Raw genomic sequence first — 208,668 nt, forward strand, 5'->3', positions numbered from 1 at the left:
GTGCGAAGACGGGGTGCGGCGGCACGCTGCGCGCGGCCCGTCCCGGTCCGGCCCGGCCCGACCCCACCCGCGAGACACCACGTTCTCGCACGCGAACCACGCCGCGGCGTGGTTCCGGTGCGAAGACGTGGTGCGGCACGGCGCGCGCCACGGCGGGCGGCTAGCGCAGGGCCTTGAGCAGGTCCTCGGGGGTCGCAGCCATGGTGTGCGGCCCGGCGATGTCGAAGAAGACCTGCTCGAGCACGTCGAGGTGCACGTCGAGGAAGGCCCGCAGCGCGGCGGCGTCGTAGAGCATCACCTCGCGGTGCGGGTCGTCCGGCACCATCGCCGCGTAGGCGTCGGCCGACGAGAAGAGCAACAGGATCCGCTTGTCGGTGTTCTCGCGGCCGAAGACGCGCACCTGCTCGGCCGCCCCGAAGACGGGACCGTCGTCGGCGGACTCGTCCGCGCCTCCCTCGGCTCCAGCGGCCGTCGAGCCTCCGTCAGCGCCCGACGCACCCGCGGCACCAGCACCGCCCGCCGCACCGGCACCGCCCGCGGCACCCGCACCCGCAGGCGCCACCAGCTTCGGCACCACGACCACGTCGTGACGGAGGGCGAACGCGACGGCCGCGACGTCCTGCGACGCCAGCGCCAGCTCGAGGGCCTCGGAACGGGGAGAAGGATCGTTCATGCGCTCAGTTCAGGATCATGGGGGCGGTGTCGGCCGAGACGATGTCTCCGACGCTGACGGTCAGACGGTAGGTCGCGCCTCCCGCAGGAACCGGGGTGCGCGTGCCCTCGCAGGTGTCGGGGGTGGAGCGGGTGCGGTCCCAGGCGATCGCCGGCGTGGTCAGGGTCTGGCCGGCCTGGATGGTGACGACCTGGTCGGTCGGGTTCACCTGGCAGTCCTTCGACGACCACCACTGCTCCTGGCCGCTCGTGACCACGAGGGCCTGCTGGCTCGACCCGAGGTTGAGCGAGCAGTCGACCGAGCCGGTGTTCGTGATCGACATCGAGATCTGCGGCAGCTGCGTCGACGCGTACGTCGCCGCGTCGGTGATCGGCACGAGGTCGACGACGCCCGCGGCGCAGGTGGCGTCGTCGCCCGCGGCGGGCGCGTCGGTGGCCGGAGAGGTCGCGTCGGCGGCGGGAGCCGCGCCCGTGGCGGGCGCCGAGGCCTCGGTCGTCTCCTCGGCGGCGGCCGGGGGCGTGCTCGTCGCGGCGGCGCCGGGCTCGGCGGCGCCGGAGCCGGGTCGCACGACGATCAGCACGATGACGATGATGACGACGACGAGACCGAGGGCGACCATCGCACGCCGACGCCAGTACACCGAGGGCGGCTGCGGCCCGGTCGGATCCATGAACGTCGACATGAGCAGAGGTTAAGCGCTGGTCACCGCCGTGACCGGGAGGGCAGCGGCGTGTGCGCTGAGAATGGGCCGAGCGTGCGCCGAGCCGCCGGCCCTCGAGCCGGACGAGCCGGACGAGCCGGACGAACCCCGCGAGCCACCCGCGCCGAGCCGCCGACCTACGGCCGCGGCGGCAGCGCCTTCAGCATGCGCGAGTTGCCGAGCGTGTTCGGCTTCACGCGCGCGAGGTCGAGGAACTCCGCGACGCCCTCGTCGGTCGACCGCACGAGCTCCGCGTACACCTCCGGCGGCACGAGCCCCTCGTCGCCGACGTTGAGGTAGTCGTGCTTCTCGAAGAAGTCGACCTCGAACGTCAGGCAGAACAGGCGACCGATCTCGAGACGACGGGCCGCCTCCTCCAGGCCGTCGAGGAGGCGGTGGCCGACTCCCTTGCGGATCCACGCGGGGTCGAGGGCGAGGGTCCGGATCTCGGCCAGGTCGTCCCACATGACGTGCAGCGCTCCACAGCCGACAGGCACCCCGTCGGGGCCGACCGCGATCTGGAACTCCTGCACGTCGCCGTAGAGCGTCACGAGGTCCTTGCCGAGCAGGATGCGTCGCTGCACGAACGGCTCGCAGAGCCTCTGGATGTGCGGCACGTCGCTGACGACGGCGTCACGCACGGTGATGCCGTGCTGGTCGGCGGAGGTCATCGGGCCAGCCTACCCACGCGCCCCGCGCCTCCGGCGGGAGGGGAGAGCCGAGGAGGCGCGGGTCGGCGGGCCGGCGTCGGTCACGGCAGGTCAGCGCCCACCCGCCCGCGGGGACGGTGACCCGCCGCACCCCACCGCGCGAGCACCGGACCACCGGAGCACGCGGACGCACGAACGCCCGAGGGCGGCCCGGCCGGAGCCGGACCGCCCTCGGGCGTCACTGCGGGTGAGACCCGCACGGGGTGCTGCCTAGTCGTCGCTCTTCTCGAGCACGAGCACCTCGTCGCGGCCCTGCTGGCGGGTCGTGGTGAACACGAACTCGCCGTCGACGTAGTCGACCACGACGTGGTCGCCGGCCGTCAGGTCGCCCGTGAGGATGCGCTCAGAGAGGCGGTCCTCCACCTCGTGCTGGATCGCACGACGCAGCGGGCGAGCACCCAGGGCCGGGTCGAAGCCGACCTGGATGAGGCGCTCCTTGGCGGGCACCGTCAGCATGGCCGTCATGTCGCGGTCGAGCAGACGCTCGCTGAGGCGCTTGACGAACAGGTCGACGATCTGGAGCAGCTCGGGGCCCGACAGCTGCGGGAAGACGATGGTGTCGTCCACGCGGTTGAGGAACTCGGGCTTGAAGTGCTTCTTGAGCTCCTCGTTGACCTTGGCGCGCATGCGGTCGTAGCCGGTCGCGGTGTCGCCCTCGATCTGGAAGCCGACGGGGCCGCCGGCGATGCCCTTCGAGCCGAGGTTGGTCGTCATGATGATGACCGTGTTCTTGAAGTCGACGACACGACCCTGGCCGTCGGTCAGACGACCCTCCTCGAGCACCTGCAGCAGGCTGTTGAAGATGTCGGGGTGGGCCTTCTCGATCTCGTCGAACAGCACCACGGAGAACGGCTTGCGACGCACCTTCTCGGTGAGCTGGCCGCCCTCCTCGAAGCCGACGAACCCGGGAGGGGCACCGAAGAGGCGCGAGACGGTGTGCTTCTCGCCGAACTCCGACATGTCGAGGCTGATCAGCGCGCCCTCGTCGTCGAAGAGGAACTCGGCGAGCGCCTTGGCCAGCTCGGTCTTGCCGACGCCCGTGGGCCCCGCGAAGATGAACGAGCCGGAGGGGCGGTTCGGGTCCTTCAGGCCGGCACGCGTGCGGCGGATGGTCTTGGAGAGCGCCGCGATGGCCTCCTCCTGACCGATGACGCGCTGGTGCAGCGCCTGCTCCATGAAGACGAGACGCGAGGTCTCCTCCTCGGTGAGCTTGAAGACGGGGATGCCCGTCGCCTGGGCCAGCACCTCGGCGATGATGCCCTCGTCGACGGTGCCGCCGGCTCCGGCCTCGCCCGAGCGCCACTGCTTCTCGAGGCGGAGGCGCTCACCGAGCAGCTTCTTCTCCTCGTCGCGGAGCGAGGCGGCCTTCTCGAAGTCCTGGTCCTCGATGGCGGCTTCCTTCTGGGCGCGCACACCGGCGATGCGGTCGTCGAACTCGCGCAGCTCCGGCGGGGCCGACAGGATCGAGAGGCGCAGGCGGGCGCCGGCCTCGTCGATCAGGTCGATGGCCTTGTCGGGCAGGAAGCGGTCGCTCACGTAGCGGTCGGCGAGGTTCGCCGCCGAGACGATCGCGCCGTCGGTGATGGACACCTTGTGGAAGGCCTCGTACTTGTCGCGGAGGCCCTTGAGGATGTTGATCGTGTGGGGCAGCGACGGCTCGTTGACCTGCACCGACTGGAAGCGGCGCTCGAGGGCGGCGTCCTTCTCGAAGTGCTTGCGGTACTCGTCGAGCGTCGTGGCGCCGATGGTCTGCAGCTCGCCGCGGGCCAGCAGCGGCTTGAGGATCGACGCGGCGTCGATCGCGCCCTCGGCGGCGCCCGCACCCACGAGGGTGTGGATCTCGTCGATGAAGACGATGATGTCGCCGCGCGTGCGGATCTCCTTCGTGACCTTCTTCAGGCGCTCCTCGAAGTCACCGCGGTAGCGGCTGCCGGCGATGAGCGAGCCCAGGTCGAGCGAGTAGAGCTGCTTGTCCTTCAGGGTCTCGGGCACCTCGCCCTTGACGATGGCCTGCGCGAGGCCCTCGACGACGGCGGTCTTGCCGACGCCGGGCTCGCCGATCAGCACGGGGTTGTTCTTCGAGCGGCGGGAGAGGATCTGCATGACCCGCTCCATCTCCTTCTCGCGACCGATGACCGGGTCGAGCTTGTTGTCGCGCGCGGCCTGGGTCAGGTTGCGGCCGAACTGGTCGAGGACCTGGCTGCCGCCCTGCGTGCCCTGCTGCTGCTCGCCTCCCACGGCCACCGCCTCCTTGCCCTGGTAGCCGGACAGGAGCTGGATGACCTGCTGGCGGACCCGGTTGAGGTCGGCGCCGAGCTTCACGAGGACCTGGGCGGCGACGCCCTCGCCCTCGCGGATCAGGCCGAGCAGGATGTGCTCGGTGCCGATGTAGTTGTGGCCGAGCTGGAGGGCCTCGCGGAGGCTGAGCTCGAGGACCTTCTTCGCGCGCGGCGTGAAGGGGATGTGACCGGTGGGCTGCTGCTGGCCCTGGCCGATGATGTCCTGGACCTGCTCGCGCACGGCGTCGAGCGAGATGCCCAGCGACTCGAGGGCCTTGGCGGCGACGCCCTCGCCCTCGTGGATGAGCCCGAGCAGGATGTGCTCGGTACCGATGTAGTTGTGGTTGAGCATCTTCGCCTCTTCCTGGGCGAGGACGACGACGCGACGGGCACGGTCGGTGAATCTCTCGAACATCTTCTCTTGCTCCCTCGGTGGCGGGGTGGGAGTGGCGCCACCGCTCATGCAGTCGGTGCCAACTGGGGGCAGCACCGGTGTCTGTTGTCGAGAGTAACCACGGGCCCCGGGGTTCGCAGCCCCTGTTCGCTGGGGGCGTGACGGAGGTGCAGCGACCTGTCGGAGGGCGCCGGTACGGTCGCTCCATGGGCACCTTCACCGTCGGTCTCGTGCCGCACCCCACCAAGTCCGTGGCCGAGTCGGTCGCGATCCTCTGCGCCTGGAAGCAGGACGGCCTGCCCGGCAAGGGCGACGTGCTGCTGATCGCGCTGCAGAGCGACGAGCACCGGGTCGCGGGCGCGGTCGAGCTGGTCGACGAGCGGTCGTTCCGCGACCGGGTCGACGTCGTGGTCGCCCTCGGCGGCGACGGCACGATGCTCGGCGCGATGCGCCTCGTGGCCGACCGCCCCGTGCCGGTGCTCGGCGTGAACTACGGCAACCTGGGCTTCCTCGTCGAGGTCGAGCCCGCCGACCTGCCCGACGCGCTCGAGCGCCTCGCCGCGAAGCGCTTCTCGCTCGAGCCGCACCACGCCGTCGAGGTGGTGCACTCGACCTCGACCGACGAGCACACCTTCCTCGCGTTCAACGACGTCTCGATCGCCCGCCGCCCGGGCGAGGGCGTCGTCACCGCCGACCTCGTCGTCGACGGCACGCCCTACGGCCACTACAAGGCCGACGCGATCATCGTCGCCACGAGCGCCGGCTCGACCGCGTACAACTACGCCGCGGGCGGGCCGGTCATGTCGCCCGCCGTCGCGGCGACGCTCATCACCCCGGTCGCCCCGATGTCGGGCATCGACCGCTCGGTGGTGCTCGGGCCGGGCGAGGCCCTGCGCTTCCAGGTCGGCGCGGGCACCCGCTCGGCGGCGCTCGAGGTCGACGGCCGCGTGGTCGCCGACGTGAGCGAGGACTGCGTCGTGTCGATGCGGCTGCAGCGCGAGGCCGGGCAGGTGATCCGCTTCGACGCCGGGCGGCACGCGACGAAGGGGCGGCTGAAGCTCAGCCTGCTCGACCTGCCTCTGCGCGAGGACCAGCTGCTCGAGCTCGTGCCGAGCGACGTCCGCGCCAAGTTCAAGGCCCGGACGGCGCACCGCCGCGGCGGGCTCGTCTCCGCGGCGCAGCTCGAGGCCGAGGCGGCGGAAGTCGTGGCGAGCGCCGACGCCGAGGACGAGGCGGGCGACGCCGCCTCCTGACCTGACCTGACCCCGGAGGCCCCGGGGAGGCGCGGGGCGGCACACGACGGAGGGCCGCCTCCCCGGGGCGGGAAGGCGGCCCTCTCGTGGTGGTGCAGGTGCAGCGGACGCTGCCGCCGGGCTACTGCAGGTACAGCTGCAGGTCCTGGCTGACGGCCTTGGCGAACATGCGCAGGCGGGCGCGGCTCTCGACGCGCGAGACGGCCTGGCGCGAGCTGTGCACGCGCTTGCTGATCTCGTCGAGGGTCATCGGCTGGTCGTCGTCGAGGCCGAAGCGCATGCGGATCACGCGGGCCTCGTCCTCCGGCAGCGTCGCCACGAGGGCGTGCATGTCGCGGTTCAGCAGCGAGTTCTCGGTGGCGGCCGTCGGCGACGGGGTCTCCTCGTCCTCGATGAAGTCGCCCAGCTCGCTGTCTTCCGCATCGCCGACGACGGTGTGGATCGAGACGGGCTCGTGCGAGCGCGACTTGAGCTCGACCAGGTCGGCGACCTCCATCGCGACCTCGGCGGCGACCTCCTCGACGGTGGGCGCACGGCCCAGGTCGACGGTCAGGTCGCGCTCGGCGCGCGAGATGCGGTTGATGCGCTCCACCGTGTGCACGGGGATGCGGATGGCACGCGCCTTGTCGGCGAGGCCGCGGGCGATGGCCTGACGGATCCACCAGGTGGCGTAGGTCGAGAACTTGTAGCCCTGCGTGTAGTCGAACTTCTCGACCGCGCGCACCAGGCCGAGGTTGCCCTCCTGGATGACGTCCATGAAGGGGAGGCCGCGCTGCGTGTAGCGCTTGGCGATGCTGACGACGAGGCGGAGGTTCGCGGTGATCATGCGGTCCTTCGCACGCTCGCCGTCGTGCTGCAGCCAGCGGAGGTCGCGCATCGTCTCGGCGTGCGCCTTCGTGCGGACCTTCTTGACGGCGTCGGCGGCCTGGAGCTCCTTGAGCTTCTCGCCGGCGAAGAGGCCGACCTCGATGCGGCGGGCGATCTCCGTCTCCTCCGCGGCGTCGAGGAGGGGCATGCGGCCGATGTGGCGGAGGTAGTCGCCCACCTGGTCGGTGGAGGCACCTCGCACCTGCGAGAGGACCTCGACCTCGGTGTCGTCGGTGGTGTCCGTGGTGGTGTTGCGCGTGGTGACGGTAGTCATCGTTTCTCTCCCTGCTCGAATTCAGACCGTGGTGTCGTGTCGAATAGTTCGTGAAGCTCTTCGGCGTACTTCGAGTCTGGTGCCAGCACGAAATGACACTGGTGTCATTCAGGCAGTTCACAAGGTTGTTCGGAGGGCACGTACAGGGTTTCGAGTGCTTCGGGGGACGAACGGGGTGCGGCTTTGACTCGGGGCACATCGCGGGTGTAGGCCCGGTCGGGGCCGCACGGGGTACGGCTTCCTGGGTGCGACCCCCGCGCATCCCCATGAACACGCGGATCGCGGGGTGTCAAGCGAACACTGCGCGACTGTCCACCGAACGCGCCGGGGTACGCGGCGACCGGCTGACCCTGCCCCGGGGAGGGGGACACCGAGGCCCGTGGGAGGCGCCCCTCAGCCCCCCGAGACCACCCGGGTGAGCAGGGGGTCGAGAGCGCGGTCGCGGGCGTGCCGCCGCCCGCCGCGGGCGGGGTCGCCGCGGGAGGGGTAGTGGGCTGACGACGACGAACGAGGTGACCCGTCCGGGCCCCTCCACGAGGGAGAGGACCCAGGACGAGTCACCTCGTCGAAGCTCGGAGCGGCGCCTCAGCGGCCGGAGCGCTCCTCGGCCTCGGCGCGGGCGCGCTCCTCCGCCTCGATCTGCGAGTAGACGGTCCGCTCGGTGCGGTCGGCTCGGAGCAGCGACCGGACGGCGAACCAGAAGATCAGCCCGACGACGATGGTCGGGGTCACGGCGAAGAGCGCAGCTCCCCAGAAAGTCTCAGGCACTCCACAAGGGTAAGCGATGGTGCCCGGGAGTCCACCGGGTACCGCGGCCGGCCCTCACGAGCCGACCCGCGCCTCCCTCACTTGACGAGCGGGAAGAGGATCGTCTCGCGGATGCCGAGGCCGGTGATCGCCATCAGCAGGCGGTCGATGCCCATGCCCATGCCGCCGCTCGGCGGCATGCCGTGCTCGAGCGCGCGGAGGAAGTCCTCGTCGAGGCGCATCGCCTCCGCGTCGCCGCGGGCCGACAGCGCGGCCTGCTCGACGAAGCGCTCGCGCTGGATCACCGGGTCGACGAGCTCCGAGTACGCCGTCGCCAGCTCGAAGCCGCGCACGTAGAGGTCCCACTTCTCGACCACGCCGGCCTTCGACCGGTGCTGGCGCACGAGCGGGCTCGTGTCGACCGGGAAGTCGACGACGAAGGTGGGGCGGTCGAGCGACGGCTTGACGAAGTGCTCCCAGAGCTCCTCGACCAGCTTGCCGTGCGTCTCGTGCGGCACGACGAGCTCGACCGAGTCGGCGAGCTCCCGCAGCTCGGCGACCGTCGTCTCGGGCGTGATCTCGCGGCCGGCGGCCTCGCTGAGCGACTCGTACATCGGCACGCGGGCCCACTCGCCGCCGAGGTCGTACTCCGAGCCGTCGGCGAGGGTGACGAGGTGCGAGCCGGCCACGGCGTGCGCGGCGTTCTGCACGAGCTCCTGCGTGAGGCGGGCCATCTGCTCGTAGTCGCCGTACGCCTGGTAGGCCTCGACCATCGCGAACTCGGGCGAGTGGGTGGAGTCGGCGCCCTCGTTGCGGAAGTTGCGGTTGATCTCGAAGACGCGGTCGATGCCGCCGACCACCGCGCGCTTGAGGAACAGCTCGGGCGCGATGCGGAGGAAGAGCTCGGTGTCGAAGGCGTTGCTGTGCGTCTGGAACGGACGCGCCGCGGCGCCGCCGTGCATCGTCTGGAGCATCGGGGTCTCGACCTCGAGGTACTCGTACGAGTCGAAGGTGCGACGCAGCGACGAGACGGCCGCGGCACGGGCCCGCACGGTCACGCGAGCCTGGTCGCGCACGATCAGGTCGAGGTAGCGCTGACGCACGCGCGTCTCTTCGCTGAGCTCGGAGTGCAGGTTCGGCAGCGGCAGGATCGCCTTCGCGGCGATGCTCCACTCGGCGACCATGATCGACAGCTCGCCCCGCCGCGACGAGATGACCTCGCCCTTCACGAAGACGTGGTCGCCGAGGTCGACGAGCTCCTTCCAGTCGGCGAGCGCCTGCTCGCCGACGGCCGCGAGCGAGACCATCGCCTGGATGCGCGTGCCGTCGCCGGCCTGCAGCGCGGCGAAGCAGAGCTTGCCGGTGTTGCGCGCGTGCACGACGCGGCCGGCCAGGCCGACGACGTCGCCCGTCTCGGCGCCGGGCTCGAGGTCGGCGTGGCGGGCACGGACGGCGGCGATCGTGTCGGTCACCGGCACGCCCACGGGGTAGGCCTCGCGGCCCGACTCGAGCAGGCGGGCGCGCTTCTCGAGGCGCACCTGCTTCTGCTCCGACGCCTCACGGGCCGCCTCGGCCTCGGCGGCCGCCTCGTCGGTGGGGGTGCTGGTGTCGGGGGCGTCGGTCATGTGCGAGGGGCTCCTGCAGGGGACGAGGGGTGGAGGCGGTGCGGGCGGTGCGGGTCGAGCCCGGACCTCACGCCCCGTGCCGCGGTGACGGCCCGTCGTCGGCCGACGGGCGCCCGAACGGCGCAGTGTCGATGGTACCGGGGCCCACCGACCCCTCGGCGACGGCGAGGGCGCGGTCCATGGCCGAGCGGACGAGCGGCGCGATCACGCGACCGGGGTCGGGCACGCCGAGCTCGGCGAGCATGCCGACCGACTGGGTGACGATCGCCGCCGAGAACTCGGACGCGGTGGCGACGGCCTCGGCGTAGCGCGGCCGGTCGGCCTCCGCGACGAGCACCGGCTCGGCGCCCATCTCGACGACGAGCGCCTGGCCGATCGGCTGCACCGGCACCGGCGCGGTGACCGCGCAGTACGCCTCGCGCAGCCGCACCAGGTCGATGGTCGTGCCGGTGAAGGTGAGGGCGGGGTGGATGGCGAGCGGGATCGCCCCGGCCTGCAGCGCGGGGCGGAGCACCTCGAGCCCGTGCACGGGTGACGTGTGCACGACGAGCTGGCCGGCCTGCCAGGCGCCGGTCGCGGCCAGGCCCGTGACGAGGTCGGCGAGCTGGTCGTCGGGCACCGCGAGCAGCACGAGCTCGGAGCGCTCGACGATCTGCTGCACGGTCAGCACCGGAGCACCGGGCAGGATCGCCTCGGCGCGGTCGCGGCTGCGCTCGGAGACGGCCGAGATGCCGACGATCGCGTGGCCGGCCGCGGCGAGCGCGGCGCCGAGCACGGGCCCGACGCGGCCGGCGCCGACGACTCCGATGCCGAGGCGTCCGCTCTGCTGGGGGCTCATCGGGGGTCGTCCTCTCGGTGGCGGGCGGGGGCGGAGGTGGGTGCGGAGGCCGGCGTCGGGGCTGGTGCGGGGGCCGGTGCCGGGGCGGGTGCGCGTGGCGGTGCCGGGGCGGGTGCGCGTGGCGGTGCCGGGGCGGATGCGGGCGGGGCGTCCGGGGGCGTGACGGGCGTCGGCGACCCGACCCGCGACTCCTCGGGGGGAATCCGAGAGGGATCCGACGCAGCGAGCCCGTTCTCCGCGGCTGCCTGGTCGCTCGCCACCGGATCACTCTCAAATTTGAGAGCAGGGGCAGGGGCAGGAGCAGGAGCAGGAGCAGGAGGGGCGGGAGCGGGAACGGCGGGAGCGGGAACGGCGGGAGCGGGAACGGCGGGAGCGGGAGCGGCGGGAGCGGGAGGGACGGCTGGGCCCGGGGAGGCGGCGGGCACGACGCCGGCAGCGGTGGCAGGAGCCGAGGCGGCGGCAGGCCCCGGGGAGGCGGGGGGCTCGGCGGCCGAGGCGACGGCGAGCCAGCGGTGGGTGCGGTCGGCCCGGGCGGCCTCGACGCCGTCGCGGGCGGCTCCGGTGAAGAAGGCCAGGGCGTCGGCCTCGTCGAGGGCGCCGATCTGGGCGGTGATCGGCCCGGCGACCGTGTGCAGGTGCACGGCGGCGAGGCGGAGCCGCCGCAGCAGCGGTCCCTGGTGCAGGCTCACGCTCTGCACCCGGGGCAGGGGCACGATGATCAGCTCACGCCAGATCGCGCCCTTCCGCAGCAGCAGCGCGCCGGGCGCCGCCCGGAAGCCGTTGCGCCGCCACGAGAACCAGCGCAGCACCGCGGCCCGACGCGGCGACGTCGTGAAGCCGCCGTCGGAGCCGCGCGACGTGAGGCCGTCCTCGACGAGCCGCAGCGTGTGCGAGGCGTGCTCGTCGGCCGCGGCGCGCAGGTCGTCGGGGGGCGAGGCCGCCGCAGCGGGCCCTGCCGGGCCGTCGGCGACCACCGTCGGCGCCCCGTCCGCGTCGGCCTCCGCCGCCGCCGCGAGCCCGACCAGCTCGGGCAGCACGAGCTCGAGCACCCGGCGCACGTCGCCCTCGTCGCCCACCGGCAGCAGCACGCTCGCGCCCTGCTGCCCCGTCGACGACGACGCCGCCGCGCTCGAGCGCGAGGCGCGGTTGATGCTGATCTCCCACCAGCCGAACGGCCGCCAGAGCAGCGGCTGGCTCACGCGCACCGAGTGGATGCGCCCGGGCGGCAGCGTCTCGTTCGTGGTGGAGAAGAGGCCGTAGCCGATGCGGATGCCGTCACGGGTGCCGGCGATGCTGTACCGCAGCGACTTCGACACCCGGTTGACGTAGTAGCCGCCTGAGCCGAGCACGGCCGGCAGCAGCGCGAAGAGCAGGAACCACTCCCCCGTCAGCCGCACCGTGACGACGACGGCGATCGCGGCGGCGACGATGAACAGCGTGTAGCCGCTGAGCACGACCGAGCCGACCAGCCTGCGGAGGTCGACCCGCACGACCGACTCGGGAGGCGCCTCCTCGGTGCCGTCCGCGAGGAACTCCGCGGCGCGCTGCTCGACGAGGCCGACGAAGCCCGGCCGCCCGGCCGGCCCCTTCGCCAGCGAGACCCCCTCGGCGCGCTGGGCCCCGGAGGCGCGGCGCAGGATCTCGCGTCGGAGGTCGTCGGCCGAGGCGGAGCGCAGGTACGCGAGGCTGACGTTGGCGTCGTCGCCCGCCTGGCTGACCTCGAGCTTGGCGGCGCCGAACAGCCGCGCGAGGACGGGCCGCTGCACGGCGATGCCCTGCACCCGGTCGAGGCGGGCCCGACGCTCGGTGCGGAAGACGATGCCGCTGCGCACCTCCACCGTCTCCTCGGTGACGCGGAACGTGTTCATCCGCCAGGCCAGCCAGAAGAAGGTCGAGAGCACGGCCACGACGACGACGAGCCCGAGCAGCACCCAGCCGAGCAGGCCGTGGTCGACGACGTAGCCGAACGGGTCGCCGTCGTCGCCCCCGCGGCGCCCGCTGACGATGCCGGCGACGAGCTGCACGACCCAGTCGCGCGCGTTGTAGACGATGATGCCGAGGGCGACGATCAGCGCGGTGCCGCCGCGGAGCAGGGGCGTCGCCGGGTGCAGCCGGTGCCACTCGCCGTCGGTGAGGGCCGCGACCTCGGCGGGGGCCGGCGGACCGGCGGGGCCAGCGGGTCCAGCGGGTCCAGCGGGTCCAGCAGGATCAGCGGGATCGGCCGGCCCCGGAGCCGGCGGCCCGACGTCGGTCACAGCCCCGCCCGCCTCGACTCGGCGAGCTCGACCAGGCGGTCGCGCAGCGCCTCCGCCTCGGCCTCGGGCACCCCGGGGATGGTCACGGCCGACGACGCGGCCGCCGTCACGAACTTGAGGTCGCTGAGCCCGAGGGCGCGCACGACCGGCCCGCGGTTGATGTCGATGAGCTGCATGCGGCCGTAGGGCACGGCGACGACGCGGGTGAACAGGATGCCCTTGCGCAGCAGCAGGTCGTCGTCGCGCAGCTGGTAGCCGATGGCCCGCACGCGCCGCGGCACGAACGCGCAGACGAGCAGGGTCACGACGACCAGCCCGGCCGTCAGGAGGCGCCACCACAGCGAGTCGAGGAACCACAGCGGCAGGGTGGCCGCCGCCACGACGAGACCCGTGACGAGCCAGCCGATCACCTCGGGCCAGACGTACCGCGGCGAGACGCCCGTCCAGGTCGCGTCGGCGACGTCGAGTCGGCTCATGGCGGTCCTCCGGGGCGGTGCGGTCGGCGGGCGTGCTCTCAGGCGGCCTGGGCCCCCGGCCCGCCGTCGTCGTCGTCACCGGGCGGCACGGTGCACATGTGCTCGGCGACGATCCCCCCGACGAGGAGGCCGAGGCCCCCCACGACGGCCACGACCGCGGGCACGACGGAGCCTACTGCCACCCCCACGCCGCGCGTCGTCATGAACAGCAGCACCCCGCCGGCGCCGCCGCCGAAGAGCGCCCCGGCCAGGCTGCTGGCCTTCGCGAGCAGCAGCACCCGGGTCGCGTAGTACGGGTCGACGCGCTCGGTGCGCGAGCCCCGGGCCACGCGGCGGACCGGCATCGCCATCGTCACGACGATGCCGCCGATGGCGAGCAGCACGAGACCGAGCACCACGGGCGGCACGATCGACGGCCGACCGGTCGCGACGAGCGCCGCGTCGAGCACGAAGCCGACCACGAGGGCGACGAGGGCGAGGCCGATCAGGGTGGCGGGGCGGGTGTGTCTCACGCGTCGGCTCCGGGGGTGTGGTCGGGGGCGGTGGCGGCGGGCTCGGAGCGGACGGCGCCGGGAGCGCGCTCGGCGGGCGGCCACAGCGCGCCGGCTCCCGCGACCGGCCGGGTGCGGTCGGGCAGCGCGGCGAGCAGGTCGGCGACGCGCCCTGCCCGGCCGAGCCGCGCCTCCGGCTCGACCTGCAGCCAGGGCTCGAGCACGAAGGCCCGCCCGGCGGCGCGCGGGTGGGGCAGCGTGAGGCGCGGGTCGTCGCTCTCGTCGTCGCCGAGCACGACCACGTCGAGGTCGAGGGTGCGGTCCCCCCAGCGCTCGGTGCGCACCCGGCCCCGGTCGGACTCGATCGACTGCAGGGCCGCCAGCAGGTCGAGACCCCCGAGGGTGGTGTCGACGAGGGCGACGGCGTTGAGGTAGTCGGGCTTGCTCTCGTCGGGCCCGTCGAGCGTGACGGCCACCGACGAGACGGGAGCGGACGCTGCGACGACGTGCACCCCGTCGACGGCGTCGAGGGCCGCGACGGCGTCGCGGAGCAGCCCGTCGCGGTCGCCGAGGTTGGAGCCGAGCGCGATCACCGCGCGACGGGCGAGGGGCCCGGGAGGCGCGGTGGGGGAGCCGGGGACCGGGACGGAGCCGGGGCGCGCGGGCCCCGCCGTGCTCACGCGCGCTCCCGGACGACGGTGATCGACACGTCGCCGAACGGCACCGTGATCGGCGCGTGGGGCTTGTGCACCGTGACCTCGGCCCGCACCGCGGCGGGGAACGACAGCACGACGTGCGCGAGCCGCTCGGCGAGGGTCTCGACGAGGTCGACCGGGTCGCGCTCGACGGCGGCGACGAGCTGCTCGGCGAGCACGCCGTAGTGGACGGTCTGCGCGAGGTCGTCGCCGTCGGCGGCCGGCGCGGCGTCGAGGTGCACGACGACGTCGACCACGAACTCCTGGCCGTCGCGGCGCTCGTGCTCGAAGACGCCGTGGTGTCCGGTGGCCCGCACGCCGCTCAGGCGCAGCACGTCCAGGCCGCGCGGCACGAGACGGCGGGCCGGGGCGGCCGGAGCTGCGCCGTCAGCAGCAGCGCCGGCGGCAGCAGCGCCGGCGGCGTCCGCGACGCCGCCCACCGGCACCTCGGCGGTCACGCGTGCCTCGCCGGTCGCGCGGGCACGGCGGCGCCCTGCCAGGCGTGCAGCACGTCGAGGGCGACGCGGGTGCCGGCCGCGTCGTGCACACGCACCGCCCACACGCCTTCCTGGGCCGCGAGCACGCTCACCACGGCGGTGGGGAGGTCGCGGTGCTCGGGCGGAGCGCCGTCGGGCAGCAGCTCGCCGAGGAACCTCTTGCGCGACGCCCCCACCAGCAGTGGCTGGCCGAGGCGGGCCAGCTCGGGCAGGGCCGCGAGCACGCGCCAGTTCTGGGCGGCGTCCTTCGAGAAGCCGACGCCGGGGTCGAGCACGAGGCGGTCGAGGCGCACGCCCCGGCCCGCGAGGGCGTCGACGCGGGCGGCGAGCTCGTCGCGGACGCGGCGGGCGACGTCGCCGCCGTAGTCGGGCGCGCCGCGGCCGTGCTCGAGGTGACCGCGCCAGTGCATGGCGACGAAGAGCCGCTCGGTCTCGGCGGCCACGTCGGCCATCGCGTCGTCGGCGAGGCCGCCCGAGACGTCGTTGATGACGTCGGCGCCGGCCTCGACGGCGGCGCGCGCCGTGGAGGCGTTCATCGTGTCGACGCTGACCCGCACGCCCTCGGACGCCAGCTCGCGGACGACGGGCAGCACGCGGCGCTGCTCCTCGAGCGGGTCGACCCGGGACGCCCCGGGGCGCGTGGACTCGCCGCCCACGTCGACGAGGTCGGCACCCGCGGCGACGAGCTCGCGAGCGTGGTCGAGGGCGGCGCCGAGGCCGACCCAGCGGCCGCCGTCGCTGAAGGAGTCGGGGGTCACGTTGAGGATGCCCATCACGAGGGCGCGGCCGCCGTCGGCGGGCAGCAGGTCGAGCGGGACGGCCGGGCGGGACCGGACGACGACGGGCGCCGCGTCGGCTCCCCGACGCCGTGCGCGCTCACCACGGGGCCGGCCGGGCTCGACCGAGGAGCGCGGAGGCCCGTCGACCAGCCCGGGGGCGGCGTGCGAGCCGATCCGGGTGCGCTCGGCGCCGACGGGCAGCGGGCCGTCGAAGCGGCCCCCCGCGACGAGGCGACGGCCGGAGGCGCGGGTCGGCTCGGCCTCGCCGCCCGCCTGCACCGGGGTCGAGACCGCGCGTCGCGACACGGCGTCGCGCGCCGGCGTCGGCTGCGCGGGCTGCGCCGGGGTCGGCTGCGCGGGAGTCGGCGTCGGCTGCGCGGGAGTCCGGGCCGGCGGCACGCGGATCACCGCGGCGGGCACCTCCGCCGCTGCCCGCGTCGCCGGCGTGTGCGTCACGGGAGGGAGCTGGGCGGGCGGCCGGACGGCGGCCGTCTCGTCGAGGGCGAGCGCGAGGCGTCGCTCCGTGCCGGAGGCCGGGGCCGACGTCGGCGGAGCGTCCACCTCGACCGGGTCGGGGTACCGCTCGCGCCCACGGGGCCGCCTCCACGCCGGAGCGTCGGGCGCGGCGGCCGGGTCGCGGCGGGAGCCGCCGGTCGGCGAGTCGGTCACGAGGTGCTCCTTGCCATCAGGCCTACGGTTCGACTGACCAGGCTACCGACCGGGGCGGGAGCTCCACACCGCCCCGGTCGGGTGGCCCGCTCAGGCCGTGGCGATGCCGGGAGCAGTGCGCGGCGGGCGCTTGCGGGTCGTGAGGCCCTCGGGCTCCGGCTCGGAGCCGACCCCGCCGTCGACGGCGTCGGCGTCGACGGGCGCCTTCGTCGGCATCGGGATCGCGGGGCGGTCCGACACGGGGCGCTTGTCGCTGGAGAGCCACTGCGGGCGCTCGGGCAGCTTCTTGACGTCCTTGAAGATCTCCGCCAGCTCGTCGTGGTCGAGGGTCTCCTTCTCGAGGAGCTCGGCGGCGAGGTGGTCGAGGATGTCGCGGTTGTCGTTGATGACGGCCCAGGCCTCGTCGTGCGCTTGCTCGAGCAGCACGCGCACCTCGGCGTCGACGGTCTCGGCGATCGTCTCCGAGTAGTCGCGCTGGCCCATGTCGCGGCCCATGAACTGCTCGCCCGAGCCCTGGCCGAGCTTGACCGAGCCGACCTTGTTGCTCATGCCGAACTCGGTGACCATCTTGCGGGCGGTGCCCGTGGCCTTCTCGATGTCGTTCGAGGCGCCGGTGGTCGGGTCGTGGAAGACGAGCTCCTCCGCGACGCGGCCGCCCATGGCGTAGGTGAGCTGGTCGAGCAGCTCGTTGCGGGTCACGCTGTACTTGTCCTCCAGGGGAAGCACCATCGTGTAGCCCAGGGCACGGCCGCGCGGCAGGATCGTGATCTTCGTGACCGGGTCGGTGTGGCGCATCGCCGCGGCGGCGAGGGCGTGGCCGCCCTCGTGGTACGCGGTGATGAGCTTCTCGTGGTCGTTCATGATGCGGCTGCGGCGCTGCGGGCCGGCCATGACGCGGTCGACGGCCTCGTCGAGGGCGCGGTTGTCGATCAGCTGCGCGTTCGAGCGAGCCGTCAGCAGCGCGGCCTCGTTGAGCACGTTGGCCAGGTCGGCACCGGTGAAGCCCGGCGTCTTGCGGGCCAGCACCTCCAGGTTGACCGAGGCGGCGAGGGGCTTGCCCTTGCCGTGCACCTCGAGGATCTGCTTGCGGCCGTCCAGGCCCGGGGCGTCGACGCCGATCTGGCGGTCGAAGCGGCCGGGGCGCAGGAGGGCGGGGTCGAGCACGTCGGGACGGTTGGTCGCCGCGATCAGGATGACGTTGGTCTTGACGTCGAAGCCGTCCATCTCGACGAGCAGCTGGTTCAGCGTCTGCTCGCGCTCGTCGTTGCCGCCGCCGACGCCGGCGCCGCGGTGGCGGCCGACGGCGTCGATCTCGTCGACGAAGATGATGGCGGGGGAGTTCTGCTTGGCCTGCTCGAAGAGGTCTCGGACGCGGCTGGCGCCGACGCCGACGAACATCTCGACGAAGTCCGAGCCGGAGATCGAGAAGAACGGCACGCCGGCCTCGCCGGCGACGGCGCGGGCCAGAAGGGTCTTGCCGGTGCCGGGAGGGCCGTAGAGCAGCACGCCCTTGGGGATGCGCGCACCGACGGCCTGGAACTTCGCGGGCTCCTTGAGGAACTCCTTGATCTCCTCGAGCTCCTCGATGGCCTCGTCGGCGCCGGCCACGTCGGTGAACATGACCTGCGGCGTCTCCTTCGACGCGAGCTTGGCCTTGGACTTGCCGAACTGCATGACCTTGCTGCCGCCGCCCTGCATCGACGAGAGCAGGAACCAGAAGATGGCGCCGATGATCACGAAGGGCAGGAGGACGCTCAGCAGCGAGAGGAACCAGTTGCCCTGCGTGACGTTGTCGTCGAAGCTCTCGAGCTTCGCGTCGTCGACCGCCTGGACGACCTCGTCGCCGCGCGGGGTCGCGTAGTAGAACTGCTGCTGCTCGTCGCCGTCCTTCAGGACGAGGTCGACGCGCTGCTCGTTGCTGAAGATGGTCGCCGAGGAGACCTTGTCGTCGTTCAGAGCCTCGAGGCCCTTCTGGGTCGACACGCGCGTCGAGCCGGAGGCGCTGATGACGCTCCAGCCGATCCCGATGCCGAGCACCGCGATCACGACGTAGATGATCGGTCCGCGGAAGAGTTTCTTGAGGTCCATGTCAGTACGGGCGGAGCCCGACACCTTTCTGCAGGGAGAACGTGAGGGAGAGGTTACCTCGCGTCCCCTCGGGGGCTGGTGGGTGTTCGCTCTGAGCGGTCGGGGAGCCCCTCACTGGGGCCACGGCCCCCGTCGGGCCCTCGGCCCGCCCGGGCCCCGGTCAGCTGTAGACGTGGGGCGCCAGCACCCCGACGCCGCGCAGGTTGCGGTACTTCTCGTCGAAGTCGAGGCCGTACCCCACGACGAAGTCGTTGGGGATCTCGTAGCCGACGTACTTCACGTCGACCTGCACCTTGGCCGCGGCAGGCTTGCGGAGCAGGGCGAAGATCTCGACGGAGGCGGCGCCGCGGCTCTTGAGGTTCTCGAGCAGCCACGAGAGGGTCAGGCCCGAGTCGATGATGTCCTCGACGATGATGACGTCGCGACCGTGCAGGTCGGTGTCCAGGTCTTTCAGGATGCGCACGACGCCCGACGACTTCGTCCCCGAGCCGTACGACGACACGGCCATCCAGTCCATCGGCGCGTTGAGCTTCAGCTCGCGCGCGAAGTCGGCCATCACCATGACGGCGCCCTTGAGCACGCCCACGAGCAGCGGGTCACGGCCGGCGTAGTCGACCTCGACCTGGCGGGCGACCTCCGCGATCTTCGCGTGGATCTGCTCCTCGGTGTAGAGGACGCTGGTGAGGTCGCCGTCGATGTCGCTGAGTTCCATGGGCGCGCGTTCTCCTGGGGGGTCGGGGATGACGGGGTGGGGGCGACGACGTCGGAGGTGACGACGTCGGGGGCGAGGGGCGGCGGCGCTGGTCGAGCGGCCGGGCCTCAGGCGGTGCCGGCGGCGCTGAAGTGCAGCACGCCCCCGGTGCGCTCCACTGTAACGCCCGGCAACGAGACGGCTCCCTGGCCGTGCCAGTCGGTCACGAGGCGGGCGACCTCGAGGGTCTGCGAGCGGCTGAGGACGACGCCGAACTCGCCCTCGACGGCCAGCCGGATCAAGCGCTGTCGGAGCGCGGCCGGGTCGGCCGCGAGCGCGCGGACGTCGAGCGAGATGCCGGCCTCGGCGTGGTCGGCGACCTCCTCGGCCTGCTCCTCGGCGAAGTGGTCGAGCGCCTCGGAGTCCTCACGCAGCTGCGCCGCGGTGCGGACGAGGGCCTCCGCGACGCCGGGGCCGAGCTCGCGCTCGAGCACCGGCAGCACGACCTGCCGGACGCGCACGCGGGCGAACGAGGCGTCGTCGTTGTGCGGGTCGAGCCAGGGGTCCAGCCCGAGGTCGGCGCAGGAGGCGCGGGTCGTCTCCCGCCGGACGGCCAGCAGCGGCCGTCGCCACGGCCCCCGCACCGCGTCCATCCCGTGCAGGCTGGTGGGCCCGCTCCCCCGCGCGAGCCCGAGCAGCACGGTCTCGGCCTGGTCGTCGAGGGTGTGGCCGAGGAGCACCGCGACCGCACCGGTCTCGGCCGTGACCTCGCGCAGGGCCCGGTAGCGCGCCTCCCGGGCTGCCCCCTCCGGGCCGCCCTCGACGCCGACGGCGACGCGGCGGACGACCACCGGGGCGAGCCCGAGCGCCGTCGCCTGGGAAGCGGCCGCGGCCGCCACCTCGGCCGACCCGGACTGCAGCCCGTGGTCGACCACGACGGCGCCGGCCCGCAGCCCCGCCCGGGGCGCCTCGAACGCGGTCGCCGCGGCGAGCGCCAGCGAGTCGGGCCCGCCGCTCAGGGCGACGAGCACGAGGGAGTCGGCGGCCAGGTCGCCGAGGGAGCCGCGGACGGCCCGGCGGACGTCGGCCATGGCGGGGGTCAGACGCGGTCTGTCGGGCATCTTGTAACGTTACCGGCAGCCGCCGACCGGTCTGGTCGGCACCCCCACGACTGAACCAGGAGCACCCATGGCCGCGTACGACGCCGTGATCGAGATCCCCAAGGGAAGCCGCAACAAGTACGAGGTCGACCACGAGACCGGTCGCGTCTACCTCGACCGCGTGCTCTTCACCGGCTTCGTCTACCCGACCGACTACGGGTTCTTCGAGAACACCCTCGGCCTCGACGGCGACCCCGTCGACGTGCTCGTGCTGCTCGACTACCCGCTCTTCCCGGGCGTGGGCGTGAAGGTCCGCCCCGTGGGCGTCTTCAACATGACCGACGACGGCGGCAGCGACGCCAAGGTCATCGCCGTGCCGGCGAAGGACCCGCGCTGGGAGCACATCCAGGACGTCACCGACGTGCCGGAGTTCCTCCGCAAGGAGATCGAGCACTTCTTCGAGCACTACAAGGACCTCGAGCCCGGCAAGTGGGTCAAGACCGAGGGCTGGGGCGACGCCGCCGAGGCCGAGGCCATCGTCGAGGCCGGCATCGTGAAGCTGGCGGCCGAGGGCCACTGACCCGCACCCGCCGACGACGGAGGGCCCGACACCTGCTGGTGTCGGGCCCTCCGTCGTCGTGCCGCTAGAGGCGGATGCCGCGCTGCGCCATGAAGTCGACCGGGTTGGCGGGCGTGCCGCCGACGCGCGTCTCGAAGTGCAGGTGGCATCCGGTCGAGTTGCCGGTCGAGCCGACGTGGCCGATCTGCTGCCCGACCTCGACGTGCTGGCCCACGCTCACCGTGATGCCGCCGTTCGGCTGGTGCCCGTAGCCGGTGGTGACGCCGCCGCCGTTGTCGAGCAGGACGAAGTTGCCGTAGCCGCCGTACCAGCCGGCGTAGCTCACCGTGCCGCTCGTCGCCGCGAAGATCGGCGTGCCGCAGGCCGCGGCGAGGTCGGTGCCCGCGTGCAGGATGTAGGCGTGCGTGACCGGGTTCACCCGCATGCCGAAGCCGCTCGAGATGTTCCCGCCCGACGGGCGCGTCCAGCCGGCGCTCGAGACGACGCCGGTGGGGGTGCCGTTCGTGGGGCTGCCCAGGCGGGCCGCCTCGGCGGCGGCGGCGGCCTCCGCGGCCTTGCGCTCGGCCTCGCCCTTCTCGAACTCCTCCTTGGTCGTGGTGAGGTCCGACTGGAGGATCGCGAGCTGCGTGTCGAGCCGGCTCTTGTTCTCCTCCTGGGCGGCGACGGCGTCCGCCGCGGCCTGGGCGGCCTCGTTGGCCGCCGCCAGCGCGTCCTCCGCCTCGACGGCCAGGGCCTTGAGCGCCGTGGCGGCGACGTCGGCCTGGTCGCTGAGCGACTGGGCGGTGTTGCGGTCCTGCGTGGCCTGCGAGTAGATGCCGTCGGCCTGCTCGGTCAGCTTCGACATGGCGCCGATCTTGTACAGCAGCTCGTTGGCGTCGCCCGGGTCGGCGATCAGGCTGCTGCTGATGTCGTTGCCGCCCGACGAGCGGCCGAGCTGGGCGGCGAGCTGGCCCGCGCGCTCCTCGCTGGCGGCGGCGACGGCGTCCGCGGCGTCGGCCTGGTCCTGCAGCTGGCCGAGCTTGAACTCGGCCTGGTCGTAGGCGGTCTGCGCCTCCTCGTAGGCCGCGCCCTTCGCGACGGCGTCGGCGTTCGCGGCCTCGAGGTCGGTCGAGAGCTGGGCGAGGAGGCCCGTGATGGTGGCGATCTCGGCGGCCTTCGCGTCCGTGTTCGCCTGGGCAGCGGCGACCTGCTCCCACGTGGGGTAGTCGGCGGCCCGGGCGGGAGTGGGGGCGGCGAGCACGCTGCCGGTGACGGCCAGCGAGAGGGCGGCGGCGACGAGGGCGAGGCGGACGGGGCGGCGGTCGCTGCTCGTGAGGAGGCCGCGGGCGGCACGCGGCCGTCGGGGGGAGGTCGAGATCATGAGGCATCACCGGTTCGTCGTGGTCGAGGCGCCGTGCGGCTCCGCCCGGCCGGGCGCAGGGCCGTCGCGACCAAGCATCAAGGACAGGTCGAACCTAGCTCCCGCTCCCCCCTCCGAGCGAGACCCCCGTCGGTGTGGCGACGGGGCGTCGCGGTCGTGAGGGACCCTCCTGGACCGGGGAGGCGCCTCCCGGGTTTGCATCGTGGCCGCGGGTTGCGTATGCTCCTTCCTCGGTTGCTCTGTGATCTTCCGAGGTCACTCGGCCCCATCGTTTAGTGGCCTAGGACACCGCCCTTTCACGGCGGCAGCACGGGTTCGAATCCCGTTGGGGTCACGGTTCCAGCAATGGTCTCGAGTCCGGTAGCATCGTTCACGGAAACACCACGCACCACCAGTTTGGCCCTGTAGCGCAGTTGGTTAGCGCGCCGCCCTGTCACGGCGGAGGTCGCCGGTTCAAGTCCGGTCAGGGTCGCAGCGACGGGTCACCCCGTCCGAGAGGCACCGCCTCTCACCAGGAGCTACGGCTCCCTCGGCTGGGTAGCTCAGTTGGTAGAGCGTTCGACTGAAAATCGAAAGGTCCGCGGATCGACGCCGCGTCCAGCCACCACGAAGCCCCCGGCCCCGCCGGGGGCTTTCTCGTTGCCCGGCGCGCGCTGCCGACGTGCCCGGGCTCGCTCCCGGCCCGCCCGGGCCCGCCCGCAGCTCCCCCCGGGGTCGCTCGCGACGCGTCGGAGGGGCACCCGCTAGCATCGGACGACCGTCCCCGCGCCCGAAGAACCGAGAGGTCCACGGATCGATGCCGTGCCCAGCTGCCGAGAGCCACGCCGAGGGCCCCGCCGCCGCGGGGCCCGGCTCCCCTGACCTCCGGGCCGCCGTCGCGTGAGCATCGGGCACGACCCCGCGGTCGCACACCCCCGCAGCCGCTGGCTCGACCCCGTGGTCGCCGGCCTGGTGGCGCTGCTGGTGGGCTTCGCGGCGTCGTGGGTGCCGTCGTACTGGAGCGACGAGGCGACCACCCTCCAGGCCGCCCGCCTGCCCCTCGGCTCGCTGCTCGAGTTCACTCACCAGCGGGACGCCGTGCACACCGCCTACTACGTGGTGATGCACGCCTGGACGACCCTGTTCGGCGAGAGCACCCTCTCGACCCGCCTGCCGAGCGCCCTCGCCGCGGGGGCCGGCGCCGCGGGCCTCCTGGTGCTCGTGCGGATGCTGACGACGCGCACGACGGCCGTCCTCGCCGCCGGCATCTACGCGGTGCTGCCCCGGCTGACCCTCGAGGCGGCGGAGGCCCGGCCCTACGCCCTCACCGCCGCCCTCGCCGTCTGGGCGACCGTCCTCGTCCTGGTCGCCTCGCGGCGGCAGAGCCGGTGGTGGTGGGTCGCCTACGGCGCCGGCCTCGCGGCGTGCATCGCCGTGTTCGTGCCGATGGCGACGATCGTGCTCGTGCACGGCGTCTTCCTGCTGCTCGCCCCGGCGCAGCGACGTCGTCGGGGAGCGCGCCACCGCCTCCTCGGCTGGTCCATCTCGACCGGCGCCGCGCTGCTCGTCACCGCCCCGGTGATCGGCACGGTCATCCGCGAGCGCACTCGGCTGCTGGGCAACGGCGACCCCGCGACGGGCTCCGACGTCACCTGGTACTCGGTGCTCGTCGAGCCCTGGTTCGCGACCTCCGTGGCCTACGCCGTGCTGGGCGCCGCCCTGCTCATCCTGCTCGGCACGCGCCTCCGCGACCGCTCGCGCACCCCCGGCAGCGTCGTGCTGCTCGGCGCGCTCTGGGTCGTGCTGCCGACCGGCGTGATGCTGCTGGTCGGCCTCGCCATCGCGCCGCTCTTCCAGGCCCGGCTGGTGGCCTGGTCGGCGCCGGGCATGTGCCTGCTGCTGGCGGTCGCCATCACGGGGTTCCGGAGGCGGTGGGTCAGCATCGCCCTGATCGCCCTGCTGGTCGCGGCCTCGGTGCCGACGTACGTGCTGCAGCGGCTGCCCGACGGCAAGGGCGGCGGCGCCGACCTCGCGCAGGTCGCGAGCTACGTCGAGCAGCAGGCCCGCCCGGGCGATGCCGTCCTGCTCGACGCGACCGGGGTCGTCTCGACCCGGCCCCGCCAGGCTCTGTACGCCTACCCGCAGCGCTTCGCGGGGCTCGACGACGTGGCCTTCGTCAGCTCGGGCATCGCCGCCGGCCGGTTCACCGACGAGACGCTCCAGCTCGACGACGCCGACGACCGCGCCGAGCTCTCGGAGCGCCTCGCCGCTACCGACCGGGTCTGGATCGTCCGGCGCCAGGTCGACGTGCTGACCGACGACGACCGCGAGCTGCTCGAGGGCCTCGGCTTCGCGAACGCCCAGGAGCACCGCACGGGGCGGAGCGTCGTCTACCTCTTCGTCAAGCCCGAGGGGCGCGCGGGCGGCTGAGGCCCGGCCGGGCCTGGCCGAGCAGCCGGGCGGCCAGGCGGCCGGTCCAGCCGGGCGGCCAGGCCGGCCGGCGACCCGACCTCAGGCGCGGAGGTCGCGCAGCACGGCCCCGAGCGTCGACACGAGCTCGTCGACCTCGGACTCCGTGATCACCAGCGGCGGGGCGAGGCGGATGGTCGAGCCGTGCGTGTCCTTCGCGAGGACGCCGCGGCGCATGAGCTCCTCGCAGACCTCCCGCCCGGTGCCGACCGCGGGGTCGATGTCGACGCCCATCCACAGGCCGGCGCCGCGCACGGTGACGACGCCCTCGCCGACGAGCGCGTCGAGGCCCTCGCGCAGGCGGGCGCCGAGCCGCGCCGCGCGCTCCTGCCACTCTCCGGTGGCGAGCATCCGCACGACGGCGAGGCCCACGGCCGCCGCGAGCGGGTTGCCGCCGAACGTCGAGCCGTGCTCGCCGGGCCGCAGCACGCCGAGCACGTCGCGGTCGCCGACGACGGCGCTGACCGGCACGACGCCGCCGCCGAGGGCCTTGCCGAGCAGGTAGAGGTCGGGCACGACGTCGACGAGGTCGCAGCTCACGGTCGCGCCGGTCCGGCCGAGGCCCGACTGGATCTCGTCGGCGATGAACAGCACCCGGCGCTCCCGCGTGATGCGGCGCACCTCGGGCAGGTAGTCGGCCGGCGGCACGACGACGCCCGCCTCGCCCTGGATCGGCTCGAGCAGCACGGCCACCGTGTCGTCGTCGATCGCGGCCTCGAGCGCGGCGGAGTCGCCGTAGGGCACCGTGACGAAACCGGGGGTGTAGGGGCCGAAGTCGGCCCGCGCCTCCTCGTCGTCCGAGAAGCTGATGATCGTCGTGGTGCGGCCGTGGAAGTTGCCCGACGCCACGATGATCTTCGCGGCCCCGGGCCGCACGCCCTTGACGCGGTAGCCCCAGGCGCGCGCGACCTTGACGCCCGACTCGACGGCCTCGGCGCCGGTGTTCATCGGCAGCACCATCTGCTTGCCGAGCAGGGCGGCGAGCTCGGCGGCGAACGGGCCGAGCTGGTCGTTGTGGAACGCCCGGCTGGTCAGCGTCACCCGGTCGAGCTGGTCACGGGCGGCCGCGACGAGGGTCGGGTGGCCGTGGCCGAAGTTCACGGCCGAGTAGGCGGCGAGGCAGTCGAGGTAGCGGCGGCCGTCGACGTCGGTGACCCAGGCGCCCTCGGCGGTCGCGACGACCACGGGCAGCGGGTGGTAGTTGTGGGCCAGCGCGGCGTCCTCGACGGCGATGGCCGCCTCGGTGGGGCCGGAGGCGCGGGTCGTGTCGATCGTCATCGTCGCAGCTCCAGGGTGCAGCACTTCACGCCGCCGCCGCCGAGCAGCAGCTCGGAGAGGTCGACGCCGACCGGCTCGTAGCCCCGCTCGCGCAGCTGTCGCGCGAACCCCGTGGCCTTCTCGGCGATCACCACGTGGAGACCGTCGCTGTAGCTGTTCAGGCCGAGGATGGTCGCGTCGTCGTCGCTGACCAGGACGGCGTCGGGGAACCGCTCGCGCAGCACGGCCAGGGAGGGCTCGTCGAAGGCGCTCTCGAGGTAGGCGATGTTCTGGGCGCCGCCCTCGACCGGCTCCGGGTCGAGCACGGCCACCGCGGTGTCGAGGTGGTAGAACCGCGGGTCGACCAGGGTCAGGCCGACGACCTCGCGACCGGTGACCCGGGCGAGCTCGGCGTGCGAGTCAGAGGCGCTGCGGAAGCCCGTGCCGGCGAGGATCACGTCGCCCACGAGGAGGAAGTCGCCCTCGCCCTCGTTGACCTCGACGGGCTCGGCGACGCGGAGGCCCGCCTGCCGGAACCACTCCATGTAGGCGGGGCCCTCGGGCTGGCGCTCGGGGTAGGTGAACTTGGCGCCGTAGGCGACGCCGTCGAGCACGAAGCCCCCGTTGGCCGCGTAGACCATGTCGGGCAGACCGGGCAGCGGGTCGATCAGCTCGACCTGGATGCCGAGCCGGAGGTAGGTCTCGTACAGTGACTCCCACTGCCGCACGGCGAGCGACGTGGAGGTCGGCTTCGACGGGTCCATCCACGGGTTGATGCGGTAGCTGACCGTGAAGTGGTCGGGCCGGCACATCAGCACCGTGCGGCGGGAGGCCCGTCGCGTCGGCGCCGGCGAGGCGGCTGCGGAGGGCTGGGCGGTGGGGGCTGCGATGCTCACGCCAGCCAGTGTCACACGCAGCCTGCGCATCATGGACGCTCAGGACGCACTTAAGTTGCGCAGGCGAGGCCCACCGCGCAACTTTCTAGCGTAGGATGCCCGATGTGGACAACCTCGACTACGGCATCATCGACCTGCTGCGCCAGAACGCCCGGGCGGGCTACGGCGACATCGGCTCGTCGGTGGGCCTCAGCGCCTCCGCCGTGAAGCGACGCGTCGACCGTCTGGTGGCCGACGGCGTCATCAAGGGGTTCACGGTGCAGGTCGACCCCGCCGTCGACGGACTCGGCACGGAGGCGTTCGTCGAGCTCTTCTGCCGGGGCACCGTGTCGCCGGCCGAGCTGCAGCGCATCCTCAGCACGGTGCCGGAGGTGGTCGACGCCGGCACGGTCACGGGCAGCGCCGACGCGATCGTGCACATGCGCAGCCGCGACATCCCGTCGCTCGAGGAGGCGCTCGAGCGCGTCCGGAACGCCCCGAACGTCGACCACACCCGCAGCGCCATCGTGCTCTCGAAGCTGATCAGCCGCCAGCCCGCGTAGCGCGCCGAGCGCCGAGCGCGCTCCGCGCACGGAACGCGCGCCGCCCCGCGGTGCGGCCCCGCGCCCTACAGGCGCAGGTCGCGGAACGCCGGGTCGACGTGGCCGGCCCGGTGGGTGACCACCGCCACCGCCTGCTCGCGCACGAAGGGCAGCAGCTCGACCCGCCCCTCCTCCGTGACGTCGCCCGCGTGCACGACGACGTCGAGGCTGCCGCCGACGGCCACGGCGAGCGCCCGCGGGTCGCCGCCCACCAACCGGACGACCAGGTCGCGGTACCGAGCCACGGCCTTCGGGTCGGCGGCGGGCAGGTGCCCGTCTCCCCGGGCGTCCCGCGCGACGGCTCCCGCGGCCCCGGCGGCGGCCTCGTCGTCGGAGGCGCCCTCCGCCGCGTCGGGCTCGGCCGCCCGGGCCAGCAGCTCGAGGTCGTCGAGGGGGTCGGGCCGCCCGCCGCCGCGCTGCAGCAGGCCGGCGGCCGCCCGGGCACGGAACGCCTCGTCGCCCTCGACCACGATCTCGCCCACGCGGAGCGGCGCCCCGGGCGCCCGCACGAGCTGGACGAGCGCCGCCGGCAGGGGCACGGGCGAGCTCACGTCGACCGGGGCGCCGGCCCGCGCCGCCGCCACGAGGAGGCGCACCAGGTCGGCGAGGTCGCCGTCGGACGAGAGGCGGACGACGACCGGTCGCGCCCGGTGCCGCAGCAGGACCCTCTCGACGCCGGCTCCGACGGCCTCCCGGGGGGCGAAGACCGCCTGCCAGGCCTGCTCGTCGGAGACCGCGCCGGACCGGACGCGGTCGAACTGCTCGAACGACAGCCCGGAGCGGGCGGCCTCGATGACCGCCACCACCGCCTCCGACAGGCCGGTGAGGCGGAGCGACGCCTGCGGCTCGCGCGGCACGCTCCACCACCGCCCCTGGGCCACCACGGCGTCGGCACCGGTCGGCGAGACCATGCCCACCGACGAGCGGCCCCAGCCCGCCGCCGGCTGACGTCGGGCGGCGACGTCGGCGGTGCTGCCGTTCACGACGAGGGCACCGGCGTCGGTGCGGCGCACCCAGCGGGCCACCTCGTCGACGTCGCGCGAGGCGACGGCGGCCACGTGGCCGCCGCCGAGGGCGGCCTGGTGGGCGAGGGCCTCATCGAGCGTGGCGACCCGCACGACGCGCAGCAGCGGGCCGCGGACGGCCTCGTCGACCACGCCCGGCTCGCCGACGCCCTCGACGACCCCGAGCGACCAGAGCGCGCCCTCGTCGTCGAGCTGACGGGGCTCGACCAGCCAGCGGTCGCCCTCGCGCAGCGTCGTGAGCGCGGCCCGGAGGGCCGGCCCGGCGGGCTCGACGAGCGGGCCGAGGCGGGTGGAGAGGTCGTCGGCCCGCCCGACCTCGAGGCTCGAGACGGCGTCGACGAGCTGCCGGCGCAGGCGGGGGTCGTCACCGGCCGAGCCGACGAGCAGCACGTGGCTGGTCGCGACGCGCGAGCGGCCCGCACCGGCGACCGCGCCGCGCACGATCGCGTCGACGGCGAGGTCGACGTCGGCGCTCGGCGTCACGACGACGACCCCGGGGGCGTCGAGCCGGGCCGTGAGCGGCAGGTCGGGCCGCCACGACCGGAACAGGCGGGCCGTCTCGACCGAGCCCGAGAACACGACGCGGTCGACGGCGGGGTGCACGACGAGGTCGCGGCCGAGGTCGTCCTCGTCGAGCTCGGCGAGCGCCAGCAGCTCGGGCGGGACGCCGGCCGCCCAGAGCACCTCGCAGAGCACGGCGGAGGTGCGCCGCGTGCGGGGGTCGGGCTTCAGCACGACGCCGCTGCCGGCGGCGAGGGCCGCGGTCGCGCCCTCGGCGGGCGCCGCGAGGGCGGCGGCGGCGTCCGAGACCACGACCGTCAGCCGGGGAGGCGCCCAGCGCGCTCCCGTGACGCCCTCGAGGCCGCGCGCCAGGGCCGCGTGCCGCCGCGCCGCGTCGACCACCTCGCTGACCTGGTGGTCGGCCTCCCCGACCGTGGTGCCCGTCTCGCCGACCAGCACCTCGACCAGGGTCGTGCGGGCCGCGGCGAGCGCCGCGGCCGCCCTGTCGAGGAGCTGGGCCCGTGTGGCGGCCTCGGCGTGGCCCCACAGGACGCCGGCCTGGGCCGTGCGGGAGACGACCTCCTCGAGGGCGTCGCGGTCGAGCACGCGGGAGCGGCCGACGGTCTCCACGCCCGCGTGCGACGTCGCGGCGCGGGCCAGGACGCGACGGGCGGCCCGCCGACTGCGCTCGAGGGCCGGGTCGGTGTCGCCGACCCCGCCGTGACCGGGCGCAGCGGGCCGGGTGACGAGGTCGTCGCCCCGGGCCGCGAGCTCCGCCGCGGCGAGCCAGCGCTCGACCGCCGCGTCGAGGTCGTCGGCGGTGGCCTCCGCCGACTCGCTGAGCCGGTGGAGCAGCCACGGGACGGCCGCGTCGGGCTCGGCGTGCGGCGCGACCGGCACGTGCAGCACGAGCCCGCCGGCCTCGGCCAGCACGGCGTCGGCCTCGGCCGCTCCGAGCTCCGCCTCCAGGTCGAGCAGGTGCGTGACCTCCCGCGCCCGCGCGAGGGTCCAGGCGTGGGCGAGGTCGAGGCGGCCGCGGGCGGCGACCGCGACGTGGGCGACCTCGGCGTGGGCGGGGCGCAGCGCCCAGTCGAGCACCCGGTGGTGGGCGGCGTCGGCCTCGACCGGGGCCGGCGGCGTGGCGGCGGCCCAGCCGTGGCGGTCAGCCTCGGCGACCGCGGACGACGGGTCGCCGCCGGCGGAGAGCCGGACGCGGATCGGGGCGCCGCCGCGGGCGACGCGGCCGCGCGCCCAGTCGGTGAGCAGCTGGAGCGAGGGCAGCGAGTCGGGCAGGCCGGTGGGGAGCGCGACGCCGGCGACGAGGTCGCGCAGGTGAGGCTGGTCGAGGAGGCGCGTGAAGACGTCGATGGTGAGGTCGAGGTCGGCCGAGCTGGTCACCTCGAGGGTCACCAGCCGGGCGGGCTCGGCGGCCAGGGCCCGCTCGTAGAGCGGCGTGAGCCGCTCGACCGCGAGCGCGCTGGTCTCGTCGACGGCCCACGGGGAGGACGGCCCGACGACGGCGTCGACGGTCGTGCGGACGCCCGCGACGTCGTCGTGGCCGAGCACGGCGGTCAGCTCGGCGAGCCGCCGGTCGGCGCCGGCCCGGCCGAGCACCGCCGGACCCAGCACGCTGACGTCGAGGCGGACGCCCTCTCGGGCCCGCAGCGCGGCCAGGGCGGCGCCCCGCTTGTCGGGCGCGGCGTCGACCACGAGGTGCTGCAGCGTGCGACGGAGCGCCTTCCGCGCCACGCCGATGACCGACCGCGGAGCGAGCGGGCCGAACCCGCCCGCGGCAGAGACGGCGGCGCGGAGGTGCCAGGGCAGCGTCGACGGCATCGAGCGGCTGAGCGCGTCGAGCGTGCGGGCCGCGACGGCGGGGTCGGCGGCCCCCAGCACGCCGTCGACGACCGCGAGGCTGAAGGCGAGCCCGTCGGGGTCTCGGACGACCGCGGTGAGGCGCGCGGCGTCGCGGTCGGCGGGGGACGCGGCGGCGGCCGCGGCCCAGCGACGTGCCGTCTCGACGGTCTGCTGCGGGAGGTCGGCGGCGCGCAGATCGGACATGAGCAGAGGATATGCCGCGCCGCCGACCCTGCCCTGGCACGCGTCCCTATGCTGGGCCCATGCCCGACCCGCTCACCGACGACGACTGGGCCGTCTGGGACGAGTTCTACGCGATGCGGCGCCGCCTCGACCGGGCCCTCGAGCTCCGGCTGCACCACGACTCCGGCGTCTCCGCCCCCGAGTACGAGATCCTCGTCGGGCTCGGGCGCAGCTCCGACCGGCGGCTCCGCGTGCGCGACATCGCCGAGCAGATCGGCTGGGAGAAGAGCCGCGTCAGCCACCAGGTCACCCGCATGGAGAGGCGCGGCCTCGTGCGGCGCTCCGACTGCTCGTCGGACGCCCGCGGCACGTGGGTCGAGCTGACCGCGGACGGCCGCCGGGCCATGCTCGCGGCGACCCGCGGGCACACCGAGGCCATCCGCCGCTACTTCGTCGAGGCGCTCGACGCCGACGCCGGAGTCGTCCGCGGGTTCTCCCAGCGCGTCCTCGCCGCGATCGGCGACGACGCCTCCCCCGACGCCCCCGCACCGCGGGCCGCCGACGCTCGGCCCTGCTGAGGGCCTGCCCGGCCTCTCGCCCACCCGGCCTCTCGCCCACCGGGCCTCTCGCCCACCGGGCCCGTCCCCTCAGTGCGACCGGTGGTCCTGGATCGTCATCCGCGGCCCGAACTTCGGCTTCGAGAAGCCGCTGCCGGTGATCAGGCGGACCACCCGGCCCCGGTGCCCCCGCCACGGCTCGAGCAGCTCGAGCATGCCGTCGTCGTCGACGGGCCGGCCGACGAGGGCCCAGCCCACGAGGGCGGCCAGGTGGTAGTCGCCGACGCTGGGCGCGTCGGGGTCGCCGTGCGCGCGCTGCATCGTCTCGGCGGCCGTCCAGACGCCGACGCCCGGCACGGAGCGGAGCCGGCGTTCGACCTCGGCGCCGCCGCGCCCCAGGGCGACGGTGCGCTCGAGCGACGCGGCCACGGCGCAGACCCGCATCACGGTGTCGGAGCGCTGCGGGCCGACGCCGGCCCGGTGCCACTCCCAGCTGGGCACCCGGCGCCAGGTGGCCGCGTCGGGCGGGACGGTGAGGCCCTCGGGCGCCGGCCCGGGCGCGGGGTCGCCGTGGCGGCGCACCAGCTCGCGCCAGGCCCGCCAGGCCTCGCGGCTCGTCACCTTCTGCTCGAGCACCGCGGGCACGAGCGACTCGACGACCAGGCCCGTGCGCGAGAGCCGCAGACCCGGGGCCCGGTGCCGCGCGGCGGCGAGGAAGTCGACCCCCGAGACGTCGAGCCCCGACCAGTCGTCGCCCTCGCCGAGCATCTCGGGCACGGAGGCCAGCAGCCACTCGGCGCCGGGGCCCCAGGTCGCCGCGTGGACGCCGTCACGCCCGGAGGTCAGGCACAGGGTGGCCGCGCCCGCCGGGGTGCGGACGGCGCGCCACAGCTGGCCGCCGACCGCCCGCCACGCGGGGTCGCCCGCGCCGCGGGCGAGCGGCCGGAGGGTGGCCCGGACGTCGACGGGGGCCGCGGGCGACCAGGTGCTCTCGAGCGGCGCGGCGTCGTCGCCCGGCACGGCGCCCGCGGAGGCGTCGAGGGCCGGTGAGAGCGTCATGCGGCGATGGTAGGCGACGGCGCCGACATCTCACCCGCGACACGGCCGACCATGAGACGTATGATGTTCCACGTGTCCGACGACGGAGGAGCCATGCCTGTACCTGAGCGACCCACGCGCGGCCCGCGCCGACTCCTCCGCGACCTGACCTTCGAGTCGGTCCTCGGCGCGATCGTCGACGGCACGCTGCGGCCGGGCGAGCGCCTCTTCGAGGACGACATCGCGACCTGGCTGGGCGTCTCGAAGACCCCGGTGAAGGAGGCGCTGGCCCGGTTGGCGAACCAGGGCCTGGTCGAGATCGAGGCGAACCGCTTCACGCGCGTCGCGCCGGCCACGGCCGCCGACCTCCTCGACTCACTCGAGCTGCTCGGGCTCCTGCACGGCGTCGCCGTGAGGTCCGCGGGCGACGCCGACCCGGTCGAGGTGTCGCGTCTCGCGGCCACGGTCGTCCGGGTGCTCGACCGGCCCGGGGCCACCTGCTCCGACCTGCTGGCCGCGACGGGCGCCTTCCTGCCGGTCTCGGGCAACCCCCTCGCGCGGCAGGCCTCCGAGCCGCTGCAGAACCGCACGGCCTTCCTCTCGCGGCACCTCGCGCTGCCCCTCGACTCCCCCTCGCTCGCCGCCCCCGTGGCCGAGCTGCGCCGGGCCCTCGACCACCGGGAGTGGTGCGACGCGGGCGACGCGGTCGTGACGCTGCTCGGCCGGCGCACGCTCGAGCCGCTGCTCGGCAGCGTGCCCGCCCCCGAGCTCGTCGCGACGGGTCGCCACCGCACCTCCCGGTGACCCGGGCGCGGGCGGCCGGCCCGTCAGACCGCGACGCCCGCGACCACGCGGTCGTCGAGCCGCACCAGGGCCGCGCCCCAGGCGCCGGGCTCCCCCGCCGCGGCGGCGTGACGGGCGGCCGCGAGGCCCTGCACGAGCAGGCCCGCGTCGGCCTCGCCCCCGACCCCCGAGGCGTGGTGGTGCAGCAGGAGGCCGAGGTGCTCGAGCACCGCGCCGAGCGACCGGTTCGCCGAGAACGCGGCGAGCGCGGCGCCCACCTCGCACAGGGTGGTCGTGACCGCGGCCGCCGCCTCGGGGGCGCCGGCGCGCACCTCCCCGCACCGCGCCTCCCCCGCCTCGAGGGCTCGCACGAGGCCGGCCCGGCCCGCGGGCTCGGCCGCGGCGACGTCGGCGTCGGCGAGGGCCCAGAGGGCCCAGGTGGTGCGCACGAGGTCGGTCAGCAGCTCGGGGCGGGCCGGCGCGATGCGCGTGACCCGGGTCGAGGTCGTCTCGACCAGCCCCAGGTCGCCCAGCCGCGCGAGCGCCATGCGGATCGGGGTGCGCGAGACGCAGAGCCAGGCCGAGAGGTCGTGGTCGCGGATGCGCTCCGCCGGCTCGAACGTGCCGTCGAGGATGGCCTCGAGCAGCCGGTCGTACACCTCGTCTCGGTGCAGGCGGCGGGGGATGCGCATGGTCGTCGTGGTGGGGACCGGCACGGGGACCTCCTCGATGTACAGAACTGGAGTTCCACGGTAGGGCATGTATGCCCTTCGGCGCGAGGGGGAGGACCGAGCCGACCGGATCGGAGCCGCTCCGGGGTACGACGCGGCGGTCCCTGGGAGGGGCGGTGCGCCTCCCCGGGTACCTTCGGCGCCATGACCGAGACCAACGACATCCGCCGCGTCGCCGAGGTGCTCGACGCCGCTCGCATCGGGATCCTCACCACCCAGAGCGCGCGCCAGCGCCTCGTCAGCCGCCCGCTCGCCGTCGTCGACCGCGAGTTCGACGGCAAGGTGTACTTCTTCACCCCCGACCCCTCGCCCAAGGTCGACGACATCAAGGCGCACCCCCACGTCAACGTCGCCGTCGAGACGGGCAAGGGCTGGCTCTCGCTCGCCGGCGAGGCCTCGATCGTCAAGGACCGCGCCCTGATCGACGAGTTCTGGAGCGCGGGCACCGAGGCCTGGTTCGACCAGGGCAAGGACGACCCGACCGTCGCCCTCATCGAGGTCGACGTCGAGACGGCGGAGTACTGGGTCAGCAACGAGCCGAAGGCCGTGACCTTCCTCAAGTACGCGAAGGCCGCCGTGACCGGCGGGCACCCGCAGAACATCGCCGACACGGGCACCGTCGCCCTGTAGGAGGCGCGGTGAGGGCCGACAGCGCCGGCCCGGTCAGTCGCAGGTGACGCCGCGGCCCTGGTCGTCGAGGTACTCGCCCGGGCCGAGCTGGGCGCACGTCGACGACAGCCGGGCCGCGTAGTCGAGGGCCGAGACGCCCGCCACGAGGCCGACGACGATCATGACGCTCGAGACGACGAGGCCGACGCGGGCCAGGGCGGCCGACGCCCCCGCCGCCGCGGCCCGCCGGGCGGCCACGAGGCCGAAGACGAGGCCGAGCGGGGCCGCGAAGACCCCGAAGACGACCGAGGCGACGGCGAGGCCGCGACCCTCGTCGGCGCCGTCGCGCGGCCGCGGCGGCGGGGGCCACTCGTCGTCGCCGACGGCGAAGTACGAGCCGACCCCGGGGGCGGCGGGGGCCGGCCAGGTCAGGGCGTCCTGCGCCGACGAGGCCTGCGGCGCGGCGGCCTGCGGGGGCGCGGCCTGCGGGGCCCACTGCGCCGCCGGGGTCGTCACGGCGGGCTGCGGGAACGGCTGCGCGTACTGCTGCTGTTGCGGGAACGGCTGACCGGCCCAGGCCTGGTCGGCCCCGCCCGGCCAGGGCGCCCCCTGCCGCGCGGGCGGGGGCTGCACCTCGGCGCGCGGCCGCTGCTCACCGGGCGCCGGGCGGGCGAAGCGGGCCCAGGGCGACGGGGGCCGCGGGGCGGGCTGGTCGGTCATGCGCACGAGGCTAGCAACCGCGGCCGACGGCGACCCCGGCCGTCGGGGCTGCCGTCCAGCCGCGGGTGCGCCATGATGGGACCGATCTCGGCCGGCCCGACGGGCCCGACATGCGACGGAGCAGCGCGATGCGAATCGGTATCCTCACCAGCGGCGGCGACTGCCCCGGCCTGAACGCGGTCATCCGCGGGGCCGTGCTCAAGGGCACGACGATCCACGGGCAGGAGTTCGTCGGCTTCCGCGACGGCTGGCGCGGCGTCGTCGACGGCGACGTCATGCCGCTCACGCGGAAGGAGATCCAGGGCATCGCCAAGCAGGGCGGCACCATCCTGGGCACGAGCCGCACCAACCCGTTCGAGGGCGACGGCGGCGTCGCGCGCATCAGCGAGGTGATGGACCGCTTCGGCATCGACGCCATCATGGCGATCGGCGGCGAGGGCACCCTGGCGGCGGCGAAGCGCCTCACCGACGAGGGCCTGAAGATCGTCGGCGTGCCGAAGACCGTCGACAACGACCTCGGCGCCACCGACTACACCTTCGGCTTCGACACGGCCGTGCAGGTCGCCACCGACGCCATGGACCGCCTGCGCACCACGGGCGACTCGCACAGCCGCTGCATGGTGGCCGAGGTGATGGGCCGCCACGTCGGCTGGATCGCGCTGCACTCGGGCATGGCCGCCGGCGCGCACGCCATCCTCATCCCCGAGCAGGCGACGAGCATGGACCAGATCGTCGCGTGGGTGAAGGCCGCCTACGACCGCGGCCGCGCGCCGCTCGTCGTGGTCGCCGAGGGCTTCGTGCCCGACCACGAGAGCGACGCGCACTCCGAGCGGGGCCTCGACGCCTTCGGGCGCCCGCGCCTCGGCGGCATCGGCGAGCGCCTCGCGCCGGTGATCGAGGAGCGCACCGGGATCGAGACGCGGGCGACGACGCTCGGCCACATCCAGCGCGGCGGCACCCCCACCTCCTACGACCGCGTGCTGGCGACCCGCCTCGGCATGGCCGCGAGCGACAGCGTGGTCGAGGGCCGCTGGGGCCGCATGGTGGCGCTGCGCGGCACCGACATCGTGCACGTCTCGTTCGAGGAGGCCCTCGACAGCCTCAAGACGGTCCCGCAGCACCGCTACGACGAGGCCGCCATCCTCTTCGGCTGAGCGACCGCCGAGGAGGCGCCCCGTCGCCGGGCGGGGAGGGCCGCGCCCCAGCCCGCGCGCGTAGCGTGTCGCCATGCGCGCCGTCGTCGTCGAGAGTGACCGCCCCGCCTCCGTGCGGGAGATCGAGCAGGAGTTCCTGGGCACGGGCGACGTCGTCGTCGACGTGGCCTGGTCGAGCCTGAACTACAAGGACGGCATGGCCCTGGCGGGCGACCCCGGCGTGGCCCGCACCCTGCCGCTCGTGCCGGGCATCGACCTCGTGGGCACCGTCGCGACCAGCGCCTCCCCCGCCGTGTCGCCGGGCGACCTGGTCGTGCTGAACGGCGCGGGCATCGGTGAGAGCCGGCACGGCGGCTTCGCCGAGCGGGCCGTGGTCGACGCGGGCTCGCTCGTGCTCGTGCCCGAGGGCGTCTCCGCCCGGCAGGCGGCCGCCGTCGGCACCGCGGGCTTCACCGCGATGCTCAGCGTGCTGCGGCTCGAGCGCGACGTCCGCCCCGGCGACGGCGAGGTCGTCGTGACCGGGGCCGCGGGAGGCGTGGGCTCGGTGGCGATCGCGCTGCTGAGCCGTCTCGGGTACTCGGTCACCGCCTCCTCGGGTCGCGTCGACGAGCTGGGCGGGTACCTGCGCGGCCTCGGCGCCACGACGGTCGTCGACCGCTCCGAGCTCGCCGAGGCCGGTCGGCCCGTGCAGCGGGCCCGCTGGGCCGGTGGGATCGACTCGGTGGGCAGCACGACGCTCGCCTCCGTGCTCGCGCAGACGCGGTGGGGCGGCACCGTGACCGCCTGCGGGCTCGCGCAGGGCGCCGACCTGCCGACCTCGGTGCTGCCGTTCATCCTCCGTGCCGTGTCGCTCGCCGGCGTCAACTCGGTCGACGCCCCGGTCGAGCTGCGCCGCGAGGCGTGGGCGAGGCTCGCGACCGACCTCGACCTCGACCTGCTCGACTCGATGACGACGGAGGTGGGCCTCTCGGACGTCGTGGAGCTCGGGCCCCGCATCGTGGCCGGGTCGGTGCGCGGCCGGACCGTCGTCGACGTGCGCCGCTGAGCGCTCGTCACGAAGTCACGGCGTGGGCTCGCCACGGCGGCCCCGACCGTACTAAGGTCGTGTGAAGTACCGGATACCCGATACGTCCTCGTACATGGTGGTGCGACATGCGCCTCGACCGGTGACCAGGGCCCCGCCCTGGGCCGTGAGCCCGTCGCACCCCCACTCCCGCCCCCGAACAGGAGCACCCGGATGCCGATCCCCACCCTGACCGACCAGCCGCCCGCCCCCCGCCGCCTGCTGCGCGACGTCGTCTACGACAAGATGTTCGACGCGATCATCGACGGCACCCTCGAGTTCGGCGAGCGCCTCAACGACGACCAGCTGGTCGCCTGGCTCGGCGTCTCGCGCACCCCCGTCCGCGAGGCCATCGCCAAGCTCGCCGACCAGGCCCTCGTCGACATCGAGGCGAACCGGTACACGCGCATCGTCGCGCCGACCTTCGCCGAGTTCACCGACACCGTCGAGACCGGCTACCAGGTCTGGGCCCTCGTCGTCGAGCGCGGCGTGCCCGCCCTCACCAAGGAGCAGCGCAAGGAGGTGACGGCGATCCTCGACCGCCGCCTCACCGCGTTCTCGAAGCGCAAGCCCGAAGACGTCGCCGATCTCGTCCGCATGAACGAGCTCCTGCTCGACGCCTCCGGCAGCTCGTCGCTCCGTCGCCTCTGGGCGGCCACCGGGCCGCGCCTCCTGCTCGTCCTCCGACGCCCCGCGACCGACGGGATGTACCCGTGGGAGCAGGCCGTCGAGCTGACCCGCGGCCTGCGCGACGCGGTCGCGGACGGCGACGGCGAGGCCGCGGCCCGCCTCGTCCGCGAGCAGCCGGCCTCGTTCGGCGCGTACTTCGACGAGGTCTCCGGCAGCGGCATCTACGCTGCGTGACCTCCCGGGCGGCCCTGCGACGAGCAGGGCCGCCCGACCGGCGCCGACCCGCGCCTCCCCCGCACCACCAGCACCCCGCACCACCAGCACCCTGCAGGAGCGAGACACCGTGCCCATCCCCGTGCCCGACGCCGTCCCCACGCCCCGACGCCTGCTGCGCGACGTCGTCTTCGACCGCCTCGTCACCGCGATCGGCGACGGCACGCTCGAGTTCGGCGAGCGGCTCAACGACGACCAGCTCGTCACGTGGCTCGGCGTCAGCCGCACCCCCGTGCGCGAGGCGATCGCGAAGCTCGAGGAGCTCGGCCTGGTCGAGATCGAGGCCAACCGGTACACCCGCGTGGTGACGCCGACGGCAGAGCTCTTCGAGGACTGCTCGACCACCATCCTCGGCCTCTGGTCGCTCGCGGCGACCCGGGGCGTGGCGACGATGAGCGACGCCGACGTCGCCGAGATCACGCGCCTCGCCGAGCTGCGCCTGAGCGACGGCGTCGTCGAGACGCCCGAGTCGATCGACGCCATGTTCGCGCTCTTCGACGTGCTCATGCGCGCGGCCGGGAGCCCGACGCTGCTCGCCTGCGCCGAGCCCGTCTCACGCCTCACCACGGTGATGTTCCGCCGCCTCGCCGAGAACTCGGCATACCCCTGGCAGCTCGGTGCCTCGACGACGACCTCCGTGGCCGAGGGCGTCGCCCGGCGCGACGCCGAGGGGGTCGCCGACCTGCTGCAGCGGCAGTCGGCCGCCCTGGCCCCGTTCTTCGCGGCCGTCCGGGAGACCGGCTTCTACGCCGCGCAGGCGTGACCGAAGGCCTCGCCGACGCACCCCCCGAGCCGGTCGGCGGGGCCCCGCTCGTCCTCGCCGTCGAGCACGTGCGCGTCACCCGACAGGGCCGCGACCTGCTCGACGACGTCTCGCTGCACGTGCGCGCGGGCGAGCACTGGGCGCTGATCGGCCCTAACGGCGCCGGCAAGACGACCCTGCTCACGCTCGCCGGGGCCCTCGGGCACCCCACGAGCGGCACCGTCGACGTGCTCGGCCACCGGCTCGGCCGCGTCGACCTCCGCGAGCTCCGGCAGCACGTCGGCCACGTCGACCCCCGGCACCGCATGCTCGGCGACGCGACCGTGCGCGAGGTCGTGCTCACCGGGCTGACGGGCAGCACCGACCCCGTGGCGCGGTGGCGGCCCACCCCGGAGCAGGAGGCGCGCGCCGACCTGCTCACCGCCTCCGTCGGGCTGGAGTCGCGGCGTGAGGGGCTCTGGAGCGTCCTCTCGCAGGGTGAACGCGGCCGGGCCCTGATCGCCCGTGCGCTGCTCGTCGAGCCCGCCCTGCTCCTCCTCGACGAACCGGCCACGGGCCTCGACGTCGCCGCGCGCGAGCACCTGCTCGACACCGTCGACGCCCTGCGGCTCGCGCACCCGGAGGTCGCGTCGGTCACCGTGACCCACCATCTCGAGGACCTGCCGGCGAGCACCACCCACGCACTGCTGCTGCGCGACGGCCGGGTGGCGGCGTCGGGCCCGGCCGACGAGGTGCTCACCTCGGAGCTCGTCTCGGCGGCCTTCGACCACCCGCTGGCGATCGACCGCGTCGACGGGCGCTGGCGGGCGCGCTCCCGGCCGCGGACGACGCCGAGGTGACCCGATCGGGGCCCTCGACCGTGGTCGGGGCCCCGATCGAGTCACCTCGACGTGCGGCGGGCGCCGCGCCGGCCGCGCGCTACGCGGTGGCGGCGGCGGCCGCCCGCGCGGCGGCGGGCAGCGCGTCGACGATGCGCGACACGGCCGCCTCGTCGTGCGCGGCCGTCACGAACCACGCCTCGTAGACCGACGGCGGCAGCGAGACCCCGGCGTCGAGCATCGCGTGGAAGAACGGCGGGTAGCGCCAGGTGTCCTGCGCGCGCATGTCGTCGTAGTCGACCGGCGTCGTGTCGGTGAAGGCGAACGAGAAGAGCGACCCGGCGCGCTGCACCGTGTGCGCCACGCCCTCCGCCGACAGGGCCGACGAGACCTCGGCCGACAGCTGGTCCGCGAGCGAGTCGAGCTTCGCGTAGACCTCGGGGGTCGCGAGCCGCAGCGTCGCGATGCCGGCGGCCACGGCGACGGGGTTCCCGCTCAGCGTGCCCGCCTGGTAGACCGGCCCCAGCGGGGCGAGGAAGTCCATCACCTCGGCGCGGCCGCCGAGCGCGGCGAGCGGCAGGCCGCCGCCGATGACCTTGCCGAAGGTGACGAGGTCGGGCTCCCAGCCCGCGCCGTCGGGCACGACCTGGGCGGCCTCGAGGCCCCACCAGCCGGCGGGCCCGACCCGGAACCCCGTGAGCACCTCGTCGACGATCAGCAGCGCGCCGTGGCGCTTCGTGATCTCCGACAGGCCGCGGTTGAAGCCGCGCACCGGGGGCAGCACGCCCATGTTCGCCGAGGCCGCCTCGACGATGACGGCCGCGATGCGCGGCCCGTGCTCGTCGAACACGGCGCGCACGGCGTCGAGGTCGTTGTACGGCACGACGAGGGTCTGGGCGGCCGTCTCGGCGGTGATGCCCGCCGAGCCCGGCAGCGACAGGGTCGCGACGCCCGAGCCGGCCTCGGCCAGCAGCGAGTCGGAGTGCCCGTGGTAGTGCCCGGCGAACTTCACGAGCAGGTCGCGCCCGGTGTAGCCGCGGGCCAGGCGGATCGCCGTCATGGTCGCCTCGGTGCCGGTCGACACCATGCGGATCTTGCCGATCGGGTGCGCGTCGCCGACGGCCACGCGCTCGCGCACGAGCTCGGCCAGCTCGGTCTCGCCCGGGGTCGACGCCCCGAACGACAGGCCGCGCGCCGCCGCCTCCTGCACGGCCCGGACGACCTCGGGGTGGGCGTGGCCGAGGATGGCCGGGCCCCACGAGGCGACGAGGTCGACGTACTCGCGCCCCTCGGCGTCGATCACGTGGGGGCCGCGGGCTCCGACGAGGAAGCGGGGCGTGCCTCCCACGCTGCCGTAGGCGCGCACCGGCGAGTTGACCCCGCCCGGGATGGACTGCTTGGCGCGGGTGAAGTAGTGGTCGTTGCTGTGGTCGCTCATCAGAGGTGCCCCTTCCGGAGGCGCGTGGCCAGGTCGGTCGCCCAGTACGTCAGGATCGTGTCGGCTCCCGCGCGCTTGATCGACAGGACGCTCTCGTACGAGGCGGCGTCGGCGTCGATCCAGCCGTTCGCGGCGGCGGCCTGGATCATCGCGTACTCGCCGCTGATCTGGTACGCCCAGACCGGCACGGGGCTCATCGCCGCGGTCTCGGCGAGCACGTCGAGGTAGCTCATCGCGGGCTTGACCATCACGATGTCGGCCCCCTCGGCGAGGTCGAGCTCGACCTCGCGGATGCCCTCGCGGCCGTTCGCCGCGTCCTGCTGGTAGGTGCGGCGGTCGCCGACGAGGGTCGACTGCACGGCCTCGCGGAACGGGCCGTAGAACGCCGAGGCGTACTTCGCGGCGTAGGCGAGCAGCGCGGTGCCGCCGTGGCCGGCGTCGTCGAGGGCCTCGCGGGCCGAGCCGATCTGGCCGTCCATCATGCCGCTCAGGCCGATCAGCTCGCTGCCGGCCTCGGCCTGCACGACCGCCATCTCGTCGTAGCGCGCGAGCGTGGCGTCGTTGTCGACCGAGCCGTCGTCGGCGAGCACGCCGCAGTGGCCGTGGTCGGTGAACTCGTCGAGGCAGAGGTCGGTCTGCACGACGAGGGCTCCGCCCGCGGCGTCGGCGGCGACGCGGGTCGCGACGTTGAGGATGCCCTGCGGGTCGGTGGCGCCCGAGCCGACGGCGTCCTTCTCGAGCGGCACGCCGAAGAGCATGACGCCGCCGACGCCGGCCTCGGCGGCCTCCTCGACGGCACGCGGGAGGCTCGCGAGGCTGTGGTGCACGACGCCCGGCATCGAGCTGATCGGCTGGGGCTCGTCGATGCCCTCGCGCACGAACATCGGCAGCACGAGGTCGGCGGGGTGCAGCCGGGTCTCGGCGACCAGGCGGCGCATGGCGGGGGTCGCGCGGAGGCGACGGGGACGGACTCGGGGGAACTGCGACATGGTCCTTCTCGGGTGATCAGGTGCGGGGGCCGGTGCCGCGCTCGTGGCGCGGACGGACGGAGGGGCGGGAGGCGCGGGGCACGTCGTGCGCGCCCCGCGCCTCAGAGCGCCTCGTCGAGGCGAGGGGCCTCGGGCGGGGCGTCGGCCGCGAGCGCGCTCGCGTGGTCGACGACGGCCTCGACGAGCGAGGCGGCGGAGCGGGTCTCGGCGATCAGGTGCACGGGCAGCCCCGCGGCACGGGCGTCGAAGGCGGTGCGGGGGCCGATGCACGCGACGAGCGTCGACTCGGGCAGGGGCGCGAGCTGGGCCGCGATCTGCCGGGCGACGCTGCCGGAGGTGACGAGCACCACCGAGATCGAGCCGGAGGCGACGTCGGCGGCGACCTCGTCGCTCACCGGCACGCCCACGGTGCGGTAGGCCGCGACGAACTCCGCGTCGAAGCCTCGGGCCGAGAGGCCGGCGACGAGGGTCGGCTCGGCGATGTCGGACTGCGGCACGAGCACGCGGCCCGTGACGTCGGAACCCGGCCACTCCTTGACGAGGCCGCGGGCGCTGTTGTCGCCCTCGGGCACGAAGTCGACGCGGTACCCCGACAGGGTCAGGGCCGCCGCGGTCGTCTCGCCGACGGCGGCGATGCGCGTCTCGGCCGGCGGGCGGATGCCGTGGCCGACCAGCACGTCGACGGTGGTGGCGCTCGTGACGACGAGCCACTCGTAGACGCCGGCCTGCAGCCGGGCGAGGGCCGCCGCGAGCAGCTCGGGCGTCTCGGCCGGGGCGAAGTTGATCAGCGGTGCGATGACGGGCGAGGCGCCGAACGAGCGCAGCGATGCCGAGACGCCGTCGCCCCACTTGCCGCCGCGGGGCACGAGCACCCGGGCGCCCTTCAGCGGCTTGCCGGCGGTCACGAGGCGCTCCCGACCGGGTCGCCGCCGCCGGGGCCCTCGCCGAGCGGGGCGAGGTCGGCGGCGCCGAGCTCGAGCAGCTCGGTGACGACGCGGCCGGCGACCTCGTGCACGTCGACGAGCTGGTCGGCGAGCGAGCCGCCCTCCAGCGAGACCGCGTGCGAGGCGCTGACGTGGGCACCGCCGTCGGGCCGGTAGACCGTGGCGCTGAGCAGCAGCAGGCCGGCGTCGACGACCGCGGTGGCGCCGATCGGCGCCGAGCAGCCGGCCTCGAGCGCGGCGAGAACCTGGCGCTCGGCGGTGACGACGAGACGCGTCTCGCGGTGGTCGACGGCCCGGAGCGCGCGGGCGAGGTCCGGGTCGGGGTCGCCCTCGCGCACCTCGACGGCGAGCGCGCCCTGGCCGGGGGCGCTCGGCCACGGGCCGAGGCCGAGGAAGTCGGTGACCTGGTCGAGGCGGCCGAGACGGCCGAGGCCGGCCGCGGAGAGCACGACGGCGTCGAGGTCGTCGGTCACCCGGCGGAGGCGCGTGTCGACGTTGCCGCGGATGGGCACGACCTCGAGGTCGGGCCGGGCCGACAGCAGCTGTGCGACCCGGCGGGGCGAGCCGGTGCCGACCCGGGCGCCCTGCGGCAGGGTCTCGAGGGTCAGGCCGTCGCGGGCGCAGAGCGCGTCGCGGGCGTCGGCCCGGCCCGGGATCGCCCCGATCCCGAGGCCCGGGTGGGAGGCGGTGGGCAGGTCCTTGAGGGAGTGCACCAGCACGTCGCACTCGTCGGCGAGCAGCGCCGCGCGCAGGGCGCTGGCGAAGACGCCCGTGCCGCCGAGCGACAGCGACTCGCCGGTCGCCTGGGTGCGGTCGCCCTCGGTGTGGACGCGCACGAGCTCGACGTCGTGGCCGGTGGCCTCCGCGAGCCGCTCGGCGATCGTGGTCGACTGCGCGACGGCGAGGGCGCTGGCCCGCGTTCCTACTCGGAGGGTGGTCACGTCGCTACGGCACCAATCCCGAGACGGCGGGCTTGAAGCCGAGGCGCACGTTCTCGCAGCAGCCCGGCCGGCAGACGTCGTACCAGGGGCCGATGTCGGTGAGGTGCGGGCGGTCCTCCGCCGGGACGCCCTCGACGCGCTCGAGCACGAGGTCGACGAGGCCGGTGACGTAGTTCGGGTCGATGCCGGGGGTGGGCGTGCGCGTGGCCCAGAAGCCGTTCTTCTCGCTCGTCTCCAGCGCCTCCTCGTCGAGGTCCCACATGACCTCCATGTGGTCGCTCACGAAGCCGAGGGGCACGATGACGACGGCCCGCGTCGGGCCGCCGGCGAGGTCGTCGATGGCGTCGTTGATGTCGGGCTCCAGCCACGGCATCGAGGGCGGGCCGCTGCGCGACTGGTAGACGAGCTGCCAGGGCACGGTCGTCCCTCCCTCGGCGGGGGCCTCGAGGCCCAGGCCCGCCTCGGCGGCGGCCATGACGACCTCCGCGACGGCCTTGTGCTGGGCGGCGTAGGCGCCCTCCTCGTCGAAGCCGCGCGCCTGGGGGCCGCTCTTCGCCGCGTCGGTCGACGGGATGGAGTGGGTGGCGAACAGCACCTGCACCTCGGTCGCGAGGTCGAGGCCCTCGTTCTCGGCCCGGGCCTTCTCGAGGCCCTCGCGGACGCCGTCGATGAAGGGCTGGACGAAGCCGGGGTGGTCGAAGAACTGGCGCACCTTGTCGATCATGACCTTGCCCTCGAGGCCGGTCGCCTCGAGCGCCATCGCGAAGTCCTCGCGGTACTGGCGGCACGAGCTGTACGACGAGTAGGCGCTGGTGGCGACGGCGATCAGCTTCGTGAAGCCGCGCTCGTCGGCCTCGCGCACGGCGTCGGCCATGTAGGGGTCCCAGTTGCGGTTGCCCCAGATCACGGGCAGGTCGACGCCACGGCGGGCCAGCTCGCCCTCCAGCGCGACCTTCAGCTCGCGGTTGTGCTGGTTGATCGGGCTCACGCCGCCGAAGTGGCGGTAGTGGGTCGCGACCTCCTCGAGGCGCTCCTCGGGGATGCCCCGGCCGCGCGTGACGTTGCGGAGGAAGGGGATGACGTCGTCCTGGCCCTCGGGCCCGCCGAAGCCGGCCAGCAGGATGGCGTCGTAGTCGGTGGGCTCGCTCACGTGCTCGGGGCCCTGGGCGGCCGCGGGGGTGGCGGCGCGCACGAGCTGGCCGTTGGTGATGCCGGTGGTGTCAGTCACGACAGGACCTCGATGATCTCGGTGGTGGTGAGGCGGCGGCCCGTGTAGAACGGCACCTCTTCGCGGACGTGGCGGCGGGCCTCCGTGTAGCGGAGGTCGCGCATGAGGTCGACGAGCTGCACGAGCTCGGGAGCCTCGAGCGCGAGGATCCACTCGTAGTCGCCGAGCGAGAAGCTCGCCACGGTGTTGGTGAGGACGGCGCGGTGGGCGGCGCCCTGCTTGCCGTGGTCGGCGAGCATCTGGCGACGCTCCTCCTCGGGCAGCAGGTACCACTCGTAGCTGCGCACGAACGGGTAGACGGTGAGCCAGGCCTCGGGCTCCGCGCCCCGCATGAAGGCCGGGCTGTGGCTGCGCGAGAACTCCGCCTGGCGGTGCATGCCCATGGCGTTCCAGGTCGGCAGCAGGCCACCCAGCACGTCGGTGCGGAGCAGGCGGCGGTACGCCGATTGGATCGCCTCGGGGACCTCGCCGTGCAGCCAGATCATCAGGTCGGCGTCGGCGCGCAGCGCGCTGACGTCGTAGAAGCCGCGCACGACGACGCCCTCGCCGGCGAGCTCGGCCACGAGCTCGTCGAGCTGCGGGACGTCGTCGAGGTCGGGGGCGTAGGGGTTCTGCGGGTCGCGACGCAGCACGGCCCAGAGCGTGTAGCCGAGGGTCTCGGCGGGCTGGTCGCCGGGGGTGCCCTCGGGCGACGGGGCCGGGCTGGAGTCGGCGGTGCGGGGGTGGGTCGGCTCACCCGTGAGGGCGGCGGGGGAATCAGACGTCGGCAGCTCGGGGACTGGCGCGTCGGCGCTGGGACTCATGCTCATCATTCTCCTCCCGCCACGGCTGGGAACCCAACCAGGTAGCAGCACGTCGAGGCATCTGCGGCGACGCCCCCGGCCCGGGGGCGGAGGGCGTCGCGGCCGGCGCTGCCGGCGGGGAGGGCGGAGGGGCTCAGCGGCGCTTCACCGCGGCGACGACGACGCCCGCGAGGGCCAGGGCGGCGGCGCCGGCCCCGGCGAGCCAGGGGGTGCGGTCGCGCTCGAACGACGCCTTGGCGCGGTGGCCGGCGGCGCCGAGCTGCTTCGGCACGTTGAGCTTGTCCTCCAGCTCGTTGAGCGTGGCGGCGAGCTCGGCGCGGGTGCGGTCGACGCGGGCCTGGATGTCGTCCGCGTCGGTGCGGTCGGCCTTGCTGCTGTCGTTCTTGCTGTCGCTCACGAGGACTCCGTTCGGTGCGGGCGGTGCGGGGATGCGGTGCTGGTGCTGGTGCTGCTCGGTGCGCGGTGCCGCACCGGTGCTGGTGCCGGTGCGGCGCTGTCGGTCCGGGCGGGGGCCCGGCCGGGTCAGCGGTCGGTGAGGTCGGCGCGCGGGATCGAGCCCACGCCCTTGATCGCCTTGAGGTCGCGCTTGAGGCTCGCGATCGTCTTCTCGGGCACCGCGGGCAGGCCCTTCTTGATGCTCCTGTAGCCGAGGAAGGCCAGCAGCGCGGCGACGAGCAGCAGCACGAACGCGACGATGAGCGCCGAGAGCCAGCCCGGCAGCCAGATGGCGATGAGCAGCACGATGCCGGTCAGGAGCACGCCGAGCATGGCGAACACGAACACGAGGGCGCCGACGAGGAAGCCGGCGCCGATGCCGAAGGCCTTGAGGGTGCCGATGACCTCGTACTTGAGCAGGGCGAGCTCGCCCTTGACGAGGTCGGTGACCAGCGTCGGGACGTCCTGCACGAGGGCGAAGAACGACCGCTTGGACGCCTTCCCCCCGTGCCGCACCCCGGCGCTCCGGGTGGAGTCGGTCACTTCTTCTTCTTCCCGCCGCCGAAGGCGCGCGTGACGAGGAACTTGACCCCCTCGACGACCGCGTCGACGGCGTCGGCGGCCTTCGCGCCCGCGAAGTCCTCCGCCTTGACGACCTGGCGCTGCACGGCGCGGCTGTGCCACACCTTCGACGTCTTGTCGGCGATCTGGTCGTAGCGGTCGTGCCCGGCGCGCGCGCCCAGCACGAACCCGAGTGCTGCTCCGGCGACGAAGATCAGTTTGCCTCGCATGTCGCTCCATTCGATGTCGTCCGCGCGCGGACGAGTGCCCGGCGCGTGGGTCCAATGTAGCCCGGGGCCGCACGGAGATGCCCGGACGGGCATGCCGACCCGCCGGGCGGGGACAGCGCGCCCGCGGTGGAGGGAGCGGCGGGCCGCGCTCCGGGCCGTCAGCCCTCGAGCAGCTCCGCGGCGGCGCGACGCGACCGGGCGATCACGGCGGCGAGCCCCCGGCCGGCCACGGCACCGCCGACGCGCACGACGCCGTCGAGGGGCGAGGGGGAGGCGGGGGGCGCCTCCTGGGGGAGGGGAGCGTCCCAGACGACCCGGGCGGTGCCCTCGACCGAGCGCTCGTCGAGGTCGACGCCGAGCAGGGCCGACGCGTCGGCCAGCGCGGTGCGGCGCAGCTCGTCGTCGGGGGTGCCCGCGTCGACGACGGGCGAGTCGTAGCTGAGCCGGAGGACGTGACGACCCGCCGCGGCCTCGGCGAGCCAGGGCCACTTGACCGTGCCGTGGGTGAGCGCCTTCGCGCGGACCCCGACGGCGCCCGGCGCGACGAGCACGCCGGTGCCCCGCGGACCGACGTCGAGCCGGTCGTCGCGCAGCACGATCGTGGCGAGGGTGATCAGGCCGGGCTCGGGGGCGCGGCGGCCGGCGAGCGCCCGCGCAGCGCCGTCGCCGACGGCGAGCAGCACGTGGGGGGCGTCGAGGCGCTCGCCCGTGGCCAGGGTCACCGAGCGGGAGTCGACCGCGGCGACGGGGGCGTCGACGCTGACGTCGACGCCGAGGCGGTCGAGGTCGGCGACGAGGGCGTCGACGAGGCGGGCCATGCCGCCGCGGAGGCCCGCCACGGCCGAGCCCGCCGGTGCGAGGGCACGGACGCTGCGCACGGCGGCGGCCAGCGAGCCCTCGTCGCGCAGCGCGCGCCGCAGGGCCGGCGCGACCCGGTCGACCGGCAGCGCGTCGGGGTGGACGGAGTGGACGCCGCCGACGATCGGCGCGACGAGCCGGTCGAGCACCGCGCTGCCCATCCGGGCGCGCACGAAGGGCCCGACCATCACCTCGTCGGCCCCGACCTCGCCGGGGGCGGAGTCGAGCCGGGCGGCCTCGGCCGCGGCCTCCTCGCCGATGACGGCCACGACGTCGGCCGCGCCGAGGTCGCCGGGCACGCCGAGCAGGCCGGTGCGGGGCAGCGGGAACGCCTCGCCCGCGCCGTGCTGCACCCACGCGCCGCGGGGGTCGGGCAGCACGACGTCGTCGCCGAGGCCCAGCTCGTCGAGGAACGCCGCGACCGTGCCGCCCTTGGTCGCGAAGCTCTCCGCGCCGGCGTCGAGGTCGATGCCCGCGACCGTGTGGCGCGCGACCTCGCCGCCGAGGCGGGGGCCGCCCTCGACCAGCACGACCCGCCGGCCCGCGCGCGCGAGGTCGCGGGCGGCGACCAGGCCGGCCACTCCCCCGCCGACCACGACGACGTCGCCCGCGGCCGGCGCCTCCGAGGAGGCGCGGGTCGCGGCCCCGGAGCCGCTGGCCCCGGGTGCGCTGGTCGCGTCGGTCACGGTCTCGCGCCTCCTCAGAGGGTGTGGGCCAGCTCGACGATGCGCGTCAGCACGTCGGGGTCGGTGTCGGGGTTCACCCCGTGGCCGAGGTTGAGCACGTGGGCGGGGGCGGCGCGGCCGCGGCGGACGACGTCGCGGACGTGCGCCTCGAGCACCGGCCAGGGCGCCTGGAGCATCGCGGGGTCGATGTTGCCCTGCACGGGCACGTCGCCGCCGAGGCGCCGCGACGCCTCGTCGAGCGGGATCCGCCAGTCGACGCCGACGGCGCCCACGCCGATGCCGTGCATCGCGCTGAGCACCTCGCCGCTGCCGACGCCGAAGTGGATCGTCGGCACGTCGAGGTCGGCGACGTGCGAGAGCGCCCGGGCCGAGAAGGGGGCCACACGCTGCTCGTAGTCGGCGAGCGAGAGGCTGCCGACCCACGAGTCGAAGAGCTGAGCGGCGCTGGCGCCGGCGAGCACCTGGGCGCGCAGGAAGGCCCCCGTGACGTCCGCCGCCCAGGTGAGCAGCGCCTCCCACGTCTCCGGGTCGCTGTGCATGAGGGTGCGGGCCCGGATGTGGTCCTTCGACGGGCCGCCCTCGACGAGGTAGGCCGCGAGCGTGAACGGGGCGCCGGCGAAACCGATCAGAGGGGTGTCGCCCAGCTCGGCGACGGTGCGGGCGACGCCCTCGGCGATCGACGACAGGGCGTCGGGCTCGAGGGGGCGGAGGGCCGCGACGTCGGCGGGGGTGCGGATCGGCGACTCGAGCACCGGGCCGCGGCCGGGGACGATGTCGACCGCGACGCCCGCGAGCTTGATCGGCACGACGATGTCGCTGAAGAAGATGCCGGCGTCGACGCCGTGGCGGCGGACGGGCTGGAGCGTGATCTCGCTCGACAGCGCCGGGTCGAGACAGGCGTCGAGCATCTTCGTGCCGACGCGCAGCTCGCGGTACTCGGGCAGCGACCGGCCGGCCTGGCGCATGAACCAGACGGGGAGGCGGTCGGGGCGGTCGCCGCGGAGGGCGCGCACCAGCGGCGAGCCGCTCGTGAGGCCGGAGCTGAGGGGGTGCTGGTCGGGCAGGGTCACGTTCTCCATCCTCCCACCCGGGCGCTGGGCGGCCGGCGGGGGCCGCTCGACGTCGAGGCGCCCGGTGCGGCCGCGACGCGCGGTGCGGCCGCGACGCGCGGTGCGGCCGCGACGCGCGGCGCCCGCGGCGCCGACGAGGCGACCCGAACAGGGCCCCGGCGAGCGCCGAGGCCCCCGATCGCGTCACCTCGAGGGCCGGAGGCGCGGGTCAGCCGACGCGGACCACCATCTTGCCGACGTTCTCGCCGCGCATCAGGCCGGTGAACGCGTCGAAGGCCGAGTCGATGCCGTCGACGACGGTCTCGTCGTGGACGACCTGCCCGTCGGCCAGCCACGGGCCCATCTCGGCCTGGAAGGCGGGGGCGACGTGGCGGTAGTTGCCGAGCGTGAAGCCCTGCATCGTGAGGCCGCGCGTGACCATGTTGGTCATGTTCGTGATGCCGACGGGGGCGCCGGTCGCGTTGTAGTTCGCGATCGAGCCGCAGAGGGCTGCCCGGCCGCCGTCCTTGAAGGCGCCCAGCGCGGCCGACAGGTGGTCGCCTCCCACGTTGTCGAAGTAGACGTCGATGCCCTCGGGCGCGGCCTCGGCCAGCAGCTCGGCGACGTCGCCCGTCTTGTAGTTGAAGGCCGCGTCGAAGCCGTACTTCGAGGTGAGCAGCGCCACCTTCTCGTCGCTGCCCGCGCTGCCGACGACGCGCGAGGCGCCCTTGAGGCGGGCGATCTGGCCGACCATCGTGCCGACGGCGCCGGCCGCGCCGGAGACGAAGACGACGTCGCTCTCGCGGATGTGGGCGATCTCGGTGAGGCCGACGTAGGCGGTCAGGCCGGTGAGGCCGAGCACGCCGAGGTACGCCGAGAGCGAGACGCCCTCGGTCGGCTGCACGGCGCGGAAGCCCGCGGCCGGGCCTTGGGCGACGTCGCGCCAGCCCAGGTCGTGCAGCACCACGGTGCCGACCGGCAGGTCGTCGCTGCGCGACTCGACGACCTCGCCGACGGCGCCGCCGGTCATGGTCTCGTCGAGCGCGAAGGGCGGCACGTACGACTTCACGTCGTTCATGCGGCCGCGCATGTACGGGTCGACCGAGAGGAAGGCGTTCTGCACGCGGACCTCGCCGTCGGCGAGCTCGGGCAGCTCGACCTCGACGCGGCGGACGTCGTCGGCGGTGGGCTCCCCGACCGGGCGGGCGGCGAGCTGCCACTGGGTGCTGGTGGTGGTGGTCATGGTCCTCCTCGTGGTGCACTGTGTTGCATTCGGCAACGATCATGGCCCCCGAACCCGAGCATCTTCTCGACGTCGAGTCAACGCCCAGCCGAAACAGCCGATGAGAGTTAGGATCGCTCAGTGCTCATCTGCCTCACGGCGTCCCACCAGAACGCCAGTTTCGACTTCCTCGAGAAGTTGAGCATCGGCGCACCCTCGGCGGCGAGCACCCTGGTCGACGGCAGCGACTTCGTCAGCGGGGCCGTCGTGCTCGCGACCTGCAACCGCTTCGAGGCCTACCTCGACGTCGACGAGCCCCTCACCGCCGCCAGCGCCGTGGCCGTCGAGGCCACCATCAGCACGATGAGCGAGGCCAGCGGCGTCGACCCCGACGAGATGCGCGACACCGTGCGCGTCATCACGGGCGACGAGGTCGTCGAGCACCTCTTCGCCGTCTCGAGCGGCCTCGAGTCCGTCGTCATCGGTGAGGACGAGATCTCCGGCCAGGTGCGCCGCGCCCTCGAGCGCGCCCGCGAGGTCGGCACGACGTCGTCCGACCTCGAGCGTCTCTTCCAGAAGGCCTCGCACACGTCGCGCGGCGTCAAGAACCGCACGAACGTCGGAGGCGCGGGTCGGTCGCTCGTGCGCCTCGCCCTCGATCTGGCCTCCTCCCGCGTCACGGACTGGGCCCACGCCCGCGTGCTCATCGTGGGCACGGGCCAGTACGCCGCCACCACCGTCACCGCGCTCCGCGACCGCGGCGCCGACGACCTCGCCGTGTTCTCGTCGTCGGGCCGCGCCTCCTGGTTCGGCCTCAAGCACGACCTCCGCCCCTTCGACGACCTGGCCGAGGCCATCGCCTGGAGCGACGTGCTCGTCACCTGCACGACCACGACGACCCCGGTCGTCGTGCCCGAGGTCGTGGACGCCTCGCGTCGCCTCGTCATCGACCTCGGCCTGCCGCGCAACGTCGACCCGCTGGTCGCCACGGTGCCGGGGGTCGAGCTGCTCGACCTCGAGACGATCAGCCTGCACGCCCCGCTGACGCAGCTCACCGCCGCCGACGACGCCCGGGCCATGGTCTCCGACGCCGCCGCCGAGTTCCAGGCCGTCGCCGCCGAGCAGTCGCTCACGCCGGCCGTCGTGGCACTGCGCAAGCACGTCTTCGACCTGCTCGACTCCGAGATCGAGCGTGCCCGGTCGCGCGGCGACTCCTCCGACCGCACCGAGGCGGCCCTGCGCCACCTGGCCGGCGTGCTGCTGCACACCCCGTCGGTCAGGGCCCGCGAGCTCGCCCGCGAGGGCCGCGGCGAGGACTTCCGCGACGGCCTCGAGGCCCTCTTCGGCCTCACCGACACGCGGGCGGCCGCCGAGCCGCGCCCGCTGCGGTCGGTCGACGACGTGCCCCGCGCCTCCGCCGGCTGAGCCAGCCGCCCGAGGGTCGAGTGGCCACGCCGTGCCGCTCCCCCGCCGACCGGCAGCCGACCGTGACCGCTCGACGCGGGAGGATGGGCACCATGGAGCCCCTCGTCGTCAGCGCGCTGGTGCTGGTCCGTGATCGCCGCCTCCTCATGGTCACCGCCCGGGGGCGCGACGTGCTGTACCTGCCCGGCGGCAAGCGGGAGGCGGGCGAGACCGGCGAGGACGCCCTCGCCCGCGAGACCCGCGAGGAGGTCGGCCTCGAGCTCGACCCCGCGAGCGTCCGCGAGCTGACGACGGTCAGCACCCAGGCGCACGGCGAGCCCGACGGGCGCCTCGTGCACATGACCCTCTACGCGGCCGAGCCGCTGTCGAGCAGCCCGCCCGCGACTCCCTCGGCGGAGGTGGGCTCGCTGCACTGGGTCACGACGGCCGACGCCGACCGCTGCCCGCCCGCCGGCGTCGAGACGCTGCGCGTCGTCGCCGGGCTCGGGCTCATCGACTGACCCCTGGCCGGTCGGGCGCAGGCGCCCCGGCTCAGTGCACGTGCTCCAGCAGGTCGGTGCCGAGTGAGCGCAGCGCGTCCACCACGCGGAGGCGGCGGGCCAGCGTGAGGTCGTCGAACGCCACGGTCACGGCGTACGCCACCCCGCGGGCCGGGCCGCGCAGCACGCCGAGCTCGGAGCGCGTCCCCGGTGAGACCCCCACCGTGTTGACGAGCTGCAGGCCGTGGTCGAGCCGGCGGTGCGACACCGGGTCGAGGCCGAACGACCCGGCCACGAGCGAGAGGTCGACGCCGAGCGACAGCCAGCCGAGCACGCGGCTCGAGACCGCCTCGTCGACGACCTCGCCGTGCGTCAGGCGGGTCATCAGCCCGACGAGCTCGACCGCCGTACCGACGGCGAGGGCCGGGGCGTCGTCCGGGCCGCGCTCGGCGCGCACCTCGTCGAGCAGGGCCGTGCGCACCAGGCCGAGGCCGTCGGCGCGGGCTCGCACGGCGTCGAGGCCGACCCTCCCCACGAGCGCGTTCACGGCCGCGGGGTCGCGCAGCGCGCCGACCAGCGCCGCCGCGTCGGTCACGGCGAGGGCCCGACGCTGCAGGTACGACCAGACTCCTCCGCCGCCGAGCGCGGCCCGGTCGCCGGGGCCGGCCAGGCGCTCGAGCTCGTCGAGGGCACCGAGACGGCCCGACTCGATCTGCGCGCTGACCTCGACGAGCAGCAGCAGGGCGCCGACCTGGGCGACCGGCAGGGCGACGGTCTCGTCGATGCTCAGCAGGTCGTCGCCGCCGTCGAGGTCGCGCACGGCCACCGAGACCGACGCGCCCTCCACGGCGAGCTCGCCGAGGGTCGTGAACGACCGGCCGAACGACTCGGGAGCACGGGAGCCACCGTGGCGCGCACCGGCGCCACGGTCGCCTCCCCGGCGGTCGCGACGACCGCCTCCTGCACCCTCCGTCACCCGCGCGGGGCTACCAGATCGTGACGCGCTCGGCCTCGGGCAGCCAGAGGCGGTCGCCCTCGGTCACGTCGAACGCCGCGTAGAACTCGTCGATGTTGCGGACGATCTGGTTGCAGCGGAACTCGTTCGGCGAGTGCGGGTCGATCGACAGGAGGCGGATCGCCTCCTCGTCGCGGATGGCGATCTGCCAGGCCTGGGCCCAGCTGAGGAAGAAGCGCTGCGCGCCGGTCAGGCCGTCGACGACCGGTGCCTCCGCGCCGCCCAGCGAGAGGAGGTACGCGTCGTAGGCGATCGACAGACCGCCGAGGTCGCCGATGTTCTCACCGATCGTGAGGGCGCCGTTGACGTGGTGGCCGGGCACCTGTGCGGGCTCGAGTGCGTCGTACTGCGCGATCAGCGACGAGGTGAGGGCCTCGAAGGCCTCCCGGTCGGCGGCCGTCCACCAGTCGGTCAGGCGGCCGTCGCCGTCGTACTTCGAGCCCTGGTCGTCGAAGCCGTGGCCGATCTCGTGGCCGATCACCGCACCGATGGCCCCGTAGTTCGCGGCGGCGTCGCGGGTCTCGTCGAAGAACGGGAACTGCAGGATGGCCGCGGGGAAGACGATCTCGTTGAAGCCGGGGTTGTAGTACGCGTTGATCGTCTGGGGCGTCATGAACCACTCGTCGCGGTCGAGCGGCGAGCCGATCTTGGCGAGCTCGCGGTCGAACCCGACGACGGCCTGCGAGCGCACGTTGCCGATCAGGTCGCTCGCGTCGACCTCGAGGGCCGAGTAGTCGCGCCACTTCACCGGGTAGCCGATCTTCGGGGTGAACTTGTCGAGCTTCTCGAGCGCGCGCTGCCGGGTCTCGTCGGTCATCCACGAGAGCTGCGTGATGCTCTGGCGGTAGGCCTCGACGAGGTTCGCGACCAGGTCGTCCATCGCGGTCTTCGCCGCCGGCGCGAAGTGCCGCTCGACGTAGATGCGGCCGACGGCCTCGCCCATCGCGCCCTCGACGAACGAGACGCCGCGCTTCCAGCGCGCCCGCTGGACGGGGGTGCCGGTCAGCGTGCGGCCGTAGAAGTCGAAGTTCGCCTCGACGAAGTCGGACGAGAGGTACGCGGCGAACGAGCGGACGACCTGCCAGCTCAGCCAGTCGCGCCACTCGGGCAGCCGCTCGTCGACGAGCAGGCCGGCGAGGCCGGAGACGAACGAGGGCTCGCGCACGACGACCTCGTCGAACGTGCCGGCGGGCGCCTGCACCGCGTCGCGCCAGACCGCCAGGTCGACCCCCGCCGCCGAGGCCGCGAGCTCCGACCACGGCTGCAGGTTGTAGGTGGCGTCGCTGTCGCGGGTCGCGACGTTGCTCCAGTGGTGCGTGGCCAGCTCGGTCTCGAGCGCCACGACGCGGGCGGCACGGCCGGCGGCGTCGTCGAGCCCGGCCAGGCCGAGCATGGTCTCCACGAAGGCGACGTACGCCGTGCGGACGGACTCGAACTTCTCCTCCCGGTAGTACGACTCGTCGGGCAGGCCGAGGCCGCCCTGCTCGAGGAAGACGACGTAGCGCTCGGGGTCGCCCGGGTCGTTGTCGACGAAGAGCTGCACGAAGCTCGCGACGCCCTGCTTCTCGAAGCTGCCGACCAGGCGCAGCAGGTCGGGCACGTCGCCGACCTGCTCGACCTGCTCGAGCAGCGGGCGGAGCGGGGCCGCGCCCAGCGCCTCCACCCGGCCCTCGTCGAGGAAGCTCGTGAACAGGTCGCCGACCTTGCGGGCCTCGGTGCCCGGCTCGGCCTCCTGCGACTCGTGGATGATGTCGCGGACGGCCGCCTCGGCCTCCTCGGCCAGGACGAGGAAGGAGCCGTAGCGCGCCTTGTCGTCGGGGATCTCGGTGCGGGCGATCCAGCGGCCGTTCACGTGGCGGAACAGGTCGTCCTGCGGGCGCACCGCGGGGTCGAGGTCGTCGGTGGTGATGCCGGAGGTCAGCGCGTCGCTCGTCATGCCCGTCAGCCTAGGTGAGGCCCCCGACGGCCGTCCGGGAGGGGCCGGGAGACGCCGTCCGGCCCGCACGACCGGCTCTTCGGCCGCCGTCCCCAGGAAACACGAAGGAAATCGCTTCCTCGCTACAGTTCTCGGCATGGCACTCCCCTGGGCACTGCACGGCGACGGCAAGACCGTCGACTCGACCGAGATCGTCGCCCCGGAGGAACGCCTCACCTGGCCCCGCACCGTCGGCCTCGGCGGCCAGCACGTCGTCGCGATGTTCGGCGCGACCTTCCTCGTGCCGATCATCACGGGGTTCCCGCCGAGCACGACCCTGCTCTTCTCCGGCATCGGCACGCTGCTCTTCCTCCTCATCACGAAGAACCGGCTGCCCAGCTACCTCGGCTCGTCGTTCGCCTTCCTCGCGCCGATCGCCGCCGCCACCGACGTGGGCGGCATCCCCCTCGCGCTGAGCGGCATCATCGTCGTCGGGGCGCTGCTCGCCCTCGTCGGCGTGCTCGTGCACCTCGCCGGCACGCGGTGGATCGACGCCCTCCTGCCGCCGGTCGTCAGCGGCTCGATCGTGGCCCTGATCGGCTTCAACCTCGCCCCCGCCGCCCGCGACAACTTCGCCCTCTCGCCGGGCATCGCCCTCATCACGCTGGCCGCGGTCGTGCTCAGCGCCGTCCTCTTCAAGGGCCTCCTCGGGCGCCTCTCGATCTTCGTCGGCGTCGTCGTCGGCTACGTCGCCGCCGTCATCGCGGGCGCGGTCGACTACAGCGCCGTCGCGGCCGCGCCGTGGGTGGGCCTGCCGACGTTCACCGCCCCCGCCTTCGACCTCGGTCAGCTGCCGATCTACCTCGGCTTCCTGCCCGTCGTGCTCGCGCTGATCGCCGAGAACGTGGGGCACGTGAAGGGCGTGGGGCAGCTGACGAAGCGCGACCTCGACCCGCTGACCGGTCGTGCGCTCTTCGCCGACGGCCTCAGCACCGTGATCGCGGGCCTCGGCGGCGGCTCGGCGACGACGACCTACGGCGAGAACATCGGCGTGATGAGCGCCACCCGCGTCTTCTCCACCGCGGCCTACTGGGTCGCCGGCGTCGTGGCGATCCTGCTCGGCCTCTCGCCCAAGATCGGCGCCGTCATCTTCACCATCCCGCCGGGGGTGCTCGGCGGCGTGACCACCGCGCTCTACGGCCTCATCGGCGTCATCGGCATCCGCATCTGGGTCGAGAACAAGGTGGACTTCAGCCGCCCGAAGAACCAGCTCACCGCCGGCGTCGCGCTGATCATGGGCATCGCCGACTTCACCCTCGTGCTCGGCGGCGCCAGCTTCGGCGGCATCATCCTCGGCACGGTCGCGGCGATCGTCGTGTTCCACGTGATGAGCGTGCTGGGTCGGCTCCGGGGCACCGACTGAGCGTGCGCCTCCGCTCGCCCCTCGACCGTGAGATCGTCCGCCTGGCCGTGCCGGCGCTGGGGGCCCTCGTCGCCGAGCCGCTCTTCCTGCTCACCGACACCGCCCTGGTCGGCCACCTCGGCCCCGTGCCCCTGGCCGGCCTCGGCGTGGCCAGCGTCGTCCTGCAGACGGCCCTCGGGCTGCTGATCTTCCTCGCCTACGCCACGACGCCGACGGTCGCGCGGCGGCTCGGCGCCGGTGACCAGCGCGGGGCGATCCGTGCCGGCGTCGACGGCATGTGGTTCGCGCTGCTGGTCGGCGTGGTCGTCGCGGGCGTCGGCGCGGTGACGGCCGAGCCGCTCGTGGGCCTCTTCGGCGTGGCCGACGACGTCGCGGCGGCCGCCACGACCTACCTCTCGGTCTCGCTGCTCGGGCTGCCCGGCATGCTGCTCGTGATCGCCGCGACCGGCCTGCTGCGCGGGCTGCAGGACACCCGCACCCCGCTCGTCGTCGCCACCGTCGGCTTCGCGGCGAACGCCGGGCTCAACGCGCTCTTCCTCTACGGCCTCGGCTGGGGCATCGCCGGCTCGGCGGCCGGCACCGTCGTCGCGCAGTGGGGCATGGCGGCGGTGTACGTCGTCATCGCCGTGCGGGCCGCCCGGGCCGTCGGCGCCGACCTGAGACCGGGGCTCGCCGGGGTCGGCCGCACCGCCCAGGCGGGGGGCTGGCTGCTCGTGCGGAACGCGGGGCTCCGAGCCGCGCTCATCGCGACCGTCGCGGCCGCCGCCTCCTCGGGGGTCACCGGGCTGGCCACGATCCAGGTCGCGCTGACGCTCTTCAGCACCCTCGCGTTCGCCCTCGACGCCCTCGCGATCGCCGGGCAGGCGATGATCGGGCACGCCCTCGGCCGCGGCGACCGCGAGCGCGTGCGGGCGATCACGCGGCGGCTGATGCTGTTCGGCGTCGGCGGCGGGGTGCTGCTCGGCGGCGTGCTGGCCCTGCTCGCGCCGGTGCTGGCGCCGGTCTTCAGCCCCGACCCGGGCGTGCAGGCGCTGCTGCCGTCGGTGGTGGTGGCGATGGCGGTCGGCATCCCGCTCGCGGGCTTCGTCTTCGTGCTCGACGGGGTGCTGCTCGGAGCGGGCGACGCCCGCTACCTCGCGATCGCGTCGGTCGTGAGCCTCGCCGCCTACCTCGCGGTGCTGCTGCCGGTGGAGTCGCGGGTCGGGTCGACGACGTCGGGCGCGGTCGCGCTCTGGCTCGCGTTCGGCCTCGGGTACATCGGGGCTCGGGCGGTCACGCTCGGGCTGCGCGCGCGGACGGATCGGTGGATGGTCGTCGGGGCGCGCTGAGCGCCGTCGGCCGCCGGCCGTCGGCTACGTCGCTCGGGGTGCGGGGCGCTGGGTCTCGCCGGCCCTCGATTGCGGGTTGGGCGGCAAATGCCGACCAGATCGGCCCCGAGCGCACTCTGGCGACCGGATCTCCAGTCGTTCTGGGCTCCGTGGTCGGCAATTGCAGCCCGGCGGCGCGAGGGGAGGTGCGGATGACGGGAGCAGAGGAGTGGCGGGAGGCGCGTGGTGCGGGGGCGTCGAGCGGCGTCAGGCGGTGGGGGCGTGAGGCGGTGGGGGCGTCAGCGCAGTGGGCGCCGTCAGCGCTGCGCCGCGCGCGCGTCGCCGGGGAACGACGCGGCCCAGACCTGCGGCAGCCGCGTGCGCAGGTGGTCGGCGAGCAGGTCGTGGTTCAGCTCGAGCCCGTCCGAGATGAAGAGCTTGCCCCCGTCGGCCCCCTTCGCCACGATGCCGCCGTACTGGCTCGCGTACGGGGTCAGCCGCGCGATGTCGGAGAGCAGCACCAGGCGCTCGGCCCGGAAGCCGCGGCGGGCGAGGAGGCGGTCCTCCCAGACCTGGAGCCGGGTGCGCCCGAGGGCGCTGGCCATCATGACGAGCCAGACGCCGAAGGCGAGGATGAGCACCGCGGCGATCCAGAACCCGAACGGCAGGGCCTCGTCGGGGTCGGTGAAGCCGACGACGGCCCCGATGAAGGTCATGAACGCGCCCACGATCGCCATGACGTAGCCGATCACCCGCAGCAGCACGCGCTGCCAGCGACGGGTGCGCACCTCGAACAGCACCCCGGTGACGGCGTCGGGCACCGGGAACGTCTTGCCCCGCGCCGCGTCGCCGCGACGGACCAGGGCGGCGACGACGATCGGCACGACGATGCCGATCACGAGGGCGAGGGAGACAGACAGGACTGTGATGTGCACACGGCGACGCTAGGGGCGGGAGGCGCGGGTCGGCCGGTGCAGGCCCCGCGAGTCGCGAGAACTGCTCACCGCAGAGGCCCGCGCCGCACGCGCGACCGCCACCGTGCGCCGGCCCGCGCCGCACGCAGGGCCGCGCCGCACGCAGGGCCGCGCCGCGCGCGAGACCACGACGGCGACGTGCCCCGTCGTGGGACCTCGTGCGGACCGAGGGCCCAGGAGGAGGCACCTCGGCGGCCCCTCGGCGGCTCGGAGGGCCGAGCCAGCGGGGCGAGCCGGCGGGGCGAGCCAGGTGCTCCGACGGCGCAGCCGCGTGCGACGCCCGCTCAGCGCGCCGGCGGCGCCGTCGTCGAGCCCGCGCGGAACACGCTCGTGAAGGTCGTTCCCACCGCGGGCTCCCCGGCGAGCAGCGCGAGCACGGCGCGCCCCGCGGCGCGGCCCTTCTCGACTGCAGGCTGCACGACCGTGGTGAGGTCGGCGGCGCGCGGGTCGTCGAGCCGCACCCCGTCGTAGCCGACGACGCTGAGGTCGCGCGGCACCGAGAGCCCCAGCTCGGCCGCGGCGGCGATGACGCCCGAGGCCAGCAGGTCGCTCTGCGCGATGATCGCGGTCGGCCGCTCGTGCTCGGGCACGTCGAGCAGCTGCAGCCCGGCCCGGTGCCCCTCGCTCGTCCAGCTGCCGTAGGTGACCAGGCCGCCGACGCCCGGGTAGACGCGGCGGGTGCCGCGCAGCCGCTCGAGCGTGGGCCACGAGGTGCCGAGGGCGACGCGCTCGTCGGTGAGGGGCCCGACCCAGCGCGTGGGGCCCAGCTCGAGGGCCACGACGGCGACGCGACGGTGGCCGAGGTCGTGCAGGTGGCGGGCGAGCAGCTCGGAGGCCCCCACGTTGTCCTCGCCGATGTCGAGCACGCCCTCCATCGGCTTCGCCTCGATCGACACGAGCGGGATGCCGCGGCGCCGCACGGCCTCCACCGACTCGTCGAGCCGCGTGCTGCAGCCGAAGAGCACGGCGGCGTCGAGGGGCGCGTCGAGCAGGCGCGAGTGCTCGCCCTCGTTCTCGGTCAGCAGCAGCAGCGAGTTGTCGGCGGGGCCGGTCACGTCGGCGATGCCGTCGAGCATCGCGACGTTGATCGGGTCGCGGAAAGCGTTGCTCAGGGTGTCCTCGAGCACGGCGCCGACGATGCCCGAGCGGCCGCGGCGCAGCGAGCGCGCCCGGGGGTCGGGGCCGCCGTAGCCGAGCTCGGCGGCGGCCGCGAGCACGCGGGTACGGGTCTCGTCGGAGACGGGGCCGGCCCCGCTGAACGCCAGGGAGGCGGTGCTCGCGCTGACCCCGGCCGCCCGCGCGACCGCGGCGAGGGTCGGCCTCGCGGCGACGTCGCCCTCTGCCCGGCTCATGGTGCCGCAGCCTAGCTGACCGGCCCGGACGCCCCCGCAGGGCCGGGCGCCCAGCGCCGGGCGCCGCAGGGCCGGTCCCCGCGAGGCGCCCACTCAGGGCCGGCCCCGCAGGGCCGCCCGTCGCCGCGGGCGCGCCGCTCAGTTCGCGGCGAACCGCTCGTCGGTCGCGGCGAGCACGCGCAGGACGTTGCCGCCGGCCAGGGCGCGCAGGTCTGCGGGGCCCCACCCGCGACTCCTCAGCTCGTCGGCGAGCACCGGGTAGCGCGACACGTCGCGGAGGTCGTCGGGCAGCGTCGGCGTGCCGTCGTAGTCGCCGCCGAGGCCGACGTGGGCCGCCCCGGCGAGGTCGCGGGCGTGCTCGACGTGGTCGGCGACGTCGGCCACGGTGACCGGCGGCGCGGCCTCGCCCGGCTCGCCCTCGGCCCGGGCGACGTCGGCGGCGAGCCAGTCGGCGTACCGCCGCGAGACGAACTGGGGCACGAAGGTGACCATCACGACGCCGCCGACGTCGGGCAGCCGCCGCAGCACGTCGTCGGGCACGTTGCGCGGGTGGTCGGCCACGCCGACGGTCGACGAGTGGCTGAAGACGACCGGCGCCGTCGCGACGTCGAGCGCGTCGCGCATCGTGTCGGGGCTGACGTGCGAGAGGTCGACGAGCACGCCGAGCCGCTCCATCTCGGCGACGACCTCGCGGCCGCGGTCGGTGAGCCCGCCGTGCGGCCGGCTGCCGGTGGCCGAGTCGGCCCACGGGGTGTCGTCGTTGTGCGTCAGCGTCATGTAGCGGACGCCGAGGCGCGCGAAGGTGCGCAGCACGGCCAGGTCGTCGCCGATCGAGTGGCCGCCCTCGGCCCCGAGCAGCGACGCGACGCGCCCCTGCTCCACTGCCCGGACCACGTCGGAGGCGGTGCGCGCGAGGGCGAGCGACTCCGGGTAGCGGGCGACCATCCGGTGGACGAGGTCGATCTGCTGCAGGGTCGCGCGCACCGGGTCGGGCTCGGTCGTCTCGACGAACACCGACCAGAACTGGCCGACGACGCCGCCCGCCCGGAGCTTCGGCAGGTCGGTGTGCAGCGTCAGGGCCGTGTCGTCGACGCCCTCGACGCTCGAGCCGCGGGCGACGCGGCACTCCCAGGGCAGGTCGTTGTGGCCGTCCATCACCGGGAAGGCCAGGTCGGCGGGCATCGTGAGCGTCGTCATGGGCCGACCCTACCCACGAGGCGCCGCCCGGCAGCCGCCCGGTCGCCACCCGGTCGTCGCTCGATCGTCGCTCGCCCGGCCCGCCCTCGACAGCGGGCGCGACGACCCCCTAGGCTGACGGTCGAATCGATTCGACCCGCACGTCACCAGGCCCGAGGAGGCGCGGTGCCGGCCGGTCGGAGAGCTCCCGCCCGCCGAACACCGACGCTCGAGGTGACACCGCCATGACCAGCCCCACCGCCGAGAAGCGCAGCTACGACGGCGACCTCACCCGCCAACAGGTCGTCCGGTGGCGGAACGCGCTCTTCGTCGTCTTCGGCCTCAGCGGGCTCGCCGTCGCGACCTGGCTGGGCCGCGTGCCGGCCGTCCGCGACGTGCTCGGCGCGACGACGCTCGAGATGGGCCTGCTCGTCACGGGCCTCAGCGTCGGCTCGATCGTCGGCATCACCTTCTCGAGCCACCTCATCGCCGCGCTCGGCGCCCGCCGCACGGTGCTCGCCTCGCTCGGCACGGTGGCCGTCGGCCTCACCATCGCGGGCCTCAGCACCGACCTCGGCGTCGGCTTCGTCGGCATCGTGCTCGGCCTCGCCGTCTTCGGCCTCGGCAACGGGCTCTGCGACGTCGGCATGAACGTCTCGGGCGCCGCCGCCGAGCGCGTGCTCGGCAAGACCGTCATGCCCCTCTTCCACGCCGCCTTCAGCCTCGGCACCATGGTCGGCGCCCTCCTCAGCGCCGGGGCCGAGGCGCTCGACGTGCCGGTGTCCGTGCACGTGACCGTGCTGGCGGTCGCGATCGCCGCCACGGCGCTCGTGGTCACGCGGTGGATGCAGTCGGAGGACCTCGGGCACGCGCCCGTCGAGGGCGACGCGGCCGGCGCCTCCGGCACCACCGGCGGCTGGCGCTCGCGCCTCGCGGTGTGGCGCACCCCCGGCACCGTGCTGATCGGCCTCATCGTGCTCGGCATGGCGACCGCGGAGGGCTCGGCCAACGACTGGCTCGCCCTCGCCATGGTCGACGGCCACGGGCTCGAGAACGCCGCCGGCACCGTCGTCTTCTTCGTCTTCGTCACGGCCATGACGATCACCCGGGTCGCGGGCTCGCCGCTGCTCGACCGGTTCGGCCGGGTGCCCATGCTGCGCTTCTCGGCGGTCTCGGCCGCGCTCGGCCTGCTGCTCGTGATCGTGGCGCCCGAGCCGTGGCTCGCGATCGTCGGGGTCGTGTTCTGGGGCGCCGGGTCGGCGCTCGGGTTCCCGGTCGGGCTGTCGGCCGCCGCCGACGACTCGCGGAACGCCGCGGCGCGCGTGAGCGCGGTGGCGACGATCGGCTACGTCGCCTTCCTCGCGATGCCGCCGGTGATCGGGTTCCTCGGCGAGCACGTCGGGCTGCTCAACGGGCTCTGGGTCGTGCTGGTGCTGATCGCCGTGGCCGGGCTCGCCTCGGGTGCCGCGCGGGAGCCCTCCCGCCGCTGACCCGCGCGACCCGCTCGACGCGACCCGCGCCTCCTGGGCTCTCCGGTCCGGACGAACCACGTCTTCGCAGGGGCACCAAGCCGCGGCGTGGTTCGCCCGCGAAGACGTGGTGCCTCACGGCACAGCAGTGCGCCGCGCCGGTCAGGCGGGGTCGCCGGGCGAGCGGGGCTCGTCGACACCGAGCGCGACCGTGTAGTCGGCGACCAGCCCCGGCACGTCGGCCCAGTCGCCGTAGTGCGCGGCCGCCTCGACGAGGTCGACGATCGCTCCGCGCACGCCCTCGGGCAGCGCCGGCACGACGCCGTGCACGTGCAGGGCCGTGGTCGTCGAGAGCACGGTGAGCGGCAGCAGCAGCTCCGAGTGCACGCGGACCCGCTCGTCGGCCGGCAGCGTGTCGACCATCGTGCGGGCCAGGTCGAGGAAGTGCTCGACGTCGGCGGGCAGCGCGAGGCCGTGCCGCACGAGCAGGTCGGCGGCGGGCAGGCGGGTCTCGGCGGGCTCGGGCAGGGCCTCGAGCACGGGCGACGCGGCGGCGACGCCCGCCAGCACGCGGCCGAGGCGACGCATCAGCGCCTCGTTCGTGCGGCGGTGCCAGACGACGACGCGGGTGCCGCTGAACGGCACGCCGGTGACGAGGCCGGCCCGCCGCAGGTCGTAGAGGGCGATGCGCACGTCGACGGGGCGGAGCCCGTGCTCGCGGGCGACGACCTGTGCGTCGATCTCGTCGCCGGGGAGGTACCGGCCGGTCGCGATGTCGACGAGCATCAGGCCCGCCGGGTCGACGGCCGGGCGGGGAGCGTGGGAGTCGCGGGTGCGGTGCGGCTGGGCGGGGCGGGTCGGGCGGGGCAGGGTCGCGCTCACGGCGGGGCCTCTCGATCGGGTGTCGGTCGGGGCACGGCCCCTCGGTCACCCCGACGGTATTTCGCATCTCGCATTCTGTCAAGAAGATATCGACGGATCGTCACGAGCCCGACGGCTCCCCGGGCACCTAGGATCGTCGGGTGCGCCTCGTCATTGCCCGCTGCTCGGTCGACTACGCCGGCCGACTCAGCGCCCACCTGCCCCTCGCCACCCGCCTGCTGATGGTCAAGCGCGACGGCAGCCTCCTGGTGCACTCCGACGGCGGCAGCTACAAGCCGCTGAACTGGATGAGCCCGCCGTGCACCGTCCGCGTGGTCGAGCCCGACGACGACCAGAGGGAGGCGGGGGTCACCGAGCTCTGGAAGGTCACGCAGCCGAAGACCGCCGACGTGCTCGTCGTCTCGATCCACGAGGTGCTCCACGACTCGAGCCACGAGATGGGCGTCGACCCGGGCCTCACGAAGGACGGCGTCGAGGCCGACCTGCAGAAGCTCCTGGCCGAGCAGATCGAGCTGCTCGGCGAGGGCCACACCCTCGTGCGGCGCGAGTACATGACGGCGATCGGGCCGGTCGACATCCTCGCCCGGGACGCCGCGGGAGGCGCGGTGGCGGTCGAGCTGAAGCGTCGCGGGGACATCGACGGCGTGGAGCAGCTGACGCGGTACCTCGAGCTGATGAACCGGGATCCGCACCTCGCCCCGGTGACCGGCGTCTTCGCGGCGCAGGAGATCAAGCCCCAGGCGCGCACGCTCGCCCACGACCGGGGCATCCGGACGCTGCTGCTCGACTACGACGCCATGCGCGGGCTGGACGACTCGCACTCGCGGCTGTTCTGAGCGGCCGCGCACAGCTCGTCGCGCGCGGTTGCGAAATGTGAATATCAGCGTAGTATTCCGGGAGGCGACCGGGCAGGCCGGCGCCGATCCGCAGGAGGACCCGCCATGACCTCGCCCATCTTCGACGCCATCGTCGCCCGTCGCGACGCGACCCCGATCTTCGAGTCGATCGTGGTGACGCGGCCCCTCGACCTGCCCGTCGACGTGCCCGTCGGGCGCATGACGCCGAGGGCCGAGCCGTCGCTCGTGTCGGCGACGCCCGCCGTCGTGCTCGAGCCCGCGACGACGACCTGGCCGCTGCGCCGCGTCGGCTGACGACCCGGCGGCGCCGTCCGCTCCTAAGCTGAGGGCGATGACTCTCCCCTACACCGCCGTCCTCTACGACCTCGACGGCACGATCGCCGACTCCGCGCCCGCCATCACGGCGAGCCTCGCGTTCACCATCGAGCAGCTCGGGCTGCCCGTCCCCCCGCAGGCCGAGATGCTCGCCTGGGTGGGCCCGCCGCTGCCGCAGAGCTTCGAGGTGCGCCTGGGCCTCTCCGGCGACCGCCTCGTCGAGGCGATGAGGGTCTACCGGGCCCACTACCTCGCGCACGGCGCGCTCGACAGCCCGATCTTCCCGGGCGTGCGAGAGCTCATGGCCGCCGTGCACGCGGCCGGGCTGCCGACCTCGACGGCGACCTCGAAGCCGGAGACCCCGGCCACGCGCATCCTCGAGACCCACGACCTGCTGCAGTACCTCGACCTCGTGACGGGCGCCTCCGACGACGAGGTCCGCAACACGAAGGCCGACGTCGTCGCCGAGGCCCTCCGCCGTCTCGGCGAGCGCGGCGTCGACCTGTCGCGGCCCGTGCTGATCGGCGACCGCCACCACGACGTCGAGGGCGCCGCGGTGCACGGCGTGCCGACGATCATGGCGGGCTGGGGCTACGGCGACGAGGCCGAGCACGCCGGGGCCGTCGCGGTCGCGGCGACGCCGGCCGACGTCGCGGTGCTGCTCGGCGTCCCGCTGCGCGGCGCGGCGTGACGAAGGTCGGCGGGGCGGCCGTCCGCTCCGCGCCGATCTGGCTGACCACGCTCGCGATCGTGCTGATCGCGCTGAACCTCCGCGGGCCGATCGTGGCCACGGCGCCGGTGCTCGACCAGATGATCGGCGACCTGCAGCTCTCGGCGGTCGTCGCGGGGCTGTTGACGAGCATCCCGGTGCTCTGCTTCGCGCTGGCGAGCCCGCTGGCCTCGGGCCTGATCGTGAAGCTCGGCCCGGAGCGCGCGGTGTCGATCGGCCTCGCCGGCGTGCTCGTCGGCACGCTGCTGCGCGCCCTCGGCACGTCGTCGTGGCTGTACGTCGGCACGATCGTGATCGGCGTCGCCATCACGGTGGGCAACGTGGTGCTGCCGGTGATCATCCGCCGCGACTTCAGCCCCGAGCGCGTGGGCTTCGTCACGGGCATCTACACGTCGGCGCTCAACGTCGGGTCGATGATCACGTCGCTCGCGACGGCGCCGATCGCGGCGGCCGTGGGCTGGCCGCTCGCGCTGATCACGTGGGGCGTGCTCGCCGTGCTGGCGGCGGTCGTCTGGTCGATCGCGGTCGGGCCGCGGGTCGCCTTCGGCCGCGGTCGACCGGCAGGAGTCGCGGGCGGCGTCGGCGAAGCCGCCGACGCACCCGGGGCGGCCGGCCCCGACGACGCGACCCGCGCCTCCGCGCCGGGTGCGGGCTCGACGTCGGCGTCGGACGTGCTCACCGGCGGCATCTCGGTCGTCGACGAGGCGTCGGCGGCGCGGGACGCGGCCGAGCGCCGGCGCCCCCTGCTGCGCCGGGCGACGACGTGGGGCCTGATGCTGGCCTTCTCGGGGCAGGCGTTCGCGTACTACGGGCTGACGGCCTGGATGCCGACGCTGCTGCGCGACGAGGTCGGGCTGACGCGGGAGGCGGCGGGGGCCAGCTCGTCGATCTTCCAGATCCTGGCGGTCGTGGGGGCGCTCGGCGTGCCGTTGCTCGCGCTGCGGGTGCGCCCGGCGGTCGTCATCGCGATCATCGCGGTCTGCTGGACGGCGATGCCGCTCGGCCTGCTCTTCGCCCCGGAGATGTGGTTCGTCTGGTCGCTCTTCGGCGGCGCCGCCCAGGGCGGCGGGATCACCATCGTGTTCATCGTGATCGTGCGGATGGCCTCGACCGACGACGACGCCCGACGGCTCTCGGCGCTGGTGCAGGGCGGCGGGTACGCGATCGCGTCGCTCGGGCCGCTCGCGATCGGGGCGCTGCACGACGTGTCGGGCGGGTGGCAGCTGCCGATGGTCGGGGTGTTCCTGTCGACGGTGGTGCTCGGCGTCAGCGGGGTGCTGTCGTCGCGTCGCGTGCGCTGAGCCCCGGTCGGGTCCGACGGCGCGGGGCCACGGGGCCCCGGGCGCCCGGGCCCACGGGTCCCCAGGCCCTGTCCTGGCTCGGCCCCTGGCGGGAAGTGCCCGCCAGGAAGTGTCCGCCGGGAAGGCCGTTCCACTCCGGAGTGGAACGGCCCGTGTCAGGACACGCACCCCGTCCCGCTCCTCCACTCCGGAGTGGAGGACCCGCACGCTCCTCCACTCTGGAGTGGAGCACCTTCCCGCTCCTCCACTCCGGAGTGGATCAGCCTTCTCGGCGGGCATCTCCGGGACGAGCCGCTCCGCCCGGTGCCGCCGCGCCCGCACCGCACCGGCACCCGCACCCGCACCCGCACCCGCACCCGCACCGGCACCCGCACCCGCACCGCACCGCACCGCACCGGCACCGGCACCCGAGCCGCCCCGACGACTCAGCGCCCCCCGAACAGCCCCTCGATCGACAGCGGCGCGTGCCCCGTGAGCGTCCGCACGTCGTCCGTCACGCGCGACACCTCCCCCGACGCGATCGACGTGTAGGTGCTCACCCACGCGTCGGCCTGCCACGGCTCCGGCTGCCAGCGCTGCCGCGACTCGTACGCCTCCTCGACCGTCTCGGGGTGGTAGGTGAACGGCCGGCCGAGCACGGCGCTCAGCCGGGCCACGACCTCCGAGAGGGTGAGCGCCTCGGGGCCCGTCAGCTCGTAGACCTGCCCGGCGTGCGCCTCCGGGGCCTGCAGCACCGCGGCGGCCGCGTCGGCGACGTCGGCCCGCGCCACGGCCGCGACGCGCCCCTCGCCGGCCGGGCCGCGCAGCACCCCCGCCTCGTCGGCGAACTCGGGCAGCACGTCGAGGTAGAAGCTGTCGCGCAGCACGGTCGTCGCGAGCCCGGACGCCGCCAGGTGCTCCTCGGTCGCGGCGTGGTCGCGGGCGAGCGTGAAGACCGCGTCGGGCCCCGCGCCCTGGAACGACGTGTAGACCACGTGGCGCACGCCGGCCTCGACCGCGGCGTCGACGAAGCCCCGGTGCTGGGCGAGACGGTCGACCGCCTCCGCCGCCGAGACCATGAACAGCACGTCGGCCCCGCGCAGGGCCGCCACCGACGCCTCGTGGTCGCCGTACGTGGCGACGGCGACCTCGACGTCGGCCGCGCCGAGGTCGGGAGCGCGCGAGGCGTCGCGCACGACCAGCCGCAGCGGCACGCCGGCCGCCGCGAGCGTGCGCGCGACGCGCCCGCCGACGGCGCCGGTCGCGCCCGTGACGGCCACGCGGCGGCGCAGGACGGGCTCGGCGGACGGAGAGGACGAGGAGGCGGTGGTGTCGGTCATGCGCCCAGCCTGGCCCTCCGTCGGGTGCGGTGGTGGCGCCTCCCGCAGTTCCTGACACCGAGAATCGTCATCGACTGGGCCGCGGGCATGGTGCTGCGCGGTGCGCGCGGGTAGGTTCGTCCGCGGCGACCGCTGACGACCCCGCCCGGGCCGGCGGCTCGGGCCCCACGAGAGAGCACGAGATGGCGCACGACCACACGCACGGGCACATGGCCGCCGACGGCCGACGCCTCCGCCTCGCGATCACCGTCGTCGCCCTCGGCCTCGTCGCCCAGGCGGTCGGCGCCGTGCTCTCCGGCTCGCTCGCCCTGCTCGCCGACAGCGGGCACATGGCCTCCGACCTGATCGGCCTCGTCGTCGCTCTCGTCGCGACGGTGGTCGCCGCCCGCCCGGCGAGCGGGCGCCAGACCTACGGCTACCGGCGGGTCGAGGTCTTCGCCGCCCTCGTGAACGGCCTGCTGCTGCTCGCGGTCGCCGGCTCCGTCGCCGTCTCGGCGGTCGGTCGGCTGCTCGACCCGGCCACGCACGAGGTGCTCGGCGTGCCGATGCTCGTCGTCGGCGTGGTCGGCGGGGCGACCAACGTCGTGGCGTTGCTGGTGCTCCGCGGCGGGGCGAGCCACTCGATCAACATGCGCGGCGCCTACCTCGAGGTGCTCGGCGACCTGCTGGGCTCGGTCGCGGTCGTCGTCGCCTCCGTCGTCGTGCTGACGACCGGCTTCGCCCAGGCCGACTCGATCGGCTCGCTCGTGATCACGGCGATGATCGTGCCGCGCGCCTGGGCGCTGCTGCGCGAGGCCGTGCGGGTGCTCTTCGGCTCGGCGCCGGGCGACATCGACCTCGACGACGTGCGGAGCCACATCGCGGGCACGCCCGGTGTCGTCTCGGCCCACGACGTGCACGCGTGGCAGATCACGAGCGGGGCGACGGTGTTCTCGGCGCACGTGGTCGTCGAGCGCGACGTGTTCTGCGACATGAAGGTCGACGAGACGCTCGACGCGCTCGACCGCTGCCTCGCGGCCCACTTCGAGGTCGAGCACGCGACCTTCCAGCTCGAGCCGGCCGACCACGCTGAGCACGAGCGCTCCACGCACGTCTGAGCCGGGCTGCGCGGCGAGTCGGCGGCGACGCCCGCCGCCAGCGCCCGCGCCGTCCGCCCGTCAGGCTGGGGCGAGCAGCGACCCGAGCCAGAGCCCGAGCCCCGCGGCCGCCACGCCGGCGACCAGGAGGCCGAGGGCGGAGGCGGCACCGGCACCGCGCCTCCCCGCAGCGAGAAGGCGGACGGTGTCGACGCTCGCCGTGCTGAAGGTCGTGTAGCCGCCCAGCAGCCCGGTGCCGAGCACCGCCCGCCAGGTCGGCGAGACGACGGCTCCGAGCGCGAGCGCCGTGAGCAGCCCGAGCAGCAGCGACCCGCTGACGTTGATCACGGCCGTGCCCCACGGGTAGGGCGCGGGGGCGGCGGCGTCCGCACCGCCGACCGCGCGGCGTGAGCGACGAGCCGCGAGCGCGTCGCCCACCGCCCCGTCGACCCAGAAGCGCGCGCCCGCCCCGATCCCGCCGGCGAGGGCCGTCACGGCGACCAGCAGCGGCGTCACCGGGAGCCCCGGGCCCACCGGGCCCCGACGGCGATCCCCGCGGCCGCCGCGAGCACCCCGAGCAGCACCGACGCGAGCCCGTAGACGGACGCGGTCAGCACGTCTCCCGCGGCGCCGAGGGTCGCCGTCTCGGTCGCGAGCGAGCTGTAGGTCGTGAAGCCGCCGAGCACGCCCGTGCCGAGGCCGAGGCGCAGCACGCGACGACGCCCCTCGTCGGGCCCGCCGCGGAGCAGGCGCTCCAGCAGCAGGCCGAGCACGAACGCCCCGACGACGTTGATCGCGAAGATCGCGGTGTCGAACGAGCCCGCGGGAGGCACGGCCATCGTCACGAGGACCCGCAGCGCCGTGCCCACGGCCCCGCCCGCGACGACGAGCAGCACCAGCGGGAGGCGCCGACGGAGCGGGGTCGACGGGCTGGGCGGCGGGGTCGACGGGTCGCGCGGCGGGGTCGACGGGCTGACGGGCGGGGTCGGCGGCGTCACAGGTCGTCGTCCCACGGCAGCGCCTCGGAGCGCGCGACCGGGGCGAGCGGGACGACCACGACCGGCCGGTGCTGGCGGTGGCTGAGGTGGAGCGCGACCGACCCGGCGAAGAACTCGCGGACGCTGCCGCGGAGGCCCGCCTCGCGGCTGCCGACGACCACGAGCGGGGCGTCGACGCGGTCGGCGAGCGCGCCGAGCACGTGGGCCGGCTCGCCGGTGAGGCAGGTGGCGACCAGGTCGACCCCGCGGGCCTCCGCGATCGGCCGCAGCCGCGCCTCCAGCGCCGGGTCGAACTCGAGCTCGGCGGCCCAGCTCTGGGGGTCGAGCGGGTAGGAGAGGACGGTGCCGTCGATGCCCTCGGCGAACGCCATCCGGTCGGGCTCCACGCTGACGCAGGCGAGGCCGGTGCCGAACCGCGCCGCGAGGTCGACGGCGGTCGCGACGACCCGCTCGGCGGTCGACGGCACGACCCCGACGACGACGTAGCCGCGGATGCTGCGCTCGGTGCTCTCCATGCCGCCAGTGTTCCACCGCGGGGGTCCGGGCGCGAGCACCGGGCCCGGGTCGGGCCGACCCCTGGCGCGGTGGGGCACGGAGGCGGAGACTGGGGCGATGTGCGGTCGCTACGTCGTCTCCCGGGCGACCTCCGAGCTGTTGCCCGACCTGCTGGCCGGGCTGCCCGACCTGCCCGACGACTTCAACGTCGCGCCGACGACCGCGGTGCCGGTGGTGCGGCAGCGGCACGGGGAGCGCGAGCTGCCCCGGGCGCGGTGGGGCCTGACGCCGTCGTGGTACCCCGACCTCAAGAAGAGGCCGCAGCCGATCAACGCGCGGATCGAGACGGTGGCGACGAACGGCATGTTCCGGCGGCCGTTCGCGCAGGCGCGCTGCATCGTGCCGGCGCTGGGCTACTACGAGTGGGTGGTGACGGAGACGGGCAAGCAGCCGCACTTCGTCCACCAGCCGGAGGCGGCCCTCGCGATGGCAGGGGTGATGAGCGCGTGGCCCGACCCCTCGAAAGCCGACGACGACCCCGACAAGTGGGTGCTGTCGATGTCGATCATCACGCGCGACGCGCACGTGGCGCCCGGCGAGGTGCATGACCGCATGCCGGCCTGCCTCGCGCCCGACTCGTACGACGACTGGCTCGGCGACCACCTCGGCACGGCCGAGCTGCTCGAGTTGCTCGACCGCGACTCGCACGAGCTCGCCCACGACCTGACCCACCACCCGGTCAGCCGCGACGCCAACTCGGTGCGCAACACCGGCCCGCAGCTGATCGAGCCGGTCACCCTGGGCTGAGGAGCGGGGCGAGGGCCGGACAACGGCAGGCGGGAGGAAGGACCCGCCCGCACCGCTGATCCACTCCGGAGTGGATCAGCGGATCTGGAGCGTGCCTCCGGGAGCGCGCCGCGCCCGGGGCCGGCGGTCCCGGCCGCTCAGCCCGCGCCTCCCCCGTGGCTCGTCAGACGCTCGCGGAGGTACGACGCCAGCGTGTCCTGGGCGTGCCGCGACTCGCCCGTCACGCGGTTCAGCGGTACACGGCCGCCCGCGGCGAGCGCCGGGTCGCGCGGGATGACCACGAGCGACCGACGGCCGAACTCGTTCTGCAGCGACTCCTCGGCGCGGGCCGTGCGGTGCTCGCCGACGTGAAGACCGCCATGGCGGACTACCAGGCCGACGGCTCCAGCGAGGAGTACGCGGGCAAGGAGCAACGCTGGAACCGCGTCGCCACCGAGGTGCGCACCATCATCAACACGCTGCGCACCTCCCTGCAGTCGAACGACGAGTCCGCCCAGACCGCGATGCAGCGCGCCAAGGCCGCGGTCGACGGCATCTAGCCCCACAACGGGCGAGTTCGACGCGTCCGGGCCGTCACGGACGCCCGACCCCGTCGAACCCGCCCGCCCGCGTCACCGCAGAACGGCTCACCCAGAGGGTGAGCCATTCTGCCCCTGCGCCGCAGGGGCGGCGGCGCAGCCGACAAGCACTGAGAACGAGAAAAAGACCCTCCAGAGGAGGGTCTTTCTCGTTCGTGCGCGAGGGGGGACTTGAACCCCCACGCCCTTTCGAGCACTGGCACCTGAAGCCAGCGCGTCTGCCAATTCCGCCACTCGCGCGAACTCAGCAACTCTAGCACGGTGGAGGGGCCCGGATGAGCGTCCCCAGGCTGGCCGACACCGACCTCGCACGCGACCCGGCTAAGATCGGGCGACCAGTGACCCCCGACCTGGAGACGCATGGGACTGCTCGACAACTTCGAACGTGGGCTGGAGCGCGCCGTCAACGGTGCCTTCGCCAAGACGTTCCGTTCGGGCGTCCAGCCGCTGGAGATCACGAACGCCCTGCGTCGTGAGCTCGACACGAAGGCCGCCGTCGTCTCGCGCGACCGGATCCTGGTGCCCAACGACCTCGTCGTCCGGCTGTCGGCGACCGACCACGCGAAGATGTCGGCCATCGGCCCGACTCTGATCGACGAGCTCACGCAGCTGACCCAGCGCCACGCGACCGCTCAGGGCTACGCCTTCGCCGGCCCGCTCAGCGTGCGGCTGCAGGAGGACGACTCGCTCAGCGTCGGCATCATGTCGATCGAGTCGGGCACCGTCCGCGGCGAGGTCAAGTGGCGTCCGTTCGTCGAGATCGACGGGGTGCGCCACCCGCTGGTCGGCCAGCGCACCGTCATCGGCCGGGGCAGCGACGCCGACATCACGGTGAGCGACACCGGCACGAGCCGTCAGCACGTCGAGGTCCTGTGGGACGGCCAGCACGCGCAGGTCCGCGACCTGGGGTCGACGAACGGCTCGAAGCTCAACGGCGCACCGCTCAAGAAGTCGCCCCTGCTGCCCGACTCCACGATCGAGATCGGTCGTACGCGTATCGTGTTCCGCGTGCTCCCCCTGTCCTCGACGCCCGACCCCTTCGCCGGGCCCGACTCCCGGGAGGCCCGTCGATGACCAGCGAGCTCACCCTCCTCGCCCTCCGGTTCGGCTTCCTGGCCGTGCTGTGGCTCTTCGTCTTCGCCATCGTGTTCGCGCTCCGCTCCGACCTCTTCGGCCAGCGGGCGCGCAAGCTGCCCACCGACGGCGGGTCGGGGCAGGCGCAGTCGACCGCCACCGCGCCTCCGGCACCCGCGGCTCCGCGAGCACCGGTGACGCCGGCCCCTGCAGGAGGCGCGGGTCGGCCCGCCCCCGCCGGTGACGGCCCCGCGTCCCGCCTGGTGATCACGAAGGGCGCCAAGGCCGGCCTCGAGATGCCGCTCGGCGACGGCCCGCTCACGATCGGTCGCTCGCAGGAGAGCAACCTCGTGATCCGCGACGACTACACCTCCACGCACCACGCCCGTCTGATGCTCTGGAACGGCCGCTGGGTCGTGCAGGACCTCGACAGCACGAACGGCACCTTCCTCGCGGGCGAGCGAGTGACCGTTCCCACACCGGTGCCGGTCGGCGCCACCGTGACGATCGGGCAGACGAGCTTCGAGCTGCGACGGTAGCGCCCGTGACGCACCCCAAGAGCGCCGCTCTGTCCCACGTGGGCAAGATCCGGTCCAACAACCAGGACAGCGGCTACGCCGGCACACAGCTGTTCGTCGTCGCCGACGGCATGGGCGGGCACGCGGGGGGCGACGTCGCCTCGGCGATCGCGATCCGCCGCATCCGCGAGACCGACAAGCAGTACACCTCGCCCGGCGACGCCGAGTTCGCGCTGCAGTCGTCGCTGATCGCCGCGAACCAGCTGCTCGCCGAGACGGTCTTCGAGCACCAGGAGCTCACCGGCATGGGCACGACCGTCAGCGCGCTGCTGCGCGTCGGCGACAGCATGACCGTCGCGCACATCGGCGACTCGCGCATCTACCTGTGGCGCGAGGGCGAGCTCAGCCAGATCACCGCCGACCACACGTTCGTGCAGCGCCTCGTCGACAGCGGCCGGATCACGGCCGAGGAGGCGGCGGTCCACCCCCGCAGGAGCGTGCTGATGCGCGTGCTCGGCGACGTCGACGCGGCGCCCGAGATCGACACCGCGACCCTCGGCACGCTGCCGGGCGACCGCTGGCTGATCTGCTCCGACGGCCTCAGCAGCTACCTGGCGGAGGACCGCATCAAGAAGGCCCTCGCGGCGGGCCTCGACCCCGAGCAGACCTGCCGTCGCCTGGTGAAGGAGACGCTCGACCACGGCGCCCCCGACAACGTCACCGTCGTCGTCGTCGACGTCGACGAGTCGGGCGACTCCTCGGTGGAGCCCGCCGTCACGGTCGGCTCGGCCTCCGAGCCCCTCACCTTCGAGGGCGAGGCCGGGCGCAAGTCGCTGCGCCTGCCCAGCATCCTGCTTCACCCGCTCAAGGTCGCGACCACGCCGGAGGACAGCCACTTCGAGCCCGAGAGCGACGAGTACCTCGCCGAGCTCATCGCCGAGGACCGTCGTCGTCGTCGCCGTCGTCGCGTCACCTGGCTGGTCGCCCTCGTCGTCGCGGTCGGGGCCCTGGCCGCCGGCCTCGTGCTGGCCTACCAGTGGACCCAGGACCACTACTACGTGGGCGAGCGCGAGGGCACCGTCGTCATCTACAAGGGCGTGCAGCAGACCCTCGGCCCGATCAGCCTCAGCGAGGTCTACGAAGAGACCCCCGTGCAGGTCGACGACCTGCCCAACTACACGCAGCTGACCGTGCGCGACACGATCAACGCCGACTCGCTCAGCGACGCGCGCGCCATCGTCGAGAGGCTGACCGATGCGGCCGAGTGACGACGCGTCGACCGAGCTGATCGGCCAGTCCCGAGGAGGCGCGGGAGGCTCCCGCGGGCCCGTCACGTCGTCCGCCGCCTCCGCTCCCCCGGAGAACTTCACGCAGGCCATCACCATCCGCCTGCGTCAGCCGGCCCGGCTCCGCAACCTCGAGCTGCTGATGCTCGTCGCCGCGGCGGGCATCTGCGCCGGCGCGATCGTGCTGGTCCAGCTGGGGGCCACGGGGGCGATCGACCCGAGCGTCCTCGTGTCGGGCTCGAGCATCCTCGGCCTGGCCCTGGTCTTCCACCTCGTGCTGCGCGTCGTCGCCCGCGAGGCCGACCCGTTCATCATGCCGATCGCGCTCACGCTCAACGGCATCGGCATCGCCGAGATCTACCGCCTCGACCTGGCCCGCGGCGTCGCCGGGTGGGACGCCCTCGGCATCAAGCAGATCGCCTGGACGGCCATGGCGATGGCGATCGCCCTGGTGGCGCTGCTCGTCATCCGCAACTACCGCGTGCTGTCGCGGTACCGCTACATCGCGATGTTCGTCTCGATCGTGCTGCTGCTGCTGCCGCTGGTGCCGGGCATCGGCCGTGAGGGCCTCAACGCCCGCGTCTGGATCGACCTCGGGCCCTTCTCGTTCCAGCCCGGCGAGATCGCGAAGATCACGCTCGCCGTCTTCTTCGCCGGCTACCTCGTGACCGCGCGCGACAACCTCTCGCTGATGGGCCCGAAGATCCTCGGCATGCGGTTCCCCCGTGCCCGCGACCTCGGCCCGATCCTCATCGTCTGGCTCGTGGCGATGGGCGTGCTGATCTTCCAGCGCGACCTCGGCACCTCGCTGCTCTACTTCGGCCTGTTCCTCGTGATGATCTACATCGGCACGGGGCGCGCCAGCTGGATCGTGCTCGGCCTCACGCTCTTCCTCGGCGGGGCCCTCGTCGCCAGCACCTTCCTCGGCTACGTGCAGGGGCGCTTCGCCGCCTGGCTCAACCCGTTCGACCCGGTCGAGTACAACGCCGACGGTGGGTCGTTCCAGCTGGTGACCGGTCTGTTCGGCTTCGCGAACGGCGGCCTGCTCGGCACCGGCCTCGGCCAGGGCCGCCCGCAGACGACCCCGCTGGCCGAGAGCGACTACATCTTCGCGGCCCTCGGCGAGGAGCTCGGGCTCGCCGGCATCTTCGCGATCCTCGCGCTCTACATGCTGCTGGTGTCGCGGGGCTTCCGCATCGGCTTCGTCGGCCAGGACGACTTCGGCCGCATGCTCGGCGTCGGCGTCTCGTTCGTCATCGCCCTGCAGGTCTTCGTCGTCCTCGGCGGCGTCACCCGCGTCATCCCCCTGACCGGCCTCACCGCGCCCTTCCTCGCGGCGGGCGGGTCGTCGCTCGTGGCGAACTGGATCATCGTGGCCCTGCTGCTGCGCCTGTCCGATTCGGTGCGCTCCCAACCGAGGCTGGTGGTCGGCTGATGAACAAGGAACTGAGACGCGTGAGCTTCGTCGTGCTGGCGATGTTCGTCGCACTGCTCGTCTCGAGCACGTACATCACGGCCTTCCAGGCCGACTCGCTGCGGGCGGACAGCCGCAACTACCGCACGCTGCTCGCGAGCTACTCGGCGCAGCGCGGGCCGATCCTCGTGGACGGCCAGCCGGTCGCGCAGTCCGTGCCCGTCGACGACGTGTACGAGTTCCAGCGCACCTACCCGTCGGCCGAGCTCTACGCCCCCGTCACCGGCTACTACACGCTGGGCCAGGGGTCGCGGGGCATCGAGGACTCCATGAACGACTACCTCACCGGCAACGCGAACGCCCAGTTCTTCGATCAGGTCAACTCCGTGCTCACCGGGCAGGACCCTGAGGGCGCCACGGTCAACCTCACGATCGACCCGGCCGTGCAGCAGGCCGCGTACGACGCCCTGGGCGACAACTCGGGCGCGGTCGTCGCCGTCGACCCCTCGACCGGCGCGATCCTCGCGATGGTGTCGAAGGAGAGCTACGACCCGAACCTCCTCGCCAGCCACGACCGCGACGCCGTCAAGGCCTCCTACGACCAGCTCGTGGCCGACCCGGGCGACCCGCTGCAGAACCGGGCCATCCAGGGCGACCTCTACGCCCCCGGGTCGACCTTCAAGCTGGTCACGACCGCGGCGGCGCTGGAGAGCGGCGACTACACGCCCGACAGCGAGTTCCCCAACCCGGCCACGCTGACCCTGCCCGGCACCTCGACGAACATCAACAACGCCGAGGGCGGCAGCTGCGGCGGCGGCGAGACCGCCACGCTGGCGACGGCCCTGCGCCTCTCGTGCAACATCCCGATGGCGCAGCTCGGCCAGCAGCTCGGCGCCGACGCCCTGCAGGAGCAGGCGGAGGCGTTCGGCTTCGGCGACGACTCGATCGCGATCCCGCAGGCCGTGACCCCGAGCCAGTTCCCGATCACCGACGAGGACGGCGACCCCATCAGCGACGCCTCGCTCATGCTCCAGTCGTTCGGTCAGGGCTCGGACCGCGTCACGCCGCTCCAGATGGCCATGGTCTCGGCGGCGATCGCCAACGGCGGCACGCAGATGGACCCCACCCTCGTCGAGAGCGTCCTGAACCCCGACCTGAGCCCGGTGCGGGACTTCTCGCCGACCGAGTACGGCAAGCCGATCAGCGCCGACACCGCGTCCACGATGACCGACATGATGGTGCAGGACGTCGCCGACGGCGCCGCCAGCAATGCGAGAATCAGTGGCGTCGACGTGGCCGGCAAGACCGGCACGGCGGAGAACGGCCCGGGCGACCCCTACACGCTCTGGTTCACCGGCTTCGCCCCCGCGGTCGACCCCCAGGTCGCGGTGGCCGTCGTCGTCGAGAACGGCGGAGGACAGGGCCAGTCGGCCTTCGGCAACAGTGTCGCGTCACCAATCGCGAAGAAAGTACTAGAGGCGGTGCTGAACAGATGAGACCTTCCGGCGGAATCACCTTCGGTGGGCGATACCAGTTGTCGACCCGCGTCGCCATCGGCGGCATGGGCGAGGTCTGGGAAGCCACCGACCTCGTCATCGGCCGCACGGTCGCGATCAAGATCCTGAAGGACGAGTACCTGGGCGACCCCGGGTTCCTCGAGCGCTTCCGGGCCGAGGCGCGGCACGCGGCCCTCGTCAACCACGAGGGCATCGCGAACGTCTTCGACTACGGCGAGGAGGAGGGCAGCGCCTACCTCGTGATGGAGCTCGTGCCCGGCGAGGCCATGTCGACGGTGCTCGAGCGCGACCGCGTGCTCCCCACCGACAAGGTGCTCGACATCGTCGCGCAGACCGCCTCGGCCCTCCAGGCCGCCCACGCGGCGGGCCTCGTGCACCGCGACATCAAGCCGGGCAACCTGCTCGTCACGCCCGACGGGCGCGTCAAGATCACCGACTTCGGCATCGCCCGCATCGCCGACCAGGTGCCGTTGACGGCCACCGGCCAGGTGATGGGCACCGTCCAGTACCTGTCGCCCGAGCAGGCCAGCGGCCACCCCGCGTCGCCGAGCACCGACATCTACTCGCTCGGCATCGTCGCCTACGAGGCCCTCGCCGGCCGTCGCCCCTTCACGGGCGAGTCGCAGGTCGCCATCGCCATGGCGCAGATCAACGAGCAGCCGCCGGACCTCCCGGCCTCCGTCCCGGAGCCCGTCCGTCGCCTGGTGCTCTCCTGCATCGCCAAGAAGCCGGCCGACCGCCCCGCGTCCGCGTCGGCCCTCGCGCAGGCCGCTCGCGCGCTCCGCCGCGGCGACGTCGCGGCAGCCACGGTCGCCGTCCCGGCCATCGGCGTCGCCGCCGGCGCGGCCGGCGCCGAGGCCGCCACCCAGCTCTTCTCCGCGCAGGACGACAGCACGCGCGCCTTCGCGCCCGCCGGCGCCGCCGCGACCGGGGCCTACGTGCCCGGCTCGGCCGACCCCGACGCACTCCGCGGCGACGAGCTCGACGACGAGAAGAAGAAGCGCAGCCCCTGGTTCTGGCCGCTCATCGTCCTCGGCGTCCTGGTGCTCGCGGGCGTGATCGCCCTCGCGGCCTTCGCCCTGAACGGCGACGACCCGGAGCCCGCGCCGACGCCGAGCGTCACCTCGTCGACGCCGACCCCCGAGCCGACGACCCCGACCCCCACGCCGAGCGCGACGCCCACCACCGTCCAGGTCGACTCGAGCGACTTCGTCGGCCTGGCCGAGGACGACGCCCGGGCCCAGCTCGAGGACCTGGGCCTCGTCGTCCTGTCCCAGGACAGCTCGACGCCGGCACCCGACCCGGCGGCGGACGGCACCGTCGCGAGCCTGAACCCGACCGGCAACGTGACGAAGGGCAGCACCATCACGCTCTCGATCTACCGCGCCGCGCCCCAGCCGACGCAGCCCACGGCTCCGACGGCCTCCCCGAGCAGCATCCCCGCCGACGGTGCGACGACGGCGACCGTCTCGTGGCAGCCCTACCAGAACTGCCCTTCGGGGTACTCGCTGACGGGCTACACATACACGATCACCGAGCCCGGCACGGACGCCGCCGGTGCGACCAGCGGCGGGCTGGGCACCAACGTGACGCAGGTGCAGGTGAAGTCGAGCACGGCCGGCAACGTCACGGTGTCCTACGTCGCCAACTGCGGCTCGCTGCAGAGCGCCGCCTCCGCTGGGGTGACGATCACGGCCACCACGCCCACCGACCCGGGCGCCGGCGAGTCGGACGAGCCCTCGGTCCCGGTGCCGAGCCGCTAGTCCCTCACCCGCTCCGCCACGACGGCCGCGACCCCCTCGGGGCCGCGGCCGTCGTCACGTCACGGGAGCATCACGAAGCCCTGACAATCATCCTCCCGGCGTACCGCGCGACCCGGATGGGGGGCGGGGCGACAAGTACACTTGCGAGGACCGCTGATCCGACCTGCGGTCGCGACGGGAGTGCAGGGCGTGGTTGAAGGCGTGAGAGAGGGAATCCACCTCCTCGCCAACCGGTATCAGATCGGCGATCTCATCGGTCGGGGCGGGATGGCCGACGTCCACGTCGGCACCGACGCCCGGCTGGGGCGCAAGGTCGCGATCAAGCTGATGAAGCCGTCGCTGGCGCTCGACCCGGCCTTCCGCACCCGCTTCCGCCAGGAGGCCCAGGCGGCCGCCCGCATGGCCCACCCCACCATCGTCCGCGTCTTCGACGCCGGCGAGGAGTCCGCCCGCGACGCGCGCGGCCAGGAGGTGCAGGTGCCCTTCATCATCATGGAGTACGTCGAGGGCCGCCTCCTCAAGGACATCGTCGCCGAGGGCCCGCTCGAGCCTGGAGAGGCAGCCCGCCTCACGGAGGGCGTGCTCACCGCCCTCGAGTACTCGCACCGCGCCGGCATCGTGCACCGCGACATCAAGCCCGGCAACGTCATGGTCACCCACGCGGGCCAGGTGAAGGTGATGGACTTCGGCATCGCCCGGGCCATCTCCGACTCCGCCGCGACCGTCGCACAGACGACGGCGATCCTCGGCACCGCCCAGTACTTCAGCCCCGAGCAGGCGCGCGGCGAGACCGTCGACGCCCGCTCCGACCTCTACTCGACCGGCGTCATGCTCTTCGAGCTGCTCACCGGCCGGCCGCCGTTCCGGGGCTCGTCACCGGTCGCTGTCGCCTACCAGCACGTCAGCGAGGCTCCCGTCCCGCCGAGCACGATCGCCCCGGCGGTCTCGCCGGGCCTCGACGCCGTCGTGCTCCGCGCCTTGGCGAAGGACCGCTTCGAGCGGTTCCAGACCGCGGCCGAGTTCCGGGACGACGTCGCCGCGGCCGCCGCGGGGCGCGCCCCGGCGCGGCGGCAGCCCGTGCACGACGCTAACGCGACCATGTTCGGCGTCGACGCGCTGTCCGCGGTCGGCAGCGACGCGGCCCTGAAGGAGCTCTCCTCCGACGACAACGACCGGCCGCAGCGCACGCAGACGCGACCGCCGGTCGCGTGGATCTGGGCCGGCATCGTGCTCGTCGCCATCGTCGTGCTCGCCGTCGTCTTCTGGGTCGCCAACATCAAGCCCCCCGAGATCGCGACGGCCACGGGCTCGACCGTGCCCGCCGTCGTGGGCATGAGCTACGACGACGCCGCGGCGGCCCTGGAGGACGTCGGGCTGGTGGCCGTCCGCGCCGACGTGCCCAGCGACTCCGTCCCGGTCGACGAGGTGATCGGCGCCTCCCCGGCCGAGGGCACCACGGAGGTGCCGGAGGAGACCGAGGTGACCCTGCAGGTCTCCTCGGGGCCGACCATGGTCGCCGTCCCGGCCCTGAAGGGGCTCGACGTCGCGGCCGCCTGGGCGGCCGTCACCGGCGCCGGGCTCACCCAGGGCACGCAGACGACCGACTACTCGACCGACGTCCCCGCGGGGGGCGTGCTCGAGGCCGACCCCGCCGAGGCCGAGCAGGTGGCCGAGGGCACGACGGTCGACCTCGTCGTCTCGAACGGCCTGGTGCAGGTGCCCGACGTCACGCGTCAGTCGGTGACGGCGGCGATGAGCGTCCTGGGCGACGAGCTGGGCCTCGTGGTCGGCACCTACCCCGACGCCGGCTGCTCCGGCCAGAGCGTGTCGACGCAGTCCCTGCCGCCGGGCGACCAGCCGCAGGGCTCGACGATCCAGCTGGGCATCTGCAGCGCCGAGTAGCCCCGGCGGCCCGGGACGCGTTCATGCGCCCGGTGCGCCGTCCGGTCAGCGGCGACCCGTCAACGGGTCGAGCCCTCGGGCGGTGACCGCCGCCTCCGGCAGGCCCGCGACTCCGAGCCAGTTGCCGATCATCCGGTAACCGCCCTGGGTGAGTACCGACTCCGGGTGGAACTGCACGCCGTAGACGGGCGCCGACCGGTGCTGCAGGCCCATGATCACCCCGCCGTCCGTCCGCGAGGTCACCTCGAGGTCGGTCGGCACGGTCTCGTCGACGACCGCCAGCGAGTGGTACCGGGTGGCCGTGAAGGGCTGCGGCACGCCGTCGTAGATCACGCTCGCGTCGTGGCTGACCTGCGACGTCTTGCCGTGCATGAGCTCCTCGGCGTGGGTGACGGTCGCGCCCATCGCCTCGGCGATCGCCTGGTGGCCGAGGCACACGCCGAGCAGGGGCAGGTCGGCCTCGAGCGCCGCGTGCACGACGTCGATCGAGACGCCGGCCGCGGCCGGCGTGCCCGGGCCCGGCGACAGCAGGACGGCGTCGTAGTCGGCGATGCGCGCCGCGACGTCGGCGGCGGCGAAGGCGTCGTTGCGCACGACGTCGGTCTCGGCGCCGAGCTGCTGCAGGTAGCCGTTCAGCGTGTAGACGAAGCTGTCGTAGTTGTCGACGACGAGTACTCGGGTCACGGGGTCTCCACGGTGACGTCGGGGGCGGGGATGATCTCGTTGACGAACGGGAAGACCCACTCGACGAGGGCGTACAGGGCGGCTGCGAGCAGCACGAGGACGAGGAACAGCCGCACCCACCAGGGGCCGGGCAGGACGCGCCAGAGGCTCGAGTACATCGTCAGGCTCCCACTCCGGCCGCGGCCAGCTCGGCCGGCACCTCGGTGAGGGGCGACCACGAATCGTAGACCCCGTACGCCACGATGCGCTCCTGCGCCGTGAACATCGGGTTGCAGCTGGTCAGCGTGATGAGACGCTCGCCGGAGGCGGCGCTCACGTCGGGTGCGTCGGGCACCGGCTGCAGCACGGAGACCTGGGTCGCCGGCACGTACTGCAGGTTGCGGAAGGTGTACGTGTACCAGCCGTCCTGCGTCTGCACGTAGATCTTGTCGCCGGGCTGCAGGTCGGCGATCTTGTTGAACGGCGCCCCGTACGTCGTGCGGTGCGCCGCGATGCCGAAGTTGCCGACCTGACCCGGCATCTGCGTCTCGTCGTAGTGGCCGATGCCGATCTTGTTGAGCGTGCGCACCGTGCTCGTGCCGCCGGCGATGGGCACGGCGTAGTCGGCGCCGAAGCGGGGCACGTAGAAGTTCGCGAAGGTCTGCGCCTCGGCCGGCGCGGCCGTCACCGGTGGGTCGGCGCCCTCGGGCACCTCCGTGGGCGCCGCGCTGGCCTGCTGCTCGAACTGCTCGCTGAGCTGCGACGCCTGGTCACGGTGCTCGTCGGCGACGACGAGGTCGTTGAACCACTGCTGCCACGCGATGAACAGCAGCACGAGGACGCCCGCCGTGATCAGCAGCTCGCCGAAGACCCCCACGACCGAGACGCGCCGTCGGGGCCGGCGAGGCCGTGGCGGCTTCGCCGCGGCGGCACGGCGTCGGCCACGGGACCGGCGGGAGTCGTCATCCATGGCTCGATCCTACGTGCTGGACCCGTGCGGGAAAGCGGCCGTCACACGGCGTTCACCTGGGGAGGGACCAGGGCTCCCCCAGCACCCGGGACGCTAGTATGTGCGCCATGGCCACTGACAAGAACCGCACGACGAAGCCCGCCCGCGCCCGCGAGGCCCGCTCCGGCGAGGCTCAGACCTCCGCCGAGGCGCCGAACCCGGTCTGGTTCAAGCCGGTCATGTTCGGCTTCATGCTCGTCGGCCTGGCCTGGATCGTGGTGTTCTACGTCAGCCAGAGCACGCTGCCCGTGCAGTCGCTCGGCTCGTGGAACATCCTGATCGGCTTCGGCATCATGTTCGTCGGCTTCCTCATGACCACCCGCTGGCGCTGACGCGGGCTCTCCGCGTCACGGCCTGCTCGAACGGGTCTTCGGAACTACCCCCGCGTAGTTCTCCCCAGTGTTAATAAGCCTGTGGATAACTCCCTGTGGAGAAGACTGAGGAGAAAATCCCGGTCACACTGCCCGGCCAGAACCGAGAAGAGGCGGCTCCCCACAGGGGAGCCGCCTCTTCTGTCGTTCAGGTGTTCGAGCCCGGACGGCGCTCGACGCTCAGAGCAGACCGATCAGCTGCGCCGACCTGAGCAGGGTGATCGCGACCACCGCGACGCCGAGGGCGACGAGCACGCCGGTCTGCAGGGCGCGCTTCGACCGGTGACGTGTCTTGGAGTACAGGAACGCCACCGCGCCTCCGGCGATCAGGCCACCGACGTGGGCCTGCCAGGCGACGCTCGGCAGGATGAAGCCGAGGGCGAGGTTGATCGCCACGAGCACCAGCAGCTGGATGCTGCGGCTGCCGAGGCTGCGGGCGATCACGAAGAACGCGGCCATGAGGCCGAACACCGCACCGGAGGCGCCCAGCACCACCGAGGACGGTGCCAGGACCGCGACCGCCGCCGACCCGCCGATGCCGGCGATGAAGTACAGCGCCGCGTACCGGGCCCGACCGAGCTGGCGTTCGAGCTCCGCTCCGAAGATGTACAGGGAGTACATGTTGAAGAGGATGTGCCAGAAGCTGCCGTGGACGAACATCGTCGTGACCATGCGCCAGGGCTGCTGGATCTCGACCGGCGCGTAGAAGACGAGCGCCTGCGTCACGACGCCGTTGCCGACCCCCGTGAGCAGCTGCAGCAGGAAGACGACCGCGGTGACGGCCATGATGCTGTACGTCACGACGGGCTTCCCCGCCGCGGCGGCTCCGCGGAAGCGGGTCACGACGGCCGGCTTCACGCGCGGCGCGGAACCGCGCGCCTCACGCACGCACTCGGGGCAGTGCACGCCGACCGCGGCCGGGGTCTGGCACTCGCCGCAGATCGTGCGCCCGCACCGCTGGCAGAGCACGAAGCTCTGCCGGTCGGGGTGGCGGTAGCAGTAGTTCGCGGCGTTCCGGGGAGCGTCGGTCACCTAGACCTCGTCGATGGTGACGCTCTCGAGCACGACGTCGTCGATCGGCTTGTCGCGGGCGTCGGTCTTGACGGCCTCGATCGCGTCGACGACCTTCTTCGACTCGTCGTCGGAGACGACGCCGAAGATGGTGTGCTTGCCCTGCAGCCAGGGGGTGGGCACCGTGGTGATGAAGAACTGCGAGCCGTTGGTGCCCTTGCCGCCGCGGGTGCCGGCGTTGGCCATGGCGAGGACGTAGGGGGCGTTGAAGTTCAGCTCGGGGTGGATCTCGTCGTCGAACTGGTAGCCGGGGCCGCCGACGCCCTGGCCGAGCGGGTCGCCGCCCTGGAGCATGAAGTCCTTGATGATGCGGTGGAAGACGACGCCGTCGTAGAGCTTGTCGGTGCTGACCTTGCCCGTGGCGGGGTGGGTCCACTCGATCGTTCCGGTGGCGAGGCCGACGAAGTTGGCGACGGTCTTGGGGGCGTGGTCGCCGAAGAGGTCGACCTTGATCGTGCCGAGGTTGGTCGTGAGGGTGGCGACAGCAGTGTGCGTGGACATGAGCGCCATTCTCCCACAGGGCCCGGACCCCCCAGCAGGTGCCCAGCGATCGCGGTGTTACCTGCCAGGATGCCTCGTGCCAGGATGGGAGGCCAGCATCGTACTCACCCGTTGCCTACTAGTCGTTGGAGGAACACTGTGGCCCTGTCACGCAAGCAGAAGAAAGAACTGAAGAAGTTCAAGAAGCACGCGGTCGACGTGTGGTCGGAGCAGCGTGAGGTCCTCGGCCACGCCGGCAAGGTCATCGGTGACGCCCGTGACCACGGCGTGAAGTACGCGAACAAGACCGTCGTGCCGCGCGTCAAGGGCGCCGTCGACGCGAACGTCCGCCCGGCCGTCTCCTCCGGCCTCGCCGCGAGCTCGCACGCCGCGGCCGTCGCGCAGGACCGCTGGAAGCACGACGTGTACCCGGCCGTCGCCTCCTACCTCTCGGGCCTCGACCTGGTCAACGACCCCAAGGTGAAGAAGGCCGTCAAGAACGCCAAGAAGCAGGGTTCGAAGGTCGCGGCCAAGTACGTGCCCTCGAAGAAGAAGTCGGGCCCCGGCGTCGGGGGCGTGCTGCTGATCGGTCTCGGCGTGGTCGCCCTCGGCGGGATCGTCTTCGCCGCCGTGCAGACCCTCCGTGCCGACGACGAGCTCTGGGTCGCCGACGACGACGCCGACACCAAGGCCTAGCCGCCCCAGCACCCCGCACCACCCCCGAGAGGGCCCGCATCCCCCGATGCGGGCCCTCTTGCACGTCCACCCCCGACGAGCGAAGCGACGCCGCCCGTCAGATGACGAGCGAAGCGACGTCCCCCGGCAGGTGACGAGCGAAGCGTCGTCACCCGCGGCGACGAGCGAAGCGACGTCCCCCGCAACGAGCGAAGCGACGTTGCGCCTCCCCCTTCGGGAGCTGGCCCCGCACGGTGCTGCGCCGCAGGAGCGGCGGCGCAGCCAACAAGCACGAACGAAAAATCCCCGCGAGTTCCCCGAAGGGGAACGAGCAGGGAAAAACCCATTTTTCGTGGAGCCTAGGAGAATCGAACTCCTGACATCCTGCTTGCAAAGCAGGCGCTCTACCAACTGAGCTAAGGCCCCGTTCGGCGGAGTGAACCGCGCCGGGGAACCCGTCGGTGGTTCTCACGGGAGTGGGGCTAACAGGACTTGAACCTGTGACCTCTTCGTTATCAGCGAAGCGCTCTAACCGCCTGAGCTATAGCCCCCGGACCGTCGTAAAGCCTACAGCACGACGACGGAGTTCACGAATCGAGCGTCTGCTCGGCCCGTGAGCCGATTCAGTTGTTCGTGAAGCCCACGAGCAGGCCGCCGGTGACGCGGACGCTCAGGTTGTACAGCACGGCGACGATGGCGCCGATGACGGTGCCGACGACGACGTTGAGGACGGCGACGACGATGCTGAAGAGCATGATCTGGGCGATCGAGAACGTGTCCTGGATGGAGAAGTTCTGGTCGCCGAGGATGTCGCGCAGCAGGGTGTCGAGGTCGTTGAAGATCCCGGTCTGGTTGAGGATCAGCCAGATCAGGAACGTCGCGACGATCGTGATGATGCCGAGGGCCACCGCGATGAGGAACGACAGCTTCACGACCGACCAGAAGTCGATGTAGACGAGCTTGAGTCGGACCTGCTTGGTGCCCGAGGGCTTCTTGGCCTTGCTCTGGAGTCTGTCAGCGACGCTACTCATTGATCGGTTCCTCTTCCGTGCTGTCGTCAGCGGGCTCGACGGCGGGCTCCGGAGCGTTCTCGACGGTGTCGATCACGTCGCCGGGGCTCACGGCGGGCACAGCTTCGTTGTCACCGACCGCGTCGATGACGGCCTCGTCGGACTGTGCCACGAGATTCCGTTCAGTGTTGCGTGCCACGGCGATGATGCGGTCATCAGCGGCGAAGCGCGCGAACACCACGCCCATGGTGTCACGGCCCTTGGCCGGCACCTCGGCCACGGCAGACCGTACCACCTTGCCGCTCGAGAGCACGACGAGCACCTCGTCGTCCTCGCCGACGATGAGGGCGCCGGCGAGGTCGCCCCGCGCCTCCGCCAGCTTGGCGACCTTGATGCCGAGGCCGCCGCGGTTCTGCACGCGGTACTGGTCGGCGGCGGTGCGCTTCGCGTAGCCGCCCTCGGTGACGACGAACACGTAGCCCGTGTCGTCGGCGACCGACGCCGACAGGAGGGTGTCGCCCTCGCGGAAGGTCATGCCCTTCACGCCCGAGGTCGAGCGCCCCATCGGACGGAGGGAGTCGTTGGTGGCGGTGAAGCGCAGCGACATGCCGTGACGGGACACCAGCAGCAGGTCGTCGCTCTCGTCGACGAGCAGCGCCGAGACGAGCTCGTCGTCGTCGCGCAGGTTGATCGCGATGATGCCGCCGGTGCGGTTCGTGTCGTACTCGGTGAGCGCCGTCTTCTTGATCAGGCCCTCCCGCGTGGCGAGCACGAGGTACTGCGCCACCTCGTAGTCGCGGATGTCGAGCACCTGCGAGATGGACTCGTCGGGCTGCATCGCGAGCAGGTTCGCCACGTGCTGGCCCTTGGCGTCGCGCCCGGCCTCCTGCAGCTCGTAGGTCTTGGCGCGGTAGACGCGGCCCTTGTTCGTGAGGAAGAGCAGCCAGTGGTGCGTCGTCGTCACGAAGAAGTGGTCGACGACGTCGTCGGCGCGGAGCTGGGCGCCGCGGACTCCCTTGCCGCCGCGGTGCTGGCTGCGGTAGTTGTCGCTGCGGGTGCGCTTGACGTACCCGCCGCGGGTGATGGTGACGACCATCTCCTCCTCGGGGATGAGGTCCTCGACGCTCATGTCGCCGTCGAAGCCGAACATGATCTCGGTGCGGCGGTCGTCGCCGTACTTGTCGGTGATCTCCTGCAGCTCGTCGCTGACGATGCTGCGCTGGCGCTCGGGCTTGGCGAGGATGTCCTTGTAGTCGGCGATCTCGCGCTCGANNNGAGGATGGCCGAGGCCTGGATCTCGTCGACGTCGAGCAGCTCCATCAGGCCGCCCCGCGCCTCCTCGACGGTGGGCGAGCGGCGGATGAGCGCGATGACCTCGTCGAGGGCGTCGAGCGCCTTGAGGTAGCCGCGGAGGATGTGCGCGTCGGCCTCGGCCTTCTTCAGCCGGAACTGGGTCCGACGGACGATGACCTCGATCTGGTGGTCGACCCACGCCGAGATGAAGCCGTCGAGCGCCAGCGTGCGGGGCACGCCGTCGACGATGGCGAGCATGTTCGCGCCGAAGTTCTCTTGCAGGCTGGTGTGCTTGTAGAGGTTGTTCAGCACGACCTTGGCGACGGCGTCGCGCTTGAGCACGATGACGAGGCGCTGGCCGGTGCGGCCGGAGGTCTCGTCGCGGATGTCGGCGATGCCGCCGATGCGGCCGTCCTTGACCAGCTCGGCGATCTTGATCGCGAGGTTGTCGGGGTTCACCTGGTACGGCAGCTCGGTGACGACGAGGCAGGTGCGCCCCTGGATCTCCTCCACCGAGACGACCGCGCGCATGGTGATCGAGCCGCGGCCCGTGCGGTAGGCGTCCTGGATGCCCTTGACGCCGAGGATCTGCGCGCCGGTCGGGAAGTCGGGGCCCTTGACGCGCTGGATCAGCGCCTCGAGCAGCTCTTCGCGGGTGGCCTCGGGGTTCTGGAGGTACCACTGCGCGCCCGCCGCGACCTCGCGGAGGTTGTGCGGCGGGATGTTCGTGGCCATGCCGACGGCGATGCCGACGGAACCGTTGACGAGGAGGTTCGGGAACCGGCTCGGCAGGATCGCGGGCTCCTGCGTGCGGCCGTCGTAGTTGTCCTGGAAGTCGACGGTGTCTTCGTCGATGTCGCGGACCATCTCGAGGGCGAGCGGGGCCATCTTCGTCTCGGTGTACCGGGGGGCGGCGGCGCCGTCGTTGCCCGGCGAGCCGAAGTTTCCCTGGCCCAGGGCGAGCGGGTAGCGGAGGCTCCACGGCTGCACGAGACGGACGAGCGCGTCGTAGATCGCCGTGTCGCCGTGCGGGTGGAACTGGCCCATGACGTCGCCGACGACGCGCGAGCACTTCGAGAACGCGCGGTCGGGGCGGTAGCCGCCGTCGTACATCGCGTAGATGACGCGGCGGTGGACGGGCTTGAGGCCGTCACGCACCTCCGGCAGGGCACGCCCGACGATGACGCTCATCGCGTAGTCGAGGTACGAGCGCTGCATCTCGAGCTGCAGGTCGACCTGCTCGATGCTGTCGCGCTTGATCGCCGGGGCGAAGGTGGGGGTGCCCTCGGCGTCGTCGCCCTCGGGGGTCTGGGTCGGCTCGTCGGCCATGATTCTCCGTCTGTCGTGGTGTGCCCCGGTCGTCTCCGCGGGGCGCGGGCGTGCTCCGGCTCAGCCGGAGGCGCGCATCAGATGTCGAGGAAGCGCACGTCTTTCGCGTTCTGCTGGATGAAGGCACGGCGCGACTCGACGTTCTCGCCCATCAGCGTGTCGAAGATCGTGTCGGCGGCCGCGGCGTCCTCGAGGGTGACCTGGAGGAGGGTGCGGGTGTCCGGGTCCATGGTCGTCTCCCACAGCTCCTTGTAGTCCATCTCGCCGAGGCCCTTGTAGCGCTGGATCCCGTTGTCCTTCGGGATGCGCTTGCCGGCGGCACGGCCCTGCACGAGCATCGCGTCGCGCTCGGCGTCGCTGTAGACGTACTCGTGCGGCGCGTTGCTCCACTTGAGCTTGAACAGCGGCGGCTGCGCGAGGTACACGTAGCCGAGGTCGATGAGCGGGCGCATGTAGCGGAAGAGCAGCGTCAGCAGGAGGGTCGTGATGTGCTGGCCGTCGACGTCAGCGTCGGCCATCAGGACGATCTTGTGGTACCTCGCCTTGTCGGGGTCGAAGTCCTCGCCGATGTCGGCGCCGAACGCCTTGATCATCGCCTGCACCTCGTTGTTGCCGAGCGCACGGTCGAGGCGCGCCTTCTCGACGTTGAGGATCTTGCCGCGGAGCGGGAGGATCGCCTGCGTCTCGGGGTTGCGCCCCTGGACGGCCGAGCCGCCGGCCGAGTCGCCCTCGACGATGAAGATCTCGGAGAGCGACGGGTCTTTGCTCTGGCAGTCCTTGAGCTTGCCGGGCATGCCGTTCGACTCGAGGACGCCCTTGCGGCGGGTCTGCTCGCGCGCCTTGCGGGCGGCGAGGCGGGCCTGCGAGGCCAGGATGCCCTTGCGGACGATCTCGGCGGCCTGCTTCGGGTTGCGGTCGAACCAGTCGTTGAGCTGCGAGCCGGCGACCTTCTGCACGAACGACTTCGCCTCGGTGTTGCCGAGCTTGGTCTTCGTCTGGCCCTCGAACTGCGGCTCGCCGAGCTTGATCGAGATGACGGCGGTGAGGCCCTCGCGGACGTCGTCGCCCGACAGGTTGTCGTCCTTCTCCTTGAGCAGGTTCTTCTCGCGGGCGTAGCGGTTGATCAGCGTCGTCAGCGCGGCGCGGAAGCCCTCTTCGTGGGTGCCGCCCTCGTGCGTGTTGATCGTGTTCGCGTAGGTGTGGACGCTCTCCTGGTAGGAGGTGTTCCACTGCATGGCGACCTCGAGCGAGATCTTGCGCTCGACGTCCTCCTGCTCGAAGGCGATGATGTCGTCGTGGACGGTCTCGACCTTCTTCACGGTGTTGAGGTACTCGACGTAGTCGACGAGGCCCTTCTCGTAGTGGAAGACGTCGTGGCGGGCCTCGACGCCCTCCTCCTGCACGCGCTCGTCGCTGAGCTCGATGCGGAGGCCCTTGTTGAGGAAGGCCATCTGCTGGAACCGGGTGCGGAGGGTCTCGTAGTCGAAGTCGACCGTCTCGAAGATCTCGGCGTTGGGCCAGAAGGTGATCGTGGTGCCGGTGGTGTCGTCGGCCTCGCCCTTCGCGAGCGGCGCGACGGGCACGCCGTCGGTGAAGCTCTGGCGGTAGACGTTGCCCTGGCGGCGGACCTCGACGTCGAGCTCGCTCGAGAGGGCGTTGACCACCGAGCTGCCGACGCCGTGCAGGCCGCCCGAGACGGCGTAGCCGCCGCCGCCGAACTTGCCGCCCGCGTGCAGGACGGTGAGCACGACCTCGACGGTCGACCGGCCCTCGATCGGGTGGACGTCGACCGGGATGCCGCGGCCGTTGTCGACGACGCGCACGCCGCCGTCTTCGCGCATGGTGATCTCGATGTGGTCGCAGTGGCCGGCCAGGGCCTCGTCGACCGAGTTGTCGACGATCTCGTAGACCAGGTGGTGCAGACCGCGGGGCCCCGTCGAGCCGATGTACATGCCGGGCCGCTTGCGCACGGCCTCGAGGCCCTCGAGAACCTGGATCGCACTGGCGCCGTAGGAGTCGTCGGGCTGGGCGTCGGTGGGGTTCGGTGACATGTGCGTGGGGGCTCCTGCCGGACGGGACGAGGGGTGTCGCCCCGCTGCGACACGCGGGCGCGCAGAGCGGTCAGACGACCCTCAGAGTCTACCGCAGGCGTGTCCCCCGTAGGGCGAGATCCGCCCACAGACGGATTTTCACGAGTCGGTTGGACGATTCACCCTCCCTAGCCGTAAGTATCGCGAGGACCACGCCCTGGAACCGATCTGGGGCCGCGTTTCCAGGACGGGGCGTTGGGTGCCAGGAAACGCACCGACTGGATCCCCGCGTCGGGGTACCTCTGGACGATGGTCGTCGTGACCGTCCCGCGCATGAGCCGGAGCTGCGTCGCCCACGCCGTGGAGTCGCACTGCACGGTCAGCGTGCCGTCGTCGATCGACACCGGGTCGGAGTGCGCGGCGAGCTCCTCGCCGACCATGTCGGGCCACGCGGTCATCAGCTCGGACTGCGCCAGCGGCGAGCTCCAGCCCATCTCGGTCGTGACGGTGGCGAGCACGTCGGCGATGCCGCGGGGCTCCCGGCCGGTGCCGAACGGCTGGCTCGGCGAGCCCAGCTTGATGGCCTTGCGACGACGGCCGTCGCGCGAGCGGCCGTTCGGGTCGCCGAACACGCGCCGGAAGCGGAGGTACACGCGCTGCGCCTCGTTGTCGCCCCGGGGAGGCGCGGGCTCGGTCGCCGGGGCCGGCTCCGTCGCCGGGGTGGTCGCGTCGTCGCTCACGGGGTCGCCGCCTCGTCGACCGGCGCGGGCTGGTCGACGATCGTGCCCTTCGCGATCCGGACCGTGTGCGCCTTGAGCCGGGCGGGCACGTCGCCCTCGACCGCGGCGGTGATGAGCACCTGCTCGTAGTCGGCGACGGCGTCGGCGAGGCGCTCGCGCCGTGACCCGTCCAGCTCGGCGAACACGTCGTCGAGCACGATCACCGGGTCGCCCGTCGCGGAGTCCGTGCGGATGACGGCGGCAGACGCGAGCTTGAGCGCGAGGGCGAACGACCACGACTCCCCGTGGCTGGCGTACCCGCGCGCCGGCAGCGCGTTGAGCGAGAGGAAGAGGTCGTCGCGGTGCGGGCCGACGAGGGTGAGACCGCGGTCGAGCTCGGACGGCCGCACCCGCGCGAGCGCCTGGCGGAAGACCTCGGGGACCTCCGCCGGCGGGATCGACTCGCTCGGCGCCTCCGCCGCGGTGGTCTCGTCGTCGGGCACGGAGCCCCGGATGCTGAGGACCGTCGAGAGCCGGGCGGCGTGGTCCTCGCCGGCGACGGCGGCGTACGACCGGGCGACCTCGGGGGCGAGGTCGGCGACGAGCTGGTCACGGGCGACGACGATCTCGCTGCCGAGCGCGACGAGCCGTTCGTCCCAGATGTCGAGCGTGCCGAGCTGGTTCGGCTTGACGCCGGAGGCGCGGGCCGACTTCAGGAGCGTGTTGCGCTGCTTGAGCACCCGCTCGTAGTCGGCCTGGACGCCCGCGAGGCGCGGCGAGCGGGTCACGAGCAGCTCGTCGAGGAAGCGACGGCGGCCCGAGGGCTCCCCGCGGACGAGTGCGAGGTCCTCCGGCGCGAAGAGCACGCTGGTGAAGTAGCGCGGCAGCTCGCGGGGCTTGATCGCCCCGCGGTTGACCTGCGCACGGTTGGGCGACGACCGGTTGATCTGGACCTCGGCGAGGAGCTCGCGGTCTCCCGCCTCGAGGCGGGCCCGCACGATGGCCGAGTCGGTGCCCTGCCGGATCAGCGCGGCGTCGGACGACACCCGGTGCGAGCCGAGGCTCGCCAGGTAGCCGAGCGACTCGACCAGGTTCGTCTTGCCCTGGCCGTTGCTGCCGACGAAGAGGTTGGGCCCGCGCGCGAGCGCGACTTCTGCGGACGCGTAGTTCCGGAAGTCGGTCAGGCTGAGATGCAGTACTCGCACGCGGGCCGGTGAGGCGACTAGGCCTTCTTGACCGCGTGGCCGCCGAACTGGTTGCGCAGGGCAGCCACGGCCTTCATGGTCGGCGAGCCCTCGCCCTGGCGCGACACGAAGCGCGCGAAGATCGAGGCGCTCAGCGCGGGCATCGGGACGGCGTGGGCGATGCCCTCCTCGAGGGTCCAGCGACCCTCTCCGCTGTCTTCGACGTAGCCCGACAGGCCGTCGAGCTTGGGGTCGGCCTCGAGGGCCAGCACCATGAGCTCGAGCAGCCAGGAGCGGACGACCGTGCCGCGCTGCCACGCCTTGAAGACCGCGGGGACGTCCTCGACGAGGCCCTTGGCCTCGAGGAGCTCGTAGCCCTCGCCGTACGCCTGCATGATCGCGTACTCGATGCCGTTGTGGACCATCTTCGCGTAGTGGCCCGCGCCGACGCCGCCGGCGTGGCTGAAGCCCTCCTCGCGGGGGCCCTCGGGGCGCAGCGCGTCGAAGACGGGCATGGCGCGCTCGACATCGGCGGCGTCGCCGCCGACCATCAGGCCGTAGCCGTTCTCGAGGCCCCAGACGCCGCCGGAGACGCCGGCGTCCATGTAGCGGATGCCCTTGGCGTCGAGGAGGGTCGCGTGGACCTCGTCGTCGAGCCACTTCGAGTTGCCGCCGTCGATGACCAGGTCACCGGGCTCGAGCACCTCGCCGAGGTCCTTGATGACCGCGTCGGTGATCTGGCCGTGCGGCACCATCACCCAGACGAGGCGGGGCGACGGCAGAGCCGCGGCGAGGGCGCCGAGGTCCGCGACGTCGGAGACGGCGGGGTTGGCGTCGTAGCCGGTGACCTCGATGCCCGCGTTGCGCAGGCGAGCGCGCATGTTGTTGCCCATTTTGCCGAGACCGACGAGGCCGATGTGCATGAGATTCCTTCGTTCAGTGGAGGCGCCGTCTGAGCGCCTTCGTCGTGGTGCGCGTCAGCGCAGGAGGAGGTTGGGCTGCAGCAGGTACTTGTAGCTGTCAGCACCGGCCTGGTCCCTCGAGGACTGACTGGTGATCAGCACGGGACCGGGCTTGTTCGGGTTCTCCGTCTTGGTGAAGGAGATCCGCACGAACTCGGAGTGGACCGCTCCGAGGCCGTCGAGGAGGAACTGCGGCTTCAACGAGACCACCGTGTCCTCCCCCGTCAACAACGCGTCGATCGACTCTGATGCCTGCGCCTGCTCACTGCCGATGGCCTCGAGCGTGAGCCCGTCGATCGTGAACGTGAACCTGAGGGCCGCCTCGCGCTCGAGCACGAGCGAGACGCGGCGGACGGACTCGACGAGCTCGGCCGTGTTGATCACGGCGTAGTTCTCGACGGTCTCGGGGAAGAGCCGCTTGACCGGGGGGAAGTTGCCCTTGATCAGCAGCGACGTGACGGTCTTGTCGCCCGCCTGGAACGCGATCAGCTCACGGTCGTCGCTGCCGGTGATCGAGACGGCGACGGTGGTGGCGCTGCCGAAGGTCTTGCCGACCTCCTGCAGGGTGCGGGCCGGGACGAGCGCGGTGGTCGTCTCGGCGCCGCCGGTCGTGCCGGCGTCGAACTCGATGCCACGGACGGCGACGCGGTAGCGGTCAGTGGCCACGAGCGAGAGGGAGTTCTCGGAGACCTCGAGCTGCACGCCGGTGATGACCGGGGTGACGTCGTCGCGGGACGCGGCGACGGCGACCTGCGAGATGGCGAGCGAGAAGGCGTCGCCGGGGACGACGCCGGACTGCGCGCCCACGGTGGGCAGCGTCGGGTACTCCTCGACGGGCATGCTCAGCAGCGAGAAGTTGGCGGAGCCGCAGCTGACGGCGATGCGGTTCTCGTCGGTGGCGAAGGTGACCGGTGCGTTGGGCAGGCGGCTGGCGATGTCGGCCAGGAGGCGCCCGGACACGAGGATCGTGCCCGGTTCGTCGACCTCCGCCGCGATGTTCGTCTGGGCCGAGACCTCGTAGTCGAACGACGAGAGCGTGAGCCCGTCGGCGTCGGCCTCGATCAGGACTCCGCTGAGGATCGGGAGCGTCGTGCGCTGCGGGAGGAGCTTCACCGCGAACGAGACGGCATCGCTGAAGACGTCACGGTTGACCTGGAACTTCACGCGGGGACCCCTGTTCGACTACGCACCGGTGGATTGCCCGCCAATACTGCCACAGCGATGAGGCGGGCGGTCCCGGGGCTCCGGAGGGCAGCCCGCTGTCCACAAGGTTGTCTCTCGATCAATTTCTTGTAATCCAGGATTAACAGTCTTAACCGTTGTGCACAGTGTGGATAACCTGTTTAAAACCCCGCGGCCAGAGGGAACTACACGTTTGTGACTTGTGCACGGAGTGTGGAAGTCGGAGGGGGAACCCCCGGTGTCCGACCCCGGTCCCCCGGGCCGTTCCCACAGGTCGAGGCGATCTCCCCACAACGAGCCCCCGAGTTGTCCACGAGTTTCCACAGGTTATCCACACTGTGGGATCGTCCCCGGTCCTGGCGTGGCGCGGGGCGCCTCCCACCGGCCCACGGGACGACGAACGGGCGCCGACACGAGGTCGACGCCCGTCGGGGCTGTTCGTCGGGGAGGCGCGCAGCAGCGGCCTCGACTCCCCTACTTGTAGCGGGTGTCCTGCTTGATCCGGCTCGTCAGCTCCGTCACCTGGTTGTAGATCGAGCGGCGCTCCTTCATGAGCTCGCTGATCTTCTTGTTCGCGTACATGACGGTGGTGTGGTCGCGGTTGCCGAAGAGCTGGCCGATCTTGGGCAGGGAGAGGCTCGTCAGCTCGCGGCAGAGGTACATCGCGATCTGCCGGGCGGTCGCGATCGCCTGCGAGCGGGACGACCCGTAGAGGTCGTCGACCGAGAGCTTGAAGTAGTCGGCGGTGTGGTTGATGATGTCGACCGGCGCGATGACGTTGTCCTCGTCGAGGGTGATGAGGTCCTTGAGGACCGTCTGCACGAGCGAGAGGTCGACCGCCGTCCGGTTCAGGCTGGCGAAGGCCGTGACCCTGATCAGGGTGCCCTCGAGCTCGCGGATGTTGCTCGACACCTTCGTCGCGATGAACTCGAGCACCTCGTCGCGGATCTGGAGCTTCTCGCTCTGCGCCTTCTTGCGGAGGATGGCGATGCGCGTCTCGAGGTCGGGCGCCTGGACGTCGGTGATCAGGCCCCACTCGAAGCGCGACCGCATGCGGTCCTCGAAGCCGGTCAGGTGCTTCGGCGGCAGGTCGCTCGTGATGACCAGCTGCTTGTCGTGGTCGTGCAGGGTGTTGAAGGTGTGGAAGAAGGCCTCCTGCGTGGAGTCCTTCCCCTGCAGGAACTGGATGTCGTCGATCAGGAGGATGTCGATCTCGCGGTACCGCTGCTGGAAGAGGTTCGAGCGGTTGTTGGCGATCGAGTTGATGAAGTCGTTCGTGAACTCCTCGCTGCTCACGTAGCGGACCCGGATGCCCGGGTACATCGTCTCGGCGTAGTGGCCGATGGCGTGGAGGAGGTGCGTCTTGCCCAGCCCGGACGAGCCGTAGATGAAGAGGGGGTTGTACGCCTTCGCCGGCGCCTCGGCCACGGCGACCGCCGCCGCGTGGGCGAACCGGTTCGAGGCCCCGATCACAAAGTTGTCGAAGCTGTACTTCGGGTTCAGGCGCGAGTCGTTGCGCTTGCCCGACGAGGGCGACTCGACCGGGGTGGGGACGAACGGCGCCTCGATGTAGTGGACGGGCTCCGACTCCTCGGGCTGCTGCGTCAGGGTGTCGGGCGTGATGTCGGGGTTCACCGTGATGGCGAAGCTCGCCACGGAGGCGTCGCCCAGGGCGGCGATCGACTCCAGCAGGGGGGTGCGGATGCGCTGCTCGAGCATGCCGCGGGTCAGGTCGTTGGGCACCTCGAGGTAGAGGGTGCCGCCGAGCACTCCCTTCGGCTCGACCAGGCTGATGAAGCCGTGGAGCTGAGGGGTGATCCGGTCGTCGGTGGTGAGGGTGGCGAGGACGGACCGCCAGAGGTCCTGGACCGGATCGACGGTGTTCGCCACGGGTCATCACTTCCTGTCGGGTGCGCGAGGGGGCCCCGGCTGTCGTTCGGCAGGGCCCGGTCGGGCCCGCACGAGGATCTCTCCTGCACCAAGTTATGCACAGCTTTCTCCACCGGTGGACGATCGTCGTCTGAGCCGGGAGAGCCGCGGATTCCCCGTGGTTACAGGGATCTGGAGCAGGAAGTACCCACCTTAGTTCGGATGAGTATGACCCCCGCAATCGAAGTTCTCAACAGTGTGGACAAATGCCGGGAGCCCGGTCGTTTGACCGCAGCGCGGATGCCGCGTACTTTTAATCAGTTGATTTCAGCCGATTGGGCTGTGACAAGACTTCTTCGGACACGGCAGCAGGCCAGGTCCGCTTCCCCCACGGAGAGAACACCATGAGCAAGAGAACGTTCCAGCCGAACAACCGCCGCCGCGCCAAGAAGCACGGCTTCCGTGCCCGCATGCGCACCCGCGCCGGCCGCGCGATCCTGGCCGCTCGTCGTGGCAAGGGCCGCACCGAGCTCTCCGCGTAGCTAGTCCTTGTTGGCCCGCGCCAACCGGATCGTCCGCGCAGACGACTACCGCAACACAGTGCGCCGTGGCCGCAAGTCGGGCACGGCGCACTCGGTCGTCTACGTGCGGCGTCGTCGAGACGACGACGCGATCCGGTTCGGCTTCATCGTGGCCAAGACGGTCGGCAACGCCGTGGCGCGGAACACCGTCCGGCGGCGGCTCAAGCACGTCTGCCACGAGCTGCTCCCGACGATGAGCCCGGGCACCGACGTGGTCATCCGCGCCTTGCCAGGCAGTCTCGACGTTCCGTGGTCTACCCTGCTCACGGACATCTCGGGGGTCGTCGACGAGAGCGTGAGGTCATGACCGGTGCATTGCAGTTCGTGGCTCTCCTGCCGCGCAACGTTTGCGTCGTGATCCTCCGCGCCTACCGCGCCGTGGTCTCTCCTCTCTACGGCGAGGTCTGCCGCTACCACCCGTCGTGCTCGCGGTACGCCCTCGAGGCGATCCAGCAGCACGGGGTCGTCCGCGGCGTCGCGCTCGGCACCTGGCGCATCGGTCGCTGCAACCCCTGGTCGGCAGGGGGCGTCGACGACGTCCCGGAGCCCCGTCGGCAGAAGCACTCCCTCACCGCCTTCGGGTTCGTGGTCCCTCGACGGGCCGACTCCGCCCCGCAGACTCCCCCGCGCCTCCTCGCACAGACCCACTGGAAGGGCTGACCCGCCACCATGGACCTCCTCGGTACCGTTCTCTGGCCGCTGAAGTGGATCGTCGAAGCGATCCTCGTCAGCTTCCACACCATCCTCACGGGTGCCGGCATGGGCACCGACTGGGGCAGCACCTGGGTGCTCTCCATCGTCGGCCTCGTCCTCGTCGTGCGTGCCTGCCTCATCCCGATCTTCGTGCGGCAGATCAAGAGCCAGCGTCGGATGATGGAGATCGCTCCGCGCCTGAAGAAGATCCAGGACAAGTACAAGGGCAAGCGCGACCAGTTCAGCCGCGAGGCCATGTCGCGCGAGACGATGGCGCTCTACAAGGAGACCGGCACCAACCCGCTGAGCTCCTGCCTCCCCCTGCTGATCCAGATGCCGATCTTCTTCAGCCTCTACTCGGTGCTGCACAACGCCCAGCAGGACAAGGTGGGCATCGGCCTCCTCAACCAGGCCCTCTCGACGTCGTTCGGCGAGTCGACCCTGTGGGGCGCTCCGCTGAAGGAGACCTTCCTCGGCGCCACCACGTGGGAGGTCCGCCTCCTCGCCGGCGCGATGGTCGTCGTCATGACCGCGTCGCAGTTCATCACCCAGCTGCAGATCGTCTCGAAGAACATGTCGCCCGAGACCAAGGCGAGCCCCATGTTCAAGCAGCAGCGCATGCTCCTCTACTTCCTCCCCCTGGTGTTCGTCTTCTCGGGCCTCTCCTTCCCCCTCGGCGTGATGTTCTACTGGCTGACCTCGAACATCTGGACCATGGCCCAGCAGTTCCTCGTCATCAGGAACATGCCGACGCCCGGCAGCGAGGCCGCCCTGGCCCGCGAGGAGCGCCTGGCCAAGAAGGCCCAGCGCAAGGGGCTCTCGCTCGGCGACATCACGGTCACCGAGATCGAGCCGGCCCCCGCCGTGCCCAAGCCGACCCAGCGCGTGCAGCCCGTCGGCAAGAACCGCTCCAAGAAGCAGAACGGCGCCAAGAAGTAGCGCGTCGGCCCTCCCCCGGGCCGACGCCTCCCCCCTGCAGTGCCGCAGCACCTTCCCCGCCGTGATCCCGACCGACCCGGAGAGACGACCGACATGAACGACATCGACAGCACGAGCGCCGACCACGAGGTCGCCCCCGAGGCCACGCCGGAGGCGCGGGTCGAGACCGACGCACCGGTCGCCTCCCCTGCTCCCGCCGTCGACGCCGTCCCCGGGCCCCCGGCCCGGCGCGAGCCCGTCGGCGACGCTGCCGCGGCCTCGCCGGCGCCGTCCGCCCAGTCGATCATCGACGAGGGCGAGATCGCCGCCGACTACATCGAGGAGCTCCTCGACATCTGCGACTTCGACGGTGACATCGACATCGAGGTCCGTGCCGGTCGGTCGTACATCTCCATCGACTCGAGCGGCGGCGAGGGCTCGCTGCGCCTCCTCTCGAAGCCCGACACGGTCAACGCCCTCCAGGAGCTGACCCGCATCGCCGTCCAGGCGAAGACCGGAGAGTTCTCGCGGCTCATCCTCGACATCGGCGGCTCGCGCGCGACGCGCGAGCAGGAGCTCGGCGCCATGGTCGACCGGGCCGTCGAGAAGATCGAGGAGGGCGCCGCGGCGGCCTCGCTGCCGCCCATGTCGTCGTACGAGCGGAAGCTCGTCCACGACATCGTCGCGGCCCGCGGCTTCACCTCGGAGTCCGAGGGCGAAGGCCGCGACCGCCACACGGTCATCACCCGCGCCTAGCCGCGCTGCGCCGACGCCCCGCCCGGCGACCCGACCTCCCTGCTCCACCCGACCGGATGACCTGCTGACGCCATGACCGACACCGCCGAGCTCGAGACCGAACCCGCCGTCGCCGCCGAGATCTTCGGTGACCGCGTCGAGGTCGTCCGTCGCTACACCGCCGACCTCGCCCAGCACGGCGAGGAGCTCGGTCTGATCGGGCCGCTCGAGCTGCCGCGCCTGTGGACCCGGCACGTCATCAACTCCGGTCTCGTCGCCCCGCTGCTCACGGCCGGTCGGGTCGGTGACGTCGGCTCGGGGGCCGGGCTGCCCGGCCTCGTCCTGGCGGCGGCCCGACCCGATGCAACGCTCGTGCTGATCGAGCCGATGGAACGCCGGGTCGAGTGGCTGATCGCCGAGGCGGAGCGCATGGGCCTCACGAACGTGGAGGTGGTCCGCGCCCGCGCCGAGGAGGTCGAGCTCGACGGGTGGCTCGACCAGGTCACCGCACGCGCCGTGTCCGCGCTGTCCAAGCTCATCCCGCTCACCGCGCCCCTCGTGAAGACCGGCGGCCAGCTGCTCCTCATGAAGGGGGCTCGTGTGCAGCAGGAGATGGAGGCGGCTCGCAAGGCGATCGCCAAGGCGCACCTCGTCGACGTCGAGGTGCTCGAACTGGGCGTGGGCCTGGTCGACCCGGCTGAGGTCACCCGCGTCTTCCGCGCGACGCTGGACTGACGGTCCGGGCCGTCTCCACAGGAGGCGATCTGAGCGGGGGGCGAGGTCGGTCGAGCTGGGCTGCCGCCAGGGCTCGCGTTCTGTGGGCGTGTGGTGCCCAAGGTCCGCTACCACATCCCATTAGATGCTCCTGAACAGCACATTGTCTGGCTTTCGCGCGTCATGCCACGCCCTCGTGCCGTTCCGGCCGAGGCAGTTACCAACATGTTGGTGAGCCTGTGTAGAAAGTCGTCCACAGGCGCCCACGGCGACGCCGGGTGACCCCTGTGGATGCCGTGCCGGACACTGGGGACACCCCGCTCTGGACCTCCGTCGACTGCGGTCGACGAGCTAGAGTTGACCGTGGTCGACCGCAGTGCTGGTCGATCAGGAGCCGACACGAGTCGCTGCTCCCACCCCGCGACCGGAGGCGTCGACCGTCCCGAGTCGACCACCGTTCCACGTGAAACATGGCGAGCAGGAGATCAGATCGGTGAGTTCCTCCACGGAGTTCGACAACAGCACTCCCCTCGCCCGGGAGCTCGCTGACCTCAACCGCCGCAAGCGAGCGCTCTCCAAAGAGCCCCTCCCGGCGCCGGCGAAGACCAGGGTCCTGACGGTCTCCAACCAGAAGGGCGGAGTCGGCAAGACCACGACGACCGTCAACCTGGCGGCGGCACTGGCTCGCAGCGGTGCGCGCGTGCTCGTCATCGACCTGGACCCCCAAGGGAACGCCTCGACGGCGCTCGGGGTCGAGCACCGCGCAGAGACACCCAGCGTCTACGACGTCATCGTCGGCGAGGGAGACGTCGCCGACGTCGTGCAGAAGACCCCGGAGTTCGAGGCCCTGTACTGCATCCCCGCGACCATCCACCTCGCCGGCGCCGAGATCGAGCTCGTCTCCCTGGTCGCCCGCGAACAGCGGCTCCGCCGGGCGCTCGACACGTACCTCGAGCAGACCGAAGCAGCGGGTGAGCGCTTCGACTACGTCTTCATCGACTGCCCACCGTCCCTCGGGCTGCTCACCATCAACGCTTTCGTGGCCGCCAGCGAGGTCCTCATCCCCATCCAGTGCGAGTACTACGCGCTGGAGGGCCTGAGTCAGCTCCTCCGGAACATCCAGCTGATCGAGAAGCACCTCAACCCGACACTCAAGGTGTCCAGCATCTTGTTGACGATGTACGACGGCAGGACGAACCTCGCTCAACAGGTCGTCGCCGACGTGCGTGAGCACTTCCCCGCGGAGGCCCTGCAGACCCTCATCCCCCGGTCCGTCCGCATCAGCGAGGCGCCCGGCTACGGGCAGACCGTCATCAGCTACGACACCAACTCACCGGGCTCCATCTCGTACCTCGAGGCGGCAGCCGAACTAGCGCGCCGAGGAGCACCCCAGTAGTGGCAACCAAGAGAACAGGGCTCGGCCGTGGCATCGGCGCCCTCATCCCCGTCGCTGACGAGTCGCAGGACCGGCCCGTCGACGTGTTCTTCCCGACCGCGCAGCAGACGGCGGAGGAGCTCGTAGCCGTCCCCGGCGCCCGCCTGGCGAACCTCAACCCGCTCGACATCCTGCCCAACGCTCAGCAGCCCCGGACGGAGTTCCGCGAGGAGGAGCTGGCGGAGCTGGTCACGAGCATCCGGGAGGTGGGCGTCCTGCAGCCCATCGTCGTCCGGCCTCTGCCGGCGGCACCGCGCGGCAAGGGCAAGGGGGCGTCCCGCGAGACGACGGACGTGCAGTACGAGCTCGTCATGGGCGAGCGGCGGCTGCGAGCGACGAAGCAGCTGGGTCTGGCCACCATCCCCGCGATCGTCAAGGACACCGCGGACGAGTCGATGCTCCGGGACGCACTGCTCGAGAACCTCCACCGTGCAGAGCTCAACCCGCTCGAGGAAGCGTCCGCCTATCAGCAACTCCTCGCGGACTTCGGCATCACGCAGGACGAGCTGGCCAACCGGATCGGTCGGAGCCGGCCGCAGATCAGCAACACTCTGCGACTGCTGCGCCTGCCGGCGTCGGTGCAGCGCCGGGTCGCGTCAGGTGTCCTCTCGGCCGGGCATGCGCGAGCCATCCTGTCGACGGGTGATTCGCTCTTGATGGAGCGTCTGGCGGACAAGATCGTCAACGAGGACCTCTCCGTGCGGGCCGCGGAGGCGATCGCGGCGGGTGGGAGCAGCAAGCCCCGATCCACGCGCGCTGCGGTCGGCAAGCACCAGGCCCACCTCGACGAGGTGGCGGAGAACCTGGGTGACGCGCTGGACACCAAGGTGAAGGTGCGGCTGGGTGCCCGGAAGGGGTCGATCTCCATCGACTTCGCCTCCATGCAGGACCTGAACCGCATCCTGGCGGCGCTGGGGCAGGATCCCTTCGCCCAGGAGTAGTCGGTCCTGGTCTGCGTGACGCCCCTCTCGTCGAGAGGGGCGTTTCACGTGGAACGGGGGCGGGGGTGAGCCGAATGGTCTTGGTCTCGCTATCCGATGGGCGAGGAGAGAGCGGAGGGTTCACGTCATTTCACCCGAGTCTCGCAAGCGTGGCAGTGGTCGGGTTTCACGTGGAACGGGGGCGGCGGTGCTGGGAACCGTGGATAGCGGCAGAAGCGCGCCCGACTACGAGGCTGGGCCTGTGCGTGCTGTCGAACCCCTGAAGACATGCGTGCATGTGGCGACATGCCTAAGATCGACCTCAGTCAGAGATCAACGCCTCACCGCGCAACAGCCCGAACGCTCATAGTATGGCGATCGCGGGGACTGACTGTCGTGCTCTGGTATCGAACCCAGCCATGATGACTGTTGACCGACCACCCGGGCACCTTGCCTTTCGAGGGCATTTGTGCCGTGGCGGTTGTGTCAGCCAACGCATGTCTCTGTCACGGCTGTCGCGGTTGATCAGCACCTTGGTGAATTAGACCATACGAACGGCGGCCGCCACGTCGCCTCGTTCGGGGGTTGACGTGACGGCTCACCGATGAACCTGCTCGACCGGCGCCGCGCGGAAGCACCCTGTTCCACGTGAAACGGCCCGCACCCTGAGCAGGATGCGGGCCGTTGTACGCCAGAGTTGTCAGCCGTGGTCGCGGACGGCCTTCTCCGCGAGGGCTGCGTAGACGAGGCCGAGCTCGTATCCAGCCGCGTCCAGGGCCATCGGCACGAGCGACGTCTCGGTGAGGCCGGGCAGGACGTTGACCTCCAGGAACCACGGGGTGCCCGCCGCGTCGACGATGAGGTCGACCCGGGAGAGGTGGCGCAGGCCCAGCGCTTCGTGGACCGCGACGGCTGCCGCAGCGGCCGCCTCCCCCGCTGCCGCATCCAGCCGTGCCGGCGTGTAGAACGTCGTCTCCCCCGCGTTGTAGCGCGCCTCGAACCCGTACGTCCCTGATCGGGGCACGATCTCGACGGCGGGCAGGGCCACGGGGCCGTCGCCGGTGTCGATGACGCCGACGGCGACCTCCGTGCCGGTGATCTTCTGCTCGACGATGACGTCGTCGCAGTAGGTGTACGCGTCGACCATGGCGCGCGGGAGCCCACCGGGCTCGTCGACGACGGTGACCCCCTGCGCCGAGCCGCCGCGGGCGGGCTTGACCACCACCGGGACGGGGTGCTCCTCGGCGATCGCGGCCAGCACGCCGGCTGCGCCGAGCTCCCGGAACGCATCGTGGGAGAGGGTGATGCCTCGCGGGGTCCTGACCCCGACGCGACGAGCCAGCTCCTTCGCGGTCGGCTTGTCCCAGGCGAGCCGGGCGGCGGCGGAGGTGCTGCCGACGAAGGGGATGTCGAGGGCCTCGAGGAGGCCGCGGAGGGCGCCGTCCTCGCCCGAGGCACCGTGCAGGGCCGGCCAGATGACGTCGGGGCGGTCGGACGTGAGGTGCGCGAGGAGGGAAGCGTCGGGGTCGCGGAGCTCCACCTGGATGCCGTTGGCCGCCAGGCTGTCGACCACGCGCCTCCCCGATCTCAGGCTCACGTCGCGCTCGTGCGAGATGCCTCCGGCGAGCACGGTCACGGTGTGGATGGCGCTGGTGGTCATGGTTTCTCCCCGGGGGTCGAGCGTGAGGGCAGGGCGGGCGTCGAGGCGACGATCAGGTCGAGGGCGTCGTCGCCACCGAGACGGCGGACCGTCGCCCTTGTCAGGTAAATGCTGGTCAGGAGATGTTCGGGGGCGGCATCGTGACGCCCTGGCGCAGCACCGAGGGCGCCCCCAGCGAGGCCGACGAGAACGTCGCGAGCAGGTCGAGCTCGCCGTTCACCACGGTGGCGAGCCGGGCCACGCCCGTGCGGATCGCCTCGGGCGTCGGGTAGCAGAACGACAGGCGGATGTTCTGGCGACCGCCGCCGTCGGCGAAGAACGCCGTGCCGGGGGTGTACGCGACGAGCTCCTTGACCGCCCGGGGCAGCATGGCCTTCGAGTCGAGCTGCTCGGGCAGGGTGACCCAGACGAAGAAGCCGCCGTCGGGCTCCGTCCAGGAGAGCTGTGGGAGGTACTCCCCCAGGGCCGAGAGCATGGCGTCGCGACGTTCCCGGTAGAGACCGCGGAAGGTCTCGATCTGGGCCTTCCAGTCGGCCTGGTCGAGGTACTCCGTGATGACGAACTGCCCGAACGAGTTGGGCGAGAGCGTCGCCGACTCGTTGGCGAGGATGAGCTTCTCGCGGATGGCGTGCGGCGCGAGCGCCCAGCCCACCCGGAAGCCGGGGGCCAGGGTCTTGGAGAACGAGCCGAGGTAGATGACGCCCTCGTCGTCGACCGAGCGCATGGCCTGCGGCGCGGGCTGGTCGAAGTACAGCAGGCCGTAGGGGTTGTCCTCCAGCACGAGGATGCCGGCGTCGCGGCAGATCTCGAGGATCTCCAGCCGCCGCGCCCACGTGAGCGTGACGCCCGCGGGGTTGTGGAAGTTCGGGATCGTGTAGAGGAACTTGATGGTTCGCCCCTGGGACCGCACCGCGGCGATCGTCTCGCGCAGCGCCTCCGGCACGAGGCCCTCCGCATCGGTCGCCACGTGCGCCACGTCGGCCTGGTAGGCCTTGAAGACGCCCAGGGCGCCCACGTAGCTCGGCGACTCGGCGAGCACGACGTCGCCCGGGTTCACGAACAGCCGAGTCACGAGGTCGAGCGCCTGCTGCGAGCCGGTGGTCACCACGACGTCGTCGGCGCTGCCGCGGATGCCCTCCATCGCCATGATCTGCATGATGTGCTCGCGGATCGCCGGGGTGCCCTGGCCGGAGCCGTACTGCAGGGCCATGGCCCCGCCGTTCTGCGACATGACGCGGTCGATGGCACCGGTGACGAGCTCACGGGGCAGCGCGGAGACGAAGGGCATGCCGCCGGCCAGGGAGACCACCTCGGGGCGGCTGGCGACGGCGAACAGGGCTCGGACCTCGGAGGCGCTCAGGCCGGCCGTACGGTCGGCGTACGAGTCGTACCACGGGTCGAGGTTGGTGCCCTTGTTCGTCATCTGCGTCCCTGTCTGTCGGGGGTGGTGCGGTTCAGGATATGCCCGGAGGCCGCCGGGTACGGCGAGAGCCCGCCCAGCGGGTGTGCTGGGCGGGCTCTCGGGGTGCTGTCGAGGGTGTCGACTACGCGAGGAACTCCGCCAGGTCGGCCTCGAGGGCCGGCTTGGGCTTGGCGCCGATGACGGTCTTGACGACCTGGCCGCCCTGGTAGACCTTCATCGCCGGGATCGACGTGATCTGGTACTGCATGGCGGTCTGCGGGTTGTCGTCGACGTTGAGCTTGACGATCTCGATCTTGCCCGCGTTCTCGGCCGCGATCTGGTCGAGGATGGGCGAGACCGCGCGGCACGGACCGCACCACTCGGCCCAGAAGTCGACCAGGATCGTCTTGTCGGACTTGAGGACGTCGGCCTCGAAGGACGCGTCGGTGACTGCCTTGGCGGTGCTCATGGTGGTTCCTTTCGTCGTGTGGTTCAGGGGGAGCGCGAGGGTCAGACGGCCACGGACTCGGCCGTGTCGATGCCCTCGGCGGCGCCGTCGGTGTGCTCGGCTAGAAACGTCTGGTCGAGGCTGGCGAGGAAGTGCTCGGCGTCGAGCGCGGCGACGACGCCCGACCCGGCGGCCGTGGCCGCCTGGCGGTACGTCGCGTCGATGACGTCGCCCGCGGCGAAGACGCCGCGCAGGTTGGTCTTCGAGCTGCGGCCCTCGACGGCGATGGTGCCGTCGCTGGTCAGGTCGAGCTGGCCGTGCACGAGGTGCACGCGCGGGTCGTTGCCGATCGCGATGAACAGGCCGTCGAGCTCGAGCTCGCTGGTGCCGCCCTCGACGGTGTCGGTGAGCTGGACGCCGGTGGCCTTCTCGCCGCCGAGGATGGCCGTGACCTGCTTGTTGAACAGGAACTCGATCTTCGGGTTGTCGAGGGCACGCTGCTGCATGATCTTCGACGCGCGCAGCGACTCGGAGCGGTGGATGACGTAGACCTTGCTCGCGAAGCGCGTGAGGAAGGTCGCCTCCTCCATCGCGGAGTCGCCGCCGCCGACGACCGCGATCTCCTTCTGCTTGAAGAAGAAGCCGTCGCACGTGGCGCACCAGCTGACGCCGCGGCCGCTCAGGCGCTCCTCGTCGGCCAGGCCGAGCTTCCGGTACGCGCTGCCCGTCGCGAAGATGACCGAGACGGCCTCCTCGACGGCGCCGCTGCCGAGCGTGACCTTCTTGACGTCGCCCGTCAGGTCGACGCTGGTGACGTCGTCGAGCAGCACCTCGGCGCCGAACTTCTCGGCCTGCTCCTGCAGCTTGAACATGAGCTCGGGGCCCTGGATGCCGTCGGGGAACCCAGGGAAGTTCTCGACCTCGGTGGTCTTCATGAGCTCACCGCCCGCCTCGACGGAGCTGGCGACGATGAGGGGCTCGAGACCGGCGCGGGCCGCGTAGATGCCGGCCGTGTAGCCGGCGGGGCCGGAGCCGATGATGATGATCTGGCGCATGAGCACCTTCCTCGAGGAACGTTCTGGATGGGGTGGGATCGAACCGTCGGAGCCGCGGGGCCCCTGCTGTCTCCCTCGACCGTCTGATCAAACGCATCCTAGCGGCGGGGCATTCCCCGCCCCGGGCCCCCTCCCAGAGGGCGTCCAGGAGGCGCGGCGGAGGGCGCCGGGGAGGCGCGGTGCGGCCCTCGGGGAGGGCTCGCGTCAGCGTCGGCGCAGCTTGCCGGCGAGCGGTGCGAGGCGGCGCAGCACCGGCCGGAGCAGCTCGTCGAGCTCGGGCAGGCGGATGAGCGCGAGCAGGCCGAAGTAGACGAGAGCCATCACGGCAGCGGCCACCACGACCGTGGCCAGCCCGGCGATCCGGCTCGAGTGAGCGAAGCCCTCCGCGACGAAACCCCCGAGGCCGGTGACGACGAGCAGGCCGACGACGCCCGACAGGAGCGAGAAGAACGCGTACTGGACGTACCGGCGCAGCACCCACCGGCCGTCGATGCCGCCGAGGCGGCGCTTGACGAGCACGAGCGCGACGACCGTCTGAGCCGAGCCCGCGATCGAGGTCGTGACCGCGATGGCGACGGCGATCCGGTCGTCGGGCACGACGGCCGAGGCGACGAGAGTGCCGACGACGAAGATGCCCGACTGCACGAGCTGCATGAAGAACGGCGTGCGCTGGTCGTGGAGGGCGTAGAAGACCCGCTGCACGACGAACAGCACGCTGAACAGCACGAGCCCCGGCATGAAGCCGACGATGACCTGGGCCATCTGGCCGGCGCCGCGGAAGGTGCTCTCGAAGAAGCTCGCGAAGGGGTAGGCCACCACGCACATCGCGACCGTCGCGAAGACCATGAACATGCCGATGGTGCGGAGCGACTGCGAGAGGTCGACGCGCACCGAGCGGAGGTCGCCGCGCGAGGCGTGGCCGCTCATGCGGGTGAAGTAGGCGGTCGCGATCGACACCGCGACGATGCCGTGCGGGAGCATGAAGAGCAGCCACGCGTTCGCGAGGACGGCGTTGGAGGCGCCGGTGCCGCTGCCCTCGGAGGCCACGCGGCTCTGCACCAGGCCGGCCAGCTGCGTCACGAGGACCATGCCGAAGAGCCAGCCCGCGGCCTTGCCCGTGGCGCCGAGGCCCACCCCGCGCCAACGGAAGTCGGGGCGGTACGTCAGCCCCGCGCGGCGCCAGAACAGCAGCAGGAACCCGGCCTGGGCGAGCACGCCGAGGGTGGCCGTGCCGGCGAGGAGGGTGATGCGCCCCGGCGTCCAGACGTCGACCAGCGAGTTCTCGCCGGCGCCGCCGAAGGCGACCATGAAGACGACGAGGCCCGCGATGGCCACGACGTTGTTGATCACGGGTGCCCAGGTGAACGGGCCGAACACCTGGCGTGCGTTGAGCACCTCGCTGAGCAGCGAGTACATCGCGTAGAAGAAGATCTGGGGGAGGCACCAGTACGCGAACGCGGTCGCCAGGGCCAGCGAGTCGGAGGTGTAGCCCCCCTGGCCGGACGAGTTGGCCTGCTGCGCGTAGATCCGCACGAGGACCGGTGCGAGGAGGGTGCCGAGCAGGCCGACGACGGCGAACACCATCGTGCCGAGCGTGACCACCTTGTTGATGAAGCGCTGGCCCCCGTCGTCGTCGTGGGTCGCGGCCCGGACGATCTGGGGCACCAGGACGGCGCTGAGGAGGCCGCCGGCGATCAGCGCGTAGATGTTGTTGGGCAGCTGGTTCGCCAGGGCGAACGAGTCGGCGGCCCGGCTGGCCGTCTGGCCGATCGCGGCGGCGAGCACCGCCGTCTTCACGAAGCCGAGGACGCGCGACACCATCGTGCCGGAGGCCAGGAGCACGCTCGCGCGCCCGAGGCCGGCCTGCCCGCTCACGAGCGGCCCGCCCGTCCGTCGGCGGGGTCGGAGGCGTCGGGGCCGTCGGCCGTGGGCCCGTCGGCCGTGACGGGCTCGAGGCCGTCCGCGCCGTCCGCCCCGTCGAGCCCGTCGCGGGCACGGCGTCGCTTGCGGAAGGTCCGGTACAGCCCGCCGCCGAAGAGCAGCACGAAGCCGACGGCGAAGACCCACGTCAACGCGGTCTCCCAGCCGGCCTGGACGTTGACCTGGACGGTGCTGGGCGCGCCGATGACGGCGCCGGTCACGCTGGCGAGCGTGATGCTGGCCGAGACGGTGCCGTTGGCCACGGACTGCACGGGGACGCGCACGCGGACCTGCGACTGGGCCTGGACGGTGACGGGGATGCCGACTTCCTCGACGGACAGGATGGAGTTGGACGGCCTCACCGTGACGTAGACGGTCGCGGCGGAGCTCGTGCCGTTCTCGACGTAGAGCGGCATCGACGAGCGGTCGCCGAGGATGAGCTGGTCGCTGCCCCGCACGACCGACACGAGCCCGGCGGTCGCGCTCGCCTTGGCGTCGGCGACCCCGACCTCGCTGGCGAGGCCCTCGGGGTTGTCGCGCCACGACTGCGAGGTGAGGCCGAGGACGCGCAGCCGGACGGCCGCCGTGACGGTCTCGGGCTGCGCGAGGGCGGTGCCGAGGTCGACGACCCGCTGGTCGGCGGCGAGCAGGGTGCGCACCTGCGCGACCCGGGTCGCGTCCTCCGCGCGGTCGACCACGACGGCGCTCGTCCGCGGGGCGTCGAGGGCGTCGCCCAGGCCGACCGTCGTCGTCCAGGGCAGCCCGGCGAGGGCCACGAGCGTCTGGTGCAGGTACGGCCCCTGGGCCGCCCAGTCGCGGTCGAGGGCGGTGAGCAGGGTGCGCGCGTCGCTCGGCCGCTCACGGGCGACGGTGGCGACGCTCGCCGAGAGCTCCGCCACGGCGGCGGCCCAGGCGGCGTCGTCCGGGGCGCCGGCGGCCTGGCCGACCAGGGCGGTGAGCGAGTCGTCGGAGACGAGGCCGGTGCGCCCGCCGAGGTCGACCGCCGCGTTCTCGGTCGAGTCGGTCGAGCCGTCGACGTTCGAGCTCGAGAGGATGGCGCTGGTGGCGCCCGACGCCGTCCAGACGTCGAGGTCCGCGGCGACGACGGAGTCGTCGGTCGGCCAGACGACGCCGGTGTGGCTCCACGGCCAGCTCAGCAGCGACTCCGTGGTGGGGAGGGGCGGGGCCGTCGTTCCGTCGCCCGGCTGCTCGCCGGCACCGGGAGCCTGCCCGCCGGGGTCGGTGCCGGCCCCGGCGTCGTCACCCGCGCCTCCCTGGCCCGCGTCGCCCTCGCCCTCGGTCGAGGGCGACGGGTCGCCCGTGCCGGAGGGCGTGGCCTCGCTCGTGGGCTCGGGGGCGGGCGAGCCGGTGTCGTCGACCTCGGCGAAGAGCGACGGGTCGATCAGCGGGTCGAGCGAGAGGGGCGACGGCAGCGAAGCGGCGCCGGCCTGGCTGAGCGCGGCGGCGTCGGCGTCGGCCCAGGCGAGGGAGAACGACTCGAGCCCCGACGACTGCAGCTGGTCGAGCCAGGAGAGGGCCGAGGGAGGCGCGGAGCTGCCGAGCAGGCGGACGGACGCGATGATCATCGGGTCGACGGCCACCACGGCCCCCGTGCCCTGGACGGCGCGGAGCTGGCGAGTGAGGGTGCCGTCGACCGAGGTGTACGCGCTGAGGGCGGCGGCGTCGAGCACGCCGTTCTCGGTCTCGGGCGTCGTGATCGGCACCGCGACCGCGAGGCGGGTGGGCTGGAACGACTCGCCGGGGAACCACACGACGCTGCTGCGCGTCTGGGCGACCTCCTCGCCGTCGTCGTCGAGCAGCCGGGCCCCCAGGGCGCGGGCGCCCCAGGTGTAGCCCTCGAGCCCGACGTCGGCCGCGGCGACGATGACCGAGGCCACGGTCTGCGTCGAGCCCGCCGGCACCGCCGGCACGTCGAGCCGGGTGAGGTACGAGCCGAGGTAGTCGGAGCCGGAGGTCGACTCGGGCCGCAGCCAGTTCGCGAGCTTGCCACGCGTCGCGAACGCGCCGCGGTCGAGGTAGACGCGAGCGACCCCGGCCGCGACGTCGGTGTCGCTCGCGTTGCGCACGGTGACGTCGAGGACGAGGTCACGGCCGGGCACCAGCACCCCGTCGGCGGCGGGCGACAGGGTCAGCGTGACGCCGTCGACGGCCTCGCCCTCGTCGGCGGCCGCGGCCGAGCTGCTCGCGGAGGGGCTCGACGAGCCGGAGGGCGCGGCGGTCGCGGCGGTCGGCAGGCCGACGACCACGACGAAGACGGCCGTCAGCGCGGCGAGGAGGGCGTGGAGAGGTCTCATAGGCAGTGTGCCCGCCGAGCACGAGGCGGCCGGAGGGCATGGCGAGTCTAGGGAACCGAGCCCGGGGGCACGCGGTGCGGCACCCGGGAACCCGCCCACCGGCGGGCCAGGACCATCCCTGGGGAGGAGGCGCGCGGCCGGGCCCGGGGAGGTCGCTGTGGCAAAGTGGTGCGTCATGGACACCGTCGCCTCCTCCCTCCAGCGACTGGACCTCCTGGCCGCCGCCCCCCGCGTCTCCGCGCTCGCCTCCGCCTTCGCCGCGGCCGGCCACGAGCTGGCGCTCGTCGGCGGCCCGGTCCGCGACGCCTTCCTCGGCCGGCCGGTCAACGACCTCGACTTCACGACCAGCGCCTCCCCCGACGAGATCCTCGCGATCGTCGTGCCGCTCGCCGAGGCCCACTGGGACGTCGGCCGGGCCTTCGGCACCATCGCCGCCCGCGTCGACGGCGAGGTCGTCGAGATCACCACCTACCGCAGCGACGTCTACGACGGCGAGACCCGCAAGCCCGTCGTCGAGTTCGGCGACACCCTCGAGGGCGACCTCGTGCGGCGCGACTTCACCGTCAACTCGATGGCGCTGCGGCTGCCCGAGAAGGTGCTCGTCGACCCCGCGGGCGGCGTCGAGGACCTGCTGGCCCGCCGCCTCGCGACGCCGGGCACGGCCGTCGACTCGTTCCGCGACGACCCGCTGCGCATGATGCGGGCCGCACGGTTCACCGCGCAGCTCGGCTTCGCGGTCTCGGAGGAGGTGCGGGAGGCGATGACGACCCGCGCCTCCACCCTCTCCATCGTGTCGGTCGAGCGCGTCGCCGACGAGCTCTCGAAGCTGCTGCGCACCGACACCCCCCGAGACGGTGTCCGCCTCCTGGTCGACACGGGCCTCGCCGACCACGTCGTGCCCGAGCTGGCCGCGATGCGGCTCGAGGTCGACGAGCACCACCACCACAAGGACGTCTACGAGCACAGCCTCACCGTGCTCGACCAGGCCATCGGCTACGAGCGCGAGCGCCACCCGGGCGAGGCCCCCGACCTCACGCTGCGCCTCGCCGCGCTGCTGCACGACTGCGGCAAGCCCGCCACGCGCCGCCTCGAGGCCGGCGGCGTCGTCACCTTCCACCACCACGACGTGGTCGGCGCCAAGCTCGCGAAGAAGAGGCTGAAGGCCCTCCGCTTCGACAACGACACGATCGCCGCCGTCTCGCGCCTGATCGAGCTGCACCTGCGCTTCTTCGGCTACACCGAGGGCGCCTGGACCGACTCGGCCGTCCGTCGCTACGTGCGCGACGCCGGCGACCAGCTCGAACGGCTGCACATGCTCACCCGCGCCGACGTGACGACCCGCAACCGGCGGAAGGCCGACCGGCTCGGCTTCGCCTACGACGACCTCGAGGCCCGCATCGCCGAGCTGCGCGACCGCGAGGAGCTCGACTCGCTGCGGCCCGACCTCGACGGCGACGAGATCCAGCGCGTGCTCGGCATCTCGCCGAGCCGTGAGGTGGGCGAGGCCTACCGGTTCCTGCTCGAGCTACGCACCGAGGAGGGGCCGCTGGGCGCCGAGGTCGCGACCGAGCGCCTGCTCGCGTGGTGGGCGGCGCGGCAGGGCTGAGCCCGACCGGCCGGACCGTCCTGTCCGGGGTACGCGGCCCCCCAGACGGGCACCGCGACTCCCCCGGTAGCCTGCACGCGTGCGCAGCAGACCCCGAGCCGACTCCACCTTCGTCGCGACGTCGGTGGGCGTGCTGATCATCGCCGCCAGCGCCGCCGGCATCGCCGCGTTCGGCGCCTCGACGGCGCCGGCCCCGGGCGCGCGGCTGACGCCGTCGGAGCAGGGCGAGACCACCGTCACCGTCCGCCTCTGGGACGAGACCGTCGCCGCCGGTTACGAGAAGTCGTTCGCGGCCTTCGAGCGCGACAACCCCGACATCGACGTCGAGGTCGAGGTCGTGCCCTACGCCGACTACTTCGACCAGCTCGCCGACGACGTCGACGACGGCGACGCGCCCGACGTCTACTGGCTGAACAGCTCGCACTACGACGGCTACGCCGAGGCCGGCGACCTCGTCGACGTCGACGCCGTGCTCGGCGAGAGCGCCCGCCGTGCCTGGAGCCCCGCCGTCGTCGACCAGTTCACGCACGACGGCTCGCTCTGGGGCGTGCCGCAGCTGAGCGACGGCGGCATCGCGCTCTACTACAACGCCGACCTGCTGGCCGCGGCGGGCGTCGACCCGGCCTCGCTCGACGACCTCACCTGGGCACCCGGAGGTGGCGCCGACGACACCCTGCTGCCGCTGCTCCAGCGCCTCACGCTCGACGACCAGGGCCGGAACGCCGCCGACCCCGCCTTCGACGGCACCGTGACGCAGTACGGCTACAACGCGGGCAACGACCTGCAGGCGATCTGGTACGACTACCTGGGCTCGGCCGGGGGCCGTCTCGAGGACCCGGAGGGCGCCTCCTTCGAGCTGGACACGCCGGAGGCGCAGGCCGCGTTCCAGTACCTGGTCGACCTCGTCGGCGTGCGCCGCGTCGCGCCCCCGGCCGCCGCCACGAACGCCGACCCCGACCACAGCCGCGACCTGTTCACGGCCGGCCACATGGCCCTGTTCCAGTCGGGGCTCTACAGCCTCTCGACGATCGAGAGCCAGGCGCAGTTCGACTGGGGCGTCGCGATGATGCCCGCGGGGCCGGCCGGCCGCGTCAGCGTCTCGAACGGCATCGTCGCCGCGGGCGACGCCCACACCGCGCACCTCGACGACACCGCGAAGGTGCTGGCCTGGCTCGGCTCGACCGACGGCGCCGAGTACATCGGGCGCGACGGGGCCGCCGTGCCCGCGGTCACCGGAGCGCAGGAGCCGTACTACGCGTACTGGGCCTCGCGCGGCGTCGACGTCTCGCCGTTCTTCGACGTGATCGCCTCGGGCGACACCATCCCGGCCCCGACGTCGCTGTACGGTACGGCGCAGCCGGCGCTCGACCCGCTGCTCGACCAGGTGTTCGCGGGCTCGCTGCCGGTGCCCGAGGGGCTGGCGGCGGCGCAGGCCGCGGCGGAGGCGGCGGTCGCGGCCGCCGAACAGGCCAGCGACCCATCGGCGACGCCCGCGCCGTAGGGCCCCGGACCCGGCCGTCTCGGAGGCCGTGACGGGCCCGTCGGGCTCGACCCGCGCCTCCGGCGTTGTGGCCGGAGGCGCCAGCAGCTACGCTGGGAAGGTTGCGTCTGCCTCTCTGGCCGACGCAGCGTCATGAACACCCTCCTGTCACAGACCGTCTGTGGCCGTCAAGTCCGAAGGAGGTGGGTTAGTCATGCACCAGTACGAACTGATGGTCATCCTGGACCCCGAGATCGATGAGCGCACCGTCGCCCCGAGCTTGGACAAGTTCCTCAACGTCATCCGCGCCGATGGCGGCACCGTCGACAACGTCGACATCTGGGGCCGTCGTCGCCTCGCCTACGAGATCAACAAGAAGTCCGAGGGCATCTACGCCGTCGTCAACCTGACGGCGAACCCGTCGGCCACGGTCGAGCTCGACCGCCAGCTGGGTCTCTCCGAGGCCGTGCTGCGCACGAAGGTCCTCCGCGCCGAGGAGGCCATCGCGATGGTCGCCGCCGCGAAGAAGCTCTCCGACGAGAAGGCCGCCCGCAAGGCCGCCAACGCTGCCGCCGCCCCGGCCGCCGCTGCTGCTCCGGCCGCCGCGGTCGCCGGTGCGTCGCCCGCTGCCCCGTCCGCTCCCGCGAAGGCTGCCGAGTAACCGATGGCAGGCGAGACCGTCATCACAGTGGTGGGCAACCTCACCAGTGACCCCGAGCTGCGCTACACGCAGAACGGGCTCGCGGTCGCGAACTTCACCATCGCGTCGACCCCCCGCACGTTGGACCGCGCGTCCAACGAGTGGAAGGACGGCGAGGCGCTCTTCCTGCGTGCCAGCGTCTGGCGCGAGTTCGCCGAGCACGTGGCCTCCTCTCTGACGAAGGGCTCGCGCGTCATCGTGCAGGGCCGTCTGAAGCAGCGGAGCTACGAGACGAAGGAGGGCGAGAAGCGCACCAGCTTCGAGCTCGACGTCGACGAGATCGGCCCCTCGCTGCGCTACGCGACCGCTCAGGTCACCCGTGCGGCCTCCTCCCGTGAGGGCGGCGGCGGCGGTGGCTCCTTCGGGGGCAACCGCGGCAGCGGCCAGCAGGGCCAGGTCGGCGGCGGCCAGCAGTCCGAGCCGTGGGGCCAGCCCGCGCCGGCCCAGGGGGGCAACTCCCAGGGCGGCGGCGACGTCTGGAACACGCCCGGCGGCGGCGGCACCTACAACGACGAGACCCCCTTCTAGGTCGTCACCGACCTCCCAGGTCGTCTCGTCAGGGGCCTCCCGCCCCACCCCCTCAGAACTTCACCATCACTCGAAAGCAGAACAACAATGGCTGGAAAGAGCAGCGGCGACCGTCGCAAGCCCCTCCGCGGCAAGGGCGGCAAGAACGCCGCTCCCGCGAAGGCGATCCGCGTCGGCGTCATCGACTACAAGGACGTCGCGACCCTCCGCAAGTTCATCTCGGAGCGTGGAAAGATCCGCGCCCGTCGCATCACCGGCGTCTCCGTCCAGGAGCAGCGCCTCATCGCCCGTGCCGTGAAGAACGCCCGCGAGATGGCGCTCCTCCCCTACGCCGGCTCCGGCCGCTGATCCAGCGCCGACTGAAGGAGAAGCACCATGTCGAAAGTAATCCTCACGCACGAGGTCTCCGGCCTCGGCTCGGCCGGTGACGTCGTCGACGTCAAGAACGGCTACGCCCGCAACTACCTCGTCCCCCAGGGCTTCGCCGTGGCGTGGAGCCGCGGTGGCGAGAAGCAGGTCGCGCAGATCCGCACGGCCCGCGAGACCCGCGAGCTCAAGACGATCGAGGAGGCCCACGACCTCAAGCAGCGTCTCGAGGCCCAGAAGATCCGTCTCACCGTCAAGACCGGTGCCGACGGCCGCCTCTTCGGCTCCGTCCGCCCCGGCGACGTGGCCGACGCCGTGACCGCCCAGGGCGTCGCGACGATCGACAAGCGCAAGGTCGAGATCCCCTCGGCGATCAAGGTGACGGGTGAGCACGAAGCCACCCTCCGCCTGCGCGAGGACGTCATCGCCACGATCACCCTCACGGTGGTCTCCGCGAAGTAGCTCCACCCGCAGCACCTGCACCGTCACGAGAGCGGCGACCCCCGAGGGGGCCGCCGCTCTCGTGCGTCGTGGGGTGGGTCAGGCCGCTGCGCGGTTCTTCGTCGAGTGGCCGCCAGCAGCAGGCCCCGCAGAACCACGGACTGATCAAAGAACCACGTCATCGCGTGGTTCTTTGATCAGTCGGTGGTTCTCGAGCGGGGTCGGGGGACTCGGGGAGGCGCGGGGTCGGGGGACTCGGGGAGGCGCGAGGAGCGCGGAGCGGCAGCCGGCGCAGGCGCGGTTGACAGGGCGGGGGCCAGCGCCTACTGTCATGGAATCGATTCCATGGAATCGATTCCACAGCCCCACTACGACGAGGTAGAGCCCGATGAACGCCGTCACGATCAAGGACGTCGCCACGCGCGCCGGAGTGTCCCCGGCCACCGCGTCGCGGGTGCTGTCGGGCAACCCGTCGACCTCCGCCGAGTCGCGCGAGCTCGTCGAGCGGGCCGTCCGCGAGCTCGACTTCCGCCCCAACGCGCAGGCCCGGGCCCTCCGCTCGACGCGCTCCGACACCGTGGGCCTGCTCGTCTCCGACGTGCGCAACCCGTTCTTCGCCGACCTGGCCCACACCATCGAGCAGGCGCTGCTCGAGCTCGGCTACGTCACGCTGCTCGGCAACGCGAACGAGAACCAGCAGCAGCAGGACCGCTACCTCGACACCCTCATCTCGCGCCGCGTCGACGGCGTCATCGTCGCCCCGCAGGGCACCGACTCCGCCAGCATCGAGGCGCTGCTCGCCCGCGAGGTGCCGACCGTCTTCGTCGACCGCACGGTGCCCGGCCTCGACGTGCCGAGCGTCACGACCGACAGCGGCCCCGGCATCCGGGCGGCCGTGCGCCACCTCGCCGAGCTGGGCCACACGCGGGTCGGCTACATCGCCGGCCCGCAGAGCGTCTCGACCGGCCGCGAGCGGCTCGAGTCGTGGACGGCCGCGATCGCCGAGCAGGGCCTCAGCGACGACCCAGCCCTCGTGCACGTCGGCGACTTCCAGTCGGCCAGCGGCTCGGCCGCGGTGCACGCGTTCCTCAGCCTCGACGAGCCGCCGACCGCCATCCTCGCCGCCGACAGCCTGATGGCCGTCGGCGCCATCGCGATGCTGCACCGCCTCGACCTGCGCATCGGTCGCGACGTCGCGGTCGTGGCCTTCGACGACATCGAGTGGTTCTCGCTCATCGACCCCGCCCTCACCGTCATCTCGCACAGCGTGGAGGACATGGGCGCCACCGCCGTCGCACTGCTCCAGGAGGTCATCTCCGGGGGGCGACCGGAGTCGGTGACGCTCGTGAGCGAACTGGTGATCCGCGCCTCCTCGTCCTCTCCCGTCCCGACACCGCCCCGATCCCTCGGCAGGAACTGACCATGACCCCCACGATCGACGACGATCGCCCGCTGCTCACCCTCGACCACGTCAGCAAGTCGTTCGGCCCGGTGACGGTGATCGACGACGTCACCGTGCACGTCCGAGCCGGCAAAGTGCAGGTGCTGCTCGGCGAGAACGGCGCCGGCAAGTCCACGCTGATCAAGATGATGTCGGGCGTCTACCAGCCCGACGGCGGCCGCGTGCTCGTGGACGGCGAGCCCGTCTCGCTGCCCGGCACGCTCGCGGCCGAGAAGCTCGGCATCGCGACGATCCACCAGGAGCTCAACCTCGTCGCCTCGCTCAGCGTCGCCGAGAACGTGATGATGGGCCGCTTCCCGCGGAGGTTCGGCATCGTCGACCGCCGCGAGCTCAAGCGCCGCGCCCGCGCCGCCCTCGAGATGATCGGCCTCGACGTCGACGTCGACACGAAGGTCGGCACGCTCGGCATCGCCCGCCAGCAGCTCGTCGAGATCGCGAAGGCGCTGAGCATCGACGCGCGCATCCTCATCCTCGACGAGCCGACCGCGGCCCTGACCCGCCACGAGACCGAGCAGCTCTTCTCCGTCGTGGCGCAGCTGCGGGCCCGCGGCGTCGGCATGCTCTTCATCAGCCACCACCTCGACGAGATCGCCGAGATCGGCGACACCGTGGCCGTGCTGCGCGACGGGAAGTTCGTCGCCGAGGTGCCCGCCAGCACCCCCGAGGCCGAGCTGGTTCGCCTGATGGTCGGCCGCGACATCGACGAGCAGTACCCGCGCGGCACCGGCCCGGTCGACTCCGCCGAGGAGGTGCTGCGCGTCGAGGGCCTCACCTCGAGCGTCTTCCGCGACGTCAGCTTCACGGTGCACGCCGGCGAGGTGCTCGGCATCGCGGGGCTCGTCGGCGCCGGCCGCACCGAGGTGGTCCGGGCGATCGCGGGAGTCGACAAGTACGACTCCGGCACCGTCAGTGTCCGCGGCGTGGTGCTGAAGAAGGGCGACGTCGCCGGGGCCATCGCCGCGGGCGTCGGCCACGTTCCCGAGGACAGGAAGGCGCAGGGCCTCGTGCTGGGCGCCTCCGTCAACGACAACCTCGGCTACGCGACGCTGGCCCGCAGCGCGAGGGCCGGGCTGGTCGACTTCGCCGGCCAGCGCTCGGCGGCCGAGGCGGTCGCGTCGCGCCTCCGCATCAGGATGCGCGACATCGACCAGCAGATCGGCTCGCTCTCCGGAGGCAACCAGCAGAAGGCCGTCTTCGGCCGCTGGATCATCGCCGGCTCGACCGTGCTGCTGCTCGACGAGCCCACCCGGGGCGTCGACGTGGGAGCCAAGGTCGAGATCTACGAGCTCGTCAACGCGATCACGGCCGCCGGCGGAGCCGTCGTCATGGTCAGCAGCGAGCTGCCCGAGGTGATGGGCATGAGCGACCGCATCCTCGTCATGCGCGACGGAGTCGTCGCCGGCGAGGTCGCGGCGGCCGACGCCACGCAGGACGCCCTGATGACGCTCGCCGCCCGCGACGTCGCCCCCACGAACTGACCCCGACAGACGAACCCAGGAAGACGACCCAGATGACCACCACCACCGTGAAGGCGCAGCGACGCTCCTTCGACATCAAGGCGTTCCTCGCCGCCAACGGCGCCCTCGTCGGGCTCGTCGTGCTCTGCCTCGCCCTGTTCATCGCGACGCCGGACTTCCTCACCGGGCGCAACCTGCTCAACATCGGCATCCAGGTGTCGACGGTCGCCGTGCTGGCCTTCGGCATGACCTTCGTCATCGTCGCCGGCGGCATCGACCTCTCGGTCGGGTCGGTCGCGGCCCTGTCGGCCATGGTGTCGGGCTGGTTCTTCGCCACGGCGGGGCTGCCCGGCGGGCTGGCGCTCGTGCTGGGGCTCGGCACGGGCCTCCTCGCCGGCGTCGTCAACGGCCTGGCGAGCGCGTACGGCAAGCTGCCGTCGTTCATCGCGACGCTCGCCATGCTCAGCGTGGCGCGGGGGCTCACCCTCGTGGTCTCCGACGGTCGCCCGATCGCGACTCCCCCGGCCGTCTCCTTCCTCGGCGGCAACGTCGGACCGGTGCCCGTGCCGATCATCGTGCTGGTGATCGCGGCCGCGATCGCGTCGTTCATCCTCAACCGCACCGTCATCGGCCGCTCGATGTACGCCGTCGGCGGCAACGCCGAGGCCGCGCGCCTCTCGGGCCTGCCCGTCAAGCGCATCGTCGTGGTCGTCTTCGGCCTCGCCGGGCTGTTCGCCGCGCTGGCCGGCCTGCTGCTCGCCGGCCGCCTCGACTCGGCCCAGCCGCAGGCGGCCTCGGGCTACGAGCTCGACGCGATCGCCGCCGTCGTCATCGGCGGCGCGAGCCTGGCCGGCGGCGTCGGGCGCATCTCGGGCACGATCATCGGTGCGCTCGTGCTCGTCGTGATCCGCAACGGGCTCAACCTGCTGAACGTCACGTCGTTCTGGCAGCAGGTCGTCATCGGCGTCGTCATCGCGCTGGCGGTCGGCGTCGACGTGCTGCGGCGCAAGACGCGCAACGCCTGAGCGCTACGGCCGCCCGGCCGCTGAGCGTCCCGTGGCCGACACCACGCGCCGCGCCGCTCCGGCGGGCTCCCCCGGGTGGCCGCACCGCGCCTCCCACGCTCCCCCTCCTCTTCTCCCCCACCCCCACCCGCACCCCACGAAGGACCCACGATGAAGTCGACCTCGTTCCGCAAGACCGCCACGATCGCGGCGATCGCCGCCCTGATCACGACCGGCGCCGCCGGCTGCAACCGCACCCCCGCCGGTGAAGCGGACAAGCCCACCGTCGTGCTGTCGCTCAGCACCCTGAACAACCCGTTCTTCGTCGAGCTGCGCGACGGCGCCGTCGCCGAGGCGAAGAAGCAGGGCGTCGACCTCGAGGTGGTCGACGCGCAGAACGACTCCGCCACGCAGGCGAACCAGCTCGCGACGGCCGCCTCGAGCGCCGACGCGGTCATCCTCAACGCGGTCGACAGCGACGCCGCCGGCCCCGCCGCGAAGCAGCTCAACGACTCGTCGGTGCCGATCGTCGCCGTCGACCGGGCCGTCAACGGCGCCGACGTCGCCTCGTTCGTCGCGAGCGACAACGTGGCCGGCGGCAAGCAGGCCGCCGACGCCCTCGCCGCCGCCATCGGCGAGAAGGGCGAAGTCATCGTGCTGCAGGGCGTCGCCGGCACCTCGGCCAGCCGTGACCGCGGCCAGGGCTTCGCCGACGGCATCGCCGCGTACCCGGGCATCACCGTGGTCGGCCAGCAGACGGCCAACTTCGACCGCGCCACCGCGCTGGACGTGACCACCAACCTGCTGCAGGCGCACCCCGACGCGGTCGGCGTCTTCGCCGAGAACGACGAGATGGGCCTCGGAGCGATCCAGGCGCTCGGCTCGCGCGCCGGTACCGACGTGAAGGTCGCGGCCTTCGACGGCACCGAGGACGGCCTGAAGGCGGTCGAGGCCGGCACCATGTCGAGCACGATCGCCCAGCAGCCCGCCAAGCTGGGTGCACTGGCCGTCGACCAGGCCGTCAAGGCGATCGACGACGACGGGGCGGCCGACGAGGCCGTCGACGTCATCACGGTGACGAAGGAGAACGTGGGTGACTTCAGCTGATGAGCAGTGCGGATGAGGCGGGTGCGGGTGCGGCGGCGGCCGGGCAGGTCGGTGCGGGCGGCGACGCCGGCGCGGCCGGTGCGGCCGGTGCGGCCGGTGCCGGGCAGGTCGGGACCGAGGGAGGCGCGGGGTACGGCCTCGAGGCCGGGATCGTCGGTGACGTGACCGGCTCGGGGGAGCCGCGCCGCGCCTCCGGCGGGCCTGCGGCGAGTGAGGAGGCCGGGGCCGACGCCCAGGACTCCCCCGCCGACGGCGCCCGCTCGGGCACTCCTGCCGCCGGTACCGGCACGGTCGTCGTGGTCGGGTCGATCAACGTCGACCAGGTCGTGACCGTGGCGCGCCTGCCTCGTCCGGGCGAGACGCTCATCGGCACCGGCATGGTGCTGCTGCCCGGGGGCAAGGGCGCCAACCAGGCCGTCGCGGCCGCGCGTCGCGGGGCGTCGACCGTCATGGTCGGTGCCGTCGGCGACGACGTGCACGCGGCGGCGGCGACCCCGCTGCTGACCGAGAGCGGCGTCGACACGTCGCGCGTCGAGGTCGTGGCCGGCCCCACCGGGCTGGCCGTGGTCAGCGTCGGCGACGACGCCGAGAACACGATCGTCGTCGTGCCGGGCGCCAACGCGTCGGTCGGGCACGACGCCGTGGAGCGTCACGCCGACGTGCTGCGCTCGGCGGCGGTGGTCGTGCTGCAGGGCGAGATCCCGGCCGACGGCATCGAGCACGCGGCGCGGCTCGCGACCGGGCGGGTGCTGCTGAACCTGGCGCCCGTCGTCGCGGTCGACGCCGACGTCGTGCGGCTGGCCGACCCGCTGGTGCTCAACGAGCACGAGGGGCGCCTGCTGCTGGCGGCGCTCGAGGGCTCGGCGTCGGTCGCCGACGCCGCCGAGCTCGGTGAGGACGCCGTCTCGTCGGTCTCGCTCTTCTCCGACTCGCCCGAGGGCGGACCGACCGACGGCTCGGACGGCCTGGGGGAGGCGCGCGACGCGGACGCCGCGGTCGTCACCGCCCTGCGCCAGCACGGGGTGCCCTCGGTGGTGCTCACGCGCGGATCCGCCGGCGCGATCGTCTCGGACGCAACAGGCCTGCACCACGTCGCGTCGCCGCGCGTGGCGGCGGTCGACTCGTCGGGGGCCGGCGACGCGTTCGTCGGGGCCCTGGCGGCGCGGCTCGCGGCGGGGGCGACCCTGCTCGAGGCGGCGCACGAGGCCGTGCGGGTGGGGGCGTACTCGGTGACAGGCGCGGGGACGCAGCCGTCGTACCCGGGGCTGGGGGACGAGCTGCCGTCTGTGGAGTCTGTGGACTCCGACCTGGACGGTGACGCTGCTGCTCCTGGGGACGGTGGGGGCGCCTCCTCGGGGGCCGGCTCTGCTGCTGAGGGCCGCGCGTGAAGCGCGGCGGACTGCTCAACGCGCAGCTGAACGAGGCGATCAGCCGGCTCGGGCACGGCGACCTGGTGGTCGTGGCCGACTGCGGGCTGCCGCAGCCGGTCGGGGTGCCGGTCGTCGACCTGGCGGTCGTGCACGGGCTGCCGAGCTTCGCCGGGGTGCTGGACGCGCTGCTGGGCGACCTGGTCGTCGAGGGCGTGACGGCGGCGTCGGAGAGCCGCGGGGTGGCGGCTGGTGAGGTGATCCAGGCGCGGTTCGGGGCGGGCGGTGCCGGCGGCGGCGGCGGCGGGCTCGGGCTCGGGCTCGGGCTCGAGGTGGCGCACGTGTCGCACGAGGAGCTCAAGCGGCTCAGCGGCACGGCGCGGCTGTTCGTGCGCACCGGCGAGGCGACCCCGTTCGCGAACGTGGTGCTGCGCTGCGGGGTGCCGTTCTAGCTCGCCTGCTGCGCCCTGCCGAACCCCGTTCCGTTCAGGGCACCCCGCTACGTCGGGGTGCGGTGAACGGAACGGGGTTCTTCAGCGCCCGGGGAGACCCGGGCGTCAGAACACGGCCCACGACGAGGCCCGGTCGCCGTCGAGCTCGGCGAGGGCCCGGCGGCGGTCGCGGGCGGCGGCCGAGCGCTCGGCGAGGAGCGGCCCGAGCGCGCCGAACACGACGGCCGGCAGCACCCAGCCGGGCCACGGCAGCAGGAACCCGCCCACGAGCACCATGGCCGTCGTCGACAGCACCGCCGAGATCGAGCCCAACACCAGGACGCGGAGGCGCGGTGAGGCCCCCGCGAGGACGGGCCGGAAGAGCGACACCAGCGCCCCGAGCAGCGCCCCGGCGACGAGGCCGACCGGGACGGTGAAGCAGGCGAAGAGCAGCCACGCGATGACGAGGCCGGGCGCGGCAGCCCACGAGCTGCTCAGGAGGTCGCCGTCGGTGGTGAGCGTGAGGGCGGAGGCGGTCACGGGGGAGACGAGCCCGGCGACGGCGCCGACGAGCAGGCCGGTGAGGGCGTAGGGGCCGGTGCGGGTCGAGGCGTCGCGCAGGGCGAGGGTGGAGGGGCCGTCGGTCATGCCCGTCCCCCTGTCGTCCGGTCGCCGGGCGTGGTCGCCCGTGCTGACTCCATCCAGGCCCACGCGGGCCTCGCGCGCAACCCCTCGAACCACCGACTGATCAACGAACCACGTTCTGACGTGGTTCGTTGATCAGTCGGTGGTTCGGGCGCGCCGGCGGGCTGTGCGGGCGGCGGACCCGGGGGAGTCGCGGGTCGGCTCGGGCACCCGCCACCCCCGAACGAGGGGGTTGCCGGAAGCTGAACACGAGCCGTGCCCGTACAGGTCCGCGAGCCCCCGTGTCAAATCTCTCGTCCACAGGCAGTTGTCAAATCGGGAGTCTCAACTCCTGGTTCAGACTATCTTCTGCACACAGGGTGGGGATACGGAAACCCCAGTTCAAAGCCGGTAGAACGAGCAGAATCCCCATTTTCTCCACAGGTCGATCCACAGTTGTCCCCAACCGCCTCCGGCGTTTCTCACCGGTTCTCCCCAGAGTTATCCACAGGGCTGTTTGCTGTGGAGAACTAGGTGTCCATAAGGTGTACCAGCGCTCGTCAGGGTGGGTCGCGACGGTCTGGTCAGGGGTTGTCGGGGGTCTGCCGTAGAACGGTCTCGAGCGCCTCCCGTGCTGCCCGGCACGGCCCCGAACACCGTCTCTTCTCCTCCGGAGGTCCCATGTCGATCGCCCACCTCGGTCTCGCCAGCGACACCAGCGACCGCGACCGGAAGGGCGGCGGCGACCGCGGCAGCATGATGGACCGCGTGCCCCCGCACGACCTCCTCGCCGAGCAGAGCACCATCGGCGGAATGCTGCTCAGCAAGGACGCCGTGGCCGACGTCATCGAGACGGTGCGCGGCATGGACTTCTACGTGCCGAAGCACGAGGTCATCTACGACGCCATCCTCGGCCTGTACTCGCACGGCGAGCCCACCGACGTCATCACGGTCAGCGACGAGCTGATGAAGTCGGGCGACCTGTCGAGGGCCGGAGGCGCGGAGTACCTCCACACGCTGACCGGCGTCGTGCCCACGGCCGCGAACGCCGGCTACTACGCCTCGATCGTGGCGGAGAAGGCCGTGCTGCGGCGCCTCGTGGAGGCCGGCACGCGCATCGTGCAGATGGGCTACGCGAGCGAGGGCGAGGTCGTCGACCTGGTCAACAACGCGCAGGCCGAGGTCTACAACGTGGCCGGGGGAGTCCAGACCGAGGACTACGTGCCGCTGAACGAGGCCGTGACGGTCGCGATCGACGAGATCGAGGCGGCCAAGGGCCGTGACGGTCAGATGACCGGCGTTCCGACCGGTTTCGCGCAGCTCGATGCCCTGACGAACGGGTTCCACCCCGGGCAGCTGATCATCGTGGCGGCGCGACCGGCCCTGGGTAAGTCGACGCTGGCGCTCGACCTCGCGCGGGCGGCGTCGATCAAGCACGGGCAGGCGTCGGTGTTCTTCTCGCTCGAGATGGGGCGCAGCGAGATCGCGATGCGTCTGATGTCGGCGGAGTCGAGCGTGCCGCTGCAGAACATGCGCAAGGGAACGGTGGATGCGCGTGACTGGACGAACATCGCCCAGGTGCGAGGGCGGATCAACGACGCTCCGCTCTTCATCGACGACTCGCCGAACATGACGCTGGTCGAGATCCGGGCGAAGTGCCGTCGTCTGAAGCAGCAGCACAACCTGAAGCTGGTCGTGATCGACTACCTGCAGCTGATGACGTCGGGCAAGCGGGTGGAGAGCCGTCAGCAGGAGGTCTCGGAGTTCTCGCGAGCTCTGAAGCTGATGGCGAAGGAGCTGCAGGTGCCGGTGATCGCGCTGTCGCAGCTGAACCGTGGCCCCGAGCAGCGTGCCGACAAGAAGCCCGCGATCAGCGACCTGCGTGAGTCGGGGTCGCTCGAGCAGGACGCCGACATGGTCATCCTGCTGCACCGCGAGTCCGCCTACGAGAAGGACAACCCCCGCCAGGGCGAGGCCGACTTCATCGTCGCCAAGCACCGCAACGGGCCGACGGACACGATCACGGTGGCGTTCCACGGGATGTTCTCGCGGTTTGTCGATATGCCTAGCTAGTTGTCCGAACGCCTGTGGTTTCCAAAACTAAGTGTCGTGTTCCACGCTTTCGTGTCGTGAGTCCTAGGTATTCACACGCGAATCTGCCACCCCTGAACTTTCTCGGCCGAATGCGAGGTAGGGGCCCTTCGTGACAAGGACCAGTTGGTAGATCTTGGCTTACGAGGAGCGGGGATTGGCTCAGATGAGGGGCACTGGTGACGTCAATGGCGCCTAGGTCGAAGGTCCGTCACGGCTGCCTTTTGGTGCTGCCGACGGAGTGAAGTGGCTATGCGAGCAGACCATTCTGATGTTCTTGGTAATGGCGGAGTTAGAGACACTCGGGCATCTGGCAGGGCGGTTCCCACCGTGGTGGCATTCCGAGTCATGTTCTCTGATTGATGCGGACTGGGCGAACCGCTCTGTTTGTGTCGTCTGCGAGTTAGTTTGTCGACATGCTGCCTAGATCGTCGCCTTTGACAAAGAGCGACAATCTAATCTGCAAGTAAGCGAGCAGAATCTCGAATCTGCGATGTCCAATCGAGGGTCGCCTAGTGCGACGAGCTGCGGCGCATCAGCTCCGCGGGGAGCTACGACTGGAACGGCGGCAGCATCGAGTCGAGCCCCGGGGCTAGACCGTCCCCCGCCATACCTCCAGCTCCGGCGAGCTGCGCTCAATCAGCGCGCGGATATCCGCCTCATGCTGCACCGCCCAGGCTAGGGCAGCGGCAGCCACGGCCGGCGGCCGCCGTTGTCGCGGCAGTGCGCGTGGACGTCGTACATTGAGCGGCCCATCGAGCTGCGGGTTGTGACGTGCCCGAGAGGTGACGCCGGCTGTTGCTGCACGAGCCACAGCCCATGCGCACCCGGGAGCATCGGGCACGCATGCGGGTGCTGCTCCTGCCGCTTCGCGAGCATGCTCCGCATTGTCTTTCCTGACCCCCGCACACCCACAGGCGCAGGGGAGATCCAGCCACCGACACGGACAGCTACAGCAGCGCCTCGAGTACAGCAGCGCCTCAAGCAACCGCGACCGCGACCGCGACAGGGCCAGATCGGCCCGGTCGCCGTCGCCGGCCTGGCGCATGACGCTCGCCCCGTCGATTCAGGCCGCCAATTCGGCCGCGCTCATGGCAGGGCTGAGCCCGTCGCCAGGACAGGTTTCTATGCTCATAGGTGGCGGGGGCTTGCCGGGAACCGACATATGCACCGCCCGAAAACAGGCCCGTCCAAGTCCCCGGAGGAATTTGGACGGGCCTATTCTTTCCGCCTACGTGCTCTGTGGCTACCGAGGCGTTGGCGTGGTTTCGGGGGTGAGCTCGTCGTTCAGGAGTGCGTCGGGGACCGCCTCCCCTCGTTTCTCGTCGCTGTAGACCATCAGCGTTGATCCCACGAGGGCCAGGACGATGGCCACTGCGCCGAAGGGCGAGGGCAGGGTCTGGTAGATGATCAGGGACACGACGATCGTGAGCACGGGGGCCAGGGCATTCGTCGTGGGCGCCACGATGGACGCCTTGCCGCGGCTGAGGGCCATGACGAGGAAGAGCGCTCCGATGGCGTTCAGCAGCTGGGTCACTGCGGTGAGCGCCGGTGCCTGCCAGGGGACGTCGAGCGGGAGCCCGCCCATGGCGAGGACGGCGAAGGGGACTAGTACAAGTCCGCTGATTGCCATCCAGCCGAAGGTGGTGCCGTCGTTCACGCCGATCGTGGCCGCCTTGCGCATGAAGAAGGCCTGCACACCCCAAGCGATGCTCACGAAGATCGCGATTAGCAGCCACGGGCCAGCCGTTGCCTCACCGGAAGAGCCGGCGACGCTGAACAGGACGATGGCTGCGAGGGCGGCGAAGAGGCCGATGATGGCGACTTTTCGCAGTCTTTCGCGGAGGAAGATCACAGCCATGAGCACGGTGATCGCCGGGGAGACGGAGATGATCGGGAAGATGAGGTACGCGGGACCGGTGGAGAGGGCGTTGAACAGCAGCAGCTGTCCTCCTGCGCCTGTCAGGCCGATCAGTAGGCCGTACATGGCGGCTTTGGGTCGGCGGTCGAACTTCTGGCCTCGAAGAGCGAACACGGCCGGGATGATCATGGTGAACGCCCAGATGACGTAGATCATCTCGTCCGGGTATCCGTAGAGGTTGATGGGAAGGGAAGAGAGGGCGCCCCACACTCCCCAGAAGAGCACTAGGAGTGCTGCGTAGAAGATCCAGCTTCGGGTTCTGTTCACAATGACCTCATCTTTGACATCGAGTTGCGGGGTGGGGTAGGGGTGTCGTTTAGTGCGTGCGGAGGCGCTGCAGAGCAGCGTCGGAGAGGGGGGTGCCGGCCTTTTTCGCGGCGTAGAGGGCGCCTCCGACTCCGGGGCCGAACATGGGTTCGTGCAACTCGTACGGGGCTGGCAGGGCGGTGAGGGCGTCAGCGAAGCCGTCACGGATGATCGCGGTCGTGAACATGCCGCCCGAGTAGGAGACAGGCACGGTGTCGTTGCCGAAGCCGAGTTGAAGCCGGGTGGTTTCGACGATCTCGACGAGTTCGTTGCAGGCGTTGACGAGGATCTGGATGGCGACGGTGTCGCCCTGCAGGGCAGCTTCGACGACGGTTTTGGAGAGGTCGCCGATGTTGACGCGGAGGCCCTTCCACTGGTTCACGACGACGTCGATCAGATCGAGATCGTTGGTGATCCCGACGCGTGTCTTGATGATGTTGTAGAGAGGTCCGCGGGGGAGGCGCCCGTCGCTCATGCGGCTGAAGGCGTTGAGGCCTTGTTCGGCGATCCAGTAGCCCGAACCTTCGTCACCGAAGAGTTCGCTCCAGCCGCCGACTCGGTGGTTACGGCCTTGGTATTCGCCGTAGGTCATGGAGCCGGTGCCGCTGATGACGTTGATGCCGTCTCGGGCGCCGAGTGAACCGGCCCAGCCGCAGACCATGTCGTTGTCGCTGGTGAAGCGGTCGTGTCCGAGGACTTCGCCTGGAATTGTGTCGAGTTGGTCGATGTCGGCACTGACTTCGCCGTAGCCGGGCAGTCCGAAGAAGGCTTGGTCGATCTGTCCGGTGGTGATGCCCGCTTGGGATGTGACGCCGCTGATCCCGGTGGCCAGGATGCGGCTGACGAGTTCGATGCCGTCGTTGAAGTAGTAGCAGCTGGCCGTCGTCGTCTCAGACACGATCCGGCCGGTGTCGTCGAGGAGGACGAAGTTGGTCTTGGACCCGCCTCCGTCGACTCCGAGGAACAGAGCCATCGTCACCGACCGCCGTTCGTGTGCTCGTCGTCCGAGGGAGCCAAGGGGTGGATCGTGACTCCCTTGACGACGCGGTTGACGGTCCCGTTCGGGAACGGGTTGTCGGGAGTGAGCCCGAGTGCGACGGAGAACGAGAGACCGAGCAGCTGCGCGATGACGATGTAGGCGACGGCGAGGAACGCATCGTTCACCCCCGTCAGCTCAGCGAGGACCCAGTTCCGGCCGTCCTCGTCGGGCATCGGCTCGGAGGAGATGGCGATGACGTGATCTGCCCCGAGGGTGGAACGAATCTCCGTGACGATGTCCTGGTCGTATCGACGGGTGTAGGTGTCGGAGGACATGTAGACCAGCGTCAGAGTCCTGTCGTTAAGGACGGCCTTCGGGCCGTGGCGGAATCCGAGAGCCGAGTCGTAGTAGGTGACGATCCGGCCGGCTGTCAGCTCGAGCAGTTTCAGGGCGGATTCGCGTGCCAGACCCGTGAGGGGGCCGCTGCCGAGGTAGATGACTCGCTCGTACGAGGCGCCGGCGAGCTGTCGGAGCTCGTCCTGACGGTGGGTCACGATGTTCTCGACGGTGCGTGCCAGTGCGGTCACGGCGCGGTCGTCGTCTCCGCCGAAGATCAGCAGGGTGGAAAGCAGCATTGAGGTGAAGCTCGAGGTCATGGCGAAGCCCTCGTCGTTCGCCCTCGTGGGCATCAGGACGATCTTCGACTTCGGGTCGTCCTGGTGCTGCCTGTAGAGGCTGCCCGCTTGGTCGCAGGTGATGATGAGGTGGTGCACGTCGGTGAGGACGTCGTCTGCCAAGACTGTCGCGGCCGTGCTTTCCGGGCTGTTGCCGGATCGTGCGTAGGACACCAGGAGGGTGGGAAGGTCCTCTCCCAGGTACTGGTGCGGGTTGGAGACGATGTCTGTAGTCGCGACGGAGTCGACCCGTCGTCCAAGGAGCTTCGTGAGCGCCGGCGCGGCGGTGTCCCCGACGAACGCGGATGTTCCTGCCCCGGTGAGGATGATGCGCAGCTGCGGGTTGGCCAGCAGTGGCGTGAGGAAGGCGTCGAGGTCGGGACGCTGGCCGGTGATCTTTTGTGCTGCTTCAAGCCAGACATCAGGCTGCCGTGAGATCTCGCGAGCGGTGGCCGAGGCGTGGATCGGGGTGATCGTGTCAGACATGAAGTGCTCCAGTGGGGGTGAGAGAGACATCGCTGTTCTCGGCCGGGAAGCAGGCCTGGGAGTACGGGCGAAGGGAGTCGCGGATCGCGTCCAGAATGAGGTCGCGGGGGTGCGGGCGGAGCTTGCCGGCGCGAACGCGGGCGTACTGGTCAGGCATGTACTGACTGATGAGCGGCAGAGGGATCTCGAGGTGCGACAGGTTGTCGTACAGTCGCGATTCGGCAGCTACAACGTCTTCGTCTGGCCAGTAGTAGCGCAAGCGGTCGCTGTAGCTGAAGCGGCGAGCGATGCGTTGCTGCTCCGGTGTGCCCTCGTAGTAACCCTCCCAGTAGCCGGGCTTCTCAAGCATCCGGCGTTCCAGCACCTCGATCAGGTTTGAACGGTCTGCAGCAGGCACAAGCTCGTCCTCGATGTTGGCGAGGGCGAACAAGCCCTGACGCATCGCGAAGGTCAGGCCTGGTCCGACCTTGAGAATCGCCCAGTGGTCCTCGACCAGCTCGGTCAGGCGCGCGGTCTCCTGGTAGTCAGTGGAATGCGCCTCGAAGACCAGCCCCGGTTCATTGTCAAGGACCCTGCGAAGATCCACCGTGCCGGCACGGTGGTAGTCGATGACTCGCAGGTGATCGAACTCGACGGCAGGCTGCACGACGAGAGCGATGATGCGGGGCCAGATGTTGTCGAGAGCGACGTCGGCGAATGCTTGGCGGTGTCGCTCGAGAGTGGCCCGAGCGGCGTCAGGAGATGTGGGAACCAGATCGCCAAGAGTCTCGTGAGCGCCACCAGGCACGGGTACCTCTGTGCCGATGACGTAGAGGATGTCGTCCGCTCGCCCTGACGCCTGGGCTGCGTCCTCGGCGACGCGAAGAAGCCGAGCAGTGCGCTCAGCGACCAGGTCGTCACCAAGAGGTGCGGGATCGCCTGCGCATGACATGCTGCAGTCGAGGTGGATTTTGGTGTAGCCGGCTTCGACGTAGGCGCGGACGAGGCCCTCGGCATTGAGCATGGCTTCTTCTGCGTCGAGCTTCTGCCAGCGGTTCGGCCCCAGATGGTCACCGCCCAAGACAAGACGGTCACGAGCGAAGCCCAGATCGTCAGCGAGGGCGAACACGAGTTCGCGGAAGTCGACGGGACGCATGCCGGTGTACCCACCGAACTGATCGACCTGGTTGGACGTGGCTTCGATTAGAAGATGCGAATCATCCTCCAGAGCCTGCAGGATCGACGCTTCAAGAACGGCTGGGTGGGCCGAACACACCGCGTAAATTCCTACTGCCTTACCCGCCTTGTGTTCGCGGATGGTGTTCCACAAGTGATTGACCACGGTGCTCCTAACTGACGCTGCGATGCGCACCCTCGGGTGCTGCCGGCAGCTCTTCTAAAGACTGTTCTTGGCGTTCACGACCGGCAGGACCGGTCGATGTCATGGGTCGGCTCAGCGATGAGGCGACAGATTCGAGTCACGGTTCGGGTGATGGCGTCACGTCCGTCCGCGATGTACACGCGTGGGTCATGGATGGTCGGACCATCGATCAGCCGGTCGCGGAGTGCTTCGGTAAATGCCACGTTCAGGGCCGTTCCGACGTTGATCTTTCGAATTCCAGCTGCAACGGCGGCGCGTAGATCCGTGTCGGAGACACCTGACGAACCGTGAAGAACGAGCGGGACACTCACAGCCCCCTCAAGATGGGCAATTAGGTCGACGTCGATGGAGGCACTGGCGGATGTCATGGCGTGAGAACTGCCAACGGCCACAGCCAAAGCATCGATGGAGGTGCCCTCGACGTATTCGTGGGCTTCACCAGGATCAGTGCGAACCAACGGGGAGTGAGCCCCGTTTTTGCCCCCGATTTCACCCAGCTCGCCCTCGACCCAAAGCCCGTGACTGTGCGCCAGTTCGGCCGCTTTCTGGGTCAACTCGATGTTCGACACGTAGGGCTGGTGGGCGGCGTCGATCATGATGGAACTGACACCGAGACCGGCCGCTTCGGCAATACCTTGCGAGATGAGTGCCGAGTCCTGAAAGTGGTCCAGGTGCAGCGAGATCGGCGCCGAAGAGGACGACGCAATGCTGGCGCAGGCCAAAAGCAGAGGCCGCATATTCCTCTTGTGAAAACCGATTGCGTTCTCGCTCACCTGCAGGATCGCTCCGGAGCCGGCTTGCTCGACGCCTTCCACGATGGCCTCGACATGCTCCAGCGTGACGGCGTTGAAGCTCGCGATCGCGCTATGACGAGTGATCGCGCCTTCGATTAGTCCACGGGTGGTGACGAGTGCCATAGGCAGATACTGCGATTAAGTGAGCGAAGTAATCAATCTGCGGGGCATAATCCGATTGAAGTGATCATTTTTGTTGATCGGTTGACGAGTAAGGAGTGACAGTCGTGAGCAAGCAGTACCTAGATCAGTCATCACCGAGGGCTGTTTCTAGCAAGCGAAGCGAGCGGATGCGGCGGATCCTGTCCCTCCTGCACGAGCACACCAGTCGGAGCCTCGGGGACCTCGCGCGAGACCTCAGCGTGTCCGAGGCAACACTTCGTCGCGATCTCGCCGAATTGGATGAGCAGGGCCAGCTCGTGCGGACCCATGGGGGAGCCCGGGAGAGGAACTCTCAACCAGAGATCCCCGTCCGGCTCCGCAATACGAGCTACAAGCGAGAGAAGCAGTACATCGCGCGACGAACCGTGGACCTCATTCCGACGGGCCCTTATGCGCTGGCTCTCAGCGGTGGCACTACGACGGCCGAAGTCGCTCGCGGGCTTCGGCACCGAGCGGGCCTGACGATTGTCACAAATTCTTTGACGATCGCCATGGAGTGCGCCACCTGGCCACGACTCAAAGTGATCATGACCGGGGGGGTAGTCCGCCAGAGCTCCTTCGAAGCAGTCGGATCCCTCTCGGAGGGTGCCTTTCGTGGCATCAATGTCGGAACCTGCATCTTGGGGACAGATGGCATCAGCGCTACCGGAGGCGTCACCACTCACGACGAGACGGAGGCCCGGACGAACCACGCCATGGTGGAGAACGCGGGTCGAGTCATCGTCGTGGCGGATGGCTCCAAGATCGGTCGAGCGACCCTGGCCAAGATGGCCGACATCTCCGAGGTCGACGATCTCGTGACGGACTCGTCCGCCGACCCTGAAGCGCTCAAGCTAATCGCTGGCGCAGGAGTTGAGGTGCACGTGGTGGAGCTGGCCATTTCCCTGGTCGATGAGCCGTAAAGTCACTCAATCGGCGCCCCAGGAGTCGCGAGCCAAAATTGATCGGTTCCGGCCTGGTCCCGGTGTGAGGTCAGATCGGAGTGCCGCAACCCCGGATCGGTCCGAAACACAGTTCTGAACTGGTCCGCGCTTCCGGGACAGCCGCCTAAGCGTTGTCCGATAGACGGTCGCTTATCGAGGCGGTGCGAAGGCCGTTTCTTCTTCCTGAGGGAAGGTCGCTGCTGCACCCCGCAGTGGTGCCAGGGCTGAGGGGTGTATCTGTTTTGTGCCGGAGGTGTGGGTGCGGACGGTGTGGCCGCCCCACCAGGTGCGGAATTGCTCGCTTCGGGTGGCGAGGTCGCCGACGAGGGCGGCGAGGGCTCGATCTTCCAAGTCGTGTCCGGCGAGCAAACGCAGGGAGGACACTGCACCACGCGCGCTGGCGTCCCAATCGGAGTGGAACTTCTGCGATCGAGGATCGAGGAACAGGTAGCGGTAGTGGTTCAGCGGCGCCCCGTGCTCTGGAAAGAGTTCTGGGAACAGGGCGCGTCCGAGCGCATTAGAGGCCACCGGGTCACCGAGTCGATCGAAGGCGAGTGCGGGGACGTCCCGCATGGTGTCTAGGAGCTGCCCGATCCGGGGTGACACCCTTGTCACGGGTTTCTTGCGTGGTGCCCGGGTGGGTCCGGCGGCGTGGGCGAGGTCGATGAGGTGCGTCGTCTCGGCCTCGTCGAGGTGGAGGGCGCGCACGAGTGCATAGAGGACGCTCTCGGATACTCCGCGGAGGTCGCCACGTTCCATACGGGTGTAGTACGCGGTGCTCACGCCGGTGAGTTGCGCAACTTCCTCTCGGCGCAGGCCCGGGACGCGGCTTTCTCCGCCGTACAGGGTGACCCCTGCTCTTTCAGGAGTGATGCGCCCGCGGAGCGCGGTGAGGAATTCCTGAACTTCGAGCCTCGGGTCCATGCTCCTGACGCTAGACCCGGCGGGCGGAAACCGGGAGTCACCAGCATTCGCCCTCAGCGGGCGGGTCGGCTAGCAGAAGTGGGAGTGACTGCTGGTGACTCCCGCGGTTCCGCAATGGCTACCTAGCGTGGACTCACGACCACTTCGAAATTCACCCTGAACAACGGCATCGAGATCCCGGCCATTGGCCTTGGGGTATTCCAGACTTTACCGGACGAGACGGTCGCGGCCGTCGTGTCCGCCCTTCGAACTGGCTATCGACACATCGACACAGCGGCCGCGTACGGCAACGAGCGCGAAGTCGGCCAGGGAATTCGTGACTCTAGTGTGCTGCGGAAGGACGTCTTCATCGAGTCGAAGGTGTGGATCAGCGACTTCGGCTACGGGGAGACTTTGCATGCGTTCGAGAAGAGCGCCGGCAAGCTAGGCGTGGACACGATCGATCTGTTGATCCTCCACAGCCCCCTTCCTTCAGACTTTGAGAAGACGGTCTGCGCGTACAAAGCGTTTGAGGATCTGCTCGCGAAGCGGAAGGTTCGAGCGATCGGCGTGAGCAACTTCATTATCGAACATCTCACCGGCCTGCTCGAGCAGACCGACATCGTGCCGGCTGTGAACCAGATCGAGCTGCACCCCTACTTCCAGCAGAAGGAGCTCGTCGCTTTCCAGCAGGAGCATGGCATCACGACGCAGGCGTGGTCGCCCATCGGCGGGGNGAAGTACGGCAAGTCGGCCGCTCAGGTGATGCTCCGCTGGCACTTCCAGAAGGAGGTGCAGGTGATCCCGAAGTCCACCAGGGCGGAACGGATCGCAGAGAACTTCGATGTGTTCGACTTCGAGCTCGCTGCGGGTGAGATCGCGCAGCTCGACGCTCTGGACACTGGAGTTCGCGGTGGCCCCGAGCCTGAAGGAGTCACGGTCGCGACCTACGGTTTCGAGATCCCGGAGGCCTGAGCATCGTCCGCGGTGAGTGCCCGTCGAGTAGTTCTGAGCTAGCACCTGTTGTCGGCTCGACGCGGCAGATCAAGGCCTCGCTCGTCTCTATTGGCGTTCTTTGGCGTGCAAAAGCAGGAGATCGGCGAAGAACTGGTCGCCGTCGACCTCGAAGTGCACCTGTCGGCCAACGAACGCGAAGCCTGGTCCGAGCTCGCGGAGGGTATCCGCGATGCGGACGACCATGCGCTCTTCCAGCTCAAGCTCACTGGCGTCGCTGTCGATCGCGAGGAAATCCAACGCGCAAGGATCACGAGTGATCTGCTGAGCGAGGTCAGATTCGACCGGCGCGAGAGTACCGGCATAATTGCTCGGTGCTGCAGCTTTTCGCTCGTGCAGTGGGTCTTGATCCCCGGACTCGCCTCCTCCGACCCCCGCGCCGCGCTCCCGATCGCCGGTGACGACGTCGAGGTGAAGGCACGCGCGTCGAAGTTGCTGAGCACCCTCGGCTTCGATGCGGTCGATGCCGGCACGCTGGCCGAGTCGTGGTGGTTCGAGCCGGAGTCCGCCGTGTACACCGCCCTGTATGCGGCCGCCGTCGACGCCGCGGCGGACGGCTCGCGGACGCCCGCCACCTCCGATCGTGTGCGGGCGCTCCTGACTTCGTCGTCCCGCGTCGACGTCGGGGCGCGGCAGTTCTGAGCCGAAACGGAATTGCCACTCCGGTTAGTGTTACTGTGGCTAACCGGAGTGAAGATTCCCTTTAACGGCAGGAGACCCGTGACCACGTCCACGAAGCGCACGCACCATCAGGTGACGTTCCTCGTCCTCGCATTGGGAGTGGCGGCGTTCGCGCTGCTCCAGTCCCTCGTGATTCCGGCCTTGCCGACGATCCGTGAGGCGTTGGGCACGTCACAGACGAACGTGACGTGGGTCCTAACGGCTTACCTGCTCTCGGCGTCGATCTTCACGCCGATCATGGGCCGTCTCGGCGACATGTCGGGTAAGAAACGCGTCTTCGTTGTCGCACTGGTCGCCCTAGCGCTCGGATCTCTGCTGGCCGCCTTGGCCCCGTCCCTGGGAGTCATGATCGTCGCTCGCGTGATCCAGGGGGTCGGTGGGGGAGTGCTGCCGCTCGCCTTCGGAATCATCCGCGATGAGTTCCCCGGTGAGAAGGTCGGCGGCGCCGTCGGTCTGATCGCCGCGCTCTCCGCCATAGGCGCCGGATTCGGCATCGTCCTCGCCGGGCCGATCGTGTCGGCTCTCAGCTACCACTGGCTGTTCTGGTTCCCGATGATGATGGTCGTCGTCGCAGCGGTCGCGGCTCTGCTTCTCGTCCCCGAGAGTTCCGAGCGCAGTCCGGGCAGGATCAACTGGGGCGCCGCCACGCTGATGTCCGGCTGGCTGGTTGCTCTCCTCCTCGCTGTCAGCCAGGCCCCTGTGCGGGGCTGGATCTCGCTTCCCGTTCTCGGGCTTCTCGCGGCGGCCGTCGTGATCGGCGTCGTGTGGGTAGTCGTCGAGAAGCGCAGCCCGAATCCGTTGATCGACATGCGGATGATGGGGGTCCGCTCTGTGTGGACTACCAATCTCGTCGCCCTTCTCTTCGGTATCGCGATGTACGCGATGCTCGGCTTCCTCCCGACGTTCCTGCAGACTCCGTCGAGCGCCGGATACGGGTTCGGAGCGACCGTCACCCTGTCTGGCGTGATGCTGCTCCCCAATGCGCTGATGATGTTCCTGGTGGGCCTGGTCGCCGGACGCCTGGCTCAGCGGTTCGGCTCACGCCTCGTCCTCGTATTCGGAACGGTCATCTCTCTCGTCGGCCTGCTCACGCTGGCCCTGGCGCACACGGAGGTATGGGAGATCGTCGTCGCGACCGCGCTCACCGGAATCGGCTTCGGGTTGGCGTTCTCCTCAATGTCGAACATCATCGTGAGCGCCGTCCCCAGGGAGCAGACCGGCGTCGCGAGCGGCATGAACGCCAACATCCGTACCATCGGCGGTTCGCTCGGCGCGGCGGTCATGGCGAGCATCGTCGCGTCGGGTGGTGAGACCGCCGGCTTCCCCGCCGAGTCCGGCTACACCGCAGGCTTCCTCGTTCTGGCCGGTGCCATGCTCCTGGCCGGCGTCGCGGGCTTCTTCATCCCCCGCATCACGCGCCACGTCGTCGGCTCGCACCTCGAGGAGCCCCCCGTGCAGCTGCGGCATGCGGAAGTGGCGATGGTCGCCGGCGGTACCGTCGTCGGGGACGAGTCCGAGTAATGGCACCGAGCGTGCCGTACCACCACCCGCGAGGGAGCACGAGATGACAACTCCGACCAGCACCGGCGGCGACCGCGAGCACGTCGAGCCCCGAGCTCTGCGCCGCGACGCGGCGGAGAACCGCCAGCGTCTCCTCGACGCCGCGCGCGAGGTCTTCGCGGACCACGGGCTCGACGCCGGAGTGGAGGAGATCGCCCAGATGGCGGGAGTGGGGGTCGGCACGCTCTACCGGCGGTTCCCCACGAAAGACGCACTAATCGCGGAACTCGTGCACGAGTTCATGGAGCAAGTCGTCACGCTTGCGCGCAGAGCGCGGACGGCCCCCGGCGGACGCGGACTCGAGCAATTCGTTTACGCACTCGGCGAGGTCCAGTCAGCGAACCGAGGCTGCCTAGCCAGGATCTGGAGCGATGAGAACAGCGCCACCCTGCGCCAGGAGTATCGGGTCCTGATCGCGGATCTGCTGGAAGACGCCACCAACCACGGCACCGTCCGCGCGGACGCCGCAGTAACCGACTTGGACCTGCTCTTCTGGGCCCTCCGCGGGATCATCGAGACCACCGGAGCGCACGCGCCCGAGGCATGGCGGCGGCACGCAGCGATCCACCTCGCCGGCCTCCGCGCCTCCGCCGGAGAACTGGCACTCCCGCCCGTCGACGAGGACGTGGTCGCCCGCTCGCGCGAGTCCCTGCTGCAGCGCAGCGGGGATCGAGACCGACTGACCGAAGGAGACGTATGACCACCGGCAAACAGATGATCCTCGGAATGCACCTGGGCAACGGCTACGGGTCGCAGACCTCGGCATGGCGCGCCCCCGGCGTGGATCCGGCGAACTACACCAGCTTCGACGCCCAGGTGCGCTACGCCCAGGCCGCGGAGCGGGGCAAGTTCGCGTTCTTGTTCCTCCCCGACTTCCTCGGTGAACAGCGCGACCTGAGCCGCGAATCACTCATGATCACGCTCGACCCGATGCTGACCCTCGCCGCCATCGCCCGTGAGACATCGCACATTGGCCTCGTCGCGACCGGCTCCACCACCTTCACAGAACCGTTCAATCTGGCACGCCAATTCAAAGCCCTCGACATCATGAGCCACGGCAGAGCCGGGTGGAACGCCGTCACCACGAGCGATCCCGCCGCCGCTGCGAACTACGGCAAGACGATCGCCCCGCGTCCCGAGCGGTATCAGCGCGCCCACGAGACAATTCAGATCGTCCAAGCGCTCTGGGGCAGCTGGGAACAGGACGCATGGCTGAAAGACACCGCCAGTGGTCGCTTCGCCGACAACGCAAAGATCCGGCCGATCAACTTGCAGGGCGAGTACGTCGCCTCGCGGGGACCGCTGCCCCTCCCTCCCTCCGAGCAGGGCCAACCCGTCATCTTCTCCGCCGGCGGCGGAGCGAACGGAGCTGAGATCGCCGGTCGGTACGCCAATGGCGTCGTCGGCGCCGTCTTCACGGTCGACGACGCCAGGGAGCAGCGCGAGGCGCTGCGGGAGGCCGCGCGCCGGGCGGGCCGGAACCCCGATGAGGTGAAGTTCTTCGCCGGAGTCATGCCTGCGATCGCCGCGACGAAGCGCGAGGCGCTTGACCGTCGGGTGGCGCTGGGCGAGCTGACCGTCGCCGACCGAGTGCCGTATCTGAGTGCGATGCTCAGCCTGCCGGTTCCCCTGACCCTCGAGCAGCTCGACTTGCCTCTCACAGCGGCGCAGCTCGCTTCGGCGCGTCCAAATCCCTACGACCCGAGGTCGGCACGTGCGCTCGAGGTTGCTCGTGAAGGGTGGACGATCCGCGATGTCCTCGCGCACGGGGTCATCGACTACCACCCGACCCCGGTCGGGCCGGCCTCCGTCACCGCGGACCATCTGCAGGAGTGGTTCGAGGCAGACGCCTGCGACGGCTTCTGGGTCTCGATCGACGTAAACGAAGACGGCATCGACACGTTCGTCGACGAGGTCGTCCCGATCCTGCAGCAACGCGGGCTCTACCACGACGACTACGAGGGAAATACGCTGCGCGATCACCTCTCCGCTCCTGCCCAGTACGGACTTGATCCACGGCTGGCATCGGCCACCAGCTGAGCGGGGAGCGCCAGGAGACCTAGGCCTAAGCACTGACCAGCGGGGTGGCCACGGAATCGAGAGCCCCTGGGTCGAGGGCGTAGTACGCCTAGATGTTTCGCTTGTCACGGGTGAGGGTGCCCGCGTCAACGAGCACTTTCAGGTCAGAGGTGTGAGTAGACGGCCCGCACTTTGATCTGCTGGAAGTCGGCGATGAGGGCGCCAATTTGGGCATGAATGTCGTCCCACTCCGGGTCAGCGTCTTGCTCAGCAAGCTTTTCATCGCTGATGAACCACTCCATGGCCCACATGGTGTCTGCATCGTCTTCGTCGCGAGCGATGATGCATTTGTCGACCGCGGGGGAACGCTCGCTCATCTGCGCGCAGAGGGCGAAAAGCTCTTCCCCCTTGCCTGGCTTAGCGGTGAATCGAAGCACTTTTCCGGGCTGGGTGGGATCGATCATGACTGTTCTCCATTCAAGAGGGTTGCTGTTGTGTGAGGGGTTTGACTGTTCAGGACGAGAGCGCTGCGGAACATCTGGTCCAGGTGATCAAGAGCTGCTGCGGCGTCATCCCGCATTCGTGTCGCCGTTTCCTGGGGCGAACTGGCATCGATGACGGCACGGCCAACCGCGTCGGTGATGCTCTGCACGACTGAGACCAGAGCCGCGGCGTGCGCTTGGGCGACAACGGTATGGATGCCCGGGTCTGTCTCCAGGAGAGCGACCGTGAGGTGTTGCGCTTGCTCCTCACGGAGCTCGAGCGCGAAGCGCCGCAGAGTGCCGCTCTGCAGGCACAGGGCGGGGAACTCGCCCCGCGCAAGCCGCGGCTGCTCCTCGAGGTAGAACTCGATAGCGGACATCACTAAAGGTCGGATCGCGTCCGCGGGGCTCTGGCCATCCGATCGGTTGAGGACGGCCCGCCCGTATAACCCCCTGTACTCGTCTGCGCGATCCAGCACGAGGTCCGGTTTCGATGGGAAGTAGTTGTAGACGGTCTGGTCGGACACGTCTGCGGCTCGGGCAACGTCCGCCATCGACACCGCATCGAAGCCGCGTTCCGCGAACAACGCCGCAGCTGTGTCGGCGATGTGCTCCCGTTGCTGCGCCTTTTTCCGTTCTCGAAGTCCCTGCTGGCTACCCATAAATCGAAACTAGCACATTCGTGGATTGCGCCTATAGTTCGAGTGACTACACAATTAGGTACACCAGCAGAAAGGCTCGAGAAAAATGACAACGACACAGGACGCCGTGACGACGAATACCCCTAAGGTGCTCGTGTCTGGTGCTGGATTTGCAGGTCTGACGGCAGCGTTTTGGATGCACCGGCTCGGCTACCAGGTCACCATCGTGGAACGAGGGGCCGGTCTAAAGCGGGGGGGTACGCCTGTAGACATCAAGGACGACACCGTCGGCATTGCGGAGCGAATGGGGATCCTCGAAGCGATTCGCGCGAAGAGCCTGCCGCCGCGCCGGACCGAATTCACGAACCTCAATGGCGGAACCGACGTTCTCCTCGAGGCCGAGCAAGCGCTGGCTGACGACGAGGAGTGCGAGTACGAAATTCCTCGCGATGACCTCCTCGACATCCTTTACGGAGCTGTTGAAGGGAACGTCGAAGTGCGCTTCAACGACTCCATCACTGAGCTGACCGACGGCCCGGATGGCGTGCGGGCCTCCTTCCGAGAAGGAGCCGATAGCGACTTCGACCTCATTCTGGGTTGCGATGGCAATCACTCCAACGTTCGGAAACTCCGCTTTGGGCCAGAAGTGGACTTCACCCACTTCCTTCACAACTACTTCACGGTCACGATCGTGGATGAGTCCCTCATCCCCCGAGACACCACCCGCATTCTCAGCACGCCCGGTAGGACCCTGATGCTGAACGCCTATGAGGACAAGACCGACATCGGATTCCTGTTCCACTCGGATGAAAAGCTCGCCTACGACTACCACGACGAGCAGGAGCAGAAAGACATCGTGCGCGCCGCATTCGTCGATGCGGGCCCCCAGTTCACGGCCTTCCTCGACAAGGGCCTGAGCGCGGACTCCTTCTACTTTGACGAGCTCACGCAAACCAGAATGGAGCATTGGTCAAGCGGTCGAGTGGGACTGGTGGGTGATGCTGGCTACTGCGCATCTCCTGCCGCCGGCATGGGGGGTTCGCTGGCAATCATTGGCGCCACCGCCCTCTACGACGCATTCGTCAGCACAAACGGCGACATCGACGCCGGCTTCGCCGAGTATGAAAAGCAGCTTCGGCCCGTCGTCGAGCAGATTCAGGCCATGGCTGTGAACTTCGGCCTAGCCACCTTCTTCCCCGAAACAGACGAAGCCATTCGTGCACGCAACAGCATGCTTTCCGCCAACTAAGTCCGCGGGCCGGGAACCGTTGGCTTGGCTCAGCGCATGAACGTTCTGGATCAGGCGGACCAGGGAGATGCGTCGCCTGATGTCGGCGTCTACGCCACCGTCGGTCACGACGAGCGCTCCTCGGAAACGCTCGTCAGGTCGATGCGCGAGCGCTTGTCACGCGAAGTGAAGCGCAGGTTGACCCTTGCGACACATGCAGAGCCGGAGCTTCGTCTCTGGGAGGCGGTATCTCGCGAGGTCGAATCCTTGTGGTCGCGTCCACGCCGGCAAGCTGTTGGTGTCGACACGAACCTCGTGACGCTGTCGCAAGACGAGCAAGTGGCCGTTGCTCTTGCTCTTGACCTCCAGCTGGCCGGACTGTCGATCCATGAACGGCTCATCCGTAGCTCAATAGGCGGTGACGCGCGCTCTACAGTCACCGACTCGGCGAAGGACAAGGAAGAGGAGGAAACCCAAGTTGGCTTAGCGGATCCTCACGGCCGTGCGTTCGCTGTCCTGGTCGGCGACGTCGCTCTCCACGCCGCCCGAGTGCTCATGAGGTCGGTCCAATCGATTGGTCACACCGATCAATTGGGTACCGATCTCGACGAGGCAACGGCGCGTCTTCTGGGTGTGATTACAGGCTCAGGGCATGGGCCCTGAAGGTGGAACGTCACTGAAGCGGAGAGCGATCAATGCCGGTCGGAATGTTTGGACGGGCGAGTCCCTCACCACCCCTCGCCTTCTCACGTGCCGGCTGCGCGCTGAGCGACTCATTGTGGCGGTATGGCATCACTACCGAGACGTTCAAAAACGATCGATTCCGGCTGGACTGGCCGCGGGGGTACTCCTGGCAGGCCTGACACGGCACCCGGTTCTAAGTCAGGCTTCGAACCGGTCTTCGTTTTTCGGGACCATAAGGGCGCCGATTGGGACGCTGGTCAGATATGTCTGACAACCCGTCCCCGACTGGGCGCCTAGGGCATGGGCCGGTGCTCAGTCAGTCCAGGATCGCCGTGGCCTCGACCTCAACGAGCACGTCCGGCTCGAAGAGGTAGTCCACCCCGATCAAAGATGCTGGCGGCATGGGCAGCGACAGGCCGATCTCCTCCGCGATCTCCGTGACACCGGCCATGAAGGCCTCAATCTTGGCCGGCTCCCAGTCGGTGACGTAGAAGGTCAGGCGGACGACGTCGTCGAATGTGGCGTCAGCGCTGGCCAGTCCTTCGTAGGTATTGCGGAGCGCCTGAGCAACCTGGCCGGCCAGGTCGCCAGGTGCCACCGGAGTCCCGTCCGGGGTCCGCGAGATCTGACCTGACACGTGAACGTGGCGGGTGCCGGTGCCGATCGCGACGTGGTGGTAGGGAGTGGGCTGCATCAGGGCTGTGGGTGAGCTGAGGTGCACGGTCATTTGTGTCTCCTGTCTAGGTGGTACCTCATGGATACCTGGTGCTCAGTGGTCACTTCAACGAGACTGGGTCTCGTGACGGATACCAAAAGCCCCACGACGGACCGATTCGAGATCGACGCGCCCCAGCGTGAGCTCCTAGATCAAGTGCTCGACAAATGGTCCCTACAAGTGCTCAATGAACTGTGCGAACGACCGTGCCGATTCAGCGAACTGCGCCGGCTCGTCCCGGCGGTGAAGCAGAAGTCGCTGACCTCGACACTGCGCCGACTTGAGCGCAACGGCGTGGTCGAGCGAGTTGTGCTCAGCACTCGACCCGTGGCAATCGAGTACCGCATCACGCCGCTGGGCAAGACTCTGCGAGAGCCGGTCGACGCGATTCTCGCGTGGGCACGCGACCAATTGCCCGCCATCCAGGAGGCGCGGCGCCGCTTTGACGACTAACCGCCCTAACCTGACGCGGCACCCGTCACAAACGATCGATTCCGGTGGACTCGGCCGACGGTCGGATCTGCCCGCCAGGAACGGCAACCGGTTCGAGACGGGCTTTCGAAGCGATCCGGATTTCTGGGAAGCCCGCAGACCGCGCGCCCGTTAGACGGTCGTTCATCGCAACACCTTCTTAAGCCGTAGTCGATCGGGTGAGGTCAAGTGGCTCCTGGCCTGCTGATTCGCGTAGGCGTGTCCCGCAAAAGGGCCCGGTGACCGGGGGCTGAACGCTACAGCCGGCGGATGCTCATCGGACACGCTCGCGTCCCGACTTTGGGACAGGATCTCGCAGCACAATGTGAAGGTCTTGCAGCGCTGGGTGCCGACGATCAACACGTGCATGCTGGCCACGGGCCCTCGGGCACCACTCGAGTGCGACCCGGGCTCCGCGAAGCACTGGCCTCGTGCCGTGCCGGGGACGTCTTGGTCGTGACGAAGCTAGACCGCCTCGCTCGTTCGCTGCGCAACGCAACCGACATCGCCGACGAGCTGATGAAGAAGGGTGATGCCCTGAATCTCGGCGGAGAACGTTACGACCCCACCGACCTCACCGACCCTGTCGGCCGGCTGTTGCTCACGTGTTCGGCATGGTGGCTGAGTTCGAGGCCGACCTCATCCGGGCCCGCACCCGAGAAGGCATGGCCATCGCCAAGGCGCCGGCAAGCTCCGAGGCCGCAAGCCCAAGCTCACCCCTCGCAGGAGAAGCACCTCGTGCAGCTGCACCGCACTGGTGCCCACACCACCAGCGAGATCGCGGAACTGTCCGGCGTCGCCCGCTCGACGGTCTACCGGGCCATTCAGTGGGCCGAGGCGTAGGACATCTTTCCTGCGGCGGCGCGTCAGTGTGTTGACGGCTGCCTTCGCTTGCTGTAGCGGGTGGCAGCCGCCAGAGGGTTGCTCCAAGGCCGTGGACGGTGCAGTCTGGTTCGAATCTGGGAAGGAAACCATGACACCGCACGAAAGCACGTCTGCTCTCGAGGACGAGGACAGTTCTGCCTCCAATAACCCTCTCGACGGTCCTGACGATAGTGATGAGACCGAACAAGCGGAGCCGCTCTCCATAGCTCCCGATGAGCGCAAGCTAGTGACACAGCCCTACGACCTCGGCGTGCGTTCGATTCGTGAGGACATCCGCACCGGCAGGATCAGTCTCAACATTGCATACCAGCGGAAGTACGTTTGGGACAGTGGTAAGGCGTCCCGCTTGATCGAATCGCTGCTACTGAACGTGCCTATTCCTGTCTGCTATTTCGCCGAGGATGACGACGGTGTTTACGAAGTAATCGATGGACTGCAGCGGCTTACGACTATTCAGAAGTTCCTCGACGATGATTTCGCGCTGACTGGTGTTTCAGTGCTGTCGGAGCTGAATGGTGAGACGTTCTCCGACTTGGCGCCGAAGGATCAGCGTCGTCTCGAGAGCCGAACCATTCGCTGCATCGTCATCACCGCGGACAGTCATCCCGACATCAAATTCGACGTCTTCGAGCGTCTCAATACCGGTGCCGCTAGCCTCACCGCTCAGGAGTTGCGAAACTCCGTCTACCGGGGCCCATTTAACGATTCTCTTAAAGACCTTGCGAAGAAGAGCTACTTCACCGAGCTCGTTGGCAGTTTTACAAACAAGCGCATGGGGCACGAGGAGCTTGTCCTTCGCTACTTTGCCCTCGTCGATGGAATAAGCACCTACAAGCCACCACTGCGTCAATTACTGAACGCGTACATGAGAACTCACCGTAAGGTCGCGATCGGGGCTACGGGGGCTGATGAATTTGCCGAGGTATGTGCCGTTGTTCGGGACGTTTTCGGAGAACGGCCATTCATGGCTCCAGGCTCTCAAAACCCAGTGAATAAGGCGCTTTTCGACGCTGTAATGGTTTCCGTCGCGTACTCCGATCGGGGTGCTCTCCGACAGAAGAAGGACGCAGCACGGGCCGCACTTCAAGCCCTTGCGGCTGAAAGCCGCTTTCAGCTCGCTATTGGCCGGGCCACTGCGGACCGCACCCGTGTTCTGTATCGGGTGTCTGCACTAAGCGACCGCCTGTCCGCTTTGGGAGTGGGTAGTTCCCTTCCTGCTGAGTTGATTTCAGAGGGCCTGTTGCCACGTGGCTCTTGAAATTTTCTCAGATGGAACGACCGAGGTTGATTTGCTTCGTGAACTTGCGGTGGCGGCGGAGCAGCGGGAAGCCGAAGCAAATGCACTCTGCCGCGCAGCGGTCGTGCTTCTCGTTAGCCACTTTGAGTCATTCCTGAAGACGATTGCTGAGGAATACGTCGATGCAGTTGGGACGGGGGACGTGGAGTCGAGTCGCCTACCTCGAGGATTGCGCGAGGCGCACACTCTTCCGCGACTCGAGTCCATAGTCACATCCCGCGATGAAGATCAGCGGACTGCTCTTCTCAAGAAGATCGGGAGTATCGCCGCCCTTTGGAACGACGATGCCAAGCCTCCAAAAGGTGCTTTGAGCGCCTCGACGTTCGCAAGGCTGGTGACGAGTGCGAAAGCTGACATCATCAATGATCTGTTCGCCCGCATGGGCAATAGTGCTGGAGTATGCGACGGGGACATCGAGGTTCCCGGCAACAACGGCGATGTAGTAACGGCCAATATCGAACTTAGCCTCCGCGACGTTGTCACGTGCCGGAATGACATTGCCCACGGTAAGGCTGATCGGAAGCCCACCCCCGACGACGTTCGTAGGTATCTGGACTTTTTGCGCACATTCGCTGAGCGACTGCAAAGAAAAGCTCTCGTGCTTTCTGCCGCTGTTGTGCAACGCGACTAGCGGATAGAAAGCGAGAGCCGGGCTGGCCTTTGAAGTGCGTGTCAAAAGGGGATCGTCGACCGGTCTTCTGGACCCTGCTGTGCGATTCAGGGGCGGCGACGCCACAGGCGCCGGGGATCAGCGCACCATTGGACCAGCGAGAGTCCTTGGACCTGGGATGTGCACGGCGGCTCTCCGACAACCGTGGAGGTCTACTGCAATGCCGACGAAGTGGACCTGCTCCTCAACGGTGACAGCATCGGCTGTGCACCCGCCGGCCGCAACAACAGCTACCGCAGCACCTTCGAGGTCCTGCACCCCGACGGAGCGGGCGCCGGTGCCGGGCTCGTCGGGCAGGTCGATCACGGCTCCGTCGGGGAAGCGCATCTCGACGCCGTGCGGCGCACAGGTGGGCAGGGCGTCGGTCGAGAGGTCGACCACGATGACCGGCTCGTCCGTGCTGCACCACGGGATGTCCGTCTCGGCGGCCGTGAGGGTGAGCGGCACGTCGGGGTCGGCCCTCACCGCGAGCACCAGCAGGCCCAGGGCGAGGAGGAGCGCCGCCGTGATCCCTGCGAGGAGCTTCATGAGGCGAACCTACTGCTGGGCCGGGGGCCAGGGAGGCGCTGGTCACCTGACCCGCGCCGCCTGCGCCCTGGGCGATCGCCGGTCAGGGCGCTCGGTCGACGACCGTCCTCGTCACCGAGGTCTGGGCGGTGACGGTGCCGGCCGGCGCGCCGTAGGCCGCCTCGAGCTGCACGACGCGCTCGCCGATCAGCTCGCCGGTGCTTGGGTCGATGACGATGTCCTGGCGCTCGGACCTCGTCGGCTCCTCCCGACCGAGGGCGACCCCCGTCACGCCGTCGATCGTCACGTGCTCGTCGACGATCTCGATGCCGGGCACGAGCGCCGCCGCCCCGTAGAGCGCTGACCGCAGGTCCGCCGGTGCCGTGCCCGTCCGGAGGAGGTCCGTGATCGCGACCCAGGTGGCCTCGTCGCGGCTGTTCGACCCGCCGTCGTAGCTCGCCACCAGGTGGTCGTAGAGCTCCTGCGGGTCGCGCGGCAGGTCGGCCGTCGCCGGGTCCGCGGCGGGCGTGCCGTAGAAGGCGCCGTCGCGCGCTCGCCACGTGCCGTTCGTCTCCGGGCTCTCGACCCGGTTCTCCTCCGCGACCTGTTCCGCGTCGTCGCCGTAGAAGGTCGTGGGCTCGTGGTCTTCTCGGACGAGGGTCCACTCGGCGGCGGGGTCGCCCGGCTCGTACACGGTCGACGTCGACGGCACGAGGTACGTGACCATGTCGCCGGCCCTGTTCTGCCCGACGGTGGCGTAGACGGCCTCGGTCGTCGTGCGGAGGAACTGACCAGGTGCGACCACAGGATCGGAGGCGGTGACCGTCAGTGCCGCCGCCTCCCGCAGCAGGGTGGCGGCCTGTGCCTCGTCGCCGGCGCGGGGGAGGACGATGCTCCCGACGACGACCGCGGCGACGACGGCCGTCACCACCGCGGCGTAGACGGGACTGCGGCGCTGACGCCGTGCTCGCGCCGCACCTCTCTCCGCCTCGAGGGTCGCGACGGGGATGCCGTCCAGGACGCTGCGGCGCATGGTGGTGATCTGCTCGTCGGTGGGGCCGAGGGTCGTGGTCATCGGAGTCCTTCGGTGTGCGGTGTCAGGGTGCTTCGGAGTGCCTGGCGGAGGCGGCTGAGACGGTTCCGGACGGCGCCGTGCGTCGCGCCCAGCGACTCGGCGGCCTGCTGGTAGCTCAGCTCCTCGACGACGCAGAGGCGGTAGAGCTCCTGGTCGACGGGGGTGAGCAGCTCGACGGCGTCCTGGATCGACCGGGCCAGCTCACGGTCGATCGCGGAGGCCTCGGGGCCTCGGGCCTGGTCCGACGCGTCATCGAGCAGGGCCATGGTCCGTGATCGCTGCCTCGACCTGGCGAGGCTGAGGTTGCGGGTCACGACCAGCAGCCAGGGCAGCATCGACGTGTCGAGGATCTGCAGGTCGTCGCGCTTCTTCCAGGCCAGCGCGAACGCCTCCTGGGTGATGTCCTCCGCATCGGCCGTGTTCCGCACGATGCGGAACGCGTACCGGTAGACCGGGCGGACGTGGTCGTCGTAGATCCGGCCGAACGCCTCGCGATCGCCGCTGCGCGCAGCTGCGAGGCGCGCCCTGTCGGCGCTGGGTGGCGCAGCCCCCTGTGTGTTCCTCATGACTCGTAGTGTCGGCGGGGGCGGGATCGTCTCATGATCGGCTCCGGGCGCACTCGTGGCACTCGTTCGCCCTTGCGTGGAGGTGCCTTCCCGGGCTTCCTAGGCGGTGACCGCTCCGGTCCGGTGAGTCTCGGGCCAGCGCCCGACGGACTGGAAGAACTCGGTCGCGTCGGCGGAGTCCTTGAACTCCAGGAGGTTGCCGACCTTGCTCGCGAGGACGTCCCGTACTTCCCCTGGCGTCGCGAAGAAGAACTCCTTGCGGCTGTTCGCCTGGTTGAGGGCCCGCCCGGCGAAGTGCCGGTGCAGCTCGGTCTCGAGCGTGACGGCGTCCTCGGAGAAGTAGATGGTGTGGATGTCGAAGCGGAACGGGACGGAGGCCCCGCCGAGCTCGTGGACACGGTCGGTCGGCTCCAGTCGTCGCGTGAGACCGATCTTCACGACGCCCTCACCGAACGCTCCACGGTTGGAGATGACGTAGACGTAGCCCGCCCGGATGTTGGCGGCGCGGTAGTCGTTGTCGACGATGGCCTGGTCGATCGCCGCGAGCCGCGACTCGAGATCCCCGTCCGGCGTCCCGGTCGCCTGGAGCTGCGCGATCGTCTGCATGAGGAGCGTGCGCTCCTTGTCGAGCTGCGCCCTCTGTTCTTTGAGCTCCTTCTCGACCCGCGCCTCCTCGCGGAGACGGGCGCGCTCCTCGCGCTGCTCCTCCTTCTCCTCCTGCTTCTTCATCAGCCAGTCCGCGGTCAGCTCGATCTCCTCGAGACGCAGCGCGTGGTAGCTGTCGCTGATGAACATCGCCATCATCACGCCGAGCTTGGCGATGGCGTCACGAGATGCCTCGAGGCGCTTCTTGGCGGTGTGCACGTTGCCGAGCTTCAGGGTGCGGATGCTGTTCTCCGCCTCCGCGTTGTAGGCGCGCAGCATGAGCTTGGACAGGTCGTCGGTCATCTTGCGACCCTTGGCGAGCGAGTTGTCGAACGAGAAGAGGTTGGACTTCTCGATCGCGTGGCCCTCGCGGACCAGGGCGGCGTACCGAGCCTCGACGTCCTTGAGCCTCGGCAGGTACGCGGCCGCGTCCTCCAGGGGGTGGTGGTAGCGGTAGATGCCGACTTCCTGCAGCACCTGCGCGTCGTTCAGCTCGACTGCGTCGGAGACGACCACCGCAGCCGGAGCAGGAGGAGCGGCAGGTGCCGGAGCGGGCGGAGGCGCCGGTGAGCTAGAGCGCGTCACCTGCTCCATCATCTTCAACTGGCGCCGGAGGACGACGTTCTCGGCCTCGAGCTGGTGAGCGCGAGCCTCAGCGTCGGGTCGACCGTCGAGAGAACCGACACCGGACGTGCTCGCGGCATGCTGTTGAGATGCGCCGTGGCCAGACGAGGCGGGCACGGTGGGCGCCGGCGCGCGAGGCGGTGCAGGTGGCACCACGGCCGGCGCCGCTCCGCCCTCCTCGATCCACAGCTGCCAGCCACCGGGCACGGGAGGCCAGTCGGCTGGAGGCGTCCATCCGGCCGGGGGCTTCCACCCCGAAGGGACAGGAGGCCAGCCGGGCGGTGGGTTGAAGCGTCGTTCTCCGACCGTCATGACCGACGGACGCCGGAGCCGTCGACGGCCACGAGCGCGGACGGGTTCTTCGCGACGGCCGCGCCGAGGTGCTGGAGCGTCGCGAGCGGGACGACGCCGCTGAGGTCGATCTCCATGAAGTTCTCGCGAGGGGCCGCGACGGCGATCAGGGGGATGAACGCCGGGCGACCGGTCGCCGGGTCGTTGGTCTCCGGGCCGATCTCGGCCGAGATGGTCTGGATGATGCCCCGGCGGTCAGCCTCGAAGATCTCGTGGAGCGACCGCAGGGCCACCTGGTGGAGGGCCCCGGCGTAGCGCTCCTTCGCCGCCGTCTGGGTGAGTTGGGTCTCCGTGATCTCGTCGCTCGCCTTGACGTACCGGAAAGCCTTGATGGTGCGCAGGGCCTCGGGCGCCGGCACCGTCACGCGCAGCCGCAGCTCCGCGGTCTCCGGGTCGAACTCGGCCTCGTGCTCGACCGGGAACGAGTCGGGGTAGACGGAGTTGGCGAGCACGATGCCGACGTACTCCTTGACCGCGTCGACGGCGCCGTAGGCGAGGCCGGCGATCAGGTCGTCGATCGAGGAGTTCTGCCCGGACGCCTTGGACTCACGGAAGCGGCACGACGCTTCGTAGCGCTCGCGCTCGACCGCGAGCAGCTGGACTCGACCGGCCTCGAGCTCCGCGTGCTCGCGAGCGGCTTCGGCGTCGCGGCCCGGGATCCAGTCCCGGTACGCCTCCCACTGGCTCCAGGCCTGCGCGAACTCGGCCTGCGCCCTCTGCTGCGCCTCGTCGAACTTCTTCTTCTTGCCGAACATGCCGGTGGGCACAGGAGGCTCGACGTAGACCGGGGCCGGGGGGACCGGCGTCGGCAGCGGTGGGACGAGAGGTGTCTCGAGGTCCCAACGGGGGAAGGGCGGGTGCTCAACTCGGACCTTCAGGCTCTCGAGGTCGACGAAGTCGTCCACCTCGAGGGTGGCGGCGAGGAGCCCGTCGATCTCGGCGTACTCCAGCGCCAGGTCCTCGTTGAGCTCGTCGACCTCTGCCGACCGCAGTTCGACGTAGGCCGCCTTGGCTTCGCGCTCGTACCGCTTGCGCTCGGCCTCGCTGGCGCGGTCGGCGGCGGCGTTCGCTCGCTCCTGCGCGGCTCTGGCGCGCTGTGCCTGAGCGCGGGCCTGGGTCTGTGCCCGTGCCGCCGCGTTGGCGCGTGCCTGCGAGAGGCGCTGTTGGTGCTGCATCTCCGCGAGGATCCCGCGTCGTCGTGCCATGCCCTGATCTCCATCGCTCGTGAACGAAGCTCACTGTACTGAACAATTCCGCTCAGTACGGAACGCCTGTTCGGGGGTCGGCGACCGGCCTGCGAGGTCGATGCTGTTCGGCCCGACGGGAGGAGCGCTCGGCCCCCGGCGCCTGGTCGTACGTCGACGACGACCTCGTGACGCGGCCCCTGGAGGAGTGCGTCCGCACCGACGGCTGGCGGCTGCAGCGCCCCTGGCAGTGCACCTCGGCCGACGGCAGCCACGTCCTCACCTTCCTGTACTCGACGGGGCGCCACGGCAGCGGTCTCCATGACCAGACCCTCACCGTCCGCGGCGAGGACGTCCCGATCGAGTGCACCCGCGGCGGCGAGCGGCACGCGGCGTACTACTGCGTGCCGGAGTCGGTGCTCCCTGCGGACGCGGAGTGGCGGCGGCGGAACGCCAGGGTGCCGACTGCTCCGCTGAACACCACCAGGGCGGAGGCGAGGGCCGGCATCCACTTCGTGTCGTCCGGCGAGGCAGCGAGCCAGGCCGATGAGGCGATCAAGGCCGCGGCGGCGACGACGTAGAAGATCCAGCGCATGGTGCTCGCTCCTGAGGTGGAAGGTGCTCGGTGCGAGCAGCCTAGGACCATCTGCCGGAATGTCAATACCGATTCCTCGCCTCGTCAGGATGAGGGCCGTCAACCTAGTGGTTCGTGCCTCGGCGAGTGGTCAGGAAGGTCCGCGATCACTCCGCGAGCCGCCCGCGCAGCACGATCGCGATCTCCGAGGCGTCGAGGTTCGCGAGCGCGTCGGCCAGCACGTCGGCGTCGAAGAGGCCGTTGTCGCGAGCGTCGAGCAAGGCCGACCGCTGCGCCGCCAGCATCGCGAGCGTGTGCGCCACCGACGCGTCGAACGCCTCCTTCGAGCGCTCGAGCACCGGCGCCTCGGGGGCCGGCACGGCGTCGCCGCTCGCGCGCATCAGCTCGAAGATCCTCGTCCGCTCCGACTCGTTGCGCTCGTGCAGCTCCGCCTCGTCGACCGGCGGCGACAGCCGCTTCAGCAACGGACCGACCGTCCCGCCCTGCACCAGCAGCGACAGCGCCGCCACCGCGAACGCGATCAGCACCAGCACCGGGCGTTGCGGCGTGTCCTCCGGCAGCGTCTGCGCCGCGGCGACCGTCACCGCACCGCGCATCCCCGCCCAGACGACCGCCGTCCCGTCCCGCCAGCCGAGCGGCTGCCTCAGGAAGTACTCGATGTCGGCCAGGCCCTGCGTCACCCGCCTCGTGAACTGGTCGAGGGTGCGCTGCGAGGGGGTGCGCGAGGACGCGCGCCGCGGCGACGACGTGCGCCGCGACCGGGTGCGGGAGGCGCGGGGCGGGGCCGTGCGGGAGCCTCCGGAGCCGAGACGGGGGGAGGGGGACGGCGACGCGACCTCCGCGGGGGCGGGCACCGCGACTCCCTCAGGCCCGGCCTCGGCGGCGAGCTGCGACGGGCCGGAGCGACCACGCCGGTTCATCTCGGCGAAGGGCCCGACGGCCCCCTCGGTGCGGATCTGCTCGTGCATGCTCTGCACCCGCGGCTGCATCGCCTCGGCGTGCCGCGCCCTCGCCGACAGCACCCGCAGCAGCGGCGCCACGTACGCCGCCCGCACCACGATCGTCAGCACCAGCGCGCCCACCGCGATCAGCAGCGCCGGCGCCACCCCGGCGTGGTCCTCCTGCACGTCGACCACGATCGACCGGATCTGCAGGCCCATCGTCAGGAACACCGCACCCTCGAGCACCAGCTCGACCGTCCGCCAGTTCTGCGAGTCGGAGAGGCGGTTCTGCGGCGACAGCTCCCGCGGGGCCCGCACCCCGGTCACCAGGCCCGCGACCACCGCCGCCACGAGCCCGGAGGCCCCGACGGCGCTCGCCGGCAGCGACGCCACGAAGGGCACCGCGAACGAGATCACCGTGTTGACGGTCGAGTCGGTCACCCTCCGCCGCAGCGCCAGGTTCGCCGCCCCGACGACGAGCCCGATCACCAGGGCCACGACGACCGAGTACGCGAACGTGCCGACGGCGCCCCAGACCGAGAAGGAGGCGGCGGTCGCCACGATCGCCGTCCGCAGCAGCACCAGCGCGGTCGCGTCGTTGAGCAGGCTCTCGCCGTCGAGCATGGCGACCACCCGCTTCGACACCGACGTCTGCCGCACGATCGACGTCGCGACCGCGTCGGTCGGGCTGATCACCGCCCCGAGCGCCACGCCCCACGCGAAGCCGAGGTCGGGCAGCACCAGCATGAAGAAGACGCCGAGCACGAGGGCGCTCGCCACCACCAGCACGACCGACAGGCCGCTGATCGCCCCGAACTCGCGCCGGAAGTTCATCGCCGGCATCGACACCGCCGACGAGTAGAGCAGCGGCGGCAGCACCCCGGCGAGGATCAGCTCGGGGTCGATCTCGACCGCCGCGAACGCGGGCAGGAAGCTCGCGCCCACCCCGATCGCCACGAGCAGCAGCGGAGCGGCGACCCTCAGGCGCGGCCCGACGAGCGTCGCGGCCGCGATCACGAGCAGCGCGGTCATGAGCACCGCGAGCAGCTCGGTGACCTCCATCAGGCCTCGAGCAGGATGCGCAGCGCGGCGACGAGCGCCTTCACGTCGGCCCGGAGCGCGGCGGCCTCGGCCTCGAGGGCGGCGGCACGGCCGGCGGGAGCGGGCTCGGGGGAGAAGGGAGCGGGGGAGGCGGGGTGCGGGTCGCGTCCCGGCTCGGCGTCGGGGGCGGCGTCGAGGTCGTCCTCGTCCTCGGCGTCGTCCTGGTCCAGCTCGTCGTCCGCCGGGTCCAGATCGGTCTCGGGCTCCGGCTCGAGCTCGGGCTCGTCCGTGTCCTCCGTCGCGGGCGTCGGCTCGGCGTCGTCCTCCGTCACCACCGACTCCTCAGCGATCGGCTCTTCCACGTAGGTCGGCTCCGCCGCCGCGGCGTCCGCCTCGTCGGCGACCGCCTCGTCGTCCGTAGCGTCCTCGTCCGCGGGGGGCGCCTCCTCGAGGGCCGGGGCCGGCTTCGACGTGCGGACGACCTGCGAGAACTTGGGGCGCGGCTTCTTGGGCGCGGCCGCGGACTCGGGCGACGCCTCCTCGACCCAGTCGGCCAGGGTCTGCCGGGGCACGCTGAACTCGTCGGAGACCACCGTGAGCACGTTGCGGTCGCCCGGGTTGGTCATCCTGCGCTGGAGGACCCGCGCGGTCGCGGCCTCCTTCGTGGCGTCGTCGTACCACTCGTCGAAAGGCATGCGCTGATTCTAGGGACGCTCCGGCGGTCGGTCCGCGCGATCCGCCGCCGCACACCTAGAGGGCCCCGCTGATGCAGCGAGGCCCTCCGGTCGTGCGCCGGGCGGGGCTCACGGGGCCGAGGCCCCTGCCCGCCCGGCAGGTCGGTGCAGCGCGGTCAGCGCGCCGCGGTCACGGCGCCGCCGTCACTCGGCGCCGCCGTCGCGCGCGGCCCGGCGGCGGGCGCCGACCAGCAGCGCCGTGCCGAGCGTCAGCATCAGCGCCGAGCCCAGCAGCACGCCGCCGGTGCCGTCCGAGCCCGTGTAGGCCAGGCCGGAGGCGCGGGTGCTGCCGACGGGGCGGGGAACGACGCGGTCGCCCCCGGCCGGGACGATGGCGGCGGGCGCGACGTAGGTGAACGGCAGCGCGTCGGACGCGCCTCCCGCCGTCGTCACCACGATCGTCGTGGCCCCGGCCACGCAGGCCGGGGTGACGAACGTCAGGCGGGTGCCGTCAGCGGAGACCGTGACCGCGGTGGCCGGGATCGTGACCCCGCAGATCGTCACCGTCGTCGCTCCGGGCACGAACGGGCCGCCGATCACCGTGACGGTGTCGCCGCCCGTCGTCGAGCCCGAGCCGGGGTCGACCGAGGCCGCTCCGGGCTCCGCGAGGTACGTGTAGCCGTCCTCGAGCACCGCGGCCCCGTCAGCGCCGTCCAGGACGACGTCGACCGGGCCCGCGACCCCCGCCGGGGTCACCACCGTGACGCGCGTGTCGGTGGGGGTCCCGACGATCGTCGCCGCGACTCCGCCGAAGGTCACGTCGGTCACGCCGGCGAGGCCGGTGCCCGAGACGACCACCGTCTGGCCGCCCGCCGTGGGGCCGGCCGTCGGCGCGATCGAGACGACGGCGGGGCCGCCGGGGCTCACGTAGACGAAGGGGCTCGGCGCGGTCGTCGTCACTCCCGCGGGGGCGGTGAGGACGACCTCGGCGACGCCGGTGCCGGCCGGGCTGGTCACCACGACCTGCGTGCCGTCGGGCGAGACCGAGACGACCGTGCCGGGGGTGCCGTCGAACGTGACGCCCGTGGTCGTGTCGAGGCCGGTGCCCGTCAGGGTCACCGTCGTGCCCCCGACGGCCGGTCCCTGCGCCGGGTCGATCGCCGTGATCGCCGGCGCGACGTACGTGTACGCCAGCTCGGCGGTGCCCGCCGTCGGCTCGGTGACCGTGACGGTCACGGGGCCCGCGGGGGAGGCGGGGGTCGTCGCCGTGAGGGAGGCCCCGTCGGCAGCGACAGTGACGGCGGTCGCCGGCAGCGTGCCGAACGTCACGGTCGTGTCGGGCGTGAAGCCGGTGCCCGTGATCGTGACGACCTGGCCGCCGCTCGTCGGGCCGACGACCGGCGTGATGCCCGTCGCCGTGATCTGCGCGGCCGCACCCGCGGTCGGCGACTCGCACGCCGCCGAGGCGAGGGTGACCGTGCCGAGCGGCACGTCGACGATCTGCGTGTCACCGACGGTGCCGCTGAGGGTGAGGGCAGCGACGATCGACGTGGCGGTCGCGCTGCCGAACCGGGCCTGCTCGACGCGGCTGACGTCGACGGTCAGCGTCGCACCGAGCAGGTCGCCCGCCAGCGCGGCGCTCGCCGAGACGGTCGGGGTGGTCGCGTCGAGGGTCGCCGCGGTGCCGAAGAGGGCGAGGCCGACCAGGCCGGCGTCCGCGGTCGTGCCGCCGCCGCCGACGGGGCAGGTCACGTCGGCCGTGACGGCGTCGGCCGTGAGCACGTCGATCCCCAGGAGCGACACCGCCGCGCCCGCCACGTCGGACGACGCCGACGAGCCGGTGGTCGTGCTGGAGGCGCGGGTGCTGACCGCGCCCACGGTCACCTCCCCGCCCTGGACCGTCGCGAGGGTCGACCCCTGGCTGTCGAAGGCCCCGGGCGCGCCGCCCGTGCCGGCGGTGACGAGGCCGACGGCCGCCGTCGCGTCGAGGGCGACGAGGCCGGGGACGGTGCCGGTCAGCGCGACGCCGGCGCCGAGGGCCGTGGCGTCGCCCGGAGCGGCGGAGGCTGGTGAGGCCAGGAGGACGGACGAGCCGAGGACGAGGCCGGCGGTGACGCCGATCGCCGCGGTCCGCGAACGCAGGACAGAACGCATGTGTTGCTCCTTCGCAACAGGGTGCCCCTGATCGGCACCGGTCCGCCGAATCTAAGCTTTTCTCACGGTGTCGTCACCCCCAGTGCGAGGGTGACCGGTGCGGTCTCGTTTCCGGCGATGCGCGGTCGCGCTGGCCGGGTGACGAGTGCCGGGGCGGCCGAAGCTGGGAGGGGGCCGGAGGCGCGTGACCGGTGGTGAGCGGGACGCGTCATGTAGGGGAGTCCTGCACCGCGCCTCCTGAGGGGAGGGCGGGCGAGCAGGGCCGCGACCCCGGAGGAACCCATGTCCGACGACGACACCCGCGAGGCCCCGCGCCTGCGCGACCAGCTGAGCAGCCGGGCGATCGAGCCGATCGTCCGCGCCGTCCGCACCGAGATCGGCAAGGCCGGGAGAGAGGTCGCCGACCGCGCCCGCAGCGCCCGCACCGGCCTCGTGCTCGTGGGCGTCGGCGCCGTGCTCGCCGTCGTGACCGTCGGGCTGCTCGCGGCCGCCGTCGTCACCGCGATCGCCGTCGCGCTGCCGCTCTGGGCCGCGACGCTCATCGCCTTCGGGGCGTTCGCCGTCGTGTCGGCGATCGTCGTCCGCGTCGGGGTCTCCGCGGTCAGCCGCGGCGTGCCGCCGGTGCCGAGGGACACGATCGCCGAGCTCGGCGGACGCCGCGGGGCGGAGCGCGACGGCGGCGACCGCGACGGCGACCGCGACCGCGACCGCGACGGCGACCGCGACCGCGACCGCGACGGCGACCGCGACGGCGGGGCTGCGCGCGACTAGCGCGCGGCTGCTCCGCGACCGGCGACCCGCGCCTCCCCCTGACCTCCACCCGTTCCACCCCACCCGACCCCCGAACACAGGAAGCAGCACCCCATGGCACGCCAGGACCAGAACCCGAAGCCCGTCAGCCGATCCACCTCCGAGCAGCGCACGCAGCACGCCGAGACCTGGTCGAGCGGGGCGCGGTACGCGTCGGAGGCGTTCGGCGCCTTCCTGCTCGTGCTCGGCGGGGTGGGCACGGCCGTGCTCGCGTCGTCGTTCCCCGACGACGGCAACGCGCTGGGCGTGGGGTTCCTCGGCGTCGCTCTCGCCTTCGGACTCAGCCTGATGGGCGGCATCTACGCCGTCGGCCACATCTCGGGCGGGCACTTCAACCCGGCCGTCACGGTCGGCGCCGCCGTCGCGGGGCGCACCGAGTGGCGCCACGTGCCCGGCTACGTCGTCGCGCAGATCGTCGGCGGAGTCGGCGGCGCGGCCGTCGTCGCCGGGGTCGTGGCCGACGGACCCGCCGGCGCGTTCGCCGCGGCCCGCGAGTCGGGCTTCGCCTCGAACGGCTGGGGCGAGCTCTCGCCCGGCGGCTTCGGCCTCGGCGCGGTGCTGCTGATCGAGGTCGTGCTGACGGCCGTGTTCGTCGGCGTCATCCTCTCGGTCACCGCCAAGAAGGAGTACGCGGCCCTCGCGCCGCTCGCGATCGGCCTCACGCTCACGCTGATCCACCTCGTGAGCATCCCGGTCAGCAACACCTCGGTGAACCCCGCCCGCTCGATCGCCGCCGCGGTCTTCGCGGGGCCGGACGCACTCGGCCAGGTGTGGGCGTTCGTCGTCGCCCCGCTCGTCGGCGCGGTCGTCGCCGGGGTCGCGCACCGGGCGCTGCGCCGCGCGGCGTGAGGTGACGTGCGGCCCCGGCCGGCCGGCGGCCTCGCTGGGGGCGGGGCGGCGCGGGGCGGGGTCAGGTCAGGAGTCGCGGTGCCGGTCGGGCCCCGGGGTCGGCCGGTCGTGCGCGAACCAGCGGGCGAGCGGGCGGGCGCTGGCCAGCAGCAGGACAGCGAACGCCGTCTGGTCCACCGCGCCCCACCCCGGGATGCCGCCGACCACCGCGATCACCGACCAGTTCATGGCGATGTCGGCGAGGATCACGACCAGCCCGAGCACGACCCCCGCACGTCGCCGGAGCAGCAGCAGCACGATGACGAGCGGGTCCCACAGTGTGAGCGAGACCCAGAAGGCCCGGAGAGCGGGGTGGAAGTCGGCGTAGGCGTCGGCGCCCCCGACGACCAGATCGGCCACGTGCGTCGTGGTGCCGACGGCGAAGCCCGCGATCCAGAGCCAGCGGAGGAGCCGGGCGGCGCGGTGGTGAGGCGCCGGGGCTGGGGCCTGCGGGTGCGCGGGGCCGGGAGGCGGGGCGACCGGCTGCACGGCGCGAGCCTAGCCCGGGTCTCGACCCGCGCCTCCTCGGGGCCTCGGGCTACGCGGCGACGTCGAAGACGACGATGCGGGCCGCGGACTCCTGCAGGAACGTCGCGACCTCGACGTGCTGCGGGTCGGGCAGGTAGCCGTCGAGGGCCGCCTTGTCGCGGAAGTGCACCGCGAGCATCCAGTCGAACCCGCCCTGCAGGTCCTCGTCGCCGATGTTCGGGCCGCTCGTCACCGAGAGCACGCCGTCGATCGACGTCAGCTTCTCGGTCGACCGCGCGCTCGCCTGCTCGGCGGTGTCTGCCCCGGCGGACTCCGCCCACTCGACCAGCACCACGTGCACCACTTCTCCTGCTCCGAACGCCATGGGTCTTCCTCTCGTCTGCGGCGCCGACTCGCTCGGCGCCTCCGTCGATCCTGCGCCTCCCGCCCGGACGGCGGCAGGGAGCGTGCGTCCCCCCTCCTCGCCGCTGCACCTGCACCTGCACCTGCTGGCCGGCGGGAGTCGCGGGTCGGCCCGCGCAGGAGAACCACGTCCTCGCACGCGAACCAGGCCGCGGCGTGGTTCGCGTGCGAGGACGTGGTGCCTCTCGAGCCGGGCACCCCGTTCTCGCCCGGGCACCCCGCCGCGGCGGGGTTCGTGTGCGAGGACGGGGTGTACGGCGGGGGCGACGAGGGAGGGGCGGGAGGCGGCGAGGGAGGGGCGGGAGACGCGGGGGGCTGCGAGGGAGGGGCGGGAAACGCGGGGGTGGCGAGGGAGGGGCGGGAGGCGCGGGAGGTGCGGGGGCGCGGGAGGCGCGGGAGGTGCGGGGGCGCGGGAGGCGCGGGAGGCGGCGAGGGCCGGGCCAGATCGGGTCGCGAGGGGGCGTGGCGCATCGTGGCGCAGGGTGACGCGGCCTGACGTGCCTGCGAGGGGCGGTCCAGATCCGCTCCTCCACTCCGGAGTGGATCGGCGGATGTGGACGGTGCCGTCTCCTGCCGTGCGCGGCGTGCGGCAGCCGAGCCCGCTCGAGGAACCACGTCTTCGCCGACGAACCAGGCCGCGGCGTGGTTCGCGTGCGACGACGTGGTGCCTCTCGGGTCGGTGCGCGGCGGGGCAGGAGGCGCCCGCCCCGACTACGGTGGGCCCGGATGAGCGACGACGACGTCACCCGCCCCGGCGACCCGGGCCCCGGCGAACCCGGCGACCCACGCGACCCCGCCGGCGACCCCGCCCCGCGCTGGGCGCCCCGCCGCGGCGCCGTCCTCACCATCGGCCTCATCGTCGGCATCTCGCCCTTCGCGACCGACATGTACATCCCCGGCCTCCCGGCGATCGCAGCCGACCTCGACGCCTCGACGGCGCAGGTGCAGCTCAGCCTCACCGCCTTCCTCGTCGCGTTCGCCGTCGGCCAGATCGTCGTCGGGCCGCTCAGCGACGGATCCGGCCGGAGGCGCGTCCTCCTCGCCGGGACCGCCCTCTTCGCCGTCGCCTCCCTCGCCTGCGCCCTGGCCCCCGACTCGACGACCCTCGTGCTCGCCCGCGTCGTGCAGGGCCTCGGCGGCGCCGCCGGCAGCGTCGCCGCCCGCGCCATGGTCGGCGACTCGACCACCGGCGTCGCCCGCAGCCGCCTCTTCGCCACCCTCGCCGCGATCAACTCGGTCGGGCCCGTCGTCGCCCCGCTCATCGGCGGGCTCGTGCTCGCCGCGGGGTCGTGGCGCGCCACGTTCGCGCTGCTCGCCGTGCTGGGCACCGGGCTGACCGTCGCGGCGTGGCGACAGCTGCCGGAGACCCTCACCGCGCCTCCCCCCGGCGGAGCCTCGCTCGGCGCCTCGCTGCGCCGCATGGGCGGGCTGCTCGGGATCCCGCGCTTCCGCTGGTACCTCGTCACCGGCTGTGCCGCGACGATCGGCTTCTTCTCGTACATCTCGACGTCGTCGTTCGTCTTCCAGCAGCAGTACGGGTTCAGCGAGGGGCTCTACACGCTCGTCTTCGCCTCGAACGCGTCGTGCATGATCGCGTCGACCCTCGTCTTCCGCCGCCTCGTCGGCCGCTTCGCCGAGGACCGCCTCTTCACGATCGGTCTCGCCACCTGCACCGTCGGGTCGGCGCTCGTGCTCGTCGGAGCCGTGTCGGGGGCCGGGCCGGCACTGATCTGGCCGGCGCTCGCGCTCGTGACGGCGGGGTGGGGCTGGGTGATCCCGGGCTCGATCACGCTGACGCAGGCGCTCGGGCACCGCGCCCCCGGCACGGCCGCGGCCCTGGTCGGCGGGCTGCAGTTCGGCCTCGGCGGCGCGGCCACCCCGCTCGCCGGCGCCCTCGGCGGCACCGCGGTCGCGATGGGCGGGCTGATGCTCGGCTTCATCGCCGTCGGGCTCGCGGTGCAGCTGTGGGCGTCACGGCCCGGCTCCCCGCAGGGCGACCGCGGGTAGGAGTCGCGGGTCAGCAGGCGGGGAGAGGCCCGGCCCCGCAGGGCCGAGTGGTCACGACGTGCTGCTCCCGGGGGCGCGGGAGCGCAGATCGTGACCACTCGACGGGACGCCCGGCACGCGCAGCGCGCCCGGCACGACGGAGGGCCCGGCGTCTGCGACGACGCCGGGCCCTCCGGGCATCCGGTGCGTGAGCACCGGGGGAGCGGGACTAGTGGTCCGTCGCGTCCTTGGCCTTCTCGGTCTCCATGCGGGCCTCGCTCATGGCCTGGTCCTTCTGGCCCTGGTGCGTGAGCTCGGCGTCGTCGGTCTTCTTGCCGACGGCCTCCTCGGCGTGTCCGGCGACCTTCTGAACTGCGTCCTTTGCCTTGTCTCCGAGCGACATGACGTCTCCTTCGTGAAGTGGGTGCCGACGAACGTCGACTGCCCTGGACGCTAGGCCGGGCGGAGTCGCGGGGCCTGTCTGCCCGGCAGGTTCACAGCCCGGGCGTCCGGTGGCCATGCCGGGGCCCGGGCCGCGCCTCCCGGTCGACCCGCACCGCGCCTCCCGCCGACCCGCACCGCGCCTCCTCGAGACTGGCTATTGACATTAGCCAAATGGCTACGTAGGTTAGCCACATGATGACGCAGACCACGGAGACCCGCCGCCTCGACCGCCTCGGCGAGGGATCGATCGCCTACGACGTGCAGGGCCACGGCCCGCTCGTCGTGCTCGTGCCCGGCATGGGCGAGCTCCGCTCGACGTACCGCTTCCTCGCCCCGGCCCTCGTCGCGGCCGGGCACACGGTCGTCACCACCGACCTGCGCGGCCACGGCGAGAGCGACGCCGGCTTCCGCAGCTACGGCGACGTCGACACCGCCGGCGACGTCGAGGCGCTGATCCGCGAGCTCGGCGAGCCCGCCGTGGTGGTCGGCAACTCGATGTCGGCCGGCTCCGCGGTGATCGTCGCGGCGGAGCACCCCGAGCTCGTGCGCGGCCTCGTGCTCGTCGGGCCGTTCGTACGCAACCCCCCGGTGAGCGGCGTCGTCACGGCGCTCTTCCGCGTCATGATGGCCCGCCCCTGGGTCGCCACGACGTGGGGCGCCTACCTCCCCACCCTCTACTCGGGCGCCAAGCCCGCCGACTTCGCCGCCGAGAAGGCCCGCGCCCTCGCCAGCATGCGCCGCCACGCCCACGCCCGCGCCTTCAGCCTCACGACCCGCACCGACCACGCCCCCGCCGAGGCGGCGCTCGCCGCGGTCACCGCCCCCACGCTCGTCGTCATGGGCGAGAAGGACCCGGACTTCCGCGACCAGGCCGCCGAGGCCCGCTGGATCGCCGACGCCCTCCACGGCCGGGCCGTCATGGTGCCCGACGCCGGCCACTACCCGCACGTGCAGCAGCCCGAGATCACGACGGAGGCGGTCGTCGCCTTCCTGCGCGGGCTCCCGACCGCGGGCGGTCCTGCCGCCGCCGCGGCCGACGGCGCCGCGGCCGACGGCGCCGCGGACAAGGGCAGCCAGGGCTCGCGTGCCTAGGGCAGGGCTCGACGGCGCGGTCGTGGTGGAGCGGGCGGGCGAGCTCCTCGACCAGCGACCGGGCGACTCCCTCAGCCTCGCGGTCGTGGCCGACAGCCTCGGGGTGCGCGCGCCCTCGCTCTACAAGCACGTCGACGGCCTGCCCGGGCTGCACCGCGGACTCGTGCTGCTCGCCAAGGGCGCCCTCGCCGACGCCCTGCGCGACGCGGTGGTCGGCCGGTCGGGCGACGACGCCGTCGCGGCCCTCGCCGACGCGTACCGCCGGTGGGCGCTGACGCACCCGGGGCAGTACCGGCTGACCGTCCGGGCGCCCCGCGAGGGCGACGCCGACGACCTCGCCGTCTCGGAGCGCGCCACCAGCGTTGTCTACACCGCCCTCGGCGGTTACGGTCTCGACGGCGACGACGCGGTGGACGCGACCCGGTTCCTCCGCGCGGCGCTGCACGGGTTCGTGTCGCTCGAGACGAGCGGCGCGTTCGCGCTGCCGGTCGACCTCGAGCGCAGCTGGCGGCGTGCGGTGCAGCACGTCGTGGCGGCGCTCGCCGCCTGGTGAGCCGGCGCCCGGCGGCGCCGGGTGGTCACGAACTGCTGCTCCCGGGGCTCGGGAGGAGCAGATCGTGACCACTCGGCGCGCGGGGCGGGTGGCGGGTCAGGCGGGGGCGATCTCCGCGACGAGCCGCTCGACCCGTCGACGGATGTCGTCGCGGATCGGACGCACCTCGTCGAGGCCGCGGCCGGCCGGGTCGGTGAGCTCCCAGTCCTCGTAGCGCTTGCCCGGGAAGACCGGGCACGCGTCGCCGCAGCCCATCGTGACCACGACGTCGCTGTCGCGCACCGCCTCCGTCGTCAGCACCCTCGGCTGCGCCCCGGCGATGTCGACCCCGACCTCGGCCATGGCGGCGACGGCGACGGGGTTGATCTGGTCCTTCGGCTCGCTGCCGGCCGAGAGCACCTCGACGCGGTCGCCCGCGAGGTGCTGCAGCCAGCCGGCGGCCATCTGCGAGCGGCCGGCGTTGTGCACGCAGACGAAGAGCACGGCGGGGCGGGCGACGGGAGCGTCGGTCATGGTGGTCTCCGGGGTCGGGGTCGGGGTCGGGCCGGGGCGATGATACGCGGCGCAGGTGTCTCGACGACTCGGGCTCGCGCCTCCCTGCCCGGCCCGCGCCTCCAAGAGGGGCCCGGCCCGCGCCTCCCCGGGGTGGCGCTCCCGGGCGAGAGGGCGCACCATGGCGTGATGCGATCTGACCGAGACCTCACCTCCGTGTCCGAGCCCGCTCGCCCCGCCGTCGTCGACCGGGTGCGCGAGAGCCTCGACGACGCGGCCGCCCGCCACGGCGGGNCGTCCGCGTCACCCACAGCTACGTCGCGGCCCAGCAGCCGGGAGGCGCGGGTCGCGTCGCCGGATGGCAGTCACGCGTGCAGGTGGCCGGCGTCCGTCGTCGCCCGGTCGACCTCTGGTGCGCCGTCGACGCCCGCGACCTGATGGTGCTCGGCGGGGCCGACCTCGCCGGCTGGCGCCTCGACGACCCCACCGCCGAGCGCGAGTGCCGCGCGGCCCTCGGCCAGCTGGTCGACGACTTCGTCGCCGGGCGCCTGCCCGTCGACCGCACGTCGGAGCTCGCCCGCACGGGCGCCGTCGTCACCCTGCTCGCGACGGCGGCCGCCGCGACGGCGCTCGCCGTGGCGTCGGTGATCGCGGGGCGCGGCAAGCGCTGAGCTGAGCTGGGCTGAGCCGGTCGGGGCCGAGTGGTCGCGATCTGCTGCTCCCGGGGCCCCCGACGAGCACTTCGTGACCACTCACCGCCGCCGCGCCGCCCAGTGCCGCGCGTCTCGGGTCGAGTGGTCACGATCTGCTGCTCCCGGGGCCCGGGACGAGCAGTTAGCGACCACTCGGCGCCGCCGTGCCGCGCCGCACCGCCGCGACGTCAGTGGCGGCCGGCGCCTCCGTCGGCGTGGTCGTCGTGCGCGTGGGTGATGGGCTCGCCCTCGACGCGCTCGCGCTTCGCCTTCTCCGCGTCGCCGCGGGTCTTGGCGAGGCTCGCCACGGTGGCGACGGCGATCGTCAGGCCGATGAAGAGCAGCGAGAACCAGATCGGGATCTCGGGCACCCAGAGCAGCGGCTCGCCGCCGTTGATGAAGGGAACCTCGTTGACGTGCAGCGCGTGGAAGACGAGCTTGAGGCCGATGAAGGCGAGGATGACCGCGAGGCCCTGCGACAGGTAGACGAGGCGCTCGAGCAGGCCGCCGATGAGGAAGAACAGCTGGCGGAGGCCCATCAGCGCGAAGGCGTTCGCGGTGAAGACGATGTAGGGCTCCTCGGTCAGGCCGTAGATGGCCGGGATCGAGTCGAGCGCGAAGACCAGGTCGACGAAGCCGATCGCGATGACGCAGAGGAGCAGCGGCGTGACGAAGCGCTTGCCGTCGATCTTGGTCGTGAACTTGTCGCCGACGAACTCGTCGTGCACCGGCAGCACCCGCCGGGCGATCTTGACGAAGGCGTTGTCGGCCGCGTTGCCCCCGTGGCTGCCCTTGATCTGCTGGTACGCGAGCACGAAGAGCAGGGCGCCGAAGATGTAGAAGACCCAGGAGAAGTTCTCGATCAGCGCGGCGCCCGCGGCGATGAAGCCGGCGCGCATGATGAGGGCGATGACGATGCCGATCATCAGCACCTTCTGCTGGTAGATGCGCGGCACGGCGAAGCCGGTCATGATCAGCAGGAAGACGAAGAGGTTGTCGATCGACAGCGCCTTCTCCGTGAGGTAGCCCGCGAAGTACTCGCCGCCGTAGCCCCAGCCGCTCGTGAACCCGATGCCGACGCCGAACAGCAGCGCGAGGCCGATGTAGAAGGCGGACCAGCGGGCGGACTCGCCGATCGTGGGCTCGTGCGGCTTGCGCACGTGGGTGAAGAACTCGTAGACGAAGAAGGCGATGGTGACGCCGATCGTGATGAGCCAGGTGGTCAGGGTGATGTTCACGGGGTGCTCCGCGGGTCTCGGGCAGGGTGCGGGTCGACGTCCGTGCGGGCGCGCGGACGGGGAAGGGCGGGTGTTCTGCTCCTCGACAGTAGGTCGGAGGCGCTGTCAGCTTGCTCGCAGGTAGCCCCCAGCCTCCTGAGAAGCTGCAGTGCCTGCACGGGCGTGTCCCCTACCGTGGCCTCGTGACCACCGCGCCCGGGCCCGTGCCGAACAGCCGCGGCGTGCGCCGTCGGAAGGACATCCTCGACGCGGCCCGCGCCGTCTTCGCCGAGGTCGGCTTCCGCGGAGCGACGATGGCCGCGATCGCCGCCCGCGCCGAGGTCACCCACGCCGGGCTGCTCTACCACTTCGCCACGAAGGAGGACGTGCTCGAGGCCGTCCTCGCCGACGGCAGCGAGCGGGGCCGCTCGATCGTCGAGGCCGGGCGCGGCAGGTCGGACCACCTCGAGGCGCTCGAGCAGCTCGTGGCGCTGAACGCCTCTGACCCGGGGTGGTCGCGGCTGTTCTCGGTGCTGCTCGGCGAGAGCGTGTCGCCCGGGCACCCGCTGCGCGACCGCATGGCCGAGCGCTACGACGGGATCTCGGCGTCGCTCGCGGCGCACCTCCGGTCGCTGCGCACGGAGGGCGGTGCGTGGTCGGACGACGACCTCGACGGGCTCGCCCGCGTGCTGCTGGCCGTGATGGACGGGCTGCAGTTCCAGCAGCTGACGGGCGCCCGGTCGCACATGACCGACGACTTCGGGCTGCTCGTCACAGCGGTGCGCCGCTCGCTCTGAGGGCTGGACGCAGGCCGCTGGCCGCTGGGTGGCGTGCGCTGCGCTCCGCGGCCGGGACGGGGGAGTCGCGGGTCGTGACGGTGCCCCGCCCCGGTTGCGAGGAAGTGACGGTCCAGAAAGGCCGATCCACTCCGGAGTGGAGGAGCGCGACGAGATGTGGGGACGCGCGCGGGAGCGACTTCCAGGAAGGGCGCTCCACTCTGGAGTGGAGGAGCGGGTGGCGGTCGGGTCCTGCGAGGGGGTCGTCCTCCACTCTGGAGTGGATCAGCGATTCCAGACCGTACTTCTCGGTGCCGGCGCCGGCGCCGGCGCCGGAGCCCGAGCCGGGGCCGGGGCCGTAGCCGCCGCCGCGGCCCCCCTCTCCCCCAGGAACGACCGACGCCGACCGTGCCCGAGGGCAGCGGCCGGCGTCGGCGGTGGTGCGCTGGGGCCGAGGCGGCCCCGGGCACCTAGCTCGCGCCTCCGGCAGCCCTGCGGCGGCGGATCACGACGAGTGCGAGGCCGAGGAGCACGAGCAGCGCTCCTCCGACGATGCCGGGCAGGGCGTCGCCGCCGGTGAAGGCGAGCGGGGTGCCGTCGGCGGCGGTCGCTCCCGAGACGACGCGGAGGTCGTCCCAGCCGTACAGCGACCCGTCGGCGGCCTGCACCACGACGCGGTGCGTGCCGAGCGTCGTGCCGGCCGGGATGGTCACCTGCACGCTCCCGTCGACCGAGGCCGTGGCCCGGGCCAGCACGACGGGCTCCGAGTGCAGCCAGACCGCCACCTCACGCCCGGCCCCGGCGGCGCCGAGGTCGACCGTGATGCGCTGGCCGCGCTGGGCCGTCGCCGGCACCGACACGGAGCCGCGGGCGGCGTCGGTCAGCTGCGCGTCGGGCACCGGGACGGTCGTCCCCGTGCCGGGCGCGGGCGAGGGCGACGGAGCGGGCGTGCCGGGGCCGCCGGGCGTGCCGGGGGTGCCGGGCTCGCCGGGGCCGGGCGTGGGCTCCTCGCCCGCGTCGCCGTAGCTGAGGCCGAAGCCGTAGGCGAAGAGCGGCGTCGCCGTGTCGTTCGGCACGTCGGGCAGCTGCGCGTCGACCTCGGCCATCGACGAGGGCAGCTCGAAGGGCAGGCGCCCCTCGGGCTCGGCGGCTCCCGTGACCACGGCGAGCAGCGCCTCGTCCGAGACGCCGTACGCGCCCAGGACGGCGTCGCTCGACTCCACGACGTTCCCCAGCACGAGCGGGCGCGACAGCTGCGGCACGGCGATCGTCAGGGCGCCGGCGGCGTGCGCCGCCTGCAGGGCCTGGAAGTCGGCCTCGGTGCCGGTGAAGTCGAGGTCGGTGAGGTCGTCGCCTCCGCGCGGGTCGGTGAGGCGCACGATGGCGACGTCCGCCTCCTCGGGGGTCGCGACGGGCGTCAGGCCGGCCGCGGTCGCGGCCTCGGCGGAGACCCCGGAGAGGTAGACGGTCGTGCCGGGCGCGACGGTGCCCTCGGCGTCGCCGAGCGGCAGGGCCGCGGCGCCGGTCGCGGGCACGACGTCGTTCGACAGCAGCGTCAGCGACCGGGCCTGGTCGTCGAGGGCGACCGCGCGGGAGGCGGCGCTCCCGACGATCTCGTCGGCGGCGGCCGGGTCGACGTACGGGTCCTCGAAGAGGCCCAGCTGGAACTTCTGCGAGAGCACGCGCTGGGCGGCCTCGGAGACGCGCTCGTCGCTGAGCAGCCCGGTCTGGACGGCCTCGACGATGTACTGCGGCTTGTCGCTGCCGCCGATGATGTCGACGCCCGCGTTGATGGCGCTGGCGTAGCGCGCCGGGAGGCTCAGGCCTTCGACGCCCCACGGCATGCCGGCGCCCCAGGGGCCCACGAAGGAGGCGGGGGGACGGTTGTCGAGGCACGCCTGCGGGCAGTCGTTGGCGATGCCCCAGTCGCTCGTCACGACGCCGTCGAAGCCGTACGTGCCGCGCAGCAGGTCCTGCAGCAGGAACTCGTTGTGGCCGGCGCCGACCTGCTCGATCGGGCCCTGGCCGGGGACGACCTCGAGGTCCTTGAGGATCGAGTACGTCGGCATGATGCCCGCCGCGTCCACGTCGAACGCGCCCTCGTAGGGCACGACGTGCTCGGCGAAGTCGCCGCCGGGGAAGGCCGCGTAGCGGCCGTAGTAGTAGTGGCTGTCGTAGCCGTCGACCTGGGCGCCGTAGCCGACCCAGTGCTTGACGACCGTGGCGACGCCCTCGTCGGTGATGCCGTCGGTGCCGCCCTGGAGGCCCTCGACGTAGGCGCCGACGTGGTCCTTGACGGTCTCGCCGACGGAGCCGAAGGTGCCGTTCTGGCGGGTCCAGCGCGGCTCGGTGCTGAGGTCGGCCTGGGGCGAGAGCGCCTCGGTGATGCCGACGGCGCGGTACTCGTCGCCGATGATCTCGCCCATCGCGAGCGTCGCGGCGGGGTCGCCCACGGCGCCCATGCCGATCGCGTCGGGGAAGGGCGTGAAGTCGGCGTTCGAGACCGTCTGGCCCTCGGTGACGCTGAAGCCGTTGCGGGGGTCGGTGCTGATCTTGAGCGGGATGCCGAAGGGCTCCGCCTCGGCGGCCTCCTGAAGCTGGTTGTGCTGCTCGGCGAGGGCGCCCGCGCCGATGCTGAGGCGCGAGATGTAGGTCGAGATGTGGCGGTCGCGCAGCAGCGGGTCGAAGGCGGCCCGGTCGTACGTGCCGCGGCCGGTGAGGCTCGCGTGCATCAGCAGCCCGGCGCGCTGGTCGAGGTCGAGGCGGGCGACGAGGTCGGAGGCGCGCTCGTCGGCGGTGAGCCGCCAGTCCTCGTAGGGCGTGAGGTCGCCGCTGCGGTCGAGGTCGCGGAACTGCAGCCCGTCGACGGTGATGATCTCGGTCGAGCGGGACTCGAGGGTCGGCTGGGCAGCGGCTGCTGCTCCAGGGCCGGCAGCCGGGTCGGCGGCGAGGGCGGCGGGTGCCGGCGTCGCGGCCAGGGCGAGCGAGGCGACGAGCGCCCCTCCCGCCGTCACGCCGAGTGCCCGGCCCCTGCGGCCGGCACCGTGCGTCAGTGATCGCATGTCTACTCCTTCGTAGGCTCGCCCCTCCCCCATCGGAGGGGCACAGCTGAGCTAAAGCCCCCCTTCGGATTAAGTCAAGCCGACTTCAGGAACTTGCGCTGCTCGAGGGTGCGGGGGTTGGGGGTGGGTGGGGTGAGGGTCGGAGGGGCCGGCCGAGAAAGCTCGATCCACTCTGGAGTGGAGGAGCAGGGCGGGGGTGCGAGATGCGAAGGGTCTGCTGTTCCACTCCGGAGTGGATCAGCGATCCTGGACCGTGGTTCCCGGGCGGCGCGATGAGGCGCGGAGCCGGAGCCGGAGCCGGGGCCGGGCTCGGGGAGCTGCGATCGGCACCCCGTGCCGACGGTGAGGGCGGGAGTGCGGGCGGGAGCGACCCGGGCGGGCGGTCACGAGCGCCCGTCCGGCTCGGACTCGCCCGTCGTCACGGCCGCCCCTCCTGCGAAGGGCCGCCGGGAGCCCTCAGACGCGGCGGTCGAGCTCGTGCGCGATGCCGCGCAGCACCCTCGCCATGTACGGCCCCCAGAGCAGCCCGACGATCAGCCGCACCACGAGCCCGGCCCCCCGCCGCGCCCGGAACGTGTAGCGCCACGAGATGCGCGTGCCGCGCCCGCGGGTCGACCCGTCGCTCGCCCCGCCGGCGCTGTACCACCACTCCGCCCGCCCGCTGCGGACGAGCAGCCGCAGCGGCCCGCGGAAGTCGCTCAGCTCGTACGTGAACGCCCCGACGCGGTCGGCCGGCCCGGTGCCGGGCGGGTCGACCTCGACGATCGTCTCGGTGACCGAGCCGCCGTCCGACAGCTGCAGCCGACGCGTCTGGCCGGGCGTGCCCCAGCCGCCCGTCTGGTCGTGCACGGCGACGACGCCCGGCAGCGGACCCGACCGGGGGTAGAACCCCACCGGCGTCAGGGGAGTGCCGATGTCGAAGGCCCGGTCGACCGGTGCGGTGGTGACGGCCTCACGGGTCGCGCTGACTGTCGTCGTCATGGGCAGGGATTCGGAGTCGCGGCCCCGGTCGACTGGTCGGTCTCGCCCCCGGTCGGGTCATGTCCCGCCGCGCCCGGCTCCGTGGCCCGCCGTCGACCCGACCCGCGCCTCCGCGCCCGGCCCGACCCGCGCCTCCGCGCCCGGCCCGACCCGCGCCTCCTCGGGGGCCGGCCCTGCGCCTCCTCATCCTGCCGATCGGACGACGACTTTTGCATGTCGGTCGACAGAAGTAGCAGAATGAGCACGGGCCGCCGCACCGTGACGCGCCGCAGACCACCGGATACGAAGGAGCATCCCCATGAGCACACCGTCCGTCCAGCTCTACAGCGTGCGCGACGCCGTCGCGGAGGACCTGAACGGGGCCGTCGCGCGCCTCGCCGAGATCGGCTTCACGAAGGTCGAGCCCTACGGCTTCGCCGAGCGCCCCGCCGAGATCGCCGCCGCGCTCAGCGCCGCCGGCGTCACCGCGCCCTCCGGCCACGCCGCCGTCATCGACTCTGACGACGCCGAGCAGATCTTCGCCGCCGCCGAGCAGATCGGCCTCGAGACCGTCATCGACCCGTTCATCCCGAGCGACCGCTGGCAGACCGCCGACGACGCCGCCCGCATCGCCGAGCGCGTCAACGAGCTCACCGCCCAGGCGGCTTCGCACGGCCTCCGCTTCGGCTACCACAACCACCAGTGGGAGTTCACGAACGAGGTCGACGGGCGCCCGATCTACCACTCGTTCGTCGAGCAGCTCTCGCCCGAGGTCGTCCTCGAGCTCGACACCTTCTGGGCCACCGTCGGCGGCCAGGACACCCCGGCGCTGCTCCGCCAGCTCGGCGACCGCGTGCAGTTCCTCCATATCAAGGACGGCAAGGTCAGCGGCGACATCGCCACCGCCCTGCCCAGCAGCGAGAGCGCGCTCGTCGTGCCCGACGCCCTCAAGGCCGCGTTCGAGAACCAGACCCCGGCCGGCCAGGGCGACGTCGACGTCCGCGCCATCCTCGAGGCCGCGCCGCACGCGCTGCGCGTCGTCGAGTTCGACGCCTACTCGGGCGACGTCTTCGCCGGCATCGCCGAGTCGTTCGCCTGGCTGCAGGAGAACGACACCACGCAGCTCGACGGCACCGACGGGGTCACCGCGTGAGCGGGGGCAGCACGGGCCGCACGGGCGTGGTCGGCGTCGGCGTCATCGGCGCCGGCAACATCAGCTCGCAGTACCTCGAGAACCTCACGAAGTTCCGCGACGTCGAGGTGCGCATGGTCGCCGNCGACGAGCTGCTGTCGCGCGACGACATCGAGATCGTCGTCAACCTGACGATCCCGGCCGTGCACACCGAGGTCGGCCGCCAGATCGTGGCCGCGGGCAAGAACGTCTGGAGCGAGAAGCCCCTCGCCCTCGACGCCGAGTCGGGCGCCGAGCTGCTCTCGGCCGCGCGGGAGGCGGGCCTGCGCGTCGCGTGCGCCCCCGACACCGTGCTCGGCGGCGGCATCCAGTCGGCGCTCCGCGCCATCGGCCGCGGCGACATCGGCGAGCCGCTCACTGCGACGACGATGTTCCACGTGCCCGGCCCCGACGCCTGGCACCCGGACCCGGACTTCCTCTTCGCCGTCGGAGCCGGCCCGCTCTTCGACATGGGCCCGTACTACGTGACGACCCTCGTGCACGCCTTCGGCTCGGCCTCGCGGGTGTCGGCCGTCTCGTCGAAGTCGTTCGAGCGCCGCACGATCGGCAGCGGCCCCCGCGCCGGCGAGACCTTCCCCGTCGAGGTGCCGACGCACCACGCGGCGCTGATCAGCTTCGAGGGCGGGCAGTCGGCGCAGTCGACGTTCAGCTTCCAGAACGCGCTGCCCCGCATGGGCTTCGTCGAGATCAGCGGCACCGAGGGCACCATCGTGCTGCCCGACCCCAACATGTTCGACGGCGACTCCGCCCTCTGGCGGTTCGGCCAGGAGGAGCCCGAGACGCTCACCGCCTCCGGCTCGTTCTGGGGCCGCGGCTCCGGCGTCGTCGACCTCGCGCGGGCGATCCGCGGCGGCGACGACGAGAAGGCCAGCGGCGCGGTCGCGGCGCACGTCCTCGACGTGCTGCTCGCGGTCTCGACCGCGGCGGAGCAGGGCTCGCCCGTCGACGTCACGTCGTCGGTGCCGAAGCCGACGCCCCTGCCCGAGGGCTGGGACCCGGCCGCGGCGACGCTGTAGGTCGCGGGCGGAGGGCGGCCGAGGCCGCCCCGCAGCCGAGGAGGCGCGGTGTCCGGACGACCGGCACCGCGCCTCCTCGGCGTCCTCCCGTCCTGGGGTCCTCGGCCTCCCGGTCGAGTGGTCGCGAACTGTCGTCGCCGGGCCCTCGGAGCAGCAGTTCGTGACCACTCGGCGGGCTCCGGACGGGCTCCGGACGACGTCGGAGGCGCGGCGTACCCTCATCGGCATGGCCAGCGAGAGATCGGACCCGCGCATCAACGCTGCGCGGTACCGCGTCGAGGGGGAGGCCCCGCCGGAGGACGCCCCCCGCGACACCCGCACCGCCGCCGAGATGCGCGCCTGGGCCCGCACCGCGATCGACGTCGCCGTCGCGCGCGGCGACTTCGACGACCTGCCCCTGGCGGGCAAGCCGCTGCCCGGCCTCGCGGGCGACACGGTCGACCCCGACTGGTGGATCCGCGGCCTGATCGAGCGCGAAGGGCTCACCGGGCTGGCGCCTCCCGCGCTGTCGCTCCGCACCGAGCACGCGGAGTTCGACGACACCCTCGACCGGCTCGGCAGCGAGGCCGCCGTGCGCGCCCACGTCGACGACTACAACGCCCGCATCGTCGAGGCCCGCCGCCAGCTGACCGGCGGACCGCCCGTCGTGACGCCCACGCGCGACGTCGACGACGAGGTGCTGCGCTGGCACGAGCGTCGTTGTGCCCGCCGTGCGGCCGCGGCCGCCGAGGCCGCCGCGGCCCCGCCGCCGCCGAGCTGGCGGGAGCGCCGGGCCCTCCGTCGTGAGCTGCGACGCCGCCGTGAGGAGTCGCGGGTCGAGCCCCCGGAACCGCCCGCCCCGAGCGGGTGAGGAGGGTGAGGGGCCGACGGCTCACCCGCGTGAGCGGGGAGGCCGGTGTGCTCCCAGGACTCGTGCCGAGGGCGCTCCGGCGATAGGGTCGAGTGTTCCCGACGAGTGACCGAGAGGACCGACCGCGTGACGAGCACCGCCTCCGCCGACCTGTCGGGCACCGAGCACTCGGATCGCGACGCGTCGACCACCGGAGGCGGAGACGCCCCGCTGCTGCGGCCCCGGGGCCGCCGTCGGGCCCAGGCCGCCGTGCTGCCGACCACCTGCCGGGCCTCGTTCGTCCAGTCGGACGCCCTCGTCGCCGCCTCCGAGGCGGCCACCGGCCCGCTGCTCCGCGGTCGCCGTTCGGCCGCCCGTGCCGACGCCGTCGCCGCCCAGGCGGCGGAGCTCGCCGGCGAGCCGGTCGCGGCCCCGACCGCGGGCGTGAGCCGCAAGGTCGTGTCGGCCAGGGCAGCGTCGGCGAGCCGTGCCGCGGACTCGACCCGCGCGTCCGGCCGGCGGGCTGCGGTGCCGAGCGCTGCTGCTGCACCTACGTCCCCCGCCCCCGCCCCTGCCCCCGCGGCTCGTCGTCTCGGTGCCGTCGTGAAGAAGGTCTCGGTGGTCGCCGCGTTGATCGGCTTCGCCGCCAGCGGCACGCTGCCCCTGCTCGCGAGCGCCGACCAGGGAGCCCAGGCCGTCGCGGCCGGCCCCGGGGCGTCGGCGGCGCGGGGAGCGTCGCAGAGCCTCTCCGTCGACGGTGACGTGATCGACGCCGACATGAGCCGTGACGCGTACTCGGCGACGTCGTTGGTCGACCTGGCGACGCAGGTGAAGCTGAACTCCGCCGCCGCGAGCACCTCGGTGTGGGACGGCCGCACGACCGAGAGCTACCTGGCCGACCCGCTCTACCCGACGCTCGACCGCGACCAGGTGCTGGCCGTCGCCATGCAGTACATCGGCACCCCGTACGTGCACGGCGGCGAGGACCCGACGAAGTTCGACTGCTCGGGCCTCATCACGTTCGTCTACTCGCAGTTCGGCATCTCGCTGACGCACTACGTGCCCACGCAGGACGCGGAGGGAACCCGCGTCTCGGCCGAGGACGCCGTGCCCGGCGACCTCGTGGTCTTCGACAACCTCGCGCACGACGGGATCTACGCGGGCAACGGGATGATCCTCGACGCGCCCAAGCCCGGCGGCTTCGTCGCGGTGCGCCCCATCTGGGACCAGCCGCACCACTTCGTGCGCATCGGCGCCTAGGGTCCGTCCCGCCGCCCGCCTGCGCTGCTGTGCGGGTCCGTCGTGGGTCGCCCGCGCCGGGGCGTGAGTCTCCTGGCGCCCGCGCTGCGGCGTGAGTCTGCTGGCGGTCGGCCTCATCGCCGCGAGCTGGGCTGCCAGGAGCTCGCCGTCCGGATGTGACGCCCCAGATTCGTCGATCCACTCTGGAGTGGAGGAGCTCAGCCGTGAACGCGCGTCCTCCCGAGCGCTGTCGCGGTCGGTCCGGCGGGTCCGTGTCGTCGTGGGCGGGTCGGCGCCGACCCGCCCAGGAGGACGAGGACCCGCCTCACCCCGCCGTGTCACCGTGTCCGCAGGTCACCGGTCTCGCTCCTCCACTCTGGGGTGGAGCAGCGGGGTGGGTGTGGGGCGAGAGGCAGGCTCGCTCCTCCACTCCGGAGTGGAGCAGCGGGGTGGGTGTGGGGCGAGAGGCAGGCTTGCTCCTCCACTCTGGAGTGGATCAGCGATCCCAGGGACCACTTCTCCGAGATCTCGCCGAGCGGGTCCGCCACGGCGGACGGCGCCGGCGGCTCGCGCCGGCGGCTCGCGCCGGCGGCTCGCGCCGGCGGCTCGCGCCGGGGAGCGCCCGACCGACCTGCCCCCCTCCCCGACCTACTCCCCGAACTGCCCCGTCAACCTCGAGCGGAAGGCGTGGCTGCGGTCGTCGAGCCCGACGAACTCCACCGCCACGTCGTGGGCCGCGAACTTCGTCTCGACCGAGTCGAGGGCGGCGACGCTCGAGGCGTCCCACACCTGGGCCCGGCTCAGGTCGACGACGACCGAGGCCGGGTCGTCGCGGTACGCGAAGTGCTCGACCAGGTCGTTGCTGCTGCCGAAGAACAGCGGCCCGACCACGTCGTAGCGCACCGCACCGCTCTGCGCGTCGACGGTCCGCTCGACCCGGATCACGTGCGCGATCCGCCGCGCGAACAGCACCATCGCCAGCAGCACGCCGACCGCGACGCCGATCGCGAGGTTGCCGGTCGCGACGACCACGACGACCGTCACCACCATCACGAGCGTCTCGGGCAGCGGCATCCGCCGCAGCGTCGACGGCTTCACGCTGTGCCAGTCGACCGTCGAGATCGCCACGATCATCATCACCGCGGCCAGCGCGACCATGGGGATCCGGGCCATCACCGAGCTCAGCCCCGTCACGAGCAGCAGCAGGAAGAGCCCGGCCACCACGGTCGACACCCTCGTGCGGGCCCGTCCGATCTTCACGTTCACGACGGTCTGCCCGATCATCGCGCAGCCCGCGATGCCGCCGTAGAAGCCCGCGGCGATGTTCGCGACGCCGAGGGCCCACGACTCCTTGCCCTTGTGCGACGGCGTCTCGGTGATGTCGTCGACCAGCTTGGCCGTCAGCAGCGTCTCCATCAGGCCGACGAACGCCACGCTGAGCGCCGTCGGCAGGATGATCACGAGCGTGTCGAGGGACACCGGCACGAGCCACGGCGTCAGCCCGGGCAGCCCGCCGCCCATGGGGCCCTCGTCGCCGACCGTGTGCACGTCGTTCAGCCCGGCGAACACCACGATCGCCGTCACGACCACGATCGCGATCAGCGGTGCCGGCACGGCCTTCGTCAGCCGCGGCAGCAGCACGACGATCGCGATCGTCAGCGCGAACAGCGGGTAGACCACCCACGGCACGTCGACCACGTGGGGCACCTGCGCGACGAAGATCAGGATGCCGAGCGCGTTGACGAACCCGATCATCACCGACCGCGGGATGAACCGCATCAGCCGCGCCAGCCCCGCCGTGCCGAACGCCACCTGGATCACCCCGGCCAGCAGCACCGCCGGCAGCACGTACTCCACGCCGTGCTGCTGCACGAGCGGCGCCACGACCAGCGCGACCGAGCCGGCCGCCGCCGTCACCATCGCCGGGCGGCCGCCCAGCAGCGACATGACGATCGCGAGCACGACCGACGAGACCAGGCTGACCATCGGGTCGACGCCCGCGATGACCGAGAACGAGATCACCTCGGGCACGAGGGCGAGCGTGGTGACGATGCCGGCCAGCGCCTCCCTCGTGAGCAGGCGCGGCGAGCGGAGCACGCCGAGCACGGTGTCGTCGACGTGCACGGGCACGACGGAGGAGGGGGAGGCGGGAGACGTCACGGGGCTCCTGAGGAGAGTCTGGAAGAGTGGGGGCGCACGGCGACCCTGCCGTACGATCAACCCTNGGCGAGCTGGCAGAGCGCGCCGAGATGTCGCTGCGCACCATCCGCCACTACGACGAGGTCGGCCTGCTCGCCCCCACCGGCCGCACCGAGGGCGGCTTCCGGCTCTACACCGAGGCCGACTTCCAGCGCCTCATGGTGATCCGTCGCATGAAGCCGCTCGGCTTCTCCCTCGACGAGATGGCCGAGCTGCTGCGCGTCGTCGCCGACCTCGAGTCCGCGACCACGGCAGGCCCCGAGGGAGGCGCGGAGGGCTCCCCAGAGCACGTCGCCGCCGTCCGCGCCCGCCTGGACTCCTTCATCGAGCAGACCGTCGAGCGACGAGCCCGCCTCGAGCGCCAGCTCGGCATGGCCGACGAGTTCCTGGAGCTGCTGCGCAGCCGCTGACGCCGGTGCGCCGGGCCCGGCCCGTGACTCCCGACGGTCCCGGCCGGCCCCGCGGCTACTGCTGCGAGCCCTCGTCCTCGACGCGGCGGGTGACGAGGCCCTCCGCGAACGACGGCCACCAGGTGCCCGCCGCGGGCCCGCCGTTGCAGGTGCCGTCGCTGATGCCGGGCGTCTTGACCCAGAGCAGGGCGTCGAGCCCCCCGCTGCCCCCGGCGACGTGCGGGTCCTGCCCGAGCGCCGCCCCGTCGGGGTTGCACCAGGTGCCCTGCCAGCCGCGGCCGTTGCGCGAGACGTCGATCACGAAGTGGCTGTCGCCGGTGAGGGCGGAGAGGCGCTCGGCGTAGGCGCGCTCCTCGTCGACCCGGTAGAAGCCCGACACGTTCGTGAAGAAGCCGCGGGCGTCCTCGACCCCGGCGGCGAGCAGGCGCTCCGACATCGTCTGCGCGTCGACCCAGTTCGAGTTGCCCCCGTCGAGGTAGGCGGGCACGCCGGCCGCCGCGAAGTCCTCGACGGCCTGGCGCAGCAGCGGCAGCCTCTCCTCGACGAGGTCGGGGCAGCGGCTGAGGATGCCGAGCGAGTCGGGCTCGACGATCACCACGGCGTCGTGGCCGCGGATCGTCTCGGCGATGGTGCGGTTCCACGCCGGGTACTCGTCGAACGTGAGCCCGCCCGCCGAGTAGTTGCCGCAGTCGCGGTCGGGGATGGCGTACGTGACGAAGACCGCCGTCGCGCCCTGGGCGTCGGCCGCGTCGAGGAAGTCGGTGACCACCTTCACCAGCTGCTCGTCGTCGTAGCCGTCGCCGATCCACATCGCCACGGGCTGCGCCGCGATCACGCCCGCCGCGTCGGCCTGGCCGGGCTGGCCCGCGGCGTCGAGCTCGGCCTGCGCCCGCGAGGCGAGCGAGCCCGGCTCGACGGCGAGCCCGCCGGGGAAGACGAGGTCGGTCGGGGCGGTGCGCATCGTCTCGCGCGTCACGCGGTCGGGCGCGGCGGTCGGCGTGGCCGAGGCGGAGTCGCGGTCGGCGTCGCCGTCGCGCTCGCCGCGGTCGGCGGACGACGTGCAGCCGACGAGGGCGAGCAGCGCGGCGGCGACGACCGCGCCGAGGGCGGCCCGGGCGGCGCGGGGGCCGAGGGCGGCGCGGGGAGTGGTCGACATCGGAGCCTGTTCCCGGGCACGCTCGTCGACGGCCCGACGCTGGTGGTCCCCCATGACAGCACGGCGGGGCCCTCCGGCACAGGCAGCCGAACGGGGGACCGCGGGCGTCCCCCGGGCCCGGGCCGGGCTCGCCGGCGCGGTCGGCAGGGGCCTGCGGGAGGCGCGGTGCGAGCACCCGGCACCGCTCGCGGCACCGCCGGGGCAGGGCCGCCCGCCGACCGGTGGCCTGCTCGGCCGGACGACCAGCGCGTCGGCTGGCGCCCCCGCCGCCCGCTCGGCCAGGCTGGCCGGATGACGCCCCGCGACCGCCTCCTCGCCCTCGTCGTCGCGGTCTGCTGGGGCGTGAACTTCCCGATGACGGCGCTGGCGCTCGAGCACTTCCCGCCGATCTTCCTCGTCGCGCTGCGCTTCTCGCTGCTGGCCGTGCCGACGCTGCTGTTCGTGCCGCGCCCACCCATCCCGTGGCGCAGCCTGCTGCTCGTCGGCCTCGGGCTGGGGATCCTCCAGTTCGGCTTCCTCTACCTCGGCATGGCGGCGGGCATGCCCTCCGGCCTCGCGTCGCTCGTGCTGCAGGCGTCGGCCCCGGCGACCGTCGTGATCGCGGCGTTCTGGCTGCGCGAGCGCATCACCCGGCGCCAGGCGATCGGCATCGGCGTCGCGGTGCTCGCCCTCGCCGTGATCGCGGTGCACCGGGCCCAGGTGGCGGCGCTGCTGCCCGTCGTGCTCGTGCTCTGCGGCGCGCTCGGCTGGGGCCTCGGCAACGTGGCGGTGCGGCGGGCGGCCGCCCCCGACCCCCTCCGGCTCACGCTCTGGATGTCGGTGGTGCCGCCGATCCCGATGCTCGCCCTCTCGCTCGCCGTCGAGGGGCCCGGGCGCATCGGCCGCAGCCTGGCGACCGTCGGCACCCTCGACGCCCTGCCGAGCGTCGTCGGCCTGCTGTACGTCGTGCTGGTCGCGACGGTGCTCGGCTACGGCCTCTGGACCCGCCTGCTCGCCGCGTACCCGTCGAGCACGGTCGCGCCGTTCTCGATGCTCGTGCCCGTGGTCGGGGTGCTCACGTCGTGGGCGGCCTTCGACGAGGTGCCCGACGCGGTCGAGGTGGTCGCCGGCGTGGCCGTCGTGGGGGGCGTGCTGTACGCCAGCCGGGCTCCGCGCCGGGGCCGACCCGCGACTCCTGCCCTGCCGGAGACGCCCGCGGCCTGACCGGGGCGGGCGTCACACCCCGGGGCCCGCCGGTACTGTGTCTCTCCGTGCCCCAGCAAGAGCGTGCCCGAGCGACGCGCGCGGCGATCCTCCACGCCGCCGCCGAGGTCTTCGACGAGCGGGGCTACGGCTCGACGTCGCTCGACGTCGTCGCCGACACGGCGGGTGTGACCAAGGGCGCGCTGTACTTCCACTTCCCGTCGAAGGCCGCGCTGGCCGACGCGGTCATCGCCGAGCAGCACCGCCTGGCGCGCGCCTACGCCGACCGGGTCTCGGCCGAGGCCCGCTCGTGCGCGGAGGCGATCGTGCTGTCGTGCGCGTCGCTCGCGACCCAGCTGACCCGCGAGGTGACGATCACGGCGGGCATCCGCCTCACCACCGAGGTGCCCGACCGCGCGCTCACCGTCGCGCCGCCGTACCTCGACTGGCTCGACCAGATGGGCCGGCTCATCCGCGGAGCGGTCGACGAGGGCGCCTTCCGCGCCGACCTCGACGTCGACGCCGCGACGCACCTGCTCGTCGGGGCCTACACGGGCGTGCAGACCCTCTCCGGGGCGACGACCGGGCGGGCCGACGTGTTCGAGCGGCTCGCGCAGCTGCTCTCGGTGCTGCTGCCGTGGATGGCGGCCCCCGGGTCCGAGGGCCTGACCACGTCGCTCGTCGCGCTGGTCAGGCCCACGGACCTCCCCTCGGCCCCCTAGGCGCCCCCCGGCGCCGTGGTCCCTCTGTACCCCAGGTTACATACCCGCGGGACGGTTTCGACAGGCCCCCGGGCGGGGGGCAGGGGCAGGGCGGGAGGCGCGGGGAGCGGAGGCTGCGGGAGGCGCCTGGTGCGGACGGCGCGGCCTGCGGGAGGCGCGGGCCGGCAGCTCAGGGAGCCGGCGGCGTCAGCCGGGCCAGCGCGTCGTCGACCGTGCGCTCAGCCGCCGCGACCGCTCCCGTGTCGACCTGTGAGAGGCGCTCGCCGTAGTCGTGGGGCACGGTGAGCTGGTGCTCCCACTCGGCGTCGTAGAGGGCGTCGAGGTACCCCGACGACTCGCGGCAGGCGGCGTCGGCGGTGGCGACGTCGAGCTCGGCCTCGGTGACCGGGGTCGTCGGGTCGGACGACGCGAACGCGCCGGCCATGGCGTCGGTCGGCATGCCCGCCGGGGTGGGCGGCAGCTCCCAGCCGGCCTCAGCGACGGGCTGCAGGCACTCGAGCCAGGCGGGCACCGTGTCGAGCACCGCGTCGTCGTCGCGGGCGTCGCGGAAGGCGGCGTCGCTGAGCCGGGTGGCGATGTCGCCGACCGTCCCGGTGCCCGTGCCGAGGTAGCCGGAGAGCAGCTCGGGGTGCTCGGAGTACAGCCTGTCGACGCAGCGGTCCCTCGCGGCGCTCTCGGCGGCCGAGACCGGCCTCAGGACGAACTCGCGCCACGCAGCCTCGCCCGGGTCGTCGGTCGGCGGCACGTGGTAGCCCCGAGCCTCGGCCTGGTCGAGGTCGAAGGCCCGGGTCGGCTGACGTTCGGCCGCGGTGGTCGCCGCGTCGACGTCTCGCCAGGGCACCCTCGAGCCGTCGCCGCCCTCGTCGGTGCGGCACTTCTCGATCATCAGCTCCTGCGCGTAGCCGACGCGGATGTCGCCGACGCCGATGTACTGGTCGAGCGGCATGGCCCAGGAGGCGCGGTCGCGGTCGGGCGTGTCGGGCAGGGCCCAGGGCCGGGTCGACGGCAGCCCCGCGACGACGACCCCGGCCACGACGAGGGCGACCGCGACGGCGGTGACCCGCTTGGCGACCTGCTCGCGGTCGCGCTCCGTCACCCGCGCCTCCGCTCGGCTCCGGAGACGAGGCCGTTCTCGTAGGCGAACACGACGATCTGCACGCGGCTGCGCAGGGCCAGCTTCTGCAGCACGGCGCGCACGTGGCTCTTCACCGTGGCCTCGCTGAGGAAGGCCTCGGCGGCGATCTCGGTGTTGCTCAGGCCGCGGGCGATGAGCAGCGTCATCTCGCGCTCGCGCGGCGAGAGCGGGGCCAGCGGGTCGACGGGCGGCGTGGGGGCGGGCACGGCGTACCGGTGCACGACGTCGAGCGCGGCGTCGGCGGTCGAGACGGGCTCGCCCGCGAACGCGGCCCTGATGGTGCCGAGCACCTCGTCGGGCGTGGCGTCCTTCGTGAGGAACGCGTACGCGCCGGCCTTGAGCGCCCCGTACACGGCCTCGTCGCGCTGGATCGTCGTCAGGGCGACGACCCGCGGCAGCTCGTCGGGCGAGACGCCCTCGAGCAGCCGGGCCGTGGTCTCGAGGCCGTTCATCACCGGCATGCGCAGGTCCATCAGCACGACGTCGGGGCTCGTGCGCGCCGCCAGCTCGAGCGCCTGCCGCCCGTCGACGGCGGTGCCGACGCAGGCCATGTCGGGCTGCGCCTCGATGAGCATCTCGAGCCCGCTGGCGAACAGCGGCTGGTCGTCGACGACGGCGACGCGGATCATGGGGTGCTCTTCTCGGTCAGGTCTGGCGTGGTCAGGTCGCGGGAGTCCAGGTCGCGGGAGCCCGGGTCGGGAGGCGGCGGCCCGGGGGAGGTCGGCGCCGGGGAGGCGGTGGTCGCGGCCCGCTCACCCCGTGACGGCACGAAGGCGGTCACCTCGAACGAGGCGCCGTCGTCGGCCGGGCCGGCCGTCAGCCAGCCGCCCGCCAGCCGTGCCCGCTCGGTCATGCCGCGGACGCCCGCGCCGCCCTCGCGACCCTCCCGGGCGGCGACGAGCGGGGAGCCCCGCCCGCGCGAGCGGACGGAGAGCGACAGCCCCTCGCCGCGGTGGTCGAGCACGACCGCGACCGTGCTCGTCGTGCCCGCGTGCTTCAGGGCGTTCGTGAGGCTCTCCTGCACGATGCGGTAGACGGCGAGCTCCTGCGAGGGGGCGAGGGCGGGCGTCCCCTCGACGACGACGTCGAGCTCCATGCCGGCCTCGCGCATCGCGGCGGCGAGCACCCCGAGGTCGGCGAGGGTCTGGCGCGGGGCGGTCACGTCGTCGTCGTGCGTGATGCGCTCGACCAGTCGCCGCACGTCGAGCAGCGCCGTGCGGCCGACCTCGGCGATCGTGGCGAGCGAGGCGTCGGCGGCCTCGGGGCGCGTGGCCCGCAGCGCGATCGCCCCCTGGGCCTGCGACACGACGACGGCGAGCGAGTGCGCGAGGGCGTCGTGCACGTCGCGCGAGATGCGGGCGCGCTCCTGCTCGAGCCGCAGCTCGAGGTCGGCCGCCTCGAAGCGGGTCTCGGTGGCCTCGAGCGCCGCGCGGATGACGACCACCCGGCGGATGCTCGCGAACGCGACCCCGATCGCCCACGCCCCGGCGAACACGCCGAAGAGAGCGGCCATCAGCAGCGAGAACTCGATGCGGAGGCCCGCGGTGCCGGCGCCCACCCAGGTGCTCCAGCTCTGCGGCCGGGTCAGCGTCGGCACGGTGAGCAGCCAGGCGGCGAGCCCGGCCGTCACCCCCGCCACCAGCAGCGCGGCGAGGCGCAGCCACGGCGAGGGCCGGACGGCGACGAAGGCCATGACGAGCGCGACGGCGACGTAGGCCGTCCAGGTGTCCTGCCCGGGGGCCTCGGCGAGGCCGAGCAGCTGCAGCACCGGCACGACGACGACGAGAGCGAGGGCGGTCGACGGCATCCACCACGACAGGCCGATGGCCAGGGCGAACAGGCCGAAGACGACGCTGTTGTCGGCGACGCCGCCGCGGCCCCAGGAGGCCGCCACCCAGAACACGAAGTAGACGGTCGCCGCGGCCGGGGCGACCGCGTGCCGTCCCCACCGCCTCACGTCGATCATGTGCAGAAGGCTAGGTGAGGGGCGGGCCGCGCCGCGCCTCCCGGGGGTCAGGTTCATCCCGGAGGCGCATGCCCGGGGGGTGGGGAGGGACGGCGAGGGGTGGTCGTCCCCAGGGGCGAGCGAGGCCGGACGCGACGGGGCCGCACGCGACAGGGCCGCGCCCCCGGCCCGTCGTGACGGGGGAGGCGCGGCCCTGGTGAGGCAGCGGGTGCGGCTAGAAGGTCAGCAGGCCCTGCGTCTTCGTGGTCGCGGCGGCGTAGCGCTGCGCGACGTTCTCCCAGTTCACGATGTTCCAGAAGGCCTTGACGTAGTCGGCACGGACGTTCTGGTAGTCCAGGTAGTAGGCGTGCTCCCAGACGTCGAGCATCAGCAGCGGCACGAGGCCGAACGGCACGTTGCCCTGCTGGTCGAAGAGCTGGAAGACGCTGAGGCGCTGACCGATGACGTCGTACGCGAGCACCGACCAGCCGGAGCCCTGCACGCCGAGCGCGGTGGCCGTGAAGTGCGCCTTGAACTTCTCGAGGTCGCCGAAGTCGCGGCCGATGGCCTCGAGCAGGTCGCCGACGGGCTCGCTGGTCTCGGGGGTCAGGTTCGTCCAGAAGATCGAGTGGTTGACGTGGCCGCCGAGGTTGAACGCGAGGTCCTTCTCGAGCTTGTTGACGTTGGCGAGGTCGCCCTTGTCGCGCGCCTCGGCGAGGGCGGCGTTGGCCGTGTTCGCCCCGGTCACGTACGTGTTGTGGTGCTTGGAGTGGTGCAGCTCCATGATCTGCGCGCTGATGTGCGGCGCGAGAGCGGAGTAGTCGTAGGGGAGGTCGGGCAGGGTGTACTCAGCCATGGGGGAGTCCTTTCGCTGGGGGTCTGCCACCACCGTACGACCCCCGTGCACCTGCAGGTCAACCGCCTCCCAGGCCAGTCCCAGGCTGGTGGTCTCGCCGGGCGTCGGGGGGCCCCGCTACTGTGGGCCGGGTCGGGGCGAACGAGCCCCGCGCGACGCCGCCGCACGGCGTCGCCCCAGGGTGCAGGAGGCGCGCGATGGCAGGGTTCACCGGCTTCGGCCGACGTCGGGAGGCCGACCCGCGCCTCCCCCCGGGGCAGCACCTCGAGCAGGGCTTCCCCGTGCTCTCGGCCGGCCCCACCCCGAACATCAAGCGGTGGGAGCTGCAGGTCGGCACCGAGCAGGGCCAGCGCTCGCTCACCTGGGCCGACTTCCAGGCCCTGCCGCACGAGGCGATCGAGACCGACATCCACTGCGTCACGAGCTGGAGCAAGCTCGGCACCCACTGGTCGGGCGTCTCGCTCGACACCCTCTTCGACGGCCTCGAGACCGACCACGGCTACGCGATGGCGACGAGCTACGGCGGCTACACGACCAACCTGCCGCTCGACGAGCTGCTCGGCGGCAAGGCGTGGGTGGTCGACACGTACGAGGGCCAGCCCCTGCACGCCGAGCACGGCGGGCCGGCGCGGCTCTTCGTGCCCGGGCTCTACTTCTGGAAGAGCGCGAAGTGGCTGCAGGGCGTCCAGACCATGGCGACCGACCGCCGCGGCTTCTGGGAGAGCATGGGCTACCACGGCCACGGAGACCCCTGGCGCGAAGAACGCTACGCGTGAGCGGTGCCGACCCCTATGCCTGGCGGCCCGGCACGGTCGTCTCGACGACCCCGCTGAGCGGCACCGGCCGGTCGATCGTCGTCGCCGTGCCCGGCCTGCGGGCCGCCCGTGCCGGCCAGCACGTCGACCTGAGGCTGACCGCCGACGACGGTTACCAGGCCGTCAGGTCGTACTCGCTCTCCGACGTGCGGGGCACGCACGGCGATCCGCTCACCGCTGCCCTCGAGATCTCGGTCGAGCAGCTGCCCGACGGCGAGGTCTCGCCGTACCTGGTCGAGGCCGCCGAGCCGGGCGACCCGGTCGAGGTGCGCGGCCCGATCGGCGGCTGGTTCGTGTGGCCGCCGACGGAGTTCGACCCCGACTCGGCCGTGCACGCGGTGCTGCCCGAGCCCGAGGGGGCCCCGGCACCTTCGCGGTCGCCCGTGCAGCTGATCGGTGGAGGGTCGGGAGTCGCGCCCCTGGTCGCGATGATCCGCTCGCGGTCGGAGCGCGACGACGCGCCCCCGATGCGGCTGATCTGCTCGGTGCGGACGCCCGACGACCAGTGGTTCGCGCCGGAGCTCGCCGGGCTCGCCGCCGCGGGCCCCGACCTCACGGTCGACTGGATCTTCACGCGCGGAGCGCCGGAGGGAGCGGCCCGGCCCGCCGGGCGCCTCACCCGCGAGCGACTGCTCGAGCTGGCGCTGCCCGCCGAGCAGCACCCGCTCGTCTACGTCTGCGGCACGAACGGCTTCGTCGAGACGATCGCCGGCTGGCTCGTCGACGCCGGCCACGACCCGACCCGGGTGCGCACGGAGCGGTTCGGCGGGGCGTAGCGGGGGCGGCGCGGGGCGGGCGGCGCGGCACGGGGTGGCGCGGCACGGGGTGGCGCAGCGCGGCGCTGTGCGCACTGCGTGCGGCTCGGGCCACGAGCACGCGGCACCGCCTCGGTGACCACAGGGGGGTCTCCGCGACGATGCCGCTCGTGTGCTGATCCGGTGCTGTGCGTGACGCTACGCCGCCCGCCTCCGTGCCGGGCGGACTCACCGGCCGGGCTCAGGCTCGCCGCCGTCGCGGCGTCGACGTCCGAGCGACGCCGGCTCGAGTGGTCGCGAACTGCTCGTCCCGCCCCGTGCGAGCAGCACTTCGTGACCACTCGCCGGCCGCGCTGGCGCCGAGCTGGCGCCGCGCCGTCGCCTCAGTCGGCGCTGACCTGCTCCCGGAAGGTGTCGCGCCGGGTGTGGAGCCCCCACAGCCGCTCGGCCAGCGCCTCCGGCGTCTTCTCCGGGTCGTCGGGCGTGATGGCCCCGCCGATGATCAGCTGCGACACCTGGATGCCCTCGTCCGCCAGCTCGTCGTGCAGCAGCTGCGCGTACGCGGCCTGGCCGGCGAAGGCGATCGAGGTGCCGGTGACGGTGCGCCCGGGCGTGACGGCCGAGCCGCCGTTGACGAAGAGGATCGTGCCGCCGTGGCCGTCCGGCCCCCGCCCGAGGAAGCGCATGCCCGGCAGCACCTGGTGCACGGCCGCGACCGGCCCGTAGATCGAGAACTCGACGGGCCCGACGAGGTCGGCCGGCGTCGTCTCGAGCACGGGCCGCATGAAGTCCTTCTGCGGCAGCGGGCTGTACTGCAGCACCTGGATCGGCCCGAGCGCCTCGGTCGCCGCCTCGAGCGCCCGGGCCACGGAGGCGGGGTCGCGCACGTCGGCGACGAAGCCCTGCGCGGTGACGCCGTCGGCCTCGAGCTCGGCCGCGAGGGCGTCGAGCCGCCCCTGGTGACGGGAGATCAGCGCGACGCTGAATCCCTCCCGCCCGAATCGACGGGCCACGGCAGCGCCGAGCCCCTTGCCGGCACCGATGATCGCGAGAGTAGTCATGCCCCCCAGCCAAGCAAGGAGGCGCTGGTCGGCACCCAGGGAGCACCGAGCCTCAGCGCGCGTCGTCGCCCTGCCACACGGGCGGCCCGGGCCGCGGGTGCCGGATCGTCTGCACCAGGCCGGTGATCGCGACCGCCAGGGCGACGAGCACGGCGATCGTGAGGACGACGCCGAACGGGGTGACCGGGTCGCCGCGACCGAGGTGCCGGCCGACCAGGACGAGGTCGAGCAGCAGCGGGAAGGCGAGGATGCCCCAGCCGACGGGCGAGCCGCGGAAGGTGGGCCAGGTGAGGCGGAGGCGGCCCGGAGCGGTGTCGCGCGGGGCGTCGTGCCGTGTCGTGTCGTGCTTCTCGTGGTCGCTCATGGAGTCCCCTCGTCGTCGTCGCTGACCTGACCTGACCAGACCAGGGTACGCCGCGCCTCCTGAGGATCCTTCGGAACAGGAGGGGCGCCTCCTGCTGGGTGCGTGGTGTGCACGACGGGAGGCGTCGCCCAGCGGCGGCCTGCGACCATGAGCGGAGTCCCGTCGACCCCCTGGAGCCCCCGTGTCGCCTCGCACCCTCTTCCGTTCGTTCGCCGTCGCCGAGGTCGTCACCTGGGCCCTGCTCATCGGCGGCATGCTGCTCAAGTACGTCGCGCGGGTCGGCGACTGGCCGGTCAGCGTCGCCGGGCCGATCCACGGCTTCGTCTTCCTCGCGTACCTGGTGGCCGGCGTCGTCGTCGCGGTCAACCAGCGCTGGAGCCTCGGCGTGACGGCCGCGGCCCTCGCCAGCGCCGTCGTGCCGTTCGCCTCCCTGCCCGTCGAGCGCTGGATCGACCGCCGCGGCGGCCTCCGCGGCGACTGGCGCCGCACCGCGACCGACGACCCGCGTGACCGGCGGCCGGCCGACCGCCTCCTCCGCTGGGTCCTCGGTCACCTGGTGCTCGCCGTCGTCCTGCTCGCGGCCGCGGTGGTCGTGGTCTTCGTCGTGCTGCTGATCGTCGGGCCGCCCGTCGGGGGCTGACCGCGGGCGGCCGGGCGGCCGCCGTGAGACCGTCGGCCGGTTACCGCGAGGAGTCGCGGGTCGAGAGATCTGGACGGCGACACGGATACCCCCCTAGGGTATGTAGCATGACTCCTCGGCACGACGACTCCGCGCACGGCGACCACGGCGACCACGGCGACCACTCGGACCTCGCGACGGCCGCGCACGGGCAGGAGGCGCACGGCGTCGGGGACGACCACGCGGGGCACGACGCGCACGCCGGGCACGACGCGCACGCCGGGCACGACGCCCACGCGGGCCACGACGCCCACGCCGGCCACCACGGCGGACACGGCGGGCACGGCGACCACGCCGCCCAGTTCCGCGACAAGTTCTGGGTGAGCCTCGTCGTCGCGATCCCGGTCGTGGCCTTCAGCTCGATGTTCGCGGGCCTGCTCGGCTACGACGTGCCGTCCTTCCCCGGAGCCGAGTGGATCTCGCCCGTGCTCGGCACCTTCCTCTTCGTCTGGGGCGGCTGGCCGTTCCTCTCCGGCGGCGTCGCCGAGGCGCGGGCGAAGCAGCCCGGCATGATGCTGCTCATCGCGATGGCCATCACCGTCGCCTTCGTCGCCAGCTGGGCGACGACGCTCGGCATCGGCGGCCTCGACCTCGACTTCTGGTGGGAGCTCGCCCTCCTCGTCGTCATCATGCTGCTCGGCCACTGGATCGAGATGCGCGCCCTCGGGGCCGCCTCCGGCGCCCTCGACGCGCTCGCCGCCCTGCTGCCCGACACGGCCGACCGCGTCGACGCGACGGGCCCCGACGGCTCGACCCGCGACTCCGGCAGGTCCGACTCCGGCAGCTCGGGCTCCGGCACGACCGAGGTGGCGATCGCCGACCTCGTGGCCGGCGACGTCGTGCTCGTCCGCTCGGGCGCGCGCGTGCCGGCCGACGGCACGATCGTCGACGGCTCCGCCGAGATGGACGAGTCGATGATCACCGGCGAGAGCCGCACCGTCTCGCGCTCGGAGGGCGACCGCGTCGTGGCGGGCACCGTCGCGACCGACGGCACGCTGCGGGTCCGCGTCACGGCGGTGGGCGACGACACGGCGCTCGCGGGCATCCAGCGGCTGGTCGCCGAGGCGCAGTCGTCGTCGTCGCGGGCGCAGGCGCTCGCCGACCGCGCCGCCGCGCTGCTCTTCTGGTTCGCCGCGGGGGCGGGCGTCGTCACGTTCGTCGTCTGGCTGCTGCTCGGCGACCTCGACCAGGCGATCACGCGCACCGTGACCGTGCTCGTCATCGCCTGCCCGCACGCCCTCGGCCTTGCCATCCCGCTGGTGATCGCGATCTCGACCGAGCGCGCCGCGAAGGCCGGCGTGCTGGTCAAGGACCGCCTGGCCCTCGAGCGCATGCGCACCGTCGACACCGTCCTGTTCGACAAGACGGGCACCCTCACGAAGGGCGAGCCCGCGGTGACGGACGTGGCCCGCGCCTCCTCGTCCGACCTCGTCGACGACGACGCGGCCGTCCGCCTCGCGGCGGCGGTCGAGCGCGACAGCGAGCACCCGGTCGCCCGGGCGCTGGTGCGCGCGGCCGAGGCCGACGCGGGGCAGGGCGGGGCGCCGGAGTCGCGGGTCGAGTCGTTCCGCTCGCTCACGGGCAGCGGCGTCACGGCCCACGTCGACGGGGTCGAGGTGAGCGTCGGGGGCCCCGGCCTGCTCCGCGACCAGGGCCTCGAGGTGCCCGCCGACCTGGCGACGGCGACCGGGCCGTGGCGGGCCGACGGTGCCGCGGTGCTCTACCTCGTGCGTGCCGGAGCGGTGGAGGCGGCGTACGCGCTGCGCGACGAGGTGCGGCCGGAGTCGGCGGAGGCCGTGCGACGCCTGCACGATGCGGGCGTGCGGGTCGCGATGGTGACCGGCGACGCGCAGCAGGTAGCCGACGCGGTCGGGCGCGAGCTGGGCATCGACGAGGTGTTCGCCGAGGTGCGCCCGGACGAGAAGGACGCGCGCGTCGCCGAGCTGCAGCAGCGCGGCCAGCGGGTCGCGATGGTCGGCGACGGCGTCAACGACGCTCCCGCGCTGGCCCGGGCCGACGTCGGCATCGCGATCGGCGCGGGCACCGACGTGGCGGTGGAGTCGGCGGGCGTCGTGCTCGCGTCGAACGACCCACGGGCGGTGCTGTCGGTGATCTCGCTGTCGCGGGTGGGGTACCGCAAGATGATCCAGAACCTCGTCTGGGGAGCGGGCTACAACGTGCTGTCGGTGCCGCTCGCGGCGGGCGTGCTGGCACCGGTCGGCTTCGTGCTGTCGCCCGCGGCGGGGGCGGTGTTGATGAGCCTGTCGACGGTGATCGTGGCGCTGAACGCGCAGCTGCTGCGGCGCTGGCGGCCCGCCGCCTGAGCGCGGTGCGGCGTCTGGGCCCGTGCTGGCCACGACCTGCGTCGGTCAGTTGCCGTTATGCGGGCCTCCGGAGCCCTCTCAAGCCCTCAAATTGGCAACTGACCGACAGTCGCGGGCAGGGCGTGCCGGACTCGGACCAGCGCGGCTCGCTGGGGGCTGGGGGCTGCCCCGCGACTCCTCAGCACCCGGTCGCTGAGGCTGGGAAGCGCCTGATGATTCAGTAGCTAAGAGATCTCGGCGGCGTACCGTCGCCGACATGAGCACAGCCACGCGAGCCGAACCGCACCCTCCCCAGCCGAGCGACGTCGTCCGTCAGATCGTGGTGGTGGTCGCGGCCGTGCTGGCCGTCGTCCTCGCCGCGGTGGGGTCGGGCGCCTTCGGCGGCACCTCCGTCTCCGGAGCCTCCGGCGGAGCGCTCAGCGCCGACGCCACCCCGATCGCCCCCGCGACCACCGCCTTCTCGATCTGGTCGGTCATCTACCTCGGCCTCGTCGCCTACGCCGTCTACCAGGCGCTGCCCGGCCAGCGCAGCGTCGACCGCCACCGTCGCCTCGGGTACTGGGTCGCCGCCTCCATGCTGCTCAACGCGGCCTGGCTCTTCGCGGCCGTGCAGCTCGGGAACGTGTGGCTCAGCGTCGTCGTGATCGTCGCCCTGCTGGCCGTGCTGGTGCGGATCTTCGTCACCCTCTTCCGCACGCCGACCCACGGCTGGGTCGACGCGCTCGTCACCGACGGCACGATGGGCCTCTACCTCGGCTGGGTCTCGGTCGCGACCGCCGCCAACATCGCGGCTGCGCTGGTCGAGTCCGGCTTCGACGGCCTCGGTGCCCCGAGCAGCGTCTGGTCGACGGTCGTGCTCGCCGTCGCCGGCCTGTCGGGCGTGGCTGTCGCGCTCGCCGGTCGTGGCCGCATCGCGCCCATGCTCTCGCTGGTCTGGGGCCTCTCGTGGGTCGCCGTTGGACGCTTCACCGGCCAGCCGCTCGACACCGCCGCCGGGGTCACGGCACTGGTCGCCGCGGTCGTCGTGCTGGTCGTGACCGTCGCCGTCCGGGTGCGCCACGGCCGCGTCGGCGCGACGGCCGACCTGCACCGCTGACGCGTCGAGTGGTCCCGATCTGCTCTTCCCTCGCGCCGGGAGCAGCAGATCGTGACCACTCGGTCGAGCTCACAAGGCGGAAGCCGGCCCGGGCAGGCAGAGGTCTGCTCGTCTTCCTGCCCAGCGCCATCCGCCTCGTTCTGCCCTCATCTGACGGATATCAACAATTTCACAGTGACATCCTTGACACCGGTCGCCCGGGGGAAGAGAGTGTGAGCGTGACGCGAGCTGTCGGCTCGCATCATGCTCGAGCCGCGTGAGGTCGCACCCTCAGGGCTCCTCCCCGACAGCCGAAGGCCGGCGGTCTGGGGCACCGTCAGCTGATGAGGGGGCGGCCGCGCGGGGACTCCTCGGTCCGGGCTCCCGAGAGGAGCGTCACATGTCAGGAGATGTCGGTCACCCTCCTCATCGGAGGGCCGATCAGGCCGGGGGGTCTGCGCGTGCGTCACGGACAGCCGTGGTGCCGTCTCTGACAGCTCTCGTCCTCGTGCTGGCGGCGACCGTCCTGGTCATCGCAGGAGTCCCCCTCGGGTTCTTGCCGGTCACGGTCGCCATCTGGTTGCTCCGCTGGGCAGACCGGCGCGCTCCTGGCGGATCCTGGCCCGCGATGACCTTCCTCGGGATGGTCCCCTTCTTCATCGTGATGATCGTCGTGCTGGTACGCCGATGACGAGCGACTGGTGCCGACCGGCTCCCTCGTCAGCGCGAAGGGTTCACGAGAGCAGTACGGGGCGACGACCATCGTTCACACGCATGCGGGAGGCGCGGTGCCGGTCTGACCGACACCGCGCCTCCCGCAGTCGCACCGTGCGGTGCCGGGCTGAGCCCGGGGGTCAGCGACCGCCGTCGATGCGGCGGCCGCGCTGGGCGACCCCGGCGGTGCCGTAGGGGTAGTCGTCGATGCGCGGGGCGCTCGCGTCGCCGAGGCGCGTGAGCTCGTCGGCGGTGAGCACGAGGCCCGACGCACCGAGGTTGTCGTCGAGCTGCTCGACTGTCCGGGCGCCGAGGATCACCGAGGTCACGGCCGGCTGCGCCAGCAGCCACGCGAGCGCGACCTGCGAGGCCGAGGCGCCGTGGGCGTCGGCGATCGCGGTGACCGCGTCGATGACCGTCCAGGTGCGCTCGTCCGCGTTGCGCGCCTCCCACGCCTCCATGCCCCGCGTCGGGTCCTCACCGAGTCGGGTCGAGCCGGTGGGCGCCTGGTCGCGGCGGTACTTGCCGCTCAGCCAGCCGCCGGCCAGCGGCGACCAGGGCAGCAGGCCGATGCCGGCGTCGAGCGAGGCCGGCACGATCTCGTGCTCGATGTCGCGCACGAGCAGGTTGTACTGCGGCTGCAGCGTGACGGGCGGCGCGAAGCCGAGGGCGTCGGCGCGGCCCACGGCCTTCGTGACCTGCCAGCCGAGGTAGTTCGAGAAGCCGTAGTAGCCGATCTTGCCCGCGCTGATCGCGTCGTCGAGGAACCGCAGGGTCTCGTCGATCGGCGTCAGGGCGTCCCACGCGTGCATCTGGTAGAGGTCGACGTGCTCGGTGCCGAGGCGCCGGAGCGAGTCGTCGAGGGCACGGGCGAGGTGCCGCCGCGAGAGCCCGACGTCGTTCGGGCCGTCGCCCATGGGGAAACGGCCCTTCGTCGCCAGCACGACCTGCGCCGCGTCGGTGGGGCGCGCGGCGAGCCAGCGCCCGATGATCTCTTCGGAGACCCCCGCGCTGTACACGTCGGCGGTGTCGACGAGCGTGCCGCCGCCCGCGACGAACGCGTCGAGGATCTGGTGAGAGGTGGTCTCGTCGGCTTCTGCGCCGAACGTCATGGTGCCCAGTGTCAGCTCCGACACGGAGGCACCGCTGTTCCCGAGGGTCCTGTAGTCCATGGCCGCGACGCTACGCCGTGCGTCGGCGGCGGGGCTGCGGGAGGCGCGGGGCGGGGGACAGCCCCGCCTCACGGAGCCCTGGGGAGGACTCCCCGAAAAAATTCTGAGACATTCTCCAAACCGTTCCGAGCGGTGCTCCGAAGACTGCACACCACGGCGGTTCGGGCTGGCCGTGGTGAGCACCGGGTCGGGACCCTGGCGGGTCCCCCGGCGTCGGTGCGCGAGCCGGGGTGTGGGTTGGTTCAGGTCTCCACCCCGGCTCGTCCCTCCCCGGCTCGTCCTCCCCGGCTCGTCCCTCCCCACCGCGGCCCGCCTCCGGGGCACATCGGCGTCCGCCGAAGGGGGGGCAACTCCGGAGGCGTCGCACTATGCTGACGCCGTCGGGGGATCAGCCCGACGCTCCGACGCCGTTCCCTGACCCCGAGCGGCCCGGCGCCCACCTCGACGAGAGGCGTGACCGATGCCGTCGCCCCCGTACCCGTCGCAGCCCGTGACGCCGTCGCCCTTCGACGACCCGCGCATCCGCGGCCTGGAGACCACCGACCCCGACGTCGCCCACGAGGCGATGCGGCGCACCTTCCGCATGCGCGAGCTCGTGCCGGGCGACGCCCACGAGTTCTACTACCGCCGCGCGGTGTCGGGCGAGCACCGCTTCGCCGTCGGCGAGATGCGGTACACCGGCACGCTGCGCGCCGAGAGCGAGCCGCTGCCCTTCTTCGGCATCTGCCGCCTGCTCGGCGGGGGCTTCCGGGTGCAGGCGGGCGACGCCGACCACCGGGCGGAGCTGCTGAAGCCGTTCGCGTTCCCCACCACCACGAACAAACGGACCGAGTGGGACGACGTCCACCTGGCCCAGCTCATGCTCGACCGGGCCGCCGTGGAGGCCGAGCTGGTGGGGCTGTCGCTCACCGCGCCTCCCGCAGGCCTGCACGTGATCGGCATGGAGCCCCAGAGCGAGGCCCTCGGCCGGTACTGGCGAGGGCACATGCGACACCTCTACCAGGACGTCGTGCGCAACGACGCGGCGATGGCGAGCCCGTTGATCAGGGGGCAGGCGTTCCGGTCGCTGGTGGCGGCGTTCGTGACGACCTTCCCGACGACGGCGGTCGGCACGAGCGAGGCGTCGAGCGCCCGGCCCGTGCCGTCGACGGTGCGGCGCGCGCTCGCCTACGTCGAGGAGCACGCCCACGACGACATCGGCGTCGTCGAGATCGCCGAGGCGGCCCGGCTGACGCCGCGGGGGCTGCAGCTGGCGTTCCGCCGGCACCTCGACACGACGCCCATGGCGGTGCTGCGGGCGGCCCGGCTGCGCGGGGCGCACCACGATCTGCAGGTGGCTGACCCGACGCGCGGGCACACCGTGGCGGGGATCGCCCAGAGCTGGGGCTTCGCGAACGCGGGGCGCTTCACGGCGGCGTACGTGGCGCACTACGGGCGGTCGCCGCGCGAGACGCTGGAGTCGTAGGCGCGGGTGCGGGTGCGGGTGCCGGTGCCGGTGCCGGGACGCGCCCGGAGGTAGTTCTGGGGAGCCTCATCCACTCTGGAGTGGAGGAGCGTGCCTGGGGGAGGCGTCTCGGGGTGGGGTGCCTGGGGAGCGTCCTCCACTCCGGAGTGGAGGAGTGTGCTCGGGGGCGGGGTGCCGGGGGAGGCGTCCTCCACTCCGGAGTGGATCAGCGCTCAGGGCACACGGGACTCGGCCGCGGCCGCCACCGCGACCACTGCGCACGGCGCTGACGCAGCGGGGAGTGAAGGGGGTGCGGGCGAGAGACCCGACATCGCCGCCCGCACCCAGCAACTCGCAGTCCTGAACCCGTACCGCGAGGCCATCCCAGTGTGATACGAACGCGAGTTTTCTGCAGATCGACCGGACACGGAGCGAATGCCCTGCCCCCCGGGCGAAGCCGAGCACGACGCGTGTCCCCCGACGGGCCGGGAACCGCGCGTGCGCACGCCGACGGCGCAGCGGGGACGACGGCGCAGCGGGGACGACGGCGCTCAGGCGCCCGCCGCCTCCGCCCCGCCCGACACGTCGGTGTGCACGAACCCCTGGAACGACCGGCTCGCCGTCGGCCCGCGCTGCCCCTGGTAGCGCGACCCGTACTCCTGCGAACCGTAGGGGTGCTCGGCCGGCGAGCTGAGGCGGAAGAAGCAGAGCTGCCCGATCTTCATGCCGGGCCACAGCTTGATCGGCAGCGTCGCGACGTTCGACAGCTCGAGCGTCACGTGCCCCGTGAAGCCCGGGTCGATGAACCCCGCCGTCGAGTGCGTCAGCAGGCCGAGGCGGCCGAGCGAGCTCTTGCCCTCCAGCCGCGCGGCGACGTCGTCGGGCAGGGTGACGCGCTCGTAGGTGCTGCCCAGCACGAACTCGCCCGGGTGCAGGATGAACGGTTCGTCGGCGGGCGTCTCGACCAGGCGCGTCAGCTCGGGCTGGTCGGCCGCGGGGTCGATGAACGGGTACTTGTGGTTGTCGAACAGCCGGAACAGCCGGTCGAGCCGCACGTCGATGCTCGACGGCTGGATCAGCGTCGGCTCGTAGGGGTCGAGGCCGATGCGCCCGGCGTCGAGCTCGAGCTTGATGTCGTGGTCGGAGAGCAGCACGCGGCCAGCCTAGACGGCGGGCAGGTCGGGCCCCGGCCCGGGCCCGGCGGAGGGCCTGCGGGAGTCGCGGGCACCGCCCTGGGGAGGGGGCGCCTCCCCGGGTCGTCCCCAGGTCGCCCGGCTCGCGCTCGGCCCGGACGGGGCAGGATGGCCCCATGCGTGCCGTCACCGTCCCCGTTCCCGGAGGGCCCCGTGCCCTCGTCGTCAGCGAGGTCCCGGAGCCCGTGCCCGGCCCCCGCGAGGTCGTCGTCGACGTCGCCGCCGCCGGCGTGAACCGCGCCGACGTGAACCAGCGCGAGGGGCACTACCCGTCGCCCGCCGGAGCCCCGTCGTGGCCCGGTCTCGAGGTCAGCGGCACGGTCGTGGCCCTGGGCAGCGAGGTGACCACCGCCTCCCTCGGCGACCACGTCGTCGCCCTGCTCAGCGGCGGCGGCTACGCCGACCGCGTCGCCGTCGACGAGGGCCTGCTGCTGCCCTACCTCAAGGGGCTCGACCTCGTCGAGGCCGCCGGGCTGCCCGAGGCCGTCGCCACCGTCTGGTCGAACCTCGTCATGTCGGCGCAGCTGCAGGCCGGCGAGACGCTGCTCGTGCACGGTGGGTCGAGCGGGGTCGGGTCGATCGCGATCCAGATCGGGAAGGCGCTCGGCGCCACCGTCTACGCCACCGCCGGCACCCCCGCGAAGGTCGAGTTCTGCGAGCAGCTCGGCGCCGACCGCGGCATCGACTACCGGGCGGAGGACTTCGTCGCCGTCACCCAGGACCTCACCGGGGGCCGCGGCGTCGACGTCGTGCTCGACCTCGTCGGCGGCGACTACCTGGCGCGCGACGTCGACGCGCTCGCCGTGGGCGGCCGCGTCATGGTGATCGCGTCGCAGGGCGGCTCGTCGGCCACGATCGACGTCGCCCGCCTGATGGGCAAGCGGGGCCGGATCTGGGGCACCACGCTGCGCGCCCGCCCGCTCGAGGAGCGCCGCGCGATCATGGCCGAGGTGCGCGAGCACGTCTGGCCGATGGTCGCGTCGGGGGCCGTCCGCCCGGTGCTCGACAGCGTGTTCCCGCTCGAGTTCGCCGCGACGGCGCACGAGCGCATGGAGTCGGGCGAGCACTCGGGGAAGATCCTGCTCGCGGTGCGCTGAGCCCCCGGAAGTCGCGATGAACCACGTTCCGTGCGATGAACCGCGCTCTAGCTCGGTTCATCGCACGGAACGCGGNATGGCGCGGGTGCGGCGCCGCGCGGCAGGCGCGGCTAGGCGACGCGCGGGTCGCTGCCGCGCTTCGCGACCGAGGCGCCGACCACCTCGACGAGCACCGGCACCTCCTCGCCGAGCACCCGGTCGAGACCGCGCACCACGTCGCTCGCCGCCGCGACGACCGGCGCCGGGGCCGCGCCCGCGGTCACCCGCACGCGCACCTTGAGCGCCGGGCGGCCGCGGACCGTCCACGCCGACACGTGCACCGAGGTCACGTCGCGTCGGGCCGAGAGCGCGTCGGCCACGGCCGTCTCGGCGAAGGCGGCCGAGATCGCGATGGACCCGGCCGGCTCGTCGTGCACGACCAGGCGACCGGTGCGTCCGCCACCGTGGGCGACGGCGGCCACGGCGAACACGATCACGAGCAGCAGGCAGAGCGCCGCGAGGGCCACCGCGAGCCAGCTGCCCGCGCCGCCCGCGCCGCCCATGCTGTCCGCGCTGCCCGCGCCCGACGGGTCGAGCGGCGTCGCCGCGACGGCGTCCGCGACCGCCGAGGAGGCGTCGGCCAGCCAGCCGCGGACGGTCCCGCCCAGGGAGCCCGAGCCCCCGGGCAGCGTCGCCACGATCAGGAACGCCCCGACGGCGAGGGCGACGACGCCCACGACGACGAGCAGCAGGCGGTTGAGGAACCGGTTCGACGAGGTCACGCGTCCAGCCTCCCGTGGTCGGCGACGCGCGAGGTCACGCGGAGGGCGGGCTGCACGGGCCGGCTCTCGAGCTCGGAGCGGACGGCGGCGAGCACGCCCTGCTCGTCGACCGTCACCCCGGAGGCGGGGGTCAGCTCGACGCGCGCCTCCCGTCGCGAGACCCACACGGTCACCTGCCCGGCGCCGAGGCGCCCGGCCGTGCGGGCGACCCGCGCGAGCGACGCCGCCAGCACCGTGTCGTCGACGACCGCGGCGACGCGCTCGTCGGTGATCTCGTGGCGCCCGCGGTGGCCGGCGGTCAGGCCGAGCAGCACCAGCACGACGCCGACGACCGCCGCGGCGACCCCGGCGGCCACGACCAGCCCGGGGGCCTCGCCCAGGGCGGTCGTGAGGGCGCCGAGCACGTCGACGGGCGACGCGAGCAGCGCGGGGCGGCCGAGGGCGGCGAGCACGGCCTCCGTGCCGAGCCAGGCGGCGGCGAGGGCGGCGACCACCAGCACGACGACGGCGCTGGCCGAGCGGCTCGCGCGGCTCTCGCGGCGGACGAGCCGCCGGTAGGGCGCCGTGACGTCCGGGCCGGGGCCCGAGCGGACGCCGGCGTCGGGCGCGGTGGCGTCGGGCGCGGTGACGTCGGGCGCGGTGACGACAGGCGCTGTGCCGTCCGGCCCGGCGACGCCGGGCCCCGTGGTGTCGGAGGCGGTGCTCACGCGACCCTCCCGGTGCGGTCGAGCTGGGAACGGCTGACGGTCACGTCGACGCGCGAGACGGTGCGCCCGGTGATCTCGGAGACCCGCCTCGTCAGCGTCGACTGGAGCTCGCGCACGAGGCCGACGACGCCTCCCGCAGGCACCTGCACCGACCCGGAGAGCGCGGGCACCCGCACGGGCGTGGTGACGCGGAGCGCCAGGTGGCCGGCGTCGTCGGAGGCGTCGACGCGCACCTCCGCGCGGTCGACGCGCAGCTGCTCGGCGACGACGGCGGCGGCGACGCGGGTGAGCACGCGGGCCGCGAGGCTCACGTGCCCGGGCACGACCGGCCCGCGCCCGGCTGACCCGTCGCCGTCGCCGTACGCCTCACGCAGGGTGGACGAAGCGGACGGAGCGGACCCGCCGACCGACGCCGCGGCCGACCCGGCCCCGGCGCTCACGACGACGAGCGCCGGCCGCGCAGCGCGTCGAGCAGCCCGCCCAGGTCGGTGCGGCCCGAGACGACACGGCCGACGAGCCCGCCGACCGCGATGCAGAGCGCGACGATCAGCAGGGCGCCGAGGCCCCACTCGAGGCCGACGACCGCGAGCACGGCGCCGACCGCCATGCCGACGACGGTGGCGCTCACGAGACGCGGCCCGGGGCGGCGGCGGCGCCGGCCGCGTCGTCGTCGTCCTCGCCGGGGATGTGGACGTCGTTGATCGCGACGTTGACCTCGGCGACCTGCATGCCGACGAGGTCCTCGATGGCCCGGGCCACGGCGGCGCGCACCTGCTCGGCGACCAGGGTCATCGGCTGCGGGTACTCGACGACGATCGTGACGTCGGCGGCGACCTGGGTCTCGCCGACCTCGACGCGCACGCCCTGGCTGAGGTCGCTGCTGCCGATCACGTCGCGGAGGGCGCCGAACGCGCGGGCCGCTCCGCCGCCGAGGGCGTGCACGCCGGGCACCTCGCGGGCGGCGATGCCGGCCACCTTCGAGATGACGCCGTCGGCGATGACGGTCTTGCCGGGCGAGGCGACGCCCGGGGTGCCGACGCCGCTCGCGGGGGTCGTGGAGGCGACGGGCGCCTTGTCGACACGGCTGGCGCCGGCGGCGGGGATCGTCGCGCCCGACGGCGTGGTGCCGACGGTGCCGGGGGTGGTGGCGGTGCTCGGGGTCTTGTCGGTGGCGGCCATGGGCTGCTCCTTCTCGTCGGTGCGTCGGTGGTGCCGGGTGCGGTCCAGGGGCGCCCGGCGGTACGGTCGTCAGTGAGACGGACGCCGAGGCCCGGGTGTCACGGTCCCCGTCCCTTCCATTTCCTACACGGCCCGGCTCTGCCGGGCCCGGTGACCGAGGAGGCGCGATGGCGGTCGACCTGTCCGGTGCAGCCGACGGGGTGCTCGCGACCCGTGCCGCCGAGGGCGACGAACGCGCCTTCGAGGTGCTGCTGCGCCGCCACCTGGGCCTGATGACCGCCTACGCGACGCGGCTGACGCGCTCCCGGGCTGACGCCTCCGACGCCGTCCAGGAGGCCTCGGTCGTCATCTGGCGCGAGCTGCCGCGGCTGCAGACGCCCGACGCGGTGCGCGGCTGGATGATGACGATCGTGTCGCGCAAGGCCTACGACCTCATCCGCAGCCGCCGCGTCGCCGACGACGTCGACGAGCTCGAGGTGCCCTCGCAGAGCGGAGCGGTCGACGACCCGGAGCGCGTCGCCGCCTCCACCGACGCCATGGGCGCCCTGCGCGGCGCGCTCGCCCGTCTGCCCGCCTCGCAGCGCGAGGTGTGGACCCTGCGCGAGGTCGGAGGCGAGTCGTACGCTGACATCGCCGAGCGCACCGGCACCAGCGTGACCGCCGTCCGGGGCCTGCTCGCGCGGGCCCGTGAGACCCTGACCCGAGAGATGGAGGCCTGGCGATGAGCGACGACCCGACGCGCACACCGCTGACGCCCGCCGGCGCGGCCCCGAGCGACCCGGTGGTCGACCCGCCGGTGGACCCCGCCGACGTCGATCCGACGCTCGACCCCGCCGACGTCGACCCCGCCGCCGAGCTCGAGGTCGTCGACGACGGCCCGATCTCGATGGAGCGGCTCAGCGACTACCTCGACGCCGGCCGCGAGCCGTACGACCCCGAGATCGAGTCCGACCCGTCGGCGCTGGCGCAGCTGGCGGCCCTCGCGCGCCTCCGCTCGATGACCGCGGGCCTCGTCGCGGAGGACGCCGCCGCCGAGCCCGCCCCCGACCCCTCCTGGATCGCCGGCGTCATGAGCCGGGTGCGGCTCGAGTCGCGCACCGGCCGGGAGATCCCGCTCTCGTCGCCCGACCCGCGGAGCACCCTGCACGTCACCGAGGGCGCGGTGCGCTCGCTGATCCGCGAGGCCGGCGACGCGGTGCCCGGCGCCGTCGTCATCTCGTGCGGCATCGTCGGCGACGTCGACCGGCCCGACGCGGTCGTCGGCGTCGAGGTCGCGATCAGCGCGCTCTTCGGCACGACCGTGCCCGACGTGGCCGACGCCGTGCGCGAGGCGGTCGCGGCGCACCTGGCGGCGCAGACCGAGCTCGTCGTCGAGGCCGTCGACGTGACCGTGCGCGACGTGCACCTGCTCGACACCGACGGAGGACTCTGATGGCCGACCCGCTCGACGACGACCGCCTCTCGCTGCTCGCGGCCGAGCTCGGTGCGCTCGCGGCCGCCTGCCCCGGCGTCCAGCGCGTGCAGGCGCGCCCCGGCTTCGGCTCGCTCGTGCGGCAGGCCGTCGAGGGCCTCGGCGCCGTCGTCGGCGGCGGGCCGGGGGGAGGCGCGGACGCGTCGTCGTCGGCCGCCGCGCTCGAGGGCGGTCGCCCGGTGCCCCTCGTGGGCGTCGCCGTCGCGGAGGCGGAGACCCGCGTCACGCTCGACATCGCCGTGGGCGAGGGCGCGCAGGGCCCGGCGGTGGCCCGCGAGGTGGCCGCGCGCCTCCTCGAGCGGGTCGCGGCGGAGCCGCTGCCGCCCGCCTCCGTCGACGTGCGGATCGTCGGCCTCACCTAGCGCGCGGCGGCGGATGCCGGGCGCGCATCGAGGTGCCGCTATCTGGCGCCTGCGAGGCGCCGAGGGCCCGGGACTGGGCACCCCGGGGGAGTCGCGGCGTCGGCACCGCCGTCGCGTCGCCTCCCGCGCGGGTGCAGGTGGGCGTCGCACCGGGGCGAGCCCCGCGCGCGGCGGCGGCCTAGGCGACCCGGTAGGCGGCCCAGTCGCCCGGCTCGAGGTCGAGGGCCGCGGCCTCGTGCGCGAGGTTCGCGGCGTTGTGCAGCGACCAGCGCTCGAAGCCGGGGGCGCCGCGGCGGATCCGCTCGGGCTGCACGCCGCCCTCCCAGAGCTCGAAGGCGACCCGCTCGTGCGGGCGCACGTCGTCGAGGTACGAGAGCCCCTGCACGGCCGAGCCGACGAACCCGCAGCCGAGCCGCTCGAGGGCGTCGTGCATCCGCGCCAGCGTGCCGGGCTCGAGCCAGACGTCGTCGTCGAGGAAGAGCACGGCCGGCGCCGACGCCCGCTCGAGCAGCGACTGCCGGTGCTCGGCGAGCCCGCGCCGCGGGTGGTGCACGTGGGCCGAGACGGCGCGGCCCTGCGCCCGCAGCACCCGGACCATCGCCTGCGCGGCGGGGGCCGTCCAGTCGGGGTCACCGGTCGACTGGTCGCTGATCACGACCGAGAACGGGGGGTCGTCCTGCGCCGCGAGCCCGGCGAGCGTCACCGCGAGCTCGGCCGACCGGTCGGCCGTGGGCACGAGCACGTCGACGGCGGCGGGCGCGGGAGTCGCGGTGCGCTCCCCGAGGACGGCCGACGCCGCCCACGCCCCCGACCAGAGCCGGCTGCCGCTCACGGCGTCGCCCCGCGGATGCGGTCGACGATGCCGGTCGTGGAGTGGTCGGAGACGTAGTCGAGGATGCGGACCTCGCCGCCGCCCTCGACCACCGCCGCGGTCTCCTCGAGCATCTGCGGCGTGTAGTCGCCGCCCTTCGCGTAGAGGTCGGGCCGGAGGCGCCGGATCAGCGGCACCGCCGTGTCGGTGCCGAACGACGTCACGTAGTCGACGCAGCTCAGCGCCGAGAGCACCCCGGCGCGGTCGGCCAGGTCGTTGATCGGCCGCCCCGGGCCCTTCAGCCGTCGGGTCGAGGCGTCGTCGTTGAGGGCGACCACGAGCACGTCGCCGAGCTGCTTCGCCTGGGTGAGGTAGGTCGTGTGGCCGCGGTGCAGCACGTCGAAGCAGCCGTTCGTGAGCACGACGGTGCGCCCGGCCGCGCGCTCGTCGTCGAGGCGGCGGACGAGCTCGTCGACCCCGAGCATCAGGTCGCCGGTGCGGTCGAGGTGCACGACGAGGTCGTCGGTCGAGCAGACGGAGGTGCCGAAGCGCTGCACCACGATGTCGGCGGCGGCCTGCGCGAGGTCGACGCTCGTGGTCAGCGGCAGGCCGGCCGCCCGGCCCACGGTGAGCGCCGCGACGAAGGAGTCGCCGGCGCCGGAGGCCTGCCGTTCGCTCGCCCGCCGGGCCCAGGTGCGGTGCCGGACCCGCGCCTCCGCCCGGCCTGCGGGGGCGTCCTCGCCCGCGCTCACGCCCCCGTCGCCCGGCTCGCGCACCAGCGTCATCGTGCCGTCGTGGTCGAGCGTGACGACGACGACCTGCGACCCGGTCGCCGCGAGCACCCGGTCGGCGGCGTCGGCGACCCGCTCGACGCGCACGTCGGTCGGCAGCGCGTCGCCGACCGCGAGGCCGACGAGCGCGGCGACCTCGCCGGCGTTCGGCGTGACGAGGTCCGGGCGGAGGCGCGCCCACGGAGCCAGGTCGTGCGCGTCGACCACCACCAGCGGCGGGCGCTCGGCGGTGGGCCGCGCGACGAGCGCGTCGAGCACCGGGCCGGTCAGCGAGCCCGTGCCGTAGTCGCAGACGAGCTCGGCGTCGGCCCCGGTCGCCTGGGCCGTCGCGGCCTCGGCGAGCTGCGCCAGGGCCGCGGGAGGCGCGGGCGCGGCCCCGAGGTCGTCGAGCCGGATGAGCACCTGGTCGTCGACCATCACCCGGTTCTTCGCGACGGTGACGAGGCCGCGCACCCGCACCACGCCCGAGGTGTCGACCCCGTGCCCCGCGAGCAGCTCGGTGAGCCGTCGACCGGCCTCGTCGTCGCCGACCAGCCCGGCGAGGCGCACGCGGGCCCCGAGCGCGGCGAGGTTGACGGCGGTGTTGGCCGCGCCGCCCGGCACGTAGCGGCGGGTCGCGACCTCGACGACGGGGGCGGGGGCCTCGCGCGTCATGCGCTCGGTCGTGCCCTGCCACCAGCCGTCGAGCACGAGGTCGCCGACGACGCTGACGACGGGCGCCGCCTCGCGGAGGGCCCGGGCGACCTCGGGGCTGAGGCCACGCACCGCGGAGAGGTCGGGGCGCGCCACGTCAGTCGCCCTCGGCGGGCTGGGCGAGGTGGACGCGGGGCTGCTCGTCGGGCGAACCGGTGCCCTCGTCGCCGGTGCCCTCGCTCTGGGTGCCCTCGCTCTGCGTGCCCTCGTCGGGGTCGCCGCCCTCGGCCGGGTCCTGGGGGTGGGGCGTGCGCCCGGTGGAGGCGGTGGTCGCCGCGTCGGAGTCGGCGTCGGCCGACGGGGAGGGGGCGGAGGCGCGGGGCGCGGCGGGCGGGGCGGCGGCGGTGTCGACGGGGTCGGTGGCGGCCGCGTCGGCGCCAGCCGGGACCGTCGCGGCGGCCACTCCCGAGACCGGCGCGACGGCGGCGGGGCTCGCCTCGGGCGACGGACGGCTCGCCGAGGCGGCCGTGTCGGCGGAGCCTGCGGTGCGGGCGGTGCCGGCGGTCTCGTCCGCGCCTCCTGCGCTCGCCGTCGGGGCAGCCCGGCGCTCGCCCGCGAGCACGGGTGTGCCGTAGTGCACGACCTTCGTGAGCGTCATCTCGTCGAGCAGCTCGGGGCCGTAGCCGAAGCCGGCGCCGCTCTCGCCGCGCGGCTGCGCCGACCCGCCGGGAGCCCCGCCGAAGACCGCGTTGATCTTCACCGTGCCGACCGGCAGCTCGGCCATGGCCCGGTTCGCGTGGCCGATCGAGCCCGTCAGCACCGTCGCCGCGAGCCCGTAGCGCCCGGCGCAGGCCAGGCGGAGGCCCTCGTCGAAGTCGTCGACGACCTGCACGGGGGCGACGGGGCCGAGGGTCTCCTCCTGCACGACGGTCATGTGCGGCGTGCAGTCGACGAGCACCGTCGCCGGGTACCACGAGCCCGGCCCGCTCGGCACGGCCCCGCCGACGAGCGCCCGTGCCCCGCTCGCCAGCGCGTCGTCGACCTGGCGCTGGACCTCGTCACGGAGGCGCCCGTCGACGAGCGGGCCGAGCTCGCCCCGGTCGTTGCGTCGCGTGGCCTCGGCGACCAGCGCCTCGACGAAGGCGTCGGCGACGTCGCGGTGCACGTAGATGCGCTCGACGCTCGTGCAGATCTGCCCCGCGTTCGCGAAGGCGCCGATGGCGGCCTGCTCGGCGGCCCACGCGGGGTCGACGTCGGCGTCGACGATGAGGGCGTCGTCGCCGCCGTTCTCGAGCACGACGTGCGCGCCGGTCAGCGCGGCGACGCGGGCGATGCGGCGGCCGGTGGCGGTGGAGCCGACGTGCGCGACGACGTCGACGTCGGGCTGCTCGGTGAGCGCGGCCCCGACGGCGGCGCCGCCCGAGACGGTGACCAGCACGTCGGGCGGCAGCACGGCGGAGACGATCTCGCCGAGCAGCTGGCCGACGTGGGGCGAGCGCTCGCTCGGCTTGTGGACGACGGCGTTGCCCGTCACCAGGGCGGCGCCGATCAGGCCGCAGGCGACGGCGACCGGGTCGTTCCAGGGGGTGACGGCGGCGACCACGCCGCGCGGCTGGTCGATCGTGAAGTCGGCGGCCTCGCGGGCGCCGACGAGGCTGAGGCCCCGGTGCAGCGGACCGAGCTCGGCGTACTGGCGCAGCGTGTCGGCGCCCGCGAGCACCCCGCCGCGGGAGTCGTCGAACGGCTTGCCCGTCTCGTGCTGGTTGAGCGCGGCGAGCTCGTCGGCGCGCTCGCGCAGGGCGGCGGCGGCGTCGTGCAGCAGCTCGCCGCGGGCGGCGGCGGGGGTGCGCATCCAGGCACCCTGCGCGGCGCGGGCCCGACGGACGGCGTCGACCACGGCCTCGCGGTCGGCCTCGGCGACGTCGCCGACGAGCGTGCCGTCGCGCGGGTCGAGCACGGTGAGGGTGCCGGCGGCGTGGGCGGTGCCGGCGGCGTCACGGGGGTCGGCGGGCGCGGTCGCCGTCGGCTCCGGGGTGCGGGAGCCGGGGATGCTCGGGGCGAAGGTGGTCATGCGGGCCGTCCTCTCGTGTCGGTCGCCCCTGCCCTACCCCGGCCCGGGCGACCTCACACGTGCGCCCCGCGACCCCGCACCGAGGTGACTCGTCCCGGGCCCTCGGCGGGCGGGAGGGCCCAGATCGGGGCACCTCGTGGGCGCGCCTCCCGCGCGCACGCTCCCCGCGCCTCCCGCGCCCCCCACGCCGGTCAGTTGCCGTTTTGGGGGCTTCCTGGAGCGCTACAGCCCCTCAAAGTGGCAATTG

Annotated in this window: 197 protein-coding genes, 6 tRNA genes and 7 pseudogenes; 97 read left to right on the forward strand and 113 right to left on the reverse strand. The window is 72.5% G+C overall.

The window, feature by feature from the left end:
* Positions 1-160 precede the first annotated feature (160 nt).
* From ASF82_RS15630 to ASF82_RS13340, 4 genes are all read right to left on the reverse strand, one after another.
* Positions 161-673 carry a hypothetical protein gene (locus ASF82_RS15630; protein WP_056057904.1) on the reverse strand — a complete coding sequence of 171 codons (513 nt, stop codon included), beginning with the start codon at positions 671-673 and terminating at the stop codon, positions 161-163.
* Between the two features lie 4 nt (positions 674-677).
* Positions 678-1,355, reverse strand: a complete 678-nt coding sequence (locus tag ASF82_RS13330) for a hypothetical protein (protein ID WP_156370147.1) — start codon at positions 1,353-1,355, stop codon at positions 678-680.
* A gap of 155 nt (positions 1,356-1,510) precedes the next feature.
* Positions 1,511-2,044, reverse strand: coding sequence for an amino-acid N-acetyltransferase (locus tag ASF82_RS13335; RefSeq protein ID WP_056057910.1), 534 nt, complete (start codon positions 2,042-2,044; stop codon positions 1,511-1,513).
* Between the two features lie 249 nt (positions 2,045-2,293).
* The gene (locus tag ASF82_RS13340) at positions 2,294-4,777 is read right to left on the reverse strand and encodes an ATP-dependent Clp protease ATP-binding subunit (protein ID WP_056057913.1); all 2,484 of its coding nucleotides are present in this window, start codon (positions 4,775-4,777) and stop codon (positions 2,294-2,296) included.
* A 185-nt stretch (positions 4,778-4,962) separates the two neighbouring features.
* Between ASF82_RS13340 and ASF82_RS13345 the strand changes: the two genes are divergently transcribed.
* Entirely contained in the window at positions 4,963-6,009 is a 1,047-nt protein-coding gene (locus ASF82_RS13345; protein WP_082514638.1) for an NAD(+)/NADH kinase, read from the forward strand.
* Positions 6,010-6,130: 121 nt separating this feature from the next.
* Here ASF82_RS13345 and ASF82_RS13350 read toward each other — a convergent pair whose 3' ends face one another.
* From ASF82_RS13350 to tilS, 13 genes are all read right to left on the reverse strand, one after another.
* Positions 6,131-7,150, reverse strand: coding sequence for a sigma-70 family RNA polymerase sigma factor (locus ASF82_RS13350; RefSeq protein WP_056057917.1), 1,020 nt, complete (start codon positions 7,148-7,150; stop codon positions 6,131-6,133).
* A 585-nt stretch (positions 7,151-7,735) separates the two neighbouring features.
* Complete coding sequence (locus ASF82_RS13355; protein WP_056057920.1) at positions 7,736-7,918, reverse strand: hypothetical protein; 183 nt, start codon at positions 7,916-7,918, stop codon at positions 7,736-7,738.
* A 77-nt stretch (positions 7,919-7,995) separates the two neighbouring features.
* Positions 7,996-9,522, reverse strand: coding sequence for a lysine--tRNA ligase (gene lysS / locus ASF82_RS13360; RefSeq protein ID WP_056057923.1), 1,527 nt, complete (start codon positions 9,520-9,522; stop codon positions 7,996-7,998).
* Positions 9,523-9,589: 67 nt separating this feature from the next.
* Positions 9,590-10,360 carry a Rossmann-like and DUF2520 domain-containing protein gene (locus ASF82_RS13365; RefSeq protein WP_056057925.1) on the reverse strand — a complete coding sequence of 257 codons (771 nt, stop codon included), beginning with the start codon at positions 10,358-10,360 and terminating at the stop codon, positions 9,590-9,592.
* On the reverse strand, positions 10,357-12,615 hold the full coding sequence (locus ASF82_RS13370) for a PH domain-containing protein (RefSeq protein WP_056057928.1): 2,259 nt from the start codon (positions 12,613-12,615) through the stop codon (positions 10,357-10,359). The genes ASF82_RS13365 and ASF82_RS13370 overlap by 4 nt, the downstream gene beginning before the upstream one ends.
* The gene (locus ASF82_RS13375) at positions 12,612-13,091 is read right to left on the reverse strand and encodes a PH domain-containing protein (protein WP_056057930.1); all 480 of its coding nucleotides are present in this window, start codon (positions 13,089-13,091) and stop codon (positions 12,612-12,614) included. The genes ASF82_RS13370 and ASF82_RS13375 overlap by 4 nt, the downstream gene beginning before the upstream one ends.
* 38 nt (positions 13,092-13,129) lie before the next feature.
* Positions 13,130-13,603, reverse strand: coding sequence for a DUF3180 family protein (locus ASF82_RS13380; RefSeq protein WP_056057934.1), 474 nt, complete (start codon positions 13,601-13,603; stop codon positions 13,130-13,132).
* Complete coding sequence (gene folK, locus ASF82_RS13385) at positions 13,600-14,262, reverse strand: 2-amino-4-hydroxy-6-hydroxymethyldihydropteridine diphosphokinase (RefSeq protein WP_082514639.1); 663 nt, start codon at positions 14,260-14,262, stop codon at positions 13,600-13,602. The genes ASF82_RS13380 and folK overlap by 4 nt, the downstream gene beginning before the upstream one ends.
* On the reverse strand, positions 14,259-14,735 hold the full coding sequence (gene folB / locus ASF82_RS13390; protein ID WP_235491289.1) for a dihydroneopterin aldolase: 477 nt from the start codon (positions 14,733-14,735) through the stop codon (positions 14,259-14,261). The genes folK and folB overlap by 4 nt, the downstream gene beginning before the upstream one ends.
* Positions 14,732-16,222, reverse strand: coding sequence for a dihydropteroate synthase (folP, locus tag ASF82_RS16375; protein ID WP_369814280.1), 1,491 nt, complete (start codon positions 16,220-16,222; stop codon positions 14,732-14,734). Before folP ends, folB begins: the two co-directional genes overlap by 4 nt.
* Positions 16,223-16,312: 90 nt before the next feature.
* A complete protein-coding gene (ftsH, locus tag ASF82_RS13400; protein ID WP_056057937.1) occupies positions 16,313-18,310 on the reverse strand; it encodes an ATP-dependent zinc metalloprotease FtsH in 1,998 nt (665 codons plus the stop codon).
* Positions 18,311-18,470: 160 nt separating this feature from the next.
* Positions 18,471-19,022, reverse strand: a complete 552-nt coding sequence (hpt, locus tag ASF82_RS13405) for a hypoxanthine phosphoribosyltransferase (protein WP_056057941.1) — start codon at positions 19,020-19,022, stop codon at positions 18,471-18,473.
* A gap of 107 nt (positions 19,023-19,129) precedes the next feature.
* Positions 19,130-20,122 carry a tRNA lysidine(34) synthetase TilS gene (gene tilS, locus ASF82_RS13410; protein WP_056057944.1) on the reverse strand — a complete coding sequence of 331 codons (993 nt, stop codon included), beginning with the start codon at positions 20,120-20,122 and terminating at the stop codon, positions 19,130-19,132.
* Between the two features lie 67 nt (positions 20,123-20,189).
* Between tilS and ppa the strand changes: the two genes are divergently transcribed.
* The gene (gene ppa / locus ASF82_RS13415) at positions 20,190-20,681 is read left to right on the forward strand and encodes an inorganic diphosphatase (RefSeq protein ID WP_056057947.1); all 492 of its coding nucleotides are present in this window, start codon (positions 20,190-20,192) and stop codon (positions 20,679-20,681) included.
* 64 nt (positions 20,682-20,745) lie between these two features.
* Here the strand turns inward: ppa and ASF82_RS13420 are convergent, their stop codons facing one another.
* A complete protein-coding gene (locus ASF82_RS13420) occupies positions 20,746-22,041 on the reverse strand; it encodes a M23 family metallopeptidase (protein ID WP_056057951.1) in 1,296 nt (431 codons plus the stop codon).
* Between the two features lie 261 nt (positions 22,042-22,302).
* Here ASF82_RS13420 and ASF82_RS13425 point away from each other — a divergent pair.
* The 4 genes from ASF82_RS13425 (at position 22,303) to ASF82_RS13440 (ending at position 24,450) form a co-directional block, all read left to right on the forward strand.
* Positions 22,303-22,375, forward strand: a tRNA-Glu gene (locus tag ASF82_RS13425).
* A gap of 64 nt (positions 22,376-22,439) precedes the next feature.
* A tRNA-Asp gene (locus ASF82_RS13430) sits at positions 22,440-22,513 on the forward strand.
* Positions 22,514-22,572: 59 nt separating this feature from the next.
* Positions 22,573-22,648, forward strand: a tRNA-Phe gene (locus ASF82_RS13435).
* Between the two features lie 272 nt (positions 22,649-22,920).
* Positions 22,921-24,450, forward strand: coding sequence for a glycosyltransferase family 39 protein (locus ASF82_RS13440; protein WP_056057954.1), 1,530 nt, complete (start codon positions 22,921-22,923; stop codon positions 24,448-24,450).
* Positions 24,451-24,531: 81 nt separating this feature from the next.
* Here ASF82_RS13440 and rocD read toward each other — a convergent pair whose 3' ends face one another.
* Entirely contained in the window at positions 24,532-25,767 is a 1,236-nt protein-coding gene (gene rocD / locus ASF82_RS13445; RefSeq protein WP_056057956.1) for an ornithine--oxo-acid transaminase, read from the reverse strand.
* Entirely contained in the window at positions 25,764-26,642 is an 879-nt protein-coding gene (gene ddaH / locus ASF82_RS13450; protein WP_056057959.1) for a dimethylargininase, read from the reverse strand. The genes rocD and ddaH overlap by 4 nt, the downstream gene beginning before the upstream one ends.
* Positions 26,643-26,746: 104 nt before the next feature.
* Here ddaH and ASF82_RS13455 point away from each other — a divergent pair, with 104 nt between their 5' ends.
* A complete protein-coding gene (locus ASF82_RS13455; protein ID WP_056057962.1) occupies positions 26,747-27,184 on the forward strand; it encodes an Lrp/AsnC family transcriptional regulator in 438 nt (145 codons plus the stop codon).
* Positions 27,185-27,249: 65 nt separating this feature from the next.
* On the opposite strand, the gene ASF82_RS13460 is transcribed toward ASF82_RS13455, so the two are convergent.
* The gene (locus tag ASF82_RS13460; protein WP_056057965.1) at positions 27,250-30,810 is read right to left on the reverse strand and encodes a proline dehydrogenase family protein; all 3,561 of its coding nucleotides are present in this window, start codon (positions 30,808-30,810) and stop codon (positions 27,250-27,252) included.
* Between the two features lie 59 nt (positions 30,811-30,869).
* On the opposite strand from ASF82_RS13460, the gene ASF82_RS13465 reads away from it, so the two are divergent.
* Positions 30,870-31,367, forward strand: coding sequence for a MarR family winged helix-turn-helix transcriptional regulator (locus ASF82_RS13465; protein WP_056057968.1), 498 nt, complete (start codon positions 30,870-30,872; stop codon positions 31,365-31,367).
* Positions 31,368-31,436: 69 nt separating this feature from the next.
* Here ASF82_RS13465 and ASF82_RS13470 read toward each other — a convergent pair whose 3' ends face one another.
* Positions 31,437-32,405, reverse strand: coding sequence for a DNA-3-methyladenine glycosylase (locus ASF82_RS13470; protein WP_056057970.1), 969 nt, complete (start codon positions 32,403-32,405; stop codon positions 31,437-31,439).
* A gap of 72 nt (positions 32,406-32,477) precedes the next feature.
* On the opposite strand from ASF82_RS13470, the gene ASF82_RS13475 reads away from it, so the two are divergent.
* Positions 32,478-33,188 (forward strand): GntR family transcriptional regulator, encoded by a 711-nt coding sequence (locus ASF82_RS13475; protein WP_162240277.1) that lies wholly within the window; start codon positions 32,478-32,480, stop codon positions 33,186-33,188.
* 23 nt (positions 33,189-33,211) lie between these two features.
* Here the strand turns inward: ASF82_RS13475 and ASF82_RS15950 are convergent, their stop codons facing one another.
* On the reverse strand, positions 33,212-33,883 hold the full coding sequence (locus ASF82_RS15950; RefSeq protein ID WP_056057977.1) for a GntR family transcriptional regulator: 672 nt from the start codon (positions 33,881-33,883) through the stop codon (positions 33,212-33,214).
* Positions 33,884-34,042: 159 nt separating this feature from the next.
* Between ASF82_RS15950 and ASF82_RS13485 the strand changes: the two genes are divergently transcribed.
* Positions 34,043-34,528, forward strand: coding sequence for a pyridoxamine 5'-phosphate oxidase family protein (locus ASF82_RS13485; protein ID WP_056057979.1), 486 nt, complete (start codon positions 34,043-34,045; stop codon positions 34,526-34,528).
* A gap of 33 nt (positions 34,529-34,561) precedes the next feature.
* Here the strand turns inward: ASF82_RS13485 and ASF82_RS13490 are convergent, their stop codons facing one another.
* Positions 34,562-35,227, reverse strand: a complete 666-nt coding sequence (locus ASF82_RS13490; protein ID WP_056057984.1) for a hypothetical protein — start codon at positions 35,225-35,227, stop codon at positions 34,562-34,564.
* 128 nt (positions 35,228-35,355) lie between these two features.
* Between ASF82_RS13490 and ASF82_RS13495 the strand changes: the two genes are divergently transcribed.
* The 5 genes from ASF82_RS13495 to ASF82_RS13515 all read left to right on the forward strand — a co-directional run bounded on the left by ASF82_RS13495 (position 35,356) and on the right by ASF82_RS13515 (position 39,949).
* The gene (locus ASF82_RS13495) at positions 35,356-36,381 is read left to right on the forward strand and encodes a 6-phosphofructokinase (protein WP_056057987.1); all 1,026 of its coding nucleotides are present in this window, start codon (positions 35,356-35,358) and stop codon (positions 36,379-36,381) included.
* A 73-nt stretch (positions 36,382-36,454) separates the two neighbouring features.
* Entirely contained in the window at positions 36,455-37,426 is a 972-nt protein-coding gene (locus ASF82_RS13500) for an MDR family oxidoreductase (RefSeq protein WP_056057989.1), read from the forward strand.
* A gap of 192 nt (positions 37,427-37,618) precedes the next feature.
* Positions 37,619-38,308 (forward strand): GntR family transcriptional regulator, encoded by a 690-nt coding sequence (locus tag ASF82_RS15815; RefSeq protein WP_056057993.1) that lies wholly within the window; start codon positions 37,619-37,621, stop codon positions 38,306-38,308.
* 109 nt (positions 38,309-38,417) lie between these two features.
* Entirely contained in the window at positions 38,418-39,110 is a 693-nt protein-coding gene (locus ASF82_RS13510) for a GntR family transcriptional regulator (protein ID WP_056057997.1), read from the forward strand.
* Positions 39,107-39,949 carry an ABC transporter ATP-binding protein gene (locus tag ASF82_RS13515; protein WP_056058000.1) on the forward strand — a complete coding sequence of 281 codons (843 nt, stop codon included), beginning with the start codon at positions 39,107-39,109 and terminating at the stop codon, positions 39,947-39,949. Before ASF82_RS13510 ends, ASF82_RS13515 begins: the two co-directional genes overlap by 4 nt.
* A gap of 79 nt (positions 39,950-40,028) precedes the next feature.
* Here the strand turns inward: ASF82_RS13515 and hemL are convergent, their stop codons facing one another.
* From hemL to ASF82_RS13575, 12 genes are all read right to left on the reverse strand, one after another.
* Positions 40,029-41,366 carry a glutamate-1-semialdehyde 2,1-aminomutase gene (gene hemL / locus ASF82_RS13520; RefSeq protein WP_056058004.1) on the reverse strand — a complete coding sequence of 446 codons (1,338 nt, stop codon included), beginning with the start codon at positions 41,364-41,366 and terminating at the stop codon, positions 40,029-40,031.
* Complete coding sequence (gene hemB, locus ASF82_RS13525) at positions 41,366-42,355, reverse strand: porphobilinogen synthase (RefSeq protein ID WP_056058007.1); 990 nt, start codon at positions 42,353-42,355, stop codon at positions 41,366-41,368. Before hemB ends, hemL begins: the two co-directional genes overlap by 1 nt.
* Positions 42,356-42,456: 101 nt before the next feature.
* Positions 42,457-43,260, reverse strand: coding sequence for a uroporphyrinogen-III synthase (locus ASF82_RS13530; protein ID WP_056058011.1), 804 nt, complete (start codon positions 43,258-43,260; stop codon positions 42,457-42,459).
* Positions 43,257-44,240, reverse strand: a complete 984-nt coding sequence (gene hemC / locus ASF82_RS13535; RefSeq protein WP_056058014.1) for a hydroxymethylbilane synthase — start codon at positions 44,238-44,240, stop codon at positions 43,257-43,259. Before hemC ends, ASF82_RS13530 begins: the two co-directional genes overlap by 4 nt.
* Positions 44,241-44,244: 4 nt before the next feature.
* Entirely contained in the window at positions 44,245-45,468 is a 1,224-nt protein-coding gene (locus ASF82_RS13540) for a ferrochelatase (protein ID WP_082514643.1), read from the reverse strand.
* Complete coding sequence (gene hemQ, locus ASF82_RS13545; protein WP_369814281.1) at positions 45,465-46,271, reverse strand: hydrogen peroxide-dependent heme synthase; 807 nt, start codon at positions 46,269-46,271, stop codon at positions 45,465-45,467. The genes ASF82_RS13540 and hemQ overlap by 4 nt, the downstream gene beginning before the upstream one ends.
* 133 nt (positions 46,272-46,404) lie before the next feature.
* The gene (locus tag ASF82_RS13550) at positions 46,405-46,668 is read right to left on the reverse strand and encodes a DUF3618 domain-containing protein (RefSeq protein ID WP_056058017.1); all 264 of its coding nucleotides are present in this window, start codon (positions 46,666-46,668) and stop codon (positions 46,405-46,407) included.
* A 125-nt stretch (positions 46,669-46,793) separates the two neighbouring features.
* Positions 46,794-47,249, reverse strand: coding sequence for a phage holin family protein (locus ASF82_RS15955; RefSeq protein WP_235491290.1), 456 nt, complete (start codon positions 47,247-47,249; stop codon positions 46,794-46,796).
* Complete coding sequence (locus tag ASF82_RS15960) at positions 47,246-47,497, reverse strand: hypothetical protein (protein WP_056058020.1); 252 nt, start codon at positions 47,495-47,497, stop codon at positions 47,246-47,248. The genes ASF82_RS15955 and ASF82_RS15960 overlap by 4 nt, the downstream gene beginning before the upstream one ends.
* A gap of 158 nt (positions 47,498-47,655) precedes the next feature.
* Positions 47,656-49,041, reverse strand: a complete 1,386-nt coding sequence (locus tag ASF82_RS13565; protein WP_304437983.1) for an NAD(P)/FAD-dependent oxidoreductase — start codon at positions 49,039-49,041, stop codon at positions 47,656-47,658.
* A gap of 14 nt (positions 49,042-49,055) precedes the next feature.
* A complete protein-coding gene (hemE, locus tag ASF82_RS13570) occupies positions 49,056-50,120 on the reverse strand; it encodes a uroporphyrinogen decarboxylase (RefSeq protein WP_082514646.1) in 1,065 nt (354 codons plus the stop codon).
* 199 nt (positions 50,121-50,319) lie between these two features.
* Complete coding sequence (locus ASF82_RS13575) at positions 50,320-51,333, reverse strand: NADP-dependent oxidoreductase (RefSeq protein WP_056058027.1); 1,014 nt, start codon at positions 51,331-51,333, stop codon at positions 50,320-50,322.
* Between the two features lie 120 nt (positions 51,334-51,453).
* Between ASF82_RS13575 and ASF82_RS13580 the strand changes: the two genes are divergently transcribed.
* Positions 51,454-52,737, forward strand: a complete 1,284-nt coding sequence (locus ASF82_RS13580) for a glutamyl-tRNA reductase (protein ID WP_056058030.1) — start codon at positions 51,454-51,456, stop codon at positions 52,735-52,737.
* Between the two features lie 92 nt (positions 52,738-52,829).
* Positions 52,830-53,237: an NUDIX domain-containing protein gene (locus ASF82_RS13585; RefSeq protein ID WP_056059226.1), complete on the forward strand. Its 408-nt coding sequence runs from the start codon at positions 52,830-52,832 to the stop codon at positions 53,235-53,237.
* 31 nt (positions 53,238-53,268) lie between these two features.
* On the opposite strand, the gene ASF82_RS13590 is transcribed toward ASF82_RS13585, so the two are convergent.
* The gene (locus ASF82_RS13590) at positions 53,269-54,192 is read right to left on the reverse strand and encodes a serine hydrolase (protein ID WP_056058031.1); all 924 of its coding nucleotides are present in this window, start codon (positions 54,190-54,192) and stop codon (positions 53,269-53,271) included.
* A 10-nt stretch (positions 54,193-54,202) separates the two neighbouring features.
* On the reverse strand, positions 54,203-56,167 hold the full coding sequence (locus tag ASF82_RS13595; RefSeq protein WP_056058035.1) for a M13 family metallopeptidase: 1,965 nt from the start codon (positions 56,165-56,167) through the stop codon (positions 54,203-54,205).
* A gap of 136 nt (positions 56,168-56,303) precedes the next feature.
* On the opposite strand from ASF82_RS13595, the gene ASF82_RS13600 reads away from it, so the two are divergent.
* Entirely contained in the window at positions 56,304-57,569 is a 1,266-nt protein-coding gene (locus tag ASF82_RS13600) for a uracil-xanthine permease family protein (RefSeq protein ID WP_056058038.1), read from the forward strand.
* 2 nt (positions 57,570-57,571) lie between these two features.
* Entirely contained in the window at positions 57,572-58,897 is a 1,326-nt protein-coding gene (locus ASF82_RS13605) for an MATE family efflux transporter (RefSeq protein ID WP_235491291.1), read from the forward strand.
* 296 nt (positions 58,898-59,193) lie between these two features.
* Here ASF82_RS13605 and ASF82_RS13610 read toward each other — a convergent pair whose 3' ends face one another.
* The 3 genes from ASF82_RS13610 to ASF82_RS13620 all read right to left on the reverse strand — a co-directional run bounded on the left by ASF82_RS13610 (position 59,194) and on the right by ASF82_RS13620 (position 62,399).
* Positions 59,194-59,811 (reverse strand): hypothetical protein, encoded by a 618-nt coding sequence (locus tag ASF82_RS13610; RefSeq protein WP_056058041.1) that lies wholly within the window; start codon positions 59,809-59,811, stop codon positions 59,194-59,196.
* 323 nt (positions 59,812-60,134) lie between these two features.
* Positions 60,135-61,202, reverse strand: a complete 1,068-nt coding sequence (locus ASF82_RS13615) for a LacI family DNA-binding transcriptional regulator (RefSeq protein WP_056058044.1) — start codon at positions 61,200-61,202, stop codon at positions 60,135-60,137.
* Between the two features lie 138 nt (positions 61,203-61,340).
* Entirely contained in the window at positions 61,341-62,399 is a 1,059-nt protein-coding gene (locus tag ASF82_RS13620) for a dipeptidase (protein ID WP_056058047.1), read from the reverse strand.
* Positions 62,400-62,623: 224 nt separating this feature from the next.
* On the opposite strand from ASF82_RS13620, the gene ASF82_RS13625 reads away from it, so the two are divergent.
* A complete protein-coding gene (locus tag ASF82_RS13625; RefSeq protein ID WP_056058050.1) occupies positions 62,624-63,868 on the forward strand; it encodes an MFS transporter in 1,245 nt (414 codons plus the stop codon).
* Positions 63,869-64,009: 141 nt separating this feature from the next.
* Here ASF82_RS13625 and ASF82_RS13630 read toward each other — a convergent pair whose 3' ends face one another.
* On the reverse strand, positions 64,010-64,729 hold the full coding sequence (locus tag ASF82_RS13630) for a hypothetical protein (RefSeq protein WP_056058055.1): 720 nt from the start codon (positions 64,727-64,729) through the stop codon (positions 64,010-64,012).
* Between the two features lie 140 nt (positions 64,730-64,869).
* Between ASF82_RS13630 and nucS the strand changes: the two genes are divergently transcribed.
* The 4 genes from nucS (at position 64,870) to ASF82_RS13650 (ending at position 67,932) form a co-directional block, all read left to right on the forward strand.
* Positions 64,870-65,565, forward strand: a complete 696-nt coding sequence (nucS, locus tag ASF82_RS13635; RefSeq protein ID WP_056058058.1) for an endonuclease NucS — start codon at positions 64,870-64,872, stop codon at positions 65,563-65,565.
* A 105-nt stretch (positions 65,566-65,670) separates the two neighbouring features.
* Positions 65,671-65,880: a hypothetical protein gene (locus ASF82_RS13640; RefSeq protein ID WP_056058061.1), complete on the forward strand. Its 210-nt coding sequence runs from the start codon at positions 65,671-65,673 to the stop codon at positions 65,878-65,880.
* Between the two features lie 37 nt (positions 65,881-65,917).
* Positions 65,918-66,592 (forward strand): HAD hydrolase-like protein, encoded by a 675-nt coding sequence (locus tag ASF82_RS13645; RefSeq protein ID WP_056058064.1) that lies wholly within the window; start codon positions 65,918-65,920, stop codon positions 66,590-66,592.
* Complete coding sequence (locus tag ASF82_RS13650) at positions 66,589-67,932, forward strand: CynX/NimT family MFS transporter (RefSeq protein WP_056058066.1); 1,344 nt, start codon at positions 66,589-66,591, stop codon at positions 67,930-67,932. The genes ASF82_RS13645 and ASF82_RS13650 overlap by 4 nt, the downstream gene beginning before the upstream one ends.
* Positions 67,933-68,357: 425 nt before the next feature.
* On the opposite strand, the gene ASF82_RS13655 is transcribed toward ASF82_RS13650, so the two are convergent.
* Positions 68,358-69,251, reverse strand: a complete 894-nt coding sequence (locus ASF82_RS13655; RefSeq protein ID WP_056058068.1) for an SDR family oxidoreductase — start codon at positions 69,249-69,251, stop codon at positions 68,358-68,360.
* Between the two features lie 182 nt (positions 69,252-69,433).
* Here ASF82_RS13655 and ASF82_RS13660 point away from each other — a divergent pair, with 182 nt between their 5' ends.
* Positions 69,434-70,348: a cation diffusion facilitator family transporter gene (locus ASF82_RS13660; RefSeq protein ID WP_056058071.1), complete on the forward strand. Its 915-nt coding sequence runs from the start codon at positions 69,434-69,436 to the stop codon at positions 70,346-70,348.
* Between the two features lie 60 nt (positions 70,349-70,408).
* Here ASF82_RS13660 and ASF82_RS13665 read toward each other — a convergent pair whose 3' ends face one another.
* The 3 genes from ASF82_RS13665 to ASF82_RS13675 are packed head-to-tail and all read right to left on the reverse strand — an operon-like array spanning position 70,409 to position 71,840.
* On the reverse strand, positions 70,409-70,843 hold the full coding sequence (locus tag ASF82_RS13665; RefSeq protein ID WP_056059232.1) for a CrcB family protein: 435 nt from the start codon (positions 70,841-70,843) through the stop codon (positions 70,409-70,411).
* The gene (locus ASF82_RS13670) at positions 70,840-71,340 is read right to left on the reverse strand and encodes a CrcB family protein (protein ID WP_235491292.1); all 501 of its coding nucleotides are present in this window, start codon (positions 71,338-71,340) and stop codon (positions 70,840-70,842) included. The genes ASF82_RS13665 and ASF82_RS13670 overlap by 4 nt, the downstream gene beginning before the upstream one ends.
* Positions 71,322-71,840, reverse strand: coding sequence for a universal stress protein (locus ASF82_RS13675; protein WP_056058075.1), 519 nt, complete (start codon positions 71,838-71,840; stop codon positions 71,322-71,324). Before ASF82_RS13675 ends, ASF82_RS13670 begins: the two co-directional genes overlap by 19 nt.
* A gap of 97 nt (positions 71,841-71,937) precedes the next feature.
* On the opposite strand from ASF82_RS13675, the gene ASF82_RS13680 reads away from it, so the two are divergent.
* Positions 71,938-72,627 carry an SOS response-associated peptidase gene (locus ASF82_RS13680; RefSeq protein WP_056058077.1) on the forward strand — a complete coding sequence of 230 codons (690 nt, stop codon included), beginning with the start codon at positions 71,938-71,940 and terminating at the stop codon, positions 72,625-72,627.
* A gap of 137 nt (positions 72,628-72,764) precedes the next feature.
* Here the strand turns inward: ASF82_RS13680 and ASF82_RS16200 are convergent, their stop codons facing one another.
* Positions 72,765-72,908 (reverse strand): hypothetical protein, encoded by a 144-nt coding sequence (locus tag ASF82_RS16200; protein ID WP_197981445.1) that lies wholly within the window; start codon positions 72,906-72,908, stop codon positions 72,765-72,767.
* A 54-nt stretch (positions 72,909-72,962) separates the two neighbouring features.
* Between ASF82_RS16200 and ASF82_RS16205 the strand changes: the two genes are divergently transcribed.
* Positions 72,963-73,166 (forward strand): hypothetical protein, encoded by a 204-nt coding sequence (locus ASF82_RS16205; protein ID WP_197981446.1) that lies wholly within the window; start codon positions 72,963-72,965, stop codon positions 73,164-73,166.
* A 195-nt stretch (positions 73,167-73,361) separates the two neighbouring features.
* Here the strand turns inward: ASF82_RS16205 and ASF82_RS13690 are convergent.
* Positions 73,362-73,445: transfer RNA gene (locus ASF82_RS13690), tRNA-Leu, on the reverse strand.
* A gap of 120 nt (positions 73,446-73,565) precedes the next feature.
* On the opposite strand from ASF82_RS13690, the gene ASF82_RS13695 reads away from it, so the two are divergent.
* The 7 genes from ASF82_RS13695 (at position 73,566) to pknB (ending at position 82,679) form a co-directional block, all read left to right on the forward strand.
* Positions 73,566-74,279 carry a DUF3662 and FHA domain-containing protein gene (locus ASF82_RS13695; protein WP_056058083.1) on the forward strand — a complete coding sequence of 238 codons (714 nt, stop codon included), beginning with the start codon at positions 73,566-73,568 and terminating at the stop codon, positions 74,277-74,279.
* A complete protein-coding gene (locus ASF82_RS13700; protein ID WP_056058086.1) occupies positions 74,276-74,818 on the forward strand; it encodes an FHA domain-containing protein in 543 nt (180 codons plus the stop codon). The genes ASF82_RS13695 and ASF82_RS13700 overlap by 4 nt, the downstream gene beginning before the upstream one ends.
* Positions 74,819-74,823: 5 nt before the next feature.
* Positions 74,824-76,065 (forward strand): PP2C family serine/threonine-protein phosphatase, encoded by a 1,242-nt coding sequence (locus tag ASF82_RS13705; RefSeq protein WP_056058088.1) that lies wholly within the window; start codon positions 74,824-74,826, stop codon positions 76,063-76,065.
* The gene (locus ASF82_RS13710) at positions 76,052-77,518 is read left to right on the forward strand and encodes an FtsW/RodA/SpoVE family cell cycle protein (RefSeq protein ID WP_082514650.1); all 1,467 of its coding nucleotides are present in this window, start codon (positions 76,052-76,054) and stop codon (positions 77,516-77,518) included. Before ASF82_RS13705 ends, ASF82_RS13710 begins: the two co-directional genes overlap by 14 nt.
* On the forward strand, positions 77,518-78,993 hold the full coding sequence (locus tag ASF82_RS13715; RefSeq protein ID WP_056058092.1) for a penicillin-binding protein 2: 1,476 nt from the start codon (positions 77,518-77,520) through the stop codon (positions 78,991-78,993). Before ASF82_RS13710 ends, ASF82_RS13715 begins: the two co-directional genes overlap by 1 nt.
* The gene (locus ASF82_RS13720) at positions 78,990-80,777 is read left to right on the forward strand and encodes a protein kinase (protein WP_056058095.1); all 1,788 of its coding nucleotides are present in this window, start codon (positions 78,990-78,992) and stop codon (positions 80,775-80,777) included. Before ASF82_RS13715 ends, ASF82_RS13720 begins: the two co-directional genes overlap by 4 nt.
* Positions 80,778-80,978: 201 nt before the next feature.
* Entirely contained in the window at positions 80,979-82,679 is a 1,701-nt protein-coding gene (gene pknB, locus ASF82_RS13725; protein ID WP_200932004.1) for a Stk1 family PASTA domain-containing Ser/Thr kinase, read from the forward strand.
* Between the two features lie 45 nt (positions 82,680-82,724).
* On the opposite strand, the gene ASF82_RS13730 is transcribed toward pknB, so the two are convergent.
* The 3 genes from ASF82_RS13730 to ASF82_RS13735 are packed head-to-tail and all read right to left on the reverse strand — an operon-like array spanning position 82,725 to position 84,312.
* Positions 82,725-83,363 carry an aminodeoxychorismate/anthranilate synthase component II gene (locus tag ASF82_RS13730; RefSeq protein WP_056058098.1) on the reverse strand — a complete coding sequence of 213 codons (639 nt, stop codon included), beginning with the start codon at positions 83,361-83,363 and terminating at the stop codon, positions 82,725-82,727.
* On the reverse strand, positions 83,360-83,521 hold the full coding sequence (locus ASF82_RS15965) for a hypothetical protein (RefSeq protein WP_185230687.1): 162 nt from the start codon (positions 83,519-83,521) through the stop codon (positions 83,360-83,362). The genes ASF82_RS13730 and ASF82_RS15965 overlap by 4 nt, the downstream gene beginning before the upstream one ends.
* 2 nt (positions 83,522-83,523) lie before the next feature.
* Positions 83,524-84,312: a class E sortase gene (locus ASF82_RS13735; protein ID WP_082514651.1), complete on the reverse strand. Its 789-nt coding sequence runs from the start codon at positions 84,310-84,312 to the stop codon at positions 83,524-83,526.
* A gap of 107 nt (positions 84,313-84,419) precedes the next feature.
* Between ASF82_RS13735 and ASF82_RS13740 the strand changes: the two genes are divergently transcribed.
* Positions 84,420-84,683: a cell division protein CrgA gene (locus ASF82_RS13740; RefSeq protein ID WP_056058103.1), complete on the forward strand. Its 264-nt coding sequence runs from the start codon at positions 84,420-84,422 to the stop codon at positions 84,681-84,683.
* Positions 84,684-84,902: 219 nt separating this feature from the next.
* Here the strand turns inward: ASF82_RS13740 and ASF82_RS13745 are convergent, their stop codons facing one another.
* Positions 84,903-85,754 carry a rhomboid family intramembrane serine protease gene (locus ASF82_RS13745; protein ID WP_056058106.1) on the reverse strand — a complete coding sequence of 284 codons (852 nt, stop codon included), beginning with the start codon at positions 85,752-85,754 and terminating at the stop codon, positions 84,903-84,905.
* Positions 85,755-86,294, reverse strand: coding sequence for a peptidylprolyl isomerase (locus ASF82_RS13750; protein ID WP_056059244.1), 540 nt, complete (start codon positions 86,292-86,294; stop codon positions 85,755-85,757). It abuts the gene before it with no gap.
* 138 nt (positions 86,295-86,432) lie between these two features.
* On the opposite strand from ASF82_RS13750, the gene ASF82_RS13755 reads away from it, so the two are divergent.
* Entirely contained in the window at positions 86,433-86,969 is a 537-nt protein-coding gene (locus ASF82_RS13755) for a hypothetical protein (RefSeq protein WP_056058109.1), read from the forward strand.
* Positions 86,970-87,301: 332 nt separating this feature from the next.
* On the opposite strand, the gene ASF82_RS13760 is transcribed toward ASF82_RS13755, so the two are convergent.
* From ASF82_RS13760 to dnaA, 11 genes and pseudogenes are all read right to left on the reverse strand, one after another.
* Positions 87,302-87,374, reverse strand: a tRNA-Ala gene (locus tag ASF82_RS13760).
* 51 nt (positions 87,375-87,425) lie between these two features.
* Positions 87,426-87,499, reverse strand: a tRNA-Ile gene (locus ASF82_RS13765).
* A gap of 72 nt (positions 87,500-87,571) precedes the next feature.
* Positions 87,572-87,979 (reverse strand): DUF3566 domain-containing protein, encoded by a 408-nt coding sequence (locus tag ASF82_RS13770; protein WP_056058111.1) that lies wholly within the window; start codon positions 87,977-87,979, stop codon positions 87,572-87,574.
* Positions 87,972-89,230: DNA gyrase C-terminal beta-propeller domain-containing protein (locus ASF82_RS16210; protein ID WP_304437985.1), on the reverse strand; the 1,259-nt coding region annotated here is incomplete at its 5' end. The genes ASF82_RS16210 and ASF82_RS13770, both read right to left, overlap by 8 nt.
* A gap of 3 nt (positions 89,231-89,233) precedes the next feature.
* Positions 89,234-90,580: pseudogene (locus ASF82_RS16215) on the reverse strand (DNA gyrase subunit A); the annotation flags it as partial.
* Between the two features lie 77 nt (positions 90,581-90,657).
* Complete coding sequence (gene gyrB, locus ASF82_RS13780; protein WP_056058114.1) at positions 90,658-92,631, reverse strand: DNA topoisomerase (ATP-hydrolyzing) subunit B; 1,974 nt, start codon at positions 92,629-92,631, stop codon at positions 90,658-90,660.
* A 167-nt stretch (positions 92,632-92,798) separates the two neighbouring features.
* A complete protein-coding gene (locus ASF82_RS13785) occupies positions 92,799-93,350 on the reverse strand; it encodes a DciA family protein (RefSeq protein ID WP_185230693.1) in 552 nt (183 codons plus the stop codon).
* Complete coding sequence (recF, locus tag ASF82_RS13790) at positions 93,347-94,534, reverse strand: DNA replication/repair protein RecF (protein ID WP_056058117.1); 1,188 nt, start codon at positions 94,532-94,534, stop codon at positions 93,347-93,349. Before recF ends, ASF82_RS13785 begins: the two co-directional genes overlap by 4 nt.
* Before the next feature lie 17 nt (positions 94,535-94,551).
* Positions 94,552-95,436: a phosphogluconate dehydrogenase (NAD(+)-dependent, decarboxylating) gene (gene gnd / locus ASF82_RS13795; RefSeq protein ID WP_056058120.1), complete on the reverse strand. Its 885-nt coding sequence runs from the start codon at positions 95,434-95,436 to the stop codon at positions 94,552-94,554.
* Between the two features lie 54 nt (positions 95,437-95,490).
* Positions 95,491-96,639, reverse strand: a complete 1,149-nt coding sequence (gene dnaN, locus ASF82_RS13800; RefSeq protein ID WP_056058123.1) for a DNA polymerase III subunit beta — start codon at positions 96,637-96,639, stop codon at positions 95,491-95,493.
* A 492-nt stretch (positions 96,640-97,131) separates the two neighbouring features.
* Positions 97,132-98,547 (reverse strand): chromosomal replication initiator protein DnaA, encoded by a 1,416-nt coding sequence (dnaA, locus tag ASF82_RS13805; RefSeq protein WP_056058127.1) that lies wholly within the window; start codon positions 98,545-98,547, stop codon positions 97,132-97,134.
* A gap of 383 nt (positions 98,548-98,930) precedes the next feature.
* On the opposite strand from dnaA, the gene rpmH reads away from it, so the two are divergent.
* The 8 genes from rpmH to ASF82_RS13845 all read left to right on the forward strand — a co-directional run bounded on the left by rpmH (position 98,931) and on the right by ASF82_RS13845 (position 104,543).
* Complete coding sequence (gene rpmH, locus ASF82_RS13810) at positions 98,931-99,068, forward strand: 50S ribosomal protein L34 (RefSeq protein WP_043595303.1); 138 nt, start codon at positions 98,931-98,933, stop codon at positions 99,066-99,068.
* A gap of 10 nt (positions 99,069-99,078) precedes the next feature.
* Complete coding sequence (rnpA, locus tag ASF82_RS13815) at positions 99,079-99,414, forward strand: ribonuclease P protein component (RefSeq protein ID WP_235491293.1); 336 nt, start codon at positions 99,079-99,081, stop codon at positions 99,412-99,414.
* On the forward strand, positions 99,411-99,767 hold the full coding sequence (yidD, locus tag ASF82_RS13820; protein ID WP_056058131.1) for a membrane protein insertion efficiency factor YidD: 357 nt from the start codon (positions 99,411-99,413) through the stop codon (positions 99,765-99,767). The genes rnpA and yidD overlap by 4 nt, the downstream gene beginning before the upstream one ends.
* 9 nt (positions 99,768-99,776) lie before the next feature.
* Complete coding sequence (gene yidC, locus ASF82_RS13825; protein WP_056058135.1) at positions 99,777-100,739, forward strand: membrane protein insertase YidC; 963 nt, start codon at positions 99,777-99,779, stop codon at positions 100,737-100,739.
* A gap of 93 nt (positions 100,740-100,832) precedes the next feature.
* Positions 100,833-101,474: a R3H domain-containing nucleic acid-binding protein gene (locus ASF82_RS13830; protein WP_082514652.1), complete on the forward strand. Its 642-nt coding sequence runs from the start codon at positions 100,833-100,835 to the stop codon at positions 101,472-101,474.
* A 72-nt stretch (positions 101,475-101,546) separates the two neighbouring features.
* The gene (gene rsmG / locus ASF82_RS13835) at positions 101,547-102,188 is read left to right on the forward strand and encodes a 16S rRNA (guanine(527)-N(7))-methyltransferase RsmG (protein WP_056058138.1); all 642 of its coding nucleotides are present in this window, start codon (positions 101,547-101,549) and stop codon (positions 102,186-102,188) included.
* Positions 102,189-102,630: 442 nt separating this feature from the next.
* Entirely contained in the window at positions 102,631-103,563 is a 933-nt protein-coding gene (locus ASF82_RS13840; RefSeq protein WP_056058142.1) for a ParA family protein, read from the forward strand.
* Positions 103,563-104,543, forward strand: a complete 981-nt coding sequence (locus ASF82_RS13845) for a ParB/RepB/Spo0J family partition protein (protein WP_056058147.1) — start codon at positions 103,563-103,565, stop codon at positions 104,541-104,543. The genes ASF82_RS13840 and ASF82_RS13845 overlap by 1 nt, the downstream gene beginning before the upstream one ends.
* Before the next feature lie 679 nt (positions 104,544-105,222).
* Here the strand turns inward: ASF82_RS13845 and ASF82_RS13850 are convergent.
* From ASF82_RS13850 to ASF82_RS13875, 6 genes are all read right to left on the reverse strand, one after another.
* Complete coding sequence (locus tag ASF82_RS13850; protein ID WP_056058150.1) at positions 105,223-106,182, reverse strand: D-alanine--D-alanine ligase; 960 nt, start codon at positions 106,180-106,182, stop codon at positions 105,223-105,225.
* Between the two features lie 115 nt (positions 106,183-106,297).
* Positions 106,298-107,605 (reverse strand): PLP-dependent aminotransferase family protein, encoded by a 1,308-nt coding sequence (locus tag ASF82_RS13855; RefSeq protein ID WP_056058153.1) that lies wholly within the window; start codon positions 107,603-107,605, stop codon positions 106,298-106,300.
* A gap of 121 nt (positions 107,606-107,726) precedes the next feature.
* On the reverse strand, positions 107,727-108,053 hold the full coding sequence (trxA, locus tag ASF82_RS13860) for a thioredoxin (RefSeq protein ID WP_056058156.1): 327 nt from the start codon (positions 108,051-108,053) through the stop codon (positions 107,727-107,729).
* A gap of 41 nt (positions 108,054-108,094) precedes the next feature.
* On the reverse strand, positions 108,095-109,087 hold the full coding sequence (gene trxB, locus ASF82_RS13865; protein WP_056059252.1) for a thioredoxin-disulfide reductase: 993 nt from the start codon (positions 109,085-109,087) through the stop codon (positions 108,095-108,097).
* 204 nt (positions 109,088-109,291) lie between these two features.
* Positions 109,292-110,962 (reverse strand): murein biosynthesis integral membrane protein MurJ, encoded by a 1,671-nt coding sequence (gene murJ / locus ASF82_RS13870; RefSeq protein WP_235491294.1) that lies wholly within the window; start codon positions 110,960-110,962, stop codon positions 109,292-109,294.
* Positions 110,959-113,322, reverse strand: coding sequence for a DUF6049 family protein (locus ASF82_RS13875; protein WP_056058159.1), 2,364 nt, complete (start codon positions 113,320-113,322; stop codon positions 110,959-110,961). Before ASF82_RS13875 ends, murJ begins: the two co-directional genes overlap by 4 nt.
* 175 nt (positions 113,323-113,497) lie before the next feature.
* Between ASF82_RS13875 and ASF82_RS13880 the strand changes: the two genes are divergently transcribed.
* The 12 genes and pseudogenes from ASF82_RS13880 to rbsD all read left to right on the forward strand — a co-directional run bounded on the left by ASF82_RS13880 (position 113,498) and on the right by rbsD (position 125,292).
* On the forward strand, positions 113,498-114,928 hold the full coding sequence (locus tag ASF82_RS13880) for a CCA tRNA nucleotidyltransferase (protein WP_056058161.1): 1,431 nt from the start codon (positions 113,498-113,500) through the stop codon (positions 114,926-114,928).
* Between the two features lie 79 nt (positions 114,929-115,007).
* Complete coding sequence (locus ASF82_RS13885; RefSeq protein ID WP_082514653.1) at positions 115,008-116,429, forward strand: extracellular solute-binding protein; 1,422 nt, start codon at positions 115,008-115,010, stop codon at positions 116,427-116,429.
* Positions 116,430-116,622: 193 nt separating this feature from the next.
* A pseudogene (gene rpsF, locus ASF82_RS13890) lies at positions 116,623-116,985 on the forward strand (30S ribosomal protein S6); the annotation flags it as partial.
* A gap of 87 nt (positions 116,986-117,072) precedes the next feature.
* The gene (locus ASF82_RS13895) at positions 117,073-117,636 is read left to right on the forward strand and encodes a single-stranded DNA-binding protein (RefSeq protein ID WP_056058168.1); all 564 of its coding nucleotides are present in this window, start codon (positions 117,073-117,075) and stop codon (positions 117,634-117,636) included.
* Positions 117,637-117,723: 87 nt separating this feature from the next.
* Complete coding sequence (rpsR, locus tag ASF82_RS13900) at positions 117,724-117,984, forward strand: 30S ribosomal protein S18 (protein WP_055964231.1); 261 nt, start codon at positions 117,724-117,726, stop codon at positions 117,982-117,984.
* A gap of 27 nt (positions 117,985-118,011) precedes the next feature.
* Complete coding sequence (gene rplI, locus ASF82_RS13905; RefSeq protein WP_056058172.1) at positions 118,012-118,464, forward strand: 50S ribosomal protein L9; 453 nt, start codon at positions 118,012-118,014, stop codon at positions 118,462-118,464.
* A 367-nt stretch (positions 118,465-118,831) separates the two neighbouring features.
* Complete coding sequence (locus ASF82_RS13910; RefSeq protein ID WP_056058174.1) at positions 118,832-119,863, forward strand: LacI family DNA-binding transcriptional regulator; 1,032 nt, start codon at positions 118,832-118,834, stop codon at positions 119,861-119,863.
* A 2-nt stretch (positions 119,864-119,865) separates the two neighbouring features.
* Positions 119,866-121,383 (forward strand): sugar ABC transporter ATP-binding protein, encoded by a 1,518-nt coding sequence (locus ASF82_RS13915; protein WP_056058177.1) that lies wholly within the window; start codon positions 119,866-119,868, stop codon positions 121,381-121,383.
* Between the two features lie 32 nt (positions 121,384-121,415).
* The gene (locus ASF82_RS13920) at positions 121,416-122,387 is read left to right on the forward strand and encodes an ABC transporter permease (protein WP_056058181.1); all 972 of its coding nucleotides are present in this window, start codon (positions 121,416-121,418) and stop codon (positions 122,385-122,387) included.
* Positions 122,388-122,537: 150 nt separating this feature from the next.
* On the forward strand, positions 122,538-123,473 hold the full coding sequence (locus tag ASF82_RS13925; protein ID WP_056058184.1) for a substrate-binding domain-containing protein: 936 nt from the start codon (positions 122,538-122,540) through the stop codon (positions 123,471-123,473).
* Entirely contained in the window at positions 123,473-124,861 is a 1,389-nt protein-coding gene (locus ASF82_RS13930) for a ribokinase (protein WP_156370153.1), read from the forward strand. The genes ASF82_RS13925 and ASF82_RS13930 overlap by 1 nt, the downstream gene beginning before the upstream one ends.
* A complete protein-coding gene (gene rbsD, locus ASF82_RS13935) occupies positions 124,858-125,292 on the forward strand; it encodes a D-ribose pyranase (protein WP_056058186.1) in 435 nt (144 codons plus the stop codon). The genes ASF82_RS13930 and rbsD overlap by 4 nt, the downstream gene beginning before the upstream one ends.
* A 105-nt stretch (positions 125,293-125,397) precedes the next feature.
* Here rbsD and ASF82_RS13940 read toward each other — a convergent pair whose 3' ends face one another.
* Positions 125,398-125,919 carry a hypothetical protein gene (locus ASF82_RS13940; RefSeq protein WP_056058189.1) on the reverse strand — a complete coding sequence of 174 codons (522 nt, stop codon included), beginning with the start codon at positions 125,917-125,919 and terminating at the stop codon, positions 125,398-125,400.
* 657 nt (positions 125,920-126,576) lie between these two features.
* Here ASF82_RS13940 and dnaB point away from each other — a divergent pair.
* Positions 126,577-127,968 carry a replicative DNA helicase gene (gene dnaB / locus ASF82_RS13945; protein WP_056058192.1) on the forward strand — a complete coding sequence of 464 codons (1,392 nt, stop codon included), beginning with the start codon at positions 126,577-126,579 and terminating at the stop codon, positions 127,966-127,968.
* Between the two features lie 1,264 nt (positions 127,969-129,232).
* Here the strand turns inward: dnaB and ASF82_RS13955 are convergent.
* The 5 genes from ASF82_RS13955 to ASF82_RS13975 all read right to left on the reverse strand — a co-directional run bounded on the left by ASF82_RS13955 (position 129,233) and on the right by ASF82_RS13975 (position 134,629).
* On the reverse strand, positions 129,233-130,174 hold the full coding sequence (locus ASF82_RS13955) for a DMT family transporter (RefSeq protein WP_200925465.1): 942 nt from the start codon (positions 130,172-130,174) through the stop codon (positions 129,233-129,235).
* Between the two features lie 49 nt (positions 130,175-130,223).
* Complete coding sequence (locus ASF82_RS13960) at positions 130,224-131,186, reverse strand: N-acetylglucosamine kinase (protein ID WP_156370155.1); 963 nt, start codon at positions 131,184-131,186, stop codon at positions 130,224-130,226.
* Between the two features lie 2 nt (positions 131,187-131,188).
* Positions 131,189-132,352 carry an SIS domain-containing protein gene (locus ASF82_RS13965; protein ID WP_056058199.1) on the reverse strand — a complete coding sequence of 388 codons (1,164 nt, stop codon included), beginning with the start codon at positions 132,350-132,352 and terminating at the stop codon, positions 131,189-131,191.
* On the reverse strand, positions 132,345-133,673 hold the full coding sequence (locus tag ASF82_RS13970; protein ID WP_056058202.1) for a D-tagatose-bisphosphate aldolase, class II, non-catalytic subunit: 1,329 nt from the start codon (positions 133,671-133,673) through the stop codon (positions 132,345-132,347). The genes ASF82_RS13965 and ASF82_RS13970 overlap by 8 nt, the downstream gene beginning before the upstream one ends.
* Positions 133,674-133,747: 74 nt before the next feature.
* On the reverse strand, positions 133,748-134,629 hold the full coding sequence (locus ASF82_RS13975; protein ID WP_056058205.1) for a class II fructose-bisphosphate aldolase: 882 nt from the start codon (positions 134,627-134,629) through the stop codon (positions 133,748-133,750).
* Between the two features lie 104 nt (positions 134,630-134,733).
* Between ASF82_RS13975 and ASF82_RS13980 the strand changes: the two genes are divergently transcribed.
* Positions 134,734-135,570 (forward strand): DeoR/GlpR family DNA-binding transcription regulator, encoded by an 837-nt coding sequence (locus tag ASF82_RS13980; RefSeq protein ID WP_235472262.1) that lies wholly within the window; start codon positions 134,734-134,736, stop codon positions 135,568-135,570.
* Between the two features lie 171 nt (positions 135,571-135,741).
* Here the strand turns inward: ASF82_RS13980 and ASF82_RS13985 are convergent, their stop codons facing one another.
* Positions 135,742-136,515: a helix-turn-helix transcriptional regulator gene (locus tag ASF82_RS13985; protein ID WP_082514654.1), complete on the reverse strand. Its 774-nt coding sequence runs from the start codon at positions 136,513-136,515 to the stop codon at positions 135,742-135,744.
* Positions 136,516-136,689: 174 nt separating this feature from the next.
* Here ASF82_RS13985 and ASF82_RS13990 point away from each other — a divergent pair.
* The coding region (locus ASF82_RS13990; protein WP_235491338.1) for an aldo/keto reductase at positions 136,690-137,230 on the forward strand (541 nt) is incomplete at its 3' end.
* A gap of 1 nt (position 137,231) precedes the next feature.
* Positions 137,232-137,469: pseudogene (locus ASF82_RS16225) on the forward strand (aldo/keto reductase); the annotation flags it as partial.
* 87 nt (positions 137,470-137,556) lie between these two features.
* On the opposite strand, the gene ASF82_RS16230 reads toward ASF82_RS16225, so the two are convergent.
* Positions 137,557-137,748, reverse strand: coding sequence for a PDDEXK nuclease domain-containing protein (locus ASF82_RS16230; RefSeq protein ID WP_235491295.1), 192 nt, complete (start codon positions 137,746-137,748; stop codon positions 137,557-137,559).
* A 93-nt stretch (positions 137,749-137,841) separates the two neighbouring features.
* Between ASF82_RS16230 and ASF82_RS16235 the strand changes: the two genes are divergently transcribed.
* The 4 genes from ASF82_RS16235 (at position 137,842) to ASF82_RS14010 (ending at position 141,789) form a co-directional block, all read left to right on the forward strand.
* Entirely contained in the window at positions 137,842-138,150 is a 309-nt protein-coding gene (locus ASF82_RS16235; protein ID WP_056227957.1) for a hypothetical protein, read from the forward strand.
* A gap of 78 nt (positions 138,151-138,228) precedes the next feature.
* The gene (locus ASF82_RS14000) at positions 138,229-139,710 is read left to right on the forward strand and encodes an MFS transporter (protein ID WP_056058217.1); all 1,482 of its coding nucleotides are present in this window, start codon (positions 138,229-138,231) and stop codon (positions 139,708-139,710) included.
* 43 nt (positions 139,711-139,753) lie between these two features.
* On the forward strand, positions 139,754-140,449 hold the full coding sequence (locus ASF82_RS14005) for a TetR/AcrR family transcriptional regulator (RefSeq protein WP_056058220.1): 696 nt from the start codon (positions 139,754-139,756) through the stop codon (positions 140,447-140,449).
* Entirely contained in the window at positions 140,446-141,789 is a 1,344-nt protein-coding gene (locus ASF82_RS14010; RefSeq protein WP_056058223.1) for an NtaA/DmoA family FMN-dependent monooxygenase, read from the forward strand. Before ASF82_RS14005 ends, ASF82_RS14010 begins: the two co-directional genes overlap by 4 nt.
* Positions 141,790-141,932: 143 nt before the next feature.
* Here ASF82_RS14010 and ASF82_RS14015 read toward each other — a convergent pair whose 3' ends face one another.
* Both ASF82_RS14015 and ASF82_RS14020 read right to left on the reverse strand, forming a co-directional pair.
* Entirely contained in the window at positions 141,933-142,232 is a 300-nt protein-coding gene (locus ASF82_RS14015) for a putative quinol monooxygenase (protein ID WP_200925463.1), read from the reverse strand.
* Positions 142,229-142,912, reverse strand: coding sequence for a TetR/AcrR family transcriptional regulator (locus ASF82_RS14020; protein ID WP_056058226.1), 684 nt, complete (start codon positions 142,910-142,912; stop codon positions 142,229-142,231). Before ASF82_RS14020 ends, ASF82_RS14015 begins: the two co-directional genes overlap by 4 nt.
* Positions 142,913-142,997: 85 nt before the next feature.
* Between ASF82_RS14020 and ASF82_RS14025 the strand changes: the two genes are divergently transcribed.
* Entirely contained in the window at positions 142,998-144,140 is a 1,143-nt protein-coding gene (locus ASF82_RS14025) for an FAD-dependent monooxygenase (RefSeq protein ID WP_056058230.1), read from the forward strand.
* A 36-nt stretch (positions 144,141-144,176) separates the two neighbouring features.
* Positions 144,177-144,782, forward strand: coding sequence for a hypothetical protein (locus ASF82_RS14030; protein WP_056058232.1), 606 nt, complete (start codon positions 144,177-144,179; stop codon positions 144,780-144,782).
* A gap of 337 nt (positions 144,783-145,119) precedes the next feature.
* Here the strand turns inward: ASF82_RS14030 and ASF82_RS14035 are convergent, their stop codons facing one another.
* A complete protein-coding gene (locus ASF82_RS14035; protein WP_056058236.1) occupies positions 145,120-145,530 on the reverse strand; it encodes a Rid family hydrolase in 411 nt (136 codons plus the stop codon).
* A 72-nt stretch (positions 145,531-145,602) separates the two neighbouring features.
* On the opposite strand from ASF82_RS14035, the gene ASF82_RS14040 reads away from it, so the two are divergent.
* The 5 genes and pseudogenes from ASF82_RS14040 (at position 145,603) to ASF82_RS16380 (ending at position 149,501) form a co-directional block, all read left to right on the forward strand.
* On the forward strand, positions 145,603-145,971 hold the full coding sequence (locus ASF82_RS14040) for a helix-turn-helix domain-containing protein (RefSeq protein ID WP_056058239.1): 369 nt from the start codon (positions 145,603-145,605) through the stop codon (positions 145,969-145,971).
* Positions 145,972-146,259: 288 nt separating this feature from the next.
* Positions 146,260-146,832 (forward strand): annotated as a pseudogene (locus tag ASF82_RS14045) (recombinase family protein).
* Between the two features lie 130 nt (positions 146,833-146,962).
* A complete protein-coding gene (locus tag ASF82_RS15365; protein ID WP_082514656.1) occupies positions 146,963-148,132 on the forward strand; it encodes a DUF262 domain-containing protein in 1,170 nt (389 codons plus the stop codon).
* A complete protein-coding gene (locus tag ASF82_RS15640) occupies positions 148,122-148,802 on the forward strand; it encodes an MAE_28990/MAE_18760 family HEPN-like nuclease (RefSeq protein WP_156370159.1) in 681 nt (226 codons plus the stop codon). The genes ASF82_RS15365 and ASF82_RS15640 overlap by 11 nt, the downstream gene beginning before the upstream one ends.
* 210 nt (positions 148,803-149,012) lie before the next feature.
* Positions 149,013-149,501, forward strand: coding sequence for a hypothetical protein (locus ASF82_RS16380; protein ID WP_369814286.1), 489 nt, complete (start codon positions 149,013-149,015; stop codon positions 149,499-149,501).
* Here the strand turns inward: ASF82_RS16380 and ASF82_RS14055 are convergent.
* The 4 genes from ASF82_RS14055 to ASF82_RS14070 all read right to left on the reverse strand — a co-directional run bounded on the left by ASF82_RS14055 (position 149,452) and on the right by ASF82_RS14070 (position 153,814).
* Positions 149,452-150,423 carry a CU044_5270 family protein gene (locus ASF82_RS14055; protein WP_056058245.1) on the reverse strand — a complete coding sequence of 324 codons (972 nt, stop codon included), beginning with the start codon at positions 150,421-150,423 and terminating at the stop codon, positions 149,452-149,454. The two genes, ASF82_RS16380 and ASF82_RS14055, sit on opposite strands and share 50 nt — an antisense overlap.
* Entirely contained in the window at positions 150,420-150,989 is a 570-nt protein-coding gene (locus ASF82_RS14060; protein WP_056058248.1) for an RNA polymerase sigma factor, read from the reverse strand. Before ASF82_RS14060 ends, ASF82_RS14055 begins: the two co-directional genes overlap by 4 nt.
* A 99-nt stretch (positions 150,990-151,088) precedes the next feature.
* Positions 151,089-152,219 carry a DUF4041 domain-containing protein gene (locus ASF82_RS14065; protein ID WP_235491296.1) on the reverse strand — a complete coding sequence of 377 codons (1,131 nt, stop codon included), beginning with the start codon at positions 152,217-152,219 and terminating at the stop codon, positions 151,089-151,091.
* 347 nt (positions 152,220-152,566) lie between these two features.
* The gene (locus ASF82_RS14070) at positions 152,567-153,814 is read right to left on the reverse strand and encodes a hypothetical protein (protein ID WP_200932005.1); all 1,248 of its coding nucleotides are present in this window, start codon (positions 153,812-153,814) and stop codon (positions 152,567-152,569) included.
* Positions 153,815-153,981: 167 nt separating this feature from the next.
* Here ASF82_RS14070 and ASF82_RS14075 point away from each other — a divergent pair, with 167 nt between their 5' ends.
* A complete protein-coding gene (locus ASF82_RS14075) occupies positions 153,982-154,374 on the forward strand; it encodes a hypothetical protein (RefSeq protein ID WP_056058256.1) in 393 nt (130 codons plus the stop codon).
* 160 nt (positions 154,375-154,534) lie between these two features.
* On the opposite strand, the gene ASF82_RS14080 is transcribed toward ASF82_RS14075, so the two are convergent.
* The 3 genes from ASF82_RS14080 to ASF82_RS14090 all read right to left on the reverse strand — a co-directional run bounded on the left by ASF82_RS14080 (position 154,535) and on the right by ASF82_RS14090 (position 159,198).
* Positions 154,535-156,391 (reverse strand): sodium:proton antiporter, encoded by a 1,857-nt coding sequence (locus tag ASF82_RS14080; RefSeq protein ID WP_056058258.1) that lies wholly within the window; start codon positions 156,389-156,391, stop codon positions 154,535-154,537.
* The gene (locus ASF82_RS14085) at positions 156,391-157,065 is read right to left on the reverse strand and encodes a hypothetical protein (RefSeq protein ID WP_056058261.1); all 675 of its coding nucleotides are present in this window, start codon (positions 157,063-157,065) and stop codon (positions 156,391-156,393) included. Before ASF82_RS14085 ends, ASF82_RS14080 begins: the two co-directional genes overlap by 1 nt.
* A gap of 183 nt (positions 157,066-157,248) precedes the next feature.
* Positions 157,249-159,198 carry an S-layer family protein gene (locus ASF82_RS14090; RefSeq protein WP_056058263.1) on the reverse strand — a complete coding sequence of 650 codons (1,950 nt, stop codon included), beginning with the start codon at positions 159,196-159,198 and terminating at the stop codon, positions 157,249-157,251.
* A gap of 282 nt (positions 159,199-159,480) precedes the next feature.
* Here ASF82_RS14090 and ASF82_RS14095 point away from each other — a divergent pair, with 282 nt between their 5' ends.
* Positions 159,481-159,969 carry a phage holin family protein gene (locus ASF82_RS14095; protein ID WP_082514658.1) on the forward strand — a complete coding sequence of 163 codons (489 nt, stop codon included), beginning with the start codon at positions 159,481-159,483 and terminating at the stop codon, positions 159,967-159,969.
* A gap of 93 nt (positions 159,970-160,062) precedes the next feature.
* Complete coding sequence (gene aqpZ, locus ASF82_RS14100) at positions 160,063-160,857, forward strand: aquaporin Z (RefSeq protein ID WP_082514659.1); 795 nt, start codon at positions 160,063-160,065, stop codon at positions 160,855-160,857.
* A gap of 66 nt (positions 160,858-160,923) precedes the next feature.
* Here aqpZ and ASF82_RS14105 read toward each other — a convergent pair whose 3' ends face one another.
* Together ASF82_RS14105 and ASF82_RS14110 are read right to left on the reverse strand one after the other, a co-directional pair.
* Entirely contained in the window at positions 160,924-161,385 is a 462-nt protein-coding gene (locus tag ASF82_RS14105; protein ID WP_056058265.1) for a hypothetical protein, read from the reverse strand.
* A gap of 49 nt (positions 161,386-161,434) precedes the next feature.
* Positions 161,435-161,749 (reverse strand): Dabb family protein, encoded by a 315-nt coding sequence (locus ASF82_RS14110; protein ID WP_082514660.1) that lies wholly within the window; start codon positions 161,747-161,749, stop codon positions 161,435-161,437.
* Between the two features lie 764 nt (positions 161,750-162,513).
* On the opposite strand from ASF82_RS14110, the gene ASF82_RS14120 reads away from it, so the two are divergent.
* Complete coding sequence (locus tag ASF82_RS14120) at positions 162,514-163,794, forward strand: multidrug effflux MFS transporter (protein WP_056058274.1); 1,281 nt, start codon at positions 162,514-162,516, stop codon at positions 163,792-163,794.
* A gap of 208 nt (positions 163,795-164,002) precedes the next feature.
* Here ASF82_RS14120 and ASF82_RS15650 read toward each other — a convergent pair whose 3' ends face one another.
* A complete protein-coding gene (locus ASF82_RS15650) occupies positions 164,003-164,176 on the reverse strand; it encodes a CsbD family protein (RefSeq protein WP_156370161.1) in 174 nt (57 codons plus the stop codon).
* Between the two features lie 233 nt (positions 164,177-164,409).
* Here ASF82_RS15650 and ASF82_RS14125 point away from each other — a divergent pair, with 233 nt between their 5' ends.
* Entirely contained in the window at positions 164,410-165,309 is a 900-nt protein-coding gene (locus ASF82_RS14125) for an alpha/beta fold hydrolase (protein ID WP_082514661.1), read from the forward strand.
* Positions 165,302-165,862, forward strand: a complete 561-nt coding sequence (locus ASF82_RS14130) for a TetR/AcrR family transcriptional regulator (RefSeq protein ID WP_056058278.1) — start codon at positions 165,302-165,304, stop codon at positions 165,860-165,862. Before ASF82_RS14125 ends, ASF82_RS14130 begins: the two co-directional genes overlap by 8 nt.
* A 96-nt stretch (positions 165,863-165,958) precedes the next feature.
* On the opposite strand, the gene ASF82_RS14135 is transcribed toward ASF82_RS14130, so the two are convergent.
* Entirely contained in the window at positions 165,959-166,375 is a 417-nt protein-coding gene (locus tag ASF82_RS14135; RefSeq protein WP_056058283.1) for an arsenate reductase ArsC, read from the reverse strand.
* An 859-nt stretch (positions 166,376-167,234) separates the two neighbouring features.
* A complete protein-coding gene (locus tag ASF82_RS14145) occupies positions 167,235-168,284 on the reverse strand; it encodes a TerC family protein (RefSeq protein ID WP_056058291.1) in 1,050 nt (349 codons plus the stop codon).
* 182 nt (positions 168,285-168,466) lie between these two features.
* Between ASF82_RS14145 and ASF82_RS14150 the strand changes: the two genes are divergently transcribed.
* On the forward strand, positions 168,467-169,060 hold the full coding sequence (locus ASF82_RS14150; protein WP_056058295.1) for a TetR/AcrR family transcriptional regulator: 594 nt from the start codon (positions 168,467-168,469) through the stop codon (positions 169,058-169,060).
* Between the two features lie 449 nt (positions 169,061-169,509).
* On the opposite strand, the gene ASF82_RS14155 is transcribed toward ASF82_RS14150, so the two are convergent.
* On the reverse strand, positions 169,510-172,101 hold the full coding sequence (locus ASF82_RS14155) for a glycoside hydrolase family 3 protein (protein ID WP_156370163.1): 2,592 nt from the start codon (positions 172,099-172,101) through the stop codon (positions 169,510-169,512).
* 456 nt (positions 172,102-172,557) lie between these two features.
* A complete protein-coding gene (locus tag ASF82_RS14160) occupies positions 172,558-173,082 on the reverse strand; it encodes a hypothetical protein (RefSeq protein ID WP_056058303.1) in 525 nt (174 codons plus the stop codon).
* A 298-nt stretch (positions 173,083-173,380) separates the two neighbouring features.
* Between ASF82_RS14160 and ASF82_RS14165 the strand changes: the two genes are divergently transcribed.
* The 5 genes and pseudogenes from ASF82_RS14165 to ASF82_RS14180 all read left to right on the forward strand — a co-directional run bounded on the left by ASF82_RS14165 (position 173,381) and on the right by ASF82_RS14180 (position 177,358).
* A complete protein-coding gene (locus ASF82_RS14165) occupies positions 173,381-174,214 on the forward strand; it encodes a sugar phosphate isomerase/epimerase (RefSeq protein ID WP_056058308.1) in 834 nt (277 codons plus the stop codon).
* Positions 174,211-174,337: pseudogene (locus ASF82_RS16245) on the forward strand (gfo/Idh/MocA family oxidoreductase); the annotation flags it as partial. The gene ASF82_RS14165 and the pseudogene ASF82_RS16245, both read left to right, overlap by 4 nt.
* Before the next feature lies 1 nt (position 174,338).
* Positions 174,339-175,269: pseudogene (locus tag ASF82_RS14170) on the forward strand (Gfo/Idh/MocA family protein); the annotation flags it as partial.
* A 226-nt stretch (positions 175,270-175,495) separates the two neighbouring features.
* A complete protein-coding gene (locus ASF82_RS14175; RefSeq protein WP_056058313.1) occupies positions 175,496-176,119 on the forward strand; it encodes a DUF1992 domain-containing protein in 624 nt (207 codons plus the stop codon).
* A 126-nt stretch (positions 176,120-176,245) separates the two neighbouring features.
* Positions 176,246-177,358 (forward strand): C40 family peptidase, encoded by a 1,113-nt coding sequence (locus ASF82_RS14180; RefSeq protein WP_156370165.1) that lies wholly within the window; start codon positions 176,246-176,248, stop codon positions 177,356-177,358.
* Between the two features lie 627 nt (positions 177,359-177,985).
* Here the strand turns inward: ASF82_RS14180 and ASF82_RS14185 are convergent.
* Complete coding sequence (locus ASF82_RS14185) at positions 177,986-179,497, reverse strand: SulP family inorganic anion transporter (RefSeq protein ID WP_056058318.1); 1,512 nt, start codon at positions 179,495-179,497, stop codon at positions 177,986-177,988.
* 65 nt (positions 179,498-179,562) lie between these two features.
* Between ASF82_RS14185 and ASF82_RS14190 the strand changes: the two are divergent.
* A pseudogene (locus ASF82_RS14190) lies at positions 179,563-179,946 on the forward strand (MerR family transcriptional regulator); the annotation flags it as partial.
* 55 nt (positions 179,947-180,001) lie between these two features.
* Here the strand turns inward: ASF82_RS14190 and ASF82_RS14195 are convergent.
* Complete coding sequence (locus ASF82_RS14195) at positions 180,002-181,102, reverse strand: glycoside hydrolase family 6 protein (RefSeq protein WP_056058324.1); 1,101 nt, start codon at positions 181,100-181,102, stop codon at positions 180,002-180,004.
* A gap of 291 nt (positions 181,103-181,393) precedes the next feature.
* On the opposite strand from ASF82_RS14195, the gene ASF82_RS14200 reads away from it, so the two are divergent.
* Together ASF82_RS14200 and ASF82_RS14205 are read left to right on the forward strand one after the other, a co-directional pair.
* A complete protein-coding gene (locus ASF82_RS14200; protein ID WP_056058329.1) occupies positions 181,394-182,305 on the forward strand; it encodes an EamA family transporter in 912 nt (303 codons plus the stop codon).
* 47 nt (positions 182,306-182,352) lie between these two features.
* On the forward strand, positions 182,353-183,006 hold the full coding sequence (locus ASF82_RS14205; protein ID WP_056058331.1) for a ScbR family autoregulator-binding transcription factor: 654 nt from the start codon (positions 182,353-182,355) through the stop codon (positions 183,004-183,006).
* A gap of 169 nt (positions 183,007-183,175) precedes the next feature.
* On the opposite strand, the gene ASF82_RS14210 is transcribed toward ASF82_RS14205, so the two are convergent.
* The 4 genes from ASF82_RS14210 to ASF82_RS14225 form a co-directional block, all read right to left on the reverse strand.
* The gene (locus tag ASF82_RS14210; protein ID WP_056058335.1) at positions 183,176-184,102 is read right to left on the reverse strand and encodes a hypothetical protein; all 927 of its coding nucleotides are present in this window, start codon (positions 184,100-184,102) and stop codon (positions 183,176-183,178) included.
* Positions 184,099-184,770 carry a response regulator transcription factor gene (locus ASF82_RS14215; RefSeq protein ID WP_056058338.1) on the reverse strand — a complete coding sequence of 224 codons (672 nt, stop codon included), beginning with the start codon at positions 184,768-184,770 and terminating at the stop codon, positions 184,099-184,101. Before ASF82_RS14215 ends, ASF82_RS14210 begins: the two co-directional genes overlap by 4 nt.
* Complete coding sequence (locus ASF82_RS14220; RefSeq protein WP_162240279.1) at positions 184,767-186,107, reverse strand: sensor histidine kinase; 1,341 nt, start codon at positions 186,105-186,107, stop codon at positions 184,767-184,769. Before ASF82_RS14220 ends, ASF82_RS14215 begins: the two co-directional genes overlap by 4 nt.
* 214 nt (positions 186,108-186,321) lie before the next feature.
* A complete protein-coding gene (locus ASF82_RS14225; RefSeq protein WP_056058344.1) occupies positions 186,322-186,942 on the reverse strand; it encodes a superoxide dismutase in 621 nt (206 codons plus the stop codon).
* Between the two features lie 197 nt (positions 186,943-187,139).
* Between ASF82_RS14225 and ASF82_RS14230 the strand changes: the two genes are divergently transcribed.
* Positions 187,140-187,718 carry a molybdopterin-dependent oxidoreductase gene (locus tag ASF82_RS14230; protein WP_056058347.1) on the forward strand — a complete coding sequence of 193 codons (579 nt, stop codon included), beginning with the start codon at positions 187,140-187,142 and terminating at the stop codon, positions 187,716-187,718.
* Positions 187,715-188,533 (forward strand): FAD-binding oxidoreductase, encoded by an 819-nt coding sequence (locus ASF82_RS14235; protein WP_056058350.1) that lies wholly within the window; start codon positions 187,715-187,717, stop codon positions 188,531-188,533. The genes ASF82_RS14230 and ASF82_RS14235 overlap by 4 nt, the downstream gene beginning before the upstream one ends.
* Positions 188,534-188,895: 362 nt before the next feature.
* Here the strand turns inward: ASF82_RS14235 and ASF82_RS14240 are convergent, their stop codons facing one another.
* Positions 188,896-189,573 (reverse strand): SDR family NAD(P)-dependent oxidoreductase, encoded by a 678-nt coding sequence (locus tag ASF82_RS14240; RefSeq protein ID WP_056058353.1) that lies wholly within the window; start codon positions 189,571-189,573, stop codon positions 188,896-188,898.
* A gap of 52 nt (positions 189,574-189,625) precedes the next feature.
* A complete protein-coding gene (locus ASF82_RS14245) occupies positions 189,626-189,937 on the reverse strand; it encodes a hypothetical protein (protein ID WP_056058356.1) in 312 nt (103 codons plus the stop codon).
* 181 nt (positions 189,938-190,118) lie between these two features.
* Between ASF82_RS14245 and ASF82_RS14250 the strand changes: the two genes are divergently transcribed.
* The 4 genes from ASF82_RS14250 to ASF82_RS14265 all read left to right on the forward strand — a co-directional run bounded on the left by ASF82_RS14250 (position 190,119) and on the right by ASF82_RS14265 (position 194,706).
* On the forward strand, positions 190,119-190,577 hold the full coding sequence (locus ASF82_RS14250) for a DUF3817 domain-containing protein (protein ID WP_056058360.1): 459 nt from the start codon (positions 190,119-190,121) through the stop codon (positions 190,575-190,577).
* Between the two features lie 107 nt (positions 190,578-190,684).
* Entirely contained in the window at positions 190,685-192,940 is a 2,256-nt protein-coding gene (locus ASF82_RS14255) for a heavy metal translocating P-type ATPase (protein ID WP_056058363.1), read from the forward strand.
* A gap of 256 nt (positions 192,941-193,196) precedes the next feature.
* Positions 193,197-194,036 (forward strand): tryptophan-rich sensory protein, encoded by an 840-nt coding sequence (locus ASF82_RS14260; protein ID WP_056058366.1) that lies wholly within the window; start codon positions 193,197-193,199, stop codon positions 194,034-194,036.
* 460 nt (positions 194,037-194,496) lie between these two features.
* Positions 194,497-194,706 carry a hypothetical protein gene (locus tag ASF82_RS14265; protein ID WP_235491297.1) on the forward strand — a complete coding sequence of 70 codons (210 nt, stop codon included), beginning with the start codon at positions 194,497-194,499 and terminating at the stop codon, positions 194,704-194,706.
* 163 nt (positions 194,707-194,869) lie between these two features.
* On the opposite strand, the gene ASF82_RS14270 is transcribed toward ASF82_RS14265, so the two are convergent.
* Positions 194,870-195,901, reverse strand: a complete 1,032-nt coding sequence (locus ASF82_RS14270) for an aldo/keto reductase (RefSeq protein WP_056058372.1) — start codon at positions 195,899-195,901, stop codon at positions 194,870-194,872.
* 460 nt (positions 195,902-196,361) lie between these two features.
* Between ASF82_RS14270 and ASF82_RS14275 the strand changes: the two genes are divergently transcribed.
* On the forward strand, positions 196,362-197,366 hold the full coding sequence (locus tag ASF82_RS14275; RefSeq protein WP_056058374.1) for an AraC family transcriptional regulator: 1,005 nt from the start codon (positions 196,362-196,364) through the stop codon (positions 197,364-197,366).
* A 530-nt stretch (positions 197,367-197,896) separates the two neighbouring features.
* Here the strand turns inward: ASF82_RS14275 and dcd are convergent.
* Positions 197,897-198,499 carry a dCTP deaminase gene (gene dcd, locus ASF82_RS14285; protein ID WP_056058380.1) on the reverse strand — a complete coding sequence of 201 codons (603 nt, stop codon included), beginning with the start codon at positions 198,497-198,499 and terminating at the stop codon, positions 197,897-197,899.
* Positions 198,500-198,654: 155 nt separating this feature from the next.
* Between dcd and ASF82_RS14290 the strand changes: the two genes are divergently transcribed.
* Entirely contained in the window at positions 198,655-199,635 is a 981-nt protein-coding gene (locus ASF82_RS14290) for an NAD(P)H-quinone oxidoreductase (protein WP_056058383.1), read from the forward strand.
* Between the two features lie 110 nt (positions 199,636-199,745).
* On the opposite strand, the gene ASF82_RS14295 is transcribed toward ASF82_RS14290, so the two are convergent.
* From ASF82_RS14295 to ASF82_RS14315, 5 genes are all read right to left on the reverse strand, one after another.
* Positions 199,746-200,396: a hypothetical protein gene (locus tag ASF82_RS14295; protein WP_056058386.1), complete on the reverse strand. Its 651-nt coding sequence runs from the start codon at positions 200,394-200,396 to the stop codon at positions 199,746-199,748.
* The gene (locus ASF82_RS14300; protein WP_056058389.1) at positions 200,393-201,103 is read right to left on the reverse strand and encodes a hypothetical protein; all 711 of its coding nucleotides are present in this window, start codon (positions 201,101-201,103) and stop codon (positions 200,393-200,395) included. The genes ASF82_RS14295 and ASF82_RS14300 overlap by 4 nt, the downstream gene beginning before the upstream one ends.
* Complete coding sequence (locus ASF82_RS14305) at positions 201,100-201,426, reverse strand: hypothetical protein (protein ID WP_156370167.1); 327 nt, start codon at positions 201,424-201,426, stop codon at positions 201,100-201,102. Before ASF82_RS14305 ends, ASF82_RS14300 begins: the two co-directional genes overlap by 4 nt.
* Before the next feature lie 113 nt (positions 201,427-201,539).
* On the reverse strand, positions 201,540-201,731 hold the full coding sequence (locus ASF82_RS14310) for a hypothetical protein (RefSeq protein WP_056058394.1): 192 nt from the start codon (positions 201,729-201,731) through the stop codon (positions 201,540-201,542).
* Positions 201,728-202,282, reverse strand: coding sequence for an Asp23/Gls24 family envelope stress response protein (locus ASF82_RS14315; protein WP_056058399.1), 555 nt, complete (start codon positions 202,280-202,282; stop codon positions 201,728-201,730). The genes ASF82_RS14310 and ASF82_RS14315 overlap by 4 nt, the downstream gene beginning before the upstream one ends.
* Positions 202,283-202,449: 167 nt before the next feature.
* Between ASF82_RS14315 and ASF82_RS14320 the strand changes: the two genes are divergently transcribed.
* From ASF82_RS14320 to ASF82_RS14330, 3 genes are read left to right on the forward strand one after another with little or no spacing between them, the layout of a single operon-like run.
* Positions 202,450-203,007 carry an RNA polymerase sigma factor gene (locus ASF82_RS14320; RefSeq protein ID WP_056058403.1) on the forward strand — a complete coding sequence of 186 codons (558 nt, stop codon included), beginning with the start codon at positions 202,450-202,452 and terminating at the stop codon, positions 203,005-203,007.
* Positions 203,004-203,714: an Asp23/Gls24 family envelope stress response protein gene (locus ASF82_RS14325; protein ID WP_056058405.1), complete on the forward strand. Its 711-nt coding sequence runs from the start codon at positions 203,004-203,006 to the stop codon at positions 203,712-203,714. Before ASF82_RS14320 ends, ASF82_RS14325 begins: the two co-directional genes overlap by 4 nt.
* The gene (locus ASF82_RS14330) at positions 203,714-204,115 is read left to right on the forward strand and encodes a hypothetical protein (protein ID WP_056058409.1); all 402 of its coding nucleotides are present in this window, start codon (positions 203,714-203,716) and stop codon (positions 204,113-204,115) included. The genes ASF82_RS14325 and ASF82_RS14330 overlap by 1 nt, the downstream gene beginning before the upstream one ends.
* A gap of 178 nt (positions 204,116-204,293) precedes the next feature.
* On the opposite strand, the gene ASF82_RS14335 is transcribed toward ASF82_RS14330, so the two are convergent.
* Genes ASF82_RS14335 through ASF82_RS14345 form a run of 3 tightly spaced genes read right to left on the reverse strand, consistent with a single transcriptional unit; the run spans position 204,294 to position 208,421 of the window.
* Positions 204,294-204,947, reverse strand: a complete 654-nt coding sequence (locus ASF82_RS14335; RefSeq protein ID WP_056058411.1) for a glycosyltransferase family A protein — start codon at positions 204,945-204,947, stop codon at positions 204,294-204,296.
* Positions 204,944-206,506: a D-glycero-beta-D-manno-heptose 1-phosphate adenylyltransferase gene (gene rfaE2 / locus ASF82_RS14340; RefSeq protein WP_056058414.1), complete on the reverse strand. Its 1,563-nt coding sequence runs from the start codon at positions 206,504-206,506 to the stop codon at positions 204,944-204,946. Before rfaE2 ends, ASF82_RS14335 begins: the two co-directional genes overlap by 4 nt.
* A gap of 1 nt (position 206,507) precedes the next feature.
* Complete coding sequence (locus ASF82_RS14345; protein WP_082514666.1) at positions 206,508-208,421, reverse strand: aldehyde dehydrogenase family protein; 1,914 nt, start codon at positions 208,419-208,421, stop codon at positions 206,508-206,510.
* Between the last annotated feature and the right edge of the window lie 247 nt (positions 208,422-208,668).

Source organism: Frigoribacterium sp. Leaf164, from assembly GCF_001423665.1.
In the GTDB taxonomy this organism is placed as follows: Bacteria; Actinomycetota; Actinomycetes; order Actinomycetales; family Microbacteriaceae; genus Frigoribacterium; species Frigoribacterium endophyticum.

Bases quoted from the DNA above. Each gene is read 5' to 3' on its own strand.
- ASF82_RS15630 (WP_056057904.1), bottom strand. From the start codon at position 673: ATGAACGATCCTTCTCCCCGTTCCGAGGCCCTCGAGCTGGCGCTGGCG.
- ASF82_RS13330 (WP_156370147.1), bottom strand. From the start codon at position 1,355: ATGTCGACGTTCATGGATCCGACCGGGCCGCAGCCGCCCTCGGTGTAC.
- ASF82_RS13335 (WP_056057910.1), bottom strand. From the start codon at position 2,044: ATGACCTCCGCCGACCAGCACGGCATCACCGTGCGTGACGCCGTCGTC.
- ASF82_RS13340 (WP_056057913.1), bottom strand. From the start codon at position 4,777: ATGTTCGAGAGATTCACCGACCGTGCCCGTCGCGTCGTCGTCCTCGCC.
- ASF82_RS13345 (WP_082514638.1), top strand. From the start codon at position 4,963: ATGGGCACCTTCACCGTCGGTCTCGTGCCGCACCCCACCAAGTCCGTG.
- ASF82_RS13350 (WP_056057917.1), bottom strand. From the start codon at position 7,150: ATGACTACCGTCACCACGCGCAACACCACCACGGACACCACCGACGAC.
- lysS (WP_056057923.1), bottom strand. From the start codon at position 9,522: ATGACCGACGCCCCCGACACCAGCACCCCCACCGACGAGGCGGCCGCC.
- ASF82_RS13365 (WP_056057925.1), bottom strand. From the start codon at position 10,360: ATGAGCCCCCAGCAGAGCGGACGCCTCGGCATCGGAGTCGTCGGCGCC.
- ASF82_RS13375 (WP_056057930.1), bottom strand. From the start codon at position 13,091: ATGAGCCGACTCGACGTCGCCGACGCGACCTGGACGGGCGTCTCGCCG.
- ftsH (WP_056057937.1), bottom strand. From the start codon at position 18,310: ATGGACCTCAAGAAACTCTTCCGCGGACCGATCATCTACGTCGTGATC.
- hpt (WP_056057941.1), bottom strand. From the start codon at position 19,022: ATGGAACTCAGCGACATCGACGGCGACCTCACCAGCGTCCTCTACACC.
- tilS (WP_056057944.1), bottom strand. From the start codon at position 20,122: ATGCCCGACAGACCGCGTCTGACCCCCGCCATGGCCGACGTCCGCCGG.
- ppa (WP_056057947.1), top strand. From the start codon at position 20,190: ATGGCCGCGTACGACGCCGTGATCGAGATCCCCAAGGGAAGCCGCAAC.
- ASF82_RS13420 (WP_056057951.1), bottom strand. From the start codon at position 22,041: ATGATCTCGACCTCCCCCCGACGGCCGCGTGCCGCCCGCGGCCTCCTC.
- rocD (WP_056057956.1), bottom strand. From the start codon at position 25,767: ATGACGATCGACACGACCCGCGCCTCCGGCCCCACCGAGGCGGCCATC.
- ASF82_RS13460 (WP_056057965.1), bottom strand. From the start codon at position 30,810: ATGTCCGATCTGCGCGCCGCCGACCTCCCGCAGCAGACCGTCGAGACG.
- ASF82_RS13465 (WP_056057968.1), top strand. From the start codon at position 30,870: ATGCCCGACCCGCTCACCGACGACGACTGGGCCGTCTGGGACGAGTTC.
- ASF82_RS13470 (WP_056057970.1), bottom strand. From the start codon at position 32,405: ATGACGCTCTCACCGGCCCTCGACGCCTCCGCGGGCGCCGTGCCGGGC.
- ASF82_RS13485 (WP_056057979.1), top strand. From the start codon at position 34,043: ATGACCGAGACCAACGACATCCGCCGCGTCGCCGAGGTGCTCGACGCC.
- ASF82_RS13490 (WP_056057984.1), bottom strand. From the start codon at position 35,227: ATGACCGACCAGCCCGCCCCGCGGCCCCCGTCGCCCTGGGCCCGCTTC.
- ASF82_RS13495 (WP_056057987.1), top strand. From the start codon at position 35,356: ATGCGAATCGGTATCCTCACCAGCGGCGGCGACTGCCCCGGCCTGAAC.
- ASF82_RS13500 (WP_056057989.1), top strand. From the start codon at position 36,455: ATGCGCGCCGTCGTCGTCGAGAGTGACCGCCCCGCCTCCGTGCGGGAG.
- ASF82_RS15815 (WP_056057993.1), top strand. From the start codon at position 37,619: ATGCCGATCCCCACCCTGACCGACCAGCCGCCCGCCCCCCGCCGCCTG.
- hemL (WP_056058004.1), bottom strand. From the start codon at position 41,366: ATGAGCGACCACAGCAACGACCACTACTTCACCCGCGCCAAGCAGTCC.
- hemB (WP_056058007.1), bottom strand. From the start codon at position 42,355: ATGTCGCAGTTCCCCCGAGTCCGTCCCCGTCGCCTCCGCGCGACCCCC.
- hemQ (WP_369814281.1), bottom strand. From the start codon at position 46,271: ATGAGTCCCAGCGCCGACGCGCCAGTCCCCGAGCTGCCGACGTCTGAT.
- ASF82_RS15960 (WP_056058020.1), bottom strand. From the start codon at position 47,497: ATGCGAGGCAAACTGATCTTCGTCGCCGGAGCAGCACTCGGGTTCGTG.
- hemE (WP_082514646.1), bottom strand. From the start codon at position 50,120: ATGGAGAACGTGACCCTGCCCGACCAGCACCCCCTCAGCTCCGGCCTC.
- ASF82_RS13575 (WP_056058027.1), bottom strand. From the start codon at position 51,333: ATGACCACCACCACCAGCACCCAGTGGCAGCTCGCCGCCCGCCCGGTC.
- ASF82_RS13585 (WP_056059226.1), top strand. From the start codon at position 52,830: ATGGAGCCCCTCGTCGTCAGCGCGCTGGTGCTGGTCCGTGATCGCCGC.
- ASF82_RS13595 (WP_056058035.1), bottom strand. From the start codon at position 56,167: ATGACGAGCGACGCGCTGACCTCCGGCATCACCACCGACGACCTCGAC.
- ASF82_RS13600 (WP_056058038.1), top strand. From the start codon at position 56,304: ATGGCACTCCCCTGGGCACTGCACGGCGACGGCAAGACCGTCGACTCG.
- ASF82_RS13615 (WP_056058044.1), bottom strand. From the start codon at position 61,202: ATGAGCCGGGCAGAGGGCGACGTCGCCGCGAGGCCGACCCTCGCCGCG.
- ASF82_RS13620 (WP_056058047.1), bottom strand. From the start codon at position 62,399: ATGACGACGCTCACGATGCCCGCCGACCTGGCCTTCCCGGTGATGGAC.
- ASF82_RS13625 (WP_056058050.1), top strand. From the start codon at position 62,624: ATGACCAGCCCCACCGCCGAGAAGCGCAGCTACGACGGCGACCTCACC.
- ASF82_RS13640 (WP_056058061.1), top strand. From the start codon at position 65,671: ATGACCTCGCCCATCTTCGACGCCATCGTCGCCCGTCGCGACGCGACC.
- ASF82_RS13645 (WP_056058064.1), top strand. From the start codon at position 65,918: ATGACTCTCCCCTACACCGCCGTCCTCTACGACCTCGACGGCACGATC.
- ASF82_RS13655 (WP_056058068.1), bottom strand. From the start codon at position 69,251: ATGACCGACACCACCGCCTCCTCGTCCTCTCCGTCCGCCGAGCCCGTC.
- ASF82_RS13660 (WP_056058071.1), top strand. From the start codon at position 69,434: ATGGCGCACGACCACACGCACGGGCACATGGCCGCCGACGGCCGACGC.
- ASF82_RS13675 (WP_056058075.1), bottom strand. From the start codon at position 71,840: ATGGAGAGCACCGAGCGCAGCATCCGCGGCTACGTCGTCGTCGGGGTC.
- ASF82_RS13680 (WP_056058077.1), top strand. From the start codon at position 71,938: ATGTGCGGTCGCTACGTCGTCTCCCGGGCGACCTCCGAGCTGTTGCCC.
- ASF82_RS13695 (WP_056058083.1), top strand. From the start codon at position 73,566: ATGGGACTGCTCGACAACTTCGAACGTGGGCTGGAGCGCGCCGTCAAC.
- ASF82_RS13700 (WP_056058086.1), top strand. From the start codon at position 74,276: ATGACCAGCGAGCTCACCCTCCTCGCCCTCCGGTTCGGCTTCCTGGCC.
- ASF82_RS13710 (WP_082514650.1), top strand. From the start codon at position 76,052: ATGCGGCCGAGTGACGACGCGTCGACCGAGCTGATCGGCCAGTCCCGA.
- ASF82_RS13715 (WP_056058092.1), top strand. From the start codon at position 77,518: ATGAACAAGGAACTGAGACGCGTGAGCTTCGTCGTGCTGGCGATGTTC.
- ASF82_RS13720 (WP_056058095.1), top strand. From the start codon at position 78,990: ATGAGACCTTCCGGCGGAATCACCTTCGGTGGGCGATACCAGTTGTCG.
- ASF82_RS15965 (WP_185230687.1), bottom strand. From the start codon at position 83,521: ATGTACTCGAGCCTCTGGCGCGTCCTGCCCGGCCCCTGGTGGGTGCGG.
- ASF82_RS13735 (WP_082514651.1), bottom strand. From the start codon at position 84,312: ATGGATGACGACTCCCGCCGGTCCCGTGGCCGACGCCGTGCCGCCGCG.
- ASF82_RS13740 (WP_056058103.1), top strand. From the start codon at position 84,420: ATGGCCACTGACAAGAACCGCACGACGAAGCCCGCCCGCGCCCGCGAG.
- ASF82_RS13750 (WP_056059244.1), bottom strand. From the start codon at position 86,294: ATGTCCACGCACACTGCTGTCGCCACCCTCACGACCAACCTCGGCACG.
- ASF82_RS13770 (WP_056058111.1), bottom strand. From the start codon at position 87,979: ATGAGTAGCGTCGCTGACAGACTCCAGAGCAAGGCCAAGAAGCCCTCG.
- gyrB (WP_056058114.1), bottom strand. From the start codon at position 92,631: ATGTCACCGAACCCCACCGACGCCCAGCCCGACGACTCCTACGGCGCC.
- gnd (WP_056058120.1), bottom strand. From the start codon at position 95,436: ATGCACATCGGCCTCGTCGGTCTCGGCAAAATGGGCAACAACATGCGC.
- rpmH (WP_043595303.1), top strand. From the start codon at position 98,931: ATGAGCAAGAGAACGTTCCAGCCGAACAACCGCCGCCGCGCCAAGAAG.
- yidD (WP_056058131.1), top strand. From the start codon at position 99,411: ATGACCGGTGCATTGCAGTTCGTGGCTCTCCTGCCGCGCAACGTTTGC.
- yidC (WP_056058135.1), top strand. From the start codon at position 99,777: ATGGACCTCCTCGGTACCGTTCTCTGGCCGCTGAAGTGGATCGTCGAA.
- ASF82_RS13830 (WP_082514652.1), top strand. From the start codon at position 100,833: ATGAACGACATCGACAGCACGAGCGCCGACCACGAGGTCGCCCCCGAG.
- rsmG (WP_056058138.1), top strand. From the start codon at position 101,547: ATGACCGACACCGCCGAGCTCGAGACCGAACCCGCCGTCGCCGCCGAG.
- ASF82_RS13850 (WP_056058150.1), bottom strand. From the start codon at position 106,182: ATGACCACCAGCGCCATCCACACCGTGACCGTGCTCGCCGGAGGCATC.
- ASF82_RS13855 (WP_056058153.1), bottom strand. From the start codon at position 107,605: ATGACGAACAAGGGCACCAACCTCGACCCGTGGTACGACTCGTACGCC.
- trxA (WP_056058156.1), bottom strand. From the start codon at position 108,053: ATGAGCACCGCCAAGGCAGTCACCGACGCGTCCTTCGAGGCCGACGTC.
- trxB (WP_056059252.1), bottom strand. From the start codon at position 109,087: ATGCGCCAGATCATCATCATCGGCTCCGGCCCCGCCGGCTACACGGCC.
- ASF82_RS13875 (WP_056058159.1), bottom strand. From the start codon at position 113,322: ATGAGACCTCTCCACGCCCTCCTCGCCGCGCTGACGGCCGTCTTCGTC.
- ASF82_RS13880 (WP_056058161.1), top strand. From the start codon at position 113,498: ATGGACACCGTCGCCTCCTCCCTCCAGCGACTGGACCTCCTGGCCGCC.
- ASF82_RS13895 (WP_056058168.1), top strand. From the start codon at position 117,073: ATGGCAGGCGAGACCGTCATCACAGTGGTGGGCAACCTCACCAGTGAC.
- rpsR (WP_055964231.1), top strand. From the start codon at position 117,724: ATGGCTGGAAAGAGCAGCGGCGACCGTCGCAAGCCCCTCCGCGGCAAG.
- rplI (WP_056058172.1), top strand. From the start codon at position 118,012: ATGTCGAAAGTAATCCTCACGCACGAGGTCTCCGGCCTCGGCTCGGCC.
- ASF82_RS13910 (WP_056058174.1), top strand. From the start codon at position 118,832: ATGAACGCCGTCACGATCAAGGACGTCGCCACGCGCGCCGGAGTGTCC.
- ASF82_RS13915 (WP_056058177.1), top strand. From the start codon at position 119,866: ATGACCCCCACGATCGACGACGATCGCCCGCTGCTCACCCTCGACCAC.
- ASF82_RS13920 (WP_056058181.1), top strand. From the start codon at position 121,416: ATGACCACCACCACCGTGAAGGCGCAGCGACGCTCCTTCGACATCAAG.
- ASF82_RS13925 (WP_056058184.1), top strand. From the start codon at position 122,538: ATGAAGTCGACCTCGTTCCGCAAGACCGCCACGATCGCGGCGATCGCC.
- ASF82_RS13930 (WP_156370153.1), top strand. From the start codon at position 123,473: ATGAGCAGTGCGGATGAGGCGGGTGCGGGTGCGGCGGCGGCCGGGCAG.
- ASF82_RS13940 (WP_056058189.1), bottom strand. From the start codon at position 125,919: ATGACCGACGGCCCCTCCACCCTCGCCCTGCGCGACGCCTCGACCCGC.
- dnaB (WP_056058192.1), top strand. From the start codon at position 126,577: ATGTCGATCGCCCACCTCGGTCTCGCCAGCGACACCAGCGACCGCGAC.
- ASF82_RS13960 (WP_156370155.1), bottom strand. From the start codon at position 131,186: ATGGCTCTGTTCCTCGGAGTCGACGGAGGCGGGTCCAAGACCAACTTC.
- ASF82_RS13965 (WP_056058199.1), bottom strand. From the start codon at position 132,352: ATGTCTGACACGATCACCCCGATCCACGCCTCGGCCACCGCTCGCGAG.
- ASF82_RS13975 (WP_056058205.1), bottom strand. From the start codon at position 134,629: ATGGCACTCGTCACCACCCGTGGACTAATCGAAGGCGCGATCACTCGT.
- ASF82_RS13985 (WP_082514654.1), bottom strand. From the start codon at position 136,515: ATGGACCCGAGGCTCGAAGTTCAGGAATTCCTCACCGCGCTCCGCGGG.
- ASF82_RS14005 (WP_056058220.1), top strand. From the start codon at position 139,754: ATGACAACTCCGACCAGCACCGGCGGCGACCGCGAGCACGTCGAGCCC.
- ASF82_RS14010 (WP_056058223.1), top strand. From the start codon at position 140,446: ATGACCACCGGCAAACAGATGATCCTCGGAATGCACCTGGGCAACGGC.
- ASF82_RS14015 (WP_200925463.1), bottom strand. From the start codon at position 142,232: ATGATCGATCCCACCCAGCCCGGAAAAGTGCTTCGATTCACCGCTAAG.
- ASF82_RS14020 (WP_056058226.1), bottom strand. From the start codon at position 142,912: ATGGGTAGCCAGCAGGGACTTCGAGAACGGAAAAAGGCGCAGCAACGG.
- ASF82_RS14025 (WP_056058230.1), top strand. From the start codon at position 142,998: ATGACAACGACACAGGACGCCGTGACGACGAATACCCCTAAGGTGCTC.
- ASF82_RS14030 (WP_056058232.1), top strand. From the start codon at position 144,177: ATGAACGTTCTGGATCAGGCGGACCAGGGAGATGCGTCGCCTGATGTC.
- ASF82_RS14035 (WP_056058236.1), bottom strand. From the start codon at position 145,530: ATGACCGTGCACCTCAGCTCACCCACAGCCCTGATGCAGCCCACTCCC.
- ASF82_RS15365 (WP_082514656.1), top strand. From the start codon at position 146,963: ATGACACCGCACGAAAGCACGTCTGCTCTCGAGGACGAGGACAGTTCT.
- ASF82_RS14055 (WP_056058245.1), bottom strand. From the start codon at position 150,423: ATGACCACGACCCTCGGCCCCACCGACGAGCAGATCACCACCATGCGC.
- ASF82_RS14060 (WP_056058248.1), bottom strand. From the start codon at position 150,989: ATGAGGAACACACAGGGGGCTGCGCCACCCAGCGCCGACAGGGCGCGC.
- ASF82_RS14070 (WP_200932005.1), bottom strand. From the start codon at position 153,814: ATGGCACGACGACGCGGGATCCTCGCGGAGATGCAGCACCAACAGCGC.
- ASF82_RS14080 (WP_056058258.1), bottom strand. From the start codon at position 156,391: ATGGAGGTCACCGAGCTGCTCGCGGTGCTCATGACCGCGCTGCTCGTG.
- ASF82_RS14085 (WP_056058261.1), bottom strand. From the start codon at position 157,065: ATGCCTTTCGACGAGTGGTACGACGACGCCACGAAGGAGGCCGCGACC.
- ASF82_RS14090 (WP_056058263.1), bottom strand. From the start codon at position 159,198: ATGCGTTCTGTCCTGCGTTCGCGGACCGCGGCGATCGGCGTCACCGCC.
- ASF82_RS14095 (WP_082514658.1), top strand. From the start codon at position 159,481: ATGTCCGACGACGACACCCGCGAGGCCCCGCGCCTGCGCGACCAGCTG.
- aqpZ (WP_082514659.1), top strand. From the start codon at position 160,063: ATGGCACGCCAGGACCAGAACCCGAAGCCCGTCAGCCGATCCACCTCC.
- ASF82_RS14110 (WP_082514660.1), bottom strand. From the start codon at position 161,749: ATGGCGTTCGGAGCAGGAGAAGTGGTGCACGTGGTGCTGGTCGAGTGG.
- ASF82_RS14120 (WP_056058274.1), top strand. From the start codon at position 162,514: ATGAGCGACGACGACGTCACCCGCCCCGGCGACCCGGGCCCCGGCGAA.
- ASF82_RS15650 (WP_156370161.1), bottom strand. From the start codon at position 164,176: ATGTCGCTCGGAGACAAGGCAAAGGACGCAGTTCAGAAGGTCGCCGGA.
- ASF82_RS14125 (WP_082514661.1), top strand. From the start codon at position 164,410: ATGATGACGCAGACCACGGAGACCCGCCGCCTCGACCGCCTCGGCGAG.
- ASF82_RS14135 (WP_056058283.1), bottom strand. From the start codon at position 166,375: ATGACCGACGCTCCCGTCGCCCGCCCCGCCGTGCTCTTCGTCTGCGTG.
- ASF82_RS14155 (WP_156370163.1), bottom strand. From the start codon at position 172,101: ATGCGATCACTGACGCACGGTGCCGGCCGCAGGGGCCGGGCACTCGGC.
- ASF82_RS14160 (WP_056058303.1), bottom strand. From the start codon at position 173,082: ATGACGACGACAGTCAGCGCGACCCGTGAGGCCGTCACCACCGCACCG.
- ASF82_RS14165 (WP_056058308.1), top strand. From the start codon at position 173,381: ATGAGCACACCGTCCGTCCAGCTCTACAGCGTGCGCGACGCCGTCGCG.
- ASF82_RS14175 (WP_056058313.1), top strand. From the start codon at position 175,496: ATGGCCAGCGAGAGATCGGACCCGCGCATCAACGCTGCGCGGTACCGC.
- ASF82_RS14195 (WP_056058324.1), bottom strand. From the start codon at position 181,102: ATGTCGACCACTCCCCGCGCCGCCCTCGGCCCCCGCGCCGCCCGGGCC.
- ASF82_RS14200 (WP_056058329.1), top strand. From the start codon at position 181,394: ATGACGCCCCGCGACCGCCTCCTCGCCCTCGTCGTCGCGGTCTGCTGG.
- ASF82_RS14215 (WP_056058338.1), bottom strand. From the start codon at position 184,770: ATGATCCGCGTCGCCGTCGTCGACGACCAGCCGCTGTTCGCCAGCGGG.
- ASF82_RS14220 (WP_162240279.1), bottom strand. From the start codon at position 186,107: ATGATCGACGTGAGGCGGTGGGGACGGCACGCGGTCGCCCCGGCCGCG.
- ASF82_RS14225 (WP_056058344.1), bottom strand. From the start codon at position 186,942: ATGGCTGAGTACACCCTGCCCGACCTCCCCTACGACTACTCCGCTCTC.
- ASF82_RS14230 (WP_056058347.1), top strand. From the start codon at position 187,140: ATGGCAGGGTTCACCGGCTTCGGCCGACGTCGGGAGGCCGACCCGCGC.
- ASF82_RS14240 (WP_056058353.1), bottom strand. From the start codon at position 189,573: ATGACTACTCTCGCGATCATCGGTGCCGGCAAGGGGCTCGGCGCTGCC.
- ASF82_RS14245 (WP_056058356.1), bottom strand. From the start codon at position 189,937: ATGAGCGACCACGAGAAGCACGACACGACACGGCACGACGCCCCGCGC.
- ASF82_RS14255 (WP_056058363.1), top strand. From the start codon at position 190,685: ATGACTCCTCGGCACGACGACTCCGCGCACGGCGACCACGGCGACCAC.
- ASF82_RS14260 (WP_056058366.1), top strand. From the start codon at position 193,197: ATGAGCACAGCCACGCGAGCCGAACCGCACCCTCCCCAGCCGAGCGAC.
- ASF82_RS14270 (WP_056058372.1), bottom strand. From the start codon at position 195,901: ATGGACTACAGGACCCTCGGGAACAGCGGTGCCTCCGTGTCGGAGCTG.
- ASF82_RS14275 (WP_056058374.1), top strand. From the start codon at position 196,362: ATGCCGTCGCCCCCGTACCCGTCGCAGCCCGTGACGCCGTCGCCCTTC.
- ASF82_RS14290 (WP_056058383.1), top strand. From the start codon at position 198,655: ATGCGTGCCGTCACCGTCCCCGTTCCCGGAGGGCCCCGTGCCCTCGTC.
- ASF82_RS14315 (WP_056058399.1), bottom strand. From the start codon at position 202,282: ATGGCCGCCACCGACAAGACCCCGAGCACCGCCACCACCCCCGGCACC.
- ASF82_RS14320 (WP_056058403.1), top strand. From the start codon at position 202,450: ATGGCGGTCGACCTGTCCGGTGCAGCCGACGGGGTGCTCGCGACCCGT.
- ASF82_RS14325 (WP_056058405.1), top strand. From the start codon at position 203,004: ATGAGCGACGACCCGACGCGCACACCGCTGACGCCCGCCGGCGCGGCC.
- ASF82_RS14330 (WP_056058409.1), top strand. From the start codon at position 203,714: ATGGCCGACCCGCTCGACGACGACCGCCTCTCGCTGCTCGCGGCCGAG.
- ASF82_RS14345 (WP_082514666.1), bottom strand. From the start codon at position 208,421: ATGACCACCTTCGCCCCGAGCATCCCCGGCTCCCGCACCCCGGAGCCG.